The sequence below is a fragment of the Kitasatospora sp. NPDC057904 genome (assembly GCF_042887925.1).
Taxonomy (GTDB): domain Bacteria; phylum Actinomycetota; class Actinomycetes; order Streptomycetales; family Streptomycetaceae; genus Kitasatospora.
Window position 1 is genome coordinate 1 of the sequence record NZ_JBHVOL010000017.1, and the last position, 174,448, is coordinate 174,448.

A 174,448-nucleotide genomic window follows, 5' to 3' on the forward strand; every position below is an offset into this window, starting at 1 on the left:
TCGACGTCCTGTCCGGCGACCAGGGCCAGGATCCCGACCGCGTTCGCGGCCCGCTCGCCCAGCGGCTGCTCGGGCAGGTGCCCGAGCAGCCGCAGCGCGTCGCCGGCCAGGGCGTCCACCAGGTCGGCCCGGGCCTGCTCGTCGTTCCAGGCGATGCGGGGTTTGCCCGGATCGGTGTAGTCGTGCGCGGTGCAGTGCAGGGCCGCGACCGCATCGGCGCCGGGGACCTCGCGGATCACCGCGCGGACGGCGGCGATCAGCTGGGTGACGGTGTCCTGAGTGGCGACCGCGTCGTCCAGGACGGTCGAGTCCAGCGCCCGCTTCTGGCGGCCCTTCAGCACGCCGGTCGCGTTCACGACCTCCCGCACGGCCTCGAAGACGCGGTTGGGACGGGCAGAGCGGGCGAGTCGGCGGCGGAAGTAGGACAGCAGGGACGGGTCGAACGCGGTGTCGTTCAGCCCGAGACCGCAGGCGGCCTTCCACCGCAGGTCGCACCGCAGTTCCTGGACCGTCTCGAAGTCGGACAGGCCGTGCAGGGCCTGCAAAGTGATCGCCGCGGCCAGGACCTGCGGCGGCATGCTCGGGCGGCCGTTCGCCGACGGGTACATGTCCGCGAACATCGCCGCCGGGAACAGCCGGCCTCGGTGCTCGGCCAGGAACGCGAACACGCTCCCCGCCGGGATCAGCTCCCGGCACGTCTCCCACACGTCCGGCCCGACCGTCTCCCCGGCCCATTCCCCCATCGCCACAGAATGAGTCTGGCCCCACCGCTTGCGCGGCGGGGCCAGAACCCAAGATCTTCATCAGCCTTCTAGGGATCGTTGCAACACCCTGACCGGGGACTGCAATGACCTTCGAGATTCGTAAGGAACGGACCAGACAGGGGCCGCGCAAACTGGTCCGTGAGCAGGCGGAATACTTCCGGCTCATGGACCAGGGGCTGAGCAGCCAGGAAGCATGCCGGATCGTCGGGATCAACTTTCGGACCGGCAAGCGATGGCGCAACGGCAGTCAGCCGACCGGCACGAGGAAGGGGAAGCCGCCCGTTCAGCGGCCGGCTTCCCCTCTGCCCGACTCCTCCCGCCATTTGCGGGAGGAAGAGCGCATTCACATCGCGGACCGGCTTCGTGAGAAGGCATCGATCCGCTCGATCGCTGCCGAGCTGGGCCGTAGCCCCTCCACCGTCAGCCGCGAGATCAAGCGCAACCGGCACCCCGACAGCGAGGTCTACCGCCCGCACGCGGCCCAGGCCCGGGCTGACGCCCGTCGGCCACGCCCCAAGCCGCGCAAGATTGCCCGGAGCCCCGAACTAGGGGACTTCATCCAGGAACACTTGGACAGGAAGTGAAGCCCGGAGCAGATCTGCCAGGCTCTACGGGCACGGTTTCCCGAACGGCCGGAGATGCACGTGGTCCACGAGACGGTCTATCAGACCCTCTACCTGCAAGGACGCGGTGAGTTGCGTCGCGAAATCGCGGCTGCCCTGCGCTCGGGACGCACCTGGCGCCGGCCGCATCGCCAGGCCCAGCGGCGCCAGCCACGGTTCACCACCCCGATGGTCATGATCAGCGATCGGCCCGCCGACGCGGAGGACCGGGCAGTGCCCGGCCACTGGGAGGGCGACCTAATCATCGGCAAGGACGGCACCTCAGCCATCGGTACCCTGGTCGAACGCGCCACCCGCTACGTCATGCTCCTGCATCTGCCGAACGGCCGCACCGCCGAGCACGTCCGGGACGCCCTCGTAACCACCGTGCAGGCCTTGCCGGCCCACCTGGTGCGTTCACTGACCTGGGACCAGGGCTCCGAGATGGCCTCCCACGGCTCGTTCACCGTCGTCACCGGCGTTCCGGTCTACTTCTGCGACCCGGCCAGTCCCTGGCAGCGTGGCTCGAACGAGAACACGAACGGCCTGCTCCGCCAGTACTTCCCCAAGGGCACCGATCTGTCCCTCCACGGTCCGGAGCGCCTGGCCGCGGTCGCCGCCGAACTCAACGGCCGCCCGCGCAAAACGCTCGGCTGGGAAACCCCAGCCGAGCGCCTGCATAAACTCATCGCAGCCTGATCAAACCGACCACGTGTTGCAACAACCCCTGGAATCCGCCGAGTCGGCGCCGGGGCGTTGCCGTGCGCCTTCACGTCCCCTTGCTTCCCGTTGCTTCCCCTTACTTCCCCTTACTGCCCCCTGCTCCCTCTTACTCCCTGCGGGCGAGCGGTGTGAATACTCCGCTGCGTACAGTTGCCCGCAGGACCAAATGGCGGAATGGCGCCTTACACCATCGGCGGTATGACTGTCACAATGCGTCGGTGCACCAGACAACGGCCCCGTCCGCCCGCCCCTCCGGACGAACCCTCGGCCTCGGCCTCGCGCTGATCTCCGCCTGCGCCTTCGGCGGCTCCGGCACGGCCGCGAAGCCGCTGATCGAGGCCGGGCTCTCCCCGCTCCACGTGGTCTGGCTGCGGGTCACCGGTGCCGCCGTGGTCCTCCTGCCGATCGCCTACCGCCACCGCGGCGCCGTGCTCCGCCGCCCCGGCCTGCTGATCGGCTTCGCCCTGCTCGCCGTCGCCGGCGTCCAGGCCTGCTACTTCGCGGCGATCTCCCGCATCCCGGTCGGCGTGGCCCTGCTCATCCAGTACCTCGGCCCGCCGCTGCTCATCGGCTACGTCAAGTTCGTCCAGCGCAAGCCCGTCAGCCGGGGCGCGGCGTTCGGCGCCGCGGTCGCCGTGACCGGCCTCGCCTGCGTGGTGGAGGTCTGGAACGGCCTGAGCTTCGACGCGCTCGGCGTCCTGTTCGCGCTCGGTGCCGCCTGCTGCCAGGTCGGCTACTTCGTGCTGGCCGACGCCGGCCGCCGGGGCGAGCGACCGGTCGACCCGATGGCCGTCAGCGCGTTCGGCCTGCTGATCGGCGCGGTCGTGCTCACCGTGGCGACCCGGCCCTGGGAGGCCGACTGGAGCCCGCTCGGCGGGGACGTCGTGATGAACGGGCACTCGCTGCCCGCGTTCCTCCCGGCCGCCTGGATGGTGCTCGTGGCGACCGTCCTCGCCTACTTGACCGGCGTGGTCTCCGTCGGGCACCTCTCGCCGCCGGTCGCCGGGGTGGTGGCCAACCTGGAGGCCGTCGTCGCCACCGTGCTGGCCTGGATCCTGCTCGGCGAGCACCTCGGGCTGCCGCAGCTCGCGGGCGGCCTGCTGGTGCTCGCCGGGGCGTTCGCGGCCCAGGCGAGCAAGCCGGCGGAGGCCGCGGGGACCGCGCGGGCGGCGGAGTCCGTCGCGGTGGACGCCGTCGCGGTCGAGCCCGTCGCGGGGGCGGTGGCGGCGGCGGCCGAGGCCGTCGCGGTGGACGCCGTCGCGGTCGAGCCCGTCGCGGGGGCGGTGGCGGCGGCGGCCGAGGCCGTCGCGGTGGACGCCGGGGAGCCGACCACCGCCGAGAGCGGGGTCAGCGGCCGACCCAGCCGAACCAGTCGAAGTGGTTGAGCGGCCACACGACGGCCGACACCGGCCCCACCACGTTGCCCACCGGCACCGCGCCGCCACCCGGGCCGCTGCGGTGGTAGCGGGAGTCCGCCGAGTCGCTGCGGTGGTCGCCCTCCACCCAGATGTGCCCGGCCGGCACCGTCACCGGCCCGAAGTCCAGGCCGGCGCAGGAGTCGTCCCCCGGGTGGAGGTACGGCTCGTCGACCTTCTTCCCGTTCACGGTGAGCGTGGTGCCGGTGCACTGCACGGTCTGACCACCGGTCGCGATCACCCGCTTGACCAGGTAGTTGTCGTCCTTCGGCGGCACCAGCCCGACGAAGCTCAGCGCCGAGGTGAGCGCGTTGGTGAACGGGTTGCCGTCGACCGGCTGCGGCGGGAGCCAGTCGCCCGGGTCCTTGAAGACCACCGGCTGCCCCTGCTCCGGCTCCCAGCCGGTCAGCGGCGCCAGCTTGTTCACGCCGACCCGGTCGCCGATCCGCAGCGTGTTCTCCATCGAGCCGGACGGGATGGTGAACACCTGGAGCAGACAGGTCTTGATCAGCAGCGCGAGCGTCAGGCCGACCGCGATCATCGCCGGGATCTCGATCCACCACGGCCGCGGCTTGCGCCGCGTCCGCCGGGCCTTGCGGGCGCGTCCGCCACGGGCCCGGCGGCGGGCCTCGGCGCGACCGCCGGGGGCGGCGGAACTCTCGGCACGGCCCTCGGCCTCGCTCGGCGTTTCGGGCAGGTTCACCGCCATCGTCGCTGCTCCACCTCTCCGGCTGCGGAAACCTGCACGCTACGCCAACCGTGGAGCCTCACGAAATCCGGACTTTAGCCGCGCCCGACACCCCCGGCACCCCTGACACCGGGCCCCCGGGACGCTGATTCACCGCCGCGGAGCCCGCCGGTACCGGTTGAAAACAGTCGGAACCGGTCGACATCGGTCAGTGCCGGACCTTCTCGGGCCCGCGGCCCTCGTGCGCGGAGCCTCAGGCGCGGGCGATCGCCTCGTGGTGGCGGATGACCTCGGCGATGATGAAGTTCAGGAACTTCTCAGCGAAGACCGGGTCCAGCTTGGCCCCGGCGGCCAGCTCGCGCAGCCGCTTGATCTGGTCCCGCTCCCGCGCCGGATCGGCCGGCGGCAGCTTGTGCTCGGCCTTGAGCCGGCCGACCCGCTGGGTCGCCTTGAACCGCTCGGCCAGCATGTGGACCACCGCGGCGTCGATGTTGTCGATGCTCTCGCGCAGGCTGGTCAGCTCGGCGCGCACGGCGTCGTCCACCCCCGCGGGCAGAGCGGCGTCGGAGGTCGTGGGGTGGTCCGTCATCGCGGCGGCTCCCGGAAAGGCTGGTGGTGGAAACCCGGCCGTACGGCGGCCGAGCTCGGGCCCGCGCCAATCTAACAGGGCTCCCGGCCCCGGTCCCCTCCGTTGCACCCGACCGTCCACGATCCGGACGGCGCACGCACCGCCGCACCGCCGGGCACCCGAAGTACCCGGGGACGGACCGGGGCCCACCGTAGGCTGGTGCGTGCATGACCGGAAGTGACGCACCAGCAGTTCCTCAGCTGCTCCTCAGCAGTTCCGCAGCAATGTCAGCAATGGAGGTACCGATCGTGGCTACGACCCGCACCGCCCGCACCGCCTGGGAGGGCAACCTGCTCCAGGGCAAGGGGCAGGTGACCTTCGCCTCGTCCGGCATCGGTGAGTACCCCGTCTCCTGGGCGGCCCGTGCCGAGGAGCCCAACGGCAAGACCAGTCCGGAGGAGCTGATCGGCGCCGCGCACTCCGCGTGCTTCTCGATGGCCCTCTCGCACGCCCTGGCCGGCGCCGGCACCCCGCCCGCCAAGCTGGACACCCAGGCCGACGTGACCTTCCAGCCCGGCGCCGGCATCACCGGCATCCACCTGACCGTGGTAGGCGACGTCCCGGGCCTGGACGAGGCCGGCTTCGTGAAGGCCGCCGAGGACGCCAAGGCGAACTGCCCGGTCAGCCAGGCCCTCACCGGCACCACCATCACCCTGACGGCCACGCTGGCCTGACGTTCCGGCGGACGCCCCGCCGGCCGAGGCCCCACCCCGCTTCGCGCTCCCGGCGCGCAACCGGTGTCATGGGGCGCGGGTTCGGCGCACGCGCCCCTGGCGCACATCATGTGATGTGTACCGGGGGCGTCTGCATGTACCGCCACGGTTGACCCCAAAGCGGGCGAATCACCCTGGCGGCGGTCACCGCGCGTTGCCGACGCGTCCTATGATCGGCCGCAGCGCCCTGTTCTTCACGCGGGTGTCCACGCGGTCTCCCCCACGCGGCAGTTCCCCGCCGGGCGTCCCGCGCCGGACCGACCCCGAGGACCGCGACAGAGTGCGGAGCCGGCCGCCGCAGTCCCGGGTGACCGGTCGGACCAGCATCAGGCGTCAGCAGCGGACGGGAGCATGCCGTGCCGGGCCAGAACGAGGGGGCCGACGCACACCACCCGGGGGTGGCCCTGGAGGACGGGCCCACCAACCGGGACGGAGCCCGGGACAGCACCCCCGAGGTGGCCCCGGACGCGGCACCCGAAGTGCTCCTCTGCCCCACCTGCTCGGCGCCACTGACCAACGGCGCCCACCGGGCGGACGACGGGACCGACCGGATGCTCACCGCACTGCGGGCCAGCGAGTCCCGCTTCCGGGCCGCCTTCTGCGACGCCGTCATCGGCATGGCCCTGATCGACCCCGACGACCGGATCATCGAGGTCAACCCCGCCTTCGCGGCCCTGCTCGGCCGCGGCGTCGGCGAACTCGTCCGCACCCACCTGCACGAGATCCTCGACCCGGAGGGCATGCCGCACCGGCTCTTCCCCGCCCTCGTCCACGGCGGACGCGAACGGTTCCGGGTCGAGAAGCAGCTCAGGCACCGCGAAGGCCGCACGGTCTGGAGCAAGGTGACCGTCTCCCTCATCCGGGACAGCGCCGGGCACCCCCTCTACACCCTCGCCCTCGTCGAGGACATCACCGAACAGCGCCGGCTCGGCGACCGCCTCGAATACCAGGCCCTCCACGACCCGCTGACCCGGCTCCCCAACCGGACCTACTTCTTCGAACGCCTCGACGCCGCCTGCCTCACCGGCGACCCCCGCCCCGCGGACGGGCGCCGCGTCGGCGTCTGCTACCTCGACCTCGACGGCTTCGCCGCGATCAACGAGACCCTCGGCCACCACATCGGCGACCAGCTCCTGATCGCCGTCGCCACCCGGCTGCGCGGCGGCTTCCCCGGGCACAGCGCCCACCTGGTCGCCCGGATGGGCGGCGACGAGTTCGCCGTCCTCGTCACCGACAGCGCGGGCAGCGAACAGCTCACCGACCTGGCCGCCCGCATCCTCGAAGCCCTGGAACTCCCCTTCGACATCGCCGGTCACCGCCTGGTGATCACCGCCAGCGTCGGCGTCGTCGAACGCCCCGTGCACGGGACCACCCCGACCGACCTGGTCAAGGACGCCGACGCCACCCTCTACTGGTCCAAGGCCGACGGCCGCGCACGCTGGACCCTCTACGACTCCGACCGCGGTGCCCACCAGCTCACCCGCCAGCTCCTCGCCACCGCACTGCGCCCGGCCCTCGAACGCGGCGAGTTCACCATCGAGTACCAGCCGCTGGTCGGCCTCGCCGACGGCGCGGTGCACGGCGCCGAGGCCCTGGTCCGCTGGCGCCACCCCCGCTACGGGACGCTCTCGCCCGACCGCTTCATCCCGCTCGCCGAGGAGTCCGGCGCGATCGTGCCGCTCGGCAAGTGGGTGCTGGAGGAGTCCTGCCGCCAGGCCCGGCAGTGGCTCACCGAGTTCCCCGACACCGAGACCTTCGTCAGCGTCAACCTGGCCGCCCGGCAGATCTGGGACTCCGACGTCGTCGCCGACGTCGCCCGCGCCCTCGAACGCACCGGCCTGCCCGCCCGGCTGCTCCAGCTGGAGATCACCGAGAGCGCCCTGCTCGGCCCCGGCGGCCGCCCGCTCCAGGCCCTGCAGGCGCTCGCCGACATGGGCGTCCGGATCGCCATCGACGACTTCGGCACCGGCTACTCGAACCTCGCCTACCTCTCCCGCCTGCCGGTGCACGTGCTCAAGCTCGACGGCACCTTCATCGAGGGCTTCCGCGACCCGGCCCCGGCCGGCCGGCCCGACCACCCGGCCCCCGACAGCCGCCGCAGCGACGCCGACGAGCAGATCGTCGGAGCGATGGTCCAGCTGGCCCACACCCTGGGCCTGACCGTCACCGCCGAGGGCATCGAGAACGCCGCCCAGGCCGAACGCCTCCGCCTCACCGGCTGCGACACCGCCCAGGGCTGGTACTTCGCCCGCCCCGGCGACGCCGAACGCGTCGCCGCCATACTGCGCCGGTCCCGGCCCGCCCCCCGGTAACGGGCCGGAGCGCGAGCGCCGCCCGGCGGACGGCTGCTGACTCGCGGCTGGCGGACGGCGGCTGGCGGACTGAGCGTCCGCAGGGCCGAGTACCGGGGATCCCCGCGACCCCGGCCACGACGACGGCCGGGCCGGGGGCGCTGGGGCGGCTGGCGATCAGGCGGCACCCCGGCCGCAGGGGCTCGCCACCTCGCTCTCGGCCGCCCGGTTGCCGGGCGGCTCGGTTGCTCGGCGGCTCGACGGCGGCTCGGGACGAGCCCGCGACGGTATCTGGCGGCCTGCACGACCGGAGGCCGGCAGCTGCGGGGAGTCCCCGGCCCGGCGCCCATGACCTGGCAAGGTCCGTCAGGACACGGCCGGTCGCTCGCGCGACGCGTCGCGATCGGCGTGCGAGGACGTCCGGCCCTGAGGGCTCCAGCCCCGGCACCACCTCTGTGAGCAGGCCCGTTGCCCGCCGGTCCGGTCGCCGCCGGAGTCCGCCACGGCATGCCGGTCAGGAACCCGCCGACCCCGGCCACGACGATGGCCGGGAACAGGCGGTCTGCGTCGGGCGGTCTGCCTCAGGCCGTGGCCGTCAGGCCGTAGGCCTCGGCGATCCGGCCGTAGGAGCGGAGGCGGGCCTCGTGGCCGTGGATGTGGGAGGTGATCATCAGCTCGTCGACGCCCGTTCGCTTGCGCAGGGCTTCGAGGCCGTCGGCGACCTCGCCCGGGGCGCCCAGGACCACGTTGGCCAGCCAGTTGTCGATGAAGTCGGCCTCGACCGGGCTGTACGGGTAGGACTCGGCCTCCTCCGGCGTGGGGATCGGGCCGGGGGTTCCGCGGCGCAGCCGGAGCATGCCGAGCGCCGCGGAGCGGGCGAGGCGGCGGGCGGAGTCCTCGTCGTCGGCGGCCACCGCGCTCACGCCGATGAGGGCGTAGGGCTCGGTGAGGACGGCGGAGGGGCGGAAGGAGTCCCGGTAGAGGTCGAGTGCCGGGAGGGTGTTGGCGCTGCTGAAGTGGTGCGCGAAGGCGAAGGGCAGGCCGAGGCGGCCGGCGAGCTGGGCGCTGAAGCCCGAGGAGCCGAGGAGCCAGATCGGCGGTCGGGCATCGCCGTTGGGGACGGCCGTGAGCCGGGCGTACGGGTGGCCGGCCGGGAAGTCGCCGTCGAGGAAGTGGGTCAGTTCGGCGAGCTGCTGGGGGAAGTCGTCGGCGCCCTCGGCGAGGCCGCGGCGCAGTGCCCGGGCGGTGGCCTGGTCGGTGCCGGGGGCGCGACCGAGGCCGAGGTCGATCCGGCCGGGGTGCAGGGCCTCCAGCAGGCCGAACTGTTCGGCGATGGCGAGCGGGGCGTGGTTGGGGAGCATGACGCCGCCGGAGCCGAGCCGGAGCGTGGTGGTGTGGGCGCCCAGGTGGGCGAGGAGGACGGCCGGGGTGGAACTGGCGACGCCGGGCATGCCGTGGTGCTCGGCGACCCAGAAGCGGTGGTAGCCCCAGCGCTCGGCGTTCCGGGCGAGTGCGGTGGTGGCCGCGAGCGCCTCGGCGGGGGTGTGGCCGGCGCCGACGGTCGCGAGGTCGAGGATCGAGAGCGGGGCGGGTGCGGTGCCGCGGGCGGTGCCCCGGATCGCGGGGGCGGGCGGTTCGGTGCCGTGTGTCTGCTGGTCCTCGGTGGTCATGCCGCTCGCCTTTCCGGTCTCTTCTACTCCTGCCGATCGGGGGCAACCACCGTCCGGCGCCCGCTGTTCCCCGCCTCCGGGGTGTCCCGCGGCACATCTCCGGAGCCGCCGCTCGATCCTCGACCGGAGCCGCCGCCGACCGGACGTTCGTCTGACGCAGCGCCAGCGGGCGGACACGCGTGGCGACTTCACGCCAGAGCCGGAAGTCGCCAGCCGCAGGTCTCGCGATGGACCGCCGGAGTCCGGCAGGCTGGTGATCAGGAGCGGGGGCATCGATGGGAAGCCCCCCGTTCCCGTTGACAAGGTCGCCGGGCTGGACCAGTTCCGGACGATCCATGCGAGCCCCCGGAGTGGAAACCCCGCTCCGGGGGCTCGTTCCATTCCATGTGCGGCCCGCATCCGTCCGGCCGGGCGCAAATCCGGCAGGGGCTCCACGCCCGGCGGGAAGTGCGGCAGCATGGAATGTGGCGCGGATCACTCCGGCGGCTGGTGCCGCCGACCGCGACGGCTTCGTTCCCCGGCTGTGATCCCGCGCATACCCGGGGTGCTTCATGGCATGAAAAGTCGAGGCGCTAGCGTTGACCCCAGCAGCCACCTGCTCCCCCGGGCGGCGTGGAGGGAGTACGGGCCTTGAACTTCGTGGCGGCGATCGGATCCTCGTGGATCTGCGCCCTGGCGCTCTGCGCCGTACTTGGCGACGCCCTCCTCCCCTTCATCCCCAGCGGCACGCTGGTGATCCTGGCCGTGCTCAAGACCGCGCAGATCGACGGCGCCCCGGTGCTGCTCGGCCTGGGCGTTGCGATTTCCTCGTTCCTCGGCGACCTCCTGCTGCTGCACCTCGCCCGACGCGGCGCCCCGCTGGTCCAGCGGCGGCTGGCGCGGCGCCCCAAGCTCGCGGCGAGCGTGTCCCGGGTGCAGCAGGCCCTGGTCGAACGGCCGCGCGGGGCCGCCGCCGCGATGGTGGTGGTCGCCCGGTTCGTGCCGGCGGGAAGGACCGTCCTCGACCTGGCCATCGGGCACTCCCCCGACCACCCGCACCGCTTCCTGCACTGGTCGGCGCTGGCGGCGCTGGTGTGGGCCGCCTACATCGTGACGCTGGGCTGGCTGAACAGCCACTGGTTCGACACCGCCTGGCTCAGCCTGGCCGTCTCCTGCACGGCGGCGACCGTGGTGAGCACCGCGATAGCACGAATAGTGCGCCGCAACCGGCGACTCTCGGCACTCTGACGGAGCCCGCCCCCGCGGCGGTACGGTACTGCCCGAGCGAGTAGTCGGCCGCGAAGCGTCACAGGACCGCAACAGAACCGGGATCCCTGCAGCCCAGCCGGGCGCCATGGGCGTGTTGACCCACGTCGGGCCCGGACGACCCCTTTGATCGCCGTCCGGTCCGCATGACATGCTAACGGCGGAATACTCATCAATTGCCCGATTTGACCGGTAAGGCCCAGAGCCGCCCGCACCACCGGCCGTCGGCACCAGGGGAGACCATGACCAGCATCTCGCGCAGGACCGTGCTCAGTGCCACCGCAGCGACCGCGGCCCTCGGGGCGGTCGCGGCCTGTTCCAGCAACGGCTCCGGCTCGGGACCGGCCTCCTCCTCCGCCCCCTCGGGCACCCCCGCCCCCGCCCCGACCGGCACCACCGATCCGACCCAGGCCGTGGTGCCCAAGGGCACGCCGATCGGTGACGGCTCCAACGCGGACACCGGGCCCCAGCCGAACCAGCCCAAGCCCGAGAAGCTCAAGCCCGGCGAGCGTCCGCCGCAGTTCGTCGTCTTCTCCTGGGACGGCGCGGGCGGCACCGACGACGGCCAGTTCCCCCGGTTCCTCAAGCTGGCCGAGCAGTACAAGGCCACGATGACCTTCTTCCTCTCCGGCATATACGCCCTGCCGAAGGGCAAGTCCAGCCTCTACCACCCGCCGAAGCACGCGGTCGGGGCCTCCGACATCCCGTACCTGTCGGACGGCGCGGTCAAGAGCACGCTCAAGCTCGTCAGCCAGGCCTGGCTGGCCGGGCACGAGATCGGCACCCACTTCAACGGGCACTTCTGCTCCAGCCGCCCGGACAAGAACGGGGTCAACATGTGGACCCCGGACGACTGGCAGAGCGAGATCGACCAGGCGATCGGGTTCGTCACCCAGTGGCGGACCAACACCGGCTTCACCGACGTCGACCCGCTGCCCTTCGACTACAAGAAGGAGCTCATCGGCGGCCGGACCCCGTGCCTGGAGGGGCAGAAGGCGCTGCTGCCGACGGCGGCGAAGATGGGCTGGAAGTACGACGCGAGTTCGGCGGGCGGCCTCCAGATATGGCCGCAGAAGGTGCAGGACGGCAAGGTCTGGGACTTCCCGCTGCAGTCCATCCCCTTCCCGGGGCACACCTTCCAGGTCCTGTCGATGGACTACAACATCCTGGCCAACCAGTCCAGCGGCAGCACCAAGGGAGACCCGTCCAAGTACGGCGACTGGCGCAACCAGGCCCGGGACTCCTACCTGGCCGGCTTCGACCGCGCCTACAACAGCAACCGTGCGCCGTTCTTCATCGGCAACCACTTCGAGCAGTGGAACGGCGGCATCTACATGGACGCCGTCGAGGACGCGCTCAAGGCCATCGCCGGCAAGCCCGAGGTGCGGCTGGTCTCCTTCAAGCAGCTCGTCGAGTGGCTGGAGGTGCAGGACCAGTCCACCCTGCGCAAGCTGCGCACGCTCAACGTCGGCCAGGCGCCCACCGGCGGTTGGGAGACCTTCCTGGGCGCGGCCGGCTGACGGCCGCACCCGGCGAGCGGCGGGAGGGGACAGGGGCGGGGACGGGGACGGCGGACGCTAGGCGTGCCCGCCGGACAGGCGGCCCGCGATGGCCCCGGCGCCGTCCGCCGACCAGAGAATCGAGTAGTGGTTGGTGTCCGGCACGGGCGAGGCCGGGACCCGTGCCCGGTCGAGCCCGGACCGCGCGACCCGCTCGGCGTCGTAGAGGCCCTGCGCTTCGTCGAGCAGGCCGCGTTCCGCCCACAGCAGTTCGGCCGGGCAGGGCAACCGGTGCACGGCTGCGGCCGCTTCGGTGTCCAGCAGCACCTGGGCACCATCGGTCTGCACGGCCTCCAGCACACAGGAGGAGCGCAGCTCGGGCTCGCGGCCGACCAGGTCCCGCTGGGTGTAGGCGTCGATCCCGTCCGACCAGGCGGAGCCGACGGCCGGATGCCGCTGCCAGAACGCCCGGTAGGCGTTCCGGTCCGGGAAGGTCATCGAGAGGCGCGCCAGCGCTGGGCCGAGCACGGCGGCGAGGGCGTCCTCCTCTCGGACGCCGTCGGGCAGCGGGAAGGTCAGCGCTCCGTCCACGAGCAGCACCCGGCCGACGAGTCGGCGGTGCCGCACCGCCGCCAGGGCGGCCACCCACGCCCCCATGGAATGCCCGACGACGGTGGCCGGCCCGAGTCCGAGCGCGTTGATCAGTGCGGCCACGTCGTCTGCGTGGCGGGCCAGGCCGTACGGCCCGGCGAGCGCGCGGCTGCCGCCGCGGCCCCGCAGGTCGGGGGCGAGCAGAGTGACCTTCCCGGCCAGTTGGCGGGCGACCTCGTACCACGCGAGGCCGTTGGCGGTGATGCCGTGCACCGCCACGACGGTGGGCGCCCGCGGGTCCGCGGCGGGCCAGCGCAGGACGGACAGCGCGCCGCCGGGCACCGGGACGGCCAACTCCTCGGGGTGCAGGGACGACTGGCTCACGTGGGACCACCTCCGGTGGGACGGGCAGGACGGACGCCACCCGGCGGGCGCGTCGCGCGGGCGGATCGGGCGGCGCGGATACGGGCGGGCAGCCTGGCCAGACCGCCGGGCAGCAGGTAGACCACGGCGACGAACAACGCGCCGAGCAGGAACAGCGGTTGGGAGAGCGGGGCGCGCAGGACCGCGGGGAGGTCCGCGACCGTCCCCGAGTTGGCGAGGTCGCCGAGCCGGTGACCGGCCCAGGTGTAGAGCACGCCGCCGAGCAGCGGACCCCAGCGGGTGCCGGATCCGCCGAGGACCACCATGACCAGCAGCGCGAGGGTGGCGTCCGAGGTGGCGGCCTGCGGAGTGGCGCCGCCGGTCAGCAGCAGGTAGACGACCCCGCCCGCTCCGGCGAGTCCGCCGGCCAGCACGAAGGCGACCAACTTGTAGCCGTAGGGCCGCAGTCCGAGCACCTCGACCCGGCGCTCGTTCTCCCTGATGCCCTCCCAGACCCTGCCGGTCGGCGAGTTGACGGCACGGTGGACGACGCCGAGGGTCAGCGCCAGGTAGGCGACGGCGATCCAGTACAGGTTGGCGGTGTTCTCGATCCCGAGCAGGCCGGCGGGCAGGTGGTCGGCCGGCGCGGACCGGCCCTCCTCGCCACCCGTGATGCCACCGGGGTTGCGCTGGACGAGGATCGAGCCGGCCTGGGCGAAGGCGAGGGTGACCATGGAGAACCCGATGCCGGAGACGCGGAGGCTGACCGAGCCGAGGAGCAGGGCCAGCGCGACGGTGCAGGCCACGCCGAACACCGCGGCGGCGGCGAACGGCAGGTCCAGCTCCAGCATCCCGAGGTCGGTGGCGTACAGGCCGGTGGCGAAGTAGAGGGCGTGGCCGAAGGAGAGCAGTCCGGTCCGGCCGAGCAGGAGGTCGTACCCGGTGGCGAGCGCCCCGTAGAGCAGGCACAGGGCGATGAGTTGGAGACTTCCCGGGCTGCCGAGCGGGCCGTCGAGCAGTCCCGGGACGGGAAGCACACTGTATGGGGCGACAAGGAGCGAGATCAGCAGAGCGATCGGCCACCAGCGTAGCGCTCTGTGCACCGGTGTCGAGCGATTAGTGACTAAATCACCTGTTCGAGGGATACCGCGCGGCTCGTTCCTGTGATCGGATGTGGTCACGGCAGGGCCGGTGTCAGTCCCCCCTGCCACAGTGTCGGTGTCGGCGGAGCTGGTGTCAGTCCCCTCTGCTGACATGGTGGTCCCGGCAGGGCTGGTGTCAGTCCCCCCTGCCAGGGTGGCGGCGGTTCGGTCGGCCGTCATGCCACCGGTGCTCGTGATCGGTGTTTCGGCGCTCACGCGAGCCTCCTGGTGAGTCCACGGGGTCGGACGAGAAGCAGGACGGCGAGCAGGACGACGACGGAGAGGTCGCCGAGCCCCGCCCCGGTGTAGTAGTTGGCGAACTGCTGGACGAGACCGACGCCGGCCGAGGCGACGGCGGCGCCGGTGACCGAGCCCAGGCCGCCCATCACGACGACGACGAACGCGAAGACGAGCAGGCCGGTCCCCTGGCCGGGGGTGACCGAACCGAAGTAGAGGCCGCCGAGGGCCCCGCCGAGCGCGGCGGCGGCCCCGCCGATGGCGAAGACGAGGGTGAAGGCCCGACGGACGTCGATGCCGAGCGCCGTGACCATCGCCCGGTCCTCGACGCCGGCCCGGACGATCAGCCCGTAGCGGGTGCGGGCGAGGAACAACCGAAGAGTGAGCAACAGCACCGCGGCGGCGGCCACGAGCACGAAGCGGTTGACCGGGACGGTCGCGCCGAGCACGTGCCAGGTGCCGGCGAGGGCGGCGGGCTGGGGGAAGGGGCGGGCGTCCGCGCCCCACACCCCCATCAGCAGGGCGGGGACGGCGAGCCCGGCCCCGACGGTGGCGAGGATCTGGTCGCGCGGCCGGCTGTAGAGCGGCCGGATCAGGGAGAGCTCCAGCAGGACGGCGGTGGCCGTCCCGACGAGGGTGCCGAAGGGCACGGCGAGCCAGAAGGAGAGACCGGCCTCGGTGCCGGCCCACCAGGTGGCATAGGCGCCGATCGAGAGCAGGGCGCCGTGCGCGAAGTTGAGCACGTCCATCAAACCGAAGATCAGCGACAGACCGGAGGCGATCAGGAAGTACAGCGCACCGAGACCGAGTCCAGTGCAGGAGAGGAGAACGATGGTGTCCATCAGGGCTTCACCTCCGTGGTGACGGCGGAGACGCTCGGAGCTCCCAAGGGCGGGGCCGCCGCCGGCGCGGCAGCCGCGGGCATGGCCGCCGAGGCCGTGGCCGCCGCGACCGACCGGCGGGTGCCGACGCCGAGCAGGCGACGGGCGGCCTCCTCGTCGGCCACCAGCGCGACGGTGTCGCCCTGGTGGGCGGTACGGCCGTCGGCCAGGACGGCCGACCGGCGGGTGCCGACGCCGAGCAGGCGACGGGCGGCCTCCTCGTCGGCCACCAGCGCGACGGTGTCGCCCTGGTGGGCGGTACGGCCGTCGGCCAGGACGACGCAGGTACCGGCGAGCCGGCGCACGAGGGCGAGGTTCTGCTCGACCAGGAGGACGGGCACGGCCTCGGCCGCGCGGGCCAGCACGTCGGCCACCTCGGCGACGACCTTCGGGGCCAGGCCCTTGGTCGGCTCGTCGGCGATGATCAGCCGGTTGCGGTTGAGCAGCGTCCGGGCGATCGCCACCATCTGCTGCTGGCCGCCGGAGAGGGTGCCCGCCAACTGTGCGGACCGCTTCCTCAGTTCGGGGAAGAGTTCGTGGACGAGGGCGTAGTCCGGTTCGCCGCCGGGAGCGCCGCGCTCGGCGACACGGAGGTTCTCGGCGATCGTCAGGCCGGCGAAGATCCCCCGGTCCTCGGGGGCGTAGCCGATGCCGTGGCGAACCACCAGATGAGTCGGAAGAGAGGAGATCTCCGTATCGGCGAAGAGGATGCTGCCCGTTCGGGGCACCAGGCCCATGACGGCCCTGACGGTGGTGGTCTTGCCCGCGCCGTTGCGGCCGAGGAGCGCGGTGACCCCGGCCGGGGCGACGTCCAGGTCGACGCCGTGCAGGATGTGCAGCCCGTTGACGACCACGCGCAGATCGCGAACGGAGAGGAGAGGAGGAAGGCCGGTCACAACGCCTCGCCCAGGTAGGCCTGTTGGACGGTGGGGTCGGCCATCACGGCCTCCGGGGTGCCCAGGGCGAGCAGAGTGCCGTGGTGCATCACCGCGAGGCGGTCGGCGAGGCCGAGCAGGACGTCCATGTGGTGCTCGACCATCAGGACGGTCCGGCCGAGGTCCCGGTGCACCGAGCGGATCAGCGCGGTGAGGGCGGGCACCTCCTCGGCGCTCACCCCGGCCATCGGCTCGTCCAGCAGGATGAGTCGGGGGTCGGAGACCAGCAGGACGGCCAGTTCGAGCTTGCGCTTCTCGCCGTGGGAGAGCGCGCTTGCCACGGTGTCGGCCCGGTGGGCGAGTTCGGTGCGGCGGAGGGTCTCGTCCACCTGGTCGGCGAAGCGGTCGGCGCGGCGCCAGAGCCGGTACGAGGCGCCCGGCCCGGCGGACGCCTGGGCGGCGAGACGGACGTGGTCGGCGACGGTCGTGCCCGGCCAGAGGGAGGAGGTCTGGAAGGTCCGGCCGAGTCCGCGGCGGGCGCGGGCGTGGACGGGCTCGGCGGTGATGTCGGCGCCGTCGAGGCGAAGGCGGCCGTGGGTCGCCGGGTAGATGCCGGAGATCAGGTTGAACAGGGAGGTCTTGCCGGCCCCGTTGGGGCCGATGAAGGCGATGAACTCGCCTTCGGCTACGGAGAAGGAGACGTCCTCGACGATCGGGACGCCGCGGACGGACCAGCCGAGTCCGTCCAGACTCAGAACGGAGGTGGTCACGGGCGGGGAGGGAGTGGGCAGAGCCGGAGCGGGCATCGGATCAGCCCGCCATCGGGGCGACCGGGGGCGCGACCTCGTCCGCGGTGAGGGCCTTCGCCACGGAGGGCCTGGCATCGGCGCCGGTGCCGGTCAGCCGGACCTGGAACATCGGCTGGAGCAGGGCGTGGTCCTCGGCGCGGACGGTGGTCCGGCCCTTGACCCCGTCGAAGCTCCAGCCCTCCAGGGCCTTCACCAGGGCCGAAGTGTCCTCGGCGGAGCCGTGGGCGGCCTCGACGGCGTGGACGATCATCTGCGCGGCGGTGAAGCCGTCGGGGGTGAAGATGTCGGTCTTGCCCCCGGCGGCGGTCACGGCGTCCGTCATGGCCTTCTCCACCGGGGTTCCGGCGGCACCGGCGAAGTAGTGGTTCAGGAAGTAGATCCGTTCGCCGGCCGGACCGAACAGCGGGTAGGAGGCGGCCAGGTCGAGGCCGGTGACGACCTTGGTGCCGGAGAACACGTCCTGCTGGCTGAGCGCCGTCCACAGGGCCGACGCGGTGTCGCCGGCCCAGGCGACGAAGAGCAGATCGGGCCTGGCGTTCCCGGCCTGGGTGGCGAAGGGGGTGAGGTCGGTGGCGCTCGGCGGGGCGAGCACCTGCTCGACCGTCGCGCTCTGGGCGCCCAGTACGTCCTTGACGGCGGCCACGTTGGCCTGGCCGAAGGCGTTGTCCTGGGCGAGCACCGTCACCTTCCTGCCCTTGGCATCGCCGATGAACGAGGCGGCGGTGCGGATGTCCTGGTAGGACTGGCGGCCGGAGCGGAAGGTGTACCGGTTCAGGCCGGTGATCTTGTCGGCGGCGGCCGGGCCGCTGATGAAGAGCACCTTGTTCTGGGCGGCGATCGGGCCGACCTGGAGGGCGACGCCCGAGGCGGTGGAGCCCGCGAGGATCTTGTGCCCCTTGCCGATCAGGTCCTTGGCGGCGGACACCGCCTTGGCCGGGTCGCCCGCGTCGTCCTGCTCCTCGACCTCGATCCGGTGTCCGTCGACCGCGCCGGTGCCCTTGGTCGCGTAGTCCAGACCCGCCTTGAAGCCGTCCACGTACTGCTTTCCGTAGGCGGCCAGCGGGCCGGTCCTGGAGTACACCAGGCCGACCTTGACCGGGCTCTTCACACCGCCGCCGTCCGCCGCGCCCGTCCCGGCGGTGCCGGCCTTGGCGCAGCCCGCGGCGAGCAGGACGCAGGCCGCGAGCGCGGCGAGCCGCCGCCCCGGTCCGCCGGTCGGGGCCCGACGGGCCGCGGTCCTGGTGGGGGCTGTCGAGCTGCGCATGGTGACCGACTCCTGGGGGTGCGGCGGGTGGATGCCGGAACCGTAGGTGTGCGGCGAGACCGGCGACATGTGCCCGGACGACGCATCAGCCGGTCGTGGTGTGGCTGCGACCGCCATACCGTCGGGCCCCGGAGGCGGCACGGGCGCCACGCGCTTGCCACGGTGTGCCCTCCTGACACGGATCCGCAGCCGGCCATGGCGGCAGCAGCCATGGCCGCGACGGCGCGGGGCCGGACACCGTGGAAGGACCGGCGTTCCCTGCTCGCGACTCGTCCGCCCACAACTCCCCTCACGAGGTGCTCCTTTGGACAAGGTCATGGACTCCCCTGCCGACGCGGTCCGGGACATCCCCGACGGCGCCGTGCTGGCCGTCGGCGGCTTCGGCCTCTGCGGCATCCCCAGCACGCTGATCGGCGCCCTGGTGCACGCCGGGGCCACCGGGCTGCGCGTGGTCTCCAACAACTGCGGGGTGGACGACTGGGGGCTGGGCCTGCTGCTGCGGGCGGGCCGGATCGCCCGGATGACGTCCTCCTACGTCGGCGAGAACAAGGAGTTCGCCCGGCAGTACCTCTCGCGAACTGGAGGTGGAGCTGACGCCGCAGGGCACGCTGGCCGAGCGGCTGCGGGCCGGCGGGGCGGGCATCCCGGCGTTCTACACCCCGGCGGGCGTCGGCACCCAGGTCGAGGAGGGCGGGCTCCCCTGGCGGTACGCGGCGGACGGAACGGTCGCGCTCGCCTCGCCGGCCAAGGAGGTCCGGGAGTTCGGCGGCCGGCGCCACCTCCTGGAGGAGGCGATCACGGCCGACTTCGCGCTCGTCCGGGCCGAGGCGGCGGACCGGCACGGCAACTGCGTCTTCCACGCGGCCGCCCGCAACTTCAACCCGCTCTGCGCGGCGGCGGCCCGGATCACCGTGGTCGAGGCCGACCGGATCGTCGAACCGGGAGCGCTGGATCCGGACGCCGTGCACCTCCCCGGCGTGTACGTCGACCGGGTCGTGGCCGCGGACCCCACCGACCGGCGGATCGAGCGCCGCACGGTCCGCGCAACGCCAGCGACGCCCGGCACCCCCACCGCCCCGACCCCCACCCCCACCGCCACCGCCACCGCCACCGCCACCGCCACCGCCACCGCCACCGCCACACGAGAGCAGGCCTGAGCCGATGACCGCCGCGACACCGCTCGACCCCCGCAAGGCACTCGACCCCCGGAATGCATCCAACCCCCGCAAGGCACCCGACCCCCGGAACGCCCTTGCCGCGCGCGCCGCGAGGGAGTTGCGCGACGGGGAGTACGTGAACCTGGGCATCGGCCTGCCCACCCTGATCCCCGACCATCTCCCGCCGGGCGTGGAGGTGGTGCTGCACTCGGAGAACGGCGTCCTGGGCGTGGGCCCGTACCCGGCCGACGGCGCCGAGCACGCCGACCTGATCAACGCGGGCAAGGAGACCGTGACCGTCGCGGCGGGCGCCTCGTACTTCGATTCGGCCGTCTCCTTCGGCATGGTCCGGGCCGGCCGGATCGACGTCTCGGTGCTCGGCGCGATGCAGGTGTCGGCGGCCGGCGACCTCGCCAACTGGATGATCCCCGGGAAGACGGTCAAGGGCATGGGCGGCGCGATGGACCTCGTGCACGGCGCCCGGCGGCTGATCGTCGTCATGGAACACACGGCCAGGGACGGCTCACCGAAGATCGTCGAGGAGCTCACGCTCCCCGCCACCGGGCGGCGGGTCGTGGACCGGATCGTCACCGACCTGGCGGTCGTGGACGTGACGCCGGCCGGGCTGCTCCTCGTGGAGACGGCACCCGGCAGAACCCTCGAAGAGGTGCGCGCAGCGACCGGAGCCCCATTGCTGACGTAGCGTCAAGTTACTTGTCGAGAAACGGAGATGGCGAAGAGAGGGCCTCAACGCGAAGTCCGCTCTTCGCCCGCTCATTCGACCGGAGCGGGCCCCGATGCGCCGGACGCGTCCAATCCGCGCCAATATCACTTCGGCACTCCGGTTTGGCTTGGAACCGTAGTATCTTCACGCTTGCGCACTGATCATCTCTCAGATCGGTTGCGATCACCGCGACCCTCCGGGAGAGTTGAGCACGCCAAGGATCCCGCACACCCGGAGGGGAAACCGGGAAGTGCTCCGGGATCCCGCATTCGAAGCCGGTCGCGCAGTTACACGCCATGTAGTCACACAATAGAATTGATTGCTCACGGTTTATGTGACGAATAGCCCGGAAACTGCCTGACCCACCGCAGTTCACCGGGCAGTGTTCTGCCCCGGGCGGCTCCGAAGCGGCGGCGCAGCCAGTCGACGCACGACTCCGGGGGGAGCAACCATGACCTTGCCGTTCTCGCGGCGGAAAGACGCCGAGACGGCCGACGGCGGCGGCAGTACACGGATCGACGACGCCTTGGCCGACGTACCGGCCCCCGAAGCCCCGTACGACTACGCCCACTTCAGCCGACTCGCCGGACCGGCCCTCGACCCCGGCGACGGGGTCTACCGGACCGACGCCTGGACCGACGCCTGGGCCGACAACTGGACCGACACCCGAATACACCCCGACGACGGCGCCCGCACCGACACCGGTACCGGAACCGACGCGGAAACGGAAGCCGAGCCCGGCACCGGATCCGCGCCCTACCGCATCCAGTACCGCAGCCTGCTGCGCCGCGAGCCGCACCGGATCCGCGCCGCCCTGCTGCTGGTGGCCGCCCCGCTCGTGGAAGCGGTGCTGCTGGTCTGGCTGTTACTGCCCGAACACTGGCCCGAGCGCCCCGGCGAGACGGACGCGTGGCTGCTCACCGCCGACAAGGTGATGATCGGGATCATCGCCGTCGTCGAGGTGTTCCGGCTGGTCAACGTGGTCTCCAACGCCCACGCCACCCTCGTCGCCCGCGATCCCGTCCCGGTCACGCCCGAGCGCGGCACCAGGGTCGCCTTCCTCACCACCTGTGTGCCGGGCAAGGAGCCCGCGGAGATGGTCCGGGCCACGCTCACCGCCGCGCTCGCCGTGCGGCACGAAGGCCCCTACGACGTCTGGCTGTTGGACGAGGGAAACGATCCTGCGATGCGCGCGCTCTGCGCCGAGCTGGGCGTCCGCCACTTCAGCCGCTTCGGCCGGCCGCACTGGAACCGGCCCGAGGGCAGGTTCCGCGCCAAGACCAAGCACGGCAACTACAACGCCTGGCTCCAGGCGCACGGCGACGACTACGACTTCTGGGTGTCGGTCGACACCGACCACGTCCCGCTGCCGGACTTCTGCGAGCGCATGCTCGGCTACTTCCGCGACCCCGACGTGGCATTCGTCGTCGGCCCCCAGGTGTACGGGAACTACCGCAGCTCGGGCTCGGCGGTCACCAAATTCTCCGAGAGCCAGCAGTACCTCTTCCACGCGCTGATTCAGCGCGCCGGAAACCGCTACGGGGCGCCGATGTTCGTCGGCACGAACAACGCCGTGCGAATCGGCGCGCTCCAGTCGATCGGCGGGTTGTACGACTCCATCACGGAGGACATGGCGACCGGTCTGGAGTTCCACCGGAGCCGCAACCCCCGGACCGGTGCCCGCTGGAAGTCCGTCTACACCCCGGACGTCCTGGCGGTCGGCGAGGGCCCGTCCTCCTGGACCGACTTCTTCTCCCAGCAACTGCGCTGGAGCCGCGGCACGTACGAGACCCTGCTCACCCAGTACTGGCGGGTGATGTGGAAGCTCTCCCCCGGGCGGCTGCTCAACTACTCGCTGATGGTCTGCTTCTACCCGATGGCGGCGCTGACCTGGCTCCTCGGGGCGGTCTCCAGTGTGCTCTACCTCGTCTTCGGGGCGTCCGGCGTCCACGTCTCCTCGGAGATCTGGATGATGCTCTACAGCGACGCCGCCGCGCTCCAGCTCCTGCTCTACACCTGGAACCGCAAGCACAACGTGAGCCCGCACGAGCCGGCCGGCTCCTCCGGGGTCGCGGGCATGGTGATGTCGGCGCTCTCCGGGCCGGTCTACGCGGCCGCCCTGGTGCAGGCCGCGCTGCGGCTGCGCAGCCGCTTCGTCGTCACACCGAAGGGCGGCTCGGCCAGCCCCGACCGGTTCTCCACGTTCCGGCTGCACCTGTTCTGGACGGTCGTGTTCGGGGCCGCGATCGTCGCGTCCTTCTTCACCGGCCACGACCACGCGGCCATGCGCACCTGGGCGTTCATCGCCCTCGTCCTGACGCTGCTGCCCCTGCTGGTGACCGCCGCGGACACCGTCCGGCGCCGGCGGGCCAGGCCCACGGCCACGCTCACCGTGACCGGGGGCGGCCCCTCGGCCACCGCCGTCCGGGTGGACCAGCCCACCGTCCAGCTGCGCCGGCCGGTCCTCCTCGACCCCGCCGCACTCGACCCCGCCGCACTCGACCGGGAGTCGCGGGACCACTCGGGCCTCGACCAGCCCACGCTGGAACTCCGGAGGCCGCCGCAGCCCCGGCAGGCCGAGCCCTCCTCCACCCGCTGAGCGAATGCCCGCCGAGCGGCTGCCCGTCGGGCGTTCACCGCGATCACCCACCGAACAGCCACCCACCGAACAGCCACCCACCGAGCAGCCACTTGCCGAACAGCCACCCGTCGAACCGGCCCACGAGGGGACCGATCACCGTGAAGATCCACAACGCCGGACGGACCAGGCGCTTCGCCCTCGGCAGCACGGTCGCCCTGACCGTGGCCGGGATGAACGCGCCCGCCGTCCTCGGTTTCGCCTCCGACCAGTACCACCAGTACGTGATCAACCGTCCGGAGTACAAGGCGGAGTACGGCCACTGGCAGACCCTCACGCTGCCCGCCGAGTTCCGGGTCAACGCCGTCCACGCCACGCTCCTGCGCACCGGCAAGGTCCTGGTCGTGGCCGGCTCCGGCAACGACGAGAAGGCCTTCGGCGCGGGCACGTTCAAGAGCCTCCTCTGGGACCCGGCGAAGAACACCTACAAGCTCGTCCCGACCCCGGACGACATGTTCTGCGGCGGCCACACCTCGCTGCCCGACGGCCGGGTGCTGGTCGCCGGCGGCACCCAGCGGTACGAGAAGCTGGACGGCGCCGTGAAGAAGGCCGCCGGCACCATGCGCGTGCGCAACGAGAGCCCCGAACGCGCCCGGACGTTCCCCAAGGGCACCGTCTTCGTCGCCCCGAACGGCCGCGAGTACGCCTCCACCGCCGACGTGACCGTCCCGGCCGCGGTGAAGACCGGCTCGGGCACCGGAACCGTCGTGACGGCCAGCGAGCAGCACGTGTTCGTCGAGGCCGTCGGGGAGGGCAAGGACTACCTCACCGACGCCCGTGCGCAGTACCGGATCAAGGGCCTGAGCGGCGTGGACGCCCACAACCTGTACGGCATGAACGACAAGATGACTTTGGAGAAGCAGGAATACCAGGGCATCCGCGCGGCGTTCGAGTTCAACCCGGACACCGAACTGTACGAGCAGGTCACCGACATGACCCACGCCCGGTGGTACCCGACGCTCACCGGGCTCGGCGACGGCCGGGTGGTCACGGTGTCCGGCCTCGACGACACCGGACAGATCCTCAACGGCAACGACAACGAGGTCTACGACCCCAGGTCCAAGACCTGGGCCAAGGCCCCCGACCGCTACTTCCCCACCTACCCGTCGCTCTTCCTGACCACCTCCGGCAAGCTCTTCTACTCCGGTTCCAACGCCGGCTATGGCCCCGCCGACAAGGGCCGCGAGCCGGGCCTGTGGGACCTGACGAACAACGGCTTCCAGCCCGTCCCGGGCCTGCGCGACCCCGGCCTCACCGAGACCTCGTCCTCGGTGCTGCTGCCGCCCGCGCAGGCGCAGAAGGTGATGGTGCTCGGCGGCGGGGGCGTCGGCGAGTCGCCGCTGTCCAGCGCCCGCACGGACATCGCCGACCTCTCCGCGCCGGAGCCCGCCTTCACCCCCGGTCCCGACCTGCCCGCCGGCGGCACCCGGTACCTCAACAGCGTGATCCTGCCGGACGACACCGTCTTCACCACCGGCGGCTCCAGCGGCTACCGCGGCAAGAGCGGCAGCGACCTGCTCAAGGCGCAGGTCTACCACCCCGGCACCAACACCTTCACCAAGGCCGCCGAACCGACCGTCGGCCGCGACTACCACTCCGAGGCGCTGCTGCTCCCCGACGGCCGGGTCGCCGTGCTCGGCTCCAACCCGCTCTTCGCCGACGACGCCAACACCACGCCCGGCGGCTTCGAGCAGCGGATCGAGATCTACACCCCGCCGTACCTGTACCACGGCGACCGCCCGCAGGTCACCGCCGCGCCCGAGGGGGCCAGGCTCGGCAGCACCGTCACCGTCGGCGCGGCGCGCCCGGACGCCGTCACCACGGCCAAGCTGATCCGGCCGAGTTCGGTCACCCACGTGACGGACGTCGAGCAGCGGTCGGTGGCCCTGGACATCACCGGCCGCACGGCGGACGGCGTCTCGCTCACGCTGCCGGGCAACCCCAACCTGCTGCCGCCCGGCTGGTACATGCTGTTCCTGACGGACTCCGCCGGTACCCCGTCCGTCGCACGCTGGATCCAGGTGACGGGCTGACCCTCCTGGACCGCCGGGAGGCGGCCCGCGGACAGCTCAACGGCCCGCGGACGGCTCAACGCCCGCGGACGGGTCAGCGGGCCGCCCTCGCCAGCCCCAGCGCGTACGGCAGCCAGAACTCGCCCGCCCGGGGCTCGCCCCGGCCGCACTCGCCGTCGGACTCCCCCGGGTTCTTGATCCACAGGTAGGCGTCCACCCCGGGCCGGCCGGTGTCGGTCGTCGGCGGCTCGCCGAGCGCGCGGCCCGGCGGGTTGCACCAGGAGTCGCCGCCCAGCGGGCCGTTGCCGTTGCGGCTGGTGTCGACGACGAAGTGCTTCCCGCCCAGCGCGGCCGACAGCTGTCCGCCGTACGCCGCGTTGGCGTCGGTGCCGTAGAAGTTGGAGACGTTCACCGCGAAGCCGTCCGCGACGGCGACCCCGGACTTGCGCAGCGCGTCCGCCATCGCCGAAGGGTCCTGCGACCAGCCGGGGTTGCCCGCGTCCAGGTACACCCGCACCTGCGGACGCTTCTTCAGCTCCTGGACGGCGAAGGCCAGCAGTCCGTACCGCTCGGCGGCGAGATCGCCCTTCACCCCGCACGCGTCCAGGGTGTGGGCGACGGCGTCCGGCTCCACGATCACCCAGGCCTTGCGGTCGCCCAGCGCCTCCGCGACACCGGTGATCCAGGCCCGGTACGACGCGGCGTCGGCGGCGCCGCCGGCCGAGTACTGGCCGCAGTCGCGGTGCGGGATGTCGTAGGCGACGAAGACCGGCGTCCGGTCGACCGCGGCCGCGCGGCGGCTCACCTGCTCCGCGATGCTCGGGGCGTTCTGCTCGCCGAGCCACTGCGAGGACGGCTGGGCCGCGATCCGCAGCAGGTCGGCCGCCTCCGCCGTCCGGCCCTGGCCGCGCAGGGCGGCCGACTGGCGGGCGGCGGAGGTCTGGTCGGAGACGTAGAAGGTCTGGTTGGGCAGTTGGGCGAGGCCCCCGTCCGCCTGTGGGGATGGTGGCGCAGGCGTCTGCGCGGCGGAGTTCGGTGGCGCCCCGGAGGGCGTCGGACCACCCCCCGGTCCCGATCCGCCACAGCCCGCCGTAGCCGCCAACAGTCCCGTCAGGGCCGCCCCCACGGCCCACCGGACACCCGATATCCGCCCAACCCGGCGCACGTGCCGCCCCTCCCCGGACCGGGTCCGGCGACCCGGTCGGGCACCAGCTAAGCACACCGGCCGCAGCCCGGCGGCCACCCGCGGTGAACGGCGGATGGACACGAACGGACGGGGTGTCGGGCCCGTCCGTCCGGCCGATCGTCCGTCCGACCTGCAGACTGACCGACCAACCGGCAGACCAACCGGCCGACTGACCGGCCGGCCGGTGCGCCGCGGGTCAGTCCTTCTTGAGGTTCGGGATCCGCCAGTCGATGGCGTCGGCGCCGAACCCTTCCAGCGCGGCGTTGATCTGCGAGAACGGGCGGCTGCCGAAGAACAGCTTGGCGGACAGCGGGGACGGGTGCGCGCCCTGCACCACCACGTGCTTGGTGGTGTCGATCAGCGGCAGCTTCTTCTTCGCGTAGTTGCCCCACAGCACGAAGACCACCGGCTCCTCGCGCTCGCTCACCGCCTTGATCACGGCGTCGGTGAACTTCTCCCAGCCCTTCGCCTTGTGCGAGTTGGCCTCGTGCGCGCGGACGGTGAGCACCGCGTTGAGCAGCAGCACGCCCTGCTCGGCCCAGTGCATCAGGTAGCCGTTGTCCGGAGCGGGGATGCCGAGGTCGGCGTCCATCTCCTTGAAGATGTTGCGCAGCGACGGCGGCGTCCTGGTGCCCGGCAGCACCGAGAAGCTCATGCCGTGGGCCTGGCCGTCGTCGTGGTACGGGTCCTGGCCGAGCACGAGCACCCGGACCTTCTCGTACGGCGTGGCCTCCAGCGCGGCGAACTCCTGGCCGCTCGGCGGGAACACCTGGTGCTCCGCCCGCTGGGCCGCCACGAAGGCCGCCAGCTCGGCGAAGTACGGCTTCTCCGTCTCGGCGCCCAGCACCTCGCGCCAGGACCCGGGCAGCTCCAGCCCACCGCCCGCGCCGGCCTCGACCGTGCTCGCCTCGACCGTGTCCGTCACGACATCTACCTCCCACACAGCGGCTGTTCGGCCGCACGCCCTCTTGCACCCCGAACGCTACACAGGCCCACCGACAGCTCGCTCCGCAGGAGCGGGGGCGGGGAGTGTGGAAGGGGTGGAGATGACGGCGAGAACGGCGACGCATCACTCCGCAGCAGCGGGGGCGGACGGCGAGGAGGGGGTGGGGATGGCAGCCGGTGAGGCTTCCGGTGCCTCCCCTGCCTCCCCTGCCTCCCCTGGCTCCCCTGTGGCGACCCGCGCCACGATGAGGTGTTCCACCACGTTGAGCGCCACCAGCAGCACCGCCAGAGCCACGAGTACCGCCAGCGCCGGCAGGTTGATCATCGCGGGCAGCAGGCCCAGCACCAGCAGCGCCGCGGTGATGCGCGTGGTCGCCACCTTGCGGAACATCATCCACCGGGTGTAGCCGAAGGTCAGCAGGTACAGCCCGCAGCCGCCGTACAGCAGCGCCACCGCACCGGGACCGAGCGCGCGCCAAGGGTCCGCGACCGTCTCGCCGAAGCCGACCGCGACGCCGATCACGCCGGCGACGAGCGCCAGGTGCCCGTACTGGAAGATCCGCCGGACGACGTCCCGGCGCGAGTCCGTGACCTCGACGGCGTGCCGCATGGCGTCCGCCGCGTAGACGAAGTACTGCCACCACAGGCCCGCCGAGATGGTGAACGCGGCCGCGACGGCGGTGAGTTCGGGCGCGTCCAGCCGGGCCCGGGCGGCCGTCGCGCCGATCCCGACGATCGACTCGCCGAGCGCGACCAGCAGGAAGGTCGCGAACCGTTCCGGCATGTGCGACGGGTGGTACGCCACCGCCGCGAGCCGCCGCCGGAACAGCACCGGTGCGGCGAGGTCGCACGCCGCCGCCGCGGCCCACAGCGCGAGCCGCGGCCCGTCCGGCAGCAGTCCGCCGACCACCAGCAGCGGCCCGCTGACCAGCACCCCGACCCCGTACGGGCCGCGCCAGACGCCCGGGACGCGCATCAGCAGGACGACCAGCACCACCCGCGCGAGCCAGTACCCGGCGCCGAGCAGCACGCCCCGCCCGCCCCACGCGCCCGGCACGGCGAGCGCCATGAACAGGCCCGCCAGGCCGACCAGCAGGATGCCGACGCGGTCCCGCAGGTTGTCCACGTCCCGGATGTTGGCCTGCACCGTCGTGCCGACCCAGCACCAGTACACCGGCACGAACACGACGAGCGCCTCGGCGACGCCCCGCCAGTCGTGGTGGTGGTGCAGCAGGCCGGAGACCTGCGTGACCGCGAAGACGAAGACCAGGTCGAAGTAGAGCTCGGCCCAGGTGACCCGCTTCTCCCCGGCCGCCGGCTCCCCCGTGGTGACCATCCGTCCGTTCCTCCCCACACGTACGAGTTCCGCGCACGCAAAGGGCTCCGTCTCCGGCTGGCGGCGGGAGACGGAGCCCGATTCGGCACCGCAAAAGCTGGATCAGGACGCTAGATCAGCTCGACCAGGTCCGCGATCGACTTGACCACGCGGGTCGGCCGGTACGGGAAGCGCTCCACGTCGGCCGCGGCGGTCAGGCCGGTGAGCACCAGGATCGTCTCCATGCCGGCCTCCATGCCCGCGACGATGTCGGTGTCCATCCGGTCGCCGATCATGACGGCGCTCTCGGAGTGGGCGCCGGCGCTGTTCAGCGCCTCGCGCATCATCAGCGGGTTGGGCTTGCCGACGAAGTACGGCTCGACGCCGGTGGCCTTGGTGATCAGCGCGGCGACCGAGCCGGTGGCCGGCAGCACGCCCTCGGTGGACGGGCCGGTCTCGTCGGGGTTGGTGCAGATGAACCGGGCGCCCTGGTTGATCAGGCGGATCGCCTTGGTCAGCGCCTCGAAGCTGTAGGTGCGGGTCTCGCCGAGGACGACGTAGTCCGGGTTGTTGTCGGTCAGCACGTAACCGGCCTGGTAGAGCGCGGTGGTGAGACCCGCCTCGCCGATCACGTACGCGGTGCCGCCGGGCCGCTGGCCCTTGAGGAACTTGGCGGTCGCCAGGGCCGACGTCCAGATGCACTCCTCGGGGACCTCAAGGCCCATGCCGGCCAGGCGGGCGCTGAGGTCGCGCGGGGTGTAGATGGAGTTGTTGGTGAGGACCAGGAACGGCTTGCCGGACTCCCGGAGCCGGCGCAGGAACTCCTCCGCGCCGGGGATCGGCGTGCCCTCGTGGATGAGGACGCCGTCCATGTCGGTCAGCCAGGACTCGATGGGCTTGCGGTCTGCCACGTGCGTGTCTCCCGAAGTGTTGCGACGTCTTGCGAAGGCCCTGACGCGGCACAGCCTAATCGGCACGCCTGAACGACGGCAGCACGGTCCGTTCACCGGAACGGGGCCGGGCACGCGGCCGGGGCGGTTCCGGGGCCGCCCCGGAGCGGCCCCGGAACCGCCCCGCAGCCGCGACATGGCTGGACGGGACGGCCGGACCGCCCGTGATTGAGTGGACGCATGAGCCCCGACGAGACCCCCCGCCCGTTCCGCGTCGGCCTGATCGGCTACGGCCTGGCCGGTTCCGCCTTCCACGCCCCGCTCATCGCGACCACCCCCGGCCTGCGGCTGGACGCCGTGGTCACCGCCAACCCGGAGCGCCGCGCGCAGCTGCAGCGCGAACACCCCGGCGCCCGCGCGGTCGACACGCCCGAGCAGCTGCTGGCCGACCCGGACGCGCTGGACCTGGTCGTCATCGCCTCGCCCAACCGCACCCACGCCCCGCTCGCCCGCGCCGCCCTGCGCGCCGGGCTGGCCACCGTCGTCGACAAGCCGCTGGCCGGCACCGCCGCCGAGGCGCTGGAGCTGTGCCGGCTGGCGGAGTCGCGGAACGTCCTGCTCTCGGTCTTCCAGAACCGCCGCTGGGACGGCGACTTCCTGACCGCCGCCCGCCTCGTCCGGGGCGGCGCGCTGGGCCGGGTGCACCGGTTCGAGTCCCGGTTCGAGCGCTTCCGGCCGAAGCCGAAGCCGGGCTGGCGCGAGCTCGCCGACCCGGCCGAGGCCGGCGGCACCCTGTACGACCTGGGCAGCCACCTGGTCGACCAGGCGCTGACGCTGTTCGGGCCGGTCGAGACGGTGTACGCGGAGATCGACGTCCGGCGGGACGGCGCGGTCGTGGACGACGACGCGTTCCTGGCCCTCACCCACGCCTCCGGCACCCGCTCCCACCTGTGGACGAGCGCCCTCACCCCGCTGCTCGGGCCCCGGCTGCGGGTGCTCGGCGACGCCGCCGGGTACGTCAAGTCCGGCATGGACCCGCAGGAGGCCGACCTGCGCTCCGGCCTGCGCCCCGACGGCGACCGTCCGTGGGGCGCCGACCAGCCCGCGCACTACGGCACGCTCGGCACCGACGAGGCGCCGATCCCCCTCCCCACCGACCCGGGCGACTACCCGGCCTTCTACGCGGGCATCGCCGCCGCCCTGGCCGACCCCGGCACCCCGGCCCCGGTCGACCCGCACGACGCGGTCGCCACGCTCACCGTCCTGGAAGCGGCCCGCACCTCGGCCGCCACGGGCACGACGGTGCGCCTGGGCTGACGGGGCGGGGTAGTACGGAGTACGCGTGCTGCCGCCTGCCGGCACCGGAGACCGGCGGGCGGCGGGCGGCGGGCGGCGGCGATGGATCCGCTTGCTGCAAGCACGCCCGCGGTACGAACGGGCGGCCTTCGGGCGCCGGGCCGACGCGGCCGGCATGGGTGGCGCGGCCGACGCGGCCGGTCACACGCCGATGACCTCCACCGCCGACGCCAGTCCGCGGAAGTCGGCCACGTTGCGGGTGTAGAGCGGCAGGCCGTGGGCGGAGGCGACGGCGGCGATCATGAGGTCGATCCGGCGCGGGCGGGGCTGGCGCCCGGCCGCGATGGTGAGGGTGACGAGGGTGCCGTAGCGGGCGGCGGCGGCCGCGTCGAACGGCAGCGGGTCGAAGTCGGCCATCGCGGCGCCGAGCACCTCCAGGCGGGCCGCCCGGCTGATCGGGTCGCGGGCCATCGACACGCCCTGCTGGAGTTCGGCGAAGGTGATCGCGGTGAGCTCCGGCACGGCGGGCAGGTCGGCCGGGCTGAGCAGCGCGAGGTCGATGTAGACGCACGTGTCGAGGACCCCGGCGGGCCGGCGCCGGGAGGCCCGCCGGCGCTCAGCCACGCCGGCGCTCGAACGGGTCGTCGCCGTCGTCGCCCACCAGCTCCTCGGAGCCGAAGTCCTCCTCGGCCTCCTTGCGCATCTGCTGGTAGTCCACGCGCGGCAGCTTCACGTGCCGCGCGACCAGCTCCTCCGCCGTGAGCCGTCGCCGGTTCGACACCGGCCGCAGCTCGGCGACCTCGACCCCGTTCCTGGTGATGTGGAAGGTCTCCCCCGCCTCGACGGCGTCCATCACCGCGGCGGAGTTGTTCCGGAACTCCCGCTGGGTAATCGTCTTCACCCTTCCAAGGTAGCCCCGTGTAGCACAGCCGGCTACACCTCCGGCGGTGCCTCCTCCGCGCCCGCTCCGGGCATCCACCGGGACATCTCGTGTACGCCGGAAGCCGGAACGTCGTACGATCGTCGTCACCGTCCTGCGAGTCCGTCAGGCGAGTCCGCCGGGTGAGTCCGCCGGGCACCGAGCGAAGGGAGCACACCGTGACCGTGATCGCGATGCTGTTCGGCCTGCTCCGGGTGCTGACCGGCGAGCTGCTCACCGAGGGCGGATCGCTCGCCTCGGTGGCGACCGTCGCCGCCGTGGTGCTGCTGGCCGGTGCCGTCGCGGGCACGCTCGCCGGGGCCCGGCTGCTGGGGGCGCGCGCTCCCGCCGCCGTCCGCAACGGCATGCTGCGGCGCCGTGCGTTCCGTACGGCCTTCCTGTCCCAGCGCGATCCGGACGCCCGGGGCCGGCGACGCCCCAGGGCACCCGGCGCGGCCCCGGCGGCCGCGTAGCGCCCGGGTCCGTCCGGCGCGGTTCCCAGTCCGGTTCTCCGGCCGGGTCTTGCCGCCCGGCTTCCGGCTGGTTCCCCAGTCCGGTTCCCCATCCCCGCCGTTCCCCGCGGCCGCCCTCCGTCGATCACCCATGTCCCGAGACCCCGGAGGGCTCGCTCCACCATGTCCGTTCTCGCCGTTCTCGACCCTGCCGTCGCCGTCGCCCACACCGTCGTCGCCGGGCTCGCCCACGTCGTCCCGACCGCGCTCGCGATCGTCCTGTTCACCGTCGCCGTTCGCCTCGCCCTGCACCCGCTCGCGCGGGCCGCGGCGCGCGGGGAGAAGGACCGCGCCCGCCTCGCCCCGAAGATCGCCGAGCTGAACCGCAAGCACAAGGACCGCCCGGAGAAGCTCCGCGAGGCGATGGCGGACCTGCACCAGAAGGAGCAGGTCTCGCCGCTGGCCGGCTGCCTGCCGGCGCTCGTGCAGATCCCGTTCTTCTCGGTGATGTACCGGCTGTTCACCACCTCCGACGACCTGCAGGGCCACACCGTGTTCGGCACCCCGCTCGGCCTGCACGTCGCGAACGCCCACGGCGTCGGGCAGCTGGCGGTGTTCGGCGTGCTGTACGCGGGGCTGGCGGCCGTCGGGTACGTGAACTTCCGCCGGGCCCGGCGCGCGGCAGCGGCGGCGCAGACCGCCCAGCCGGGGGCGGCGTTCCTGCCGTACCTGTCGTTCGGGACGGTCCTGTTCGCGGCGCTGGTGCCGCTGGCGGCGGCGCTGTACCTGGTGACGTCGGGGGTGTGGACGGCGACCGAGCGGGCCCTGCTGCACCGCGGCGGGGCGCCGGTGCCGACGCTCGCGGTGGCGTGAGGTCCCGGACGCGGATCCGCTCCCCGCGTGCCCGGTCGCGCGGATGCGTGACGTCACGCGCGTGCACCGCCTGCCGCTCCTCCGGGTCGCCCCCGGCGGCGCGGTAGGCGGCGCGGCAGGCGGCGCGGGTCGGCGGATCCGATGGAGCGTCGGACCTCCACGCGGTCCCCGTTCCCGCCGGCCCCATCGACCTCCCCCACCGGATCTCCATGATCCCGACGTCCGGGGTCCAGCCGTCCGTGCGCGGGCGGGGTCCCGGCAGGTTCTACCCTGTGGTGGATCGTTCGATGATCGTTTCGGGACAGGACGTCCGGCGGGTCCCGCCGGACCGGTGGAGGGATTCGTCATGGTGGCTGCTCCGGCGCTTTCGGAGCTGCGCGAGGTGTGCCAGCCGCAGGCCAAGCTGCAGAGTCGCAACGGTGAGCACTGGGCGGGCCGGCTGTACATGCGCCGCCTCTCGTTGCGCACGACCCGGCAGCTGGTGCGGACCTCGGTGTCGCCGAACACCCTCACGTGGGTCATGGTGGTCTGCGGCGTCGGCGGCGGGGCGGCCCTGCTGATCCCCGGCCTGACGGGGGCCGTGCTCGCGGTGGTGCTGTTCCAGCTGTTCCTGCTGTTCGACTGCGTGGACGGCGAAGTGGCGCGCTGGAAGCGCCAGTTCAGCATGGCCGGGGTCTACGTCGACCGCCTCGGCGCCTACCTGGCGGACGCCGCGCTAATGATCGGCGCGGGCGTGCGGGCGGCCCGGGGTGGGTCGGAGCTGTGGGTGTCGGCCGGGCTGGCGGCGGCGCTCGGCGTGGTGCTGCTGAAGGCCTCGACGGACCTGGTGGACGTCGCCCGCGCCCGCAGCGGCGCGGCCCCGGCCGACGAGGAGTCGACCCAGCCGCGCTCCCAGGGCATCGCGACGGCCCGCCGGCTCGCGTCGGTGTTCAAGATCCACCGCGTGACGAACGGCATCGAGGCCTCGCTGGTGCTGCTCGCGGCGGCCGTCGCGGACGCGGCGGTGGGCGGGCTGACGCCGACCCGGGCCGCGCTCGCGGGGATCACGGTGATCACGTGGGGCATGGTGGTGGCGCACCTGGCATCGATCCTGTCGTCGTCGCGGCTGCGCTGACGCCGCACGGAGCGCACCGAGCGGTTGGAGCCCGTCACCCGGGAGGGTGACGGGCTCCTTGGCGTTCGCTCAGGCCCGGCGCAGCACGCGGCGCAGCCAGAGGGCGCCGGCTCCGAGGCCCGTCAGGGCGAGGCCGCCGCCGAGGAGGGCGGTGGTGTGGTCGGCACCGGTGGAGGCGAGCTGGGCGTCGGCCGCCGGGGCCTGAGGGGCGGGGGCCTGCGGCGCGGGGGTGGTGGACGGGGCCGCCGCCGGGGCGCTCGGGGTGCCGTCGGAGGCCGGCACGACGGGAACGGCCGGGGCCGAGGACGCCGGGGTGGAGGGCGCCGGGGCCGACGGGGCCGAGGTGGACGGAACCGGCTTCGGGGCGGAGGAGGACGGGGTCGGCTCGGGCGTCTTCGTGCCCGCGGGCTGGACCTGCACCTTCGCGCCCGTGGAGCACAGCGTGGTCCCCCAGAACGGCCGACCCTCGTTGACGAACACGCACGGGTTCACCTCGGTGGCGCCCGCCGGGGTCGTCGCGTCGTACGACATCCGCACCCGGGCCACGAGGTGGCCGCCCGCCCGGAGGCTGGAGTCGCGCCCCTGGAGGTAGACGCCGACCGGCTCCTCGGGCGTGTCACCGGGCACCTTGTCCAGCGTGCGCCAGCCCCCGTCCGCCGTCCGCACCTGGACGGTCGCGTGCTTGTCGACGAACAGGACGTTGCCGAGGTTGGTGTAGTCGGAGGGCGTGGGGTTGTCGAGGACGGCGTCGAACTCGATCGGCGCGCCGCCCGCGACGGCGGAGGCGGGCACGTGGGCGAGGGAGCTCCCGATCGACGTGACCTTGATCGTGCTGGTCGCCTCGGCCTCCACCCGGTCGTGGAGGTGCGGCGGGGTGGTGAGGTCGGAGCGCAGGGTGATCGAATCGAAGCCGCCGTTGGAGGCGCCGTCGTGGGCCAGGCCCATCGGCGCGCCGATCCGCAGGTCGACCTTGCGGGTCCGACCGGCCGGAACGGTGAGTCCGATCACCGTCCCCTCGTACACCACGCTCTCGTTGCCCCTGGTCATCGCCAGCGGCACCGACTTCCACGCGCCGTCGGCCGGGTCCTTGTAGTCGATGACGATCGAGTTCGGCGGCGTTCCGGCCCCGGTGGTGGTCTTCAGCTCCAGGTTGTAACCGGTCTCCTCCGAGCCCGAGTTGGTGATGTTCTCGGTGAACGCGACCGGCCCGCCGGCGAACCCGACCGAGGCCGGGGCCTGGACGGTGAGCGAGGTGTGCGACGGCTCCGCCGCGAAGGCGGCCGGGGCGGTGACCACGACCGATCCGCAGACAGCGGCTGCGCCCAGGGCGGCAGCAGCGACGACGGCGCGACGGGTACGACGGATACGAACGATGGTGGACATGGTTCCCCCCTGGAGCCGCGCTGCGGGCATGCCGCAGCAGCGCACTGATGGCTGATGGCTGGTCGAGAGCGGGCTGCAACTTCCGCGCACCCCGGGAGTTTGATCGTGGCTCCCTGCTTCTCACTGACATAGACGTTCATCCCGGCGATCGGTTGCAGGCGCTTCTCAAGATTCTTTTCGACCCCTCGGACCCGCCGGGAACGACCCCCTCGACCACCTCGACTACATATGACGCTGGACGACATATATAGTCGGGCGACATCAGGGGCGGCCCCGCCCCGCGCACACAGCCGCATCACCAGGGGAGGGGTTGGCACATGCAACTGACGTCCGCACCGGCCACCGACGAGGACCGGATCGCCGAGGGCGCTCCGCACCGCACGGAGCGCCGGACCGACCCGAGGCGCTGGCTCCGCATCTGGGTGCTGTTCGCCGGGTACTTCGCCGAGGTCCTGTTCCGGCTCTACCTCGTGCGGGACTTCAGCTACCCGTCCGTCCACCCCGACGAGGAGTCGTACCTCGTCCTCGCCCGGGTCCTGGCCGGACACCCCACGACCGAGATGCCCGTCGGCGTCGTCATCCCGGGCGGATACCCCCTGCTCATCTCCCCCGCCCTGCGCATCGCCGACGACCCGTCCACCGCCTACCACCTCGTGATGGGCATCAACGCCCTGCTCAACGCGCTCGTCTTCCCCCTGGCCTGGGTCGGCCTGCGCCGCCTCGGCCTCGGACGGCCCCAGGCGTACGCGTTCGCCGCCGCGACGGCGCTGCTGCCGCCGCTCGTCTTCTACTCGGAGTTCGCACTGACGGACACCGTCATGCCGGTCCTCGTCCTGGCCTGGCTGCTCTGCCTGCACGGCTGGCTCGCGGACGGCACGACCCGCCGCCGCGCGTGGCACGCCGCCGGCGCCGGGCTGACCGCCGCCTACGCGATGGCCACGCACGACCGCGGCGGCGTCGTCGTCGCCCTCACCGGCGTGGTGTTCGCCGGGGTCCTGCTGCTGCGCTGGGCGCCGTGGCGCTCGACGGTGGCGGGCCTCGGCTCGCTGGGGGCGGGCGTCCTCGGCGCCAAGCTGCTGGACTCCTGGCTACGCGCGCGGTTCACCGTGCCGGCCAGCGACGTCGGCGGCTTCCTGTGGAAGGGCTTGACCGACCCGCAGGCGGCCTCGCGGACCCTGACCCGGACGGCCGGCCAGATCTGGTACGTCATCATCTCCACCTGGGGAGTCGCCGGAGTGGCCGTCGTGATCTGCCTGTTCGCCGTCTTCGACAAGCGCGTCACCCGGCCGTACCGGGTCGTCGGCGGAGTGCTGGTCGCGCTGCTCGTCGGCACCGCGCTGGCGGCGGCCGCCGCACTGCCGGACGACAAGCGGATCGACGACTGGGTGTACGCCCGCTACACGGCGTGCCTCGTCCCGGCGGCCTTCGTGATCGGCAGCGCGGCACTGGCCCGACTCCGGGGCCGCGCCCTGGGCCGGACCCTGGCCGGGGCGGCCGGGCTCACGCTGGCACTCGGCGGCGCGGTGGTGCTGTCGGCCGGCCCGCTGCTCAAGACGCAGGCCTTCGTCGCCTGGGGCATGCCGGACGCCCTGTTCCTCGGCGGCGACTGGAGCTCGCTGCACATCATGCGGACGACCGCGGTCGCGTTCGCCGTGCTCGGCCTCGTGGTCCTGCTGCGGACGATCACCTCGCGCCGGGCGGTCTGGCTCGCCGTCGCGCTGGCACTGTTCGCCGGGTTCGCCACCGTCACGATCACCGACCGGATCAGCTACCCGCACTCGAACTGGCGCCGGAGCCTCGCCACCGGCTTCACCGAGCGGGCCGGCCTCCACCCGGACGACAGCGTCGTGTTCAGCTGGGACGGCGACTGGGGGATCCGCAGCACGCAGGCCTTCGAGGTCTACCGGGGCCGCGTCTGGTACCTCGACCCGCGCAACCGGCCGATCCCCGCGGCGGCCACGGCGGTCGTCATGCCCCCGGCCACCGAGGGCGCGGAGCCGGAGGCGGCCTGGCCGGGGCATCCGGCCGAATGGTTCGTCGAGCGGGTCGACCGGCAGCAGGGGTGGATGGTCTGGCGCCGGCGCTGAGCTCGGCACCTTCGGGATCAGGCGCCGCCGGGCTCTTCCAGGGGCTCTTCCCTGGGCTCTTCCAGGGGCTCTTCCACGGGCTCGGCGGCGCTCTCGTACGTGGTGCTCTCGTACTCGGCGCTCTCGTACGCGGCGAGGACGGTGGCCAGCAGGGCCGGGAAGCGCGCCTCCAGATCGGCCGAACGCAGCGCGGTGAGGCGGCGGTTGGCCTCCTCGCGCTGGCGGATGAGGCCGGACTCGCGCAGCACCTTGAAGTGGTGGCTGAGCGTGGACGGCGCGACGTCCACCGGGAAGGTGCCGCAGGCGCGCTCGGGCTCGGCGGCGAGGGTGCGCACGATCGTCATCCGGGTGGGGTCGGAGAGCGCGTGCAGCACGTCGAGCAGGTCGATGTCCTCGACTTCCGGGTGCGCGAGCGCCGTCCGGCGGCGGCTGGTGCTGCGGGGCACGGGTGGGCCTCCAGGTTCGGCGTCCTCCTTCGATGTTCGACAAACATCGAAGATGAGTGGTACTAATTTCGTCGTTCGTAGAACATCGTAGCTCCAGGGGGAACCGACATGCGCGCACTCGTGATGACCGCACCCGGCGGGGCGGAGAACTCGCAGGTCAAGGACGTCGAGACGGCGAAGCCCGGCCCCGGGCAGGTGGCCGTCGACGTCGCCTACGCCGGACTCAACTTCGTCGACGTCATGGCGCGGCGCGGTGACGGCGGCTACACCTCCGAGTGGCCGTACCTGCCGGGCAAGGAGGTGGCCGGGACGGTCCGGGCGCTCGGCGAGGGCGTCACGGGGCTCGCGGTCGGCGACCGGGTCGTGGCCGCACCGGTCGGCGGCGGACTGGCGGAGGTCGCCGTCGCCGAGGCCGCGCTCACCGTGCCCGTCCCGGACGGGGTCGGGCTGCGCGAGGCCGCGGCCGTCCCGCTGGGCCTGGCCACGTCCGTCCTGCTGCTCACCGACGCGGGGCGCTTCACCGCCGGCGACACCGTGCTCGTGCACTCGGCGGGCGGCGGGATCGGCAGCGCCGTCGCCCAGTTGGTGCCACTGCTGGGCGGGGGCCGGCTGCTCGGCACGGTGGGCCGGCCGGAGAAGGCCGCGGCGGCCGTCGCGGCCGGGTACGACGCGGCGTTCGCGCGCGACGAGGACCTGGTCGAGGCCGTCCGGAAGGCCACGGACGGGCAGGGCGTCGACCTGATCCTCGACCCGCTCGGCACCTCGGCCCTGCCGACCGACCTCGACCTCGCCGCCCCCGGCGGCCGGATCGTCCTCTTCGGCAACGCGGGCGGCGGCGCCGTCGACGCCCTGCCGCCGCTCGGCCGCCTCATGGCCGGCAACCTCACCGTCACCGGCTTCAGCCACCGCGGCCTGGCCGCCACCGCCCCCGCGAAGCTGGCCCGCGCGATCCGCCGCGCCATGGACTTCCTCGCCGAGGCCCACCTCCCCCTCCCCGTCACCGAACTGGCCGACCTCACCGACGTCCCCGCCGCCCACGACGCCATGGAGACGGGGAGGGCGACGGGCAAGTACGTGGTGCGGGTGGCCGGTTGAGCGAGAAAGCGAGAAGTCGACTCGGCCGACTTCTCGCGCCCACCGACAGGCATCGCATCCTCGGGCAGGCCACCGCCTACTGGATCCGCGGCCGCCGCCCGAGGCCCCGTGCGCAGGAAGTCGGCTGGGTCGACTTCCCGCGCAGGACCTAACCACACGCCGGCGCAGCAGAAGCACCCACACCGAGACCACTGGGCGGGCCTCCCGGAGAACGCCACACAGGAAGTCGGCCACATCGACTTCCTGTGCAAGGCCCCGGCACAACCGAACAGACCCCAAGGCGAACGCCGCGTAGGAAGCCGGCGAGGTCGACCTCCTACGCAGGACCTGACCGCACACCGCCGCAGCAGGAGCACCCACACCGAAACCACTGGGCGGGCCTCCCGTGGACGCCGCACAGGAAGTCGGCCCCATCGACTTCCTGCGCAAGGCGCTCCTTCGCCGGCTGCGGGAACGGTTCTGTCTCCCGGGCGGTCCGGGCGCGAGAAGTCGGCTGGGTCGACTTCTCGCGCGGGCCGGATCACTTGGCCACGCAGCCGGCCTTCCGCGCATGACGCCTCTTGCCGGCGCCTCAGCTCGCGGCAGCCAGCAGGAACGTTTCGACGCGGGCAGCTGAGCAACGGCCGGCCTCCGCGCGAGAAGTCGGTGAGGTCGACTTTTCGCGCAGCCCCCGCAGCCCTCGCAGCCCTCGCAGCCGAGGGATGCGAGGCGGCGCTGCATCAGAAGTCGGAAGGATCGACTTCTGATGCAGCGCCCACCGTTTCCGGCAGGCGCAGGAACGTTCCCCCTTCTGCAGTCGCGAGAAGTCGGCGGGTTCGACTTCTCATGCGTGGGCACCGGTGCACGGCTCGACTTCCGAGGCCGACCGGGAGAAAGCGCGGATACATCGAGGGAAATCACGGCGATGTACATGTCAGCATGGCGACACTTTGCGGACCCGCCGTGGGGCCCGCACGGATCCTGGGAGCAATGATCCACATGCGACGGATACGAACCCTCGCCGTCTGCCTGACCTCGGCCACCCTGCTCGGCGCGCCGCTGGCGTTCGGGCCGGTTGCTCAGGCTGCCGAGGGGTGCGCCAAGGCGAACGTGTGTCTGTACTCGGGAAAGGGCGGACGCGGGGCCATCGTGTGGCAGGGGCCGCTGTCACAGCTTCGGGGTTCCGACATCACCGGCATCACGCCCCCGGTGCAGGCCAAGTCGGTCCGTACGCCCCTCCCCGCCGGCGAGGACTGTGCGGTCGGGCTGTTCCCCGAGCCGGACCTCGGCGGGGAGGCGAAGTGGGCCAACGGGCCCCTCACCGACCTCACCGCCCCCGGGAGCACCCAGCCCGTCACGGTCGCCTCGGCGTACGTGGATTGCGGCTGAGCCGACTGCCGGCGACGAAGTCCTCGAACGAGCGGGGCGGGCGGGCGAGGGCTCGTTCAACGCCGTCCGAGACGGTGATGCCCCTCCCCTCGCGGATGTCGATGAGCAGGTTGGTGAAGATGCGGGCGACGGCGGGCGGGGTGCCCTGGGCGGTCAGGAGTTCCAGGTACGCCTCCGGCGCGATGGGGGTGTAGCTGATCGGGCGGCCTGTCGCGGTGGCGATCCGCTCGACGGCTTCGGCGAAGCCGAGCGGGCGGGGGCCGGTCAGTTGGTACGTCTGGCCGTTGTGGCCGGCCCCGGCGGTGAGGGCGGCCACCGCCACGTCGGCGATGTCCTCGGCGTCGATGAACGGCGTCCGCCCGTCCCCGGCGGGGAGGGCGAGGTTTCCGGCCTCGATGCCCGGAAGCCAGAACGTTTCGCTGAAGTTCTGCGCGAACCAGCCGGGTTGGAGCACCGTCCACTCCACGCCCGATTCGCGCACCGCCTGCTCGGCGGCTTTCAGCGGGTGGTCGTCACCCGCCTCGCCCACCCCGTGGGCGGAGAGCAGCACCAGGCGCCGCACCCCCGCCGCCACGGCTCCGGCGACGAGCCTCGGAAGGCGTTCGTGGCGGTCGGCGCCCGGACGGAGGTCGGGCTCCATCAGGTAGGCGGCGCGGACGCTGTCCAGTGCCGGCGCCCAACTCGCCGGGTCGCCAAGGTCGAAGTGGACGTCGCCGCCGCTGCGAGAAGCCGTACGAACGGGGTGACCGGAGGCGCGCAGGCGGCGGGCGATGCGGCGGCCGGTCGTGCCCGTGCCGCCGAGAACGAGGAATGTCTGCATGCCCACCAGGAAATCCCGCTGGGGGCAGACGATCCATGGGAGATCGTCGCCGTCTCCTTTGCGATCGTCTAGCGTGAGCCGCCATGGACGTCCTCAGTGATCTCCTCCACCGGGCCCGCGCGAGCAACGCCCAGGCGCGGCAACTGGTGCAGCGCCCGCCCTGGTCGATGACCTTCGCCGATCCCCCGCCCCTCACCGTCATCGCGGCACTCGGCGGGCACGCGTCGATCCGGCTCGACGAGGAACCGGGTACGACCCCGGTGCGGCTCACCGCCGGTGACATCGCGCTGATCACGGGCGCCGGCCGGTACACGATCGCCGACGATCCTGACACCCCGCCCCAGGTGGTGATCCGCGCCGGCGTGAAGCAGTACCTCAATGGCCCGGCGCATCAGAACCTCGCCCCGCGCACGTACGGCGACGGGCTACCCGGCGCCACCACCCTGCTCCGTGGCGCGTACGACCTGCGCGACGACTTCGGCGGCCGCCTACTGGGCATGCTCCCGCCGCTGGCCGTCGTACCCGCGGGCCCCCGAACCCGCGGCGCGCTCGACCTGCTCGCCGCCGAGGTCGCCGAGGAGGAGCCCGGGCAGGACGCGGTCCTGAACCGCCTCCTGGACCTCGTCCTGGTGCTCGCCCTCCGCGCGTGGTGCACCCGGCCGGAGGCCCAATCCCCCTCCTGGTTCCGCGCGTTGGCGACCCCGGCCGTCGGCGACGCACTGCGGCTCCTGCACGAGGAACCGGCCCGCCGCTGGACGGTCGCCGAACTGGCCGGACGGGTCGGGCTGTCGCGGGCCGCGTTCGCGGCGCGGTTCGCCACACTGGTGGGGGAGCCGCCGCTCACCTACCTCACCGGCTGGCGGATGGACCTGGCCGCGAACCTCCTCCGGAACGGCGACGACACCATCGCGGCCGTGGCACGGGACGTCGGCTACGAGGACGCCTTCGCGTTCAGCGTCGCGTTCAAGCGCGCCCGAGGACTCAGCCCGTCGGAGTGGCGGCGGGCAGTGCAGGAGTGAGGCACGCGGCTCGCGCGGAAAGTCGGACCGGCCGACTTCCTGCACCACGCCGAGCCGGCCAGCCCCGCCCGACCCTTGCGGGCAAGCCACCGCGCACCCGGGCGGGCACGGTCGCGCGGTTGAGGCCTGCGATGCGTGGGAAGTCGGCCGCTCCGACTTCCTGTGTGCTATCGAAGCGGTCGGCTGCGCTGGGCTTTTGCTGGCCAACCTCACTGGCCAGCGGACGGACAACGGCCGTTCGACGCACCCATTGAGCACCGGGCCCCACTCGGGAGCCCAGTTCGCCGAAGAGGCGCTCCGAGCAGCGCGCGTAGGGCGAGCCGTCTGCGCAGGAAGTCGACGTGGCCGACTTCTCGGGTGCACCTTCGGCACGGCAGATGCACCCCCGCCGGGGCCACCGGGCAGATGCCGGGACAAGCGCCGCACAGGAAGTCGGCCGCGTCGACTTCCTACGCCAGTGCATCCTTGGCCAAGGGAGCAGGAACCTTTCTTCTTCGGCGGATCGCACGAGAAGTCGGCCCAGCGGACTTCCTACGCCGGCACGGGCTCCTGCGGGCGCCGACAACGGACGGACCTGGCCACGCACGGCGGCAGAAACGCTTCTTCTGCCTTGGCAAGTCCGGGCGCACGAGAAGTCGGCTGGGTCGACTTCTCGTGCGGATCCCAACCAGCCGCCAGCACGGCAGATTCACCCCCGCCGGGGCCACTGGTGCCGCGTCAGACAGCCTTTGCCCTGGCCTGGATACGGTGAGGCCGTGAATGGAAGAGATCAGCCAGACCTGGACGAGATCGAGTCGTGGTTCTCTGCTGTGGCCGACGGACGCGTAAGCCGGGATGCAGCCGACCGGTGGGCCGGGCGTTGGTTCCTCGATGACGAATTGGAATGGGACGACCTGTCACTGTGGGCGCTGGAGCACCTCCACGGGATCGATTTGCGGCCGGGGCCCGAGGAGCCGTACCTGCACAACGACGAGCAGGTACGAGAGTGGCTGGAGGAGCTACGGCGGCGCCGCGCCAGGTAGCGCACACCGAACGCGCTCCTGTCCCCGTCCGCTCCTGACGCGAGGCTGTTGGTGCACGGCAGAACGAGTAAGGGTCCGTGAGATTGATGACGGCGAGGGCGGGCGGTTGCTGCGGATCGTCCGCCGGGGCACTGGGTCGGTGGTGACCTGGCGGCGGGCCCGGATGGTGCTGCTGTCGGCCCAGGGAATGCCCGTGGCGAAGATCGCCGAGGTCACGTTCACCGGCGCGGACCGGGTCCGCGACGTGATCCACAACTTCAACGCCGACGGCTTCGACTCGCTCTGCCCGAAATACAAGGGCGCACGGCCGAGGACGTTCACGCTGCCCGAGCGCCGGGAGACCAAGAAAATCGCCAAGTCGAAGCCAGCCGAGCACGGCCTGCCGTTCTCGACCTGGAGCCTGGCCAAGCTGGCCGACTTCCTGGTCGCCGAGGGGGTGGTCGACGACATCAGCCACGAGGGCCTTCGGGTCCTGCTCCGCGAGAAGGGCGTCTCGTTTCAACGCGTGAAAACCTGGAAGACCTCGAAGGATCCCGACTACGCAGCCAAGAAAGCCCGGGTCGAACACCTCTACGCGATCGCCGACGGCGAGGTCATTCCCGAAGAGGGCGAGCCCGAAGCCGTCTTCTGCCTGGACGAGTTCGGCCCGCTCAACCTCCAGCCGCACCCGGGCCGGCAGTGGGCCGAACGCGGCGGAAAGGGCAAGGACCCCGACCGCGGGCCCAGACCCCGGCGGCGGGCCACCTATACCCGACCGCACGGCGTCCGGCACCTGTTCGCCGCATACGACCTCGCCAAGGGCCAGCTCTACGGCCACGTCAAGAAGACCAGGAACTGCTCCAAGTTCCTGGAGTTCTGCCGCTACCTGCGCTCGCTGCACCCGGCGGACGTTCGTATTGCGATCGTCTGCGACAACTACTCGCCGCACCTGACGACGAAGCAGTGCCAGCGGGTCGGGACGTGGGCGGCGGCGAACAACGTGGAAATCGCCTACACCCCGACCAACAGCTCCTGGCTCAACCGGATCGAGGCCAAGTTCACCGCCCTTCGCTGCTTCGCCCTCGACGGCACCGACCACGCCAGCCACAAAGAACATGGCAGTATGATCCGCCGCTACATCATCTGGCGGAACAAGCACGCCGCCGACGAGCGCCTACGCGAAGTCGTCACCAGGGCGAACGTTGCCTGATGCGGCACTAGAAAGATCCCGCGACAAGGGCCGCGTAGGAAGTCGGCCACATCGACTTCCTATGCCAAGGCATCCTCAGCCGACGCGGCAGGAACCTTTCTTCTTCGGCGGATCGCACAGGAAGTCGGCCGGGTCGACTTCCTACGCCGGGCGCCGACAACGGACGGACCTGGCCACGTACGGCGGCAGGAGCGTCTCTTCTGCCTTGACACGTCCGGGTGCACGAGAAGTCGGCCGAGTCGACTTCTCACGCGGACCCCCAACCAGCCGCCAGCGCGGCAGATGCACCCCCACCGGGGCTACCGGGCAGATCCCGGGACAAGCGCCGCGTAGGAAGTCGGCCGGGTCGACTTCCTATGCCAGGGCGGCCTTGGCCACGGCGGCAGGAACCTTTCTTCTTCGGCGGGTTGCACGAGAAGTCGGCTCAGCGGACTTCCTACGCCGGGCGCCGGCAGTGGGCGGCCCTGGCCACGCACTGCGGCAGGAGCGTTTCTTCCGCCTTGGCACGTCCAGGCGCGCGAGAAGTCGGCCGAGTCGACTTCTCACGCGGGCCGCAACCAGCCGCCAGCACGGCAGATGCACCCCCGCCGGGGCCACCGGGCGGATCCCGCGACAAGCGCCGCGTAGGAAGTCGGCCGGGTCGACTTCCTGCGCCAGGGTGTCCTTGGCCACGGCGGCAGGAACCTTTCTTCTTCGGCGGATTGTGCAGGAAGTCGGCCCAGCGGACTTCCTGCGCTGCGGCGGGCTTCTGGCCACGTGCAGCGGCCCGGTCGCCGCGTCTGCTGGGCGCCAGTTGCCCTCGGAGCGGCGGCGGGCAGCGTGCATGAGGCCCGCGACCTTGTGCAGGAAGTCGGACCGGCCGACTTCCTGTGTCTTGCCGAGCTGACCGGTTGGCCGGGGGGGTCGGGCCGCGCACGAGGTGTGGGGATCGCAAAGGAAGTCGGACCGGCCGACTTCTCGCGATGCGTCGGGCCTTCGGTGGCTGGCGGACGGGCCGCTTGAGGGGGTGCAAATTATGCGCGAGGTCGGGTGGGGTGGGGGTTATCTTGGGCGCTTCGGGAGAGGAGGTGGGGTGTCTTGTTGATCGAGTTCGTTCGGCGGGTGGATGGCCTGACGTATCGGTTCCTCCGTGATGGCGACTTCAACGGCAGGCCCTCGTTCAAGCGGCTCGATCTGGATCTCTGGTGCCGCTGGTTCCCCGACCGGGGGTGGTGCACCGTCGATGCGCACGGGATTGCCAACTCCTGGCCACTGCTGGGGCGTACGGGTGGCGAGGAGCCGTTCCCGCCCCTTGGGCCCTGGCGCAGCTGGAAGGGCGGCAAGTCCTACCTCTACGATCTCCGCAGCTTCTAGTCTTCCCCCGTCGCCGCGATCACCACCGCGTGACCGTTGCCGATCCCGACGATCGCCGCGTCGAACGTCGCCTCGGTGACCGAACGCCACGACACGCGCCCCCGCGGCTCCTCTCCGTACGCCGTCGAGCCGTTGGCCCGCCACTGGGCATCCGGGCCCAGCAGTGTCACCAGCCCGAGGCCGATCGCGTCGGCCACCGGTCGCATCGGGCCGTCCCCGCCCCGGTACACGAGGTCCCGGATGAGGGTGCCGGCGATCCACGGTGGCGCCTCCTCCGGCGACACCACGATCGCCAGCGCGGCCTCCATCGCCCGCACATCCCGCGGCCCCCCGTGCCCGTGCTTGCAGTGTCCACAGTGCGGGTGGAGCAGGCCGGTCGGCTCCAACACGTCCCAGCACAACCGGCCGTGGCTGCGGCCGTCGTCGGATCCGAGGTGGACGATCCGGTCGGGCATCAGCTCGACCCACTCGGCGAGCCAGAGGTGGAGGTCCGGGTCCGGGCCGAGGTCGTACGGGGGCGGCGGGGCGAAGGAGAGGTTCACGGCGACCAGGATGCCTCACCGGCCCCTGCGGACCTTTCGGGTCCGGGCTTCGCAGACCGCCCCGACGACGGCCGCCAGGATGATCAGGATCAGCAGTCCGAGCACCGGTGGCCCCGGTGACGGTTGTAGTCGCGCAGCAGCGCCAGCAGATTGATGAGCGTGCTGGCCGGGATGTTGCCGAGGTTCACCAGCACGCGGCCGTTCATCGCGGTCTCGCCGGGTTTGGCGGAGGGCCAGAGAAGGCCGAATTCGCGGCTCTCGGATCGCAGTTCGACGATCAGCTCGATGATCTGGCGGGTGGTGAGGTGCCGGATCGCGGGGTCGGAGGGGTGGATCGGATGCAGGGCGTTCACGCGGCACCGTCCAGCTCGAACCAGACCGTCTTGCCGAGCTTCTGGGGCTCCACGCCCCAGCGGTGGGTGAGGCCCTTGACGAGTTGGAGGCCCCGGCCGGTCTCGGAGAGGGCGGAGGGGTTCCGGGGTTCAGGGAGCGTCGCGCTGCGGTCGGCGACGGTGACCCGGAGGGTGTTGCGGAGGAAGACGATCAGGACGACGGGCGACGTCGTCTCGCCGTGACGCCAGGCGTTGACGATCAGTTCGACGAGCGCGAGTTCGGCGTCGGCGATGGCGGAGGGCGGCCATCCGGCCCTGGCCATCGCTTCGCGGAGGGCCTCACGGGAGATCGTGAGGGAGGGCGAGTTGAGGTTACGCATGGGATTCTCCCAGCGGTGTAAGGGATTTGACGCGCCAGCGAGTGATCGGCGCAGCACCGACTGTAGAGCATGAGTGGTACATGTTGGGGTACTTCTACCACCAGCCTTCACTCGATCGGTGGATTGCTGGACCCTCCGATGGGTCGCGATGGATGCTTGGGGCATGCCACCACGAACTACCCCATCAGCAAGGCAGGAACGGGTAGGAACCGAGCTGCGGAAGATGCGCGACTGCGCTGGCCGCACGACCGCCCAAGCTGCCGCGCTGTTCGGCTTCGCCAGAACGAAGATCACGCAGATCGAGAAGGGGAACTACCCGATCAGCGCCGACCGCGTACGCATGCTCGCCTCCGAGTTCGAGGAGGGCGATGCCGAGTACGTGGAGGCGCTTGGGGTCATGGCCGAGGAACGCCATCGGGGCTGGTGGGAGGAGTTCCGAGGATCTGTGCCGACGGGATTCCTCGACATCGCGGAGATGGAGCATTTCGCCAGAGGAATGCGCACGTACCAGGTCTCGCATGTGCCAGGAGCGATGCAGACCGAGGAGTACGGGAGAGCAATCTTCAAGGATCTCTACCCGCCGCTCTCACCGCGCCTCCTGGAGGCCCGTGTCGAGCATCGGGTTCGACGGTCGGCATTGGTGATGGGCGAAGGAGCTCGGCCCTACTCGGCTTTGGTGCACGAGGCTGCTCTGCGCATGCTGTTCGGCGGACGTGACGCAGCAAAGCGCCAGCTGGACAAGATGCTTGAGTACTCGGAGTTGGACCACGTGACGCTGCGGGTGGTCAGCTTCAGCTCCAACGGCTTCATGGGCGCCGGGCAAGGCATCATCTACGCGATGGGACCGGTGCCTCGACTCGACACGGTCCAGCTCGACGCGGTCGGCGGACCAGCTTTCCTCCACGAGCAGAAGCAGCTGGAGAATTACCGCCACATCATCAACACGATGACAGAGCGATCACTGACGGAGGCCCAGTCTCGCGATGTCATACGGCTGATCAAGAAAGAGATCTGATGGAAACACTTCACTGGAAGCGGCCGGAAGCGTGCCCGGATGGAGCGAGCTGCCCTGAGATAGCGGTCTCCTCAGACACCGTCTATGTGCGGAGCAGTCTGGTTCCTGATGGCATCGCCCAACTCACCACCGCCGAATGGCGGGATCTGGTCGCTGCGATCCGATCCGGGGAGTTCGACCTCTAACCACGGGGTAGCGACGCCATCATGAACACGACCATGCGAAACGTTCTCGTCTCCCTCGCCACCATCGCGGCCCTCGGTGTCGTCGCTGCCCCGGTGGCCTCCGCTACCCCCTCCGTCTCCTCCTCCACCCGCAACCCCTCCACCGTCAAGGCCGCCGCTTACAACCAGGCCCGCAACATCCTCGCCAACGCCGGCAGCCAGACGGCCGCCAAGTCCCACCCCGTCCACGGCAAGCCCGACGTCCCCGTCTCCTACGGCACCTCGCTCCTCGCCTCCGCCCGGGACGAGTTCCGCGCCAAGGACAAGAACCTCCCGCCCAAGGACAAGAAGTCGGACATGTCCATCCCCCACTACAACGCCATCCACAGCGCCGCCAACACCATGGGCATCGACCGCTGGTAGCAACGCCCCCGGCCCGGGTGACGTCTCCGTCACCCGGGCCGTACCGGCGATACCCCCGTCACCTCCGGTAGAACACCTTCTTCGACCACACGAACCCGACCACCGTCAGGCCCGTGCACCACGCCAGCGCACTCCACGCGCTGCTGCCGATCTCCGTCCCCATCAGCAGCCCCCGCAGCGTCTCGATGATCGGCGTGAACGGCTGGTACTCCGCGAACCACCTCAGCACCGTCGGCATGGAATCCGGCGGGACGATCGCGCTCCCGATGAACGGCAGGAACGTCAGCGGCAGCGGCGTGTTGCTCGCGCTCTCCGGCGTCTTCGACACCAGCCCGATCCCCGCCGATATCCACGTCAGCGCCAGCGTCACGAACCCCAGTAGCCCCGCCGCCGCCAGCCACTCCACGAACCCCGCGTGCGGCCGGAACCCCATCGCCAGCGCCGCGCCTATCACCAGCACCAGCGCGACCATCGTCTGGATGACGCTCCCGACCACGTGCCCGGCCAGGAACGCCGACCGCGATATCGCCATCGTCCGGAAACGGTTGACGATCCCCTCGGTCATATCCACGCAGACGCCCACCGCCGTGGCCACCGACCCCGCCGTCGCCGTCATCAGCACGATCCCCGGCGCCACGTAGTCGATGTAGTTCCCACCGCCGATCCCCGCGCCCAGCGCCCCGCCGAACCCGTAGTTGAACAGCGACAGGATCATCACCGGCATCAGCACGACCGAGAACGTCATCGCCGGGTACCGCAGCGCGTGCTTCAGGTTCCGCCGCAGCATCGTGAGCGAGTCGCTCATCACGTACGTCGCACTCATCGCGCGCCCTCCCCCGTCAGCGTCAGGAACACGTCGTCCAGGTCCGCCGTCTCCACGACCAGCGACTCCGCCCGCACGCCCGCGTTGTCGAGCGCGTCCAGCACCGCCTTCACCGTGACCACCGAGTTGTCGCCCGGGATGTCCAGGCGCAGCCCCTCGGCGTCCGCCGTCGCGTAGTCGAACAGCTCCGCCGCCGCATCGAGTTGGCCCGCGTCCGCGAACTGCACCCGGATCCGCCCGCCCGGAACGATCCGCTTGAGCTCCTCGGCCGTGCCCTCCGCCACGATCCGGCCACCGTCCAGCACGGCTATCCGGTCGGCGAGTCGGTCCGCCTCCTCCAGGTACTGCGTGGTGAGGAAGACCGTCACCCCGTGGTCCGCCACCAGCCCCCGGATGATCTCCCACATCGTGCGCCGGCTGCGGGGATCCAGCCCCGTCGTCGGCTCGTCCAGGAAGATCACCCGGGGATCCCCGACCAGCGTCATCGCCAGATCGAGCTTCCTCCTCATCCCGCCCGAGAAGGTGGACACCGGCTTCCGCGCGGCCTCCGTCAGGTCGAACCGCCGCAGCAGCTCCTCCGCCCGCCTCCGCCCCTCCCGACGGCGGAGGTGGTTGAGGTCCGCCATCAGCATCAGGTTCTCCTCGGCCGTCAGCAGGTTGTCCACCGCCGAGAACTGCCCGGTGACCCCGATCGCCGCCCGGACTCCGTCCCCCTCGCGGACGACGTCGTGCCCGGCCACCCGGGCCACCCCGCCGTCCGCCGGAATCAGTGTGGAGAGGATCTCCACCGTCGTCGTCTTGCCGGCGCCGTTCGGCCCCAGCAGGGCGAACACCGTGCCCGCCGCGATCTCCAGGTCGATGCCGTCCAGCACGACCTTCTCCCCGTACGCCTTGGTCAGTCCGACCGCCGAGATCGCCGCCATCACGCCCGCCGGACGGTGATGTCGCCCATTTCGGTCTGCGCCCGGACCTCGACGGTCTCGCGGGCCTCGCCCGGACCCTCCGTCGCGCCCAGCTCGTTGCGCAGCCGGCCGTGCTTGCTGTGCACGTCCAGCCAGGCCGCCGTGCCCTCCGCGATGCCGACCTCCAGCTCCCCGAGGGCCGTCTGCAGCGACACCAGGCCGCGCTCCACCCGGCCGATCCGGATCGGGCCGTGCGCCGTCTTGGCGTCCACCCCGGCGTGCGCGGTGCCGACCTCGATCCGGCCGAAGGAGGCGTTGGCCTTGAGCTCCCCGTGGACCTCGCGGACCTCGGTGTCGCCGGTGCTGTTCTTGACCGTCAGCGCGCCGAGCACCGTGCCGATCTCGATCCGGCCGAGGCCGGAGACCTCCGCGTCGCCGTCGGCCGAGCCCAGCCGGACGTCCCCGCTGTCCGTCTTGAGCCAGACGTTCGCCGCGCTGTCCACGTGGATCCGGCCGAGCGAGGTCTTCACCCGGCAGTCGCCGAGCGGGCCCTCGGTGACGAAGGTGGCCAGCGGGGCGTCACCGTCGACCTCCGAGCCGGCCGGCAGCTCGATCAGGACGTCGACCGAGCCGACGCGGCCGAACACGTTGCGCTTGCGGGGGCCCTTCAGGGTGAGCCGGCCCCCGGCGAAGTCGACCTTCGTCTGCTGCGCGGCCTTGACGTCCAGCTCGACGGCGGAGTTGGACGGCGTCACCTCGGCGACGACGTCGGTGCGCTTGCCGGCGCGGATCCGCACCGAGGCGATGTCGAACTCGATGACGGCGGTGATCGGGCCGTTGGTCTCGTACGTGGGCATGGCTGTCCCGTCCTCTTGGCTTCGAAGGCTGTTCCCGCTGGTCGGAGCGGGGGTGACGTTGATGGTGTGAAGCAGTGCAGGCCGTACGGGTGGTGCGGAGAAGCGTTACCGGACCCAGCCGGTGAACCCTTGCCCCCGGCCGCGCCGGGACTGCGGCTGGGGCTGGACGGCCGGCCTCGCGACCGGCTCGCCGCCCTCCAGCGCGCCCGCCACGACCCGGACCAGCCAGGCGTTGAGCGACAGGCCCTCCTGCCCGGCGGCATCCTCGGCCCTCGTCTTGAGGTGGGCCGGGAGTCTGAAATTGATCCGGGCAGTGCCGCCCTCGTCCGACTCCGACGCCACGGGCGGCGCCAGTGGCGCCAGTGATGGCGCCATCGGCGGCGCGACCGGCTCCACCTCGTGCGGGAAGGCGTCACTGCTCGGCGGCACGCTCACCACGAACTCGGGGTTCGTGCCGCGCAGCCGCACGTCCACCGAGCCCGGCGCGAGCTCACGGGTGATCTCACTCGTGGCGGCCGACAGGGCGTTGAGCAGCGTGAGCCGCACGGCCGACTCCAGCGGCAGCGTCAGCCGCTCGGCCAGCGCACGGGCTTCTTCCCCGCCCGTGCCCGCGGCCACCGCGAGCTCGTTCCGAAGGTTTTCGACGTACGGCGTGAGGTCCATGGCTCAACTATGGCACGGGGGTGGCGCCATGTCGAGCGATTAATGGCACCACTTTGGCGCCATGTAAGCACCACCCCCGGAAACATGGCGCCGAACAACGCGGAACCGCCCCGCCGACCGAGGCCGACGGGGCGGTTCACCAGGGGAAACGCAGGGAGAACGCGGGGAACTAGCCCTGCCACCCCGCCAGGTACGCGTCGATCTCGCCGGCCAGCCGCGCCTTGCCGGCCTGGTCCAGGAACGACGCCTCCACCGCGTTGCGCGCCAGCCCGGCCACGCCCGCCTCGTCCAGGCCCAGCAGCCGCGCCGCCACCGCGTACTCGGTGTTCAGGTCCGTGCCGAACATCGGCGGGTCGTCGCTGTTGATCGTGACCAGCAGCCCGGCGTCCACCATCTGCTTGATCGGGTGGTCCTCGATCCGCTCCACCGCGCGCGTGGCGATGTTCGAGGTCGGGCAGACCTCCAGCGGGATCCGGTGCTCGCCCAGGTAGTCCAGCAGCGCCGGGTCCTTCACGGACTGCGTGCCGTGGCCGATCCGCTCGGCGCCCAGCACCCGGAGCGCGTCCCACACCGTCTCCGGGCCGGTCGTCTCACCGGCGTGCGGGACGGAGCGCAGACCGGCCGCGCGCGCCCGGTCGAAGTACGGCTTGAACTGCGGGCGCGGCACACCGATCTCCGGACCGCCCAGGCCGAAGCTCACCAGGCCCTCCGGCGCCAGCTCCGTCGCGAGCCGCGCGGTGACCTCGGCGGCCTCCAGGCCCGCCTCGCCCGGAATGTCGAAGCACCAGCGCAGCACGACGCCGAGCTCCTTCTCGGCGCGCAAGCGGGCGTCCTCGATCGCCTCCATGAAGGCGACCTCCGGGATGCCGCGCTTCACCGAGGAATACGGGGTGATCGTCAGCTCGGCGTACCGGATGTTCTGGCGCGCCATGTCCTCGGCGACGCCGTAGGTGAGCGAGCGGACGTCCTCGGCATCGCGGACCAGGTCCACGACGCTCAGGTACACCTCGATGAAGTGCGCGAAGTCGGTGAAGGTGAAGTACTCGGCGAGCGCCGCCGGATCGGCCGGCACCTTCGACTGCCCGGCGTGGCGGGCGGCCAGTTCGGCGACGACCCGCGGCGAGGCCGAGCCGACGTGGTGGACGTGCAGTTCCGCCTTGGGCATGCCGGCGATGAACGCCTCGATGCCCCGGGCCCCGGTGGGGTTTCCGATCCGACTTCCGTCCGGCTGGACCACGGTCGTTCCCTTCTTTCCTGCTGCTCTACGCGCGTTCGCTGTGTCGCCAAGGATAGGGGGCCGTCGGCGGGAAGGGCCGGAGGGCTGCGGGGAGACCGAGGTGAGGGGGAAGAGGAACGCGAGGTTGGAGCCGAGGAGAGGCACGGGGCCTGGGCGGAGCGCGGGAAGGTCCCCGGTCAGCCGCCCAGGGACACCGCCACCGTGTGGATCAGCAGGCCGGCCAGGGCTCCGACCACCGTGCCGTTGATGCGGATGAACTGCAGGTCGCGGCCCACGTTGGCCTCGATCTTGCGCGACGCGTCGTCGGCGTCCCAGCCCGCCACCGTCTCGGAGATCAGCGAGGTGATCTCCGTGCGGTACGTGTCGACCAGGTACCGGGCCGCGTCCTGGAGCCAGCCGTCTACCTTGGCCTGGAGCTTGGCGTCCGTGGCCAGGCGTGCGCCGAGGCGCCGCACGCCGTCGCGGATGCGCCGGCGCAGTTCGCTGTCCTCGTCCTCCGCCGCGTTCAGCACCAGCGTGCGGACGGCCGCCCAGGTGGAGGCGATCAGGTCCTGCACCTCGGGGCGGGCGAGCATCTCGACCTTGGCCCGCTCGACCCGGGCGATGGTCTCCGGGTCCGTCTGGAGCTCGGTGGCGAAGTCGGCGAGGAACTTGTCGATCGCGCCGCGGGCCGGGTGGTCCTGGTCGTCCCTGATGTCGGTGACGAACCGCATCAGCTCCTTGTAGACCCGCTCGCCGACCTGGTGGTCGATGAACTTCGGCGTCCAGCCCGGCGTCTTCTGGGTGACCCGCTGCACGACCTCCTCGTGGTTGGCCGTCAGCCAGCCGTGCGCGCGGACGGCCACCAGGTCGACCACGCCGTGGTGCCCGCCGTCCGCGACCACCTTGCCCAGCATCCGGCCCATCGGTTCGGCCACCGACGTGGCCGCCGCCCGCCTGGTGACCGCCTCGCCGACGACCGCCTGCACGTCGTCGTCGCGCAGCACCGCGAGCACGCCGCGCAGCGCCGCCGACGCCTCCTTGGTGACCCGCTCGGCGCTGCCCGGCGCGGCCAGCCACTCCCCCAGCCGGCGGCCGATGCCGAGGGCGGCGAGCCGGCCGCGGACCACCTGGCCGGAGAGGAAGTTCTCCCCGACGAAGTCGCCGAGCGAGCGGCCGAACGCGTCCTTCTTCGTCGGGATGATCGCGGTGTGCGGGATCGGCAGGCCGAACGGGCGGCGGAACAGCGCCGTCACCGCGAACCAGTCGGCCAGCGCGCCGACCATGCCCGCCTCCGCGGCGGCCGCCACGTACCCGGCCCAGGCGCCTGCGCCGGCCGCCTTGGCCCACGTGGACAGGGCGAAGACCAGGGTCGCGAAGGCCAGCAGGCCGGTCGCGATGGTCTTCATCCGGCGGACGCCGCGTCTCTTCTCCTCATCGGCCGCGGTGAACCTGACCCCGGGGCCGGTCCCGCTGAAGGCTTCGTCGCTCACCCCGCCAGTCTGCCCGCTGGGCAGCGCGAGCGTGGGCGCGCCCCGCGATCACGCGCCCCCGACGGCTGAGCTCACACCCCACCCAGCCCCCCCTCACACCCCGCCCGGCCCCCTCACGCCCCACCCGGCCCCCTCACGCCCCGCCCAGCACGATCCGCCGCACCCCCGGTGCCGCCCACCGCTCCGGATCCGTGCACCGCCGCCCGTCCAGCAGCACCCGCACCCCCGGCAGGTCCTCCGGCCCCAGCTCCCGGTACTCCGGGTGGTCCGCCTGCAGCACCGCCGCCGCCACCGGCTCCCCGGCGTGCGGGGGCAGCCCGAGCGCCGTCAGTTCGTCCCCGTCGTACAGCGGATCGGCGACGTACGGCCGCGCACCCGCCGCCGCCAGCGCCTCGACCAGCGGGAACACCCCCGAGTACGCCGTCTCCTTGACGCCGCCCCGGTACGACGCGCCGAGCACCAGCACGCCCTGCCCGGCCACGCCGCCCGCGAGCGCGCCGTCCAGCAGCCCGACCGCATAGCCGGGCATCTCCAGGTTGGCCGCGCGCGCGGCCCGGACGACCGTCGCCGTCGGGTCGTTCCACAGGTACAGCCGCGGGTAGACCGGGATGCAGTGCCCGCCGACCGCGATGCCCGGCCGGTGCAGGTGGCTGTACGGCTGCGAGTTGCACGCGTCGGCGACGGCCGCGAAGTCGACGCCGATCCGGTCCGCGTACCGCGCGAACTGGTTGGCCAGCGCGATGTTGACGTCCCGGTACGTCGTCTCGGCGAGCTTGGCGAACTCGGCCGCCTCCGCCGAGGCCAGCTCCCAGACGCCGTTGGGCCGGGGCAGGTCGGGGCGCGGGTCGAAGTCCAGCACGGCGCGGTAGAACTCGGCGCCGCGCCGGGTGGACGCCGCGTCGACGCCGCCGACCAGCTTGGGGTAGCGCCGCAGGTCGGCGAAGACCCGGCCGGTGCGCACCCGCTCCGGACTGAAGACCAGCGCGAAGTCCGCCCCGGCGGCCAGCCCGGAGCCGGCCGCCAGCCGGGGCGCCCAGCGGCCGCGGGTGACGCCGACCGGCAAGGTGGTCTCGTAGCTGACGAGCGCGCCCCGGCGCAGCCCGGCGGCGACGGCGTCGGTGGCGGCGTCGAGCAGGGCGAAGTCCGGCGTGCCGTCGGCCGCGGTGACGAGGGGGACCACCAGGACGACGGCCTCCGCCCCGGCGACGGCGGTGGTGGTGTCGGTCGTCGCGGTCAACATCCCCTCGGCGACGACCCGTTTCAGGGCCTCGTCCAAACCCTCCTCACGGGGGAACGGAGGCACTCCCCGGTTGACGGACCGGACCACCCGGGGCGCGATGTCGGCGCCCGTCACCCGGTGGCCCTTGAGCGCGAACTGCACGGCCAGCGGCAGGCCGAGCTTGCCCAGGCCGACCACGCAGACGTCCAGCCCGCCCTGCCCCGTCCCGCCCTGCCCCGTCCCGTCCTGCCCGGTCCCGCCCCGCCCCGTCCCGCCCTGCCCGGTCCCGCTCATCCCCGGCCTCCGTTCACCGAGTTGGCCAGCCGGCGCCACACCGGGGAGCGCCGCAGGCCGCGGCGCAGGTGCTCCGGGACGATGCCGCGCCACAGCTGCTGGGCGAGGTTGGGCGGCGGTGGCGCAGGGTCCGCCGCCTCGGCCGTCTCCCGCAGGAGGAACAGCTCGTCGGGCAGCCCGAGTTGGCCGTCCCGGAAGGCCGGGTAGCCGGCGTAGTGGCGGCGGCCCTCGACGACCGCCGGCGGCTCGCCGTGCGCCGCCTCGTAGCGGATCAGGTCGCGCAGCGCCTCCGGCCGTCCGGCGGCGGCCAGTTCGAGGCGCAGCCGGTCCGGGACGGGCAGCCGGTGGAAGACCTCGCGGGCGCCGAAGCAGTCGACCAGGCGGCCGACCTCGGCGCAGACGCGGTGCTGCACGTCGTCGTCGAGGAGCAGGAAGCCGTCCCGGAGCAGGCGCGGCACGTCCCACGCGAAGCTGCGGGCGCGGATCGCGTCGAGTTCCTCCCCCGGTTCGGCGAGGTCGGCCGCGACCTGCTGGAGGGCGGCGATGCCGCGCAGCCGGTCCAGGACGGAGGCGCGCTCGGTGACGTTGCCGCGGTCCTCGCGCAGCACGAGGAAGTAGCAGTCGTAGTCGGCGAGGACGGAGACGCGCCCGGCCCGCAGGCAGGCCTCCAGGGTGAACGGCTGGTCGGAGAAGACCTTCAGCCCCTCGTCGCGGCAGAGCCCGTGCCGCCGGATGAGGTCGAGGCGGAACAGCTTGGTGTCGGACAGGGCCCAGGCGAGCGCCGAGTCGGCGAAGCCGACGGACTCGGCGCTGGCGTGGAAGATCCCCTGCGGCACCAGCCGGCCGTTCACCCCGACGTGCTTGGGCACGACGACGTCCGAGTCCCACGCGTCGGCCACCGTCACCAGCCGCTCCAGGGCCTCGTCGCCGAGCCAGTCGTCCGCGCCGAGGAACAGCACGTAGCGGCCGCGGGCCAGTGCCAGGGCCCGGTTGGTGGGGGCGGCCGGGCCGCCGGAGTTGCGCTGGTGCACCACCCGGAAGAGGCCGGGGTGGCGGGCCGCGTAGTCGTCCAGCACGGCCTCGCCACCGTCCGTGGAGCCGTCGTCGACGACCACGACCTCGAACCGGCCGGGGGCGAGGGTCTGGGCGACCAGCGAGTCCAGGCAGGCGGTGAGGTAGGGCATGGTGTTGTAGACCGCGACCACCACGGTCACGTCGGGTCCGGTCATCGGGTCGTGCTGCCCCTCGGGTGCTCGGTGCGGTGGGCGGTCGGGGTGTGCGGTGGGCGATCGGGTCCGCCGTGCGCGGTGCGTGGTGCGCACGTCGACGCAGGCTCAACCCGCGCACCCGCCGGGGAGTCACGGAACTCCCCGGACGGGCGACGGCGGTCAACCGGACGGCCGGCGGTTCACCCTGCGAGATCCCGGCCGTTCTCAGCCGCCCTCAGTCACTCTCAACCGCCCTCAGTCACTCTCAACCGCTCTCAGCCGATCGCGACCTCCGCGTACATCCGCGCGATCACGTCCTCGATCGCCGGCTCTCGCACCGACAGGTCCACCAGCGGGTACCGCGCCGCCACCGCCGCGACGAGCGGCGCGGCGCTCTCCTTCGCGGGGAAGGCCAGCCACTGCCGCGGGCCCTCGACCCTGACCACCCGCGTGCCGGGCACCTCGATCGGCGGGCGGGCCTCGGCGAGGTCGACGACCAGCGTCCGCTCGCTCTCCCCCGCGTCGTGCAGGCCGGCCAGCCCGCCGTCGTAGACGACCCGGCCGTGGTCGATGACCATCACCCGGTCGCAGAGCTGCTCGATGTCGGTCAGGTCGTGGGTGGTGAGCAGGACGGTCGTGCCGCGGTCGCGGTTCACCTCGCGGAGGAACTCGCGCACCCTGCTCTTGCTGACCACGTCCAGGCCGATGGTCGGCTCGTCCAGGTACAGCACCTGCGGGTCGTGCAGGAGCGCGGCGGCGAGGTCGCCGCGCATCCGCTGGCCGAGCGAGAGCTGGCGCACGGGGGTGTCCAGCAGCGCCGCCAGGTCGAGGAGTTCGACGCAGCGGGCGAGGTTCTCGCGGTACCTCGGATCGGGGATCCGGTAGATCCGGCGGGCGAGTTCGAAGGAGTCGCGCAGCGGGAGGTCCCACCAGAGCGTGGTGCGCTGGCCGAAGACCACGCCGATCCGGCGGGCCAGCGCGACGCGCTCGCGGGCCGGGTCCACCCCGGCGACGCGCAGCCGCCCGCCGCTGGGGACGAGGATGCCGGTGAGCATCTTGATGGTGGTCGACTTGCCGGCCCCGTTCGGGCCGATGTAGCCGACGCACTCGCCGGCCTCGACGGCGAAGGTGAGCCCGTCCACCGCGCGCACCTCGCGCTTCACCCGGCTGAACCGGCCGGTGCGGGCCCGGACGGTGAAGGTGCGGCGGACGTCTTCGAGTTCGATCAGTGCCATGGGGAGTTCCTTACGAAGTGGTGGGGTTCAGCTGCCGGTCCCGCGGTACGCCCGCAGCCCGGCGCGCCAGGCGAGGCCGGCGGCGGCGGTGCAGAGCGCGGCGGCCACCGGGGAGGCGTACTGGAACGCGGTGGGCAGGCCGAGCGGGTCCGGGCGGTCGAGGATGCGCAGCGTGGGCAGCCAGTTGACGAAGGCCAGCGGGACGCCGAAGACGACGCCGGCGACCAGCTCCTTCGCGAAGATCGTCGGCGGGTAGTGGAGCAGCGTGGCGCCGCCGTAGGTGACGGAGTTCTGGATCTCCTTGGCCTCGCCCCACCAGAACTGGACGGTCGCCGTGCCGATCCAGATCGCGCCGAAGATGACGCAGCCGCACACCAGCAGGACGGGCACCAGCAGCACGCGGTCCCAGGTCCACGTCACGTGCAGCTCGGCCAGCGACCAGACCAGCACGACGAGTGCCTGGACCGGGCGGCCGAGGCGGCGCAGCGAGAAGCGCTCGGCGCACAGCTGGGCGAGGGCCGGGGCGGGCCGGATGAGCATGGTGTCCAGCGTGCCGTTGACGATCCGCTGGCCGAGGCTGTCGACCGAGCCGACCAGCAGGTTGGCGACGCCGAGCGAGAAGGTGGCGGTGGCGTAGAGGAAGGCCAGCTCGGGCAGGGTCCAGCCGCCGAGCTGGTTCGTGTGGCGGAACATCAGCACCAGGACGACGAAGTCGAGCGAGTGCGTGACGAGGCTCGCGCCGAGGTTCAGCGCGAACGACGCCCGGTAGGCCATCGTCGAGCGCATCCACATCGAGGCGCACATCCACCAGGAGCGGACGGCCCAGGCGGTGCGGGCGGCCAGGCCGTCCCGGGGTACGGCGGGTGCGAGGGTCTCAGCCACCCTGGACCACCACCCGGCGGGTCGCCAGCAGCTGGGCCGCGCGGCCGGCGGCGAGCAGCACGACGGCCCAGGCGAGCTGGAAGCCGAGCGGGCCGAGCAGGCCGGCGCCGGTGCGGCGCTCCAGGAAGACGTCCGTCGGCGCCTGGATCAGCGCCGCCCACGGCAGGACGTGCGCGAGCGTGCCGAGCGGGCCGGGGAAGAGCGCGATCGGCAGCAGCATCCCGGAGAAGAACATCGAGACGACGAGCATCACCGAGCGCACCCCCTCCGAGTCGTGCAGCCAGAAGCCGGTGATCGAGACGAGGAAGCGCAGCCCGAAGCTGACCACGGTCGCGAGCAGCACAGAGAGCAGGAAGACCGCCCAGGTCAGCGGGTGTTCGGGCAGCCGGATCCGGAAGACCAGCCCGCCGACCAGCAGCGGCACGGTGCCGCGGACGAGCAGCTGGAAGGCGGCCCGGCCGAGGTCGGTGGCCAGCCACCAGCCCTGGAAGTCGACCGGACGGTAGAGGTCGACGGCGATGTCCCCGCTGCGGAAGCGGTCCTGGACGTCGTCCTGGAAGCCGCCGCCCCACACGGCGACGGTGACCAGCAGGGACTGGCTGACCCAGATGTAGGTGACGGCCTGGCTCTGGTCGTAGCCCCCGAGGCTGGGGCGGGCCTGCCAGAGGGCGAGGAAGGAGGAGGCCAGGATGATGCCGAAGACGGTGTTGGTGAAGGTGCCGGCCAGGGTGGCGGCCCGGTAGGTGGAGTAGCGGCGGAAGGATCCGCGCGCGACGGCGGCGTAGAGCCCGGGCGCATTCGGCATATTGTCTCCTTGTCGACAAATACGGGCACAGGGCGGCCCGCAGGCGTCCGCGCACGCCCCAGTGGCTCCGACCTGCCGGACCCGGGGGTACCGGGCCGATCGGGCGGAGCTGCCAGAACCGGGTGCGCTATGTGGTTTGCACCTTTCACCGTACCGCCGGGCCCCGAGCCCCGCACCCGGTTTTCACCGGCGCCCTGACCGACCCCCGGACCGGGCTCCCACCACCCCCGCGCCGACCCGCGCACCGACCCCGGAAGCCCCGCGCGCACCCCGAACCCGCCCCGAACCCGCCCCGAACTCGCCGCGAACTCGCCGCGAGCACACGCCCGCCAGAGGCCGACGACACCTGAGCGCCAGTCAAATAGCACATAATCTCGGCATGACCGTGAGCACCCGCCGCCAGGCCAAACGGGCCCTGCGACGCCAGGCCCGCCGCGCCCTCCCGCTCTGGCGCCGACTCCTGCCCACCTGGCGAGTCGTCCTCGGCACCGTCGTCACCCTGCTGATGACCGCCGTCGCCGCCTTCGCCGTGCTCTACGTCATCGTCCCGGTGCCCGACCCCAACGCCCACGCCGTCGCCCAGAACAACATCTACCTCTACTCCGACGGCGCCACCGAGATCGCCCGCACCGGCGCCGTCAACCGCACCGACGTCACCATCGACAAGATCCCGCTCGACACCCAGCACGCCGTCGTCTCCGCCGAGGACCGCACCTTCTACCAGAACCGCGGCATCGACCTGAAGGGCATGCTCCGCGCCGGCTGGAACACCCTCATCGGCAAGGGCACGCAAGGCGGCTCCACCATCACCCAGCAGTACGTCAAAAACTACTACCTGACCCAGGACCAGACCATCGCCCGCAAGGGCCGCGAACTGTTCATCGCCCTCAAGGTCGACCAGCAGCGCGACAAGAACGAGATCCTGGCCGGCTACCTCAACAGCAGCTACTTCGGCCGCGGCGCCTACGGCATCCAGAGCGCCGCCCACGCCTATTACGGCACCGACGTCTCCGAACTCACCCCCGCCCAGGGCGCCTACCTCGCCGCGCTCCTCCAGGCTCCCAGCTCCTACGACGTCAAGACCGCCAAGCCCGCCAACCGCGACAAGGCCATCGCCCGCTGGAACTACACCCTCGACGGCATGGTCCAACTCGGCTTCCTCAGCGCCGCCGACCGCGCCGCCGAGACCTTCCCCGAACCCATCGACCCCCAGCCCACCACCGGACTCTCCGGACAGGCCGGCTACCTCGTCGGCGTCGCCGACGACTACCTCACCTCCGCCGGCATCATCGACGCCGCCACCCTCAAGGCCGGCGGCTGGCGCATCACCACCACCTTCGACAGGCCCAAACAGGACGCCTTCACCAAGGCCGTCCAACAGGAACTCACCGACGAACTCGACCCCAAGACCCGGCCCACCACCGACACCGACGTCCGCGTCGCCGGCGCCTCCGTCGAACCCGCCACCGGCCGCGTCGTCGCCGTCTACGGCGGACCCGACTACGCCAAACAGCCCTACAACGACGCGCTGCGCCAGGACAACCAGATCGGCTCCACCTTCAAGCCCATCGACCTCGCCGCCGGCCTCCTCGCCCAGCACGCCCCCGACGGCCACCCGATCACCCCCGACACCCGCTACGACGGCACCAGCGAACGCCACGTCACCGGCGGCCCCACCCCGTACGCACCGCCCAACGAGGACGACATCGACTACGGCAACATCACGCTGCGCTACGCCATGGTGAAGTCCGTCAACTCCGTGTACGCGCAGGAGGGCGTCGACGCCGGACTCGCCCGCGTCCGCGACACCGCCGTCAAGCTCGGCATCCCCGACAACGTCCCCGGCATGGACCCGTCCAACACCTCGATGACCCTCGGCACCGCCACCCCCAGCGCCCTCGACCTGGCCGGCGTCTACGCCGCCCTCGCCAACCACGGCCAGGCGCACACCCCGTGGTCCGTGCTCAAACTCGAACGCCTCAACACCGGCTCCGGATCCATCGACGTACCCAAGATGCCGGACCACGCCGCCACCGACGCCCTCGACCGGCAGACCGCCGACACCGTCACCGACGTCCTGCGCGACGTCGTCACCCGCGGCACCGGCAACGCCGCCCTCGACCTCGGCCGGCCCGCCGCCGGCAAGACCGGCACCACCGACTCCAACCTCTCCGCCTGGTTCGCCGGATTCACCCCCCAACTCACCACCACCGTCGGCCTGTTCCGGGAGAACCCGAAGACCCACGCCAAGGAGCCGCTGGCCGGCACCGCCGGCCTCACCCGGATCAACGGCGGCACCTTCCCCACCAAGATCTGGACCGCCTACATGACCGACGCCCTCGACGGCACCGAGGTCAAGCACTTCGACCTCCAGACCGGACACGGCAACGGCGGCGGCCAGTACAACTGGCCCACCGGCAGCGCCCCCGCGAGCACCACGCCCAGCCCCGGCACCACCCCCACCCCCGGCGCCACGCCCCCCGGTACCGCGCCCGCACCCACCCCCACCGCCGCCGCACCGGCCCGGCCCACGGCCACCCCCGGCGAGCCGACACCCGGCCCCGCCGCCCCCAGCCCCCAGGCGCCCGCACCCACCCCCACCCAGGACCAGCCGAGCGCCACCCCCCGCCCCAGCCAGACGCACCAGCCCAAGCCCACGCCCCCGGCCTCCGCCACCGCGCCGCCCACGGGCGCGGCGACACAGCCCGCGGCGCCGTGACGCGGACGGCTCCGGCCCGCCGCCGCTACCCCGCCACCAACTCCCGCTCCAACGGCGTCCGGAACCGCGGCGTCACCCGCACCTCCCCCAGCCAGCCCGCCAACCGCGCCGCCTCCCCCGCGATCGCCGCCTCCGCCTCCGCCCCGACGTCCCCGAACAACCGCCACACCAGCTCACCGTCGGCCCGCTGCGCCCAGCCGCCGACCACCCGGCCGCACCACCACACCGTCGGACCGGCGTTCCCCGCCCGGTCGAACAACGCCGGGACGTCCTCCGGCCGCAGGTACCAGTCCCGCCCGCGCCAGCCCATCACGGACGGATCCAGCCCCGGCAACAGCGCCGCCCACGGCTCCGGCCCGCCCACCGGCTCCGCGTCCCCCGGCAGGACCAGTGCGGGCACCCCGCCGGACAGCTCCACCGCCTCGGCTCCGACGTCCGCCAGCGCCTTGCGGGTGTCCCCCAGCGTCCAGCCCGTCCACCACTTCACGTCCTCGACCGTGGCCGGCCCGTACGAGGCCAGCCAGCGCCGCGCCACCTCCGCCTTCGCCTCCCGCACCGGCACGTCCGGCCACTGCGGCACCGGCGCCCACGGGTAGCTGCTGCTCAGCCACGACCCCCGCGGACGGCCGCGCCGCACGTGCCCGTCCGCCGCCAGCAGCCGCAGCAGCCGGCTGCCGACGCTCTGCTTGGCCTCGTACGGCTTGCCCGCCGACATCAGCATCTGCTCGCGCAACTCCGGTACGTCCTCGCCTAGTTGCTGCGTCGTCGCCTCGCCACGGCGCGCCAGCGCGGCCAGCACCGCGCGCTCCGCCGCCGCCAGCCGGGCCTCGTCCCAGCCCTCGGCGTGGTCCCGCAGGTGCTTCAGCAGCGTCGCCCGCTCCTTCGCGGCGATCGCCCGCGCCGTCGACGAACTCACGTACGGCGCGAACTCCTCCGTCACGGCGAATATCGTCCGCCGCATCGACAGCAGCTTCACCAGCGAGACGTCCTCGTAGAGCGCCCGCTCCACCTCGGCCGCCGACGGCTCCAGCAACCGGGCGCACGCCGACAGGTACACCGTCGCGGCGTCCGTCGCGTGCAGCCCGACGACCGCGTCCGCCGCCTCCTCCACCCACGCCACGCGGGCGGACGGCGCCAGCAGGTGCCGCCACCCCACCCGGGCCCGCCGCTCGTCGTCCCCGATCACCGGCACACGCGTCGTCATGCCCGGACCGTACCGCCAGGCACCGACAATCCACGGCCGGGACGCGTCAGTCCACCGGCCGGAACCGGTCCTCGACCTCCCAGCCCGCACCGAGCTCCCGGCGCAGCGCGTCCAGAGCCGCCCGGGCGCGGGCGTTGAAGCGCGCCTTCTCCTCCGCCGGCCACGGCGAAGGGTCCGGCGGGTAGTCCCAGTCGATCGAGGACTGGAACCAGTCGGACAGCCCGCCCAGCTCCGCCGCGAGCGCGGCGCCGATCGGCAGCCGGTCGAGCTCGATCGGGTGCCCGTACGGGCTGTCGACGTCGTCGGGCCACAGCGGCACGTCGACGCCCGCCTCGAAGAAGTAGCGCAGCCGCACCACGGCCGGACGCCTCCCCGCACGCTTCCAGGGTCTCGGAAGCCTCACAGGTAGAGGCCGGTCGAACCCTCGGTGTCACCGAAGCGCATCGCCGCGACGGCGTGCAGGTCGCGCTCGCGCAGCAGCACGTAGGTGGCGCCGCGGACCTCCACCTCCAGCTTGTCCTCCGGGTCGTACAGGACGCGGTCACCCGGCTCCACCGCGCGCACGCTCTGGCCCACCGCGACGGCCTCCGCCCAGGCGCACCGCTTCGACAGCTCCGCGGTGGCCGGGATGATGATCCCGCCGGTGGAGTGGCGCTCGCCCTCACCGCTGTCGAGCTTCACCAGGACGCGGTCGTGCAGCATCCTGATCGGGAGCTTCTCGCCCAGGCGGTCGTGCCGGGGCACGTCGAGGGCGGTCCTGGCGGTCGGTTCGTCGTTCGTACTCACGATCCCGAAGGTACCGCCCCCGGGCGGACGGCGTGACGCTGGCCCGGCATGCGGAAGGCCGGGCGCACAGCCGCGCCCGGCCCGTCGACGAACTCCGCTCAGCCCTTGCGGCGCTTCCGCGCCGAGGCCAGCAGCAGCACCACGCCCACGCCGACCAGCGCCACCGGAACGATCCGCTCCTTGCGCGGCTGCCCCTTCTCGTCCACGAACTGCGCCCGCAGCTTCTCCACCGCGCCGTTGGCCGCCACGTAAGCGCGGGCCGTCTTCTCCTCGACCGCGGCGACGGCCTTGGCCTTCACCTGGGCGCTGATCGTCGTCGGGTGGACGCGCATGGCGAGCTCGTCGAGGGTCTCCGCCAGCTTGGTGCGGGTCCGGGCGATGTCCGCCTCGATCTGGGCGGTCGTCCGCGCCGACTTGTCCTGCGTGCTCGCCTCGCCCACTCGGGCCACCCCATTCACTTCACTGATGCTGTCCTGTGCGACTGACCCAGTCTGTCAGTTGCCGGGCAGCGCCGCGCGGCCCCACCCACCATCAGAGGTAAGTTTGCCGTGGTACGACCCCGTCCACGCAACAGGAGAGTCAGACCGTGAGTGAGCGTCTCCAGCCCGGCGACAACGCGCCCGCCTTCACCCTGCCCGACGCCGACGGCAAGCAGGTCTCGCTGGCCGACCACCTCGGCCGCAAGGTGATCGTCTACTTCTACCCGGCCGCCCTCACCCCCGGCTGCACCAAGCAGGCCTGCGACTTCACCGACAACCTGGAGGCCTTCGCGGGCGCCGGCTACGACGTCATCGGCATCTCGCCGGACAAGCCGGAGAAGCTCGGCAAGTTCCGCGAGACCGAGGACCTCAAGGTCACCCTGCTGTCCGACCCGGACAAGGAGGTGCTGACGGCCTACGGCGCGTTCGGCGAGAAGAAGCTGTACGGCAAGACCGTCACCGGCGTCATCCGCTCCACCGTGATCGTGGACGAGCAGGGCAAGGTCGAGCACGCCCTCTACAACGTCAAGGCGACCGGGCACGTCGCCAAGCTGCTGCGCGACCTCAAGGTCGAGGCCTAAGGACGAAGAGGCGGTGGCGGCACACCCCCCGACCGGGTGCACCGCCACCGCCGTCCGTCACCCCGGCGGGCCGCTGTCGTCAGCAGGCGCCGAGGTCGCTCCAGACGCCCCACGCGCCGCTCGCCGCGGGGTCGTCGCCCTTGGTCCACCACTTGTTCTGGTAGTAGTGGCCCTTCCACGACACCTTGGTGGTCGAGGCGTACGTGGTGCCCGCGTCCCAGCCCGGCGCGCCCGTGCAGGCGCCCCCGGTCGGCGTGGCGGTGGGCGTCGCGGTCGCCGTCGGCGTGGCGGTGGGCGTCGCGGTCGCCGTCGGGGAAGCCGTAGCGGTCGGGGTCGAGGTCGGCGTGGCCGTGGCGGTGGGCGTGGCCGTCGGGGTCGAGGTCGGCGTCACCGTCGGGGTGGGCGTCGGCGTCGGCGTCTGGCCGCCCCCGTCCACCGCGCCCCGGGTCAGGTCACCCTTGATCCCGTACAGCGTCCCGCCCACGTTGACCGTCCAGTTCGACGGCGTCGACACCGGCAGGTAGTAGACGAAGTCCATGTCCACCGAAGCGCCCGGGGCCAGCGACTGCCAGCCGGGCAGCTTGACCGACACCCGGTTGTAGGTGCCCTTCAGACCGCCGGCGTTGCCCGGGCCCGGGTTGTCCTGGCGGATCACCTGAAGGCCGAAGCCGGACTGGTCCTTGGCGTTGCCCGGCGCCGAGTTGGAGTAGTCGAACTGGAACTCCGTGCCGCCCGGCAGGGTCACCGTCGAGTTGTTGACGATGTGGATCTTCGGGTTGATCGGGTAGTTCGAGTCGCCCAGCGCGAAGTTGGTGAACGACACGTCGATCGGCAGGGTCTGCTGCGGCAGCGCGACCGTCGAACGGACCGCGCCGTACGGCGACGCCGCCTTGAACTTGTCGTACATCAGCGAGGTCAGCGTCGACCCGGGCACGTACTCGCCCTTGCCGCCGTTGGCCGCCGGGTCCCACTTGTAGTCGCCCGCGAGCTCCCAGATCATCGCGCCGCCGGCGCCCTGGTTGACGATGTAGTCCGCCTTCGCGCCCACCGACTGCTCGTCCTCGGTGGAGAGGAACACCTTCTTGGTGTCGTTCCACAGCCACGGCGCGACCAGGCTGTCGCTGTAGTTGCGGCTGTAGGTGCCCTGCAGCGCGGTGTCCGCCACGCCGTACTTGGCGAGGTAGTCGGGCAGGATGCCCTTCTCCAGGTTCTTCGCGTGCCACATCGGGTTCGACCCGGCCGGGGACTCCTTGCCCGCGTCGTCCTTGTCGTTCCAGATGTTGTCGATGCCGACCGCGCCGTCACCGCACGAGGTCAGGCCCGAGCCGACCGGGCAGGTCGTCGCGGAGGCGGTGCCCCAGAGGCCGTTCGTGCCGCCGGAGACGTTCTTGAAGCCGCGGGTGTAGTACGGCAGACCGACGTTGATCCGGCCGCCCGGCATCGCGCCGCGGAAGTAGTGGTACGCCCAGTCCGCGTTGAGGTAGCCGATGCCGCCGTACTGCGAGGTGCCGTAGACGTTGGCGGCCGCCAGCTCGGCGTCCTTGCCGTCGTCGTAGAGCGAGGCGTTCGGGCCGACGTACTTGTTCCAGGCGCCGTGCAGGTCGTACGACATGATGTTGACGTAGTCCAGGTACTGCGTCACCTGGAACGTCTCCATGCCGCGCAGCAGGTAGCCGGACGACGGGGCCGCGACCGAGAGCAGGTAGTGCCGGCCGTCGGCGGCGCCCGCCCGGTCCAGGTTCTCGCGCAGCGTCTTCATCAGCGCCGCGTAACCCTTGGCCAGCGAACCGCGCTTGGCGTTCGCGAGCTGCCAGTCCAGCGGGTTCCCGGCGTCCTTCATCGAGGTCGGGTACTCGTAGTCGATGTCGACGCCGTTGAAGCCGTACTTGCGGATGAAGTCCACGGACGACGCGGCGAAGGTGTCGATGCCGGCCTGGTTGACGCTGCCGTCCGGGTTGACGGTCAGCGAGTAGAAGCCGCCGGTGTTCACCCGGGAACCGCTGTCGTCGAAGTAGCCGCCGGTCTCGGTCCAACCGCCCACCGAGATCAGGGTCTTGACGTTCGGGTACTGCTTCTTGAACTTCGTCAGCAGGTTGAAGTGCCCCTTGTAGGGCAGTGTCGGGTCCAGCTGCGCGGCCGGCACGCCCGGGAAGTCGATCCCGGTGGCCGGGTTGGTCGGGCCGTCCGTGCCGACGGACAGCTTGTTGTCGCCGCCGACGTGCCCGAACGCGTAATTGAGGTGGGTCACCTTGTCCCACGGGACGTCGCTCACCAGGTACGGCTGGTCGCCGTTCTTGCCGGTGCGCCAGCCCGTGAAGTACCCAATGATGCGGCGCTGATGGTCCGCGCCCATCTTCTCGCGGCCACCGGTGTCGTACACCGAGCAGTACGGGACGTCCACCCCGGGCGTCTGGTACATGCCGTCGGGACGACAGGCCGAATTGTCGACGGCCGCCGACGCCTGCGAGGGCGCCGCACCCAGCGTCGCCATCAACAGCCCGGCCAGCCCGGCCGCGGCCACCGAGGCGAACCCGGCCCGGGCACTCATACGACGGACGCCTGCGGTGGGACGCCGCTCCGCCGTGCTTCGGATCAACACTCGGTCCTCCAGGAGAGAGTGTCGGCGCGTGCCTGTGGGGGAGCACGCACGTGGGGGATTCCAATTGGCGCCGAAGCTATGTGGTCTGAACCAGACAGGTCAATAGGTCTGTACCAATTGGCAAACAACTCCCAAACATCCCGAAAGACCGTAACCAACTCCCCACTCGGTCGTTCGCATACCGGGGGACGGGCGCACACCAGCCCGAAGGGGGAACACCATGACGATCAAGTACACCCGCGAACTGCTCACCGAGGCTGCGGCGGCGGCAAGCACACTCGACGAGACGCTGGCCGAACTCGGCCAGCCCGAGCTGTGCGAGGACTGCGGCACCGGACCCGAGTGGCGCGGTCGGCCGATGACCCTGGAGGTCGACCACGTCAACGGCGACTGGTCGGACAATCGGCCGGAGAACCTCCGGCCGCTCTGCCCGAACTGCCACTCCATCACCGACACCTACTGCGGACGAAACAAGAACAAGCTCAAGGCTCCGCATGGAATCGCGGTGTTCCCGCGGGAATCAAAGCCCTAGACTAGAGGCCACGCGGCCTTGGCGGAGCTGGCAGACGCGCCGGACTTAGGATCCGGTGGGGGAAACCCCGTGAGGGTTCGAATCCCTCAGGCCGCACCAGCCTCAACCTTAGAATCGAAGGCCCGCCCGGAAATCAACTCCGGGCGGGCCTTCGGCTTTCAGCGGATGGGCCGTCAGGCGAGCAGGTCCTTCACCACCGGGGCCAGGGCCCGGAAGGCGTGGCCGCGGTGGCTGATGGCGTTCTTCTCGGCTGCGGTGAGCTCCGCGCAGGTGCGGGTTTCGCCGAGGGGCTGGAGGATCGGGTCGTAGCCGAAGCCGCCGTCGCCGGCCGGGGCGGTGCGCAGGGTGCCGAGGAGGCGGCCCTCGACGACGCGTTCGGTGCCGTCGGGGAGGGCGAGGGCGGCGGCGCAGAAGAAGTGGGCGCCGCGGTGGGGTTCGGCGATGTCGGAGAGCTGGGCGAGGAGCAGGTCGAGGTTGGCGCGGTCGTCGCCGTGCTTGCCGGCCCAGCGGGCGGAGAAGATGCCGGGGGCGCCGTTGAGGACGTCGACGCACAGGCCGGAGTCGTCGGCGACGGCGGGCAGGCCGGTGGCGCGGGCGAGGGCGTGGGCCTTGAGGAGGGCGTTCTCGGCGAAGGTGACGCCGGTCTCGGGGACGTCCGGGATCTCGGGGTAGGCGTCGGCGCCGACGAGTTCGACGTCCAGGCCGGCCTCGCCGAGGATGGCGCGGAGTTCGGCGACCTTGTGCCGGTTACGGGTGGCGAGGATCAATCGGGTGGACATATCGCCCACCCTATCGGGCGCCGTCCGGCACCGGCGGGTCGTCAGCCGGTGCAGACGGAGCCGAGGTTGCCGGCCGCGTCGGCGAGGGGCTTGAGGTCGGGCGCTTCCTTGCGGTCGGCGGCCTGCTGGACCTTGTCGGCCTGGGTGCGCAGGTCGTTGACGGCCTTGACGACGTCGGTGTTCTTGGAGTTCCTGCCGAGTTGGTCGAGGTCGGTGCGCAGCTTCTGCAGGACCTTGCCCTGGGCGGTGCCGGAGTCGTTGCTGGTGCTGCCGTAGGCGCTGGTCACGTCGGCGATGTCGGTGGTGACGCGGGCAGCGGTGGTGCCGCAGTCGAGGGCCTTCTGGGCGGCGGAGCAACTGACCGCGCTGAGGGGGAGGATGATGATCAGTCCTGCCACGGCGAGGGCGGCGGGACGGGCGATGCTGGACGGCATCCGGTCCTCCTGGGGGCGCGGGGGCGCGGGTTCCGTACGGGAGGACGTGTGCCGGCCGGGGCACGGTTCCCGCAACGGGGTGCTGCGGGAACCGTACGGGCTGCGGGCCCGGCGTGTACAGGCTGACGTACCCGAACGGGGCTCAGCCTTCGAGGGCCTTGCGCTGGATCTCGTCGAGCTCGGCGCAGCCGAGGGTGCCGAGGTCGAGGAGGCGGTCGAGGAGGGCGCGGTCGAAGGGGGCGCCTTCGGCGGTGCCCTGGACCTCGACGAAGCGGCCGTCGGAGGTGCAGACGATGTTCATGTCGGTCTCGGCGCGGACGTCCTCCTCGTACTGGAGGTCGAGCATGGGGAGGCCGTCGATGATGCCGACGCTGACGGCGCTGACGCCGCCGGTGATGGGCTGGCCCTTGGCGCGCAGGAGCTTGCGGTCGCGGGCCCAGGCGACGGCGTCGGCGAGGGCGACGTAGGCGCCGGTGATGGCGGCGGTGCGGGTGCCGCCGTCGGCCTGGAGGACGTCGCAGTCGAGGACGATGGTGTTCTCGGCGAGGGCGCGGTGGTCGACGACGGCGCGCAGGGAGCGGCCGATGAGGCGGCTGATCTCGTGGGTGCGGCCGCCGATGCGGCCCTTGACGGCTTCGCGGTCGCCGCGGGTGTTGGTGGCGCGCGGGAGCATGGAGTATTCGGCGGTGACCCAGCCTTCGCCGCTGCCCTTGCGCCAGCGCGGGACGCCTTCGGTGACGCTGGCGGTGCACAGCACCTTGGTGTCGCCGTAGGAGATGAGGACGGAGCCTTCGGCGTGCTTGCTCCAGCCCCGTTCGATGGTGATGGGGCGGAGCTGGTCGGGGGTGCGGCCGTCGATGCGTGACATAAGCACCGAGAGTAGTCGCTCGGGCGGGGTGTTCCGGATGCGCGTCGGCCCGCCGTGCTCCCGGGAATCCTGGGGAGGGGCGGGCCGGGCGGTGGTGAGCCTTGGGTGGCTCAGCTCACATCATGTCCTCGATGTCCGCGGCGATCGGGTCGGCGTCGGTGCCGATGACGACCTGGATCGCGGTGCCCATCTTGACGACGCCGTGGGCGCCGGCGGCCTTCAGGGCGGCCTCGTCGACCAGGGAGGCGTCCTTGACCTCGGTGCGCAGGCGGGTGATGCAGCCCTCGACCTCTTCGATGTTGTCGATGCCGCCCAGACCGGCGACGATCTTCTCAGCCTTGCTGGCCATCTGATTCTCTCCCTTTGTCTCGGCCCGCCGGCTGCTCTGCCGGGCGCCGTCCTGCGCTGTGCTGGTACCACCCGGCCGGGGCCGGTGAGGTCGCTGCCGGGGGCTGACGCGGGTTCAGCGGTGGTCGTGCTGCTGGGCAGCGCGACCAGCATCACCCGGGTCGGTCCGGTCCGCCACGTTAGTCCACTTTTGGCCCAGTCCGGCGCGCACCGTCGCGGATCTTCGCCCGAGGATGACGATCAGCGGGGCTCCCGTCCCGGCGTGCGGCCTGCGTCCTTCAGTGGTCTACACCAATATATGTGTACTCCGATGAACGCGGGAAGGACCCCGGGTGTTCCAGGGCTCCGCCCGAGGCTCCCGCAGGGGGTCGGCGGTCGGCAACTGCTCCCGGAGGGCGAAGCATGAGTTCGGCAGGCGCCACGGCCCCGCAGACCGTGTGGTGGCACACCTTCTACGGCGGCCTCCAGAAGATGGGCCGCTCCCTCCAGCTCCCGGTGGCGGTGCTCCCGGCGGCGGGCATCCTCAACCGGCTCGGGCAGCCCGACGTCTTCGGCTCGGACGGCCTCGGCTGGACGGACGTCGCCAAGGTCTTCGCCGCGGCCGGCGGCGCGCTGCTGGACTCCGCGCTCGGCCTGCCGCTGCTGTTCTGCATCGGCGTCGCGATCGGCATGGCGAAGAAGGCGGACGGCTCGACGGCGCTCGCGGCCGTGGTGGGCTTCCTCGTCTACTACAAGGTGCTGCACGCCTTCCCCGAGCACTGCAAGCCGCCGACGGTGCTGGTGAGCGACCAGTGCGTGGACTACGGCTCGGCGAAGGCGGCGGCCGCGACGTTCCAGAACCCGGGGGTGCTGGGCGGCATCCTGATCGGTCTGATGTCGGCCTGGCTGTGGGTGCGCTTCCACCGCACCAAGCTGGTCGACTGGCTGGGCTTCTTCAACGGCCGCCGCCTGGTGCCGATGATCACGGCGCTGGTCGGCATGCTCACCGCGGTCGTCGCGCTGTGGGTGTGGCCGCCGATCGGGCGCGGGCTCAGCGACTTCAGCCAGAACCTGGCCGACCTCGGCGCGGGTGGCGCGGGTATCTTCGGCCTCTTCAACCGCGCGCTGCTGCTGATCGGCATGCACCAGCTGCTGAACACGTTCGTCTGGTTCCAGTTCGGCGAGTTCACCAAGCCGGACGGCACGATCGTGCACGGCGACATTCCGCGCTTCCTGGCCGGCGACCCGACGGCCGGGCAATTCCAGTCCGGGTTCTTCCCGATCATGATGTTCGCGCTGCCCGCCGCCGCGCTCGCGATCGCGCACGCGGCCAAGCCACACCGCCGCAAGGAAATCTACGGCCTGATGCTCTCGGTGGGCCTGACCTCCTTCGTCACCGGCGTCACCGAGCCGATCGAGTACTCCTTCGCCTACATCGCCCCGGCCCTGTACGGCGTGCACGCGCTGCTGACCGGCGCCTCGATGGCCGTCACCTGGGGGCTCGGGGTGCACGACGGCTTCAGTTTCTCGGCCGGCCTGATCGACTACGTCATCAACTGGGGGCTGGCCAGGAAACCGTGGCTGATCATCGTCATCGGTCTCTGTTTCGCCGCGGTGTACTACGCGCTCTTCCGCTTCATCATCGTCAGGTTCGACCTGAAAACGCCGGGGCGGGAGGACGAGACCGAAGTCGAGGACGTCACCAAGGCCTGAACAGGGCGCAACTCGGGCTCACCCGCAATGGCCTCCGGACCCGTCGGTCCGGAGGCCTTCGGCATATCGGGAAAGGACCTAATACCCGGACGGCAAAACAATTCCGATACGCGTTCGGGGACGACCCGGCGGGACCGACCGGCCGCCGGCGCTCCCGACCGCCGTGACGGACGTCGCAGCACACCCACGCGGAGCCCCCGTGGCCGTTCGTTCACTCTCCGGCTCCGGGTCGGCACGGATCCGGCACCGGACCCTCACCGGACCGGCCGCCGGGCCCGCCCCGACCGGGCCGGAGCTTTTTGTTGCGCAATTAGCCAAAATCCCGCTCCCGGCGGGTAATCATGATCGACCTTCCGAAAGTAGGTTTCGATTTCATAGCGCTTCCCGGCGGCACCGCTTTCCGGGGTTCCACCACTTCCCCACCCGTGCTACAAAACTGGTCTACACCACACGTGGTGTAGACCAGTTCGCGGTTCGGCCCCCCTGTGCACCGTCCCCCCGACCGACCCGCCATGCCGTTAGGAAGCCACCCCCATGAGTCAGTCTGCGCAGGCACCGGCGCCCGCCACGGCTCCGGCCACGCCAAGCCCCGCCAAGAAGTTCGGCCAGAACCTCCTCCAGGGTCTGCAGAAGATCGGCCGCAGCCTCCAGCTGCCCATCGCCGTTCTCCCCGCGGCCGGCCTGCTGCTGCGCCTCGGCCAGGACGACGTGTTCGGCAAGGACGGCCTCGGCTGGGACAAGGTCGCCGCGGTGTTCAACACCGCCGGCAGCGGCGTCTTCGACAACCTGGCGCTGCTGTTCGCGGTGGGCATCGCGATCGGCTTCGCGAAGAAGGCGGACGGCTCGACCGCGCTCGCCGCGCTGGTCGGCTTCCTGGTGTACAAGAACGTGCTGACCGCGTTCCCGATCACCGAGGGCCACATCGCCGACGGCAAGTGGGTCGCCCCGACCTACCAGAACCCGGGCGTCCTCGGCGGCATCGTGATCGGTCTGCTGGCCGCCGTGCTGTGGCAGAAGTACCACCGCACCAAGCTGGTCGACTGGCTCGGCTTCTTCAACGGCCGCCGCCTGGTGCCGATCCTGATGGCCTTCGTCGGCACCGCCGTCGGCGTGCTCTTCGCCCTGACCTGGGGCCCGATCGGCGACGCCATCAAGAGCATGAACGACACCCTGATCGGCGCCGGTGCGCTCGGTGCGGGCGCCTTCGGCCTGGTCAACCGCGGTCTGCTGCCGGTCGGCATGCACCAGTTCGTGAACTCCTTCGCCTGGTTCCAGACCGGTGACTTCACCAAGCCGGACGGCACCGTCGTCCACGGCGACCTGACCCGCTTCTTCGCCGGCGACCCGACCGCCGGACAGTTCATGTCGGGCTTCTACCCGATCATGATGTTCGCGCTGCCCGCCGCCGCGCTGGCCATCGCCCACGCCGCCAAGCCGCACCGCCGCAAGGCCGTCACCGGCATGATGATGTCGCTGGCCCTGACCTCCTTCGTCACCGGTGTCACCGAGCCGATCGAGTTCGCCTTCGTCTTCATCGCCCCGGCCCTGTACGTCATCCACGCGCTCCTCACCGCCGTGTCGATGGCCGTCACCTGGGCGCTCGGCGTGCACGACGGCTTCACCTTCTCCGGCGGCCTGATCGACTACGTGCTCGCCTGGAACAAGGCCACCGAGCCGTGGCTGATCATCCCGATCGGCCTCGCCTTCGCGGCGCTGTACTACTTCCTGTTCCGCTTCGCGATCGCCAAGTTCGACCTCAAGACCCCCGGTCGCGAGGACGACGACGAGATCGAGGACGTCACCAAGGCCTGAGGCCCGCAACCGTCCCGCAGCAACGACTCCGCCCCGCCGCCACCCCCGTGAGCGGCGGGGCGGAGTCGTTCCCGCACCCGGTTCGAGCCCGGTCAGTGCGTCCTGCGGCGACGGACCAGGAGGAGGGTGCCGGCGCCGGCACCGACCAGCAGCGCGGCGCCGCCCGCGATCAGGGCGGTGTGGTCACCGTCCGAGCCGGTGGAGGCCAGCTGCCCGGCCGGCGCCGACGCGGTCGCGCCGGTCGCGTTAGTGGCGCCGGTCGAGGCGGTCGGAGCGGGCGTCTCCGTCGAGGTCGTCCCGGCGGCCGGGGCGGACGTCGTGGCCGGGGCGGACGTGGTGGACCCGGTGGCCGGCGCGGACGTCTTGGCCGACGGCTCCTGCGTCGGCTTCGGCTTGGCCTTCGACGGCGACGGCGACGACGACGGAGCGGGAGCCGACGTCGAGGGCTTCGGTGCGTCGGCCACCCCGGTCACCTTGATCCGGTGGGTGTCGGACACCGGCGGGTCGACCGGGAACTGCAGCCGCCAGCCCTTGAGCTCGGAGCGGAGCGCGATGACCGGGCCGACGCCGCCGTCGCCCCCGCCCCGGGTGACGCCGATCCGGAAGTGCACCTCGGTCTTCTCGCCCGCCGGCACGATGATCTTGCCCGCGTCCGCCGCGACGACCCGCTTGCCCCCGACGGTCTTGATCTCCGGCTTGAGGTCCTGCCAGTTGTCGTGGTTGCCGCCCATGTCGTCGCGCCAGGTCAGGCCGACCGCGTCGGCGGAGACGTCGGGGCCGGCGTCGGCCCGCAGCTCCACGACCAGGGCCCACCCGACGGTCCCGGAGTTGGTGATGGTCTCGGTGAACTCCACCGGCTTGCCCACGGCGATCGAGCCCGGGGTGTCGACGGACAAGGAGAGGGGGCCGGAAGCGTCGGCGAAGGCCGGCCCGGCGGTCGCCGCGCCGCCGGCGACGAGCCCGGCGGTGAGCACGAGCGCGGGCACGACGGTCGAACGGACGCGGCGCAGGGCGCGGTTGAGCTGAAGCACTGGAATCCCCCCATGGACTGCTCCCCGACCGGCACGGCCGGTTCCGGGCAGCACAAATCAAGCGTGCGTGGTGTGTGGACGGCCGGCCCGACGGGCCCGACCGGTCGAGAGCGGCCTCCCCAGCCGCTCACTTACAAGGACGTGTTCGGGGCCGGAAGGTTGCAGGTGGATTCGCAGAGATTTCCGCGCGCCCGGGAACGCCGGCCGCCGGCCGCCGGAAAACGCCCGCCGACCTGCTCAGATCTCGTAGACGGCGCCCGGGCGGGCGAGGTCGACGGGGCCGGGGTAGGCGGCGGCGGCGTCGCGGCGGTTGTGCTCGGCGTCGGTCCACGGGGGGATGTGGGTGAGGACGAGGCGGCGGGCGCGGGCGGCGGTGGCGTGCTCGCCGGCCTCGCGGCCGTTGAGGTGGACGCCGAGGTAGGTGTCGCGGCCGTCGACGTAGGCGGCCTCGCAGAGGAAGAGGTCGGCGTCCCGGGCGAGTTCGACGAGGTCGGCGCTCTCGCCGGTGTCGCCGGAGTAGACCAGGGACCGGCCGCCGTGTTCGAGCCGGAAGGCGAACGCGTCCACCGGGTGGGCGACCTGGGCGACACCGATCCGGAACGGGCCGAGGTCGAAGACGCCCGGGGTGAGGGTGCGGAAGTCGAAGACCTCCTTCATCCCCGGGTTCTCCGGCATGTCGTAGGCGCGGGCGAGCCGCTCCGCGGTGCCGGCCGGGCCGTAGACGGGCATCGGGTCGGGGCAGCCCTCGGCGCGGTAGTTGCGGGCGACCCAGTAGGCGCACAGGTCGACGCAGTGGTCCGCGTGCAGGTGGCTCAGCAGGACGGCGTCGACGTCGTACAGGCTGGTGTACTTCTGCAGGGCGCCCAGCGCACCGTTGCCGAGGTCGAGCACGACCTTGAAGCCGTCGGCCTCGACGAGGTAGCTGGAGCACGCGGACTCGGCGGACGGGAAGCTCCCCGAGCACCCCACCACGGTCAGTTTCATCCGAGCCCCTCCGCCCCGACACGTCCTGGCTGCTGCTGGAAAATGGCAGGACAGACCGGAGAACCGGCCGGTAGCACTGCGTTCGCGTTGTCGAGGGTAAGGGCGGAGCGGCACTTTGCCCCCGTCCCCGTGCCGGGCTGTGGCTGGAATCACCAGAACGCCGGGGCTCGGGGCGGGGGCTACGGTTCGGCTGCGGAACCGGGTCGCGGCGGCGGTCGGATCAGCGGTGGCCGGGGCGCTTGCGGGCCCAGGCGCGGATGGTCTCGGGGTACCAGCGGGGGTGGCCGCTGCCGTCGATGACGTCCGGCTCGGGCAGCAGCCCGTGGCGGCGGTAGTTGCGGACGGTCTCGGGCTGGACGTTGATGTGGTGCGCGACCTCGGCGTACGACCACAGCTGTTTACTCACGATGGCACCTCCGGATGGGGCGGGGGCGGACGTTCGTGAGCGCAGCCTCTCCAATCCTCGCCCGGCGGCCCGGTACAGATCGGGCGCGGTGGTCGATCCGTGACGAACCGGGAGCAACGCGCGGACAAATACTCAACTGTCACAGCGCTCACAGTGGTGGGGTTCACCACGGGCCGGTACGGTTCGCCGCATGAACGGCACTACTGGCATCTGGGTGGTCCTGGCCGTCGCGGGCGTCGCCGTCCTCGCGGCCGTCGCGTCGGCGCTGGTGCGGCGGTCACGGCCGGCCTCCCGGCCCGCGACGCGCCCGGCCCCGCGCCCCGCCGGACCGGCCGGGCCCCGGCCCCGCCCGGCGGGCTCGGGCCGCTCCGGGCCGGCGCCGCAGGAGATCTGGTGGGCCGAGGTGCCGTTCGAGGACGGCCCCGGTTCGAAGGACCGCCCGTGCCTGGTGCTGCGGGTGGACGGCCGGACGGCGACCGTCGCGAAGATCACCAGCAAGCACCACGCCGAACGCCCGGGGGTGCTGCCGCTGCCGCCCGGTTCGGTGGGCGACAGCCAGGGCCGGACCAGCTGGCTGGAGACCGACGAACTGCGCCGGGTGCCGCTGTCGGCCTTCCGCCGCCGGGCCGGCACGGTGGACCGTCAGGTCTGGAACCGCGCCCAGCGGGCCCTGCAGGGCAGCTAGGGCCACGGCGCCAGGAGCCGCGCGAGGCGCCCTACGCCCAGAGCTGGCCCTGCAGCGCCTCGACGGCCGCCTCGGTGGACTCGGCGGTGTAGATGCCGGTGGACAGGTACTTCCAGCCGCCGTCCGCGACGACGAAGACGACGTCGGCCCGCTCCCCCGCCGCCGCGGCCTTGCGGCCGACGCCGATCGCGGCGTGCAGGATGGCGCCGGTGGAGACGCCCGCGAAGATGCCCTCCTGCTGGAGGAGTTCGCGGGTGCGCCGGACGGCGTCGGCGGAGCCGACCGAGAAGCGGGTGGTGAGCACCTCGGCGTCGTACAGCTCGGGGACGAAGCCCTCGTCGAGGTTGCGCAGCCCGTACACGAGGTCGTCGTAGCGCGGTTCGGCGGCGACGATCCGCACGCCGGGGACCTTCTCGCGCAGGTAGCGGCCGACGCCCATGAGGGTGCCGGTGGTGCCGAGGCCGGCCACGAAGTGGGTGACGGTCGGCAGGTCGGCGAGGATCTCGGGGCCGGTGCCGGCGTAGTGGGCGCCCGCGTTGTCGGGGTTGCCGTACTGGTAGAGCATCACCCAGTCGGGGTGCTCGGCGGCGATCTCCTTGGCCATCCGGACGGCGGTGTTGGAGCCGCCCGCGGCCGGGGAGGAGATGATCTCGGCGCCCCACATGCGGAGCAGTTCGCGCCGTTCCTCGCTGGTGTTCTCCGGCATGACGCAGACCATCCGGTAGCCCTTGAGCTTGGCGGCCATGGCGAGCGAGATGCCGGTGTTGCCGCTGGTGGGTTCGAGGATGGTGCAGCCGGGGGTGAGCCGGCCGTCGGCCTCGGCCCGCTCGATCATGTGCAGCGCCGGGCGGTCCTTGATGGAGCCGGTGGGGTTGCGGTCCTCCAGCTTGGCCCAGAGGGTCACGAGGCCCTCCGCGTTGCCGGGAACGGCGGCGGACAGCCGCGGCAGGCGGACCAGCGGGGTGTTGCCGACGGCTTCGAGCGGACTGTCGTAACGCAAGGGAGGCCTCCGGCCACGGCGGTGAGGGTCGGGAAGGTGGCCCTGCCGGCCCGCCCGCGCGGGCGGGCCGGCAGGGCCGGGGATCAGCGGGCGCCGCCGGCCACGGCGGGCAGGATGGTGACGCTGTCGCCGTCGGCGACGGCGGTGGAGATGCCCTCCAGGAAGCGGACGTCCTCGTCGTTCAGGTAGACGTTGACGAAGCGGCGCAGCTCACCGCCCTCCAGCAGGCGGGCGGCGATGCCCGGGTGGCGGGCGTCGAGGTCGGTGAACAGCTCACCGAGGTTGCTGCCGGTGCCCTCGACGGCCTTGGCGCCGTCGGTGTAGGTGCGGAGGATGGTCGGGATGCGGACCTCGATGGCCATGGGTGCGCTCCTGTGCGAGTCGTGAGGTGGGTGGGCCGCAGCGGGCGCGGCGGGGTGGCGGGTTCCGGGGCGCGGCACGGCCTGCGGCGGCGGGCCCGGTGGGGCGTGGGCGGCTCAGCGCGAGCGCGCGGGCGTGCCGGGACAGATCGCACTGGCGAGCCGGCACAGGTCGACGTGCAGGCGCGCCACGAGGCGGGTGCCCGGGGCCTGGGTGCTCACATCGACGGAACGCATGGGCTCATCGTATAGATTCCCGGCCCCGCTCCGACACGTCCGTCTCGGGATCCGGATGTTTTCGTTCCCTCTGGTGAGACTCGCCGGGGATGACGGCGGCCCGCCGCCCGTCCGGTGACGGTCGGCGGGCCGTGCCCGGGCGGGTGCGGGTCAGGCCGGGTAGGCCTCGACGACCTGGACGTCTTCCTCCGTGATCTCGCCGTCCACGATGCGGAACGAGCGGAACTGGTAGGCGTCCTCGGGTCCGTTGCCCTCGGCGGTGGAGACCAGGACGTAGTGGGCGAAGGGCTCGGAGGCGTAGCTCACGTCGGTGCGCGACGGGTAGGCCTCGGTCGCGGTGTGCGAGTGGTAGACGATCACGGGTTCCTCGTCGCGGTCGTCCATCTCGCGGTAGAGCTTGAGCAGGTCGCCCGAGTCGAACTCGTAGAAGGTGGGCGAGCGGGCGGCGTTGAGCATCGGGACGAACCGCTCGGGACGGCCGCTGCCGGCCGGTCCGGCGACCACGCCGCAGGCCTCGTCCGGGTGGTCGGCGCGGGCGTGGGCGACGATCCGGTCGCGCAGTTCTCGGGTGATGGTCAGCATGCGGTCAGGATAGCCACGCCCCGGCGGCTGTCCGCCGGGGCGTCCGGGGAGCGGTCAGCGGGTCTCGTCGGCGCCGGCCGGGGCGTGCAGGTGGTCGTGCGCGACGCCGTGGACGGCCTCGGGGCGGCGGCTCTTGAGCACCTGGTAGCCGACCACGAGCACGACGGCCCAGACCGGGAAGACGTACAGCGAGATCCGGTTGTCCTCGTCGAAGCCGATCAGGATGACGACCAGGACGAGGAAGGCGAGCGCGGCCCAGCTGACCCACGCGCCGCCGGGCGCCTTGAAGGTGGGGGCCGGCAGGTGGCCGGCCCGCCAGGCCTTGCGGTAGCGGATCTGGGCGATCAGGATCATCGCCCACGTCCACAGGCCGCAGACCGTGGCGACGGAGGTGATGTACTCGAACGCCCGGGCCGGGACGAGGTAGTTGAGCACCACGCCGGCGCCCATCAGGATGCAGGACAGGGTGATCGCGAAGGCCGGCGTGCGGCGGGAGTTGAGTTTGGTGAGCTGCCCGGGGGCCTGTCCGCGCAGCGCGAGGTCGCGCAGCATGCGGCCGGTGGAGTACATGCCGGAGTTGCAGGAGGACAGTGCGGCGGTGAGCACGACGAAGTTGATGATGCCGGCCGCGGCGGGGATGCCGATCTTGCCGAAGGCGGCGACGAACGGGCTGACGCCGGGCTGGAACTCGGTCCACGGTACGAGGGAGAGGATGACCACGAGGGCGCCGATGTAGAACAGCGCGATGCGCCAGGGCAGGGTGTTGATGGCGCGCGGCAGGGTCTTCTCGGGGTTCTCGCTCTCGCCCGCGGTGACGCCGACGAGTTCGACGCCCAGGTAGGCGAACATGACGATCTGCAGGGTCATCACGGTGGCGCCGATGCCCTTGGGGAAGAAGCCGCCGTCCTGCCACAGGTGGGTGATCGACGCGGTGTCACCGGCCTTGCTGAAGCCGAGGGTGAGCACGCCGATGCCGATCAGGATCATGCCGATGATGGCGGTGACCTTGACCATCGAGAACCAGAACTCGATCTCGCCGAACAGCTTCACCGAGATCAGGTTGGCCGCGTAGAGGATGACGAGGAAGGACAGGGCGCTGACCCACTGCGGGAAGCCGGGCGCCCAGAACTTCACGTACACCGCGGCGGCGGTGGTCTCCGCCATGCCGGTGACGACCCAGAACAGCCAGTACGTCCAGCCGGTCACGTAGCCTGCGAAGGGGCCGAGGAACTCGCGCGCGTACTCGGCGAAGCTGCCGGACACCGGGCGGTAGGTGAGCAGTTCGCCGAGGGCCCGCATGATCGCGAAGATCACCACGCCGGCGACGGCGTAGGAGAGGATCAGGCTCGGGCCGGACTTGGAGATCGCCGTCCCGGCGCCGAGGAACAGGCCGGTGCCGATGGCGCCGCCGATCGCGATCATCTGGATCTGGCGGCTGCCGAGTCCCCGCTCGTAGCCCTCCTCGTCCGGTGTGGCGTCGACCACTTGGTCGTACTGCTGCTCGGCCATGGTGCACCGTCCTGGGTGGGTCTCGTGGGGTGGAGAAGTCGTACCACGCAGGGTTCGGAGAGCGGTGTTCATCTGAGCGTTATTTGAGCATGACCTGGTATGGTTCGCCCGATTTGAACGGGAATGCCCCGGCAGATCGTCCACATCCTGGACAAATCAACCGGGGCACGCCCGTGATCAGGCACGATCGACCGCAGGCGGACGACCGGGGCGGCGCAAGGACCTCAGTCCGCGATCGCCTCCAGCAGCGACTCCTGGAGCGCGCCCAGCCACAGGTACGCCATGACCAGCGGCTTGCGCTCGTCGCCGTCCGGCAGGTCGTAGAGGCCCTGCTCGTCCTCCTCGGTCACCTCCAGCCGGGCACCCAGCGTCAGCCGCAGGTCGTTGAGCGCGCCCAGCCAGCGCAGGCAGTCCGGGGCGGGCAGCTTGAGCACGCCACCGCCGCCGAGGCCGTCCAGCGACCGGACGACGGACAGCGCGTCATCCCGCTTGCGGGCCCGCAGGTCGAGCTCGGTGTAGCGGCGGAACTCCGCGGCGGCCGCCTCGGCCTCCGCGTCCGCCGGCTTCGCCGGATCCCCGTAGGCGTCCGGGAAGAGCCGGGCCAGCGCCGGGTCGGTGGGAGCCTCGGTCGGCCCCTCGGCGAACAGCGCCGCCAGCGGGTCGGCGGCCTCCCCGCCCGGGCCGGGGCCGATCAGCTCCAGCATCTGCACTTCCAGCGAGCGCAGGATGGAGGCCTCGACCTCGTCCAGCGCGATCGCCGCGCTCCCGCCACCGGTGCTCTCGAACAACCCAGCCATCTGTATCGGTCAGCCCGTCTTCGTCGTCACTCGTCGTTCGCACATCGGCCGCACGCCGGCCGCACAGCGGGGATCCGCCGGGAGCCCTTGAGGTCAGTCGTGCTGCAGCGTGGCCCAGAGGCCGTAGCCGTGCATCGCCTGGACGTCGCGCTCCATCTCCTCGCGGGACCCGCTGGAGACGACCGCCCGGCCCTTGGTGTGGACGTCCATCATCAGCTTCCGCGCCTTGTCCTTCGGGTACCCGAAGTAGGCCTGGAAAACGTACTGGACGTAGCTCATCAGGTTGACCGGGTCGTTGTGCACGATGGTCACCCAGGGGGTGTCGGGCTCCGTCACCGGCAGTCCTTCGACCTCCGGGCGCTCGATCTCCACGGGCGCGACACTCACCGCCGGGTCCTCCTCGCTGCGCGTTCCCCGCGCTCGACGTCCATGCGCTTCCAGTGCCCATGCTGCCATCCGGGGGACCCCCAGGCGATTTCGCCCCGGCCCGGTCATGAGAAATCGTCAAACTGACGCTAAGTGGTAGTAGCATCATCCTCATGGACGCCACTTCAGTGCGCGCGGCCGGCTCGACCGCGCTGTTCACCGACCGCTACGAGCTCACCATGCTGCAGGCCGCCCTGCGCAGCGGGGCCGCGCACCGCCGCTCCGTCTTCGAGGTGTTCACCCGGCGGCTGCCGAACGGGCGGCGCTACGGGGTGATGGCCGGCACCGGCCGGGTGCTCGACGCGGTCGAGGACTTCCGTTTCACGCCCGCCCAGCTGGACTGGCTCGCCGGCCAGGGCGTCGTCGACGACGACACCCTGCGCTACCTCGCCGACTACCGCTTCACCGGCGACATCCACGGCTACCCCGAGGGCGAGGTCTACTTCCCCGGCTCGCCGCTGCTCACCGTCACCGGCACCTTCGCCGAGGCGGTGATCCTGGAGACCGTCATCCTCTCGATCCTCAACCACGACTCGGCGATCGCCGCCGCCGCCTCCCGGATGACCGCCGCCGCCGCCGGCCGCCCCGTCATCGAGATGGGCGCCCGCCGGGCCCACGAGCGGGCCGCCGTCTCCGCCGCCCGGGCCGCGTACGTGGCCGGGTTCGCCGCCACCTCCGACCTGGAGGCCGGCTTCACCCACGGCATCCCCACCACCGGCACGGCCGCGCACGCCTTCACCCTCGTCCACGACAGCGAGCGGGACGCCTTCCAGGCCCAGATCGCCTCCATGGGCAAGGGCACCACCCTGCTGGTCGACACCTACGACCTGCGCGAGGCCGTCCGCACCGCCGTCGAGGTGGCCGGGCCCGAACTCGGCGCCGTCCGGATCGACTCCGGCGACCTCACCCTGCTCGCCCACCGCGTCCGCCGCCAGCTCGACGAGCTCGGCGCCGAGAACACCCGGATCATCGTCACCTCCGACCTCGACGAGTACGCGATCGCCGCGCTCGCCGCCGCCCCCGTCGACGGGTACGGCGTCGGCACCAGCCTGGTCACCGGCAGCGGCCACCCGACCTGCGCCATGGTCTACAAGCTCGTCGCCCGCGCCGAGACCCCGGACGGGCCGCTGGTGCCCGTCGCCAAGCGCGCGGCCGGCGGCAAGACCAGCATCGGCGGCCGCAAGTGGGCCGCCCGCCGGCCCGACGCGGACGGCGTGGCCGAGGCCGAGGTGGTCGGCACCGGGCCCGTCCCGGCCGAGCTGGAGCCGCACCTGACGCAGGTGCCGCTCGTCCTGGCCGGCGAGACGGTCGGCCGCGAACCGCTCGGCGCCGCGCGCGACCGGCACGTCCGCGCCCGGGCCGCGCTGCCGCTGTCGGCCACTCAGCTCTCCAAGGGCGACCCGGTCCTGCCGACCGAACTGCACCTCTGAGCACCGGGCACGGGTGGCGGACGGCTCCACGGGCCTTCCGCCTCCGCGCGCCACTCCCTAGAGTCAGCCGTAGAGTTCCCATGGAGTCCCCGGGAACTCCCCGCGTACACCGTGACGACCGGCCGAGCCGGACGGCGGAGCGCCCGGCCCGCGAACGATCCGCGCGCGCTCACCCGCCCGCGGGCCGGGCGCTCCCGGGGACCACCACCACCGGGGCACCCGCTTCCACCGGACGCCCCCCACATTTCGAGGATGCGAGCCATGCACCGGGCACTGATCGTCGTCGACGTGCAGAACGACTTCTGCGAGGGCGGCAGCCTGGCCGTCGCCGGCGGCGCCGAGGTGGCCGCCGCCATCACCGACCTGATCGCCGAGTCCTCCGCCGGCTACCACCACATCCTCGCCACCCGCGACCACCACATCGACCCGGGCGACCACTTCTCCGCCGAGCCGGACTACGTCACCAGCTGGCCCGTGCACTGCGTCGCCGGCACCGAGGGCGTGGGCTTCCACCCCAACTTCGCGCCCGCCGTCATCTCCGGCGCGGTCGAGGCGGTGTTCGACAAGGGCGCCCACTCGGCCGCGTACAGCGGCTTCGAGGGGCTGGACGAGAACGGGCGCGGGCCGGTCGAGTGGCTGCGCGAGCGCCAGGTCGACGAGGTCGACGTGGTCGGCATCGCCACCGACCACTGCGTCCGGGCCACCGCGCTGGACGCGGCCAGGGCCGGGTTCACCACCCGCGTCCTGCTGGAGCTCACCGCGGGGGTCGCGGCGGGGACCACCGCCGCCGCGCTGGAGGAGCTCCGGGCGGCCGGGGTCGAGCTGGTGGGCGCTCCGGTGGTGCGCTGAGGCACCGCCAGTGCCACGGCACTAGCCGAGGAGCTAGGCGAGGAGCAGTTCCACCACGTCCGTCCCGCCCTCCCGGAAGGCCTCGCGCAGCTCGCCGCCGACGGCCTCCGGGTCGGCGGCCAGGCGCGCCCCGCTGACGTAGACCACCCGGATCCCCAGGTACTCCATCCGGTGCTGGCCCCCGCGCACCCACGCGGCCTCCCCCTCGCTGACGCAGCGCAGGTCCGAGTCCACCTCCACCGCGACGCCGCGCTGCGGCCAGTACAGGTCCGGGACGGCGATGTACGTGCCGCCGCGCATCCGCAGCTCCGGGCCGGCCAGCGGGACGGGCAGCAGCCACTCGTCCACCAGCCCGCCGAGCCGGTCCAGCACCGACTCCCGCTCGGCGGCCAGCAGTTCGTCCAGCGCCGCCCGCACCCGCGGCTCGGAGGTCAGCCCCGACTCGGCCAGTTCGGCCGCCAACTCCCGCACCGTGCACCGGCCCTCGGGCCGCGACACGGCCTCCCGCAGCACCGCCCGGACCGGCGCCGGGGCCATCCCGTCCGCCGTCCACTCGCACAGCGCGTCGGCCACCGCCCTGGCCACCGGCGCACAGGCCAGGCCGTGCACCGAGCGGGCCACCAACTCCCGTTCGGTGCGCCGGATCCGCACCTCGCCGACGTCCTTCAGGCGGCGCTGACGCGGCACCAGGACGTCCACCCCGGTGACGGCCGGCAGCCGCGGCACGGCGGCGAAGCCGTACAGCGCGAGCGCCGCCGTGCCGGTGATCACCGCGCCCTCGCGGCGGCCCTCCTCGCGGCCGTTCTGCGCCGCGTACAGCAGCGCGGCCCACATCCGCTGCTCCGGCGTGGGCTCCCCGACCTGCAGCAGGTACACCCGGGGCAGGACGCGCTGCCAGGGGCCGCCCCGGCGGCAGTGCTCGGTGATGAGACGAGCCGGCACGCCCCGGGCGCGCAGCTGGCTAGCGGTGACGACGTTCTGCTGACGCTTCGCCAGCTCCTCCAGGGACGGCGGCGGCGAGGGGATGCGGTAGGTCATGCCGACACCATCCCCAACCGCCCGGACCTGCGAGCCACCGCCTGACGCACTGTTACCCAACCGTCGCGAAACCGGGACCAGCCCGCACTAAAGTCCCCATACCCTCACTCTTTCGGAGTAATGGATGCCAATATGCTTGTCCTATCTGATCGAAAACGATCACCGACCAGGTCGTCTGACCGAGGGTGACCAAAGGCATACGGCGAGACACCCTCCAGGCGTCACTCCCGCCCGCCGGATTGCCTAGGCTTACGTCATGTCACGTGACGAGACCGCAGGCCTCCGCGCGGCCCAACTCCGCCTCGGCCGCCTGCCCGGATACGTCCGCCGCCCGGACCCGGCCCGCCGCAGCGGCGAACAGGGCCATACGTACAAGAAGGGGTGGGAGGTCCGCTTCACCGCCCGCAGCGAAGCCGAGATAGCGGAGATCCGCGACCTCGTCGTCGCCGCCGGCTTCGCCCCCGCCAGACCCTTCTTCAAGGGCCACCAGCTCATCCAGCCCGTCTACGGCATGGCCGCCGTCCAGGCCTACCTGGCGGCGAGACAGGCGGCCGAGGAGCACGCCGCACGCACCGCCCTCGGCCGCCGACGACGCGTCACCGGCGCGCACTCCACCCACCCCTGCGAGGAGAGCGCGGGCACGACCGCCGCCGCCGCGAGCGCCGCCGGAGCCGCCGCCGCGGCAGCCGCACAGCTCGCCCGCCGACGGGCCATCGAAACCTTCCCCGCCCAGACCGAACGCAGCACCGCCGCGGACGACCGCATCTCCCCCGTGGAGGCCCGCCCGCACCACTGACGGACCGTCAACCTCTCCACGCCCCGGGCAGCATGCCCCCGGGGCGTGGCCGCACCACCCCCGGACGCCGGGAATCGGGCGCCCCGGTCGTGCGTGCGGTTGCGCGCGCACGCCTTCGCGCCGTAGGCGTGGACGCAGGCCGCCACAAGGCCTACGGTGGCACATCAACCGCCGCGCGACCCACGCCGACCTCACCGACAGCACGCCCCCGCACACCTCTGACCAGCCTCGACACGCTCACCCCCACGCCCCAGCGGCACTGCGCACCACCCTCCCGCCGATCCCCCCGCCGCCGCCGCACCGGCCGCGCCCGCACCGCGCCGCACCCGCCGGCACGGGAACCGGCCGAGCGGCGGCGGGATCCGGGCATTCCATCCGATTGGTCACCCAGCGCACCGAGGGCCTACCGTAGAGTGAGCACAGATGATCGACCGTCAGACACCCATCTCCCTTGCCGAGAAGCCGAGATGACCAACCGCCACCCGAGCTCCGCCGAGCCGCCCCCGAGGCCCGGCGAACCCGCCGGCCCACCGGGCCGGGCACCGGCCGACGCACCCCCGAGCATGCCCGCGGGCGTTTCCGCGCGCACGCCCGCAGACCTGCCCGCGGACCTGGCCGCGGACCTGGCCGTCGACCTTCCGCTCGTCCTGCCCGCGGACGTGCCGGTGGACTTCGCCGCCTTCTGCGAACTCCACCGCCCGCGGTACCTCAGCTACGCCCGGGTCTGGCTCCCCGACCGCACCGAGGCGGCCACCGCGGTCCAACAGGCCTTCGCCGAAATCGCCGTCCACTGGCGCGAGTTGCTCGGCACCGCCAACCCCACCGCACACGCCTGGCAGATCCTGCGCGGCACCGTCGCCGAACACACGCGCCGACCCGTGCCCGCCACCCCGCAGCGCCACCCCGCCGACGACGACCTGGCAATCCTCCACTACGTCGTCGGCCTCGCCGCGCCCGAGATCGCCGACGTCATCGGCACCGACACCGCCAGCGTGGCCGGCCGGCTCCGCCGCACCATGCACCGCGAGGCCTCCGGCTGGTGAGGCACTACGCGTGCCGCACGCCGGTCACGTCGAACAGGTGGTGCACCGGGTCGTGGACCAGGTAGCGGGAGAACGACTCCACCGTGAACCGCGCCCCGTCACTCCGGCTCCCGGTCCGCCGCCACTGCTCCTCCCCCGCCACCGCGTCGAACGCCGCCGCCAGCACCTCGGCCGCCGCCACCAGCTCCTCCGCCACCACGGCGGGGCTCTGCTCCCCGTACCGCTCGGCGACGGCCGTCTCGTCCTGGTCCCAGTTGGCGAACAGCGGCCCGTCCTGCGTCAGCATCAGCCCCAGCCGCACGTGGAACAGCCGGAACACGTCCCGCACGTGGCACGCGTACTCCAGCGCCGACCACACCCCCGGCGCCGGCCGCCGGCGCACCGCGGCCCCGTCCGCCCCCAGCAGCGCCACCCAACCCGCCGCGTTCGCCCGGATCATGCCCGCGACGTCCTCCCGGACGACGGCCGGCGTCTCCAGCCCGCACTCCGGACAGGCGCGCTCCAGCACCCAGGTCCAGTCCTTGACGTCCGGCACGATGGCGGCGGTGTTCCCCGAATCACTCATGCCCCCAGCATGGAACCCGGCTCACGGCCCCGACCAGCACCATTGCCGCCAACACCCACCGAATTGCCGCCACGGCACCTACCCCCGCCGCACCCGCCACCACACCCACCCGGCAAGCCCCCCGACGAGCAGAACCCCACCCCCGACGAGCCCCCACACGACCCAGTACCACCCGGCCGACGCAGCAGCCCGGGGAACGACGGGCGCGGGGGTGTCGGTCGGCTCATCCGCAGCCGCCGAAGGCGGCGCCCCCTGTGACTCCTCTCGGGAAAGCAGCGGATTCTCCCTGGGCCCACCATCCACTTGAGGGTCCGCCGCCAATGCCCGTGCCGGCGCCACGATTCCATAGCCGTACCGGTCATTCGGCACGGCGGAACCGTCAACGGGCCGGGACGCCGTCTTGATCATCCGATCGATCACCTGCCCGGCGGAGAGTCCGGGATCCGCGGACCGGATGAGCGCAGCCGTGGCGGACACGTAAGCAGCGGCCGCGGAGGTCCCGTCCCCGACCCCGTAACTCGACGTCGACTTGGCCGAGGCCTGGTAGATGTCCACCCCCGGTGCCGCCATCGTCGTTTCTGCACCCGGCGTCGATCGCTCCCACACGCTGCCGGCGGAGTCCACGGCCGCAACAGCCACTACGCCCGGGAATGCGGCCGGATACTGCACCCCGCCCAAGCCGGCGCCACCATTTCCGGTGGCCGCCACCAGCACGACGTCGCGGGAGACCGCATAGGCCACCGCCTGTCGGGTCTGCGAGTCGAACCGGGACGTGCCTCCGACCGACATGTTGACCACCTTCGCGCCGTGGTCCACCGCGAACCGAATCGCCCCCGCAAGCTCGTTCTGCTGGTAGTCGGGGGTCTCACCGTTCATCCGGACCTTGACCGGCATGATCTTCGCCATCGGCGCCAGCCCCATGACACCGGCCAGCCTGCCGTGCCCGTGGCCCGCGATCAGACTCGCCATGGCCGTGCCGTGCCCATCGCCGTCGGCCCGGCCGTCCGTCTCCGTCCCGGTGAAGTCTCCGCCCGGCAGGACCTGCCCGGTCAGGTCCTGGTGGTCCTGATTCACACCGGTGTCGACGAGTCCGACGACCACGTCCTTGCCCTGGCTGACGGGCCAGACCTTCGTCTCGGCCTCGAACGTCCCGAGTGCCCACTGCTTGTCGCGGATCTGGTCCGCCGATGCCGGCGGCACGGACGCTCCCCAGATCAACGCACCCGAGGCGACGATCGCCGCCGCGCGCCCCGCCCGACTGCTCGTCAATCCCGGTCACCCCAATCGGCGAGGCGTCCCGCAGTTCACGGCCCGCGGGACGCGGTCAGATCACCCGTCCGTCTGCGGACGGGCTCATTCCACCACGTTCGGATTGACCCTTTTATCCGCTTCCCACGTTTCCGGATCCTCGATCAGGTAGTCGGGCCGCTTCCCCGCGCGCTCTCCGTCCTTCCGCCCGTGCCGGCCGCCGCCAAGCGGCACGCCCGGTGCCACTCCGCCCGTGGCGGCAGGGCCTGCTACGCCGCTCATCCGCCCCCTTGTGCCCAGCCCTGAACCGCCTTCGGTGAAGGCCTGCTTGCCTCGGGATCCCGACCCGGGCTGCGCGATCCCGCCGACAACCCCGCCTCCGGCGCCCCTCCCGCCTCGCCCCGTCGACTCTCCAGACCGGACCACGCCGGAAATGCCCGCCACCCAGCCACTCCCCAGCTGCCGACTGTTGGAGGCGCCCAAAGGGGTCGGGCCGGCACTCGGCGGTGGCTGCGCGACAGCAGCCGCCGCAACGCTCCCGAACCGTCCCGGATTCGGCACGGAAGCCCCGTCCAGGCCGGTACTCGGACCAACGCTCACCGGCCCCACGGGACCAGGCACCGCGCTTCCCTCGATCCCCAAGCCGGTGGGCACCGAAGCGACCTTCGGTGCCGTGGCGCCGGCTGCTGACCGCTCCACCCTGCCCGGTCGTCGCGGAGCAGAACCGCTCGCCGGCCGCTCAGATGTCCGCGAGGCACCCACGGCCGTTCCGGGCAGCACTACGGCAGCTGCCACAGGCTGGTCCTGCGGCGTGACATCACGAGCCTCCTCCAGCTTCCCCAGGTCGGGAAGGCCCTGTGGCGCCTTCAGCATCGGGGTTGCCGTGCGGTAGTGCATGGCCAGGGTCTGCATGACGGTGGCGGCTTCGGCCTTCTTGCGGGCGGCCAGCGGGGTGGGGTCGTCGTCGGTGAAGGTGGTGACGGCGTCCTTGAACTGGGCCCAGTTGCCGGGCTCTTCGGGCATGTCGCGCTTCGCCTTGGCGATGGCGTCGGCGACGTGGTGGAGGGTGTTGGCCGCGTCGTTGGCGTAGGCGGCGGCGTGGTTGATGCGCTCGGCGAGGTGGAGCATGCGGGTGTGGAAGGCGTCGCTGGTGGTGCCTTCCCAGGTCGTGGCGGCTTCGGTGCTGGCGCGGGTGAGGGTGGTGCGGATGGCCTTGAGGGTGTCGGCGGCGCGCCGCCAGGGGTCGCCGGCGGCCATGACCTCGCCGGGGTTGAGGGCGTGGACCATGGCACGCAGCTGGGTGTGGCTGTACGTGCCGAAGTCGGTGTAGGCCACGGGCGATTCGCCTCCGTTCGTCAGCGGTCGGACTTGCCGCCGTGGTGGGCGGGCGGGGCGGTGGTCCGCTGGTAGGCGGCCTGGCTGGTGGCGGAGGGGGCGGCCACGGACCAGCCGTCGGAGGCAAGTTGGAGCGTGCCCGCGGTGTGCCGTTCGTGTTCCTCGTAGGTGGTGGCGGTGAGCTCGGCCTTCTTCTGGGCTTCGTCGACGGCCTGTTGGAGCTGGTTGAGGATGTCGCGGAGCGCGTCGCGCATGGTGTCGTAGCGACCGTGGAGTTCGGTGGCCTCGGCGAAGGTGCCGAGGGCGGTGCGGCCGATGGTGCTCTGGCCGTGGGTAGTGGTGCCGTCGGCGCGGTGCTGGAACTCGGTGAGGAGGAGCCGCACTTGGGCGGCGAAGGCGCGGAGCTGTTCGACCTCGACCCGGTAGCCCCGCCCCGCGGCGCCTTTGGACCCCGTGCCCGTGCCCGTGCCTGTTCCCGTGCCAGTGCCCGCGGCCATCGGCGGCGCCTCCCCGGTACGTCCGTTTGACTAGGCCATGTCTAACACACGTGCGCCGCACCAAACCCGTTGTGGCATCAGTTCGTTGACGCCGCCTGCGCCGCCGTCAGCGCTCCGCGGCAGAGGTGGTCGGCGTGGCGGGTGGTTTCGGGGAGGCGGTAGCGGCGGGCGAGGTGGAGGGTGGTGGCGACGGCGGCGTCGAGGCCGATGCGGTGGCCGACGGAGACGAAGACGGGCTTGACGCCGGGCTGGGTGCGGAGGGCCCGGCCGACCTCCTCGCCGGTGGCGGGGTCGGTGAGGGGGCTGGTGGAGCCGCGCGGGGTGTCGGGGGCGTCGTGGTCGAAGGTGAACGGGGTCTTGGCGACGCCGAGGGTGCGCAGGCCGGTGAGGACGCCGAGGTGGCTGGCGAGGCCGAGGCGGCGGGGGTGGGCGAGGCCGTAGCCGTCGCAGACGACGAGGTCGGGGGTGCGGGTGAGGCCGGCGAGGGCGTCGAGGACGGCGGGGATCTCGCGGAAGGCGAGGAGTCCGGGGACGTACGGGAAGGGGATCCGCCCGGCGGCGGTGGCCTGCTCGACGACGTCGAGGGTGTCGGCGTCGAAGAGGACGGCGGCCGCGACGACGAGGTCCCGGTCGTCGTCGTAGGCGACGTCGACGCCGGCGACGAGTCGTACGGCGGCGGCGTCCGGGTCGTCGTGGGCCTGGACGAGCGGCCGGAGGCGCTCCTGTTCGGCGCGGGCCTCGGCCTCGGTGGTGGGCCAGTCGGCGGGGATGGGCACGGGCGGTTCCCCCTGAAGAGTGAAGGGTCGGTCCCGATCACCGTACCGAGGGGCCCGGACGACCCCGGGGTGAGCCCGTGCGCCCCCCGTGCCCCGGGGCCGCCGGCTTAGCCTGGACTTACCGAACTCCTGTTCCGGGTAGGACTCCTGGCGGCCTGCACCACCACGCCGGCCAGATCCCCCCGACCGCCCGTTTCCCCCGACGTGCGAAGGACCCCGCCATGCCGCGTCCGTCCGCTGCCCAGCTGTTCCTCGGTACGTTCACCGTCGTCGCCACCACCGTGGCGCTGCTGGCCGTCTCGGGCGCCTCGGGCGTCCTGGAGGTCGCGGTGCTGGTGGGGTTCGCCCTGGCGCTCGGCACGCTGGTGGCGCTGCTGCCCCTGCCGTCGAGGTCCGGGCGGACGGCCCGGGTGCCGGCGCCGGCCGGGCACGAGTACGCCCGGCAGCGCTGATCCGCCGCCGGGCGTCCCGTTCGGGCGTCGCCGCTCCACCGGTCAGGCCGTGGAGACCACCACGGTCTTCGCGGCCTTGTCGTGGATGCACTGGCGGTAGGGCTTGTCGAAGACGCCGAAGAGCCCGTCGATGATCCACCACAGGACGGCGCAGCAGAGCACGGCGGGGAGGATGTAGACGGCGGCGCGGGTCCAGGCGGCCGACTGGGTGGGCGAGTTGCCGTCGATGAGCATGGCGACGCGGACCTTCATCGCCTTCTTGCCGAGGGTCTGGCCGTCCCGGCCGAGCATGAGGCCCTCGTAGACGAGGTAGAGGGCACAGGCGAGCCAGAACGCGCCGGTCTCGCCGGAGCGGTCGCCGAGGCTCGCGAAGGGCAGGACGAGGAGCACGCCGACCACCTGGACGAGCAGGTAGTCGATGATCCGGGCGAGGATCCGGTTGGGCCAGCTGCCGATGGGCGGCATCCCGGGCACGGGTCCGGCGCCGGGGGATCCGTAGGCGTTCGGGTCGTGGCCGGGCGGGTTCTGGCCGTAGGGATCCTGTCCGTACGGCGGCCGGCCGTAGGTCTGCTGCCCGTACGGGGCCTGCCCGTAACCGGGTGCGTCCTGGGGCGTGCCACCGTACGTGCCGCCGTACGCGCCGGGGCGGTCCTGGGGGGTGTCGGCGGGCGGCGGGCTTCCGTACGGGTCCGACGGCGTGCCTTCCGGCGTGCCGCCGCCCGGCTGCGGGGACTGCTTGTCGAAGGAGGGCTTGCCGCCCCCCTCCGGCTGAGGGCCTGAGGGGTCGTGGGTACTCATGCCCCGAGTAGAACATCACACATTCTCAGGGTTTGGGATATTCAGTCCGTTTTGCATGGTGAGGGCGGTGAGGGCAGTGAGGGCGGTGAACGCGGTGAGGGCAGGGAGCGGCCGAACTCCGCCACTCAGTCGCGGACGACCCGGGTGCGCGCCGCCCGGTCGTGCCAGCCGCGCCGGGCCGAGCGGTCGAGCAGCGGCCAGAGCAGGGCGACGGGGACGAAGAGGGAGAGCTGTCTGACGACCCACCGCAGCAGTGACCGGCCGAGGCTCAGCCGGGTGCGGACGGCGGCGCTCGGGGAGGCGGCCGCGTCGGCCACCCGGATCCCGGTGAGCCGCTTGCCGAAGGTCTGGCCGGTGCGGGCGGTCGGCAGCACCTCGTAGAGCAGGCTGACGAAGAGCAGGATGCCGAGCAGGACGGCGATCTTGCCGACCACGACGTCGTCCACGAGCCACACCTGGACCTCGTGGCGGCTGAGGGCGCTGGCCATCCGGGCCTGGTCGAGCTTCTGCTGGATGTGGTCGGACACGGAGTTGCCGAGCGGGATCCCGGCCGCGGTGGCGACGACCGCGAGGACGGCGGTGTCGACGGCGCGCGCGGCGAGACGCCGTCCGAGCCCGGCGGGCGGGGCGGGGGCGGGGCGGCGGCGCTTGGCGGCCTGCCGCTGCGGACGGGCGGCGGGGGTCGGCGCCGGGGCCGGGGCCTGGGCCGCCCCCGCCTCCGCAGCCTTGCCGGGCTCTTCCGAAGCGGGGGCGGATACGGCGAGAACCGGTTCTGCCACCGTCGCCCGCACCGGCGCCCGCACCGCCACCGAAGAAACCGGAGAAGCCGAAGAAGCCAGAGAATCCGAAGAAGCCGGAGAAGCCGAGGACCCCGGAAAGGCCGGAGAAGCCGGAGCAGTCGTGGAAGTCGTGGCAGCCGGCGCAGCCGGAACGCCCGCGACGAGCACCGCCGCAGGGCCGCCGGCCGCGCCGACCGCCACCGGATCGGCGTCGACCGCCGCCGCCTCATCAACCGGAGTACGCCCCTCGCCCGCGCGCCCCTCTTCTTCCCCGGGCGCCTCCGGAAGCACCCCCCACGAGACCCAGCGCGGCGCCCCGCCCGGCTCCATCAGCCCCCGCTGCGCCCGAGGATCGACCTGCCACCCGGACGCGTCCACCGCCATCGACGGCTCACCGGAGACACCGGAGACACCAGGACCACCGGCCTCCTCCCCGCCCGTCCGGAACACCGGCCCGCCGACCGGTTGCACGACCGGCTCCACTGCCGGCTCCACGACCGGCTCCATCCGCGGCCCCACGACGAACGACGCCCCGCCCTCCGTCTGGTCCAGGTACACCGGCCCGGTGTCCCCGGAGGCGCGCTCCCCGGCGCCGCCCCCGCCGTCCGACGCGGCGGGCTCCGGTTCCCGGGCGGGCGCGGGCGGCGGCACCGGCCGCACCCCTGCCAGGGCACCGGCACCGGCCCCCGCCCCCGGCCGCCGGGCCGCGAAACGCGGCGGCTCCAGCACCTCGCCCTCCGCCGGGGCGGGCCGGCTGGTGCCCGGCACCCAGGCGGAGCCGCCCCAGTACCGGACGAAGCCCGGGATCGAGGGGTCGGGGTAGTAGCCCGGCTCGGGCCCGACCGCCGTGTCCGCGCCGCCGGCGAAGGACTGGTCCGTCATGCAGGGTCTTCTTTCCTGGCAGGTCCCGGCGGCGCCACCGCGGCACGCCCGCCCGGCGGGCCCGCGGGCGGCCCGGGGCGCGGCGGGCGGCTACGCGGTCGGTGCGTGCGGGGGCATCACCGGAAGGGCGGACAGTCGCCGGGCAGTCACAAAGGGTAGTACCTCGGCGGACCGGTGACGGGAAGTTGGCGAATCACCGGACACCGGGAGCCCGCCCGGGGTATGGGATCCGGCCGCGCCGCCCCCTGGCGCGCGAATGCGGTCGCGCGCCCTCGCCCCATCCGTTCACAACCCCGGGCCGAACTTCCCGAAGAAATTCCGGAAACACGAGTAAGAGCCGGTGCGGACCGCTCTCTCAAAGGTCACAGGGCCCGAAACCGGGCACGAACCGAAGGCAGAGAGGAAGACGATCATGGATCGCCCCGTCAGCGTGGTCGAGCACGAGCTGGAGCTCAACCTGGTGCTCTCCCCCGAACACAGCGTCCCCGTCCAGGCCCGCCTGTCGTACGGCAGCCACGACCCGTACGCGGTCTACATCACCTTCCACCTGGACTCCGGCTCCCCGGTGACCTGGGTGTTCGCCCGCGAGCTGCTCGTCGAGGGCACGTTCCGCCCGTGCGGCCAGGGCGACGTGCGAATCTGGCCGACCCGCTCGGGCCGGCGCAGCGTGCTGTGCCTGGCACTGAGCTCCCCCGCCGGGGACGCGCTGCTGGAGGCGCCGCTGCCGGTCGTCGCGGCCTGGCTGGAGCGGGCGCACCGGCTCGTCCCCCCGGGCAGCGAGCTGGCCGCGCTGGACATGGACGGCTCGCTCGCCGAGCTGCTCGCGTGAGGATCCGCCCCGACGGGGGCACCCGGCCGGACGGGGACCGGCCGCAGCGGCACCCGGCCCACCACCGGCCCGCACCCGACCCGACGCCGGGCCGGGCCCGGCGCGGCTCAGCGGGCCGCGGGGGCCTGCTGACGCTCGCGCGCGGCGCCGGGTCCGCCGTCGCGCTGCCCGGGCAGCCGGACGACCGGTGCGCCGCCGGCCCGCCGCCGGGCCCTTATCCGGATGGCGGCGGCGAGCAGGAAGCAGAGCCCGACCCACGGGTAGACGGAGGTGGGCAGCTGGCGCAGCGGCCCCATGTGCAGGACGGCCGGCCCCTGCGGCTTGGCGGCCCACATCGCGAAGGAGAAGAACGCGAGGAGCGTGGCCCAGAACGCGGCCCGCCAGCGGACCCTGCGGACGGCCGCCGGGCGGGCGTGCTCGACGGAGGCCTCGGCGGCGAGCAGGACGAGCACCGGCACGCACCACACCCAGTGGTGGGTCCAGCTGATCGGGGAGATCAGCACGGCGGTGACGGCGGCGCAGCACACGCCCCAGGCCTCGGCGCGCGGCAGCCAGCGGGAGCTGCGGGCGGCCCAGGCCGCGACGAAGAGCCCGGCGACGGCGGCCGCGCCGGCCCCGAGGGTGGCGAGGGTGCCAGGGTCGGCGGTGTGCAGGAGGCGGGCGAAGGCGCCGCGCAGCGACTGGTTGTCGACGATCTCGGTCTTGCCGACCCGGGACGAGTCGTAGAGGTACTTGGTCCAGAAGCCCCAGGTGGCGTCGGGCAGGGCGACCGCGCCGATCAGGAAGGTGCCGAGGAAGGTGAGGCCGGCCACGAAGGCGGCCCGGATCCGGCCGGTGAGCAGCAGGTAGACGGCGAACAGGCCGGGGGTGAGCTTGAGGCCGGCGGCGATGCCGATCGCCACGCCCTTGCTGCGGCGGGCGTCCGGGCGGGTGAGGTCCCAGAGGATCAGGCAGGCGAGCGCGAGGTTGATCTGGCCGTAGCGGAGCGTGGTGAACACCGGTTCGAGCCAGACGCCGCAGCCGGTCACCAGGATCACGCCGAGCGGCCGCAGTTCCCTGCGCGGCCAGCCGACCAGCTTGAACGACAGGTGGGTGAGCAGCGCCAGCAGCCCGAGGTTGCCGAGAGTGATCGCCACCCGCAGGAACGGCACCGGGAACCAGGTCGTGGGGACGAACAGCATGGCCGCGAACGGGGGGTAGGTCGCGGGGAGGTTCCACTCGGTGACGCGCAGTGCGTACAGGTCGGTGCCGTTGGCGACGGCGGCGCCCTCGGCCCGGTAGACGATCATGTCGACCATCGAGGTGTGCACGAAGTGGCGGACCACGGCGTACACGACCAGGGAGAGCAACGCCACGGCCGAGACGGCCAGCAGCGGCCGGCGGGGGGCCTCGCGCAGGGAGCGGACGGGTGCGCCGAACGCGTGCTTCAGCCGTTCCGACAGGGGGCCGGGCGAGGGGTCGGGTGCGGTCCGCACCGGGCTGCGCTCGTCTTGCACCGCTGTCACTGTCCACTCCGTCCACCGCTCGGCCAACCAGCGACGATACCGGATGGCCGCCGGGCGGGCCCGGCCACGAACGGTCACGCAGGGTGACGAAAGGCCCGGGCCGGGTGTGCTCCGTCGCGGATCGGAGCACGCCCGGCCCGGGCGCGAGGAGGGGAAGCGGGTCCGGCCCGAGGTCAGCCGGTGTAGGCGCCGAAGGCCCGGGTGAAGTCCAGCGGCTGCTGGACGATGCTGCTGCAGCTCGCGTCGGCGTAGGCCTTCGCACCGCCGTCGCAGGCCTTGTCCCGGGTGCCGGACCACATCGCCAGCCAGGCCAGGTGCTTGCCGGCGGCGAAGTCGGCGAGCTGCTTGGCGTCGGCGACGGTGAACACCTCGCTGGCGACGTCGTTGACGCCGATCATCGGGGTGACGGCGACCTTGCGCCAGGCGGCCGCGTCGTCCAGCCCGAGCACGCTCTTCACCTGGGCCTGGGTCGCGGTGGCCGCGGCGATCGCGTACGTGCCCATCCGGCCCTGCGGGTTCGGGGCGACGCCGTCGCCGAAGTCCATCGCCATGATGTTGACGGCACCGATCGCGACGCCGGCGGCCTTGGCGCCGGCGACCAGGTCGACGCCGTCCTGGGTCAGGCCGGAGGGCAGCGCGGGCAGGGTGAAGGAGACGTCCAGGGACCGGCCCTTGGCGGCGGCGGTCCGCTGGAGCTGGGCGATGGCCTGGGCGCGCCGGCCGTTGGCGGCGGCGTCGGCGATCGCGCCGCCCTCGACGTCGAAGTCGAGCCGGGTGAGGCCGTACGCGTCGACGACCTTCTGGTAGGCGGCGGCCAGGTCGGCGACGGAGGAGCACGCGGCGGCGAGCTCGGTGCCGTTGGCGCCGCCGAAGGACGCCCGGACGTCACCGCCGGCCGCCCGCAGCGCGCCGATCTGGGCGGCCACGGCGTCGGTGGAGAGGTCGCTGACGCCGCCCCACTTGGGGGTGCAGCCGCCGCCGGACACGACGAACGCGAGGTTGAAGTTCTTCACGCCGGTGGCCTTGGCGGTGGCGACCAGGTCGTACGGCGGGTAGAGCGAGGTGTCGACGTACGGGGCGAAGCCGGCCCCGGCGGCGGGCGGGGGCACGGGCACACCGGTCGCCGTGGGGGTGGGGGCCGGGGTGGTCGGCTTCGTGGTCGCCGTCGCTGTCGCGGTCGGGCTGGGCTTGGCGGTCGCGGTCGCGGTGGCGGTCGCCGTCACCGTGGGGGTGGCCGTCGCGGTGGGAGTCGCCGTGGCCGTCGCGGTCGGACGGCCCGAGGGGGTGGGCACGCTGCCGTCGCCGCCCTTGCAGGACGTGTGGTTGATCAGACAGTTGGCCGGCTCGCCCTGCGCCGCGCCGGCGCCCTGGGCGACGAAGCCGACCACGACGCTCTTGCCGGGCTCCAGCCGCTTGTCCCACGACTCCGGCCGGACGGTGACGTGCTGCCCGTCGGCGGTGAAGGTCGCGTTCCAGAGGGAGTCGATCCTCGCCCCGGCCGGGAGGTCGAAGGTGAGCGTCCAGTCGTCGATCGCCGCGGCGTCCGGGTTGGTCACCAGGTACTGGCCGGTGTAGCCGGAGTCCCAGGTGCTGGTTCGGCTGTAGACCGCGCCGAGCGAGGCGGCGCTCGCCGAGGTGGCGAGGACGACGGCACCGCCCGCGACCAGTGCGGCGGCCACCGCCGAGGCCCCGATGACGGCGCCCCTGCGGCTGCGCCTGCGGTGGCCGGAACGGCGGTCGGGCTGGATCGTCATGGGCGCGCTACCTCCGCGGGTGCCTACGGGAGACCGCCGGCCGGACGCGGGTGCGTGGATGTGTCCGGACGGCCGTCCCGGCTCGGTCGGGTGACCGGCGGGACCGACGCTAGCGGCGCCGGAGGGCCCGAACGGGCCTGCTGAGCGAGGGGTAGAACTCCCTTAGGGGGCCGTTAAGGAAGACGTCCGGAGCGTCGGTCGGCGAACACGCTCAGGAAGTAGGCGGCGGCCTCCGGATCCGGCGCGGTGCCGATCCGGCCGGCCGGCGCGGCGAGCTGCCCGGCGTCCAGCGGGAAGCACGCCGTCATGTCCGGGTGGTCGCCCACCACCCGGACGGCGTCGGCCTCGGTGAATCCGGGCAGCGGGTACTCGGCGAGCAGCGCGTCGCCGTCCCGTTCGAACGCCTCGACGTACCAGCCCATCCCGTGAACTACCTTGCACGAACGACTACTTCTGGAACAGCGTGGCACGGCTGCGGCGCCGCCCGGTGCGCGGGGAGGCGACCTCCGGGCGGGTCCGCAGGCGCAGGCGGAGCTCGGCGCCGCCGAGCACGGCGGAGCGGCCGAGGGCGAGGTCGCCGCCGGTGGACTCGGCGAGCTTGCGGACGATGTCCAGCCCGAGGCCGGTCGAGCCCTCGCCGCCGTGGCCCTCGCCGCGCTTGAGGGCGGCGGCCGGGTCGCTGAAGCCCGGGCCCGCGTCGCCGACCAGCACGATGACCGAGCCGTCCGTCGCGAGGACGTCCACCGAGAACGCGGTGCCGACCGCCGTGTGGCGGAACACGTTGCCGAGCAGCGCGTCCACCACCGCGGCCAGGTCGCCGCGCTGCACCGGCACCGGCAGGGCCCGGTCGGCCCCGGCGAGCTGCCAGCGGCGGCCCTCGTCCTCGGCGAGCGCGGACCAGAAGCCGACCCGCTCGCGGAGCACCTCGGTGACGTCGCAGCCGACGGCGACGACGGGCGCGTCCCCGGGCGAGCGGCGGGCGGAGCGGATGATCTGGTCGACCTCGCGCTCCAGCTGGGCGACGGCGTGCCGGGTGGCGTCGGCGGCGTCGCCCTCGCCGAGGGAGGCGGCGTTGAGCCGCAGGACGGTGAGCGGGGTGCGCAGCCGGTGCGACAGGTCGGCGGCCAGTTCCCGTTCGGCGGCGAGGAGTTGGACCACCCGGTCGGCCATCGTGTTGAACGCGTGGCCGGCCTCCCGCAGTTCTTCGGGACTGCCGGCCGCCACCCGGCCGTCGACCGGCACCCGGACGGCGAGGTCGCCCGCGCCCAGCGAGCGGGCGGCGGAGGCGAGCCGACGGGCCGAGGCGACGATCCGGGTGCCCATCCGGTCGGCGACCAGCACCGAGATGGCGACCAGGCCGAGCGCGACCGCGGAGAGGACCAGCCAGGCGGTGGCGACGCCGCGGGTGAGGTCGCCGTCGGCGACGAACACCTCGACGACGGCCGTCCGGCCGGTGTCGACCGCGACCGGCTGGAGGAGCGCGTAGCCGCCGGGCACCCCGACCGTGAAGGAGCGGCCCTGTCCGCTCGCGGTGGAGACGTCGGCCGCGGCGGCCCGGGCCTGACCGATGGTCGGTCCGCCGGGGCCGCCGTCGCCGGGCGCGACGGCGGGCGGCACCCTGGCGGGCAGGTGGACGGCCATCCGGTTCTGGGCGCCGGCGTCGGTGCTGGCCAGGGCGCGGTCGATGGCGTCCTGGTCGGTGGTGATGGCGAGGGCCGGGCCGAGCGCCGCGGCCTGCCGCTCGGCCGCGGTGAAGGCGCGGTCCCGGGCGGTCTGCTGGACCATCAGGCCGAGCGGGATGAGGAAGGCCAGCGCGACCATGGTGGTCCCGGCGACGGCCGCCTTGATCAGCGCCCAGCGCAGCGAGAGCCCGAACCGCCCGGTGTCCGGGCGCCTCATGTCCGGTGCTCCCCCTGGTCCCCGGCGGCCTCCAGCCGCACCCCGACGCCGCGGACGGTGTGCAGGTAGCGGGGGCTGGAGGCGGTCTCGCCGAGCTTGCGGCGCAGCCAGGAGAGGTGGACGTCGATGGTCTGGTCGCCGCCGTAGGTCTGCTGCCAGACCTCGGCGAGGATCTCCTTGCGCGGCACCACGACGCCGGGGCGGGCCGCGAGGAAGGCCAGCAGGTCGAACTCGCGGCGGGTCAGGTCGAGCAGCCGCCCGTCCAGGACGGCCTCGCGGCGCTGGAGGTCGATGGCCAGCCCGCCGACCCGCAGCACCTGGGCGACAGGGGCGGCACCGCCGCCGATGCGGCGCAGCACGGCGGCCATCCGGGCGCTCAGGTGCTCTCCGGAGAAAGGTTTCACCAAGTAGTCGTCGGCGCCGTCGTTGAGCAGCCGGACGATCTCGGCCTCGTCGTCCCGGGCGGTGGAGATGATCACCGGCACGTTGGTCAGCCCTCTGATCATCTTGAGCGCCTCGCTGCCGTCCAGGTCGGGCAGCCCCAGGTCGAGGATCACCAGGTCGCAGCCGACCTGGGCGACCTCCCGAAGCGCCTCCAGGGCCGTGCCCACGCTGCGGACGGCGTGACCGGTGTCGGTCAGGTGCCGGATGAGCGCGGAACGTACGAAGGGGTCGTCCTCGACCACGAGCACTGTTGCCATGGCCCTGCACGGTACGCCATGGGCGGTCACTGGTCTGTACCTCGGGGGTCGGTCGGGGGGCGGCGGGGGCGCGGCCCGGACATTGTGCAACTCCCCTTCCTATTAACGGGGGTGCCGGTCCGCCCGGGCACGGAGTACGGCAGGATGTCCGCACGATGCGGAACGGACTGGTACAACTCGGCGCCTGGGCGGCGGCCACCGGGGCGGCGGTGGCGCTGTCCTGGTTCGGCGTGCACGCCGTGCTGACCGGCGACGCGTTCGAGCAGCCCAAGGCCCTGCCGCTGCCCTCCCCGGCCACCGGCGGCGGCCCGCGCACGCCGACCGCGAGCCCGGGCGAGGAGCGGTCCGCGCCGCAGCCCGACGTGTCCGCCCAGCCCGTCTCCCCGTCCGCCACGGCGTCCCGCGCGCCGGCCTCCACGGCCGCCGCCCCGCCGGCCTCGCGCCGCCCGGTGCCCGCGGCCACCACGGCGACGTCCTCGGTGAAGAGCTACCCGGTGCCCGGCGGCCGGGTCGCCCTGGACATCCGCCCGGACCGGGCCTCGCTCGTCTCGGCCACCCCGGACCCGGGCTGGCAGATGCAGGTGTGGAACGGCGACCAGTGGATGCGGGTGGACTTCACCAAGGACAACCAGGCCAACTCGGTGTTCGTCTACTGGAACGGCCACCCGCCGATCGTCGAGACGGCGGTCCGCTGACGCCCCTCCGGCCGGGCCCCCGGGCTCACCAGCCCCGGAACGGCACGTACCCCGGCAGGTACGGCCCGGCGTAGCGCGAGCGGTCCACCAGCGTGTGCCGGGTCCCGCCGGGCATCCCGATCGCGGCGAGCGCCACCGTGCCGTGCCGGTCCCGCACGACGTACGGCTCGGCGAGCGAGACCGCGCCCCGGTCCACCGCGTAGTCGTACGCGTAGTACACGTCCGGCACGGCCACCGCGAGGTCCAGCACGCCGTCCCCGTGGCGGGCCAGGTGCCGGGCCAGCTCCCGCCCGCGCGGGCCGATCACCTGCACCAGCGAGGTGATCACGAACCGGGTGCCGGGCGCGTCCAGCACGTAGGAGACGGTCTCCGGTTCGCCGGTCTCCGGCCCCGCGTAGGCGGTGCAGCGCAGGCCGAGCGCCTCCGTGTAGCGCCGGGCGGCCCGCTCGGCGTCGCCGACCGCGAAGACCACCGCGTCGGCGCGGCCCATCGGGACGAGGTCGGGCTCCTCGCCCCGGGCCGCGAGCCCGACCGGTCTCCCGGAGGGCCTCGGCCGCCGGAGGGGTCCGGCTGCGGTGTCGGTCATGACGTCCTCCCGGTGGGCGTACGGGACCACGACGGTCCCCCGCCCGCCGGTGTGGGGCCCGGCGGCACGGGTTCGTGGCTGGAGGGTGGCGCCGGGCCGACCTGCGCGCAACTGTTCCGTTTCATCCTGGTCAAGCTGTGCGCCGGGGCGGGAGAATCGGCCGCACCGCTGTACAGAATGCCCACCGGAGGACGGAGCCGCGATGCCCCCCGACCACTCCCCGAGCTCGCCCGGCTCGCCCAACTCCCCCACCCCGCAGGGCCCTTCCGCCACCGCGTCCGCCACCGCCACCGGCCCGGCCGGCGGCACGAACGACGCGATCGACGCGCTGGACGGCCGGCTGATCCGCCTGCTCGCCGAGGAGCCCCGGATCGGCGTGCTGGAGTGCTCGCGCCGCCTCCAGGTGGCCCGCGGCACCGTGCAGGCCCGGCTGGACCGGCTCCAGGCCAAGGGCGTGATCGGCGGCTTCGGCCCCGAGGTGGACCCGGCCGCGCTGGGCTACCCGGTGACGGCCTTCGCGACCCTGGAGATCTCCCAGGGCCAGGGCGCGGACGTCCGGGCCCACCTGGCGAGCGTGCCCGAGGTGCTGGAACTGCACACGATCACCGGGGCCGGGGACATGATGGTGCGGATCGTGGCCCGCTCCAACGCCGACCTCCAGCGGGTGATCGACCGCGTGGTGGGCTTCGACGGGATCGTCCGCTCCTCGACGGCGATCGCCCTGGAGAACCCGGTCCCCTACCGCATCCTGCCGCTGGTGGACCAGGCCGCCGCCGAATAGCCGGAACCCGGTCGGCGCTCAGCAGGACGGAACGCTGCCGCCGCTCTTGAGCGCGTCCAGCGCCGAGACCGCCTCGGCGAGCGTGCCGACCGGCACCAGCCGCAACTGCGCGGGCTTGTTCACGCCGGCGTCCGTGCACTCGTCCTTGGGCAGCAGGAACACCGTCGCACCGTCCCGCGCGGCCGCCTGCGTCTTCAGCGGCACGCCGCCCACCGCCCCGACGTTGCCCTGGTCGTCGATGGTGCCGGTGCCCGCGATGGTCAGCCCGCCGGTGAGGTCGCCGCCCTTGCCGTCGCCGGCCAGCTTGTCGATGATCCCGAGCGCCAGCATCTGGCCGGCGCTCGGGCCGCCCACGTCGCCGAGGTCGACCTTCACCTTGACCTGGTCCGGCGACAGGTGCAGGTAGGCGAGCGCGGCCGTGGTCGCGCTGTCCTGCGACTCGGTCATCTGCTGCGCCGTCTCCTGCTCGGCCTTGGCCGGGTTGCTCTGCGGGTACACCGACTCGGTCGGGCGCACCGCCTCGTTCGGGTCGACCCAGGCCTCCAGGGAGCGCCAGAGGGTGGTCCGCTCCCCCGGGTTGGTGGCCGAGATGGTGACCATCCGCAGCTCGCCGCCGGTGGTGCGCAGCGGCGCCCCGGTGATGGTGAGCACGGGCTTGTCGTGGTAGCTGCCGAGGGTGTCCGCGGTCACGCCGGGCCAGGTCAGCGTGTACGGCAGCGGGACGAACCCGGCCACCCCGAACAGCGCGGCGACCAGCACCCCGCAGAGCGTGAGCGCACGGGTGCGCGGGGCGGTCAGGGCCTTGGTCAGCTTGGAGTCGGACACAGGAGGAATCCAAACACACCGGACGTCCCGCCCGGGCACTACCGCAGGGCGTCGGCGACCTCGGTGGCGGCCTCGACGACCCGGGGCCCGACCCGCTCGGGCACCAGCCCGTTCAGCATCACCACGCCGACGCTGCCCTCGACGCCGCTCAGCCCGAGCAGCGCGGCGGCGGCGCCGCACGCCCCGGACTGCTCCTCCGCACGGGTGATGACGAAGCCCTGCTCGGGCCGCCGCTGGTGGGGGAAGGTGCGCGCCTCCAGGATCGCCCGGCCCGCGGCGCTCTCGGTGAGCGGATGGCGCAGGCCGGTGCGGTAGGCGACGTGGAAGTCCGTCCAGCTCGGTTCGACGACGGCGACCGCGAGCGCCTCGTTGCCGTCCACCAGGGTGAGGTGGGCGGTGGCGCCGAGGTCCTCGGCCAGGCTGCGCAGGGCCGGCAGGGCGGCCTCGCGCAGCAGCGGGTGCACCCGGTGGGCCAGGCGCAGCACGCCGAGGCCGACCCGGGCCCGGCCGCCGATGTCCCGGCGGACGAGTCCGTGCTGTTCGAGGGTGGCCAGCAGCCGGTAGACGACGGTCCGGTTGACGGCCAGCCGGGCGGCCAGTTCGGTGACGGTGAGGCCGCGCTCGGAGTCGGCGAGGAGCTTGAGCACCCGGACGCCACGGTCCAGGGTCTGGGAGGTCTCGGCTGTCACGACGGGCATTCCTTTCCGCGGCGGCTCACGGACCGGTGGGGGCCGGCCCGGGGCGGGGTTTCGCGCGCAGATGGGGGGGTGGCCGCGCTCGGGTCGCGCAGTGCGAATCGCGGTGCGAATCCATGACGCCCGTGCGAGCCCTGCGGCGCCCGTCTCTCGGGGGTGACCCGGCGGAAGAGCGTGTGGGAAAGGTAGTGAAGGAAATGTCGCGACGGAAGTGGTTGTCCAAAATTCGGTCGTGATCGATTGCGGCACCCGGAACGAATCGGGGCAGAATGCCGCATATCGACCGCCCCACCCGACCGCTAGTTCGAGCACAGTCCGAAGTCCGGACACTCCGGAGTGTCGGGGGCCTCGGGGGGCCGGGCCGCGGGAGCCGTTTCCGCCGCGGGCGCGGGGCCGCTCACCAGAGGTTGCGCAGCACCGTCCAGGCCACCGCGGTGCCGAGCACCGCCGCCGTGCCGCGCCGCCCGAGCGGCGGCCGCCAGCTGCGGCCGGCCAGTCCCTCGCGCAGCCAGGTCACGTACATCAGGGCGACCAGCGGGAGGGAGATCAGCAGCATCGCGTTGTCGTGGAACGCGGCCGCGAGGTCGCCGTGCAGGAGGTCGTAGGTCATCCGGGTGCCGCCGCAGCCGGGGCACTGCAGGCCGGTGATCCGGCGCCAGGGGCAGAACGGCAGCGCCTGCCCGGGCAGGTGGGGGTCGCGCGACCACAGGTAGGCCGAGCCGGCCAGGCCGCCGAGGAGCACGGCCAGCGGCGGGCCCGCGGTGCGCAGGCGCGCGGGCACGGCGAAGCCGCCCCGGCCGGAGCCGGGGCGGCGTGCCGTGCGTGGCGTGCTCAAGGTCAGCCGCGCAGCAGACGGCCCTGGGCGTCCGTGCGGTCGTTGCTGACCAGGAACATGATGCCGTCGATCAGGGCCCAGAAGCCGAAACCACCGCAGGTCAGGAGCTGGGCGATGCCCATGCCGATGTGACCGGTGTAGAAGCGGCCGATGCCGAACCCGCCGAGGAAGAGCTGCAGGATGCCCGCGACGATCTTCGACTTGTCCGAGTACTCCGGCTGGCCCGGGTACGGCTGACCGGGGTACGGCTGGCCCGGGTACGGCTGGCCGGGCTGAGGGGGGTACGACACGTTCGCTGTGCTCCTTGGTCTGACTGGCCCGACCGCGAGATCCGTCGCCTGCCGGGTGGTGAGGTGCCCGCCGTTCCACCGTCGCTGACGGCCGGCCCGGTCGGGTCGGCGCGCAGCACGGACGGGTCCGGTGGCAGCGCGGCACGCGGAACACTATCGGATGATCACACCGATCGCCCCGACAATTCCACCAGCTATACCGGAATGTCATAACGCGTTACCGCGCTCCGGATTCTCCCCTTACCGAACGGGAGGAATCCACTGACGTACCGTTACTTCGCCCATTCCCGGATTCGGGCGATCCGCGCCTTCAGCTGATTCGCCGTCGCCTGGGCGGTCAGCGGGCCGCCGCACTCGCGGCGCAGCTCGTTGTGGATCGTGCCGTGCGGCTGGCTGGTGCGGTGGTGCCAGGCCGCCACCAGGGCGTTCAACTCCTTGCGCAGCTCGCGCAGTTCCTGGTGGGTGACGACCGGCCGCTGCTCGGCCGGCAGCTCCAGCAGGTCGGCCTCCTCGGCGGGCTTGGTCTTGCTGCGCTGGATCTGGCGGTGCTGGCGCTTCTGGAGCAGCATCTGCACCTGGTCCGGCTCCAGCAGGCCCGGGATGCCGAGGTAGTCCTCCTCCTCCTCGCTCCCCGGGTGGGCCTGCATGCCGAACTCCATGGCGTTGTACAGCACCCGGTCGAAGACCGCGTCGGAGCCGATCGCCTCGTAGGAGAACTCGTCGCCGCCGGCGCCGTCCGGGCCGTCGTTGGCCCGCTCGGCCTCGGCGAGCAGCCGGTCCTCCTCGTCGAACAGGCCCTCGCCCTCCTTCTTGGGGCGGTCCAGCACGTGGTCCCGCTGGAGCTCCATCTCGTTGGCGAAGCCCAGCAGCATCGGGATGGTCGGCAGGAAGACCGAGGCCGTCTCGCCGCGCTTGCGGGCGCGCACGAAGCGGCCCACGGCCTGGGCGAAGAACAGCGGGGTGGAGATCGAGGTCGCGTACACCCCGACGGCCAGCCGGGGCACGTCGACGCCCTCGGACACCATGCGGACCGCGACCATCCAGCGGGAGGTGCCCGCCGAGAAGTCGGAGATGCGCTTGGACGCCTCGGCCTCGTCCGAGAGGACCAGGGTGACCTTCTCGCCGCTGATCTCGCGCAGGATCTTGGCGTAGGCGCGGGCCACGGTCTGGTCGGTGGCGATGACGAGCCCGCCGGCGTCCGGGATGGCCTTGCGGACCTCGGTCAGCCGCCGGTCGGCGGCCTGGAGGACGGACGGGATCCACTCGCCCTGCGGGGCCAGCGCGGTGCGCCAGGCCTGGGCGATCAGGTCCTTGGTCATCGGCTCGCCGAGCCGGGCCTCCAGCTCGTCGCCGGACTTGGTGCGCCAGCGCATGTTGCCGCTGTAGCTGAGGAAGATCACCGGGCGCACGACGTGGTCGGCGAGCGCGTGCCCGTAACCGTAGGTGTAGTCGGCGACGGACTTGCGGATGCCGTCGCCGCCCGCCTCGTACTGGACGAACGGGATCGGGTTGGTGTCCGAGCGGAACGGCGTACCGGTCAGCGCGAGCCGCCGGGCGGCCGGCTCGAAGGCCTCGAAACAGGCCTCGCCCCAGGACTTCGAGTCACCGGCGTGGTGGATCTCGTCCATGATCACGAGGGTCTTGCGGGCCTCGGTCCGGTTGCGGTGCAGCATCGGGTTCACCCCCACGCCCGCGTAGGTGACCACGATGCCGTGGTAATCCCGGGAGAGCGGCCCGGACGAGTACGCCGGGTCCAGCCTGATGCCTATGCGCGCGGCGGCCTCGGCCCACTGCTTCTTCAGGTGCTCGGTCGGCGCGACGACGGTCACCTGCTGCACGAGGTGGTTGTGCAGCAGGTACGAGGCGAGGGTGAGCGCGAAGGTGGTCTTCCCCGCGCCCGGGGTGGCGACCGCGAGGAAATCGCGCGGCTGCGTCTCGATGTACTTGTCCAGCGCCCCCTGCTGCCAGGCACGCAGCTTGCCCGCCGTACCCCAGGGGGCACGGCCGGGGAAGGCCGGCGAGAGGTGGTGCGAGGAGGCGGGTGCGGCATGGCCGGCGGCCCGGACGGGAGCGTCCGGCTCCGACACGTCGGAGAAGAGCGGCATCGAGGAGGCGGCGGCGGTACTCACGGGCTCCGAAGGGGATCATCGCAGGTCAGAGGCGGTTTTGCGGCCTCCTCCCGCAGTCGGGCGGCGATCGGACAACCCGCCCAGCCTACCGGCCCCGGCACCATTCCAGCGCTCCGACCCGGCTCCGCCCGGGAGCCCCGCGGCCGGCGGACGGCCGGAAATCGACGTGACGCAGGTCACACCGAAAAACCCCCTGAACCACGTAAGCGGAAGCCGTCCCCCCGCTCTCACCGGTGTGGGGCCGCCCCACCGAGGCCCCGCCCGACCCCCGAAAGGACCCTGCCGTGCACCACAGCGCCGTCGAAGAGACCGTCCAGGCCCGCCTGCTCCTCACCCTCCACCGCTCGGTCCGCCTGCGGGTCACCCTCGCCTACCGCCCGGAGGACCCGCTCGCCGTCCGGATGGGCTTCCCCGCGGAGTTCTCCCTCGACGAGCCCGCCGACGGCCCCCGCGACGGCGCGGAGGCCGCCGACGACATCGTCTGGGTGTTCGCCCGCCACCTGCTCTCGGCGGGCCTGGAGCTGCCCGCCGGGCTCGGCGACGTCCACGTCCGCCCCGCCGCCGGACGCCGCACCATGGTCGAGCTGCGGGCCCCGGAGGGCACCGCGCTGCTCCGGTTCGACACCGCCGACCTGCGCCGCTTCCTGTGGCGCAGCCGGCTGCTCGTCCCGGAGGGCGAGGAGCACCTGCACCTGGACGCCGACCGCGCACTCGCCGAGCTGCTCGGCTGACCGGCGGACCGGCGTCCGCGAGCGCCCCCGCGCCCGCGGCCGGCGACCGCCCGCACCGCTCCCGGTCAGCCCGACAGCCGGCGCATCAGCCGGACCCCCTGCGCCGCCGTCAGGTGCGGCAGGTAGGCCTTGCCGATCGCCCGGGTGATGCTGGGCAGCCCGGCCGGGTCGGGGTAGGCCATGAACATCGGCCGGTACTCCGGCTGGAACTTGGACTTGAACGCGAGCAGCGAGCGGAACCCGTACACCGGCTCCAGCACCCGGCCCATCCAGTCCAGCATCCGCTGCAGCCCGGTGGGCTCGTCCTGCCCCGAGCGGGCCAGCGGCGCGCCGGACAGCGACAGGAAGCGCGCGCCCTCCTCCTTGAAACCGAGCGCGGCCGAGGCGATCAGGAACTCGTTCACGCCGCGGAAGCCGTCCGAGCGCCGGCGCATGAAGTCCAGCGTCCAGCCGACCGGCACGCCGTCCTCGTACACCGGCATCCAGCTGGTCAGCCCGTGCACGACGCCCTGCTCGTCCACCGCCACCAGCACCCGGACGTCGGGGTCGTCCAGCTCCTCCAGGCCGCCGAGCGTGAAGCCCATCTCGGGCAGGCCCTTCTCGGAGACCCACTCCTCCGAGATCGAGCGGATCTGGTCCTTCAGCACGAGCGGCGCCTCGTGGTAGGCCCACCACTCGGCGGTGATGCCCTGCTTGCCCGCCTTGTTGAGGGCCGTGCGGATGTCCTGCCACTTGCGGCCGGTGAAGGCCAGCTCGGGCAGCGCGACCACGGTGTCCTCGGCGACCTGCACCGAGCGCCAGCCGAGCTGCTCGGCGGCGGCCCTGGTGTCCCGGGAGACGCTGTAGAAGCACGGGGTCCAGCCGCGCGCGTCGCAGTAGCGCGCGAAGCCGGCCACCGCCCCGGCGCGGGCCGCGGGCTCGCCGAACGGGTCCCCGGTGGTCAGCGCCACCGTGTTGAGCACCCGGTAGGCGACGGCCGCCCGGCCCTCCTCGTCGAACCAGTAGTGATTGCCGTCCCACGTGGTGATGAAGGACAGCGTCCCGCCGCCGTGCGCGGTCAGCAGTGCGCGGGCCCGCTCCGCGGCCGCGGCGTCCGTGTGGACCACCGGCCGGCGGAAGGCCAGCAGCAGCGCGGTCAGCGCGACCGCCCAGAACGCCAGCCCGCAGTACGTCTCCAGGAACCGCGCCACCGGGCCGACCGCGATCGGGTAGTCCGGCAGCAGGTCGTTGTAGGCGGGCGGCAGGAACTGCGCGGGCAGCCCGTGCACCAGCCCGCGGAACGTGGCCCCCGGCTCGAACTGGCCGGCGACCAGCACCCCGAGGACCGTGTACGCCGCGGCGGCCGCGAGCGCGGCGCCGCCCAGGACGACCGCCAGCCGACGGACCGCCCGGCCCGCCAGCCGCAGCCGGAACCGCTGGCGGGTGGCGAGCAGCAGGGCCGTGGTCAGCAGCGGCAGCAGCAGTGCCTCGACGAAGTACTGGATCACGTCCCCGGCGTCCGGCCCGGAGTCGTTGTACAGCCACACCAGCAGCGCCACCCACAGCAGTTCGGTGACGACGGTGATCCGCCAGGCGAACCGCAGCCCGCGGCGCAGCCCCTCGGCGAGCACCAGCAGCAGCGCCGGGAACAGCGCCGCCATCAGCCGGCCCGGGGTGTCGAAGATCCGCTCGACGGCGTGCGCGCGGGCGCAGTCGTGCACCGACATCGCGCAGAAGTCGGCGACCTCCTCGGGGCTGAGCCGGTGCGAGAAGTACAGCTCGGAGAAGGTGTTGAACGGCCCGGCCGCGTTGTCGTACAGCGAGGCGATCAGCGGGCCGAAGGCGGCGGCGACCAGGCACAGCGCCACCAGCACCCGGGTCTCGGTGTGCGAGGAGCGGTGGGTGCGCAGCAGCAGCCGCCCGCGGGTGAGCAGCGCGCCCGCGCCGAGCCCGAGCAGCGCGGCGGCGCACCGCTGGACGCTCTGCAGGTGACCGACGTACAGCGTCATGACCAGCGGCACGAGCAGCACCAGCAGGTGCATCCGGCGGCGCCACAGGACGGTGAGCCGGTAGCCGAGCACCGCGGCCAGGGCGAACAGGCCGGGGCCGGGGCCGATCGCGACCTGGTCGACCACCGAGTCGGTCCACTGCTCGCCGGCCCGGGAGCCGGCCGCGACCAGCGCGGTGCCGAGCAGGGTGCCCGCGGCCTGCCCCACGACCAGCACCCCGAGGGTGCGCCACCGGCCGAGCCGCCGCTCGGCGGCCGGGCCGACGAGCAGCAGCAGCAGGCTGGTGAACACGTACGCGCCGATCCCGGCGCACCAGAACAGCGAGGTGAACGGCGTCCACCAGCGGCCCTCGGAGAGCGTCTGCACGCCGGTCCCGGCCTGCCGGAGCACGCGGCCCGACGGCCCGCCGGACAGGCTCCCGGTGGCCGCGCCGACGCCCCACAGGACGACGAGCGCCCCCATCGTGAGCGGGGCCGAGCGCAGCCGAGCACCGACCAGCCGGGCGGTCCGGCGCACGCGCTGCGGCCGCGGCTCCGGGGTGCGGGTGACGGGCGTACGGGTGACCGGCTCCTGGTCCACGACCACCTCCGGCCTGGCGACGACGGCTGCGGCCGCCTGGGTGCGGCTCACTTGAGCAGCCCGGTCTGGCGGGCGATCCAGGGCAGCTGCTCGGCGATGCCGATCCGCCAGGCCCCCCAGCCGTGCCCGCCCTGGACCAGGTCGAACTTGGCCTTCATACCCGCCGTCTGGACGGCTTGGTAGACCTTCTCCATTCCCGACCGGAAGTCGTTGTCCCAGCGGCCGACGACGATCGCGACGTTGGTGTCGGGGAACTTGCGGTGGGCCATCACCGAGAGCGGGTCGACGGCCTCGAACTTGGCCTGGTCACCGCCGAAGGCCTTCCTGACGGTCTCGTCCCGGGTGCCCAGGGTGGGCTCCTCCTGGCCGGACATGTCGAGGACGGTGCCGTAGACGTCGGGCGCGTTGATGCCGAGCTGGAGGGCGCAGGTGCCGCCCATCGAGGCGCCGCCCACGGCCCAGGACCCCCGGCCCTTGGCGGTCTGCAGGTGCTTGTCGATCCAGTCGGGGACGTCGGCGGCGAGGTAGGTCTGCGCCTTCGCGATCTTCGAGTCCATGCAGAGCGTGTTCCCCCAGGTAGAGCCCAGCTGGTCGGGCATCACGACGATCGGTGCGAGGCCGCCGTGCTCCGCCGCGAACGCGTCCAGCGACTCGTTCACCTGGGCGTTGAGCACCCAGTCCCCGGGCGTTCCGGGCTGACCGGTGATCAGCACGAGCACCGGCAGCAGCGGCCGCGGGCTGGCCTGGTAGGCGGGCGGCAGGTAGACGTAGGCGCTGCGGCCGACGAAGCCGGACTTGGCCCCGGGTATGTACACCTGCGAGACGGTGCCCTTGGCGGGCAGGCCGGGCGGGCGCGTCCAGACCTCCGAGAGCGCCTTGTCCGGCGGCGCGCTCGCGGTCTCGGCGACCTTCGGGGCGATCTTCGCCCCGGTGTCGGTGAGGAACGGCGCCAGCATGATCTTGCCGTTCGGGTACTGGCCGAAGCCGATGTTGATCTGCGACGCGGACATCAGCAGCACCAGCGAGCCGAGGCCGAGCACGAGCCCGCGGCGCCGCCAGGAGATCCCGCGGAAGCGGTAGCCGACCAGGCAGAAGCCCACCAGGGCGACGGCGATCCACCACGTGACGTAGTCCGGGGTGCCCTCCGGGAAGGGGTGCCACCAGTCGTCGACGACCACGCCCAGCAGCAGGCTGATCCCCGCCGCGGTGAACAGCGCGGCCGGCAGCCGGAAGCTCCACCACGAGCGGTTGCGGGCGACGGCGAGCACGAGCAGCGCACCCCAGCCCGCGGCCAGCACGGCGTACGGGATCGGGCCGTGCGTCAGCGGCCAGTCGAGTGGGTTCCAGCGGTTGGCGAGGGTGATCGGGGTCATGCCGCTTTCCCCGGCCGGGTGGTGTCGGCCAGGAAACCGTAGGCCACGACATTGCCTTCGTAGCCGTGTTCCTCGCTGTACGCACCGCCGCAGGTGATCACCCGCAGCTGCGCGTCGGCGGCCTGTCCGTACACCCGGTCGTCCGGGAAGTCCTTTCGGTCGTGCACTTCGATGGCGTAAAGCTGGTAGACGGCGGTGGCGCCGTCCGCGCGGACGAATTCGATCCGGTCACCGCGGTGGAGAGCACCCAGATGGTAGAAGACGGCCGGGCCGCTCTTGTTGTCCACGTGGCCCGCGACGATGGCGGTCCCCCGCTGGCCCGGGGTCGCCCCGCCGCGGTACCAGCCAGCGAGGTTGCGGTCCGCCGCGGGCGGCGCCTGGAGCCGGCCGTCGGCCTCCAGGCCGAGACCGGTGACCGGGGCGTCGAGCTTGACGGCGGGGATCCGGATCCGGGTCGGCACGGACGGGCCGAGCGGCGGGACGACCGAGACCGGGGCGAACCCGCTCAGGGACTGCCCGGCGCCGGGCGCGGGAGGGAGCTCACCGGGGCCGCCGTCGTGCAGCAGCCAGGCGCCGAGGACCATCGCGGCACCGGCCGCGATGGTGCCCGGCCACGGGCTCCTGCGCTGTTGGGCGCCCACGGGCGCTCCCCTCTGCCGACGACTTCCCGATTCCTGGGAGTTTCCTGGGAACCAATTGAACCGGACGGGACCCTAAGGCACGTCCATACGATGGTCATACCAATCCCCCCCAAACGGCAGGGTCAGGGCCGTCACCCGTACGCCGAGTGGTGGCTCCGTCACGGAGCGCGACGAGGTACCGCCTCACCCAGGCACGGCGGGTCCGACCTCGCACACCATCGACGACGGAGCGAGTCCGTCCGGTTGCATCCATCGGGCGATCACTTGAGACCGTACGTGGCGACTCGCAGACCGAATGCGTTCGCATGCCATGCTGACCCGGTCACGGGTTCTATCACCCCACTTGTCCGACCGGACTTTCGCATGCCTGCACGCCTGCCGAACGCCTCATGAACGGAGTGACCATGGACTCCCTATCCCGTCGCACCCTGCTGGCCGCCGGCGCGGCCGGCGCCGCCGCCCTGGTGGCGGGCTGCGGGACCACCGCCGCCGGCGGCGGAGAGCACGCGACGGGAACCCCGGCCCCCGCCGGGACCACCGAGCCGCCCGCCACCCCGGCTCCGGCACCGGCCAAGCCGCAGGTCGTGCTGATCGGCGACGGCTCCACCTCCGACACCGGCGCCCAGCCCCGCCAGCCCGTCCCCGACCGGCTCAAGCCGGGCGAGCGCCCGCCGCAGTTCGTCGTCTTCTCCTGGGACGGCGCCGGCGAGCTCGACAACGGCCTGTTCGCCCGCTTCCGCCGGCTGGCGCAGGAGCACAACGCGTCGATGACCTTCTTCCTCAGCGGCCTCTACCTGCTGCCGGAGTCCAAGAAGGACCTCTACCGCCCGCCCCAGCACAAGGCCGGCGCCTCCGAGATCGGCTACCTCAGCGACCAGCACATCCACGACACGCTGGAGAACGTCCACGCCGCCTGGCTGGAGGGCCACGAGATCGGCACCCACTTCAACGGCCACTTCTGCGGCTCCACCGGCGTCGGGAAGTGGTCCCCGGAGGAGTGGGACAGCGAGATCCAGCAGGCCATGGACTTCGTGACGAACTGGCGGACGAACACCGGGTTCACCGACCTGCCGGCGCTGCCGTTCGACTACGGCAAGGAGCTGATCGGCAGCCGGACCCCGTGCCTGGAGGGCCAGCGCAACCTGCTGCCCACCGCCGTCAAGCGCGGCTGGCGCTACGACAGCAGCGGCAACGGCAGCCAGGTCTGGCCGCAGAAGATCCAGGGCGGCGCCCTGTGGGACCTCCCGTTGCAGTCCATCCCGTTCCCCGGGCACACCTTCCAGGTGCTGTCGATGGACTACAACATCATGTTCAACCAGTGCGGCCCCAACACCAAGGCCGACCCCGCGCTCTACCCGGGCTTCCAGGCCCAGGCGCGCGACGCCTACCTGATGGGCTTCGACCGCACCTACAACGGCAACCGGGCGCCGTACATCATCGGCAACCACTTCGAGGAGTGGAACGGCGGCATCTACATGAACGCCGTCGAGGACGCCTTCAAGTCCATCGCGAGCAAGCCCGAGGTCCGGCTGGTGTCCTTCCGCCAGCTGGTCGACTGGCTGGACGCCCAGGACCCGGCGGTGCTGCGCAAGCTGCAGACCCTCGCCCCGGGCCAGGCCCCGGCGGGCGGCTGGGAGAGCTTCCTCGGCACCCCGGCGGCGCCGCCGTCCCCCACCGCCGCCGCCACCGCCCCGGCCGCCGTCGTCGGCTGACCGTCAGGCCCTGCGGACCCGGCCGGAGACCAACGCCCCCAGCAGGGCCACCCCGGTCATCGTCAGGAAGATCACCGCGAAGGCGCCGGGCGACCCGGCGCCTTCGGCGTTCCCGTGGGCGACCGCCACCGAACCGCCGCCCAGCGCCGAGAAGAGCACCCCGGCGAGGCCCACCAGCAGGACGTTGCCGAGCGCGTCGCTCATCTGCAGCGAGGCCGAGTTGGCCCCGGCGTCCTGCGGCGCGGACAGCTTCATCATCAGCACGCTGACGCTCGCGACCGTCAGCCCCATCCCGATGCCGCCGACGCCCCAGGCCACCGCCGCCGCCCAGACCGGCACGGCCGGGACCAGCACCAGCGCCGCCCCCGCGATCGCCACCGCGGTCAGCACGAACCCGCCCCGGATCATCGCCTCGCGGTGGCGCTCGGCGCCCGGACGGCCCTGCAGCCACGAGCCCAGCGCCCAGGACAGCCCGCCGCTGGTCAGCGTGAGCCCGGCCAGCGTCGGCGACAGGCCGCGCTGGGTGACCATCATCAGCGGGATGAACGCCTCCGCCGCGAAGAACGCCCCGGCGGCCACGCCGCGCAGCAGGATCACCGTCGGCAGACCGCGCCCGGCCCGCAGCGTGCCCTCGGGCAGCAGCCCGAGCACCGCCGGCAGCAGCAGCGCCGCACCGGCCGCCGCCGGGAGCAGCCCGATCGGGTCCAGCCGCTGGCCCGCGTACTGCAGCAGGCCGGCGCCGAGCGCCGCCCTCGCGGCCAGCACGGTGCGGCGGCGGTCGAACTCCGCGCCCTTCGGCACGGGGTGCTCGCGCTCCGACCGGGCCAGCGCCGGACCCATCACCGCGAGCGGCAGCAGGATCAGCGCCGGCACGGCCAGGAACACCCAGCGCCACCCCAGGTGCTGGGTGACGGCTCCGGAGACGACCGGTCCGACGATCGAGGGGAGCACCCAGGCCGAGGAGAAGGCCGCGAACACGGAGGGCCGCAGCCGTTCCGGGTAGGCCCGGCCGACCACGACGTACAGCGCGACGATCACCAGCCCGCCGCCCAGGCCCTGGACCGCCCGCCCGGCCACGAACAGCCACATCCCCGGCGCCGTCCCGGCCACCACCAGGCCCGCGCCGAACACCGCGATGCCGGTGAACAGCGGTTGCAGCGGGCCGCGCCGGTCGCACCACTGGCCGGAGACGACCAGGGCGAACAGCGTGGTGGTGAAGTAGCCGGAGAAGGCGAAGGCGTACAGACCGAGGCCGTCCAGCTGCCGGGCCGCCACCGGCATCGCGGTGTTGACCGCCGTCGCCTCGAAGGCGAGCAGCAGGACCACCGACACGATCCCCAGCGTGAGGGCGCGGTAGCGGCCGCTGAGCACCCCGCCGCCGGGGTCGTTCTCGACGGGTATCGGGGCGGAGTCGACCGAGGTGGGGGAGGCAGTGGTCATACGTAATATCGTAAGGGCCGTCCGGTGTTTGGACCCCTGACCGGAGTCGGTGGTCGACTCCGCCGCAGGACCTAGGACACGCCTCGGGACACGCCCCGGCACCGGGTCAGTGGAGCACCTTCAGGCCGACCACGCCGGAGACGATCAGCAGCAGGCAGCCGATCCGGGCCAGGGTCACCGCGTCGCCCAGGACGGCCATGCCGTAGAGCGCAGTGCCGACCGCGCCGATGCCGACCCACACCGCGTAGCCGGTGCCGATCGGGATGGTGCGCATCGCGTACGCCAGTCCGCCCATGCTCAGCAGCAGGGCGACGCCGAAGACGAGGCCGGGGACGAGGCGGGTGAAGCCCTTGGACGACTCCAGGGCGACCGCCCAGACGGTTTCCAGGACACCCGAGACGATCAGAACGAGCCAGGCCATGACGGTACGAACCTCCGCAGTCCACAGCGGCCGGATTGCCGCTGAACTGCGCCGTCTTGTCGTCACCGGGTACGACGCGCTCGTCCGGAGTGGCGGGAAAACGCCACTTGTCCCCGACGGTAGCACACATTGCCATACAGAATTTACAAAACAGCGTTGACCCCATTCACGGAATCCGCCATCCTGAATTCACTGGCCGTGTGCCCGAGAGGCTCAGGGAACCGTCTGCAAAGCGGTACACACGGGTTCGAATCCCGTCACGGCCTCGGTAAAAGGAATTGCCGGTCGACTGCGAAAGTCGACCGGCAATTCCTCGTTCCGCATTTCTCTCACACCGCGACGGCGTCCTCCGGCCGGATCGGCAGGCGCCCCACCGGCAGACCGGTCGCGGCCCGGACGGCGGCGGCGACGGCCGCCGGGGCGACCACCGCGGGCACGGCACTGACGGCCTTGGCGCCGAAGGTCGCGACCACGTCCCGCTCCTCCAGCAGGGCCGCGATCCGCACCTCGGGGGTGTCCAGCGCGGTCGGCAGCCGGTAGCCGGTGAGCGACGGGTTCTGCAGCACGCCGCCCTCGGTGCGCAGCTCCTCCAGCAGCGCCAGGCCGACGCCCTGGGCCACGCCCGCCTCGATCCGGTCCTCGATCTGCCGCGGGTTGAGCGCCCGGCCGACGTCCTGCGCGACGGTCATCTCGACCACCCGGACGGCGCCCAGCTCGATGTCCACGTCCACGACCGCGCGCATCGCGCAGAAGGCGATGGAGACGAACGCGTCGCCCTGCCCGGCCTCGTCCAGCGGCTCGGTCGGGTGCGGGCGGCACTGCGCGGTGGCCCACAGCTCCTTGCCCTCCAGCGCCTCGGCGACCGGCATGCCGAGCACCCCGTCGTACGAGGTGATCTTGCCGTCGGCGATCTGGAGCAGCTCCACCGACATCCCGAAGTTGGCGGCGATCGGCTGGAGCAGCTGGTGGCGGACCATCAGCGCGGCCCGCTCGACCGCGCCGCCGGACACCCAGGTGTGCCGCCCGCGGGCGGAGGGCCCGGCGATCGACTGGTCGCTGTCGGCCGGCGCGATGTAGACCTCGCCGACCCCCAGCACGGTCTGCACGATCTGCCGGGCCAGCGTCGCGAAGCCCTGGCCGGAGTCGACGGCCGCGCAGATCACGGTCGCGTGGTCGCCGCTGACCCGCACGGTGGCGGTGGACACCTCGTCCTCGCCCTCGGCGCCGAGCATGTGCACCATGCCGACGGCGTAGCCGATCCCGCGCCGCACGGCGGCCGGGTCGCCGGCGCCGCCGGGCCCGCCCGGCAGCAGCCACTCGGCGTCCGGGTCGTCCACCGGCAGTGCCGGCAGCGGTTCGGCGGCGACGGCCTCCAGCAGCGCGGTCACCGGCGCCGGGCACGTGACGGCCTGTCCGGTGGGCATCGGGTCGCCGGTGGCCATCGCGTTGCGGCGGCGGATCTCCACCGAGTCCACGCCCACCCGGGCGGCCAGCTGGTCCAGCTGCGACTCGTAGGCGAAGCAGGACTGCAGCGCGCCCTCGCCGCGCATCCGCCCGGCCGGCGGGTTGTTGGTGCGCACCGCCCACGCGTCCACGAAGACGTTCGGGCAGACGTACGGGCCGACCGAGAACGCCGTCGCGGCGGCCAGCGCCTCGGCGGAGACGTCCGCGTAGGCGCCGCCGTCCAGCAGGATCTGCGCCTCGACCTTCACCAGCCGGCCCTCGGCGTCCGCGTGGTGGCGGTAGCGCAGGAGCGCGGGGTGGCGCGAGGTGTGGGTGTGGAAGGACTCCTCGCGGGTGAGCGTCATCTTCACCGGCCGGCCGGTGCGCAGCGCCAGCAGCGCGAGGGTGACCTGGAAGGAGAGGTCCTCGCGGTCCGAGGTCGCTCCGGGCACGCCGGTGACGACCAGTCGCACCCGGTCCGGCTCCAGGCCGAGGCACGCGGCGGTGCGGTCGCGGTCCCCGTGCGGGTCGGTGGAGGACAGGTGCAGTTCGACGCCGCCGTCCGGGCGCGGCACGGCGAGGCCGGCCTCGGCGCCGAGCGGGGCCGGGTCCTGCCGGCCGACCTGGTACAGGCCCTCGACGACGATCTCGCCGACCGCGTCCGGGTCCCCGCTGCGCAGCGGCAGGTGGCGGAACAGGTTGCCGTCCGGGTGCAGCGGCGGGGCGGTGAAGGCCTGCTCGGGGTCGGTGACGGCCTCCAGCGGCTCGTACTCGACGACGATCAGACCGACCGCCAGCCGCGCGGTGTCGGGGTGGTCGGCGGCCACCGCGGCCACCGGCTCGCCGTGGTGGCGCACCACGCCCGAGGCCAGCACCGGCCGGTCGGCGACGATCGGCCCGGCCGGGGCGCCGTCGGGCAGGCCGTCCGGGCCGGGCGGCAGGTCGGCGGCGGTGACGACGGCGTGCACGCCCGGCAGGGCGAGCGCGGCCGAGGTGTCGATGGCCTTGATCCGGGCGTGCGGGTGCGGCGAGCGCAGCAGCGCGCCCCACAGCAGCCCCTCGGCCCACAGGTCGGCGGCGTACGGGTAGATGCCGAGCGCCTTGGGCAGGGCGTCGCTGCGCAGCGGCGAGCTGCCGAGCCCGAACGGCTCCGGCGCGCCGGCCCCGTCGCCGTCCTGCTGGGTTGCTGCGCCGATGTCGGTAGGCGACGTCATGATGCGTGGTCGTCCTCGGGGAGCCGGATGCCGTGGGCGGGGGTGGCGCCGTACGGGACGCCGGCCGGGGCGCCGCCCTCGGCCGGGACGCCGTGCGGGGGCGTGGGGACGTACGGCGCGCCGTCGAAGCCGGGACCGGGCGTGCCGTCGAAGCCGGGACCGGGCACCGGGGTGCCGTGGGCGGGGGTGGGCTCGTAGACGGGGGCGTCGTAGCCGCCGTCGTAGCCGGGCTGCTGGGGGTAGCCCTCGGGGTAGCCGGCGCCGGGCAGGTAGGTGCCGTGCGCGGGGGTGGCCTGGTACGGCTGCTCGGGGTAGCCCTGCGGCTGGTAGTAGACCTGGTCGTCGGTCGGCTGCGGCGGGACGGCCGGGATCTCGTACGAACCGGTGTCGTACACCCCGGTGTCGTAGCCGCCCTGGCCGTCGTAGCCGTGCTGGCCGTCGTAGCCGCCCTGGCCGTCGGCGCCGTACGGCAGGCCCTGGCCGGGGACCGCGGCGGCCGGCTCCTCGGCGGGCGGCTGCGGGACGTGCTCGATCCAGGCGTCGGCGTCGGTGTAGACGGGGGGTTCGGCGGCGGGCTCCTCCGCGGGCGCCTCGGCGGCCGGCTGCCCGGCGGCCCCTTCGGCGGCGGGCGCGGCAGCGGCGGAGGCCTCCTCGGCGAGCGCGGCCTCCTCCGCCTCCTCGGCCTCCAGGGCGCGCGCGTCGGCGACGCTCTGGACGGCGGCCAGCACCCCGCGGTAGCCGGTGCAGCGGCAGAGGTTGCCGCACAGCGCCTGCCGGGCCTCGACCTCGGTGGGCCGGTGGTTGCGCTGGAGCAGGTCGTGCACGGCCATCGCCATGCCGGGCGCGCAGTAGCCGCACTGGACCGCGCCGGACTCGGCGAGCGCCTGCTGCACGTCGCTCGCGCCGCCGCCCGCCGACAGGCCCTCGACGGTGTTGATCTCGCTGTCCGCGGCCAGCGCGGCCGGCACCAGGCAGCCGGCCACCAGCTGGCCGTCCACCTGCACCGAGCACGCGCCGCACTCGCCCTGCTCGCAGCCGTCCTTGGCACCGGCCAGGCCGAGCCGCTCGCGCAGCACGTAGAGCAGGCTCTCGCCGATCCAGGCGTCGGTGACGGGCCGTTCGAAACCGTTCACCCGCAGGGTGTAGGAGGCGCAGGGGCGCAGCTCACGGCTGACCTGCGGGGAGAAGCCGAGCGGGTCGGCGTCGAGGGTGTCGATGGGGTCTGTGCTCACTTCAGCGCCCTTCCCAGTGCCCGTCGGGCCAGCACCGACACGGTACGCCGTAGCCGAACGGCGGCCGCGCTCGGCCCCTCGGTCACGGCCTCCCAGGCACCCTCGGCGCCGTAGCCGTCGGGGACGCAGGCTGCGGCGACGTACTCGCCGAAGGCGGCGGTCGCGGCGGGGTCGATCTCCCGGCTGCCGTCCCAGTCGATGCAGCCGGCCACCCAGGCCTCGGCCTCCAGCGGCCGCAGCGGCACCGGCGCGACGGCGCCGACGGCGCAGCGCACGGAGCGCCGGGCGGGGTCGAGGACGAGGGCGACGGAGGCGGTGGCGCGGGCCGGGCCGCTGCGGCCCGTCGCCTTGAGGAAGACCTGGGGCGCGTGCAGCAGCGGGACGCGCACCCAGGTGAGCAGTTCACCGGGGCGCACCGGGTCGAGGCCGGTGAGGAGGTGACTGACCGGTACCTCCCGGGTGCCGCCGGCCCGGGCGAGGGTGACGGTGGCCTCCAGGGCGGCGAGCACCGGGAGGGTGTCGCCGGCCGGGGCGGCGGTGACGATGTTGCCGCCGAGGGTGCCGACGTTGCGGACCTGCGGGGGTCCGGCGGTGCGGGCGGCGTCGGCGAGGGCGGGGATCAGCGCGGCGAAGTCCGGGCGGTCCATCCGGGCGTGGGTGAGGCCGGCGCCGAGCACGGCGGTGCCGCCGTCCTCGTAGCGCCAGCCCCGCAGTTCGGTGATCCGGCCGAGGCCGACGAGGGCGGCGGGGCGCAGCCGGCCGGCGTTGACGGCCTCCATCAGGTCGGTGGCGCCGGCCACGGGTACCGCGGCCGGGGCGGCGGCCAGCGCGTCGACGGCCTCGTCGAGCGAGGCCGGCAGCATGATCGTCCGGTTCACCTGGGTCCCACCGTGCTCCACTTGCTCATCGATCGCCTGCCGCCCGCGGCCTTCGGCCGTGGTGTCCGCGTCAGCAGTCCGGCCTGGCCCGTAGGGTACGGGCGATCGGGCCGGGTTGGGCAACTCTGGCACACAATGCTCGATGATCACTTCGGGGCCGGTGAACGGGACTGCCCGTTTGGGGCGGATACCGGGCGTTATCTGCCCCGGCCCGGGCCGGACCGGAACAGATGTTCATCTGTTCTTGACGTCGGATGACCATCCGGAAGTTCCCCGCGTTCCGCCTCCCCCGCATTCCCGCTGCCCGGCATTCCCGCTGCCCGGCATTCCGGCCGCCCGGCCCGAACGCCTATCGGACGGGCGGCGGCCCCTCGATCGGACGGCCGACCACTTCGGGGCGGCGCTGCCACGGGTGCGGGCCGTCGGCCGGGCGGTACTCGACGCCGAGCGCGTCCAGGACCTCCAGGTGCGCCGCCAGCCGGCGCGCGAACGCCGGGTAGTCGCGCTCGGCCGGCTCGGCGGGCAGGGCGGACCAGGCCACCTCGGCGAAGGCGGCGAGCCGCGGGAAGGCCCGGTAGTCGACGTCCCTGGCGGTGTCCGTGAACTCGCTCCACAGGTTGGCCTGGGTGCCGATCACGCGCCGGGCGGCGGCCTCGTCCAGCTCCCTGGGCACCGGCTCGAAGCGGTACACGTCCTCCAGCGTCCGGACGAACCCGACCGGGATCGGCTCGTCGGGGCCCTCCGCCTGCCGGTGGTCCAGGTAGACGTGCTGCTCGGGGCACATCACGACGTCGTGGCCGGCGCGCGCGGCCGCGATCCCGCCGCCGAAGCCGCGCCACGACGAGACGGCGGCGCCCGGCGCGAGGCCGCCCTCCAGGATCTCGTCCCAGCCGATCAGCCGCCGCCCGCGCTCGGCCAGCCAGCGGTCGAAGTGCCGGATGATCCAGCTCTGCAGCTCGTCCTCGTTGGCGAGGCCGAGCTCGCGGATGCGCGTCCGGGCGGCGTCGCTGTCCTTCCACTGCTCCTTCGGGCACTCGTCGCCGCCGAGGTGGACGAATTCGGACGGGAAGAGCTCCAGCACCTCCTCCAGCACGCCCTCGAAGAAGCGCAGCGTCGCCTCGGAGGCGTTGAGCACGTTGTGGCTCACGCCCCAGTCCGTCCACACGCCGAGCGCCGAGGTGTCCACGACGTCGGTGTTGCCGAGCTCGGGGTAGGCGGCCACGGCGGCCTGGGTGTGGCCCGGCAGGTCGATCTCCGGCACGACGGTGACCCCGCGCTCGGCCGCGTACGCGACGATCTCCCGCAGGTCGTCCTGGGTGTAGAAGCCGCCGTGTGGCCGGTCGTCGCGGCGCCCGGCGCTGCGGTAGCCGACCATCGAGCGCTCCCGCCACGCACCGCGCGCGGTCAGCTCCGGGTACCGCTTGATCTCCACCCGCCAGCCCTGGTCGTCGGTCAGGTGCAGGTGCAGGACGTTGAGCTTGTGGACGGCCAGCAGGTCGACGAAGCGCAGCACGTCCGCCTTGGGCAGGAAGTGCCGGGCGACGTCCAGCAGCGCGCCGCGCCAGCCGAAGCGCGGGGCGTCCTCGATGTCCGCGCCGGGCAGCACCCAGCCGGTGCGGCGCAGCGGGGCCCGGCGGAAGGCGTCCGGGCCGAGCAGCCGGCGGAGCGTCTGCGCGCCCCACAGCGCGCCGGCCGGACCGCCCGCGGTGATCACCGCGCGGCCCGGGCGGACCGAGATCCGGTACGCCTCGGCGGCCAGGGCGGCGTCGTGGACCAGCTCGACGCCCGCCCCGGGAGCACCCGGGGCGAACGGCAGCCCGGTGGCGGCGGACAGCGCCGCGCGCAGCCAGTGCGCGGCACCGGCCAGCGCCGGCGGGGCGGTCAGCGTCGTGGCGTCGTCGAGGGGGAAGTCCTCGCCCGGGCGGCGGACGGCACTCGAAGGTGCGGGAATGAGGTCCATTCCGACATCCTGCCCGCGCCCGGAACGATTGGCATAGACCACTGCGCAAACGCCGCACGATGCAAAACGGCGCGGTGCGGCGGCCCCGCGGGACTACTTGTCGTCGTCCCCGCCCTGCGGCTTGCCGATGCCGTCGTAGATCTCCTTGCACATCGGGCAGACCGGGTACTTCTTCGGGTCGCGGCCGGGCACCCACACCTTGCCGCAGAGCGCCACCACGGGGGACCCGGAGAGCGCGCTCTCCATGATCTTGTCCTTCTGGACGTAGTGCGCGAAGCGCTCGTGGTCGCCGTCCCCGTTGGACACCTGCGGGACGGGCTCGACCAGGGTGCCGGTGCCGAGGCCGCGCTCGGGCTCAAGAGTGCTCATAGGTGCCAAGTCTATGGGCGCCCCGGGAAACCGGGCCAGTGTCGCACCGACGGCCCCCGCCGTCAGTTCAGCGTCGGGTCGTCCGGGTAGGTCGCCAGCAGTGCCAGCGGGCCGCGCTGGCGGCGCAGCACCGAGCGCCACAGCCGCTCCGGCTCGGGGCTGGAGATGTCCCCCGGCTCGCAGTCCACCAGGTACCACGCGCCGCTCTCGATCTCCGCCTCCAGCTGGCCGGGCGACCAGCCCGCGTACCCGGCGAAGATCCGCAGCGCGCCCAGTTCGCCGGCCAGCACCTCGGGCGGCGCCTCCAGGTCCACCAGCCCGATCGCGCCGTGCACCCGCCGCCAGCCGAGCGGCTCGCCGGTGCCCGGCTCCCCCGGGGCCACCGCCAGCCCGAGCGCCGAGTCCAGCGCCACCGGCCCGCCCTGGAACACCACGGCCGGCTGCCCGACCAGCCTTCCCCAGCCGTCCAGCACGCTGCCCACCTCGACGGGCGTCGGCCGGTTGAGCACGACGCCGAGCGCCCCCTCGGCGTCGTGGTCGAGGAGGAGCACCACCGCCCGGGCGAAGTTCGGATCGGTGAGCACGGGCGTCGCGACGAGCAGACGGCCGGTGTGGGACCGGCCTCCGTGCGAATGGGCCGCCGTCATGCCACACATGATCCCGCAGAACGGGCGGGCGCGGACACCGCAACACACGAAACCCCGCCACGCCGGACGAACACCCGTACGGGCGCATCGGCGGGCGCCGGAACCCCGGAAGAGAGCACCATCACGGGAGAGGCTCACGGGAACCATCGGGACGCCCACTACCATCTACGGATGGTGGACGCCTTTACACGGTGCCGACTCGGTTTCGCCGGGGGCCCGAACGCGCCCGTACGAACGTTCCACCACCGGCTCGCAGGAGCCCTTCCCCATTTCTCTGGCACCCCGGATTGCGAGAACGATGACCGACGACGTCCTGCTGGTCCACGGCGGAAACCCGCTCGAAGGCGAGATCCGCGTCCGCGGTGCGAAGAACCTGGTCCCCAAGGCCATGGTCGCCGCCCTCCTCGGCCAGGGCCCCAGCAGACTGCGCAACGTCCCGGACATCCGCGACGTCAAGGTGGTCCGCGGCCTGCTCCAGCTGCACGGCGTGACCGTGCGCACCGGTGACGAGGACGGCGAGCTGATCCTCGACCCGTCGCACGTCGAGAGCGCGAACGTCGCCGACATCGACGCGCACGCCGGCTCCTCACGGATCCCGATCCTGTTCTGCGGCCCGCTGCTGCACCGCCTCGGCCACGCCTTCATCCCCGGCCTCGGCGGCTGCGACATCGGCGGCCGCCCGGTCGACTTCCACTTCGAGGTGCTGCGCCAGTTCGGCGCCACCATCGAGAAGCACCCGCAGGGCACCTACCTGGTCGCCGCGCAGCGGCTGCGCGGCACCAAGATCGAGCTGCCCTACCCGTCGGTCGGCGCGACCGAGCAGGTGCTGCTCACGGCCGTCCTCGCCGAGGGCGTCACCGAGCTGCGCAACGCGGCCATCGAGCCGGAGATCGTCGACCTGATCTGCGTGCTGCAGAAGATGGGCGCGATCATCACCCTGGGCACCGACCGCACCATCCTGATCACCGGTGTGGACGAGCTGGGCGGCTACACCCACCGCGCCCTGCCGGACCGCCTGGAGGCCGCCTCCTGGGCCTGCGCGGCGCTCGCCACGAAGGGCGACATCTACGTCCGCGGCGCCCGCCAGCTGGAGATGATGACCTTCCTCAACACCTTCCGGAAGGTCGGCGGCGCCTTCGAGGTGGACGACGAGGGCATCCGCTTCTGGCACCCGGGCGGCGAGCTCAAGGCGATCGCCCTGGAGACGGACGTCCACCCGGGCTTCCAGACCGACTGGCAGCAGCCCCTGGTGGTCGCGCTGACCCAGGCCACCGGCCTGTCCATCGTCCACGAGACGGTGTACGAGTCGCGCCTGGGCTTCACCGGCGCGCTCAACCAGATGGGCGCCCACATCCAGCTCTACCGCGAGTGCCTCGGCGCCACCCCGTGCCGCTTCGGCGCCCGCAACTTCCTGCACTCCGCGGTCGTCTCCGGCCCGTCCAAGCTCATGGGTGCGGAGCTGGTCATCCCGGACCTGCGCGGCGGCTTCTCGTACCTGATCGCGGCGCTCGCGGCCGAGGGCACCTCGACCGTCCACGGCATCGACCTGATCAACCGCGGCTACGAGAACTTCATGGACAAGCTGCGCGACCTCGGCGCCCACGTCGAGCTGCCCAGCGAGCAGCTGGTCGACGCCTGACCGGCGGCGTCCGCCGACGGCGAGAGGCCGGGCTCCCCGCGGGGAGCCCGGCCTCTCGGGCGTTCAAGGGGTGGCTCAGGCAGCGCCCTTGGCGGCTTCCTTCAGCTTGGAGCCGGCGCTCACCTTGGCGCTGTAGCCCGCGGCGATCTGGATCGGCTCGCCGGTCTGCGGGTTGCGCGCGGTGCGGGCAGCGCGGTGGGTGCGCTCGAAGGTCAGGAAACCGGGGATGGTGACCTTCTCGTCGCCCTTGGCGACGACCTCGCCGACGATCTCGGCGAAGGCGGCCAGAACGGCGTCGGCGTCCTTGCGGGTCACCTCGGCGCGCTCGGACAGCGCGGCCACCAGCTCACTGCGGTTCATGTGTACTCCTGTGGTCTGTTCGCTTGCGGTGTGCGGGGGCCCATCGGTGCTCCCACCGGGGGGCACCCGGATGGGCCGCAGGTCCGCACACAGTGCTCGTGCAGGCAATGCGTGGTCGCAGGCCGGGTCCGCACCCGATGCCGCGCGCCGGAGCCTTCGAAGGCCCGCCCGCCTGCCTGGATACGAATCCTGCCCCGACCGGCCCCGAGAAAGCCAATCGGGCCCCGGCCGAGCCACCCGAACATCGCCCTCCCGTCGGAGGTGTGACGCTCCGTCGGCTCCGGCGGACCGGGAGCGGGCGGCGGTCGGGACGACACGCCGGAAGACCAGGGGGACGTTCCGTACTTGTCGGACACGCCTGCCCCGTGCAGGGCTACCGTACGCCCTAGGCACGACAAGCCCAAACACGCCCCTCGCCCTTGTGTCGCAAGGGTTCGGGGCGGACTTGGGCGAGTACGGGCGCTATTCGGTCATTTGACCGATCCGCGGCACCGCCGCGGGCTCCCCCGTCAGAGCTTGACGGTGGGGAAGGAAGCCGTGTCGAGGGTGCCGACGATGCCCGGGGTGGGACGGGCCGGAACGGGCTCGCCCTGAGCCCCCGCCAGGGCCGCCTCGCGCACCGCGGAGGCCACCGTCTTGGCGACGTCCTTGTGGAAGACGCTCGGGATGATGTAGTTCGCGTTCAGCTCGTCGTCGCCGACGGTGGTGGCCAGCGCCCGGGCGGCGGCGATCATCATCTCGGTGTTCACGGTGCGGCTCTGGGCGTCCAGCAGGCCGCGGAAGACGCCCGGGAAGACCAGCACGTTGTTGATCTGGTTCGGGAAGTCGCTGCGGCCGGTGGCCACCACGGCGGCGGTCTGACGGGCGATCGCCGGGTCGACCTCCGGGTCCGGGTTGGCCAGCGCGAAGACGATCGCGTTCTCGGCCATGGTGGCCAGGTCGTCGCCGTCCAGGACGTTCGGGGCCGACACGCCGATGAAGACGTCCGCGCCCGCCACGGCCTCCTTGAGGCTGCCGGTGCGGCCCGAGCGGTTGGTGTGCTCGGCGATCCAGCGCAGGCTGTCGTTGAGGTCGTCACGGCCCTGGTGGACCACGCCGCGCACGTCGGCGACGGTGGCGTGCTCGACGCCGGCGGCCAGCAGCAGCTTGAGGATCGCGGTGCCGGCGGCGCCGGCGCCCGACATCACCACGCGGATGTCGGCGATGTCCTTGCCGACCACCTTCAGCGCGTTGGTGAGGGCGGCGAGCACCACGATCGCCGTGCCGTGCTGGTCGTCGTGGAAGACCGGGATGTCCAGGGCCTCGCGCAGCCGGGCCTCGATCTCGAAGCAGCGCGGCGCGGAGATGTCCTCCAGGTTGATGCCGGCGAAGCCCGGGGCGATCGCCTTGACGATGGCCACGATCTCGTCGGTGTCCTGGGTGTCCAGGCAGAGCGGCCAGGCGTCGATGCCGGCGAAGCGCTTGAACAGGGCCGCCTTGCCCTCCATGACCGGCAGCGCGGCCGCCGGGCCGATGTTGCCCAGGCCCAGCACCGCCGAGCCGTCGGTGACGACGGCGACGCTGTTGCGCTTGATGGTGAGGCGGCGGGCGTCCTCGGGGTTCTCGGCGATCGCCATGCACACGCGGGCCACGCCCGGGGTGTAGATCATGGAGAGGTCGTCACGGTTGCGGATCGGCAGCTTGGACGACATCTCGATCTTGCCACCGAGGTGCATCAGGAACGTGCGGTCCGACACCTTGCCGATCGACACGCCGTCGATCGCCCGCAGCTTCTCGACGATCTCCTCGCCGTGGGCCACCGAGGAGGCGGCCACCGTCACGTCGATCCGCAGCGCCTCCAGGCCGGAGGCGGTGACGTCGAGGCCGGTGACCGATCCGCCGGAGGACTCGACCGCCGTGGTGATCGCGCTGACCGCGTTGCTCTGGGCCGGGACTTCGAGCCGCACCGTGATCGAGTTGGAGACACTTGGCACCGTCGCCATCGACGCTTCCTTCTTCCGTCCATCGGCAGGTTCAACATTTTGTTGAAGGCATCACCTGCGCATGCTAGACCTCGATCGTCGCACCTACCAGGGCGTAGCCAGAAATAACGTTCATTGAGTGTGCGGACCCCACAAGCGGGCCCCCGGACGGGCGGCGGGCCGACGGCGGGCGGGCGACAACAGGGCCCGCGACTTCTTGCCTCTCCGGGCCGATGCGTTACATTGGACGGGACACCGGCTCGATCCAAGCCCCCGGGCCCAACCTTCGTCCCTCAGAGGGACCACTTGCCGCGAGGCGAGCATGGCGGGTCGGTGTCGTAAACGTCTGAAGGCCCCTCACCATCCGGTGAGGGGCCTTCTTCGTGGCCGCGGACCCGCCGTCAGCCGTGCAGCAGCGCGGGCACGCCGGCCGAGTCCGGCAGGTCGTCCGGACCGGACAGCACGGTCAGCCGCTGGGTCGCGCGGGTGAGCGCCACGTAGAGCACCCGCAGGCCCGCCTCGGACTCGCCGGCGATCCCGGTCGGGTCGGCCACCACCGTCGCGTCGTACTCCAGGCCCTTCGCCTCCAGGCTGCCCAGCGCCACCACGCGCTCGCCCAGGCCCTCGGCCCAGCCGGCCGCCTCGGCCCGGCGGTCCATCGGCACCACGATCGCGACGGTGCCGTCCACCTCGGACAGCAGGCGCTCCAGCTCGGCCTTGGCCGCCGCGCCGAAGGCCTCCGGCGACGGGTCGGTGACGGCCGCGAAGCGCGGCTCCACCCCGACGTGGCGCACCGCGCGCGGCGACGGCGTGCCCGGCGCGGCGAGCGCCAGCACCTTGGCCGCCACCTCGGCGATCTCGGCCGGGTTGCGGTAGTTGACGGTCAGCGTGAACCGGCGGCGCTGCTTGCCCGCGAGCACCTCGTCCAGCGCGGCCTGCGCCTCCTGCGGGAACGGCCAGGAGGACTGGGCCGGGTCCCCGACGATCGTCCAGGTCGCCATCCGGGCCCGGCGGCCGATCAACCGCCACTGCATCGGGGTGAGGTCCTGCGCCTCGTCCACGATCACGTGCGCGTACTCCGTGCGCTCCACCGGCTGGCGGTCGCGCTGGCGGGCGCTGCGGTCGGCGAAGGTGGTGACCTCCTCCAGGCCGGTCAGCAGGTCCACCGCGTCCACCTCGCGGACCTTCCGCCGGGCCGGCTCGCCGAGCAGCACCTGGAGCTCGTCCACCAGCGCGACGTCGTGCGCCGACAGCGCGCCCTCGCCGGCCGCCGACAGGTGCCGCCAGGAGCCCGCCAGCAGCCTCGCCTCGTCCGGGGTGACGGCGCGGCGGGCGATCCGGTTGGTGTGGCGCGCGTGCTTGAGCGTGCCGAGCACCTTGCGCGGGGACAGCGCCGGCCACCAGGCGTCCAGGAAGTCCAGGAACGACGCCTCGTCCGAGACGTACTCGTCGAAGGACTCCTTCTCCTCCTGGCGCTGCTCGCGGGCGTAGTGGTCGGTGGGCTTCGGCAGGTGCCGGGTGGCCTCCTGCCACAGGGCGTCCAGCAGCAGCCGGCGGGCGCGCGGGCGCAGCAGGTTAAGCGGCGTGCCGCCCGAGCCCACCACGTTGCCGCGGACGGCCTTCAGCCGGCCGGCGTCGAGCTTCAGCACCTCGCCGCGGGCGACCACCTTGAGCTCCTGCGGCGCGCCCAGCTCCAGCGCCGCGCGGGCGGCCCGGCGCAGCAGCTGCACCATGCGGCCCGAGCCCTTGACCCGGGCGGCCTCGGGGCTGTCGTAGGTGCCCGCCTCGATGCCGTCCACCAGCGAGCCGACCGCGCGGATCGCGACCTGGCCCTCCTCGCCGAGCGAGGGCAGCACGCCCTCGGTGTAGGAGACCAGCAGCGGGGTCGGCGAGACGACCAGGATGCCCCCGGCGTAGCGGCGGCGGTCCTGGTAGAGCAGGTACGCGGCGCGGTGCAGGGCGACGGCGGTCTTACCGGTGCCCGGGCCGCCGGTGACGAGCGTGGCACCGCCGGCGGCCGCGCGGATGACCTCGTCCTGCTCCTTCTGGATGGACGAGACGATGTCGCGCATCGAGTGGCTGCGGGCGCGGCCGAGCGAGGCCATCAGCGCGCCGTCGCCGACGACCGCCAGCTCCTCGCCGCCCAGGGTGGGGGTGAGGTCGGGGCGCAGCAGGTCGTCCTCGACGCCGATCACCTTGCGGCCCTTGGAGCGGATCACCCGGCGGCGGATCACCCGGCCCGGCTCGACCGGGGTGGCGCGGTAGAACGGCGCGGCGGCGGGCGCCCGCCAGTCGATCACCAGCGGGCCGTACTCGGCGTCCAGGACGCCGAGCCGGCCGATGTGCAGGGTCTCGGCCACCGCGGGGTCGGCCGGGTCGAGCGGCGTGTCGGAGGGGATGCCGTGCTCCTCCGGGGCGTCGGCCCGCTGGAGGTCGATCCGGCCGAACAGGAAGTCCTCGAACTCGTTGTTGAGCCGCTGGAGGTGCGCACCGGCCCGGTAGACCTGGGCGTCGCGCTCGGCGAGCGCGCCGGGCGTGCCGACCTGGACCCGCTTGGCGGCGTCCTCCAGGATGTACTCGGCCTCGGCGAGCTTCTCCTCGAGCCGGTGGTAGACGGTGTCGAGGTGCTGCTGCTCACCGGCGATCTCGCGCTCGCGCACGGTCTCGTGGTCGGTGGCGGGGGTGGTGTCCGTGTTGCTCTGCATGGCCTCGGTGGTTGCGACGGAATCCGGCTCCGGAAAACGAGCGGACGGATGATCCTACGCCTCGGTCGGGGGAAACGTGAAGGCCGTCCCCCGCATTGCGGGGGACGGCCTTCACTTGTGAACATGGGGTGGTGGAGATGCCGGGAATCGAACCCGGGTCCAGTGGAGTTAATTCAGGGCTTCTCCGAGCGCAGTCCGCTGTGCTTTTCTCGGCCCTGGCGGTCACACGGACGAGCCGCCAACAGGCCCAGCTGCTGTTTGATTTCCCATCCACCCTCGCAGCCCGGGCGGACGGTTGAGTTCCCTAGATTATGCCAGGGTCCGGGTCGGGAACTCCCCGGTCTGACACCCAAGCGCTATCGGTGCTTATTAGGCAGCGAGAGCGAACTGCTGGGAATCGCGCTTAGAGTTGGCGATTATTTTTTTGCGACACGTGGTTAACGAGATCATTGCCGCGTTCCTCGGCTCGCTTCCCCTGTTTCAACATCCCCTGTCGAAACCGATCATCCCCATGTTTTTTTGAGAAACAGCTCGGACTGTGACCGTCCGTGTTGCTGGCGCCATAGTACGCGAGGCGACGGGCGAGGGTCCAGCGGATTAACCCTGGCGCCGTCGGGCGGCCGCCACGGCGCGTGCCGTCTCGCGGGTGTCCTGCTTCTCGCGCAGCGTCTGGCGCTTGTCGTACAGCTTCTTGCCGACCGCGAGCGCCAGTTCGAGCTTCACCCGGCCGTCCTTGAAGTACAGCGAGAGCGGGATGAGGGTGTGGCCCGCGTCGCGCACCTTGGTCTCGATCTTGTGGATCTCCATCCTGTGCAGCAGCAGCTTGCGCTTGCGGCGCGCGGCGTGGTTGGTCCACGTCCCCTGGGTGTACTCGGGGATGAAGACGTTGTCGATCCAGGCCTCGTGGTTCTGGATGTAGGCGTAGCCGTCGACCAGGTTGGCCCTCCCCTCGCGCAGTGCCTTCACCTCGGTCCCGGTGAGCACGAGGCCGCACTCGTAGGTGTCGAGGATCGAGTACTCGTGTCGCGCCTTCTTGTTCTGCGCGATCAGCTTGTGTCCGGTTTCCTTTGCCATAGCGCCGTCATTCTCGCACTTCGGGCCCGGCGGGGCAGCCCCTTTAGGCCCGGGTGCCGAGCCCGGCCAGGACGCGCAGGGCCAGGGCGTCGGCGTCCTCGGAGCCGGACGCGGGGACGTCGGGGGTGAGGCCGGTGCCGTCGAGGGAGCGGCCGGCCGGGGTGTGGTAGCGGCCGACGGTCATCTCCAGCACGGCGCCGTCGGCGAGCCGGCTCGGCTGCTGGACGGTGCCCTTGCCGAAGGTCCGCGAGCCCACCACGACCGCGCGGCTGCGGTCCTGGAGCGCGCCGGCGAGCAGTTCGGCGGCGCTCATCGTGCCGCCGTCCACGAGCACCACGAGCGGGGTGCGCTGGTCACCGCCGGCCGGGGCGGTCAACTCCCTGGTGTCGCCGCGCTCCTGGTACGAGCCGACCGCGCCGCCGTCCAGGAAGGCCCCGGCGGTGGCGACGGCCTCGTCGACCAACCCGCCGGAGTTTCCGCGCAGATCGAGCACCACGCCGCCGTGCGGGGCGCGCAGCGCGGCGCGCACCTGGTCGGCCACGCCGGTGGTGAAGGCCCGCACGACGATCCGCAGCACGCCCTTGTCCAGGTGCTCCGCGGTGACCTGCTGGCTGTCCAGGAGGGCCCGGCGCAAGCGCAGTTCGCGCACCTCGCCGTCGCCGCGCCGGACGTCGACGGTGACCTCGGAGCCGGCCCTGCGCTCGCCGTCGCGGCCGCGCAGCCGGGCGACGACCTCGGTGACCGGCAGCCGGTCGGCCTGGTCGGCGTCGATCCTCAGCAGCCGGTCCCCGGGGGCGATCCCGGCCGCGGCGGCCGGACCGCCCAGGGCGACCTGGGACACCTCGGTGACGCCGTCCTCGCCACGGCCCACCGACAGGCCCACCCCGAGGTAGCGGCCGTCCAGGCCCTGGCTGAACTCCGCGTACTCCTGCGCGCTGTAGTACGCCCCCCAGCGGTCGCCGCTGGCGCCGAGCAGGTGCTCGGCCTGCTGCTCCGAGAGTGCGGTGCCGGCCGGGTCCGCGGTGACACCGGGGACGACGGACGCGGGCCGGACGGCGTCCGCGGACGGGCGGCGCGGCGCTTCGCTCGGGTCCCCCCAGGCGCCGGTGGCGGCCCCGGCCAGCAGCACGGCGCCGAACACCAGGCTGAGGGTGGCCACCTGACGTGCCCTGCGCGGAGTTTCCAGCATGGCATCGGAGTGTAGACACCGCGCGCGGCGCCGCGGGCCGGAACGGCCGAGCGCGGAACGACGGCGGCCCCGGACGGCGCAGTGCCGTCCGGGGCCGCCCGGGGCCCGGAGGATCAGACCTTGAGGTACTTGCGCAGCGTGAAGAACGCCGCGACACCGGCCATCGCCATGCCCACCACGACCAGCAGCGGGATCACCGCCAGCACCGAGCTCAGCCCGATGAAGTGGATGAACTGCACCCGGTCGGCCAGCCAGTTCTGGACGAAGAAGTGCCCGCCGAGCAGCAGTCCGGAGGCCATCACGGCCCCGAGCAGCGCGGAGAACGCGGCCTCGGCGATGAACGGCATCTGGACGTAGAAGTTGGAGGCGCCGACCAGGCGCATGATGCCGGTCTCACGCCGCCTGCTGTACGCCGACACCCGGACGGTGTTGACGATCAGCAGCAGCGCGACGAACAGCATCAGCACCATGATGACGAAGGCCGCCGTCTGCAGACCGTTCAGCAGGCCGAAGAGGTTCTCCAGGATCTTCCGCTGGTCCTCCACCGACTTGACGCCGGGCTTCCCGGCGAAGGCGCTCTGGATGACGTCGTACTTCGTCGGGTCGTTGAGCTTCACCCGCCAGGACTGCGGCATGGCGTCCGGGCCGAGGACGGAGATGAGCGGGTTGTCCGGGTTCATCTCCTTCCAGTGCTTGTACGCCTCGGCGGAGCTCTCGAAGGTCGACGACTGGACCACCGAGTCCATCTTGTCCAGCTGGGCCTTGACGTCCTGCACCTGCTGGTCGGTGGCCGCGCCCTGCCCGCACTGCGGGGAGTTCCGGGCGTCGGACTTGGTGCAGAAGTAGATGCTCACCTCGACCTTGTCGTACCAGTACCCCTTCATGGAGTTCACCTGGTCGCGGACCAGGAGCGAGGAACCGGCGAGGGCGAGGGAGAGCGCGACGCTGACGACGACCGCGATGGTCATGGTCAGGTTGCGGCGGAGACCCACACCGATCTCCGACAGGACGAACTGGGCGCGCATGCGTGTAACAACTCCAGGGTCGGTACTGCTGGGTCGGACGGCTCGGGCCGGCGGCCCTACGGTTCAGCGGGGGTGGGTCAGTGCTGGTATCCGTAGACGCCGCGGGCCTGGTCGCGGACCAGCAGGCCCTTGTCGAGCTCGATGACGCGCTTGCGCATCTGGTCGACGATGGCCTGGTCGTGGGTCGCCATCAGCACCGTGGTGCCGGTGCGGTTGATGCGGTCGAGCAGCTTCATGATGCCGACCGAGTTCTGCGGGTCGAGGTTGCCGGTGGGCTCGTCCGCGATCAGCAGCATCGGCCGGTTCACGAACGCGCGGGCGATCGCGACGCGCTGCTGCTCACCGCCGGAGAGCTCGCCGGGCATGCGGTCCTCCTTGCCGCCGAGGCCGACCAGCTCCAGCACCTCGGGCACCACCTTGTTGATGGCGCTCTTGGGCTTGCCGATCACTTCGAGGGCGAAGGCGACGTTCTGCGCGACGGTCTTGTTGGGCAGCAGGCGGAAGTCCTGGAAGACGGTGCCCAGCTGGCGGCGCATGTGCGGCACCTTCCAGTTGGACAGCTTGCCCAGGTCCTTGCCGAGGACGTGCACCTCACCCGTGGAGGGGCGCTCCTCGCGCAGGCACAGGCGCAGGAAGGTGGACTTCCCCGAGCCGGACGAGCCGACCAGGAAGACGAACTCACCCTTCTCGATCTCCAGCGAGACGTTGTCCAGGGCGGGACGGTTCTGCTTGGGATAGGTCTTGGAGACGTTGTCGAATCTGATCACGGCTGCATCACGGAGGCCATCCTAGGCGGCGCCAGTCCTCGGTCGGTCCACCCCTGTGGGCCCGGTCCGGGGGCGGGCGAAGGGAACGGAAAGGGCCGCTCCCGGCTTGGGACCATACGCGAATCCACCGTCGGCCCGCAGGGCCCGGAGCGGACGGTTACCGGAGACTGGGGGACAATGTCCCCTTATGCCCCGAAAATTGCGAGGCATCTCACAGCCCGGGAGCCGGAACGGTCGGAACCTGGCAGAGTGGAGTGAGCGACCGTGCCCGGCCGCTCCCCCGCACAGGGCACGCGAAGGAACCAAAGCCCCGTCCGGTGCGTTGGTTCTAGCAGCGAGGAGGAGATCGCATGACCTGCGACCATCTGGTGTGCGCCAACTGCAACGGACGCGTGAGCGAGGGCCGTTGCCCGGTCTGCCGCGCCAACCGGGCCCGGCTGCAGGAGCAGCAGGGTCCGTTCGCCGCGCTCTCCCCCGCGGTGCTGCTGGCCCTGCTGGCCGGACTGCTCGCGGTGGCGCTGATCGCCCGGCAGGCGCTGGCCTGAGGCACGACGGGACGCGACGAACGCGAAGGGCCCCCGACCGATCCCGGTCGGGGGCCCTCCTGCGTCGTCGCCCGATTACTCGGCGCTGGTCTCGCGCTGCTTGCGCCGGCGGATACCGGCCTCGATGCTGTGCTTGATTCTCATCGAGGCCGAGCTCCTCACGCCTCGTTCGCGGTCTCGCGCTGCTTGCGCCAGCGGATCCCGGCCTCGATGCTGTGCTTGATTCTCATCGAGGCCGAGCTCCTCACGCCTCGTTCGCGGTCTCCCGCTGCTTGCGCCAGCGGATCCCGGCCTCGATGAAGCCGTCGATGTCGCCGTCCAGGACGGCCTGCGGGTTGCCGGCCTCGAACGCCGTCCGGACGTCCTTGACCATCTGGTACGGGTGCAGGACGTAGGAGCGCATCTGGTTGCCCCAGGAGCTGCCGCTGTCCTTGAGCGCGTCCATCGCCGCGCGCTCCTCCTGGCGGCGCCGCTCCAGCAGCTTCGCCTGGAGGACGTTCATCGCGGAGGCCTTGTTCTGGATCTGCGAGCGCTCGTTCTGGCAGGAGACCACGACACCGGTCGGGATGTGCGTGATGCGCACCGCCGAGTCGGTGGTGTTGACGCCCTGGCCGCCGGGGCCGGAGGCGCGGTAGACGTCGATGCGCAGCTCGGACTCGTCGATGTCGACGTGGTCGGACTGCTCGACGACCGGGAGCACCTCGACGCCGGCGAAGGAGGTCTGGCGACGGCCCTGGTTGTCGAACGGCGAGATGCGGACCAGGCGGTGCGTGCCCTGCTCGACCGAGAGCGTGCCGTAGGCGTACGGCGCCTTCACGGTGAAGGTCGCGGACTTGATCCCGGCCTCTTCGGCGTACGAGGTGTCGTACACCTCGGTCGGGTACCCGTGCCGCTCGGCCCAGCGCAGGTACATGCGCATGAGCTGCTCGGCGAAGTCGGCGGCGTCGACGCCACCGGCCTCGGCCCGGATGTTGATCAGCGCCTCACGGGCGTCGTACTCGCCGGACAGGAGGGTGCGGACCTCCAGCTCCTCGACAGCCTTCTGGAGCGACTTGAGCTCGGTCTCGGCCTCGGTGCGGGTGTCCGCGTCGTCCTCGGCCTCGGCCAGCTCGAACAGCACGCCCAGGTCGTCGATGCGGCTGCGCAGGCCCTCGACCCGGCGCAGCTCGCCCTGGAGGAAGGAGAGCCGGCTGGTCACCTTCTGCGCGTTCGCGACGTCGTCCCACAGGGTGGGGGCGGCTGCCTCCTCCTCCAGGACCGCGATGTCGGCCCGGATCTTGTCCAGGTCGAGGACGGCCTCGATCGACCCCATGGTCGATTCGAGGTTCTTGAGCTCTTCGGAAGGATCGACGGCTGCCACGCCCCCAGCGTAATGGTTCCGGGGGTGGTCATGACGACACCGGGGTCCCCCGGCCGCCCGGGAGCGGTTCTAGGGGGCCCGCGGGGCGGTGCTGTGGACGGCCGGACGGGCCGGGTGGCCGCGGTCCGGGGCGGTGGCCGCGAAGGCCGTCCAGGCCGCGGCGGCGCCCGCCAGCAGCAGGACGGTGGCCAGCACGACGGCGAGCAGCCGGCGGCGGCGCAGCAGGGCCTGGCGGTCGCGGCGGTGGCCCGCGCCGGGGGCGGTGCGCTGGGCGCGGGACTCGGCGGCGTAGGCGGCCAGCTCGTCCGCGGACGGACGGCGCAGGCTGGTGTGGGTGTCCCGGGTGGAGTCCGGGGCGACGCCGGGCACCAGCGGGACGGCCGGGCCGCGGCGGCGCTTGTGGGCGCCGGGGGCGGCGTCCACCTCGGCGTAGACGGCCTCGCCGGGGGTGATCGCCTCCTCCGCCGGGGCGCGGCCCTGCGAGGGGACGGCGAGCACCGGCAGGCCCGCCAGCGCGGGCAGCTGCTCGCGCAGCCTGGCGGCCAGCTCGGCGGCGCGCAACCGGGAGGCGGGGGCCTTGGCCAGGCACTCGGAGATGATCCGCCACAGCCCGTCCGGCAGGCCGGGGATCGGCGGCACCTGCTCGGTGACGTGGCGGCGCAGCACGGCGCCGGTGTGGCCGCCGCCGAAGGGGGTGAAGCCGGCCAGCAGCTCGTAGAGCACGGTGGCGAGGGCGTAGATGTCGACGGCGGCGCGCGGCTCCAGGCCCTCGATGATCTCGGGGGCGAGGTAGTCGGGGGTGCCGATGATCCGGGTGGCCCGCGTGCGGCGCGGGGCGTCCACCAGGCGGGCCACGCCGAAGTCGGTGAGCTTGGCGCGCGGGGCTCCGCCGGGGCCGGGGGCGGCGGCGAGGTCGAGCAGGACGTTCTCGGGTTTGACGTCGCGGTGGACGATGCCGGCCGCGTGCGCGGCGGCCAGGCCGTCGGCGACGTCGGCGATGACCGAGGCGGCGGTCTGCGGGGGCAGGGCACCGTCGCGTTCGAGCCGGGAGCGCAGGTCGGTGCCCTGGACGAGCTCCATGACGAGGGCGAGGTCGCTGCCGTCCACGACCATGTCGCGCACGCCGACCACCCGGGGGTGGTCGAGGCTGGTCAGCGCGGCGCGCTCCTGCACGAAGCGGCCGACCAGCACCTGGTCGGCGGCCAGGTCCTCGCGCAGCAGCTTGACCGCCACCGGGCCGTCCGGCCCCTCGCCGAGCCAGACCGTCCCGGCCGAACCCCGGCCGATCACCTGGTGGACGGTGTACCGGCTGCCGATCTTGCGTGCCAATGCTGCTCCGTGGGCGGCGCGGGAGCGCGCCGGAAGGTCCGGTGCGCTCGGTGGGGCGGGACAACACCGACCAACCTACGCGCCCCGACCCCCCTCGCGGGCCGCCTGAGGGCCCCGGGGCGGCACTCGCGGGCGAGAAATCTTCGAAATTGTCGACAAAGCGTCAATCCCGCCGTCCGGGCGGCCGCCGGGGGGCGGCCGGACCCGGCGGGGCGTCAGTTCCTCGCGCTGTCGAAGACGTTGGTCACCCAGTCGTAGGCCGTGTGGTACCAGCCCTGGACGTTGTCCCAGTAGTGCGGCAGCGGCGTGAAGTTCCACAGCGCCACGGCGGCGACCGCCAGCACCAGCAGCACCATCAGGCAGCCCTTGAGGCAGCCGAGCCCCGGGATGTACATCCGGTTGCGGCTGCGCGGGCGCCGCTCGCGCGGCGGGGCCGGCTCGCGGCGCGACGGCGCCGGCGGCGCCTCCCGGCGGGCCGGCGGCTCCTCGCGGCGTTGCGGGGGCTCCCGGTGCTGCGGCGCGGGCGGCTCGGCCCGGCGCACCGGGGCGGGCGGGGGCGGCGGCGGGTAGCCGGCCTGCGACCGGCCGTAGCCCTCCGGGGCCTGCCGGTAGCCGCCGGGCGGCTGCGGACGGCCGCCCTGGCCCGCCTGTCCCCCCTGGTTCGCCTGGTTCGCCCGGTAGGGCGGCGGGGCGACCGGCGGGCGCTGGGCGTACCCGGGCGGCGGCGGGCCCTGGCGGCGCTGGTCGGGCCGGGGGCCGCCGGGCTGCTGGGGCTGGTACGCCCCGGGGTGACCGCCCTGGCCCGGGTATCCGCCCTGACCCCCCTGGCCCGCCTGGTAGGGCTGCGGGGCGACCTGCGGCTCCTCGAAGTCTTCCGGGCCGAAGTAGCCGACCTGCGTCTGCTGGTTGCGGTCCCGCGCGGCGCGCAGCTGCGTCTGCCACGGGTGCGGCGCCTCCTCCTGCGGCGGGCCCGGCGGGGGCGTCGGCACCGCGGTGGGCGGCATCACCTGCGTGCGGTCCGCGCTGCCGTACGGGGGCGCGGGCGGCGGCTGGGTGCCCATCACCCGGGTCGCCGCGGCCGGGTCGAACTGCGGGGCGCCGGGGCCGCCGGCGGGCAGCACCTGGGTGCGGTCCTCGCTCGCCGGCGCGAACGGCGCACCCGTGGCCGTGCCCGGCACCGAGGCGGGCTGCGGGTCCGGCTGCAGCAGCGCGCCGACCGCGATCGCCGCGTCCACGGCCGCCGGGGAGGCGTGCACGCCGACGCCCGCCGCCACCACGCGCAGCGCCCGCGCCAGCGAGGTCGCGGACGGCCGCTGCGCCGGGTCCTTGCGCAGGCAGCGCTCGATCACCGTCCACAGCGGCTCGGGCATCGTGCTGGGCCGCTGCGGCTCCTGGGCGAGGTGCGCCTGGAGGACCGCGAGCGCGCCGTCGCCCTGGAACGGCTGGCGGCCGGTGACCAGCTCGTACAGCATGATCCCGGCGCCGTAGACGTCCACGGCGGAGGTCTGGGCGCGGCCCTCGGCGGACTCCGGGGCGACGTAGGCGGGCGTGCCGACGAACTCGTGGGTGCGGGTGATGCCCGGGGAGTCGGCGAGGCGGGCGATGCCGAAGTCGGTCAGCATCGGGTGCATCTGCTCGGTGCCGTCCACCAGGACGGAGGCGAGCAGGACGTTCGCCGGCTTGAGGTCGCGGTGGACGATGCCGTCGGCGTGGCTGGCCGCGAGCGCGTCCGCGACCTGGGCCATCAGCAGGGCGCCGGCGATCGGGCTGAACGGGCCGTTGGAGCGCAGGTAGCGGGCCAGGTCGGGGCCCTCGACGAGGTCCATCACGAGGGCCAGCAGCTCGCCCTCGACGACCAGGTCGCACACCCGGACGATGTTGGGGTGGGTGAGCCGCAGCAGCAGGGAGCGCTCGCGCAGGAAGCGCATCACGACGTCCGGGTCCGCGGCCAGTTCCTCGCGCAGCACCTTGATCGCCACGGCCTGCCCGGGCTCGCCGCCCGGCACGTCGGCGGCCGGGCGCACCCGCCCGCGCCAGACGGTGCCGGTGGCCCCCCGTCCGAGGGTCTCCTCAAGCACATACTTGCTGCCGACTGGCCGCACCTGTCGCACTCCTCGCCGTGCCGCCCGCGCGGGGCGCTCCTCCGCCGGTGCGGTGAGCCTGCCGGGCCCCTGTCTGCGGCCACTCTAACGGTGACCGTTCGGGTTTCGGAGGCGACCGGCAGGCCGTCCGACCGGTCTCGGGGACGGGTTGGGGGACATCCCCTAGGGAAGGGTCACGGGCACCGCCGGAGCACCGGTTGACCTGACCCTCCGCCACCTCCAACATGGCGATCATCGCAAGATCGTCAAATCCGGTACCGTGCGCGGACCGTCCGTGACGGATGGCAGGATGGACACTCGCCACCTTTGTGGCCCAGCGGCCGCCCGAGCCGCGAGGCAGCGGTACCAGGCTTCACATCAGCAGAAGGGACCCGCGGGCGAGATGCAGATCCGGCTGACCGTCCTCCGACCGCGCAGCGGCCCGACCGCCGCCGGCACCGCCATCCCCTACGTGGACGTACTGGTCACCGCGCCCGTGGGCACCGCGCTCGGCGCCCTCGCGGGCGCGCTCGCGGGCGCCGTGGGCGTGCGCGGGCCCCGGGCCGCCACCCACGTGCACCTCTACGCCGGGGCGCACCGGGTGGACGAACACACCCTGCTCGGCCATCCTCCGCTGCTCGACGGCGCCGTCCTCAGCCTCAACGAGCCGGACCCGACCGCCGACGACCCCGACGACGCGACGGCCGCCGCCGAACTGCGCGTGGTCGGCGGGCCCGACGCCGGCGGCGTGCACCGCCTGCACGGCCGGGAGATCCGGGTCGGCCGCTCCGGCGAGGCCGACGTCCCGCTCGACGACCCGGACGTCTCCCGGCTGCACCTGTCCCTGCACCTCGCCGAGGACGGCCGGGTCACCGTCCGCGACCTCGGCTCCACCAACGGCACCACCCTGGACAGCCGGATCGTCCCGCCCGGCCCGCTGGAGGAGGCCGTCCCGCTCGACCCCGGAGCCCTGCTGCGGATCGGCGAGTCCACCCTCCAGCTCGCGGCCCCCGAACCCGGCGAGCCCGCCCGCGCCGCCGTCCCGGACGGCCACGGCCACCTCCAGCTCGCCGCCCCCGGCCCCGTCCGGCCCGCGCCGCCCGTCGCCGAACCGCCCGCCGCCCCCGAGCCCGCGGCGGGCCGCGGCCGCGGACTGCTCTCGCTGCGGCTCGGCCGCACCGCCGAACCGCCCGGACAGGAGAGCGCCGAGCGCCACCACGCCGCCGTCCGGATCCGCCAGGCCGCCGCCCAGCGCGAACGCTGGCCCGACCTCGCCACCCTCCTGCTCAACGCCGTCGGCCCCGGCCCCCGGCTCTGGGAGCGCGGCCCCGGCCACCCCGACGCGCTCACCCTGCGCCTGGGCACCGCCGACCGCCCCGGCGGCCCCGGCACCACCCCCGGCACGACACTGCCCGCCGTCCCGGTCACCCTCGACCTGCAGACCGCCGGCAGCCTCGGCCTCAGCGGCCCGCGCGAGCGACTGGACGCGCTCACCCGCGCCGTCGTCGCCCAGCTCGCCGCCCTGCACCCGCCGAGCGGCCTGAGCCTCGTCGTCGTCGACTCCGACCACGCCCGCACCCCGCAGGAGCGCGTCGACACCTGGGCCTGGGCCCTCTGGCTGCCCCACCTGCGCCCCGTCGAGGGCCAGGACTGCCGCCTGCTGCTCGGCCTCGACGACGAGCAGGCCACCGCCCGGCTCACCGAGCTCACCGCCCGGCTCAGCGGCCCGGTCGGCCTCGGCGGCCACTCCGCCACCGTCGTCGTGGTCGACGGCCGCCCGGCCACCGAGACCGCCCGGCAGGCGCTGGACCTGCTGCTGCGCCAGGGCCCGGCGGTCGGCATCTTCCCGATCTGCCTCGCCGAGCAGCCCGAACTGCTCCCCCGCGGCGTCGGCGCCACCGCCCTGATCACCGGCGAGGTCGGCACCCACCTCTCGCTCGACCGCCCGGTCGCCCGCGGCCGCGAGACCCTGCACGAGGTCTCGCTGGACGCCGTCTCCGACGCCTGGGCCGAGCGGCTGGCCCGGGTGCTCGCCCCGCTGCGCGAGGCCGCCCCGGCCGCCCGCGGCCCCCTGCCGGACGCCCTGCGGCTGCTCGACCTGCTGCAGCTCGACACCGTCACCCCCGCCAAGCTCTCCGCCCGCTGGGACGCCCACGCCGGCGGCATCGGCGCCGCCACCGCGCTGCTCGGCACCACCCGCGACGAGCTCTGCACGCTCGACCTCGCCGATCCCGAACTGGCCCTCCCCTCCCCCGACCCGGGCGGCCCGCACCTGCTGATCGGCGGCGCGCGCGGCTCCGGCAAGACGGAGCTGCTGCGCACGCTGGTCGCCTCGCTCGCCGTCTCCGAGCGGCCCGAGCGGCTGGCCGTCACCATCGTCGAGGGCCGGGCCACCGAGGACGGGCTGGACGGCTGCACCGAGCTCCCGCACGTCACCGGGCGGGTCAACGCCGCCTCCGACCCGCGCCAGGCGCTGCTCGCCGCGGAGGCGCTGGAGGACGAACTCGCGCTGCGGGAGCGGCTGTTCGACGGCCTCGACTTCGCCTCCTGGCACGCCGCCCGCATTCTTGACGGCCAGCACAGCCTGGACGGCCAGCACAGCCTCGACGGCCGACAGGGACCGGCCGGTCGGCAGGGCCTCGGCACAGGTGCGGACGCCCCGCAGGTACCGGTGCCCGCCGCCGTCGGAGCCGCCGCGACCCCCGCGCCCCGGATCATCGGGCCGCGCGGCGCCGACGGCCCCCGGCCCGCCGCCCCGGGCTCCCCGGTCCCCGCCCGGCTGGTCGTCGTGGTCGACGACTACGACGCGCTGCTCTCCCCCACCTCCCCGGCCGGCCGCCCGCTGGCCCGCGCGCTCGCCGCCGTCGCCCGCCGCGGCGGCCCGCTCGGCGTCCACCTCGCGGTCACCACCGGCCGGCCCGAGGAGAGCGCCGGCACCGAGGTGGACGAGGCCGCCCTGCTCCGGATCGCGCTGCGCACCGAGGACCCGGCCGACTCCGACCTGCTGATCCACCTGGGCGACGCCGCCGCCCTCCCCGAGGACACGCCGGGCCGCGGCTACCTGCGGCTGCCGGACGGCGGCGTCTGCGCCTTCCAGGCCGCCCGGATCAGTGGACGCATCCCGCGCACCGCGACCCTGCGCCCGACGGTCGTCGCGATAGACCCGCTCCAGCTCGGCGCCCCGCCCGCCCGCCGCCCGGTCCGCGAACTCGGCAACGGCCCGACGGACCTGGCGCTCCTCGCCAGCGCCCTCCAGCGCGCGGCGACCCGCTGAGGGCCGGCGTCCCGCGGCACGCACGGAAAGGGGCGGGGCCCGCGTCCGAAGACGCGGGCCCCGCCCCTTTGCCGTCCTGACTTCCTAGCGCATCGAGCCGGTGCGCAGGAGGGTGCGGATGACGCGCATCGCGACCGACAGGCTGGACAGCTCGTAGTTGTCCGAACCCCTTATGTCGTCGAGCGTGCTCTTCGCGCGGTTCAGCAGCGTCCCGTTGAGCTCCGCCCAGGCGGTGTAGCGCTCCTCCGGGGTGGCGCCCTCCGGGCCGCAGACGAGGATGTCGGCGGTCAGCGCCGCGTGCGCCGCGAAGAGGTCCTCGCGGATCGCGGCCCGGGCCATCGACGACCAGCGGTCGGTGCGGGGCAGGTCGATGATGCGGTCCAGCAGGTGCGAGATCTGCAGGCGGTCGCCGAGGTCGTAGTAGAGCTCGGCGACGTCCGCGACGTCCTTGCCGGAGCGGTCCGCGACCTCGGTGATGTCCAGGGTCGGGAAGACCGAGGACAGGCCGGCGATCCGGGTGGCCAGCTCCTCCGGCACGCCCGCCGCGGCGAGCTCGCCGTGGATCGACTCGAACCACGCCAGGTCCTCGCCGCGCAGCGGCTTGGGCAGCGAGCCCCACACCTGGGCGATCCGGTCGCGGAAGAACGCGATCGTGGCGGCGATGTCCAGCGGCTGGCGGCGGTTGTTGAGCATCCACCGGGTGGCGCGCTCGACCAGGCGGCGCGAGTGCAGCCGCATCTTGGTCTGGACCCGGGCCGGGACCTTGTTGTCCAGGCCCTCGATCTCGCCCCAGATCTCCTCCAGGCCGAACACGGCCCGCGCGGCGGTGTGCGTCCGGGCGATCTCCTCGTAGGTCGCGCCGGTCTCCTCCTTCAGGCGGAAGGCGAAGGTGCAGCCACCGCGGTTGATCGTGTCGTTGACGATCAGCGTGGTGATGATCTCCCGGCGCAGCGCGTGGCCGTCGATCGCCTCGGCGAACCTGGTCCGCAGGGCGCTCGGGAAGTACTCGTGGAGCGCGGTGCGGAAGTACGGGTCGTCGGGCAGGTCGGTGGCGAGCAGCTCCTCGGCCAGCGTGATCTTGGTGTACGCGAGCAGGACGGACATCTCGGGCTGCGAGAGCCCGCGGCCGTTCTGCTGGCGCTCGCGGATCAGGCGCTCGGCGGGCAGGAACTCCAGCCCCCGGTCGAGCTGGCCGGCCGCCTCGAAGCGGTTGATCATCCGGGAGTGGACGTTGACCATGCTGTGCGCCTGGGCGACGGCGTTGGCCAGCACCACGTTCTGCGCGTAGTTGTTGCGCAGCACCAGGTGGCCGACCTCGTCGGTCATCTCGGCCAGCAGCGTGTTGCGCTGCTTGACCGTCATGTCGCCCTCGGCGACGACCCCGTTGAGCAGGATCTTGATGTTGACCTCGTGGTCCGAGGTGTCCACGCCGGCCGAGTTGTCGATGGCGTCGGTGTTGATCCAGCCGCCGGTGCTCTCCGGGCCGCCGGCCGCCGCGTACTCGATGCGGCCGAGCTGGGTGCAGCCGAGGTTGCCGCCCTCGCCGATGACCCGGGCCCGGACCTGCTCGCCGTTGACGCGGATGGCGTCGTTGGCCTTGTCGCCGACCTCGGCGTTGGTCTCGGTCGAGGCCTTGATGTAGGTGCCGATGCCGCCGTTCCAGAACAGGTCGACCGGCGCCTGCAGGATCGCCTTCATCAGCTCGGCCGGGGTGAGCCGGGCCTCCTGGATGCCGAGCGCGGCCCGGACCTGGGCACTGACCTGGATCGACTTGGCACTGCGCGGGAACACCCCGCCGCCGGCCGAGATCAGCGACTTGTCGTAGTCGTCCCACGAGCTGCGCGGCAGGTCGAACAGGCGGCGGCGCTCGGCGTACGAGAGGGCCGCGTCCGGGTTCGGGTCGAGGAAGATGTGGCGGTGGTCGAAGGCCGCGACCAGCCGGATGTGCTCGCTGAGCAGCATGCCGTTGCCGAAGACGTCGCCGGACATGTCGCCGATGCCGATGACGGTGAAGTCCTCGGCCTGGGTGTCGACGCCGAGCTCGCGGAAGTTGCGCTTGACCGACTCCCAGGCGCCGCGGGCGGTGATGCCCATGCCCTTGTGGTCGTAGCCCGCCGAGCCGCCGGAGGCGAACGCGTCGCCCAGCCAGAAGCCGTAGGACTCGGCGACGCCGTTGGCGATGTCGGAGAAGGTCGCGGTGCCCTTGTCGGCGGCGACGACCAGGTAGGTGTCGTCCTCGTCGTGGCGGACCACGTCGGCCGGGTGGACGACCTCGCCGCCGACCAGGTTGTCGGTGATGTCGAGCAGCGCCGAGATGAACGTCTTGTACGAGGAGACACCCTCGGCCAGCCACGCGTCGCGGTCCACCGACGGGTCCGGCAGCTGCTTGGCGACGAAGCCGCCCTTGGCGCCGACCGGCACGATGACGGTGTTCTTCACCATCTGCGCCTTGACCAGGCCGAGGATCTCGGTGCGGAAGTCCTCGCGCCGGTCGGACCAGCGCAGACCGCCGCGGGCGACCTTGCCGAAGCGCAGGTGCACGCCCTCGACCTGCGGCGAGTAGACCCAGATCTCGAACGCCGGGCGCGGGGCCGGCAGGTCCGGGATGGCCTTCGGGTCGAACTTCATCGACACGTAGGAGTGCCACTCGCCGGAGCCGTCGTGCTGGAAGAAGTTGGTCCGCAGGGTGGCCTTGATGAGGTTCAGGAAGGAGCGCAGGATGCGGTCCTCGTCCAGCGAGACGACCTCGTCGAGCGCGCCGGCCAGCTCCTCCAGGATGCCCTCGGTCAGCTCCAGGGCGCCCGAGCGGTGGCTCGGGCTCAGCCGGGCCTCGAAGAGGTTGACCAGCAGGCGGGTGCTGTGGGTGTTGTTGCGGAGCGCGTCCTCCATGTAGTCCTGGGAGAACGTGGAGCCCGCCTGGCGCAGGTACTTGGCGTACGCGCGCAGCATCATCGCCTGGCGCCAGGTCAGCCCGGCGGTGAGGACCAGCTCGTTGAAGCCGTCGTTCTCGGCCCGGCCGGTCCAGGTGGCGGCGAAGGTCTCCTGGAAGCGCTCGCGCGCCTCGTCGGTGAGCTCGGTGGCCTCGCGCAGCTTCAGGCCGAAGTCGTACACCCACGCGGTGGTGCCGTCGGAGCGGCGCAGCGCGTACGGGTGTTCGTCCAGGACCTCGACGCCCAGGCGCTGGAGCACCGGCAGGACCTCGGTGAGCGAGATCGGGCCGCCGACCCGGTAGATCTTGAAGCGGCGCTCGTCGTCGCCGGCGCCGACCGGCTGGTACAGGTTGAGGCGGAAGTCGCCCGCGCCGTGCAGCGACTCGATCTGCTTGATGTCGGAGACGGCGGTGCGCGGCGGGAAGTCGGCGCGGTAGCCGTCGGGGAAGGCGTTGGCGTACTTGTGGCCGAGCTCGGCGGCCTTCTCCTCGCCCAGCTCGGTGTGCAGCTGGTCGTGGAAGCCGTCCATCCAGAACCGGGCGGCCTCGGCCAGGCGGTTCTCGATCCGCTCGATGTCGGTGTCGGTGAGCTGCGGCAGCTCGGTGCCGGGGGCCACCCGGACGACGAAGTGCAGGCGGGTCAGCACCGACTCGGTGGCGTACACCGTGTAGTCGATGGCGTCGCCGTTCAGCTCTTCCTTGAGGATGTCGGTGAGCAGCAGGCGGATCCGGGTGGTGTACCGGTCGCGCGGCAGGTAGATGAACGCCGAGTAGTAGCGGCCGTACTCGTCCTGGCGCAGGAAGAGGCGCAGCTTGCGGCGCTCCTGCAGGTAGAGCACGCTCGTGGCGATCGAGAGCAGTTCGGAGGCCGCCGTCTGGAACATCTCGTCCCGCGGGAAGGTCTCCATGATCTGCAGCAGGTCGCGGCCGTCGTGGCTCTCGCTGGAGAAGCCGGAGCCGTCCAGGACGGCCTGGACCTTGCGGCGCACGACCGGGATCCGGGTGACGGACTCGGTGTACGCGGCGGAGGAGAACAGGCCGAGGAAGCGGCGCTCGCCGATGGGCTCGCCGGCGGCGTTGAACTTCTTCACGCCGACGTAGTCCAGGTAGGCCGGGCGGTGCACGGTGGCACGGCTGTTGGCCTTGGTGAGGACGAGCAGCTTCTTCTCGTGGGCCTTGGCGCGCACCGGCGCGGAGAGGCGGCCGAAGGCCTCGCTCACGGAGTGGTGGCGGTCGTCGTGGCTGTGCGGGTCGGCGCGCAGGATGCCGAGGCCGGTGCCGGCGACGGCCTTGAGGACCTCTTCGCCCTCGTGCTCGACGAGGTCGTACTCGCGGTAGCCGAGGAAGGTGAAGTGGTCGTCGCCGAGCCAGCGCATCAGCTCCCAGGCCTCGCCGACCTCCTGCTCGGGCAGGCCGGCCGGGGGCTCCTCGGCCAGCTCGTCGGCCAGGCGCAGCGCGCTGTCGCGCATCTTGGTCCAGTCCTCGACGACCTCGCGGACGTCGCCGAGCACGCGGCGCAGGTTGGACTCGATCGAGCGCAGGTCCTCGCGGTCGGTCTCGCGGTCGATCTCGATGTGCATCCACGACTCGACGGTCGCGTCGGCGGGCCACTCGGCGCCGGCGGCCTGGCTGCGCGCGCACGCGTCGACGTCGAGGATCTCCAGGAGCTTGCCGGTGATGTCACGGCGGACGACCAGCTGCGGGTGGATCACGATGTGGATGCCGCGGTCCTGGCGGGACAGCTCGTTGGTGACGGAGTCGACCAGGAAGGACATGTCGTCGGTGACGACCTCGACGACCGTGTGGCCGCAGGACCAGCCGTTCTCCTCGACCGAGGGGGTGTGCACCCGCACCTCGGCGGTGCCCTGGGGGCGCTTGAGGCCCAGGCGGTAGTGCGAGGCGGCCGCGCCGTAGACGTCGACCGGGTCGAGGTCGACCAGGTCCTCGGGCGCGGTGTGGAGGTAGTAGTGGTGCAGGTACGCGGTAAGAGCGCCGTTGCTCAGACCCTCCCCCGGCGCCGCTCCCCCCACCTGGCTGTTCTCAGCGGCTGCGGCGGCCTTCTTGAGCAGGTCGGCCTTGGCTGCGTCCAGCTTGGTCTGCATGACTTCTTGGCTCCTGTCGCGCGCCGTTGCGTGACTCGGTCGTGTGTGGATGAACACCGACGGGTCTACCGCAATCCTGCCGCACCATCCGACTGAAAAGGGTTCATGGCGCGCATGAAACGCCTTCGCAGTGGGTAGGACGATTCGTCCTGCGGAGCCACCCGACGACGCCAGCCAGCCTAACCGGATCAATCGAAGGTGGACAGGGACAGGGAGGCGCAAAGGTGCCGGGTGACCGGTCCGTCCTGGACACCATGTCCAAACCGGAACCGGATGTTCGCTTTCAGCCCATATGCGGGTACGCATGGTGCGTCGGCGGCACGAAGGTTTCCTTGATCGAACGGGCCGAGGTCCAGCGCAGCAGGTTCTGGGCGGCGCCCGCCTTGTCGTTGGTGCCGGAGGCACGGCCGCCGCCGAAGGGCTGCTGGCCGACGACGGCGCCGGTCGGCTTGTCGTTGATGTAAAAGTTCCCGGCGGTGAAGCGCAGTTCCTCCACCGCACGGGCGATCGCGTAGCGGTCCTGTGCGATGACGGCACCGGTCAGGCCGTACGGGGCGGCGGCGTCGATCCTGGCGAACACGTCGTCCCAGCGGGAGTCCTCGTAGACGTGGACGGCGAGGATCGGGCCGAAGTACTCGGTGCGGAAGATCTCGCCGCGGTGGTCGGAGGAGACCAGGACGGTGGGCCGGACGAACCAGCCGATCGCGTCGTCGTACTGGCCGCCGGCCGCCAGTTCGATCGTGGGGTCGCGCTTGGCCCGCTCGATGGCGTCCCGGTTCTTCTCGAAGGCCCGCCGGTCGATGAGCGCGCCCATGAAGTTGGAGAGGTCGGTGACGTCGCCGACGGCGAGCGCGTCGACCTCGGCCAGGAAGTCGTCCTTGATCCGCTGCCAGAGGCTGCGCGGCAGGTAGGCGCGGGAGAGCGCCGAGCACTTCTGGCCCTGGTACTCGAAGGCGCCGCGGATCAGCGCCGTCTTGAGGATCTCCGGGTCGGCGGAGCGGTGGGCGAGCAGGAAGTCCTTGCCGCCGGTCTCGCCGACGATCCGCGGGTACGTCCGGTAGCCGCCGATGTTCGCGCCGATCGTCTGCCACAGCGACTGGAAGGTCGCGGTCGAGCCGGTGAAGTGCAGGCCGGCCAGCGCCGGGTCGGCCAGCGCGACCGGGGACACCTGGAGGCCGTCGCCGGTCACCAGGTTGATCACCCCGGGCGGCAGGCCGGCCGCCTCCAGCAGCCGCATCAGGTGGTGGGCGGCCAGCGCCTGGGTCGGCGCGGGCTTCCAGACCACCGTGTTGCCCATCAGCGCGGGGGCGGTGGGCAGGTTCCCGGCGATCGCGGTGAAGTTGAACGGCGTGATCGCGTAGACGAAACCTTCCAGCGGGCGGTGATCGGTGCGGTTCCACACCCCCGGGGACGAGACCGGCTGATCGGCCAGGACCTGCCGGGCGAAGTGGACGTTGTAGCGCCAGAAGTCGATCAGCTCGCAGGCCGAGTCGATCTCCGCCTGCTGCGCGGTCTTGGACTGGCCGAGCATCGTGGCCGCGTTGAGCGTCTCCCGCCAGGGCCCGGCGAGGAGGTCCGCGGCGCGCAGGAACACCGCCGCGCGGTCGTCGAAGGACAGCGAGCGCCACTCCCGGGCGGCCGCCAGCGCCGCGTCCACCGCCGCGCGGGCGTCCTCCCGGGTGGCGTTGCCGAGCACGCCCAGCTTGGCCGCGTGGTGGTGCGGCTGGACGACGTCGATCCGCTCGCCGCCGCCGAAGCGCTGCTCCCCGCCGATCGTCATCGGCAGCGGCACCTGCTCGGCCGCCAGCTCGTCCAGGCGCCGCACCAGGCGCTCCCGCTCGGCGCTGCCGGGCCCGTACGCCCGCACCGGCTCGTTGACCGGCTCCGGCACCTGGGTCACTGCGTCGATGGGCATGGCGGCTCCGTCCTGCTGCTGTACCGATGTCAGTCCAGCCTGACCAGCCCCCGGCGGATCCGCCCGTCCAGACACGCCAACGGCGGACGTGGCGCGCGCCACGTCCGCCGTCAGGACGGCGGCATCGCCGCAGCTCAGGCCGTCAGCCGTCCGGCCAGCTCGACCGCCTCCGCGAGGGTGTCCACGACGGGCACGCCGACCGGCTCCAGCTTCTCCCTGGTGTGCGAGCCGCCGGTGTACAGCACGGCGTGCGCGCCCGCGCCGATCGCCGCGAGGGCGTCGTCCGCGGCGTCCCCGATGAGGACCGTACGGGCGGGGTCCACGCGCTCGCCGAGGGCCGCCAGGTGGCGGACCAGCTGCTCGCCCTTCTGCCCGCCGGAGGGGCCGCTGCGGCCGTCCACGCGCAGGAAGGTGCCGGTCAGGCCGAAGGCGTCGACCAGCGGCACGAGCTTGTCGTGCTCGTACATCGACAGCAGGGACTGGCTGTGCCCCGCCTCCTGCCAGCCCGACAGCAACTCGCGGACGCCGTCGGTCAGGCCGCAGGCCGGACTCAGCTCGCGGTAGCGGTCGTGGAAGGCGTCGTCGAGGCGGAGCCACTCGGCCCGGGACGGCATGCGGCCGAGCAGGCGCTCGTAGAAGCGGGGGATCGGGATCTCGTACTGCTCGCGGTACTCCTGCATGGTCATCGGCCCGACGCCGATGGTCGCGAACGCGGCGTTGCTCGCTCCGAGCACCGCCTCCATGTCGTGGAAGAGCGTGCCGTTCCAGTCCCAGACGATGTGATTACGCACGATCCGAACGGTAACTCCGGGCACCGACGGGCCGGTAGGACGGGGCTCACGCAGGGGCGGCCGCTGACCGGCCGGGCGGGCGGTCAGGCGAGGAGCCCGGGGATCTCCTGGGTCGCGAACCAGAGCAGGTCGTGGTCCTCGGCGCCGTCCACGGTGAACTGGGCGTCCTGGTCCCCCTCGTCGGCGGCGGCCACCGCGGCCACGGCCGCCGTCACGTCCGCGAGCACCTCGTCGTCGGCGACGTCCGCGTGCACGGCCGCCGCCTTCGCGAGCTTCACCGGGCCGGCCAGCACCACGCGGCCCAGCGAGGCCTGGTCCTGGTACTCGTCGCCGGGGAAGGGCCGCACGGCGGAGTCCGCCACGTCCAGCGCCACCACGACGCGGCGGCGCGGCGCGCCGGGATCGGCGGCCAGCAGCCGCAGCGAGGACTGCGCGGCCCGGTTCAGCGCCGCGTACTCCAGCTCCTCGATGTCGTCGCTGACGTACCACTCGCGCAGCGCGGGCGTCACGGCGTACGCCGCGGTCTCGTCCAGGACGCCGCCCGGGTGCGCCGCCGCCAGGCCGGTCAGGGTGGTGGGCACGTACACGCGCATCGGTGGCACTCTCCGGTTCGTCCAGCGTTCGTCCAGCGGCACAGCTTCCAGCGCCCCCAAGAATAAGCGCCGGGCGCCCGCCGTGATCACGTCCCGCCGGATCGGCGGGCCGCGGATCAGCGCGCCGCCGCCAGCGCCTCCCGGCTGGTGCGCAGCGCGCTCTCCAGCACCGCGCCGCGGCGGGCCGGGTCCATCATGTTCGGACCCATCGCCGCCAGGTCCGCCGGCGTCGGCGCGAGCAGCCGCACCCGCACGCCCTCCGCCCGCAGCAACGCGGCCTCGCGCAGCAGCTGCCTGGTCACCGCGCGGCGGTAGCGGCTGACCACCTGGGCCAGCACGCCGCGCGGGCGGTCGCGGGCGCGCCACTCGTGCAGCGCGGCGAGGGTGCCGCGGTCGGCGCGCCCGGCGCGGGGGTGCAGGCGCAGGGCCATCGGGGCGAGCACGTACGCCTCGTCCAGACCGCGGCCGAGCAGCAGGTCGGCGTTGGTGGCCGACCAGCAGCCGCCGTCCACGTACGCCGAGCCGTCCAGGCGCACGGGCGCGAACCAGCCGGGGATCGCGCAGGAGGCCATCACGGCGTCCGCGATGGCGACCGCCGGGGCGTCCGGGTCGCCGAAGACCACCCGGTGGCCGCTGCGGTAGTCCACGGCCGCGACCCGCAGCGCGGAGCCGGCCGGCCAGCCGCCCGGCCCGTGCAGGTCGCGGACCAGCGCGCCGACCGGGGCGAGCGAGCCGCGGCCGTGCGGCGCCACCGCCGACACCATGGTCAGCAGCGGGTACTCGCGCGGGTGGCGGACGGCGTCCCGCAGGAGGCCCGGCGAGCCGATCCCGGCCCGCGGCCGGGGCGGCAGGGCGCCGCCGACGGCCGTCTCGTAGTCGAAGGCCACGCCGGCCAGCGGGCCCTCGGTGAGCGGCAGTCCGCGCTGGTGGTCGCGCAGCTGGTCGACCGGCACGCCGGCGGCGAGCAGCGCGCCGAGGATGGAGCCGGCCGAGGTGCCCAGCAGCACGTCGGCGTCGCCGGGGCGCCAGCCGGTCGCCTCCTCGACGGCGCACAGCGCGCCGACCGTCCAGGCCGCGCCGAGCATGCCGCCGCCGCCCAGGACCAGCCCGCGCCGGGGTGCTCCCCGGGCGGCACCCGTCCGGGCCGGGGACTGCGCCGCTGCTGCCCGTGTCGTCATGCCGGGTGTCGTCATGCCGGCCGCCTGTCGTCGTGGGGCGTCGCGCCCGCTCCCGCGGTTCCCGGTCAGGATCCGATCCTGCGCGCCGACCGCGGACCGCCGCAACGCGTGACCCCGGCCGCACCACCCGGACCGGCGAACGCGGCCGTCCCCTTTCGGGCCTACCCGCCCGTCGTCGCACGTCAACCGCGTGCCTCCGGGACGACCCGGGAGGCCGCCGCCGCAACGGGCCGTTCGCCCGGATAGGTGAACTTCACCCTCCGCTCCCCACGGTTGCGCAATCCCCTTGCCGCCCCCTCCCGACCGCCGCTACCAAGGACCCGTCCGTACCCGCACCACTCGCCCGAGGAAGCACCCCGACCCGTCCGCGCCCACCCCCGCCGTCCAGCCCTGCCGTCCAGCCCTGCCGTCCACCCGAGGAATCCCCCGTGACCACGCCCCGGAGCACCACCGCCCGCCCGCCCGGCCCCGAGGAGACACCCGTGACCCCACCGCTCGCCGCCCGCCCCCACCGCCACCTGCACGACGACGCACCGCACCCCGCCGGGCGGCGGCCCCGGCACCCCCGGGCCGACTGCGCCGGCGCCCCGCCCGGGCACGACCCCCGCGCACTCGCGGCGCGCTTCGCGCACCGGCTCGTCGAGGTGCTCACCGGCGCCCGCCCGTCCGGCCAGCTGATGCGGCACACCAGCTTGGACGGCTACGGCCAGCTCGCCTCCCTCGTCCGCACGGGCGCCCTGCGCCGCGGCGGCGCCGGCGCCCGGCCGCGCCTGGGCCCGGTGCACGACAGATCGCCCTCGCCCGACGCCGTCGAGGCGTGCGTGCGGGTCGACCTCGGCCGGCGGCACCACATGGTGGCCTTCCGCCTCGAACAGCGCGGCCCGGCCGGTCAGTGGCAGTGCACCGCCGTGGAGGCCCGGTGACGGCGCAGGGCGCCGCCCCCGTACGGGAACGGCGCCCTGTGCTGTGGCGCGGTGGCGGCTCAGGCCTTGCGGCGGCGCCCCTTGGCCGACTTCGCGGCCTTGCGGCGCTCGGCGCGGGTCAGGCCGTCGCCCTCGTCCTCCGCCGCGAGGTCGTCGAAGTCGCCCTCGACCACGCCGCCGCCGATCTCGTCCGAGGGGGCCGTGTAGTGCAGCCGCTGCGGCTTCGGGGCCTCCAGGCCCTTGGCCTTGATCTCCGGGCGGGCGGCGTCCTTCTCCAGCTTGTCGAGCACCACCTCGGCGTCCTCGACCGGGACCTCCTCGACCTGCTGCTCGACCTGGACCTCCAGGTTGAACAGGTAGCCGACGGACTCCTCCTTGATGCCCTCCATCATCGCGGTGAACATGTCGAAGCCCTCGCGCTGGTACTCGATCAGCGGGTCGCGCTGCGCCATGGCCCGCAGGCCGATGCCCTCCTGGAGGTAGTCCATCTCGTAGAGGTGCTCGCGCCAGCGGCGGTCCAGCACCGACAGGACGACCCGGCGCTCCAGCTCGCGCATGATCTCCTCGCCGAGCTGGTCCTCGCGGGCGCCGTACTGCGCCTGGATGTCCTCCTGGACGACCTTGGTGAGGAACTCGGAGGTCAGGCCGCCGGAGCCGCCCGCCTCCTCCTCCAGCTCCCCGAGGTCCAGGGCGAGCGGGTAGAGCTGCTTGAGCGCGGACCAGAGCTTCTCCAGGTCCCAGTCGTCCTCGAAGCCCTCGCCGGTGGCCGCCTTGACGTAGGCCTCGACGGTGTCGTCCATGAAGTGGCCGACCTGCTCCTGCAGGTCCTCGCCCTCCAGGACGCGGCGGCGCTCGCCGTAGATGACCTCGCGCTGGCGGTTCAGCACCTCGTCGTACTTCAGGACGTTCTTGCGGATCTCGAAGTTCTGCTGCTCGACCTGGGTCTGCGCGGAGGCGATCGCCCGGGTGACCATCTTCGACTCGATCGGCACGTCCTCGGGCACGTTGGCCATCGAGAGCACGCGCTCGACCATGCCGGCCTTGAACAGGCGCATCAGGTCGTCGCCGAGCGACAGGTAGAACCGGGACTCGCCCGGGTCGCCCTGACGGCCGGAGCGGCCGCGCAGCTGGTTGTCGATCCGGCGGGACTCGTGCCGCTCGGTGCCGAGGACGTAGAGGCCGCCGGCCTCCTTGACCTCGTCCTGCTCGGCCTTGACCGAGGCCTTGGCCTTCTCCAGCGCGGCCGGGAACGCGGCCTCGTACTCGTCCGGGTTGTCCCCGGCGGAGAGCCCGCGCTGGGCCAGCTCGGCCGCCGCGAGGTGGTCCGGGTTGCCGCCGAGCATGATGTCGGTGCCGCGGCCGGCCATGTTGGTGGCGACGGTGACGGCGCCCTTGCGGCCGGCCTGCGCGACGATCTGCGCCTCGCGCTCGTGGTGCTTGGCGTTCAGCACCTCGTGCGGGATGCCGCGCTTGCGCAGCTCCTGCGACAGGTACTCGGACTTCTCGACCGACACGGTGCCGACCAGCACCGGCTGGCCCTTCTCGTGCTTCTCGGCGATGTCCTCCACGACGGCGGCGAACTTGGCCGGCTCCGACTTATAGATCAGGTCGGGCTGGTCGATGCGCAGCGGCGTCTTGTTGGTCGGGATCGGCACGACGCCGAGCTTGTAGATCTGGTGGAACTCGGCGGCCTCGGTGGTGCCGGTACCGGTCATGCCGGAGAGCTTGTCGTACAGGCGGAAGAAGTTCTGCAGGGTGATGGTGGCCAGGGTCTGGTTCTCGTTCTGGACCTCCACCCCCTCCTTGGCCTCGATCGCCTGGTGCATGCCCTCGTTGTAGCGGCGGCCGGCCAGGATGCGGCCGGTGTGCTCGTCGACGATCATGACTTCGCCGTTCATGACGACGTAGTCCTTGTCCGCCTTGTACAGCTCCTTGGCCTTGATGGCGTTGTTCAGGAAGCCGACCAGCGGGGTGTTCACCGACTCGTAGAGGTTGTCGATGCCGAGGTAGTCCTCGACCCGGGTGACACCCTCCTCCAGGATGCCGACGGTGCGCTTCTTCTCGTCGACCTCGTAGTCGCGGTCGATCTTCAGGCGCTGCACCAGCTTGGCGAAGTCGGCGTACCACTTGGTCGCCTGGTCGGCCGGGCCGGAGATGATCAGCGGGGTGCGGGCCTCGTCGATGAGGATCGAGTCGACCTCGTCGACCACCGCGAAGTTGTGGCCGCGCTGGACGAGTTCGTCCTTCGACCAGGCCATGTTGTCGCGCAGGTAGTCGAAGCCGAACTCGTTGTTGGTGCCGTACGTGATGTCCATCGCGTACTGGCGCTTGCGCTCGGCGGGCGTCATGTTGCCCAGGATCACGCCGACTTCGAGGCCGAGGAAGCGGTGCACCCGGCCCATCCACTCCGAGTCGCGCTCGGCGAGGTAGTCGTTGACGGTGATCAGGTGGACGCCCTTGCCGGTGAGCGCGTTCAGGTACGCGGGCAGGGTGCCGACGAGGGTCTTGCCCTCACCGGTGCGCATCTCGGCGACGTAGCCGAAGTGCAGCGCGGCGCCGCCCATGAGCTGGACGTCGTAGTGCCGCTGGCCGAGGACGCGCTTGGCGGCCTCGCGGACGGTGGCGAACGCCTCGGGGAGGATGTCGTCCAGGGACTCCCCGTCGACGAGCCGCTGCTTGTACTCGTCGGTCAGTGCCCGCAGCTCCGCGTCGGTGAGGTTGACGAAGTCCTCTTCGATGGAGTTGACCTGGGCAGCAATCCGCTGCAGCTTGCGAAGGATCTTGCCTTCGCCGGCGCGCAGGATCTTGTCGAAGACGGACACTAGAGCGGGCTCCTTGCCTGTATTGGCACTGGACGACTGCACGACGGGTTCACCCCACCGCACGGGCCATCGTATGCGAGGAGTCCAATGCCCCGGGAGGTGCGTCAGCACGGTATTCCCGTGTCACTCGCGCGGGCGCCCGACCGATAGCACCGCCCACCGGGGCAAAACGGTCCCGGCCCCGCCGAGTTGGCGGAATATTCGGATGTCCGCCCTCCGCTTGGCGCGGAATAATCCGGGTATGGAAGAACTCCGGACCACGCCCGTCACCCTCACCACCGAGCGCCTCGTCCTGCGCGCCCCGCAGGAGTCGGACATCGACGCGGTCCTCGCCGCCTGCCAGGACGAGGAGATCCAGCGCTGGACGGTGGTGCCGGTCCCCTACCGGCGCGAGGACGCGGAGTTCTTCGTCCGCACACTGGCCCCGAACGGGCTGCGCGACGGCTCCGAGTACATCTGGTGCGTGACCGACCGCGCCACCGGGCGCCTGGTCGGCACCCAGTCGGTGTCCCGCTTCGCCGCCGACCCGGCCGCCGCCTCCGTCGGCTGGTGGACGGCGAAGGAGCAGCGCGGCCGCGGCTACACCGTCGAGGCGGCCCGCGAGGTCGCCCGCTGGGCCCTCACCGAGCTCGGCGTCCGCCGCCTCCAGTGGCTCGCCTACGTCGGCAACGACGGCTCCCGCGCCGTCGCCGAGCGGGTCGGCTACCGCTTCGAGGGCACGCTGCGCTCGTACGCCGAGCAGCGCGGCGTCTTCCACGACTCCTGGGTCGCCTCGCTGCTCCCGTCCGACCTGGCCTGAGCCGGCCCGCCGCCGGCCGGGCCCGGCCGGGCCCGGCCGCTGTCGGTGCCGGGCGTTACGCTCCCCGGCATGAGCTCCGCGCCCGCCCCCAGCTCCCCCGTCGCCGTCCTGAGTGTCGACGACGCCCGCCGGATCGCCCTGCGCGCGCAGGGCCTGCTCGGTGCGCCGGACCGGCGGGCCGGGGTGCGCGGCGTGCTGCGGCACCTGGGCGCCGTCCAGTTGGACACGATCTCCGTGCTGGCCCGCTCGCACGAACTGGTCCCGTACGCCCGGCTCGGCGCGGTCGGCCGGCCCGCCGTCGAGGCCGCGTACTGGGGCCACGGCACCAGCTTCGAGTACTGGTCGCACGCGGCCTGCGTCCTGCCGGTCGAGGAGTGGCCGCTGTTCGCGTTCCGCCGCCGCCGCTACCGCGACCGCGGCCACCTCTGGGGTCACCAGGTCTCGCCCGAAACGTACCGGCACGTGCTCGACAAGCTGCGCGCCGAGGGGCCGTTGACGTCCACCGAGCTGGGCGGCGCGAAGAAGACGGCCGAGTGGTGGGACTGGTCCGACACCAAGATCGCGGTCGAGCGCGCCCTGGCCTTCGGCGACGTGGTCTGCACCGAGCGCCGGAGTTGGAAGCGGGTCTACGCGCTGGCCGAACAGGCCGTCCCCGACGCCCTGTTCGGGCAGGATCCGACCGACGCGGACTGCGTCCGCACCCTGGTCGCCCAGGCCGGCGCCGCCCTCGGCGTGGCCACCCGGGCCGACCTGCTGGACTACCACCGGCTGCGCGCCGAGGAGTTGGACCCGGTCCTCGCCGACACCGGCCTCGTCCCGGTCGAGGTGGCCGGCTGGGGCCCCGACGGCACCGCGGCTCCCGCCTGGGCCGATCCCGCCGCGCTGGCCGCCGCCCCGCCGCGCGGACGCCACCGCACCACGCTGCTCTCGCCGTTCGACTCCCTGGTCTGGGACCGCGCGCGCACCGAGCGCGTCTTCGGCATGACGCACCGCCTGGAGGCCTACACCCCCAAGCACAAGCGGGTGCACGGCTACTTCGCCATGCCCCTGCTCGCCGGCGGGCGCCTGGTCGGCCGGGTGGACCCGGCCCGCGAGGGGCGCACCCTGGTCGCCCGCCAGGTCTCGCTCGACTCCGCCCGGCACGTCGGGGCACTGGCGACGGCGCTGCGCGAGGCGGCCTCCTGGGTGGGCTGCGACGCCGTGCGGGTGGAGGCGCTGCACGACGAGCGGCTGCGCCCCGCGCTGGAGAAGCTGCTCGCGGTGTGAGCACGCCCGGTGGCCGGGGGGAGCCCCGGCCGCCGCGCGCCGCGTCACCCTATTTCGAGGATCTTCTCGCGCATCGCGTAGACCACGGCCTCCATCCGGGAGTGGAGCTGCAGCTTCTCCAGGATGTTGCGCACGTGGTTCTTGACGGTGTTCTCGCTGATGAACAGCTCCTTGGCGATCTCCCGGTTGTTCATCCCGGTCGCCACCAGTTTGAGCACCTCCAGTTCCCGGTCGGTGAGCCGGGGCGCGGGTACCAGGTCCCGGTCGTCGGAGCGGCGCTGGATCATCGACTTGAACTCGGTGAGCAGCTTGGAGGCCATCGACGGGCTGATCTGCGACTGCCCGTCGGCGACGGCGCGGATCGCGGTGGCGACCTCGTCGGTGGAGATCTCCTTCAGCAGGTAGCCGGTGGCGCCCGCCTTGATCGCCTCGTAGAGGTCGGCCTCCTCGTCGCTTATCGTCAGCATGATGATCTTGGTGCTGGGTGCCACGTCCTTGATCGCCGTGCACGCCTCGATCCCGCTGCGGCGCGGCATCCGGACGTCCATCAGGATGATGTCGGGCAGCAGGTCGGCGGCCTTCAGCACGGCCTCGGCGCCGTCCCCCGCCTCGCCGACGACCTTGATGTCCGGCTCCTCGGCGAGCACGATCTCCAGCCCGCGGCGGAAGAGCGCGTGGTCGTCCACCACCAGCACGCGGATCGGCTCACCCCGGCGCGGTGCGTACGCGAGCTCCTCGCCCGCTCCCGGGGACAGTCCGGCAACCGGCCCCCCAGCGGGCCCCAGCCCGAAGTGATCCCCCATCCGCTCCTCCCCCTTCGCGGGACGTCGTGCGCCAATCATTCCACGCCGCGGCCACGCAACGGTCACCCTCCGATGCCGATTCCCCCGCAACGAGTGACCCCTCCACCACGGCCCGCGACCGCGCTCGACCGACGTTCGACCGCGGACGGCCCCCGGAACGCCGGTGACCCCGGCGGCCGCGGCCGCCGGGGTCACCCGTTCATCGCTCCGGACGGTCAGTCCTCGTCGTCGTCGGCTCCGCCGATCGCGCCACCCGCGCCGCCGCCCGCCGACTGGGCGGCGGGGTCGGTCTGCAGGTGGATCACACCGTAGTGGTAGCCGTGCCGGCGGTAGACGACGCTCGGCAGGCCGCTGTCCTTCTCCACGAACAGGTAGAAGTCGTGGCCGACCAGCTCCATCTCGTAGAGCGCCTGGTCCAGCGCCATGGGGGCGGCCGGGTGGGTCTTCTCCCGGACCACCAGCGGGCCTTCGCCCTCCACTTCCAGGGATCCCATCATGGTCTTGCGGACGGCCCCGTTGGTCTCGCTCTCCGGCGCCGCCGGCTCCGGCAGCCCGGCCAGGGCCGCGGTCGCCTCGGCGACGCTGATCGGGGTGCGGCCGTTGCCGCCCTTGTGCACCCGACGCCGGTCCGCGGACTTGCGCAGCTGGGCGTCGAGCTTCGCCGAGGCCAGGTCGAGCGCCGCGTACGGGTCCCCGGCGGCGGCTTCGGCCCGGATCACCGGCCCACGGGTACGGAGGGTGATCTCCACCCGCTCGGACCGGTCGGCCTGCCGCGGGTTGTGCTCCTTGGACACCTCGACGTCGAGGCTGATCACCTTGCCGTCGAACTTCTGGACCTTCTCCAGCTTCTCGGCCACGTGCTCGCGGAACCTCTTGGGCACCTCGGTCTTGCGGCCCTTGACGACGATGTCCACGCAGAACTCCGATCCCTCGTGCTGACGCCGATCCGGGTGCTACCGGACCGGACTGAGACCCAGCTGGACCAGCCCATCCACTGCCGGCCCCCCGCCCCCACCGCCAGCGGCGGGAACGACTGGCCCTCACCTCACTTCCTCCCCACCAGGGACGGTTGAAACCCCTTGAAGCTTTATCGAACACCTCACGCGGGGTTTTCGCCTCCCCAGGCTCGGTCGTGGGCATGGGCCAGGAGCGGTGGGTGAACGGTCAAGCTGTTGCACCCTGTTTACCCTCCTAGGAGTGAAGCATGGGTGAATACCTGGACAACACCCCCCGTACGGCGCATCCTTTGCTCACTCTTCGTGCCTGCCGCCGCCAGGAGCAGCCGTGCCACCCACCACCGGACCCGTCCACCCGCCCTCCCCGCACGGGCCGTTCGGCCACGCACTGGCCGACCTGCTGGACGTCCTGCTGCCCACGCACTGCGCCGGCTGCGGCACCGACCGCACCCAGCTCTGCCCCGCGTGCCGGCACGCCCTGGGCGCCTCCCGGCCCGGCCCCACGCTGCTGCCCTGGGCGCACGCCGCGGCACCGTACGCCGACCCGGTCCGGCAGTTGCTGCTCGCCCACAAGGAACGCGGCGCCCTGCGACTGGCCGGCCCCCTCGGCGAAGCCCTCGGCCGGGCGGTGCGCTCGGCGCTCGGGCCGCGCGCCGGGCTCGCGCCGCTGCTGCTGGTGCCGATGCCCTCCACCCGGGCCGCCGTCCGCGCCCGCGGCCACGACCCGACGCTCCGGCTGGCCGCGGCCGCGGCGCGCTCACTGCGCCGGACCGGCCTGGACGTCAGGGCCGCACCGCTGCTGCGCCACACCCGCCCGGTCGCCGACCAGGCCGAACTGACCGCGGCCGAGCGCCGGCGCAACCTGCACGGCGCGCTCACCGTCCTGCCGCGCGCGCACCGGAGCCTGGCGGGCCGTCAACCGGTCCTGGTGGACGACCTGGTGACCACCGGTGCCAGCCTCGCCGAGGCCGCGCGGGCACTGGCCGCGGCCGGTCTGCCGGCCGGCGCGGCGGCCACCGTCGCGGCGGCCGGCCCGCTGCGCGCCCGGGAGGGCCCGCTCTGAGGCCCGCCCGGCGGCGGCCCGGGGCTCAGCCCGGGTAGAAGAAGGCGCTCGCCCGGTCCGACAGCGTGACTTCCCGCCACTGACTGTTGGTCAGCCGGTAGATCCGGCCCTCGGTGGCCTGCAGCGCCAGCACCGGCGGAGTCAGCCCGTTCGCCCGGGACTCCGAGGCCTCGGCGGTCGCCATGCCCTCGCCGCCCTGCGCCGGGGCGTCGGTGCTCGGCGAGCCGTCGGTGCTGATGTAGTGCAGCTGCGGGAGGCGGTCGGCCTCCTTGCCCAGCACCAGCAGCTGGTCGGACTCCGCCCAGGACAGCGACGCGACGTCGGTGATCGCCGGGGCCGCCGTGTGCAGCCCGACGATCCGCACGGTCGGCGCCTCCGGGGTGCCGCCGTGCACGATCGCGCCGAACATCAGCGACCGGCTGGACGAGCTCGGCCCCTTCACCACGAGGGCGATCCGGGCGCCGTCCGAGGAGACCCGGAGCATCTGCACGCTCTGCCCGTTCAGCTTCTCGACCGGAACGGTGTACGTCCGGTTGCCGCGGACCATCACCACGCGCGGGTCCTCCGGGCTGCGGTCCACCACCCAGAGGTCGCCGCGGCCGTCCCAGCTGGGCGAGGCCAGCCCGTCGTCGCCGGTGTGCGCCGAGGTCAGCACCGGTTCGGGCAGCGCGACCGCGTTGTCGGACAGCGGCACCGAGTAGAGCTGGTGGTGGTCGCGGCCGAGCACCGCGGCCTGGGAGCCGTCCCGGCGGACGGCGACGGGGCCGAGCGGGGTCTTGCCGGCCGGCTGCGGCTTGCCGAGCACGCCGCGCACGGAACTGGTGGTGGTGTCGTTGACCAGCATCAGGGCGCCGTTGTCATTGCGCTGGAGGTACTGCTGCGCGCCGTCCGACCCGGACAGCGCCCCGGGGCCGGTGGACGGCGAATCGTTGCGACCGGCCGTGCAACCGCCCCGCTGCCCCTTCAGCTCCACCCTCTCGACCTGCCCCTTCCCCTGCTCGGCGAGGGTGTAGAAGAGCTGGGTCGCCATCCGCCGGCAGGACACCGTGTCGGCGAGGTCGGCACCGCCGAGCTGCACGTGGGCGACACGGCTGTCGTCGACGCCGACCCGGTCGATGCTCGCTCCGCCGGGGAAGGCCGTCCGCACGGCCGGTCCGAGCCAGGCCGACGGCCCGCCGACCAGCGCCTTGGCGGCCGCCGTCAGCGGGTCCGTCCGCCGCCGCAGGTAGATCGGGTCGGCGACCAGCACGTCCGGGGCCGGCCCGAAGCCCGCGGCCGACGGGTCGGGCGCGGTGTAGAAGTACCGGTCCACCTGGCGGTAGCTGTTGCGGAAGTTGGTCTCGTTCATGATCAGACCGGGCGGCAGCTTGTCGATGCGCCACTCCCCGTCCTTCTGGCGCAGGAAGGTGAAGTCGGACGACTTCGTGCTCTGCCCCGTCACCAGCTCGTAGGTGTGCCTGGGGTCGACGTCCGCGACGACCTGCCCGGTGATGGACAGCGTGGTGCTGATGTCCGCCTCCGGGAGGTCCGCACCGGCCGGCGGAATGGTGGCCGAGAGCACCGTGATGCCCGCGTCCGGGTTCCAGGCCGCGGCGGCCTCCTCGGTGAGGTACTTGCGCGCCGTGTCGTAGCCCTCGTCGGCCGTCACCGCGTCGAGGAACCCGGCCAGCAGGTCCTGCGGCTTGGCACCCTTGGCGGGCCCCACCGGGAAGACCCGCACCTGCAGGTTCTTGTCGGCCGAGCCCTGGGAGAGCTCGACCTTGGTGATGCCGCCCGAGTCCGGCATGGCCGCGCACCCGCCGGCCAGCAGGGCGACGAACACCCCGCCGGCCACCGCCGCGAGCCGCGGATCAGGCCTGCCGCTGGTCCTTCGCACGCTGCGTCCCCTCCGTGTCCGTCCCGCCCGTCAGATCCGGCTCCGCCGTGCGCTGCGCCACCGACGGCCGTCCGGGCGTGGGGTCCACCATGACCTGGGCACCGGTGGCCAGGTAGCCGGCCCCCGCCGCGCGCACATCGGACGGGTCCGCGCGCGGCCCCTCCGGCAGCCGGGCCTTGCCGAGACCCGGGCCGATGTTCAGCACCCCTCCGAGACCGCTGCCCAGGCTGCTGCCGACGGCGTCCGGCGTCTCGGCCTGCTCCTCGGCCGCGGTGAGGGCCGTCGCCCCGGCCGGGGTGATCGCCCGCCGGTACGGCGTCCCGTACGTGCCGAGGCCCCGGTTGTTGCGCGAGTCCTCCGGCTCCAGCCGGAACGGCGCCCGGCTGATCTCCCCGCCGCGCGTGCGCGGCAGCGTGAGCCGGAAGTGCGAGCCGCCGCCGGGCTCGCCCCAGGCCTGCAGCCAGCCGCCGTGCAGGTGCGCGTCCTCCACCGCGATCGACAGGCCGAGGCCGGTGCCGCCGGTGGTTCGCACGCGGGACGGGTCGGCCCGCCAGAAGCGGTGGAACACCCGGGACGCCTCGCCCGGCTTGAGCCCGATGCCGTAGTCGCGCACGCCGACGGCGACCGCGCCGTCCGCCGAGCCCAGCCGGACCACGACGTCGCGGCCCTCGCCGTGCTCCAGCGCGTTGACCACCAGGTTGCGCAGGATGCGCTCGATCCGGCGGGAGTCCACCTCGGCGACCACCGGCTCGCCGTCGCCGCGGATCACCACGGCGCTGCCCTTGGCCTGGGCCAGCGGGTCGGCGGCCTCCACCACGCGGGCGACGATGTCGCGCAGGTCCACCGGCTCGGCGTCCAGGATCGCGGCGCCGGCGTCGAAGCGGCTGATCTCCAGCAGGTCGGCGAGCAGCGACTCGAAGCGGTCCAGCTGGCCCTGCAGCAGCTCGGCCGAGCGCGCCGCCATCGGGTCCAGGTCCTCGCGGCTGTCGTAGATCAGGTCGGCGGCCATCCGGACCGTGGTCAGCGGGGTGCGCAGCTCGTGCGAGACGTCCGAGACGAAGCGCCGCTGCACCCTGGACAGCTCCTCCAGCTGCCGGATCTGCGCCTGGAGCGCGTTGGCCATCCGGTTGTACGACTCGCCGAGGCGGGCGATGTCGTCGGTGCCGGTGACCTTCATCCGCTCTTCCAGGTGCCCGTCGGCCAGCCGCTCGGAGATCCCGGCGGCCATCCGGACCGGGGTGACCACCTGGCGCACCACGACCCAGGCGATGCCGCCCATGAGGATCACGACGAACACGCCGGCGGTCGCCAGGGTGCCGGTGACCAGGTTGAGGGTGTCCGTCTCCTGCCCGAAGGAGAAGACGTAGAAGAGCTGGTAACTCGTGTTGTTGGTCGGGCCGTCGAACTGCATGCCGAGCGCCAGCCCGGGCTCGGTGTGCCCGCCGCTCTCGGCGGAGCGGTGGATCCGGGTCGGCTGGTCGAACATCTGGCCGGGCTCGGCGTACACCTTGGCCCGCAGCGTGTCGGGCACGCTGATCGGCAGGATGTCGCCCGAGTAGCGCGGGCCGAAGCCCACCGCGTCCGGCAGCACGGTCTGGCCGGTGCCGGGCATCGTCGCGATCACCGAGTAGACCGTCTGCCCGCTCGCGGCCAGGTCGTTGACCTGCCGCAGCAGCCAGGACCCGACCTCGTCGGTGCTCGGATCAGCCGTCGCGCCGACCCGCATCCGCTGGTCCTTGGCCTCGTCGATCTTCTTCAGCTCGGCCTGGAAACCGATCCGCGCCTGCTCGCGCGCGGACGCCAGCTTGGTGTCCAGCAGACCGGTGCGCACCTGCGCCACGACGACCACGCCCAGCACCAGCACGACCGCGATGGACGCCAGCAGCGACACCGCGACGACGCGCAGCTGGATCGAGCGGCGGTACAGCGCCGTCACCCGGTGTGCGGGCCGGCGCAGCTGACGGGTCACCAACGCGAGCATCGCGGCCGGGCCACGCCGGCGGAGGGTGGTCGAACTCAGCACGTCCCCGCGCACGGCGCCCGCCCCGTCGGTCGCGGAACCCGACGGGGACTCGTCAGCCCGGTGCGTCACGTCAGCTGGGTCCGGCCTTGTAGCCGACGCCGCGGACGGTCACCACGATCTCGGGGCGCTCCGGGTCCTTCTCGATCTTCGACCGCAGGCGCTGCACGTGGACGTTGACGAGCCGGGTGTCCGCCGCGTGGCGGTAGCCCCAGACCTGCTCCAGCAGCACCTCGCGGGTGAACACCTGCCACGGCTTGCGGGCCAGCGCCACCAGCAGGTCGAACTCCAGCGGGGTCAGCGGGATGCCCCGGCCGTCCCGCTTCACCGAGTGACCGGCCACGTCGATCACCAGGTCGCCTATGGTCAGCTGCTCGGGCGTGGGCTCCTCGGCGCGGCGCAGCCGGGCACGCACCCGGGCCACCAGCTCCTTGGGCTTGAACGGCTTCGTGACGTAGTCGTCGGCACCCGACTCCAGGCCCACCACGACGTCGACCGTGTCGGTCTTCGCGGTCAGCATGACGATCGGGATCCCGGACTCGGCACGGATCTGGCGGCAGACGTCGATGCCGTCCCGGCCGGGCAGCATCAGGTCGAGCAGCACGAGGTCGGGCTTGGTCTCCCGGAACGCGGCTAGTGCCTTGTCCCCGTCTGCGACGAAAAACGGCTCAAAACCCTCACCACGCAACACGATGCCGAGCATCTCGGCCAGTGCGGAGTCGTCATCAACGACGAGGACGCGTCCCTTCATGGCTCCATCCTCTCATTACCGGATTGTGACCTGCCGCACAGCAGTGCCAATGCTCCACAACGGCCAACTCGACCAGCCGGGAATTCCGGCCATACCGGGCGAATGCCCCCCGGTGGAGCGTCTCCGAACCGTCCCGGAGCCGTGCCCGGACCCCCGTCACGCCCCCGTATCCGTTCCGCGACCGGATACCCCTGGGGCCTGTCGGCGCCCCATGGCACGATGGGCCTGCGCGCGGGTGGAAGATCCACCCGGCACCGCGCCCCCAGGACGCCCTCCGAGGAGCAGTGATGACCGACACTCCGGGCTGGGCCTCGCCCGGCTCGTCCGAGCCACCCCGCGACGACGCCCGGCCCCCGGCCGACGCTCCCGCCGGCGTGCCCGGGCCGTCGGCACCGCCCCAGGGCGCCCCCGTCCCGCCGCCCGCCTGGGGCGGCCCGCAGGTCCCGCCCGCCCGCAACGGCTGGGGCGGCCCGCCGCCCGGCCCGCAGGGCCCGTACGGCCCCTACGGCTGGGGCGCCCCGCCGAGCCCCAAGCCCGGCGTCATCCCGCTGCGCCCGCTCGGCCTCGGCGAGCTCCTCGACGGCTCCGTCTCCACCATCCGCAAGCACTGGCGCACCGCGCTCGGCCTGTCGCTGGGCATCGCCGTGCTCCAGCAGGTCGGCGGCGTCGGCGCCCAGCTGCTGGTCGGCGGCAAGACCGGCGACTTCACCGCCGTCCTCGTCGTGCTCGCCAGCCTGCCGCTCAACCTGCTGCTCGGCGTCATCGCGACCGCCCTGCTCACCGTGGTGGTCAGCCGCGCGATCCTCGGCCAGAGCGTCACCATCCGGGAGGCCTGGCGCGGCGCCCGCGCCCAGCTGCTCCAGCTGCTCGGCCTCACGCTGCTGACGGGGCTGATCACCGGCGGCGTCATGGTGCTCGGCTTCGGCCCGCTGATCGGCTACGCGGCGGCCGGTGCGGCCTCGCCCGCGATCGTCGGGCTGCTGGTGATCGTCGGCCTGCTCAGCCTGCCCGTCGTGGTCTGGCTCTGGATCCAGCTCAGCCTCGCCGCGCCCGCCCTGATGCTGGAGAAGCAGGGCGTCATCACGGCGCTCTCGCGCTCCCGCCGGCTCGTGCGCGGCTCGTGGTGGCGGATCTGCGGCATCACCGTGCTCAGCCAGATCATCGCCTTCATCGTCTCGGGGATCATCGCGGTCCCGTTCACGGTCATCGGCCTGGTGCTCGGCCTCGGCGACCTCCAGCAGCAGATGGAGAGCGGCGGCGCCACGCAGCAGCCGGTCGCCCTTCTGATCGCCACGGCGATCGCCGGCGTCATCGCCTCCACCCTCACCGTGCCCTTCACCGCGGGCATCGGCGTTCTCCTCTACGTCGACCAGCGGATCCGCCGCGAGGCCCTCGACATCGAGCTCGCCCGCGCCGCCGGCCTGCCCGAGGACGGCGGCACCGGCTGGGGCGGCCAGGCCGGCGCCGACCCGACGAGGCTCTGAGCCGGATGCCGATCTGGGGGGAGAGGCTCCTCGCCGCGGGCGGCGCCCCGGTCACGGTCCCGCGTGACCCGGCCCGCGACGCCGCCCGCGACGAACTGCTCGACGCCGACTACCACCGGCACGACCCGAGCCTCGTGAAGCGGGTCCTGGACTGGCTGAACCAGCACCTCTCCGACGCGCTCGACGCCATCTCCGGGAACGGTACGAGCGGCACCACCGGCCTGGTCTTCTTCCTGATCGTCGCCGTCCTGGTCGCCGCCGCGCTGTGGTGGCGCCTTGGCGCACCCAAGCGGGCCGCCCGCACCGCCCTGGACGTGTACGGCACGACCGGTCCGCGCACCGCCGCCCAGCACCGGGCCGACGCCGAACGCCATGCCGCCGCGGGGCAGTGGGCCGACGCCGTCCGCGAGCAGATGCGCGCCCTCGTCCGCGCCCTGGAGGAGCGCACCGTCCTCGACGCCCGCCCCGGCCGCACCGCCGACGAGGCCGCCGCCGAGGCCGGCCGGGCCCTGCCCGAACACGCCGCCGCGCTGGCCGCCGCCGCCCGCTCCTTCGACGACATCGCCTTCGGCGAGCGCACCGCCGACCAGGCCGCCTACCAGTCGCTCCACGACCTCGACCGGGCGCTGGAACGCACCCGCCCGACCCTCGACCCGGCCCCGGGAGGCGCGGCATGACGACCACCGCCCCCGCGCCCGCCACCGAGCCGCCGGCACCGGCCCACGCCCCCAGCAGCCTGGCCCCCACCGGCCGCGGCCTGTGGCACCGCTACCGCTGGTACCTCGCGGCGCTCGCATTCCTCCTCACCGGCACCGTCGTCATCGCGGGTCTGAGCCAGGACCGCCGCTACCCGCCGCTCGACCCGCGCTCCTACGACGGGGACGGCGCCCACGCCGTCGTGGCCCTGCTCGAACAGCGCGGCGTCACCGCCACGCTCACCGGCGATCCCACCGTCCGCCCCACCGGCGACGACACCCTCGTCATCCCCGAGCCCGACCTGCTCGACGCCGGCCAGCTCCACGCCATCGCCGCCGCCCGGCACAAGCGGCTCGTCCTCATAGCCCCCGGCCCGGCCGCCCTCAGCGCCCTCGTCCCCGGCGTCCGCGCGGGCGACGAGCGCGGCGCCCCGGCCTGGGCCACCGTCCGCAGCACCGACCCGGGCTGCGACCTCCCCGAGGCCGAGCGGGCCGGAAGCGTCGGCATCGGCGGCTTCGTCTACACCAGCGGCAGCCGCGGCACCGGCTGCTACCCGCGCAACCACGGATTCCCCCTGGTCAGCGCCCCGACCCCCAGCGGCGACGCGATCGTCCTCGGCAGCGCCGACCTCCTGCAGAACCACCTGCTCGGCAAGGACGGCAACGCCTCCCTCGCCCTCGGCCTCCTCGGTTCCCAGCCGCACCTCACCTGGCACCTGCCCGACTACAGCTCGCCGGCCGCCGACACCACCGACCGCCGCAGCTTCACCGACCTCATCCCGGCCGGCTGGCACTGGGCCACCCTGCAGCTCGCGATCGCCGCCGCCCTGGCCGCGCTCTGGCGCGCCCGCCGCCTCGGCCCGGTGATCAGCGAGAACCTGCCCGTCGTGGTCCGCGCCGCCGAGACCACCGAGGGCCGCGCCCGCCTCTACCACCGGGCCAAGGCCCGCGGCCGCGCCGCCGACGCCCTGCGCCGGGCCGCCGCCCACCGCCTCGCCCCCGCCCTGGGCGTCCCGCTCAGCGCCGGCGCACCCGACCCCGACGCACTCTGCGCGGCCATCGCCGATCGCCTCACCACGCGCCCCGCCGGGGACGTGCGGGCCCTCCTCCACGGCCCCGACCCGACCGACGACGCCGCGCTGCTGCGGCTCGCCGACGACCTCGACGCCCTCGAAAGGCAGGTACGGAAGCCGTGACCGAACAGGCCACCGCCCAGCTCCACCCCACCTCCGGCACGGCACCCGCCACCCCCGGCGCCACCATCGACCCGCGCCAGGCCCTGACCGCCCTGCGCACGGAGATCGGCAAGGCCGTGGTCGGCCAGGACGCCGCCGTCACCGGCCTCGTCGTGGCCCTGCTCTGCGGCGGCCACGTCCTGCTGGAGGGCGTCCCCGGAGTCGCCAAGACCCTGCTGGTCCGCACCCTCTCCACCGCGCTCAGCCTGGAGACCAAGCGCATCCAGTTCACCCCCGACCTGATGCCCGGCGACGTCACCGGCTCGCTGGTCTACGACGCCCGCACCGCCGAGTTCTCCTTCCAGCCCGGCCCGGTCTTCACCAACCTCCTGCTCGCCGACGAGATCAACCGCACCCCGCCCAAGACCCAGGCCGCCCTGCTGGAGGCCATGGAGGAGCGCCAGGTCACCGTCGACGGCGAACCGCGCGCGCTGCCCGTCCCGTTCCTCGTCGCCGCGACGCAGAACCCGGTCGAGTACGAGGGCACCTACCCGCTGCCCGAGGCCCAGCTCGACCGCTTCCTGCTCAAGCTGATCCTGCCGCTGCCCGACCGCGACCAGGAGTTCCAGGTCCTCTCGCGGCACGCCGCCGGCTTCGACCCGCGCGACCTCGCCGCCGCCGGCGTCCGCCCGGTCGCCGGGCCCGAGCACCTCGCCGCCGCGCGCGAGCAGATCGCCGAGCTGACCGTCTCCCCCGAGGTCCTCGCCTACATCGTCGACCTCTGCCGGGCCACCCGGCAGTCCCCTTCCCTGTCCATGGGCGTCTCCCCCCGCGGCGCCACGGCCCTGCTGGCCGCCTCCCGGGCGTGGGCCTGGCTGGCCGGACGCGACTACGTCACCCCGGACGACGTCAAGGCACTCGCCCTGCCCACCCTGCGGCACCGTGTCGCGCTGCGCGCCGAGGCCGAGATGGAGGGCGTCACCGCCGACTCCGTCATCCAGGCCGTCCTCGCCCAGACACCGGCCCCCCGCTAGAGCCACCCCGCCCGCACCGGGTACCCGAAGGAGCGCACCGCATGGCCCTCACCGGGCGAACCGCCCTGCTCGCCGCGATCGGCGCGCTCGTCGTGGGCCTGCTGCTGCCGTCCTGGACCGGGATCGGCGTCGTCACCGGCGCCGTCCTGCTCGCCGTCGTCGCCGACCTGGTGCTCGCCGCCCCCGTCCGCAGCCTCCGGCTCGGCCGCGGCGGCGCCACCACGGTCCGCCTCGGCGAGCCGGCACCGGTCGAACTGACCGTCACCAACCCCTCCGGCCGCCCCCTCCGGGCCCGGATCCGCGACGCCTGGGCGCCGTCCGCCTGGCGCCCCGGCACGGCCGGCGCCGCCTCCCGGCACACCCTGACCGTCCCCGGCGGTGAACGGCGCCGCGCCACCACCGTCCTCGTGCCGACCCGCCGCGGCGACCACCACGCCCACCGGGTGACGATCCGTTCCCTCGGCCCGCTCGGCCTGGCCGGCCGTCAGAGCTCGCACCTCGCCCCCTGGACGGTCCGCGCGCTGCCGCCCTTCGCCGGCCGCAAGCACCTGCCCTCCCGGCTCGCCCGCCTGCGCGAACTCGACGGCCGCACCTCGGTGCTGACCCGCGGCCAGGGCACCGAGTTCGACTCCCTGCGCGAGTACCTGCCCGGCGACGACGTCCGCTCCATCGACTGGCGCGCCAGCGCCCGCCGCCACACCGTCGCCGTCCGCACCTGGCGCCCCGAACGCGACCGCCACATCCTGATCGTCCTCGACACCGGCCGCACCTCCGCCGGCCGCGTCGGCGACGCCCCCCGCCTGGACGCCTCGCTCGACGCCGCCCTCCTGCTCACGGCACTCGCCACCCGCGCCGGCGACCGCGTCGACCTGCTCGCCCACGACCTCCGCCCGCGCGTCGCCGTCGCCGGACGCTCCCCCAGCGAGGTCCTGCCCGCGTTCACCAACGCCATGGCCTACCTGGAACCCGCGCTCTACGAGACCGACATGCGCTCGCTGGTCGCCACCGCACTGCGGATGGCACCGCACCGCTCCCTGATCGTCCTGCTGACCGGCCTCGACGCGGGCCCGGTCGAAGAGGGTCTCCTCCCGCTGCTTCCGCAGCTCGTGAAGCGCCACGAGGTGGTGCTCGCCTCGGTCGCCGACCCCCGTCTCGACGAACTCGCCGCCGGCCGCGGCACCGTCGAGGCCGTCTACGGCGCCGCCGCCGCGGAGCAGACCCGCGCCGACCGCCGCCGCACCGCCGACCGCCTCACCCGACACGGCGTCACCGTCCTCGACGCCCAGCCGAGCAGGATCTCCCCGGCCCTCGCCGACACCTACCTCGCCCTCAAGGCCGCCGGACGCCTCTGAGCCCGGACCCGGACCCGGTCGCGGTCCGGTCGCGGCTCCGGCTCCGGCTCCGGACCCGGCGGAAACCCGGGTGGCACGGACGCCCCGGACGCATAGAGTCGGGCGATGCCCGAGCTGAAGCGGCTGCACGCCGAACACTCCCCCGCCGTCCTGGCCTTCGAGCTGGCGAACCGCGCCTACTTCGCGGCGTCGATCTCCGACCGCGGCGACGACTTCTTCGATCAATTCACCGCCCGCTACAGCGCCTTGCTGGCGGAACAGGAATCCGGCCTCTGCGCGTTCCACGTGCTCCTCGCCGAGGACGGGTCGGTCCTCGGCAGGTTCAACCTGGTCGACATCGAGCACGAGGAGCACTCGGCAGAGCTCGGCTACCGGGTCGCCCGGCACGCCGCCGGCCGCGGCCTGGCGACGGCCACGGTGCTGACGCTGTGCCGACTGGCGGCGTCACAGTACGGGCTGCGGACACTGCGGGCGGCCACTTCACACGAGAACACCGCGTCGCAGAAGGTCCTGACGAAAGCCGGATTCGTCCCGGTAGGACCGGCCGGCCCGGCGGACCTGGGCGGCAAGACCGGCACCTGGTACCAACGCGACGTCATCCAGCAGCCGTAAGAACGTCCCGGAAAAGTCCCCGGACATGCGAAAAGCCCCTGATCCGAATGGATCAGGGGCTTTTCAGAAGAATTGTTCGGCGGCGTCCTACTCTCCCACAGGGTCCCCCCTGCAGTACCATCGGCGCTGTGAGGCTTAGCTTCCGGGTTCGGAATGTAACCGGGCGTTTCCCTCACGCTATGACCACCGAAACACTATGAAACTGTCGACCCGCCGGCAAGGCGGTCGTTGTTTCAGAACAACACAGTGGACGCGAGCAACTGAGGACAAGCCCTCGGCCTATTAGTACCGGTCAACTCCACCCCTTACAGGGCTTCCATATCCGGCCTATCAACCCAGTCGTCTACTGGGAGCC

General features: G+C 72.9%; 150 protein-coding genes, 2 tRNA genes, 2 rRNA genes, 1 other RNA gene, 5 pseudogenes and 1 riboswitch. Of the genes and pseudogenes, 54 read left to right on the forward strand and 106 right to left on the reverse strand.

Annotated elements, in window-relative coordinates; all coding sequences use genetic code 11:
• Positions 1 to 743 (reverse strand): transposase (locus ACFVSN_RS32710; protein ID WP_387957316.1); only part of this gene is annotated, 743 nt, incomplete at its 3' end.
• A 197-nt stretch (positions 744 to 940) separates the two neighbouring features.
• On the opposite strand from ACFVSN_RS32710, the pseudogene ACFVSN_RS32715 reads away from it, so the two are divergent.
• A pseudogene (locus tag ACFVSN_RS32715) lies at positions 941 to 2,065 on the forward strand (IS30 family transposase).
• Between the two features lie 242 nt (positions 2,066 to 2,307).
• Positions 2,308 to 3,474, forward strand: coding sequence for a DMT family transporter (locus ACFVSN_RS32720; RefSeq protein WP_387957227.1), 1,167 nt, complete (start codon positions 2,308 to 2,310; stop codon positions 3,472 to 3,474).
• Here the strand turns inward: ACFVSN_RS32720 and lepB are convergent.
• Together lepB and ACFVSN_RS32730 are read right to left on the reverse strand one after the other, a co-directional pair.
• Complete coding sequence (gene lepB, locus ACFVSN_RS32725; protein WP_380435201.1) at positions 3,437 to 4,213, reverse strand: signal peptidase I; 777 nt, start codon at positions 4,211 to 4,213, stop codon at positions 3,437 to 3,439. The genes ACFVSN_RS32720 and lepB overlap by 38 nt on opposite strands.
• Before the next feature lie 232 nt (positions 4,214 to 4,445).
• Entirely contained in the window at positions 4,446 to 4,781 is a 336-nt protein-coding gene (locus tag ACFVSN_RS32730) for a chorismate mutase (protein WP_380435200.1), read from the reverse strand.
• Between the two features lie 287 nt (positions 4,782 to 5,068).
• Between ACFVSN_RS32730 and ACFVSN_RS32735 the strand changes: the two genes are divergently transcribed.
• Both ACFVSN_RS32735 and ACFVSN_RS32740 read left to right on the forward strand, forming a co-directional pair.
• Entirely contained in the window at positions 5,069 to 5,494 is a 426-nt protein-coding gene (locus ACFVSN_RS32735) for an OsmC family protein (protein ID WP_380435199.1), read from the forward strand.
• A gap of 395 nt (positions 5,495 to 5,889) precedes the next feature.
• The gene (locus ACFVSN_RS32740) at positions 5,890 to 7,845 is read left to right on the forward strand and encodes a putative bifunctional diguanylate cyclase/phosphodiesterase (RefSeq protein ID WP_380435198.1); all 1,956 of its coding nucleotides are present in this window, start codon (positions 5,890 to 5,892) and stop codon (positions 7,843 to 7,845) included.
• Positions 7,846 to 8,405: 560 nt separating this feature from the next.
• Here ACFVSN_RS32740 and ACFVSN_RS32745 read toward each other — a convergent pair.
• Complete coding sequence (locus ACFVSN_RS32745) at positions 8,406 to 9,494, reverse strand: LLM class flavin-dependent oxidoreductase (protein WP_380491366.1); 1,089 nt, start codon at positions 9,492 to 9,494, stop codon at positions 8,406 to 8,408.
• 639 nt (positions 9,495 to 10,133) lie between these two features.
• On the opposite strand from ACFVSN_RS32745, the gene ACFVSN_RS32750 reads away from it, so the two are divergent.
• Positions 10,134 to 10,721 carry a DedA family protein gene (locus ACFVSN_RS32750; protein ID WP_380435299.1) on the forward strand — a complete coding sequence of 196 codons (588 nt, stop codon included), beginning with the start codon at positions 10,134 to 10,136 and terminating at the stop codon, positions 10,719 to 10,721.
• Between the two features lie 260 nt (positions 10,722 to 10,981).
• Positions 10,982 to 12,259 carry a hypothetical protein gene (locus ACFVSN_RS32755; RefSeq protein WP_380501479.1) on the forward strand — a complete coding sequence of 426 codons (1,278 nt, stop codon included), beginning with the start codon at positions 10,982 to 10,984 and terminating at the stop codon, positions 12,257 to 12,259.
• Positions 12,260 to 12,316: 57 nt separating this feature from the next.
• Here the strand turns inward: ACFVSN_RS32755 and ACFVSN_RS32760 are convergent, their stop codons facing one another.
• The 6 genes and pseudogenes from ACFVSN_RS32760 to ACFVSN_RS32785 all read right to left on the reverse strand — a co-directional run bounded on the left by ACFVSN_RS32760 (position 12,317) and on the right by ACFVSN_RS32785 (position 18,400).
• A complete protein-coding gene (locus tag ACFVSN_RS32760; protein WP_387957230.1) occupies positions 12,317 to 13,213 on the reverse strand; it encodes an alpha/beta fold hydrolase in 897 nt (298 codons plus the stop codon).
• The gene (locus tag ACFVSN_RS32765; RefSeq protein ID WP_387957318.1) at positions 13,210 to 14,337 is read right to left on the reverse strand and encodes a branched-chain amino acid ABC transporter permease; all 1,128 of its coding nucleotides are present in this window, start codon (positions 14,335 to 14,337) and stop codon (positions 13,210 to 13,212) included. Before ACFVSN_RS32765 ends, ACFVSN_RS32760 begins: the two co-directional genes overlap by 4 nt.
• A 209-nt stretch (positions 14,338 to 14,546) precedes the next feature.
• Entirely contained in the window at positions 14,547 to 15,413 is an 867-nt protein-coding gene (locus ACFVSN_RS32770) for a branched-chain amino acid ABC transporter permease (protein ID WP_387957232.1), read from the reverse strand.
• Between the two features lie 227 nt (positions 15,414 to 15,640).
• Positions 15,641 to 16,348: pseudogene (locus ACFVSN_RS32775) on the reverse strand (ABC transporter ATP-binding protein); the annotation flags it as partial.
• The gene (locus ACFVSN_RS32780; RefSeq protein WP_380501487.1) at positions 16,345 to 17,133 is read right to left on the reverse strand and encodes an ABC transporter ATP-binding protein; all 789 of its coding nucleotides are present in this window, start codon (positions 17,131 to 17,133) and stop codon (positions 16,345 to 16,347) included. The pseudogene ACFVSN_RS32775 and the gene ACFVSN_RS32780, both read right to left, overlap by 4 nt.
• Positions 17,134 to 17,137: 4 nt before the next feature.
• Positions 17,138 to 18,400, reverse strand: coding sequence for a substrate-binding domain-containing protein (locus tag ACFVSN_RS32785; RefSeq protein WP_387957234.1), 1,263 nt, complete (start codon positions 18,398 to 18,400; stop codon positions 17,138 to 17,140).
• Positions 18,401 to 18,704: 304 nt separating this feature from the next.
• Between ACFVSN_RS32785 and ACFVSN_RS32790 the strand changes: the two are divergent.
• From ACFVSN_RS32790 to ACFVSN_RS32805, 4 genes and pseudogenes are all read left to right on the forward strand, one after another.
• Positions 18,705 to 19,557, forward strand: a pseudogene (locus ACFVSN_RS32790) (CoA transferase subunit A).
• A gap of 4 nt (positions 19,558 to 19,561) precedes the next feature.
• Entirely contained in the window at positions 19,562 to 20,260 is a 699-nt protein-coding gene (locus ACFVSN_RS32795; protein WP_387957236.1) for a 3-oxoacid CoA-transferase subunit B, read from the forward strand.
• Positions 20,261 to 20,732: 472 nt separating this feature from the next.
• Entirely contained in the window at positions 20,733 to 22,880 is a 2,148-nt protein-coding gene (locus tag ACFVSN_RS32800; protein WP_387957238.1) for a glycosyltransferase family 2 protein, read from the forward strand.
• A 212-nt stretch (positions 22,881 to 23,092) separates the two neighbouring features.
• Positions 23,093 to 24,952, forward strand: a complete 1,860-nt coding sequence (locus ACFVSN_RS32805; protein ID WP_387957320.1) for a galactose oxidase-like domain-containing protein — start codon at positions 23,093 to 23,095, stop codon at positions 24,950 to 24,952.
• A 73-nt stretch (positions 24,953 to 25,025) separates the two neighbouring features.
• Here ACFVSN_RS32805 and ACFVSN_RS32810 read toward each other — a convergent pair whose 3' ends face one another.
• From ACFVSN_RS32810 to ACFVSN_RS32825, 4 genes are all read right to left on the reverse strand, one after another.
• Positions 25,026 to 26,033, reverse strand: a complete 1,008-nt coding sequence (locus tag ACFVSN_RS32810; RefSeq protein WP_380435188.1) for a glycoside hydrolase family 6 protein — start codon at positions 26,031 to 26,033, stop codon at positions 25,026 to 25,028.
• Between the two features lie 280 nt (positions 26,034 to 26,313).
• A complete protein-coding gene (locus ACFVSN_RS32815; protein WP_380435187.1) occupies positions 26,314 to 27,042 on the reverse strand; it encodes a uracil-DNA glycosylase in 729 nt (242 codons plus the stop codon).
• 144 nt (positions 27,043 to 27,186) lie between these two features.
• The gene (locus ACFVSN_RS32820) at positions 27,187 to 28,398 is read right to left on the reverse strand and encodes a low temperature requirement protein A (RefSeq protein ID WP_387957241.1); all 1,212 of its coding nucleotides are present in this window, start codon (positions 28,396 to 28,398) and stop codon (positions 27,187 to 27,189) included.
• Positions 28,399 to 28,508: 110 nt separating this feature from the next.
• A complete protein-coding gene (locus tag ACFVSN_RS32825; protein ID WP_380435185.1) occupies positions 28,509 to 29,288 on the reverse strand; it encodes an HAD-IIA family hydrolase in 780 nt (259 codons plus the stop codon).
• Positions 29,289 to 29,507: 219 nt separating this feature from the next.
• Here ACFVSN_RS32825 and ACFVSN_RS32830 point away from each other — a divergent pair, with 219 nt between their 5' ends.
• Positions 29,508 to 30,584: a Gfo/Idh/MocA family oxidoreductase gene (locus ACFVSN_RS32830; protein WP_380435184.1), complete on the forward strand. Its 1,077-nt coding sequence runs from the start codon at positions 29,508 to 29,510 to the stop codon at positions 30,582 to 30,584.
• Between the two features lie 180 nt (positions 30,585 to 30,764).
• Here the strand turns inward: ACFVSN_RS32830 and ACFVSN_RS32835 are convergent, their stop codons facing one another.
• Positions 30,765 to 31,187: a type II toxin-antitoxin system VapC family toxin gene (locus tag ACFVSN_RS32835; protein WP_359960592.1), complete on the reverse strand. Its 423-nt coding sequence runs from the start codon at positions 31,185 to 31,187 to the stop codon at positions 30,765 to 30,767.
• Complete coding sequence (locus ACFVSN_RS32840) at positions 31,180 to 31,464, reverse strand: type II toxin-antitoxin system Phd/YefM family antitoxin (RefSeq protein WP_387957243.1); 285 nt, start codon at positions 31,462 to 31,464, stop codon at positions 31,180 to 31,182. Before ACFVSN_RS32840 ends, ACFVSN_RS32835 begins: the two co-directional genes overlap by 8 nt.
• A 197-nt stretch (positions 31,465 to 31,661) precedes the next feature.
• Between ACFVSN_RS32840 and ACFVSN_RS32845 the strand changes: the two genes are divergently transcribed.
• The 3 genes from ACFVSN_RS32845 (at position 31,662) to ACFVSN_RS32855 (ending at position 33,921) form a co-directional block, all read left to right on the forward strand.
• Positions 31,662 to 31,955, forward strand: coding sequence for a DUF6412 domain-containing protein (locus ACFVSN_RS32845; protein ID WP_380435182.1), 294 nt, complete (start codon positions 31,662 to 31,664; stop codon positions 31,953 to 31,955).
• 162 nt (positions 31,956 to 32,117) lie between these two features.
• Entirely contained in the window at positions 32,118 to 32,807 is a 690-nt protein-coding gene (locus tag ACFVSN_RS32850) for a YidC/Oxa1 family membrane protein insertase (RefSeq protein ID WP_387957245.1), read from the forward strand.
• A gap of 346 nt (positions 32,808 to 33,153) precedes the next feature.
• Positions 33,154 to 33,921 carry a CDP-alcohol phosphatidyltransferase family protein gene (locus ACFVSN_RS32855; protein ID WP_380435180.1) on the forward strand — a complete coding sequence of 256 codons (768 nt, stop codon included), beginning with the start codon at positions 33,154 to 33,156 and terminating at the stop codon, positions 33,919 to 33,921.
• A gap of 69 nt (positions 33,922 to 33,990) precedes the next feature.
• On the opposite strand, the gene ACFVSN_RS32860 is transcribed toward ACFVSN_RS32855, so the two are convergent.
• A complete protein-coding gene (locus ACFVSN_RS32860; RefSeq protein ID WP_387957247.1) occupies positions 33,991 to 35,304 on the reverse strand; it encodes a hypothetical protein in 1,314 nt (437 codons plus the stop codon).
• Between the two features lie 317 nt (positions 35,305 to 35,621).
• Between ACFVSN_RS32860 and ACFVSN_RS32865 the strand changes: the two genes are divergently transcribed.
• Entirely contained in the window at positions 35,622 to 37,391 is a 1,770-nt protein-coding gene (locus ACFVSN_RS32865; protein ID WP_387957249.1) for a hypothetical protein, read from the forward strand.
• Between the two features lie 17 nt (positions 37,392 to 37,408).
• Here the strand turns inward: ACFVSN_RS32865 and ACFVSN_RS32870 are convergent, their stop codons facing one another.
• Positions 37,409 to 37,837, reverse strand: a complete 429-nt coding sequence (locus ACFVSN_RS32870; RefSeq protein WP_380501507.1) for an ArsR/SmtB family transcription factor — start codon at positions 37,835 to 37,837, stop codon at positions 37,409 to 37,411.
• 108 nt (positions 37,838 to 37,945) lie between these two features.
• Here ACFVSN_RS32870 and ACFVSN_RS32875 point away from each other — a divergent pair, with 108 nt between their 5' ends.
• Both ACFVSN_RS32875 and ACFVSN_RS32880 read left to right on the forward strand, forming a co-directional pair.
• Positions 37,946 to 38,932 carry a zinc-binding alcohol dehydrogenase family protein gene (locus tag ACFVSN_RS32875; RefSeq protein WP_387957251.1) on the forward strand — a complete coding sequence of 329 codons (987 nt, stop codon included), beginning with the start codon at positions 37,946 to 37,948 and terminating at the stop codon, positions 38,930 to 38,932.
• A 969-nt stretch (positions 38,933 to 39,901) separates the two neighbouring features.
• The gene (locus tag ACFVSN_RS32880; protein ID WP_387957253.1) at positions 39,902 to 40,300 is read left to right on the forward strand and encodes a hypothetical protein; all 399 of its coding nucleotides are present in this window, start codon (positions 39,902 to 39,904) and stop codon (positions 40,298 to 40,300) included.
• Here ACFVSN_RS32880 and ACFVSN_RS32885 read toward each other — a convergent pair.
• Positions 40,266 to 41,120, reverse strand: a complete 855-nt coding sequence (locus ACFVSN_RS32885) for an NAD(P)H-binding protein (RefSeq protein ID WP_380435174.1) — start codon at positions 41,118 to 41,120, stop codon at positions 40,266 to 40,268. The two genes, ACFVSN_RS32880 and ACFVSN_RS32885, sit on opposite strands and share 35 nt — an antisense overlap.
• Positions 41,121 to 41,203: 83 nt before the next feature.
• On the opposite strand from ACFVSN_RS32885, the gene ACFVSN_RS32890 reads away from it, so the two are divergent.
• The 4 genes from ACFVSN_RS32890 (at position 41,204) to ACFVSN_RS32905 (ending at position 45,703) form a co-directional block, all read left to right on the forward strand.
• Complete coding sequence (locus ACFVSN_RS32890; protein WP_387957255.1) at positions 41,204 to 42,139, forward strand: AraC family transcriptional regulator; 936 nt, start codon at positions 41,204 to 41,206, stop codon at positions 42,137 to 42,139.
• 878 nt (positions 42,140 to 43,017) lie between these two features.
• Entirely contained in the window at positions 43,018 to 43,161 is a 144-nt protein-coding gene (locus tag ACFVSN_RS32895; protein WP_380435172.1) for a hypothetical protein, read from the forward strand.
• 106 nt (positions 43,162 to 43,267) lie between these two features.
• Positions 43,268 to 44,350, forward strand: a complete 1,083-nt coding sequence (locus ACFVSN_RS32900) for an IS630 family transposase (RefSeq protein ID WP_387957258.1) — start codon at positions 43,268 to 43,270, stop codon at positions 44,348 to 44,350.
• A 1,077-nt stretch (positions 44,351 to 45,427) separates the two neighbouring features.
• Positions 45,428 to 45,703 carry a hypothetical protein gene (locus ACFVSN_RS32905; protein WP_387957259.1) on the forward strand — a complete coding sequence of 92 codons (276 nt, stop codon included), beginning with the start codon at positions 45,428 to 45,430 and terminating at the stop codon, positions 45,701 to 45,703.
• On the opposite strand, the gene ACFVSN_RS32910 is transcribed toward ACFVSN_RS32905, so the two are convergent.
• The 3 genes from ACFVSN_RS32910 to ACFVSN_RS32920 form a co-directional block, all read right to left on the reverse strand.
• Positions 45,700 to 46,245: a hypothetical protein gene (locus ACFVSN_RS32910; RefSeq protein WP_387957261.1), complete on the reverse strand. Its 546-nt coding sequence runs from the start codon at positions 46,243 to 46,245 to the stop codon at positions 45,700 to 45,702. The two genes, ACFVSN_RS32905 and ACFVSN_RS32910, sit on opposite strands and share 4 nt — an antisense overlap.
• A gap of 89 nt (positions 46,246 to 46,334) precedes the next feature.
• Positions 46,335 to 46,598, reverse strand: coding sequence for a hypothetical protein (locus ACFVSN_RS32915; RefSeq protein WP_380435168.1), 264 nt, complete (start codon positions 46,596 to 46,598; stop codon positions 46,335 to 46,337).
• A complete protein-coding gene (locus ACFVSN_RS32920) occupies positions 46,595 to 46,957 on the reverse strand; it encodes an ATP-binding protein (protein ID WP_380435167.1) in 363 nt (120 codons plus the stop codon). Before ACFVSN_RS32920 ends, ACFVSN_RS32915 begins: the two co-directional genes overlap by 4 nt.
• 163 nt (positions 46,958 to 47,120) lie before the next feature.
• On the opposite strand from ACFVSN_RS32920, the gene ACFVSN_RS32925 reads away from it, so the two are divergent.
• Both ACFVSN_RS32925 and ACFVSN_RS32930 read left to right on the forward strand, forming a co-directional pair.
• Positions 47,121 to 47,972, forward strand: a complete 852-nt coding sequence (locus ACFVSN_RS32925; RefSeq protein ID WP_387591704.1) for a helix-turn-helix domain-containing protein — start codon at positions 47,121 to 47,123, stop codon at positions 47,970 to 47,972.
• Positions 47,973 to 48,190: 218 nt separating this feature from the next.
• A complete protein-coding gene (locus ACFVSN_RS32930; protein ID WP_380435166.1) occupies positions 48,191 to 48,559 on the forward strand; it encodes a hypothetical protein in 369 nt (122 codons plus the stop codon).
• A gap of 58 nt (positions 48,560 to 48,617) precedes the next feature.
• On the opposite strand, the gene ACFVSN_RS32935 is transcribed toward ACFVSN_RS32930, so the two are convergent.
• From ACFVSN_RS32935 to ACFVSN_RS32985, 11 genes are all read right to left on the reverse strand, one after another.
• Positions 48,618 to 49,382: an ABC transporter permease gene (locus ACFVSN_RS32935; RefSeq protein WP_380501523.1), complete on the reverse strand. Its 765-nt coding sequence runs from the start codon at positions 49,380 to 49,382 to the stop codon at positions 48,618 to 48,620.
• Positions 49,379 to 50,305, reverse strand: coding sequence for an ATP-binding cassette domain-containing protein (locus tag ACFVSN_RS32940; protein WP_387591708.1), 927 nt, complete (start codon positions 50,303 to 50,305; stop codon positions 49,379 to 49,381). The genes ACFVSN_RS32935 and ACFVSN_RS32940 overlap by 4 nt, the downstream gene beginning before the upstream one ends.
• A complete protein-coding gene (locus tag ACFVSN_RS32945) occupies positions 50,305 to 51,141 on the reverse strand; it encodes a DUF4097 domain-containing protein (RefSeq protein ID WP_380501527.1) in 837 nt (278 codons plus the stop codon). The genes ACFVSN_RS32940 and ACFVSN_RS32945 overlap by 1 nt, the downstream gene beginning before the upstream one ends.
• Positions 51,142 to 51,246: 105 nt before the next feature.
• Positions 51,247 to 51,804 (reverse strand): hypothetical protein, encoded by a 558-nt coding sequence (locus ACFVSN_RS32950; RefSeq protein WP_380435162.1) that lies wholly within the window; start codon positions 51,802 to 51,804, stop codon positions 51,247 to 51,249.
• Positions 51,805 to 51,973: 169 nt separating this feature from the next.
• A complete protein-coding gene (locus ACFVSN_RS32955) occupies positions 51,974 to 53,041 on the reverse strand; it encodes an adenosine deaminase (protein WP_380435161.1) in 1,068 nt (355 codons plus the stop codon).
• Between the two features lie 176 nt (positions 53,042 to 53,217).
• The gene (locus ACFVSN_RS32960; protein WP_380501529.1) at positions 53,218 to 54,513 is read right to left on the reverse strand and encodes a DUF445 domain-containing protein; all 1,296 of its coding nucleotides are present in this window, start codon (positions 54,511 to 54,513) and stop codon (positions 53,218 to 53,220) included.
• A gap of 133 nt (positions 54,514 to 54,646) precedes the next feature.
• Entirely contained in the window at positions 54,647 to 55,942 is a 1,296-nt protein-coding gene (locus ACFVSN_RS32965) for a nucleotide sugar dehydrogenase (protein ID WP_387957322.1), read from the reverse strand.
• Between the two features lie 80 nt (positions 55,943 to 56,022).
• Positions 56,023 to 57,255, reverse strand: a complete 1,233-nt coding sequence (locus ACFVSN_RS32970) for a glycosyltransferase (RefSeq protein ID WP_380501531.1) — start codon at positions 57,253 to 57,255, stop codon at positions 56,023 to 56,025.
• 254 nt (positions 57,256 to 57,509) lie between these two features.
• Positions 57,510 to 58,469, reverse strand: a complete 960-nt coding sequence (locus ACFVSN_RS32975; protein WP_380435158.1) for an ATP-binding cassette domain-containing protein — start codon at positions 58,467 to 58,469, stop codon at positions 57,510 to 57,512.
• Between the two features lie 27 nt (positions 58,470 to 58,496).
• Positions 58,497 to 59,351, reverse strand: a complete 855-nt coding sequence (locus ACFVSN_RS32980; protein ID WP_387957264.1) for an ABC transporter permease — start codon at positions 59,349 to 59,351, stop codon at positions 58,497 to 58,499.
• Positions 59,344 to 60,156: an ABC transporter permease gene (locus tag ACFVSN_RS32985; RefSeq protein WP_387957265.1), complete on the reverse strand. Its 813-nt coding sequence runs from the start codon at positions 60,154 to 60,156 to the stop codon at positions 59,344 to 59,346. The genes ACFVSN_RS32980 and ACFVSN_RS32985 overlap by 8 nt, the downstream gene beginning before the upstream one ends.
• Before the next feature lie 379 nt (positions 60,157 to 60,535).
• On the opposite strand from ACFVSN_RS32985, the gene ACFVSN_RS32990 reads away from it, so the two are divergent.
• Complete coding sequence (locus ACFVSN_RS32990) at positions 60,536 to 62,875, forward strand: transglycosylase domain-containing protein (protein ID WP_387957267.1); 2,340 nt, start codon at positions 60,536 to 60,538, stop codon at positions 62,873 to 62,875.
• 25 nt (positions 62,876 to 62,900) lie between these two features.
• Here ACFVSN_RS32990 and ACFVSN_RS32995 read toward each other — a convergent pair whose 3' ends face one another.
• The 4 genes from ACFVSN_RS32995 to ACFVSN_RS33010 all read right to left on the reverse strand — a co-directional run bounded on the left by ACFVSN_RS32995 (position 62,901) and on the right by ACFVSN_RS33010 (position 65,305).
• The gene (locus ACFVSN_RS32995) at positions 62,901 to 64,079 is read right to left on the reverse strand and encodes a winged helix DNA-binding domain-containing protein (protein ID WP_387957269.1); all 1,179 of its coding nucleotides are present in this window, start codon (positions 64,077 to 64,079) and stop codon (positions 62,901 to 62,903) included.
• A gap of 46 nt (positions 64,080 to 64,125) precedes the next feature.
• The gene (locus tag ACFVSN_RS33000; protein ID WP_387957271.1) at positions 64,126 to 64,437 is read right to left on the reverse strand and encodes a hypothetical protein; all 312 of its coding nucleotides are present in this window, start codon (positions 64,435 to 64,437) and stop codon (positions 64,126 to 64,128) included.
• Between the two features lie 41 nt (positions 64,438 to 64,478).
• Positions 64,479 to 64,781, reverse strand: a complete 303-nt coding sequence (locus tag ACFVSN_RS33005; protein ID WP_329929219.1) for a co-chaperone GroES — start codon at positions 64,779 to 64,781, stop codon at positions 64,479 to 64,481.
• 182 nt (positions 64,782 to 64,963) lie between these two features.
• Entirely contained in the window at positions 64,964 to 65,305 is a 342-nt protein-coding gene (locus ACFVSN_RS33010; protein WP_380435152.1) for a DUF3618 domain-containing protein, read from the reverse strand.
• A gap of 146 nt (positions 65,306 to 65,451) precedes the next feature.
• Here ACFVSN_RS33010 and bcp point away from each other — a divergent pair, with 146 nt between their 5' ends.
• Positions 65,452 to 65,925: a thioredoxin-dependent thiol peroxidase gene (gene bcp / locus ACFVSN_RS33015; protein WP_380435151.1), complete on the forward strand. Its 474-nt coding sequence runs from the start codon at positions 65,452 to 65,454 to the stop codon at positions 65,923 to 65,925.
• A gap of 79 nt (positions 65,926 to 66,004) precedes the next feature.
• Here the strand turns inward: bcp and ACFVSN_RS33020 are convergent, their stop codons facing one another.
• A complete protein-coding gene (locus ACFVSN_RS33020; RefSeq protein ID WP_387957273.1) occupies positions 66,005 to 68,473 on the reverse strand; it encodes a chitinase C-terminal domain-containing protein in 2,469 nt (822 codons plus the stop codon).
• 349 nt (positions 68,474 to 68,822) lie between these two features.
• On the opposite strand from ACFVSN_RS33020, the pseudogene ACFVSN_RS33025 reads away from it, so the two are divergent.
• Positions 68,823 to 69,056: pseudogene (locus tag ACFVSN_RS33025) on the forward strand (HNH endonuclease); the annotation flags it as partial.
• A 12-nt stretch (positions 69,057 to 69,068) separates the two neighbouring features.
• Positions 69,069 to 69,155 (forward strand) — tRNA-Leu (locus tag ACFVSN_RS33030).
• 74 nt (positions 69,156 to 69,229) lie between these two features.
• On the opposite strand, the gene rdgB is transcribed toward ACFVSN_RS33030, so the two are convergent.
• From rdgB to ACFVSN_RS33050, 4 genes and pseudogenes are all read right to left on the reverse strand, one after another.
• On the reverse strand, positions 69,230 to 69,835 hold the full coding sequence (gene rdgB / locus ACFVSN_RS33035) for an RdgB/HAM1 family non-canonical purine NTP pyrophosphatase (RefSeq protein WP_387957274.1): 606 nt from the start codon (positions 69,833 to 69,835) through the stop codon (positions 69,230 to 69,232).
• 41 nt (positions 69,836 to 69,876) lie between these two features.
• Positions 69,877 to 70,269 (reverse strand): hypothetical protein, encoded by a 393-nt coding sequence (locus ACFVSN_RS33040; RefSeq protein ID WP_387957276.1) that lies wholly within the window; start codon positions 70,267 to 70,269, stop codon positions 69,877 to 69,879.
• 142 nt (positions 70,270 to 70,411) lie between these two features.
• Positions 70,412 to 71,137 (reverse strand): ribonuclease PH, encoded by a 726-nt coding sequence (gene rph, locus ACFVSN_RS33045; RefSeq protein ID WP_380435147.1) that lies wholly within the window; start codon positions 71,135 to 71,137, stop codon positions 70,412 to 70,414.
• Positions 71,138 to 71,252: 115 nt separating this feature from the next.
• Positions 71,253 to 71,513: pseudogene (locus tag ACFVSN_RS33050) on the reverse strand (glucose PTS transporter subunit EIIB); the annotation flags it as partial.
• 374 nt (positions 71,514 to 71,887) lie between these two features.
• Between ACFVSN_RS33050 and ACFVSN_RS33055 the strand changes: the two are divergent.
• Together ACFVSN_RS33055 and ACFVSN_RS33060 are read left to right on the forward strand one after the other, a co-directional pair.
• Positions 71,888 to 73,177, forward strand: a complete 1,290-nt coding sequence (locus tag ACFVSN_RS33055; protein WP_380501543.1) for a PTS transporter subunit EIIC — start codon at positions 71,888 to 71,890, stop codon at positions 73,175 to 73,177.
• Between the two features lie 534 nt (positions 73,178 to 73,711).
• Positions 73,712 to 74,989 carry a PTS transporter subunit EIIC gene (locus tag ACFVSN_RS33060; RefSeq protein WP_380435145.1) on the forward strand — a complete coding sequence of 426 codons (1,278 nt, stop codon included), beginning with the start codon at positions 73,712 to 73,714 and terminating at the stop codon, positions 74,987 to 74,989.
• A gap of 92 nt (positions 74,990 to 75,081) precedes the next feature.
• Here the strand turns inward: ACFVSN_RS33060 and ACFVSN_RS33065 are convergent, their stop codons facing one another.
• From ACFVSN_RS33065 to ACFVSN_RS33075, 3 genes are all read right to left on the reverse strand, one after another.
• Complete coding sequence (locus tag ACFVSN_RS33065; protein ID WP_387957279.1) at positions 75,082 to 76,020, reverse strand: LAETG motif-containing sortase-dependent surface protein; 939 nt, start codon at positions 76,018 to 76,020, stop codon at positions 75,082 to 75,084.
• Positions 76,021 to 76,257: 237 nt separating this feature from the next.
• Complete coding sequence (locus ACFVSN_RS33070) at positions 76,258 to 77,004, reverse strand: MBL fold metallo-hydrolase (RefSeq protein ID WP_380435143.1); 747 nt, start codon at positions 77,002 to 77,004, stop codon at positions 76,258 to 76,260.
• Positions 77,005 to 77,224: 220 nt separating this feature from the next.
• Entirely contained in the window at positions 77,225 to 77,410 is a 186-nt protein-coding gene (locus ACFVSN_RS33075; protein WP_380435142.1) for a helix-turn-helix transcriptional regulator, read from the reverse strand.
• 190 nt (positions 77,411 to 77,600) lie between these two features.
• Here ACFVSN_RS33075 and ACFVSN_RS33080 point away from each other — a divergent pair, with 190 nt between their 5' ends.
• On the forward strand, positions 77,601 to 78,095 hold the full coding sequence (locus tag ACFVSN_RS33080) for a type II toxin-antitoxin system PemK/MazF family toxin (RefSeq protein WP_380435141.1): 495 nt from the start codon (positions 77,601 to 77,603) through the stop codon (positions 78,093 to 78,095).
• A gap of 31 nt (positions 78,096 to 78,126) precedes the next feature.
• Here ACFVSN_RS33080 and ACFVSN_RS33085 read toward each other — a convergent pair whose 3' ends face one another.
• From ACFVSN_RS33085 to clpS, 7 genes are all read right to left on the reverse strand, one after another.
• Positions 78,127 to 79,095 carry a cysteine synthase gene (locus tag ACFVSN_RS33085; protein WP_359960476.1) on the reverse strand — a complete coding sequence of 323 codons (969 nt, stop codon included), beginning with the start codon at positions 79,093 to 79,095 and terminating at the stop codon, positions 78,127 to 78,129.
• Between the two features lie 83 nt (positions 79,096 to 79,178).
• Positions 79,179 to 79,457 (reverse strand): MoaD/ThiS family protein, encoded by a 279-nt coding sequence (locus tag ACFVSN_RS33090; protein ID WP_218200404.1) that lies wholly within the window; start codon positions 79,455 to 79,457, stop codon positions 79,179 to 79,181.
• Positions 79,458 to 79,571: 114 nt separating this feature from the next.
• Positions 79,572 to 79,691 carry a putative leader peptide gene (locus ACFVSN_RS33095; protein ID WP_327677307.1) on the reverse strand — a complete coding sequence of 40 codons (120 nt, stop codon included), beginning with the start codon at positions 79,689 to 79,691 and terminating at the stop codon, positions 79,572 to 79,574.
• A gap of 150 nt (positions 79,692 to 79,841) precedes the next feature.
• Positions 79,842 to 80,273 (reverse strand): Mov34/MPN/PAD-1 family protein, encoded by a 432-nt coding sequence (locus ACFVSN_RS33100; RefSeq protein WP_380435140.1) that lies wholly within the window; start codon positions 80,271 to 80,273, stop codon positions 79,842 to 79,844.
• Positions 80,274 to 80,327: 54 nt separating this feature from the next.
• Entirely contained in the window at positions 80,328 to 81,782 is a 1,455-nt protein-coding gene (locus ACFVSN_RS33105) for an amino acid permease (RefSeq protein WP_380435139.1), read from the reverse strand.
• Between the two features lie 224 nt (positions 81,783 to 82,006).
• Positions 82,007 to 82,579: a DUF2017 domain-containing protein gene (locus ACFVSN_RS33110; RefSeq protein ID WP_380435138.1), complete on the reverse strand. Its 573-nt coding sequence runs from the start codon at positions 82,577 to 82,579 to the stop codon at positions 82,007 to 82,009.
• Between the two features lie 93 nt (positions 82,580 to 82,672).
• Positions 82,673 to 82,966 (reverse strand): ATP-dependent Clp protease adapter ClpS, encoded by a 294-nt coding sequence (gene clpS / locus ACFVSN_RS33115; RefSeq protein WP_280680041.1) that lies wholly within the window; start codon positions 82,964 to 82,966, stop codon positions 82,673 to 82,675.
• A gap of 152 nt (positions 82,967 to 83,118) precedes the next feature.
• Between clpS and ACFVSN_RS33120 the strand changes: the two genes are divergently transcribed.
• Both ACFVSN_RS33120 and ACFVSN_RS33125 read left to right on the forward strand, forming a co-directional pair.
• Complete coding sequence (locus tag ACFVSN_RS33120; RefSeq protein WP_380435137.1) at positions 83,119 to 84,435, forward strand: nicotinate phosphoribosyltransferase; 1,317 nt, start codon at positions 83,119 to 83,121, stop codon at positions 84,433 to 84,435.
• 261 nt (positions 84,436 to 84,696) lie between these two features.
• On the forward strand, positions 84,697 to 85,284 hold the full coding sequence (locus ACFVSN_RS33125; protein WP_380435136.1) for an isochorismatase family protein: 588 nt from the start codon (positions 84,697 to 84,699) through the stop codon (positions 85,282 to 85,284).
• Positions 85,285 to 85,317: 33 nt separating this feature from the next.
• Here the strand turns inward: ACFVSN_RS33125 and ACFVSN_RS33130 are convergent, their stop codons facing one another.
• On the reverse strand, positions 85,318 to 86,322 hold the full coding sequence (locus ACFVSN_RS33130) for a hypothetical protein (protein ID WP_387957282.1): 1,005 nt from the start codon (positions 86,320 to 86,322) through the stop codon (positions 85,318 to 85,320).
• A gap of 256 nt (positions 86,323 to 86,578) precedes the next feature.
• Here ACFVSN_RS33130 and ACFVSN_RS33135 point away from each other — a divergent pair, with 256 nt between their 5' ends.
• Positions 86,579 to 87,118 carry a hypothetical protein gene (locus ACFVSN_RS33135; RefSeq protein ID WP_380435134.1) on the forward strand — a complete coding sequence of 180 codons (540 nt, stop codon included), beginning with the start codon at positions 86,579 to 86,581 and terminating at the stop codon, positions 87,116 to 87,118.
• Between the two features lie 467 nt (positions 87,119 to 87,585).
• Positions 87,586 to 88,161 carry an RNA polymerase sigma factor gene (locus ACFVSN_RS33140; RefSeq protein ID WP_387957284.1) on the forward strand — a complete coding sequence of 192 codons (576 nt, stop codon included), beginning with the start codon at positions 87,586 to 87,588 and terminating at the stop codon, positions 88,159 to 88,161.
• Positions 88,162 to 88,165: 4 nt separating this feature from the next.
• Here ACFVSN_RS33140 and ACFVSN_RS33145 read toward each other — a convergent pair whose 3' ends face one another.
• From ACFVSN_RS33145 to ACFVSN_RS33165, 5 genes are all read right to left on the reverse strand, one after another.
• Positions 88,166 to 88,726, reverse strand: a complete 561-nt coding sequence (locus ACFVSN_RS33145; protein WP_380435132.1) for a DinB family protein — start codon at positions 88,724 to 88,726, stop codon at positions 88,166 to 88,168.
• A gap of 78 nt (positions 88,727 to 88,804) precedes the next feature.
• A complete protein-coding gene (locus ACFVSN_RS33150) occupies positions 88,805 to 89,995 on the reverse strand; it encodes a S8 family serine peptidase (RefSeq protein WP_380435131.1) in 1,191 nt (396 codons plus the stop codon).
• An 84-nt stretch (positions 89,996 to 90,079) separates the two neighbouring features.
• Positions 90,080 to 91,309, reverse strand: a complete 1,230-nt coding sequence (locus ACFVSN_RS33155; protein WP_387591765.1) for a WXG100 family type VII secretion target — start codon at positions 91,307 to 91,309, stop codon at positions 90,080 to 90,082.
• A 20-nt stretch (positions 91,310 to 91,329) separates the two neighbouring features.
• On the reverse strand, positions 91,330 to 91,806 hold the full coding sequence (locus ACFVSN_RS33160) for a hypothetical protein (protein WP_380435129.1): 477 nt from the start codon (positions 91,804 to 91,806) through the stop codon (positions 91,330 to 91,332).
• A 77-nt stretch (positions 91,807 to 91,883) separates the two neighbouring features.
• Positions 91,884 to 92,582: an endonuclease V gene (locus ACFVSN_RS33165; protein WP_387591768.1), complete on the reverse strand. Its 699-nt coding sequence runs from the start codon at positions 92,580 to 92,582 to the stop codon at positions 91,884 to 91,886.
• Between the two features lie 221 nt (positions 92,583 to 92,803).
• Between ACFVSN_RS33165 and ACFVSN_RS33170 the strand changes: the two genes are divergently transcribed.
• The gene (locus tag ACFVSN_RS33170) at positions 92,804 to 93,034 is read left to right on the forward strand and encodes a hypothetical protein (protein ID WP_380435127.1); all 231 of its coding nucleotides are present in this window, start codon (positions 92,804 to 92,806) and stop codon (positions 93,032 to 93,034) included.
• Positions 93,035 to 93,076: 42 nt separating this feature from the next.
• On the opposite strand, the gene ACFVSN_RS33175 is transcribed toward ACFVSN_RS33170, so the two are convergent.
• Together ACFVSN_RS33175 and ACFVSN_RS33180 are read right to left on the reverse strand one after the other, a co-directional pair.
• Positions 93,077 to 93,832 carry an RDD family protein gene (locus ACFVSN_RS33175; protein WP_387591771.1) on the reverse strand — a complete coding sequence of 252 codons (756 nt, stop codon included), beginning with the start codon at positions 93,830 to 93,832 and terminating at the stop codon, positions 93,077 to 93,079.
• Positions 93,833 to 93,957: 125 nt separating this feature from the next.
• A complete protein-coding gene (locus tag ACFVSN_RS33180) occupies positions 93,958 to 95,493 on the reverse strand; it encodes an RDD family protein (protein WP_387591774.1) in 1,536 nt (511 codons plus the stop codon).
• A gap of 412 nt (positions 95,494 to 95,905) precedes the next feature.
• Between ACFVSN_RS33180 and ACFVSN_RS33185 the strand changes: the two genes are divergently transcribed.
• Positions 95,906 to 96,322 (forward strand): SsgA family sporulation/cell division regulator, encoded by a 417-nt coding sequence (locus tag ACFVSN_RS33185; protein ID WP_380435124.1) that lies wholly within the window; start codon positions 95,906 to 95,908, stop codon positions 96,320 to 96,322.
• Between the two features lie 107 nt (positions 96,323 to 96,429).
• Here the strand turns inward: ACFVSN_RS33185 and ACFVSN_RS33190 are convergent, their stop codons facing one another.
• The 5 genes from ACFVSN_RS33190 to ACFVSN_RS33210 all read right to left on the reverse strand — a co-directional run bounded on the left by ACFVSN_RS33190 (position 96,430) and on the right by ACFVSN_RS33210 (position 102,181).
• Entirely contained in the window at positions 96,430 to 97,827 is a 1,398-nt protein-coding gene (locus tag ACFVSN_RS33190) for a glycosyltransferase 87 family protein (RefSeq protein WP_387591777.1), read from the reverse strand.
• Between the two features lie 173 nt (positions 97,828 to 98,000).
• A complete protein-coding gene (locus ACFVSN_RS33195) occupies positions 98,001 to 99,581 on the reverse strand; it encodes a cellulose binding domain-containing protein (protein ID WP_387591780.1) in 1,581 nt (526 codons plus the stop codon).
• 173 nt (positions 99,582 to 99,754) lie between these two features.
• On the reverse strand, positions 99,755 to 100,003 hold the full coding sequence (locus tag ACFVSN_RS33200; RefSeq protein WP_380435121.1) for a hypothetical protein: 249 nt from the start codon (positions 100,001 to 100,003) through the stop codon (positions 99,755 to 99,757).
• A 25-nt stretch (positions 100,004 to 100,028) separates the two neighbouring features.
• On the reverse strand, positions 100,029 to 101,444 hold the full coding sequence (locus ACFVSN_RS33205) for a sensor histidine kinase (RefSeq protein ID WP_387957325.1): 1,416 nt from the start codon (positions 101,442 to 101,444) through the stop codon (positions 100,029 to 100,031).
• Positions 101,445 to 101,476: 32 nt separating this feature from the next.
• Positions 101,477 to 102,181 carry a response regulator transcription factor gene (locus ACFVSN_RS33210; RefSeq protein WP_380435120.1) on the reverse strand — a complete coding sequence of 235 codons (705 nt, stop codon included), beginning with the start codon at positions 102,179 to 102,181 and terminating at the stop codon, positions 101,477 to 101,479.
• A gap of 155 nt (positions 102,182 to 102,336) precedes the next feature.
• On the opposite strand from ACFVSN_RS33210, the gene ACFVSN_RS33215 reads away from it, so the two are divergent.
• The gene (locus ACFVSN_RS33215) at positions 102,337 to 102,876 is read left to right on the forward strand and encodes a hypothetical protein (protein WP_380501575.1); all 540 of its coding nucleotides are present in this window, start codon (positions 102,337 to 102,339) and stop codon (positions 102,874 to 102,876) included.
• 25 nt (positions 102,877 to 102,901) lie between these two features.
• On the opposite strand, the gene ACFVSN_RS33220 is transcribed toward ACFVSN_RS33215, so the two are convergent.
• On the reverse strand, positions 102,902 to 103,462 hold the full coding sequence (locus ACFVSN_RS33220) for a VOC family protein (protein ID WP_380435118.1): 561 nt from the start codon (positions 103,460 to 103,462) through the stop codon (positions 102,902 to 102,904).
• A gap of 202 nt (positions 103,463 to 103,664) precedes the next feature.
• Here ACFVSN_RS33220 and ACFVSN_RS33225 point away from each other — a divergent pair, with 202 nt between their 5' ends.
• The gene (locus tag ACFVSN_RS33225; protein WP_380435117.1) at positions 103,665 to 104,243 is read left to right on the forward strand and encodes an Lrp/AsnC family transcriptional regulator; all 579 of its coding nucleotides are present in this window, start codon (positions 103,665 to 103,667) and stop codon (positions 104,241 to 104,243) included.
• 18 nt (positions 104,244 to 104,261) lie between these two features.
• Here the strand turns inward: ACFVSN_RS33225 and ACFVSN_RS33230 are convergent, their stop codons facing one another.
• The 5 genes from ACFVSN_RS33230 to ACFVSN_RS33250 form a co-directional block, all read right to left on the reverse strand.
• Complete coding sequence (locus ACFVSN_RS33230; RefSeq protein ID WP_380435116.1) at positions 104,262 to 105,068, reverse strand: S16 family serine protease; 807 nt, start codon at positions 105,066 to 105,068, stop codon at positions 104,262 to 104,264.
• A gap of 38 nt (positions 105,069 to 105,106) precedes the next feature.
• Positions 105,107 to 105,757 (reverse strand): helix-turn-helix domain-containing protein, encoded by a 651-nt coding sequence (locus ACFVSN_RS33235; protein ID WP_359960406.1) that lies wholly within the window; start codon positions 105,755 to 105,757, stop codon positions 105,107 to 105,109.
• Between the two features lie 403 nt (positions 105,758 to 106,160).
• The gene (locus tag ACFVSN_RS33240) at positions 106,161 to 106,598 is read right to left on the reverse strand and encodes a DUF2752 domain-containing protein (RefSeq protein ID WP_380435115.1); all 438 of its coding nucleotides are present in this window, start codon (positions 106,596 to 106,598) and stop codon (positions 106,161 to 106,163) included.
• A 2-nt stretch (positions 106,599 to 106,600) separates the two neighbouring features.
• Positions 106,601 to 106,888 carry a TM2 domain-containing protein gene (locus tag ACFVSN_RS33245; protein WP_380435114.1) on the reverse strand — a complete coding sequence of 96 codons (288 nt, stop codon included), beginning with the start codon at positions 106,886 to 106,888 and terminating at the stop codon, positions 106,601 to 106,603.
• A gap of 272 nt (positions 106,889 to 107,160) precedes the next feature.
• Positions 107,161 to 108,993 (reverse strand): DEAD/DEAH box helicase, encoded by a 1,833-nt coding sequence (locus ACFVSN_RS33250; RefSeq protein ID WP_380491456.1) that lies wholly within the window; start codon positions 108,991 to 108,993, stop codon positions 107,161 to 107,163.
• 308 nt (positions 108,994 to 109,301) lie between these two features.
• Here ACFVSN_RS33250 and ACFVSN_RS33255 point away from each other — a divergent pair, with 308 nt between their 5' ends.
• Positions 109,302 to 109,748 (forward strand): SsgA family sporulation/cell division regulator, encoded by a 447-nt coding sequence (locus ACFVSN_RS33255; RefSeq protein ID WP_380435113.1) that lies wholly within the window; start codon positions 109,302 to 109,304, stop codon positions 109,746 to 109,748.
• A 65-nt stretch (positions 109,749 to 109,813) separates the two neighbouring features.
• Here the strand turns inward: ACFVSN_RS33255 and ACFVSN_RS33260 are convergent, their stop codons facing one another.
• The 3 genes from ACFVSN_RS33260 to ACFVSN_RS33270 are packed head-to-tail and all read right to left on the reverse strand — an operon-like array spanning position 109,814 to position 114,272.
• Complete coding sequence (locus ACFVSN_RS33260; protein WP_387957288.1) at positions 109,814 to 112,366, reverse strand: rhomboid family intramembrane serine protease; 2,553 nt, start codon at positions 112,364 to 112,366, stop codon at positions 109,814 to 109,816.
• The gene (locus tag ACFVSN_RS33265; RefSeq protein WP_387591791.1) at positions 112,363 to 113,688 is read right to left on the reverse strand and encodes an alpha/beta hydrolase; all 1,326 of its coding nucleotides are present in this window, start codon (positions 113,686 to 113,688) and stop codon (positions 112,363 to 112,365) included. Before ACFVSN_RS33265 ends, ACFVSN_RS33260 begins: the two co-directional genes overlap by 4 nt.
• On the reverse strand, positions 113,685 to 114,272 hold the full coding sequence (locus ACFVSN_RS33270) for a class F sortase (RefSeq protein WP_380435292.1): 588 nt from the start codon (positions 114,270 to 114,272) through the stop codon (positions 113,685 to 113,687). The genes ACFVSN_RS33265 and ACFVSN_RS33270 overlap by 4 nt, the downstream gene beginning before the upstream one ends.
• 461 nt (positions 114,273 to 114,733) lie before the next feature.
• Here ACFVSN_RS33270 and ACFVSN_RS33275 point away from each other — a divergent pair, with 461 nt between their 5' ends.
• Positions 114,734 to 116,041, forward strand: a complete 1,308-nt coding sequence (locus tag ACFVSN_RS33275; protein WP_387957290.1) for a hypothetical protein — start codon at positions 114,734 to 114,736, stop codon at positions 116,039 to 116,041.
• Between the two features lie 3 nt (positions 116,042 to 116,044).
• On the opposite strand, the gene ACFVSN_RS33280 is transcribed toward ACFVSN_RS33275, so the two are convergent.
• Positions 116,045 to 117,481 carry an MFS transporter gene (locus tag ACFVSN_RS33280; protein WP_387957292.1) on the reverse strand — a complete coding sequence of 479 codons (1,437 nt, stop codon included), beginning with the start codon at positions 117,479 to 117,481 and terminating at the stop codon, positions 116,045 to 116,047.
• 106 nt (positions 117,482 to 117,587) lie between these two features.
• Positions 117,588 to 117,902, reverse strand: coding sequence for an SMR family transporter (locus ACFVSN_RS33285; protein ID WP_359960387.1), 315 nt, complete (start codon positions 117,900 to 117,902; stop codon positions 117,588 to 117,590).
• Positions 117,903 to 117,947: 45 nt separating this feature from the next.
• A riboswitch (guanidine-III (ykkC-III) riboswitch) is annotated at positions 117,948 to 118,013 on the reverse strand.
• Between the two features lie 83 nt (positions 118,014 to 118,096).
• Between ACFVSN_RS33285 and ACFVSN_RS33290 the strand changes: the two genes are divergently transcribed.
• Positions 118,097 to 118,168 (forward strand) — tRNA-Cys (locus ACFVSN_RS33290).
• 63 nt (positions 118,169 to 118,231) lie between these two features.
• Here ACFVSN_RS33290 and ACFVSN_RS33295 read toward each other — a convergent pair.
• The 6 genes from ACFVSN_RS33295 to ACFVSN_RS33320 all read right to left on the reverse strand — a co-directional run bounded on the left by ACFVSN_RS33295 (position 118,232) and on the right by ACFVSN_RS33320 (position 125,654).
• Positions 118,232 to 120,559: a xanthine dehydrogenase family protein molybdopterin-binding subunit gene (locus tag ACFVSN_RS33295; RefSeq protein WP_380491213.1), complete on the reverse strand. Its 2,328-nt coding sequence runs from the start codon at positions 120,557 to 120,559 to the stop codon at positions 118,232 to 118,234.
• Positions 120,556 to 121,791: a 2Fe-2S iron-sulfur cluster-binding protein gene (locus ACFVSN_RS33300; RefSeq protein WP_380435417.1), complete on the reverse strand. Its 1,236-nt coding sequence runs from the start codon at positions 121,789 to 121,791 to the stop codon at positions 120,556 to 120,558. The genes ACFVSN_RS33295 and ACFVSN_RS33300 overlap by 4 nt, the downstream gene beginning before the upstream one ends.
• Entirely contained in the window at positions 121,788 to 122,654 is an 867-nt protein-coding gene (locus ACFVSN_RS33305) for an FAD binding domain-containing protein (RefSeq protein ID WP_359960722.1), read from the reverse strand. The genes ACFVSN_RS33300 and ACFVSN_RS33305 overlap by 4 nt, the downstream gene beginning before the upstream one ends.
• Before the next feature lie 364 nt (positions 122,655 to 123,018).
• Positions 123,019 to 124,629, reverse strand: coding sequence for a beta-N-acetylhexosaminidase (locus ACFVSN_RS33310; RefSeq protein ID WP_387957294.1), 1,611 nt, complete (start codon positions 124,627 to 124,629; stop codon positions 123,019 to 123,021).
• Between the two features lie 93 nt (positions 124,630 to 124,722).
• The gene (locus tag ACFVSN_RS33315; protein ID WP_329929182.1) at positions 124,723 to 124,998 is read right to left on the reverse strand and encodes a DUF3039 domain-containing protein; all 276 of its coding nucleotides are present in this window, start codon (positions 124,996 to 124,998) and stop codon (positions 124,723 to 124,725) included.
• Between the two features lie 62 nt (positions 124,999 to 125,060).
• Positions 125,061 to 125,654, reverse strand: a complete 594-nt coding sequence (locus tag ACFVSN_RS33320; protein ID WP_380491206.1) for a YqgE/AlgH family protein — start codon at positions 125,652 to 125,654, stop codon at positions 125,061 to 125,063.
• A gap of 289 nt (positions 125,655 to 125,943) precedes the next feature.
• On the opposite strand from ACFVSN_RS33320, the gene murA reads away from it, so the two are divergent.
• Positions 125,944 to 127,284, forward strand: a complete 1,341-nt coding sequence (gene murA / locus ACFVSN_RS33325) for a UDP-N-acetylglucosamine 1-carboxyvinyltransferase (protein WP_380435420.1) — start codon at positions 125,944 to 125,946, stop codon at positions 127,282 to 127,284.
• Between the two features lie 75 nt (positions 127,285 to 127,359).
• Here murA and ACFVSN_RS33330 read toward each other — a convergent pair whose 3' ends face one another.
• From ACFVSN_RS33330 to ftsE, 8 genes are all read right to left on the reverse strand, one after another.
• Positions 127,360 to 127,644, reverse strand: coding sequence for an HU family DNA-binding protein (locus ACFVSN_RS33330; RefSeq protein ID WP_030242980.1), 285 nt, complete (start codon positions 127,642 to 127,644; stop codon positions 127,360 to 127,362).
• 509 nt (positions 127,645 to 128,153) lie between these two features.
• Positions 128,154 to 129,626, reverse strand: a complete 1,473-nt coding sequence (locus ACFVSN_RS33335; protein ID WP_380491204.1) for an NAD-dependent malic enzyme — start codon at positions 129,624 to 129,626, stop codon at positions 128,154 to 128,156.
• Between the two features lie 380 nt (positions 129,627 to 130,006).
• Positions 130,007 to 132,310 carry a HelD family protein gene (locus ACFVSN_RS33340; RefSeq protein WP_380491202.1) on the reverse strand — a complete coding sequence of 768 codons (2,304 nt, stop codon included), beginning with the start codon at positions 132,308 to 132,310 and terminating at the stop codon, positions 130,007 to 130,009.
• Between the two features lie 129 nt (positions 132,311 to 132,439).
• Positions 132,440 to 132,821, reverse strand: a transfer-messenger RNA (tmRNA) gene (gene ssrA, locus ACFVSN_RS33345).
• 86 nt (positions 132,822 to 132,907) lie between these two features.
• Positions 132,908 to 133,384: an SsrA-binding protein SmpB gene (smpB, locus tag ACFVSN_RS33350; protein ID WP_387957296.1), complete on the reverse strand. Its 477-nt coding sequence runs from the start codon at positions 133,382 to 133,384 to the stop codon at positions 132,908 to 132,910.
• A gap of 43 nt (positions 133,385 to 133,427) precedes the next feature.
• The gene (locus ACFVSN_RS33355; RefSeq protein ID WP_387957298.1) at positions 133,428 to 134,573 is read right to left on the reverse strand and encodes a S41 family peptidase; all 1,146 of its coding nucleotides are present in this window, start codon (positions 134,571 to 134,573) and stop codon (positions 133,428 to 133,430) included.
• Positions 134,574 to 134,686: 113 nt separating this feature from the next.
• Positions 134,687 to 135,598, reverse strand: a complete 912-nt coding sequence (ftsX, locus tag ACFVSN_RS33360) for a permease-like cell division protein FtsX (RefSeq protein WP_329929190.1) — start codon at positions 135,596 to 135,598, stop codon at positions 134,687 to 134,689.
• A 77-nt stretch (positions 135,599 to 135,675) separates the two neighbouring features.
• Positions 135,676 to 136,365, reverse strand: coding sequence for a cell division ATP-binding protein FtsE (ftsE, locus tag ACFVSN_RS33365; RefSeq protein WP_063349173.1), 690 nt, complete (start codon positions 136,363 to 136,365; stop codon positions 135,676 to 135,678).
• Between the two features lie 350 nt (positions 136,366 to 136,715).
• Between ftsE and ACFVSN_RS33370 the strand changes: the two genes are divergently transcribed.
• Positions 136,716 to 136,910: a hypothetical protein gene (locus ACFVSN_RS33370; RefSeq protein ID WP_359960365.1), complete on the forward strand. Its 195-nt coding sequence runs from the start codon at positions 136,716 to 136,718 to the stop codon at positions 136,908 to 136,910.
• Positions 136,911 to 137,154: 244 nt separating this feature from the next.
• Here the strand turns inward: ACFVSN_RS33370 and prfB are convergent, their stop codons facing one another.
• The 3 genes from prfB to ACFVSN_RS33385 all read right to left on the reverse strand — a co-directional run bounded on the left by prfB (position 137,155) and on the right by ACFVSN_RS33385 (position 141,701).
• Positions 137,155 to 138,270: a peptide chain release factor 2 gene (prfB, locus tag ACFVSN_RS33375; RefSeq protein WP_380435424.1), complete on the reverse strand. Its 1,116-nt coding sequence runs from the start codon at positions 138,268 to 138,270 to the stop codon at positions 137,155 to 137,157.
• A 69-nt stretch (positions 138,271 to 138,339) separates the two neighbouring features.
• Entirely contained in the window at positions 138,340 to 139,599 is a 1,260-nt protein-coding gene (locus ACFVSN_RS33380) for a serine/threonine-protein kinase (protein WP_380435425.1), read from the reverse strand.
• Between the two features lie 215 nt (positions 139,600 to 139,814).
• Positions 139,815 to 141,701 carry a protein kinase gene (locus ACFVSN_RS33385; RefSeq protein WP_387957300.1) on the reverse strand — a complete coding sequence of 629 codons (1,887 nt, stop codon included), beginning with the start codon at positions 141,699 to 141,701 and terminating at the stop codon, positions 139,815 to 139,817.
• Positions 141,702 to 142,083: 382 nt separating this feature from the next.
• Here ACFVSN_RS33385 and ACFVSN_RS33390 point away from each other — a divergent pair, with 382 nt between their 5' ends.
• On the forward strand, positions 142,084 to 144,954 hold the full coding sequence (locus ACFVSN_RS33390) for an FtsK/SpoIIIE domain-containing protein (protein WP_387957301.1): 2,871 nt from the start codon (positions 142,084 to 142,086) through the stop codon (positions 144,952 to 144,954).
• Positions 144,955 to 145,038: 84 nt separating this feature from the next.
• On the opposite strand, the gene ACFVSN_RS33395 is transcribed toward ACFVSN_RS33390, so the two are convergent.
• From ACFVSN_RS33395 to ACFVSN_RS33415, 5 genes are all read right to left on the reverse strand, one after another.
• A complete protein-coding gene (locus ACFVSN_RS33395; RefSeq protein ID WP_380435428.1) occupies positions 145,039 to 149,985 on the reverse strand; it encodes an NAD-glutamate dehydrogenase in 4,947 nt (1,648 codons plus the stop codon).
• Between the two features lie 283 nt (positions 149,986 to 150,268).
• A complete protein-coding gene (pruA, locus tag ACFVSN_RS33400; RefSeq protein WP_380435453.1) occupies positions 150,269 to 151,894 on the reverse strand; it encodes an L-glutamate gamma-semialdehyde dehydrogenase in 1,626 nt (541 codons plus the stop codon).
• Positions 151,895 to 152,034: 140 nt separating this feature from the next.
• Positions 152,035 to 152,691 (reverse strand): HAD family hydrolase, encoded by a 657-nt coding sequence (locus ACFVSN_RS33405; RefSeq protein ID WP_380435429.1) that lies wholly within the window; start codon positions 152,689 to 152,691, stop codon positions 152,035 to 152,037.
• Positions 152,692 to 152,774: 83 nt separating this feature from the next.
• The gene (locus ACFVSN_RS33410; protein WP_380498985.1) at positions 152,775 to 153,284 is read right to left on the reverse strand and encodes a DUF6912 family protein; all 510 of its coding nucleotides are present in this window, start codon (positions 153,282 to 153,284) and stop codon (positions 152,775 to 152,777) included.
• A 116-nt stretch (positions 153,285 to 153,400) separates the two neighbouring features.
• Complete coding sequence (locus tag ACFVSN_RS33415; protein WP_387957304.1) at positions 153,401 to 154,462, reverse strand: patatin-like phospholipase family protein; 1,062 nt, start codon at positions 154,460 to 154,462, stop codon at positions 153,401 to 153,403.
• 428 nt (positions 154,463 to 154,890) lie between these two features.
• On the opposite strand from ACFVSN_RS33415, the gene ACFVSN_RS33420 reads away from it, so the two are divergent.
• Positions 154,891 to 155,385: an Rv3235 family protein gene (locus tag ACFVSN_RS33420; protein ID WP_387957307.1), complete on the forward strand. Its 495-nt coding sequence runs from the start codon at positions 154,891 to 154,893 to the stop codon at positions 155,383 to 155,385.
• Positions 155,386 to 155,444: 59 nt separating this feature from the next.
• Here ACFVSN_RS33420 and secA read toward each other — a convergent pair whose 3' ends face one another.
• A complete protein-coding gene (gene secA, locus ACFVSN_RS33425; protein ID WP_380435433.1) occupies positions 155,445 to 158,207 on the reverse strand; it encodes a preprotein translocase subunit SecA in 2,763 nt (920 codons plus the stop codon).
• Positions 158,208 to 158,448: 241 nt separating this feature from the next.
• On the opposite strand from secA, the gene ACFVSN_RS33430 reads away from it, so the two are divergent.
• On the forward strand, positions 158,449 to 159,006 hold the full coding sequence (locus ACFVSN_RS33430) for a GNAT family N-acetyltransferase (protein ID WP_380435434.1): 558 nt from the start codon (positions 158,449 to 158,451) through the stop codon (positions 159,004 to 159,006).
• A 69-nt stretch (positions 159,007 to 159,075) separates the two neighbouring features.
• A complete protein-coding gene (locus tag ACFVSN_RS33435; RefSeq protein WP_387957309.1) occupies positions 159,076 to 160,272 on the forward strand; it encodes a winged helix-turn-helix domain-containing protein in 1,197 nt (398 codons plus the stop codon).
• Between the two features lie 44 nt (positions 160,273 to 160,316).
• On the opposite strand, the gene ACFVSN_RS33440 is transcribed toward ACFVSN_RS33435, so the two are convergent.
• Together ACFVSN_RS33440 and hpf are read right to left on the reverse strand one after the other, a co-directional pair.
• Positions 160,317 to 161,075 (reverse strand): response regulator, encoded by a 759-nt coding sequence (locus ACFVSN_RS33440; RefSeq protein WP_380435436.1) that lies wholly within the window; start codon positions 161,073 to 161,075, stop codon positions 160,317 to 160,319.
• A 215-nt stretch (positions 161,076 to 161,290) separates the two neighbouring features.
• The gene (gene hpf, locus ACFVSN_RS33445) at positions 161,291 to 161,989 is read right to left on the reverse strand and encodes a ribosome hibernation-promoting factor, HPF/YfiA family (RefSeq protein WP_380435437.1); all 699 of its coding nucleotides are present in this window, start codon (positions 161,987 to 161,989) and stop codon (positions 161,291 to 161,293) included.
• Between the two features lie 370 nt (positions 161,990 to 162,359).
• On the opposite strand from hpf, the gene ACFVSN_RS33450 reads away from it, so the two are divergent.
• Positions 162,360 to 163,094, forward strand: coding sequence for a ComF family protein (locus tag ACFVSN_RS33450; RefSeq protein WP_387957311.1), 735 nt, complete (start codon positions 162,360 to 162,362; stop codon positions 163,092 to 163,094).
• Positions 163,095 to 163,119: 25 nt separating this feature from the next.
• Here the strand turns inward: ACFVSN_RS33450 and ACFVSN_RS33455 are convergent, their stop codons facing one another.
• The 3 genes from ACFVSN_RS33455 to mtrA all read right to left on the reverse strand — a co-directional run bounded on the left by ACFVSN_RS33455 (position 163,120) and on the right by mtrA (position 167,741).
• On the reverse strand, positions 163,120 to 164,970 hold the full coding sequence (locus ACFVSN_RS33455; protein ID WP_380501599.1) for an LpqB family beta-propeller domain-containing protein: 1,851 nt from the start codon (positions 164,968 to 164,970) through the stop codon (positions 163,120 to 163,122).
• Positions 164,945 to 166,939: an MtrAB system histidine kinase MtrB gene (mtrB, locus tag ACFVSN_RS33460; protein WP_380435440.1), complete on the reverse strand. Its 1,995-nt coding sequence runs from the start codon at positions 166,937 to 166,939 to the stop codon at positions 164,945 to 164,947. Before mtrB ends, ACFVSN_RS33455 begins: the two co-directional genes overlap by 26 nt.
• A 124-nt stretch (positions 166,940 to 167,063) precedes the next feature.
• Positions 167,064 to 167,741, reverse strand: a complete 678-nt coding sequence (mtrA, locus tag ACFVSN_RS33465; protein WP_030061806.1) for an MtrAB system response regulator MtrA — start codon at positions 167,739 to 167,741, stop codon at positions 167,064 to 167,066.
• 287 nt (positions 167,742 to 168,028) lie between these two features.
• On the opposite strand from mtrA, the gene ACFVSN_RS33470 reads away from it, so the two are divergent.
• The 6 genes from ACFVSN_RS33470 (at position 168,029) to ACFVSN_RS33495 (ending at position 174,093) form a co-directional block, all read left to right on the forward strand.
• Positions 168,029 to 169,225, forward strand: a complete 1,197-nt coding sequence (locus ACFVSN_RS33470) for a hypothetical protein (protein WP_380435441.1) — start codon at positions 168,029 to 168,031, stop codon at positions 169,223 to 169,225.
• A gap of 5 nt (positions 169,226 to 169,230) precedes the next feature.
• Positions 169,231 to 169,902 (forward strand): DUF4129 domain-containing protein, encoded by a 672-nt coding sequence (locus ACFVSN_RS33475; RefSeq protein ID WP_380435442.1) that lies wholly within the window; start codon positions 169,231 to 169,233, stop codon positions 169,900 to 169,902.
• The gene (locus tag ACFVSN_RS33480; RefSeq protein ID WP_387957314.1) at positions 169,899 to 171,116 is read left to right on the forward strand and encodes a DUF4350 domain-containing protein; all 1,218 of its coding nucleotides are present in this window, start codon (positions 169,899 to 169,901) and stop codon (positions 171,114 to 171,116) included. The genes ACFVSN_RS33475 and ACFVSN_RS33480 overlap by 4 nt, the downstream gene beginning before the upstream one ends.
• 65 nt (positions 171,117 to 171,181) lie before the next feature.
• Positions 171,182 to 172,129 (forward strand): AAA family ATPase, encoded by a 948-nt coding sequence (locus ACFVSN_RS33485; RefSeq protein WP_380435454.1) that lies wholly within the window; start codon positions 171,182 to 171,184, stop codon positions 172,127 to 172,129.
• A 41-nt stretch (positions 172,130 to 172,170) separates the two neighbouring features.
• On the forward strand, positions 172,171 to 173,481 hold the full coding sequence (locus ACFVSN_RS33490; protein ID WP_380501607.1) for a DUF58 domain-containing protein: 1,311 nt from the start codon (positions 172,171 to 172,173) through the stop codon (positions 173,479 to 173,481).
• A gap of 105 nt (positions 173,482 to 173,586) precedes the next feature.
• Positions 173,587 to 174,093: a GNAT family N-acetyltransferase gene (locus tag ACFVSN_RS33495; protein WP_380435445.1), complete on the forward strand. Its 507-nt coding sequence runs from the start codon at positions 173,587 to 173,589 to the stop codon at positions 174,091 to 174,093.
• 74 nt (positions 174,094 to 174,167) lie between these two features.
• Here the strand turns inward: ACFVSN_RS33495 and rrf are convergent.
• Together rrf and ACFVSN_RS33505 are read right to left on the reverse strand one after the other, a co-directional pair.
• A 5S ribosomal RNA gene (gene rrf, locus ACFVSN_RS33500) occupies positions 174,168 to 174,284 on the reverse strand.
• A 71-nt stretch (positions 174,285 to 174,355) separates the two neighbouring features.
• A 23S ribosomal RNA gene (locus ACFVSN_RS33505) occupies positions 174,356 to 174,448 on the reverse strand; the annotation flags it as partial.

Coding starts and splice junctions, on each gene's coding strand:
- lepB (WP_380435201.1), bottom strand. CDS start 4,213: ATGGCGGTGAACCTGCCCGAAACGCCGAGCGAGGCCGAGGGCCGTGCC.
- ACFVSN_RS32730 (WP_380435200.1), bottom strand. CDS start 4,781: ATGACGGACCACCCCACGACCTCCGACGCCGCTCTGCCCGCGGGGGTG.
- ACFVSN_RS32745 (WP_380491366.1), bottom strand. CDS start 9,494: ATGACCACCGAGGACCAGCAGACACACGGCACCGAACCGCCCGCCCCC.
- ACFVSN_RS32755 (WP_380501479.1), top strand. CDS start 10,982: ATGACCAGCATCTCGCGCAGGACCGTGCTCAGTGCCACCGCAGCGACC.
- ACFVSN_RS32770 (WP_387957232.1), bottom strand. CDS start 15,413: ATGGACACCATCGTTCTCCTCTCCTGCACTGGACTCGGTCTCGGTGCG.
- ACFVSN_RS32780 (WP_380501487.1), bottom strand. CDS start 17,133: ATGCCCGCTCCGGCTCTGCCCACTCCCTCCCCGCCCGTGACCACCTCC.
- ACFVSN_RS32785 (WP_387957234.1), bottom strand. CDS start 18,400: ATGCGCAGCTCGACAGCCCCCACCAGGACCGCGGCCCGTCGGGCCCCG.
- ACFVSN_RS32795 (WP_387957236.1), top strand. CDS start 19,562: ATGACCGCCGCGACACCGCTCGACCCCCGCAAGGCACTCGACCCCCGG.
- ACFVSN_RS32800 (WP_387957238.1), top strand. CDS start 20,733: ATGACCTTGCCGTTCTCGCGGCGGAAAGACGCCGAGACGGCCGACGGC.
- ACFVSN_RS32805 (WP_387957320.1), top strand. CDS start 23,093: ATGAACGCGCCCGCCGTCCTCGGTTTCGCCTCCGACCAGTACCACCAG.
- ACFVSN_RS32820 (WP_387957241.1), bottom strand. CDS start 28,398: ATGGTCACCACGGGGGAGCCGGCGGCCGGGGAGAAGCGGGTCACCTGG.
- ACFVSN_RS32830 (WP_380435184.1), top strand. CDS start 29,508: ATGAGCCCCGACGAGACCCCCCGCCCGTTCCGCGTCGGCCTGATCGGC.
- ACFVSN_RS32850 (WP_387957245.1), top strand. CDS start 32,118: ATGTCCGTTCTCGCCGTTCTCGACCCTGCCGTCGCCGTCGCCCACACC.
- ACFVSN_RS32855 (WP_380435180.1), top strand. CDS start 33,154: ATGGTGGCTGCTCCGGCGCTTTCGGAGCTGCGCGAGGTGTGCCAGCCG.
- ACFVSN_RS32860 (WP_387957247.1), bottom strand. CDS start 35,304: ATGTCCACCATCGTTCGTATCCGTCGTACCCGTCGCGCCGTCGTCGCT.
- ACFVSN_RS32865 (WP_387957249.1), top strand. CDS start 35,622: ATGCAACTGACGTCCGCACCGGCCACCGACGAGGACCGGATCGCCGAG.
- ACFVSN_RS32875 (WP_387957251.1), top strand. CDS start 37,946: ATGCGCGCACTCGTGATGACCGCACCCGGCGGGGCGGAGAACTCGCAG.
- ACFVSN_RS32880 (WP_387957253.1), top strand. CDS start 39,902: ATGATCCACATGCGACGGATACGAACCCTCGCCGTCTGCCTGACCTCG.
- ACFVSN_RS32885 (WP_380435174.1), bottom strand. CDS start 41,120: ATGCAGACATTCCTCGTTCTCGGCGGCACGGGCACGACCGGCCGCCGC.
- ACFVSN_RS32890 (WP_387957255.1), top strand. CDS start 41,204: ATGGACGTCCTCAGTGATCTCCTCCACCGGGCCCGCGCGAGCAACGCC.
- ACFVSN_RS32920 (WP_380435167.1), bottom strand. CDS start 46,957: ATGCGTAACCTCAACTCGCCCTCCCTCACGATCTCCCGTGAGGCCCTC.
- ACFVSN_RS32925 (WP_387591704.1), top strand. CDS start 47,121: ATGCCACCACGAACTACCCCATCAGCAAGGCAGGAACGGGTAGGAACC.
- ACFVSN_RS32930 (WP_380435166.1), top strand. CDS start 48,191: ATGCGAAACGTTCTCGTCTCCCTCGCCACCATCGCGGCCCTCGGTGTC.
- ACFVSN_RS32935 (WP_380501523.1), bottom strand. CDS start 49,382: ATGAGTGCGACGTACGTGATGAGCGACTCGCTCACGATGCTGCGGCGG.
- ACFVSN_RS32940 (WP_387591708.1), bottom strand. CDS start 50,305: ATGGCGGCGATCTCGGCGGTCGGACTGACCAAGGCGTACGGGGAGAAG.
- ACFVSN_RS32945 (WP_380501527.1), bottom strand. CDS start 51,141: ATGCCCACGTACGAGACCAACGGCCCGATCACCGCCGTCATCGAGTTC.
- ACFVSN_RS32950 (WP_380435162.1), bottom strand. CDS start 51,804: ATGGACCTCACGCCGTACGTCGAAAACCTTCGGAACGAGCTCGCGGTG.
- ACFVSN_RS32970 (WP_380501531.1), bottom strand. CDS start 57,255: ATGACCGGACCCGACGTGACCGTGGTGGTCGCGGTCTACAACACCATG.
- ACFVSN_RS32975 (WP_380435158.1), bottom strand. CDS start 58,469: ATGGCACTGATCGAACTCGAAGACGTCCGCCGCACCTTCACCGTCCGG.
- ACFVSN_RS32985 (WP_387957265.1), bottom strand. CDS start 60,156: ATGCCGAATGCGCCCGGGCTCTACGCCGCCGTCGCGCGCGGATCCTTC.
- ACFVSN_RS32990 (WP_387957267.1), top strand. CDS start 60,536: ATGACCGTGAGCACCCGCCGCCAGGCCAAACGGGCCCTGCGACGCCAG.
- ACFVSN_RS32995 (WP_387957269.1), bottom strand. CDS start 64,079: ATGACGACGCGTGTGCCGGTGATCGGGGACGACGAGCGGCGGGCCCGG.
- ACFVSN_RS33005 (WP_329929219.1), bottom strand. CDS start 64,781: ATGCTGCACGACCGCGTCCTGGTGAAGCTCGACAGCGGTGAGGGCGAG.
- ACFVSN_RS33020 (WP_387957273.1), bottom strand. CDS start 68,473: ATGAGTGCCCGGGCCGGGTTCGCCTCGGTGGCCGCGGCCGGGCTGGCC.
- rdgB (WP_387957274.1), bottom strand. CDS start 69,835: ATGTCCACCCGATTGATCCTCGCCACCCGTAACCGGCACAAGGTCGCC.
- ACFVSN_RS33040 (WP_387957276.1), bottom strand. CDS start 70,269: ATGCCGTCCAGCATCGCCCGTCCCGCCGCCCTCGCCGTGGCAGGACTG.
- rph (WP_380435147.1), bottom strand. CDS start 71,137: ATGTCACGCATCGACGGCCGCACCCCCGACCAGCTCCGCCCCATCACC.
- ACFVSN_RS33055 (WP_380501543.1), top strand. CDS start 71,888: ATGAGTTCGGCAGGCGCCACGGCCCCGCAGACCGTGTGGTGGCACACC.
- ACFVSN_RS33060 (WP_380435145.1), top strand. CDS start 73,712: ATGAGTCAGTCTGCGCAGGCACCGGCGCCCGCCACGGCTCCGGCCACG.
- ACFVSN_RS33070 (WP_380435143.1), bottom strand. CDS start 77,004: ATGAAACTGACCGTGGTGGGGTGCTCGGGGAGCTTCCCGTCCGCCGAG.
- ACFVSN_RS33080 (WP_380435141.1), top strand. CDS start 77,601: ATGAACGGCACTACTGGCATCTGGGTGGTCCTGGCCGTCGCGGGCGTC.
- ACFVSN_RS33090 (WP_218200404.1), bottom strand. CDS start 79,457: ATGGCCATCGAGGTCCGCATCCCGACCATCCTCCGCACCTACACCGAC.
- ACFVSN_RS33095 (WP_327677307.1), bottom strand. CDS start 79,691: ATGCGTTCCGTCGATGTGAGCACCCAGGCCCCGGGCACCCGCCTCGTG.
- ACFVSN_RS33100 (WP_380435140.1), bottom strand. CDS start 80,273: ATGCTGACCATCACCCGAGAACTGCGCGACCGGATCGTCGCCCACGCC.
- ACFVSN_RS33105 (WP_380435139.1), bottom strand. CDS start 81,782: ATGGCCGAGCAGCAGTACGACCAAGTGGTCGACGCCACACCGGACGAG.
- ACFVSN_RS33110 (WP_380435138.1), bottom strand. CDS start 82,579: ATGGCTGGGTTGTTCGAGAGCACCGGTGGCGGGAGCGCGGCGATCGCG.
- ACFVSN_RS33120 (WP_380435137.1), top strand. CDS start 83,119: ATGGACGCCACTTCAGTGCGCGCGGCCGGCTCGACCGCGCTGTTCACC.
- ACFVSN_RS33125 (WP_380435136.1), top strand. CDS start 84,697: ATGCACCGGGCACTGATCGTCGTCGACGTGCAGAACGACTTCTGCGAG.
- ACFVSN_RS33130 (WP_387957282.1), bottom strand. CDS start 86,322: ATGACCTACCGCATCCCCTCGCCGCCGCCGTCCCTGGAGGAGCTGGCG.
- ACFVSN_RS33135 (WP_380435134.1), top strand. CDS start 86,579: ATGTCACGTGACGAGACCGCAGGCCTCCGCGCGGCCCAACTCCGCCTC.
- ACFVSN_RS33140 (WP_387957284.1), top strand. CDS start 87,586: ATGACCAACCGCCACCCGAGCTCCGCCGAGCCGCCCCCGAGGCCCGGC.
- ACFVSN_RS33145 (WP_380435132.1), bottom strand. CDS start 88,726: ATGAGTGATTCGGGGAACACCGCCGCCATCGTGCCGGACGTCAAGGAC.
- ACFVSN_RS33160 (WP_380435129.1), bottom strand. CDS start 91,806: ATGGCCGCGGGCACTGGCACGGGAACAGGCACGGGCACGGGCACGGGG.
- ACFVSN_RS33170 (WP_380435127.1), top strand. CDS start 92,804: ATGCCGCGTCCGTCCGCTGCCCAGCTGTTCCTCGGTACGTTCACCGTC.
- ACFVSN_RS33175 (WP_387591771.1), bottom strand. CDS start 93,832: ATGAGTACCCACGACCCCTCAGGCCCTCAGCCGGAGGGGGGCGGCAAG.
- ACFVSN_RS33180 (WP_387591774.1), bottom strand. CDS start 95,493: ATGACGGACCAGTCCTTCGCCGGCGGCGCGGACACGGCGGTCGGGCCC.
- ACFVSN_RS33185 (WP_380435124.1), top strand. CDS start 95,906: ATGGATCGCCCCGTCAGCGTGGTCGAGCACGAGCTGGAGCTCAACCTG.
- ACFVSN_RS33195 (WP_387591780.1), bottom strand. CDS start 99,581: ATGACGATCCAGCCCGACCGCCGTTCCGGCCACCGCAGGCGCAGCCGC.
- ACFVSN_RS33200 (WP_380435121.1), bottom strand. CDS start 100,003: ATGGGCTGGTACGTCGAGGCGTTCGAACGGGACGGCGACGCGCTGCTC.
- ACFVSN_RS33210 (WP_380435120.1), bottom strand. CDS start 102,181: ATGGCAACAGTGCTCGTGGTCGAGGACGACCCCTTCGTACGTTCCGCG.
- ACFVSN_RS33215 (WP_380501575.1), top strand. CDS start 102,337: ATGCGGAACGGACTGGTACAACTCGGCGCCTGGGCGGCGGCCACCGGG.
- ACFVSN_RS33220 (WP_380435118.1), bottom strand. CDS start 103,462: ATGACCGACACCGCAGCCGGACCCCTCCGGCGGCCGAGGCCCTCCGGG.
- ACFVSN_RS33225 (WP_380435117.1), top strand. CDS start 103,665: ATGCCCCCCGACCACTCCCCGAGCTCGCCCGGCTCGCCCAACTCCCCC.
- ACFVSN_RS33250 (WP_380491456.1), bottom strand. CDS start 108,993: ATGCCGCTCTTCTCCGACGTGTCGGAGCCGGACGCTCCCGTCCGGGCC.
- ACFVSN_RS33265 (WP_387591791.1), bottom strand. CDS start 113,688: ATGACCCCGATCACCCTCGCCAACCGCTGGAACCCACTCGACTGGCCG.
- ACFVSN_RS33270 (WP_380435292.1), bottom strand. CDS start 114,272: ATGGTCCTCGGCGCCTGGCTGCTGCACGACGGCGGCCCCGGTGAGCTC.
- ACFVSN_RS33275 (WP_387957290.1), top strand. CDS start 114,734: ATGGACTCCCTATCCCGTCGCACCCTGCTGGCCGCCGGCGCGGCCGGC.
- ACFVSN_RS33280 (WP_387957292.1), bottom strand. CDS start 117,481: ATGACCACTGCCTCCCCCACCTCGGTCGACTCCGCCCCGATACCCGTC.
- ACFVSN_RS33285 (WP_359960387.1), bottom strand. CDS start 117,902: ATGGCCTGGCTCGTTCTGATCGTCTCGGGTGTCCTGGAAACCGTCTGG.
- ACFVSN_RS33295 (WP_380491213.1), bottom strand. CDS start 120,559: ATGACGTCGCCTACCGACATCGGCGCAGCAACCCAGCAGGACGGCGAC.
- ACFVSN_RS33305 (WP_359960722.1), bottom strand. CDS start 122,654: ATGCTGCCGGCCTCGCTCGACGAGGCCGTCGACGCGCTGGCCGCCGCC.
- ACFVSN_RS33310 (WP_387957294.1), bottom strand. CDS start 124,629: ATGGACCTCATTCCCGCACCTTCGAGTGCCGTCCGCCGCCCGGGCGAG.
- ACFVSN_RS33315 (WP_329929182.1), bottom strand. CDS start 124,998: ATGAGCACTCTTGAGCCCGAGCGCGGCCTCGGCACCGGCACCCTGGTC.
- ACFVSN_RS33320 (WP_380491206.1), bottom strand. CDS start 125,654: ATGTGTGGCATGACGGCGGCCCATTCGCACGGAGGCCGGTCCCACACC.
- murA (WP_380435420.1), top strand. CDS start 125,944: ATGACCGACGACGTCCTGCTGGTCCACGGCGGAAACCCGCTCGAAGGC.
- ACFVSN_RS33330 (WP_030242980.1), bottom strand. CDS start 127,644: ATGAACCGCAGTGAGCTGGTGGCCGCGCTGTCCGAGCGCGCCGAGGTG.
- ACFVSN_RS33335 (WP_380491204.1), bottom strand. CDS start 129,626: ATGGCGACGGTGCCAAGTGTCTCCAACTCGATCACGGTGCGGCTCGAA.
- ACFVSN_RS33340 (WP_380491202.1), bottom strand. CDS start 132,310: ATGCAGAGCAACACGGACACCACCCCCGCCACCGACCACGAGACCGTG.
- smpB (WP_387957296.1), bottom strand. CDS start 133,384: ATGGCAAAGGAAACCGGACACAAGCTGATCGCGCAGAACAAGAAGGCG.
- ACFVSN_RS33355 (WP_387957298.1), bottom strand. CDS start 134,573: ATGCTGGAAACTCCGCGCAGGGCACGTCAGGTGGCCACCCTCAGCCTG.
- ftsX (WP_329929190.1), bottom strand. CDS start 135,598: ATGCGCGCCCAGTTCGTCCTGTCGGAGATCGGTGTGGGTCTCCGCCGC.
- ACFVSN_RS33370 (WP_359960365.1), top strand. CDS start 136,716: ATGACCTGCGACCATCTGGTGTGCGCCAACTGCAACGGACGCGTGAGC.
- ACFVSN_RS33390 (WP_387957301.1), top strand. CDS start 142,084: ATGCAGATCCGGCTGACCGTCCTCCGACCGCGCAGCGGCCCGACCGCC.
- ACFVSN_RS33395 (WP_380435428.1), bottom strand. CDS start 149,985: ATGCAGACCAAGCTGGACGCAGCCAAGGCCGACCTGCTCAAGAAGGCC.
- ACFVSN_RS33410 (WP_380498985.1), bottom strand. CDS start 153,284: ATGCGCGTGTACGTGCCCACCACCCTGACCGGCCTGGCGGCGGCGCAC.
- ACFVSN_RS33415 (WP_387957304.1), bottom strand. CDS start 154,462: ATGACGACACGGGCAGCAGCGGCGCAGTCCCCGGCCCGGACGGGTGCC.
- ACFVSN_RS33430 (WP_380435434.1), top strand. CDS start 158,449: ATGGAAGAACTCCGGACCACGCCCGTCACCCTCACCACCGAGCGCCTC.
- ACFVSN_RS33435 (WP_387957309.1), top strand. CDS start 159,076: ATGAGCTCCGCGCCCGCCCCCAGCTCCCCCGTCGCCGTCCTGAGTGTC.
- ACFVSN_RS33440 (WP_380435436.1), bottom strand. CDS start 161,075: ATGGGGGATCACTTCGGGCTGGGGCCCGCTGGGGGGCCGGTTGCCGGA.
- mtrA (WP_030061806.1), bottom strand. CDS start 167,741: ATGAAGGGACGCGTCCTCGTCGTTGATGACGACTCCGCACTGGCCGAG.
- ACFVSN_RS33470 (WP_380435441.1), top strand. CDS start 168,029: ATGACCGACACTCCGGGCTGGGCCTCGCCCGGCTCGTCCGAGCCACCC.
- ACFVSN_RS33475 (WP_380435442.1), top strand. CDS start 169,231: ATGCCGATCTGGGGGGAGAGGCTCCTCGCCGCGGGCGGCGCCCCGGTC.
- ACFVSN_RS33480 (WP_387957314.1), top strand. CDS start 169,899: ATGACGACCACCGCCCCCGCGCCCGCCACCGAGCCGCCGGCACCGGCC.
- ACFVSN_RS33490 (WP_380501607.1), top strand. CDS start 172,171: ATGGCCCTCACCGGGCGAACCGCCCTGCTCGCCGCGATCGGCGCGCTC.
- ACFVSN_RS33495 (WP_380435445.1), top strand. CDS start 173,587: ATGCCCGAGCTGAAGCGGCTGCACGCCGAACACTCCCCCGCCGTCCTG.